Source organism: Cryobacterium cheniae (assembly GCF_004403395.1).
Lineage (GTDB): Bacteria > Actinomycetota > Actinomycetes > Actinomycetales > Microbacteriaceae > Cryobacterium > Cryobacterium cheniae.
In genome coordinates, this window is record NZ_SOGN01000035.1 from 55,391 (window position 1) to 286,076 (window position 230,686).

General features: G+C 68.6%; 197 protein-coding genes, 4 tRNA genes, 1 other RNA gene and 1 pseudogene (2 of these 203 cut by a window edge). 92 read left to right on the plus strand and 111 right to left on the minus strand.

Features of this window, described 5'->3' with window-relative positions; genetic code table 11:
• On the plus strand, nt 1-1,024 hold the 3' portion of the coding sequence (locus E3T23_RS06610) for a tyrosine-type recombinase/integrase (RefSeq protein ID WP_134369595.1). Its footprint begins 173 nt before the window's first position; the window shows 1,024 of its 1,197 coding nt (coding positions 174-1,197); the start codon falls outside the window, past its left edge; it ends in the stop codon at nt 1,022-1,024.
• A 68-nt stretch (nt 1,025-1,092) separates the two neighbouring features.
• Here the strand turns inward: E3T23_RS06610 and E3T23_RS06615 are convergent.
• A tRNA-Lys gene (locus tag E3T23_RS06615) sits at nt 1,093-1,168 on the minus strand.
• Nucleotides 1,169-1,291: 123 nt separating this feature from the next.
• On the opposite strand from E3T23_RS06615, the gene hisN reads away from it, so the two are divergent.
• From hisN to E3T23_RS06635, 4 genes are all read left to right on the plus strand, one after another.
• Nucleotides 1,292-2,146 (plus strand): histidinol-phosphatase, encoded by an 855-nt coding sequence (hisN, locus tag E3T23_RS06620; protein ID WP_134369596.1) that lies wholly within the window; start codon nt 1,292-1,294, stop codon nt 2,144-2,146.
• A gap of 3 nt (nt 2,147-2,149) precedes the next feature.
• Nucleotides 2,150-2,692, plus strand: a complete 543-nt coding sequence (locus tag E3T23_RS06625; RefSeq protein ID WP_134369597.1) for a hypothetical protein — start codon at nt 2,150-2,152, stop codon at nt 2,690-2,692.
• Between the two features lie 39 nt (nt 2,693-2,731).
• Nucleotides 2,732-3,196: an RrF2 family transcriptional regulator gene (locus E3T23_RS06630; RefSeq protein ID WP_134369598.1), complete on the plus strand. Its 465-nt coding sequence runs from the start codon at nt 2,732-2,734 to the stop codon at nt 3,194-3,196.
• A gap of 70 nt (nt 3,197-3,266) precedes the next feature.
• Nucleotides 3,267-4,430 carry a globin domain-containing protein gene (locus E3T23_RS06635; protein ID WP_134369599.1) on the plus strand — a complete coding sequence of 388 codons (1,164 nt, stop codon included), beginning with the start codon at nt 3,267-3,269 and terminating at the stop codon, nt 4,428-4,430.
• Between the two features lie 30 nt (nt 4,431-4,460).
• Here the strand turns inward: E3T23_RS06635 and E3T23_RS06640 are convergent, their stop codons facing one another.
• The 6 genes from E3T23_RS06640 to prfB all read right to left on the minus strand — a co-directional run bounded on the left by E3T23_RS06640 (nt 4,461) and on the right by prfB (nt 10,676).
• On the minus strand, nt 4,461-6,185 hold the full coding sequence (locus E3T23_RS06640; protein WP_134369600.1) for a SulP family inorganic anion transporter: 1,725 nt from the start codon (nt 6,183-6,185) through the stop codon (nt 4,461-4,463).
• 113 nt (nt 6,186-6,298) lie between these two features.
• Nucleotides 6,299-6,673: a transfer-messenger RNA gene (ssrA, locus tag E3T23_RS06645) on the minus strand.
• A gap of 135 nt (nt 6,674-6,808) precedes the next feature.
• Entirely contained in the window at nt 6,809-7,285 is a 477-nt protein-coding gene (gene smpB, locus E3T23_RS06650) for an SsrA-binding protein SmpB (protein WP_134362550.1), read from the minus strand.
• A gap of 92 nt (nt 7,286-7,377) precedes the next feature.
• Nucleotides 7,378-8,292: a permease-like cell division protein FtsX gene (gene ftsX, locus E3T23_RS06655; protein WP_134369601.1), complete on the minus strand. Its 915-nt coding sequence runs from the start codon at nt 8,290-8,292 to the stop codon at nt 7,378-7,380.
• Nucleotides 8,289-9,485 carry a cell division ATP-binding protein FtsE gene (gene ftsE / locus E3T23_RS06660; protein WP_134369602.1) on the minus strand — a complete coding sequence of 399 codons (1,197 nt, stop codon included), beginning with the start codon at nt 9,483-9,485 and terminating at the stop codon, nt 8,289-8,291. The genes ftsX and ftsE overlap by 4 nt, the downstream gene beginning before the upstream one ends.
• Before the next feature lie 81 nt (nt 9,486-9,566).
• Nucleotides 9,567-10,676: a peptide chain release factor 2 gene (gene prfB, locus E3T23_RS06665; RefSeq protein ID WP_134369603.1), complete on the minus strand. Its 1,110-nt coding sequence runs from the start codon at nt 10,674-10,676 to the stop codon at nt 9,567-9,569.
• Between the two features lie 63 nt (nt 10,677-10,739).
• On the opposite strand from prfB, the gene E3T23_RS06670 reads away from it, so the two are divergent.
• Genes E3T23_RS06670 through E3T23_RS06680 form a run of 3 tightly spaced genes read left to right on the plus strand, consistent with a single transcriptional unit; the run spans nt 10,740 to nt 12,776 of the window.
• A complete protein-coding gene (locus tag E3T23_RS06670; protein WP_134369604.1) occupies nt 10,740-12,011 on the plus strand; it encodes an MFS transporter in 1,272 nt (423 codons plus the stop codon).
• Nucleotides 12,012-12,063: 52 nt separating this feature from the next.
• Nucleotides 12,064-12,525: a nitroreductase family deazaflavin-dependent oxidoreductase gene (locus E3T23_RS06675; protein ID WP_134369605.1), complete on the plus strand. Its 462-nt coding sequence runs from the start codon at nt 12,064-12,066 to the stop codon at nt 12,523-12,525.
• Between the two features lie 2 nt (nt 12,526-12,527).
• Nucleotides 12,528-12,776: a hypothetical protein gene (locus E3T23_RS06680; RefSeq protein WP_134369606.1), complete on the plus strand. Its 249-nt coding sequence runs from the start codon at nt 12,528-12,530 to the stop codon at nt 12,774-12,776.
• Between the two features lie 3 nt (nt 12,777-12,779).
• On the opposite strand, the gene E3T23_RS06685 is transcribed toward E3T23_RS06680, so the two are convergent.
• The 8 genes from E3T23_RS06685 to E3T23_RS06720 form a co-directional block, all read right to left on the minus strand.
• Entirely contained in the window at nt 12,780-13,664 is an 885-nt protein-coding gene (locus tag E3T23_RS06685) for an EamA family transporter (protein ID WP_134369607.1), read from the minus strand.
• Nucleotides 13,665-13,707: 43 nt separating this feature from the next.
• Nucleotides 13,708-14,205 carry a pilus assembly protein TadG-related protein gene (locus tag E3T23_RS06690; RefSeq protein WP_134369608.1) on the minus strand — a complete coding sequence of 166 codons (498 nt, stop codon included), beginning with the start codon at nt 14,203-14,205 and terminating at the stop codon, nt 13,708-13,710.
• Nucleotides 14,202-14,717 (minus strand): hypothetical protein, encoded by a 516-nt coding sequence (locus E3T23_RS06695; RefSeq protein WP_241977680.1) that lies wholly within the window; start codon nt 14,715-14,717, stop codon nt 14,202-14,204. The genes E3T23_RS06690 and E3T23_RS06695 overlap by 4 nt, the downstream gene beginning before the upstream one ends.
• Nucleotides 14,692-15,099 (minus strand): TadE family protein, encoded by a 408-nt coding sequence (locus E3T23_RS06700; protein WP_134369861.1) that lies wholly within the window; start codon nt 15,097-15,099, stop codon nt 14,692-14,694. The genes E3T23_RS06695 and E3T23_RS06700 overlap by 26 nt, the downstream gene beginning before the upstream one ends.
• Nucleotides 15,100-15,108: 9 nt before the next feature.
• Nucleotides 15,109-15,297 carry a hypothetical protein gene (locus E3T23_RS06705; protein WP_134369609.1) on the minus strand — a complete coding sequence of 63 codons (189 nt, stop codon included), beginning with the start codon at nt 15,295-15,297 and terminating at the stop codon, nt 15,109-15,111.
• A gap of 124 nt (nt 15,298-15,421) precedes the next feature.
• Nucleotides 15,422-16,369, minus strand: coding sequence for a type II secretion system F family protein (locus E3T23_RS06710; RefSeq protein WP_241977682.1), 948 nt, complete (start codon nt 16,367-16,369; stop codon nt 15,422-15,424).
• Complete coding sequence (locus E3T23_RS06715) at nt 16,357-17,214, minus strand: type II secretion system F family protein (RefSeq protein ID WP_134369610.1); 858 nt, start codon at nt 17,212-17,214, stop codon at nt 16,357-16,359. The genes E3T23_RS06710 and E3T23_RS06715 overlap by 13 nt, the downstream gene beginning before the upstream one ends.
• The gene (locus tag E3T23_RS06720; protein ID WP_134369611.1) at nt 17,211-18,443 is read right to left on the minus strand and encodes a TadA family conjugal transfer-associated ATPase; all 1,233 of its coding nucleotides are present in this window, start codon (nt 18,441-18,443) and stop codon (nt 17,211-17,213) included. Before E3T23_RS06720 ends, E3T23_RS06715 begins: the two co-directional genes overlap by 4 nt.
• Before the next feature lie 379 nt (nt 18,444-18,822).
• On the opposite strand from E3T23_RS06720, the gene E3T23_RS06725 reads away from it, so the two are divergent.
• The 3 genes from E3T23_RS06725 (at nt 18,823) to E3T23_RS06735 (ending at nt 20,470) form a co-directional block, all read left to right on the plus strand.
• A tRNA-Leu gene (locus E3T23_RS06725) sits at nt 18,823-18,904 on the plus strand.
• Nucleotide 18,905: 1 nt separating this feature from the next.
• Nucleotides 18,906-19,580, plus strand: coding sequence for a DedA family protein (locus tag E3T23_RS06730; RefSeq protein ID WP_174843846.1), 675 nt, complete (start codon nt 18,906-18,908; stop codon nt 19,578-19,580).
• A gap of 146 nt (nt 19,581-19,726) precedes the next feature.
• The gene (locus tag E3T23_RS06735; protein ID WP_134369864.1) at nt 19,727-20,470 is read left to right on the plus strand and encodes a DedA family protein; all 744 of its coding nucleotides are present in this window, start codon (nt 19,727-19,729) and stop codon (nt 20,468-20,470) included.
• A 21-nt stretch (nt 20,471-20,491) separates the two neighbouring features.
• On the opposite strand, the gene E3T23_RS06740 is transcribed toward E3T23_RS06735, so the two are convergent.
• From E3T23_RS06740 to murI, 4 genes are all read right to left on the minus strand, one after another.
• Nucleotides 20,492-21,403: a cation diffusion facilitator family transporter gene (locus tag E3T23_RS06740; RefSeq protein ID WP_134369612.1), complete on the minus strand. Its 912-nt coding sequence runs from the start codon at nt 21,401-21,403 to the stop codon at nt 20,492-20,494.
• A gap of 91 nt (nt 21,404-21,494) precedes the next feature.
• Nucleotides 21,495-22,085, minus strand: coding sequence for an RdgB/HAM1 family non-canonical purine NTP pyrophosphatase (gene rdgB / locus E3T23_RS06745; RefSeq protein ID WP_134369613.1), 591 nt, complete (start codon nt 22,083-22,085; stop codon nt 21,495-21,497).
• A 2-nt stretch (nt 22,086-22,087) separates the two neighbouring features.
• A complete protein-coding gene (gene rph / locus E3T23_RS06750) occupies nt 22,088-22,822 on the minus strand; it encodes a ribonuclease PH (RefSeq protein WP_134369614.1) in 735 nt (244 codons plus the stop codon).
• Nucleotides 22,819-23,682, minus strand: a complete 864-nt coding sequence (gene murI / locus E3T23_RS06755; protein WP_134369615.1) for a glutamate racemase — start codon at nt 23,680-23,682, stop codon at nt 22,819-22,821. The genes rph and murI overlap by 4 nt, the downstream gene beginning before the upstream one ends.
• Before the next feature lie 187 nt (nt 23,683-23,869).
• On the opposite strand from murI, the gene E3T23_RS06760 reads away from it, so the two are divergent.
• Entirely contained in the window at nt 23,870-25,102 is a 1,233-nt protein-coding gene (locus tag E3T23_RS06760) for a beta-ketoacyl-[acyl-carrier-protein] synthase family protein (RefSeq protein ID WP_198416191.1), read from the plus strand.
• 51 nt (nt 25,103-25,153) lie between these two features.
• A complete protein-coding gene (locus E3T23_RS06765; RefSeq protein WP_134369617.1) occupies nt 25,154-26,476 on the plus strand; it encodes a nicotinate phosphoribosyltransferase in 1,323 nt (440 codons plus the stop codon).
• A 75-nt stretch (nt 26,477-26,551) separates the two neighbouring features.
• On the opposite strand, the gene E3T23_RS06770 is transcribed toward E3T23_RS06765, so the two are convergent.
• From E3T23_RS06770 to E3T23_RS06780, 3 genes are read right to left on the minus strand one after another with little or no spacing between them, the layout of a single operon-like run.
• On the minus strand, nt 26,552-26,842 hold the full coding sequence (locus E3T23_RS06770; RefSeq protein ID WP_134369618.1) for a DUF3039 domain-containing protein: 291 nt from the start codon (nt 26,840-26,842) through the stop codon (nt 26,552-26,554).
• A 43-nt stretch (nt 26,843-26,885) separates the two neighbouring features.
• Nucleotides 26,886-28,460 (minus strand): PAM68 family protein, encoded by a 1,575-nt coding sequence (locus tag E3T23_RS06775; RefSeq protein ID WP_241977684.1) that lies wholly within the window; start codon nt 28,458-28,460, stop codon nt 26,886-26,888.
• Nucleotides 28,436-29,452 (minus strand): ABC transporter ATP-binding protein, encoded by a 1,017-nt coding sequence (locus tag E3T23_RS06780; RefSeq protein ID WP_134369619.1) that lies wholly within the window; start codon nt 29,450-29,452, stop codon nt 28,436-28,438. Before E3T23_RS06780 ends, E3T23_RS06775 begins: the two co-directional genes overlap by 25 nt.
• Before the next feature lie 265 nt (nt 29,453-29,717).
• Here E3T23_RS06780 and E3T23_RS06785 point away from each other — a divergent pair, with 265 nt between their 5' ends.
• The 4 genes from E3T23_RS06785 (at nt 29,718) to E3T23_RS06800 (ending at nt 32,651) form a co-directional block, all read left to right on the plus strand.
• Nucleotides 29,718-30,044 (plus strand): hypothetical protein, encoded by a 327-nt coding sequence (locus E3T23_RS06785; RefSeq protein ID WP_134369620.1) that lies wholly within the window; start codon nt 29,718-29,720, stop codon nt 30,042-30,044.
• A 321-nt stretch (nt 30,045-30,365) separates the two neighbouring features.
• Nucleotides 30,366-31,058: a phosphocholine cytidylyltransferase family protein gene (locus tag E3T23_RS06790; protein WP_134369621.1), complete on the plus strand. Its 693-nt coding sequence runs from the start codon at nt 30,366-30,368 to the stop codon at nt 31,056-31,058.
• Nucleotides 31,059-31,104: 46 nt separating this feature from the next.
• Nucleotides 31,105-31,905: an ABC transporter permease gene (locus tag E3T23_RS06795; RefSeq protein WP_241977686.1), complete on the plus strand. Its 801-nt coding sequence runs from the start codon at nt 31,105-31,107 to the stop codon at nt 31,903-31,905.
• Entirely contained in the window at nt 31,905-32,651 is a 747-nt protein-coding gene (locus E3T23_RS06800; protein WP_134369622.1) for an ABC transporter ATP-binding protein, read from the plus strand. The genes E3T23_RS06795 and E3T23_RS06800 overlap by 1 nt, the downstream gene beginning before the upstream one ends.
• Here E3T23_RS06800 and E3T23_RS15190 read toward each other — a convergent pair.
• The gene (locus E3T23_RS15190) at nt 32,618-32,941 is read right to left on the minus strand and encodes a helix-turn-helix domain-containing protein (protein ID WP_166806227.1); all 324 of its coding nucleotides are present in this window, start codon (nt 32,939-32,941) and stop codon (nt 32,618-32,620) included. The two genes, E3T23_RS06800 and E3T23_RS15190, sit on opposite strands and share 34 nt — an antisense overlap.
• Nucleotides 32,942-33,029: 88 nt before the next feature.
• Between E3T23_RS15190 and E3T23_RS06810 the strand changes: the two genes are divergently transcribed.
• Nucleotides 33,030-33,968, plus strand: a complete 939-nt coding sequence (locus E3T23_RS06810; protein ID WP_241977688.1) for a hypothetical protein — start codon at nt 33,030-33,032, stop codon at nt 33,966-33,968.
• 11 nt (nt 33,969-33,979) lie between these two features.
• Here the strand turns inward: E3T23_RS06810 and E3T23_RS06815 are convergent, their stop codons facing one another.
• The 7 genes from E3T23_RS06815 to E3T23_RS06845 form a co-directional block, all read right to left on the minus strand.
• Complete coding sequence (locus E3T23_RS06815; protein ID WP_174843845.1) at nt 33,980-35,281, minus strand: hypothetical protein; 1,302 nt, start codon at nt 35,279-35,281, stop codon at nt 33,980-33,982.
• 73 nt (nt 35,282-35,354) lie between these two features.
• Nucleotides 35,355-36,254 carry a glycosyltransferase family 2 protein gene (locus tag E3T23_RS06820; RefSeq protein ID WP_134369624.1) on the minus strand — a complete coding sequence of 300 codons (900 nt, stop codon included), beginning with the start codon at nt 36,252-36,254 and terminating at the stop codon, nt 35,355-35,357.
• On the minus strand, nt 36,241-37,053 hold the full coding sequence (locus E3T23_RS06825; protein WP_134369625.1) for a CDP-alcohol phosphatidyltransferase family protein: 813 nt from the start codon (nt 37,051-37,053) through the stop codon (nt 36,241-36,243). Before E3T23_RS06825 ends, E3T23_RS06820 begins: the two co-directional genes overlap by 14 nt.
• The gene (locus E3T23_RS06830; RefSeq protein ID WP_241977690.1) at nt 37,050-38,111 is read right to left on the minus strand and encodes a glycosyltransferase family 2 protein; all 1,062 of its coding nucleotides are present in this window, start codon (nt 38,109-38,111) and stop codon (nt 37,050-37,052) included. Before E3T23_RS06830 ends, E3T23_RS06825 begins: the two co-directional genes overlap by 4 nt.
• A 135-nt stretch (nt 38,112-38,246) precedes the next feature.
• A complete protein-coding gene (locus E3T23_RS06835) occupies nt 38,247-39,854 on the minus strand; it encodes a S1C family serine protease (RefSeq protein WP_134369626.1) in 1,608 nt (535 codons plus the stop codon).
• 119 nt (nt 39,855-39,973) lie between these two features.
• Nucleotides 39,974-40,669 carry a hypothetical protein gene (locus E3T23_RS06840; protein ID WP_134369627.1) on the minus strand — a complete coding sequence of 232 codons (696 nt, stop codon included), beginning with the start codon at nt 40,667-40,669 and terminating at the stop codon, nt 39,974-39,976.
• Nucleotides 40,670-40,800: 131 nt separating this feature from the next.
• Entirely contained in the window at nt 40,801-41,364 is a 564-nt protein-coding gene (locus tag E3T23_RS06845) for a hypothetical protein (protein WP_134369628.1), read from the minus strand.
• Between the two features lie 87 nt (nt 41,365-41,451).
• Here E3T23_RS06845 and E3T23_RS06850 point away from each other — a divergent pair, with 87 nt between their 5' ends.
• Nucleotides 41,452-42,651, plus strand: a complete 1,200-nt coding sequence (locus E3T23_RS06850) for an aminotransferase class I/II-fold pyridoxal phosphate-dependent enzyme (RefSeq protein WP_134369629.1) — start codon at nt 41,452-41,454, stop codon at nt 42,649-42,651.
• 213 nt (nt 42,652-42,864) lie between these two features.
• Here E3T23_RS06850 and E3T23_RS06855 read toward each other — a convergent pair whose 3' ends face one another.
• Entirely contained in the window at nt 42,865-43,938 is a 1,074-nt protein-coding gene (locus E3T23_RS06855; protein WP_134369630.1) for an alkene reductase, read from the minus strand.
• 164 nt (nt 43,939-44,102) lie between these two features.
• On the opposite strand from E3T23_RS06855, the gene E3T23_RS06860 reads away from it, so the two are divergent.
• Complete coding sequence (locus E3T23_RS06860; protein WP_134369631.1) at nt 44,103-45,104, plus strand: alpha/beta fold hydrolase; 1,002 nt, start codon at nt 44,103-44,105, stop codon at nt 45,102-45,104.
• Here the strand turns inward: E3T23_RS06860 and E3T23_RS15800 are convergent.
• Nucleotides 45,084-45,212 carry a hypothetical protein gene (locus E3T23_RS15800; RefSeq protein ID WP_255570689.1) on the minus strand — a complete coding sequence of 43 codons (129 nt, stop codon included), beginning with the start codon at nt 45,210-45,212 and terminating at the stop codon, nt 45,084-45,086. The genes E3T23_RS06860 and E3T23_RS15800 overlap by 21 nt on opposite strands.
• 121 nt (nt 45,213-45,333) lie before the next feature.
• On the opposite strand from E3T23_RS15800, the gene E3T23_RS06865 reads away from it, so the two are divergent.
• The gene (locus E3T23_RS06865; protein ID WP_233191304.1) at nt 45,334-45,738 is read left to right on the plus strand and encodes a DUF7882 family protein; all 405 of its coding nucleotides are present in this window, start codon (nt 45,334-45,336) and stop codon (nt 45,736-45,738) included.
• A gap of 68 nt (nt 45,739-45,806) precedes the next feature.
• Here E3T23_RS06865 and E3T23_RS06870 read toward each other — a convergent pair whose 3' ends face one another.
• On the minus strand, nt 45,807-46,661 hold the full coding sequence (locus E3T23_RS06870; RefSeq protein ID WP_134369632.1) for a carbon-nitrogen hydrolase family protein: 855 nt from the start codon (nt 46,659-46,661) through the stop codon (nt 45,807-45,809).
• Between the two features lie 111 nt (nt 46,662-46,772).
• On the opposite strand from E3T23_RS06870, the gene E3T23_RS06875 reads away from it, so the two are divergent.
• From E3T23_RS06875 to adhE, 8 genes are all read left to right on the plus strand, one after another.
• On the plus strand, nt 46,773-48,311 hold the full coding sequence (locus E3T23_RS06875; RefSeq protein WP_134369633.1) for a glycosyltransferase family 39 protein: 1,539 nt from the start codon (nt 46,773-46,775) through the stop codon (nt 48,309-48,311).
• 4 nt (nt 48,312-48,315) lie between these two features.
• The gene (locus E3T23_RS06880) at nt 48,316-49,071 is read left to right on the plus strand and encodes a polyprenol monophosphomannose synthase (protein ID WP_134369634.1); all 756 of its coding nucleotides are present in this window, start codon (nt 48,316-48,318) and stop codon (nt 49,069-49,071) included.
• 114 nt (nt 49,072-49,185) lie between these two features.
• Nucleotides 49,186-49,878, plus strand: a complete 693-nt coding sequence (locus E3T23_RS06885) for an NUDIX hydrolase (protein ID WP_134369635.1) — start codon at nt 49,186-49,188, stop codon at nt 49,876-49,878.
• Nucleotides 49,879-49,959: 81 nt separating this feature from the next.
• A complete protein-coding gene (gene nadA / locus E3T23_RS06890; RefSeq protein WP_134369636.1) occupies nt 49,960-51,270 on the plus strand; it encodes a quinolinate synthase NadA in 1,311 nt (436 codons plus the stop codon).
• Between the two features lie 2 nt (nt 51,271-51,272).
• Nucleotides 51,273-52,967, plus strand: a complete 1,695-nt coding sequence (nadB, locus tag E3T23_RS06895; RefSeq protein ID WP_134369637.1) for an L-aspartate oxidase — start codon at nt 51,273-51,275, stop codon at nt 52,965-52,967.
• Nucleotides 52,961-53,821, plus strand: coding sequence for a carboxylating nicotinate-nucleotide diphosphorylase (gene nadC, locus E3T23_RS06900; protein ID WP_134369638.1), 861 nt, complete (start codon nt 52,961-52,963; stop codon nt 53,819-53,821). Before nadB ends, nadC begins: the two co-directional genes overlap by 7 nt.
• Nucleotides 53,822-53,832: 11 nt before the next feature.
• Entirely contained in the window at nt 53,833-54,978 is a 1,146-nt protein-coding gene (locus E3T23_RS06905) for a cysteine desulfurase family protein (RefSeq protein ID WP_134369639.1), read from the plus strand.
• Nucleotides 54,979-55,269: 291 nt separating this feature from the next.
• Nucleotides 55,270-57,990 carry a bifunctional acetaldehyde-CoA/alcohol dehydrogenase gene (gene adhE, locus E3T23_RS06910; protein WP_134369640.1) on the plus strand — a complete coding sequence of 907 codons (2,721 nt, stop codon included), beginning with the start codon at nt 55,270-55,272 and terminating at the stop codon, nt 57,988-57,990.
• A 106-nt stretch (nt 57,991-58,096) separates the two neighbouring features.
• Here adhE and E3T23_RS06915 read toward each other — a convergent pair whose 3' ends face one another.
• The 9 genes from E3T23_RS06915 to E3T23_RS06955 form a co-directional block, all read right to left on the minus strand.
• On the minus strand, nt 58,097-58,828 hold the full coding sequence (locus E3T23_RS06915; protein ID WP_134369641.1) for a maleylpyruvate isomerase family mycothiol-dependent enzyme: 732 nt from the start codon (nt 58,826-58,828) through the stop codon (nt 58,097-58,099).
• A gap of 146 nt (nt 58,829-58,974) precedes the next feature.
• Complete coding sequence (locus E3T23_RS06920) at nt 58,975-60,465, minus strand: HNH endonuclease signature motif containing protein (protein ID WP_134369642.1); 1,491 nt, start codon at nt 60,463-60,465, stop codon at nt 58,975-58,977.
• A gap of 205 nt (nt 60,466-60,670) precedes the next feature.
• A complete protein-coding gene (locus tag E3T23_RS06925; protein WP_134369643.1) occupies nt 60,671-61,510 on the minus strand; it encodes an ATP-binding cassette domain-containing protein in 840 nt (279 codons plus the stop codon).
• Entirely contained in the window at nt 61,507-62,547 is a 1,041-nt protein-coding gene (locus E3T23_RS06930) for an ABC transporter permease (protein ID WP_134369644.1), read from the minus strand. Before E3T23_RS06930 ends, E3T23_RS06925 begins: the two co-directional genes overlap by 4 nt.
• A complete protein-coding gene (locus tag E3T23_RS06935; protein WP_134369645.1) occupies nt 62,544-63,509 on the minus strand; it encodes a sugar ABC transporter substrate-binding protein in 966 nt (321 codons plus the stop codon). Before E3T23_RS06935 ends, E3T23_RS06930 begins: the two co-directional genes overlap by 4 nt.
• Nucleotides 63,510-63,640: 131 nt before the next feature.
• Nucleotides 63,641-63,717: transfer RNA gene (locus E3T23_RS06940), tRNA-Met, on the minus strand.
• A gap of 148 nt (nt 63,718-63,865) precedes the next feature.
• Nucleotides 63,866-63,942: transfer RNA gene (locus tag E3T23_RS06945), tRNA-Met, on the minus strand.
• A gap of 165 nt (nt 63,943-64,107) precedes the next feature.
• On the minus strand, nt 64,108-67,023 hold the full coding sequence (locus E3T23_RS06950) for a UPF0182 family membrane protein (protein ID WP_174843848.1): 2,916 nt from the start codon (nt 67,021-67,023) through the stop codon (nt 64,108-64,110).
• Nucleotides 67,024-67,118: 95 nt separating this feature from the next.
• Nucleotides 67,119-68,222, minus strand: a complete 1,104-nt coding sequence (locus E3T23_RS06955; RefSeq protein ID WP_134369646.1) for a YlbL family protein — start codon at nt 68,220-68,222, stop codon at nt 67,119-67,121.
• A gap of 190 nt (nt 68,223-68,412) precedes the next feature.
• Between E3T23_RS06955 and E3T23_RS06960 the strand changes: the two genes are divergently transcribed.
• Complete coding sequence (locus E3T23_RS06960; protein ID WP_134369869.1) at nt 68,413-69,717, plus strand: zinc-dependent metalloprotease; 1,305 nt, start codon at nt 68,413-68,415, stop codon at nt 69,715-69,717.
• Nucleotides 69,718-69,721: 4 nt separating this feature from the next.
• On the opposite strand, the gene E3T23_RS06965 is transcribed toward E3T23_RS06960, so the two are convergent.
• The 4 genes from E3T23_RS06965 to E3T23_RS06980 are packed head-to-tail and all read right to left on the minus strand — an operon-like array spanning nt 69,722 to nt 74,151.
• The gene (locus tag E3T23_RS06965) at nt 69,722-70,585 is read right to left on the minus strand and encodes an aldehyde dehydrogenase family protein (protein WP_134369647.1); all 864 of its coding nucleotides are present in this window, start codon (nt 70,583-70,585) and stop codon (nt 69,722-69,724) included.
• Entirely contained in the window at nt 70,582-72,144 is a 1,563-nt protein-coding gene (locus E3T23_RS06970; RefSeq protein WP_134369648.1) for an aldehyde dehydrogenase family protein, read from the minus strand. Before E3T23_RS06970 ends, E3T23_RS06965 begins: the two co-directional genes overlap by 4 nt.
• A 10-nt stretch (nt 72,145-72,154) precedes the next feature.
• The gene (deoC, locus tag E3T23_RS06975; protein WP_134369649.1) at nt 72,155-73,174 is read right to left on the minus strand and encodes a deoxyribose-phosphate aldolase; all 1,020 of its coding nucleotides are present in this window, start codon (nt 73,172-73,174) and stop codon (nt 72,155-72,157) included.
• A 26-nt stretch (nt 73,175-73,200) separates the two neighbouring features.
• Nucleotides 73,201-74,151: a sugar-binding transcriptional regulator gene (locus E3T23_RS06980; protein WP_134369650.1), complete on the minus strand. Its 951-nt coding sequence runs from the start codon at nt 74,149-74,151 to the stop codon at nt 73,201-73,203.
• A 126-nt stretch (nt 74,152-74,277) separates the two neighbouring features.
• On the opposite strand from E3T23_RS06980, the gene E3T23_RS06985 reads away from it, so the two are divergent.
• Nucleotides 74,278-75,210 carry an ROK family protein gene (locus E3T23_RS06985; RefSeq protein WP_134369651.1) on the plus strand — a complete coding sequence of 311 codons (933 nt, stop codon included), beginning with the start codon at nt 74,278-74,280 and terminating at the stop codon, nt 75,208-75,210.
• A gap of 44 nt (nt 75,211-75,254) precedes the next feature.
• Here E3T23_RS06985 and E3T23_RS06990 read toward each other — a convergent pair whose 3' ends face one another.
• From E3T23_RS06990 to truB, 4 genes are read right to left on the minus strand one after another with little or no spacing between them, the layout of a single operon-like run.
• A complete protein-coding gene (locus E3T23_RS06990; RefSeq protein WP_134369652.1) occupies nt 75,255-76,184 on the minus strand; it encodes a bifunctional riboflavin kinase/FAD synthetase in 930 nt (309 codons plus the stop codon).
• Entirely contained in the window at nt 76,181-76,624 is a 444-nt protein-coding gene (locus E3T23_RS06995) for a hypothetical protein (protein WP_134369653.1), read from the minus strand. The genes E3T23_RS06990 and E3T23_RS06995 overlap by 4 nt, the downstream gene beginning before the upstream one ends.
• Before the next feature lie 52 nt (nt 76,625-76,676).
• On the minus strand, nt 76,677-77,045 hold the full coding sequence (locus E3T23_RS07000; RefSeq protein WP_134369654.1) for a hypothetical protein: 369 nt from the start codon (nt 77,043-77,045) through the stop codon (nt 76,677-76,679).
• Nucleotides 77,042-78,046, minus strand: a complete 1,005-nt coding sequence (gene truB, locus E3T23_RS07005; protein WP_134369655.1) for a tRNA pseudouridine(55) synthase TruB — start codon at nt 78,044-78,046, stop codon at nt 77,042-77,044. Before truB ends, E3T23_RS07000 begins: the two co-directional genes overlap by 4 nt.
• 69 nt (nt 78,047-78,115) lie before the next feature.
• Here truB and E3T23_RS07010 point away from each other — a divergent pair, with 69 nt between their 5' ends.
• Nucleotides 78,116-79,120 (plus strand): ketopantoate reductase family protein, encoded by a 1,005-nt coding sequence (locus E3T23_RS07010; RefSeq protein ID WP_134369656.1) that lies wholly within the window; start codon nt 78,116-78,118, stop codon nt 79,118-79,120.
• A 103-nt stretch (nt 79,121-79,223) separates the two neighbouring features.
• Here the strand turns inward: E3T23_RS07010 and E3T23_RS07015 are convergent, their stop codons facing one another.
• Nucleotides 79,224-79,880 (minus strand): nucleoside/nucleotide kinase family protein, encoded by a 657-nt coding sequence (locus tag E3T23_RS07015; RefSeq protein ID WP_134369657.1) that lies wholly within the window; start codon nt 79,878-79,880, stop codon nt 79,224-79,226.
• A 22-nt stretch (nt 79,881-79,902) separates the two neighbouring features.
• Here E3T23_RS07015 and E3T23_RS07020 point away from each other — a divergent pair, with 22 nt between their 5' ends.
• The gene (locus E3T23_RS07020) at nt 79,903-80,814 is read left to right on the plus strand and encodes an HhH-GPD family protein (protein WP_420898307.1); all 912 of its coding nucleotides are present in this window, start codon (nt 79,903-79,905) and stop codon (nt 80,812-80,814) included.
• 96 nt (nt 80,815-80,910) lie between these two features.
• Here E3T23_RS07020 and rbfA read toward each other — a convergent pair whose 3' ends face one another.
• The 4 genes from rbfA to nusA all read right to left on the minus strand — a co-directional run bounded on the left by rbfA (nt 80,911) and on the right by nusA (nt 85,756).
• Nucleotides 80,911-81,432, minus strand: a complete 522-nt coding sequence (rbfA, locus tag E3T23_RS07025) for a 30S ribosome-binding factor RbfA (RefSeq protein WP_134369658.1) — start codon at nt 81,430-81,432, stop codon at nt 80,911-80,913.
• A gap of 100 nt (nt 81,433-81,532) precedes the next feature.
• Nucleotides 81,533-84,400 carry a translation initiation factor IF-2 gene (infB, locus tag E3T23_RS07030; protein WP_134369659.1) on the minus strand — a complete coding sequence of 956 codons (2,868 nt, stop codon included), beginning with the start codon at nt 84,398-84,400 and terminating at the stop codon, nt 81,533-81,535.
• 76 nt (nt 84,401-84,476) lie between these two features.
• Nucleotides 84,477-84,734 (minus strand): YlxR family protein, encoded by a 258-nt coding sequence (locus E3T23_RS07035; protein WP_134369660.1) that lies wholly within the window; start codon nt 84,732-84,734, stop codon nt 84,477-84,479.
• An 8-nt stretch (nt 84,735-84,742) separates the two neighbouring features.
• On the minus strand, nt 84,743-85,756 hold the full coding sequence (nusA, locus tag E3T23_RS07040) for a transcription termination factor NusA (protein ID WP_134369661.1): 1,014 nt from the start codon (nt 85,754-85,756) through the stop codon (nt 84,743-84,745).
• 155 nt (nt 85,757-85,911) lie between these two features.
• Here nusA and E3T23_RS07045 point away from each other — a divergent pair, with 155 nt between their 5' ends.
• Complete coding sequence (locus tag E3T23_RS07045; RefSeq protein ID WP_134369662.1) at nt 85,912-86,733, plus strand: DUF1206 domain-containing protein; 822 nt, start codon at nt 85,912-85,914, stop codon at nt 86,731-86,733.
• 100 nt (nt 86,734-86,833) lie between these two features.
• Here the strand turns inward: E3T23_RS07045 and E3T23_RS07050 are convergent, their stop codons facing one another.
• The gene (locus E3T23_RS07050) at nt 86,834-88,585 is read right to left on the minus strand and encodes a proline--tRNA ligase (RefSeq protein ID WP_134369871.1); all 1,752 of its coding nucleotides are present in this window, start codon (nt 88,583-88,585) and stop codon (nt 86,834-86,836) included.
• A gap of 272 nt (nt 88,586-88,857) precedes the next feature.
• Between E3T23_RS07050 and E3T23_RS07055 the strand changes: the two genes are divergently transcribed.
• The 5 genes from E3T23_RS07055 to E3T23_RS07075 all read left to right on the plus strand — a co-directional run bounded on the left by E3T23_RS07055 (nt 88,858) and on the right by E3T23_RS07075 (nt 96,135).
• Nucleotides 88,858-91,428 (plus strand): galactose oxidase early set domain-containing protein, encoded by a 2,571-nt coding sequence (locus E3T23_RS07055; RefSeq protein WP_241977694.1) that lies wholly within the window; start codon nt 88,858-88,860, stop codon nt 91,426-91,428.
• Nucleotide 91,429: 1 nt separating this feature from the next.
• Nucleotides 91,430-92,011, plus strand: a complete 582-nt coding sequence (locus tag E3T23_RS07060) for a hypothetical protein (protein WP_134369663.1) — start codon at nt 91,430-91,432, stop codon at nt 92,009-92,011.
• A gap of 82 nt (nt 92,012-92,093) precedes the next feature.
• On the plus strand, nt 92,094-93,374 hold the full coding sequence (locus tag E3T23_RS07065) for a glycosyltransferase family 2 protein (RefSeq protein WP_241977696.1): 1,281 nt from the start codon (nt 92,094-92,096) through the stop codon (nt 93,372-93,374).
• An 8-nt stretch (nt 93,375-93,382) separates the two neighbouring features.
• Nucleotides 93,383-94,942 carry a glycosyltransferase family 39 protein gene (locus E3T23_RS07070; RefSeq protein WP_166806228.1) on the plus strand — a complete coding sequence of 520 codons (1,560 nt, stop codon included), beginning with the start codon at nt 93,383-93,385 and terminating at the stop codon, nt 94,940-94,942.
• Nucleotides 94,943-94,989: 47 nt separating this feature from the next.
• Nucleotides 94,990-96,135, plus strand: a complete 1,146-nt coding sequence (locus tag E3T23_RS07075; protein WP_134369665.1) for a glycosyltransferase — start codon at nt 94,990-94,992, stop codon at nt 96,133-96,135.
• Between the two features lie 18 nt (nt 96,136-96,153).
• Here the strand turns inward: E3T23_RS07075 and ispG are convergent, their stop codons facing one another.
• Entirely contained in the window at nt 96,154-97,314 is a 1,161-nt protein-coding gene (ispG, locus tag E3T23_RS07080; RefSeq protein WP_174843850.1) for a flavodoxin-dependent (E)-4-hydroxy-3-methylbut-2-enyl-diphosphate synthase, read from the minus strand.
• Nucleotides 97,315-97,434: 120 nt separating this feature from the next.
• Here ispG and E3T23_RS07085 point away from each other — a divergent pair, with 120 nt between their 5' ends.
• Nucleotides 97,435-98,634, plus strand: a complete 1,200-nt coding sequence (locus E3T23_RS07085; RefSeq protein ID WP_134369666.1) for an acetyl-CoA C-acetyltransferase — start codon at nt 97,435-97,437, stop codon at nt 98,632-98,634.
• A gap of 23 nt (nt 98,635-98,657) precedes the next feature.
• On the opposite strand, the gene E3T23_RS07090 is transcribed toward E3T23_RS07085, so the two are convergent.
• The gene (locus E3T23_RS07090) at nt 98,658-100,037 is read right to left on the minus strand and encodes a M50 family metallopeptidase (protein ID WP_166806229.1); all 1,380 of its coding nucleotides are present in this window, start codon (nt 100,035-100,037) and stop codon (nt 98,658-98,660) included.
• A 65-nt stretch (nt 100,038-100,102) separates the two neighbouring features.
• Here E3T23_RS07090 and E3T23_RS07095 point away from each other — a divergent pair, with 65 nt between their 5' ends.
• The 3 genes from E3T23_RS07095 (at nt 100,103) to E3T23_RS07105 (ending at nt 102,972) form a co-directional block, all read left to right on the plus strand.
• A complete protein-coding gene (locus E3T23_RS07095; protein ID WP_134369667.1) occupies nt 100,103-101,548 on the plus strand; it encodes a serine/threonine-protein kinase in 1,446 nt (481 codons plus the stop codon).
• Nucleotides 101,545-101,979, plus strand: a complete 435-nt coding sequence (locus E3T23_RS07100; protein ID WP_134369668.1) for a hypothetical protein — start codon at nt 101,545-101,547, stop codon at nt 101,977-101,979. Before E3T23_RS07095 ends, E3T23_RS07100 begins: the two co-directional genes overlap by 4 nt.
• Before the next feature lie 63 nt (nt 101,980-102,042).
• A complete protein-coding gene (locus tag E3T23_RS07105; protein ID WP_134369669.1) occupies nt 102,043-102,972 on the plus strand; it encodes a Rossmann-fold NAD(P)-binding domain-containing protein in 930 nt (309 codons plus the stop codon).
• Between the two features lie 32 nt (nt 102,973-103,004).
• Here the strand turns inward: E3T23_RS07105 and dxr are convergent, their stop codons facing one another.
• A complete protein-coding gene (dxr, locus tag E3T23_RS07110; RefSeq protein WP_134369670.1) occupies nt 103,005-104,087 on the minus strand; it encodes a 1-deoxy-D-xylulose-5-phosphate reductoisomerase in 1,083 nt (360 codons plus the stop codon).
• Between the two features lie 65 nt (nt 104,088-104,152).
• Between dxr and E3T23_RS07115 the strand changes: the two genes are divergently transcribed.
• Together E3T23_RS07115 and E3T23_RS07120 are read left to right on the plus strand one after the other, a co-directional pair.
• The gene (locus E3T23_RS07115; RefSeq protein ID WP_134369671.1) at nt 104,153-104,947 is read left to right on the plus strand and encodes a lysophospholipid acyltransferase family protein; all 795 of its coding nucleotides are present in this window, start codon (nt 104,153-104,155) and stop codon (nt 104,945-104,947) included.
• A gap of 77 nt (nt 104,948-105,024) precedes the next feature.
• A complete protein-coding gene (locus tag E3T23_RS07120; protein ID WP_134369672.1) occupies nt 105,025-106,362 on the plus strand; it encodes an aminotransferase class III-fold pyridoxal phosphate-dependent enzyme in 1,338 nt (445 codons plus the stop codon).
• 46 nt (nt 106,363-106,408) lie between these two features.
• Here the strand turns inward: E3T23_RS07120 and E3T23_RS07125 are convergent, their stop codons facing one another.
• Nucleotides 106,409-106,885, minus strand: a complete 477-nt coding sequence (locus tag E3T23_RS07125) for an OsmC family protein (protein WP_134369673.1) — start codon at nt 106,883-106,885, stop codon at nt 106,409-106,411.
• A gap of 132 nt (nt 106,886-107,017) precedes the next feature.
• Between E3T23_RS07125 and gabT the strand changes: the two genes are divergently transcribed.
• Nucleotides 107,018-108,400 (plus strand): 4-aminobutyrate--2-oxoglutarate transaminase, encoded by a 1,383-nt coding sequence (gene gabT / locus E3T23_RS07130; RefSeq protein WP_134369674.1) that lies wholly within the window; start codon nt 107,018-107,020, stop codon nt 108,398-108,400.
• 16 nt (nt 108,401-108,416) lie between these two features.
• Nucleotides 108,417-109,439: an asparaginase gene (locus tag E3T23_RS07135; RefSeq protein ID WP_241977697.1), complete on the plus strand. Its 1,023-nt coding sequence runs from the start codon at nt 108,417-108,419 to the stop codon at nt 109,437-109,439.
• Nucleotides 109,440-109,535: 96 nt separating this feature from the next.
• Here the strand turns inward: E3T23_RS07135 and E3T23_RS07140 are convergent, their stop codons facing one another.
• Genes E3T23_RS07140 through E3T23_RS07155 form a run of 4 tightly spaced genes read right to left on the minus strand, consistent with a single transcriptional unit; the run spans nt 109,536 to nt 113,668 of the window.
• A complete protein-coding gene (locus E3T23_RS07140) occupies nt 109,536-110,342 on the minus strand; it encodes an ABC transporter permease (protein WP_174843851.1) in 807 nt (268 codons plus the stop codon).
• Nucleotides 110,339-111,253, minus strand: a complete 915-nt coding sequence (locus tag E3T23_RS07145) for an ABC transporter permease (protein ID WP_134369676.1) — start codon at nt 111,251-111,253, stop codon at nt 110,339-110,341. The genes E3T23_RS07140 and E3T23_RS07145 overlap by 4 nt, the downstream gene beginning before the upstream one ends.
• Before the next feature lies 1 nt (nt 111,254).
• Nucleotides 111,255-112,454 carry an ABC transporter ATP-binding protein gene (locus E3T23_RS07150; protein WP_134369677.1) on the minus strand — a complete coding sequence of 400 codons (1,200 nt, stop codon included), beginning with the start codon at nt 112,452-112,454 and terminating at the stop codon, nt 111,255-111,257.
• A gap of 2 nt (nt 112,455-112,456) precedes the next feature.
• Nucleotides 112,457-113,668 carry an ABC transporter substrate-binding protein gene (locus E3T23_RS07155; protein WP_134369678.1) on the minus strand — a complete coding sequence of 404 codons (1,212 nt, stop codon included), beginning with the start codon at nt 113,666-113,668 and terminating at the stop codon, nt 112,457-112,459.
• Nucleotides 113,669-113,913: 245 nt separating this feature from the next.
• Here E3T23_RS07155 and ald point away from each other — a divergent pair, with 245 nt between their 5' ends.
• On the plus strand, nt 113,914-115,029 hold the full coding sequence (ald, locus tag E3T23_RS07160; RefSeq protein ID WP_134369679.1) for an alanine dehydrogenase: 1,116 nt from the start codon (nt 113,914-113,916) through the stop codon (nt 115,027-115,029).
• Nucleotides 115,030-115,048: 19 nt separating this feature from the next.
• On the opposite strand, the gene E3T23_RS07165 is transcribed toward ald, so the two are convergent.
• From E3T23_RS07165 to E3T23_RS07210, 9 genes are all read right to left on the minus strand, one after another.
• Entirely contained in the window at nt 115,049-118,051 is a 3,003-nt protein-coding gene (locus tag E3T23_RS07165) for an FtsK/SpoIIIE domain-containing protein (RefSeq protein WP_166806230.1), read from the minus strand.
• A 161-nt stretch (nt 118,052-118,212) separates the two neighbouring features.
• Nucleotides 118,213-118,848, minus strand: a complete 636-nt coding sequence (locus tag E3T23_RS07170; RefSeq protein WP_134369681.1) for an FHA domain-containing protein — start codon at nt 118,846-118,848, stop codon at nt 118,213-118,215.
• A complete protein-coding gene (locus tag E3T23_RS07175) occupies nt 118,845-121,259 on the minus strand; it encodes a transglutaminase-like domain-containing protein (protein ID WP_134369682.1) in 2,415 nt (804 codons plus the stop codon). The genes E3T23_RS07170 and E3T23_RS07175 overlap by 4 nt, the downstream gene beginning before the upstream one ends.
• Nucleotides 121,256-122,650, minus strand: coding sequence for a DUF58 domain-containing protein (locus E3T23_RS15875; protein WP_277612452.1), 1,395 nt, complete (start codon nt 122,648-122,650; stop codon nt 121,256-121,258). Before E3T23_RS15875 ends, E3T23_RS07175 begins: the two co-directional genes overlap by 4 nt.
• On the minus strand, nt 122,647-123,618 hold the full coding sequence (locus E3T23_RS07190; protein WP_134369684.1) for an AAA family ATPase: 972 nt from the start codon (nt 123,616-123,618) through the stop codon (nt 122,647-122,649). Before E3T23_RS07190 ends, E3T23_RS15875 begins: the two co-directional genes overlap by 4 nt.
• Nucleotides 123,619-123,640: 22 nt before the next feature.
• On the minus strand, nt 123,641-129,562 hold the full coding sequence (locus E3T23_RS07195; protein WP_134369685.1) for a fibronectin type III domain-containing protein: 5,922 nt from the start codon (nt 129,560-129,562) through the stop codon (nt 123,641-123,643).
• Nucleotides 129,559-131,043 carry a serine/threonine-protein kinase gene (locus E3T23_RS07200; RefSeq protein WP_134369686.1) on the minus strand — a complete coding sequence of 495 codons (1,485 nt, stop codon included), beginning with the start codon at nt 131,041-131,043 and terminating at the stop codon, nt 129,559-129,561. Before E3T23_RS07200 ends, E3T23_RS07195 begins: the two co-directional genes overlap by 4 nt.
• A gap of 118 nt (nt 131,044-131,161) precedes the next feature.
• Nucleotides 131,162-131,914: a PP2C family protein-serine/threonine phosphatase gene (locus tag E3T23_RS07205; protein ID WP_241977699.1), complete on the minus strand. Its 753-nt coding sequence runs from the start codon at nt 131,912-131,914 to the stop codon at nt 131,162-131,164.
• A 79-nt stretch (nt 131,915-131,993) separates the two neighbouring features.
• Nucleotides 131,994-133,058, minus strand: a complete 1,065-nt coding sequence (locus E3T23_RS07210) for an FHA domain-containing protein (protein ID WP_134369688.1) — start codon at nt 133,056-133,058, stop codon at nt 131,994-131,996.
• Between the two features lie 165 nt (nt 133,059-133,223).
• Here E3T23_RS07210 and E3T23_RS07215 point away from each other — a divergent pair, with 165 nt between their 5' ends.
• Nucleotides 133,224-133,706 (plus strand): Lrp/AsnC family transcriptional regulator, encoded by a 483-nt coding sequence (locus tag E3T23_RS07215; protein ID WP_134369689.1) that lies wholly within the window; start codon nt 133,224-133,226, stop codon nt 133,704-133,706.
• Between the two features lie 4 nt (nt 133,707-133,710).
• A complete protein-coding gene (locus tag E3T23_RS07220) occupies nt 133,711-135,240 on the plus strand; it encodes an aspartate aminotransferase family protein (protein ID WP_134369690.1) in 1,530 nt (509 codons plus the stop codon).
• A 29-nt stretch (nt 135,241-135,269) separates the two neighbouring features.
• Here the strand turns inward: E3T23_RS07220 and E3T23_RS07225 are convergent, their stop codons facing one another.
• A complete protein-coding gene (locus E3T23_RS07225) occupies nt 135,270-136,466 on the minus strand; it encodes a DUF4192 domain-containing protein (protein WP_166806231.1) in 1,197 nt (398 codons plus the stop codon).
• Between the two features lie 161 nt (nt 136,467-136,627).
• Here E3T23_RS07225 and E3T23_RS07230 point away from each other — a divergent pair, with 161 nt between their 5' ends.
• Together E3T23_RS07230 and E3T23_RS07235 are read left to right on the plus strand one after the other, a co-directional pair.
• Nucleotides 136,628-137,809 carry a MarP family serine protease gene (locus E3T23_RS07230; protein ID WP_134369692.1) on the plus strand — a complete coding sequence of 394 codons (1,182 nt, stop codon included), beginning with the start codon at nt 136,628-136,630 and terminating at the stop codon, nt 137,807-137,809.
• Between the two features lie 59 nt (nt 137,810-137,868).
• The gene (locus E3T23_RS07235) at nt 137,869-138,582 is read left to right on the plus strand and encodes an RNase H family protein (protein ID WP_134369693.1); all 714 of its coding nucleotides are present in this window, start codon (nt 137,869-137,871) and stop codon (nt 138,580-138,582) included.
• Here the strand turns inward: E3T23_RS07235 and E3T23_RS07240 are convergent.
• On the minus strand, nt 138,548-140,047 hold the full coding sequence (locus tag E3T23_RS07240) for a sugar porter family MFS transporter (RefSeq protein WP_255570692.1): 1,500 nt from the start codon (nt 140,045-140,047) through the stop codon (nt 138,548-138,550). The two genes, E3T23_RS07235 and E3T23_RS07240, sit on opposite strands and share 35 nt — an antisense overlap.
• A gap of 106 nt (nt 140,048-140,153) precedes the next feature.
• On the opposite strand from E3T23_RS07240, the gene E3T23_RS07245 reads away from it, so the two are divergent.
• The gene (locus tag E3T23_RS07245; RefSeq protein WP_134369695.1) at nt 140,154-141,017 is read left to right on the plus strand and encodes a DUF429 domain-containing protein; all 864 of its coding nucleotides are present in this window, start codon (nt 140,154-140,156) and stop codon (nt 141,015-141,017) included.
• On the opposite strand, the gene E3T23_RS07250 is transcribed toward E3T23_RS07245, so the two are convergent.
• Together E3T23_RS07250 and E3T23_RS07255 are read right to left on the minus strand one after the other, a co-directional pair.
• On the minus strand, nt 140,989-141,279 hold the full coding sequence (locus tag E3T23_RS07250; protein WP_134369696.1) for a hypothetical protein: 291 nt from the start codon (nt 141,277-141,279) through the stop codon (nt 140,989-140,991). The genes E3T23_RS07245 and E3T23_RS07250 overlap by 29 nt on opposite strands.
• 59 nt (nt 141,280-141,338) lie before the next feature.
• Nucleotides 141,339-142,286 (minus strand): Pvc16 family protein, encoded by a 948-nt coding sequence (locus tag E3T23_RS07255; protein ID WP_134369697.1) that lies wholly within the window; start codon nt 142,284-142,286, stop codon nt 141,339-141,341.
• Nucleotides 142,287-142,314: 28 nt separating this feature from the next.
• Here E3T23_RS07255 and E3T23_RS15805 point away from each other — a divergent pair, with 28 nt between their 5' ends.
• The gene (locus E3T23_RS15805) at nt 142,315-142,443 is read left to right on the plus strand and encodes a hypothetical protein (protein ID WP_255570694.1); all 129 of its coding nucleotides are present in this window, start codon (nt 142,315-142,317) and stop codon (nt 142,441-142,443) included.
• Here the strand turns inward: E3T23_RS15805 and E3T23_RS07260 are convergent.
• From E3T23_RS07260 to E3T23_RS07280, 5 genes are all read right to left on the minus strand, one after another.
• Nucleotides 142,436-143,269: an amino acid ABC transporter ATP-binding protein gene (locus E3T23_RS07260; protein ID WP_134369698.1), complete on the minus strand. Its 834-nt coding sequence runs from the start codon at nt 143,267-143,269 to the stop codon at nt 142,436-142,438. The two genes, E3T23_RS15805 and E3T23_RS07260, sit on opposite strands and share 8 nt — an antisense overlap.
• A complete protein-coding gene (locus E3T23_RS07265; RefSeq protein WP_134369699.1) occupies nt 143,266-144,243 on the minus strand; it encodes an amino acid ABC transporter permease in 978 nt (325 codons plus the stop codon). The genes E3T23_RS07260 and E3T23_RS07265 overlap by 4 nt, the downstream gene beginning before the upstream one ends.
• A gap of 4 nt (nt 144,244-144,247) precedes the next feature.
• Nucleotides 144,248-145,180, minus strand: a complete 933-nt coding sequence (locus E3T23_RS07270; RefSeq protein ID WP_134369700.1) for an ABC transporter substrate-binding protein — start codon at nt 145,178-145,180, stop codon at nt 144,248-144,250.
• A gap of 69 nt (nt 145,181-145,249) precedes the next feature.
• Nucleotides 145,250-146,359, minus strand: coding sequence for an o-succinylbenzoate synthase (gene menC, locus E3T23_RS07275; RefSeq protein WP_134369701.1), 1,110 nt, complete (start codon nt 146,357-146,359; stop codon nt 145,250-145,252).
• Nucleotides 146,356-147,222, minus strand: coding sequence for a hypothetical protein (locus E3T23_RS07280; protein WP_134369702.1), 867 nt, complete (start codon nt 147,220-147,222; stop codon nt 146,356-146,358). The genes menC and E3T23_RS07280 overlap by 4 nt, the downstream gene beginning before the upstream one ends.
• Nucleotides 147,223-147,324: 102 nt before the next feature.
• Here E3T23_RS07280 and E3T23_RS07285 point away from each other — a divergent pair, with 102 nt between their 5' ends.
• Nucleotides 147,325-148,926: a PucR family transcriptional regulator gene (locus E3T23_RS07285; protein ID WP_134369703.1), complete on the plus strand. Its 1,602-nt coding sequence runs from the start codon at nt 147,325-147,327 to the stop codon at nt 148,924-148,926.
• An 11-nt stretch (nt 148,927-148,937) separates the two neighbouring features.
• Here E3T23_RS07285 and E3T23_RS07290 read toward each other — a convergent pair whose 3' ends face one another.
• From E3T23_RS07290 to E3T23_RS07300, 3 genes are all read right to left on the minus strand, one after another.
• On the minus strand, nt 148,938-150,200 hold the full coding sequence (locus E3T23_RS07290) for a DUF222 domain-containing protein (protein WP_134369704.1): 1,263 nt from the start codon (nt 150,198-150,200) through the stop codon (nt 148,938-148,940).
• Complete coding sequence (locus E3T23_RS07295; protein ID WP_134369705.1) at nt 150,107-150,355, minus strand: hypothetical protein; 249 nt, start codon at nt 150,353-150,355, stop codon at nt 150,107-150,109. The genes E3T23_RS07290 and E3T23_RS07295 overlap by 94 nt, the downstream gene beginning before the upstream one ends.
• A gap of 82 nt (nt 150,356-150,437) precedes the next feature.
• Complete coding sequence (locus E3T23_RS07300) at nt 150,438-151,901, minus strand: cryptochrome/photolyase family protein (protein ID WP_134369706.1); 1,464 nt, start codon at nt 151,899-151,901, stop codon at nt 150,438-150,440.
• Nucleotides 151,902-151,989: 88 nt separating this feature from the next.
• Here E3T23_RS07300 and E3T23_RS07305 point away from each other — a divergent pair, with 88 nt between their 5' ends.
• From E3T23_RS07305 to E3T23_RS07315, 3 genes are all read left to right on the plus strand, one after another.
• Nucleotides 151,990-152,892: an oxygenase MpaB family protein gene (locus E3T23_RS07305; protein WP_134369707.1), complete on the plus strand. Its 903-nt coding sequence runs from the start codon at nt 151,990-151,992 to the stop codon at nt 152,890-152,892.
• Nucleotides 152,893-152,967: 75 nt separating this feature from the next.
• Nucleotides 152,968-153,639: an SGNH/GDSL hydrolase family protein gene (locus E3T23_RS07310; protein WP_166806232.1), complete on the plus strand. Its 672-nt coding sequence runs from the start codon at nt 152,968-152,970 to the stop codon at nt 153,637-153,639.
• Nucleotides 153,640-153,745: 106 nt separating this feature from the next.
• Nucleotides 153,746-153,949, plus strand: coding sequence for a hypothetical protein (locus E3T23_RS07315; RefSeq protein ID WP_134369709.1), 204 nt, complete (start codon nt 153,746-153,748; stop codon nt 153,947-153,949).
• Nucleotides 153,950-154,273: 324 nt separating this feature from the next.
• Here the strand turns inward: E3T23_RS07315 and E3T23_RS07320 are convergent, their stop codons facing one another.
• The 3 genes from E3T23_RS07320 to E3T23_RS07330 form a co-directional block, all read right to left on the minus strand.
• Nucleotides 154,274-154,897 carry a MerR family transcriptional regulator gene (locus E3T23_RS07320; protein ID WP_166806233.1) on the minus strand — a complete coding sequence of 208 codons (624 nt, stop codon included), beginning with the start codon at nt 154,895-154,897 and terminating at the stop codon, nt 154,274-154,276.
• A 23-nt stretch (nt 154,898-154,920) separates the two neighbouring features.
• Nucleotides 154,921-155,865, minus strand: coding sequence for an NAD-dependent epimerase/dehydratase family protein (locus tag E3T23_RS07325; protein WP_134369711.1), 945 nt, complete (start codon nt 155,863-155,865; stop codon nt 154,921-154,923).
• Between the two features lie 168 nt (nt 155,866-156,033).
• A complete protein-coding gene (locus E3T23_RS07330) occupies nt 156,034-157,308 on the minus strand; it encodes a M18 family aminopeptidase (protein WP_134369712.1) in 1,275 nt (424 codons plus the stop codon).
• Nucleotides 157,309-157,394: 86 nt separating this feature from the next.
• On the opposite strand from E3T23_RS07330, the gene E3T23_RS07335 reads away from it, so the two are divergent.
• Complete coding sequence (locus E3T23_RS07335; RefSeq protein WP_134369713.1) at nt 157,395-160,601, plus strand: beta-phosphoglucomutase family hydrolase; 3,207 nt, start codon at nt 157,395-157,397, stop codon at nt 160,599-160,601.
• 5 nt (nt 160,602-160,606) lie between these two features.
• Here E3T23_RS07335 and E3T23_RS07340 read toward each other — a convergent pair whose 3' ends face one another.
• A complete protein-coding gene (locus E3T23_RS07340) occupies nt 160,607-161,329 on the minus strand; it encodes a hypothetical protein (protein ID WP_134369714.1) in 723 nt (240 codons plus the stop codon).
• A 72-nt stretch (nt 161,330-161,401) separates the two neighbouring features.
• On the opposite strand from E3T23_RS07340, the gene E3T23_RS07345 reads away from it, so the two are divergent.
• Nucleotides 161,402-161,881 (plus strand): PPOX class F420-dependent oxidoreductase, encoded by a 480-nt coding sequence (locus tag E3T23_RS07345; RefSeq protein WP_134369715.1) that lies wholly within the window; start codon nt 161,402-161,404, stop codon nt 161,879-161,881.
• Between the two features lie 130 nt (nt 161,882-162,011).
• A complete protein-coding gene (locus tag E3T23_RS07350) occupies nt 162,012-164,192 on the plus strand; it encodes a RecQ family ATP-dependent DNA helicase (protein WP_134369716.1) in 2,181 nt (726 codons plus the stop codon).
• A 16-nt stretch (nt 164,193-164,208) separates the two neighbouring features.
• Here E3T23_RS07350 and E3T23_RS07355 read toward each other — a convergent pair whose 3' ends face one another.
• On the minus strand, nt 164,209-165,222 hold the full coding sequence (locus E3T23_RS07355) for an ADP-ribosylglycohydrolase family protein (protein WP_198416193.1): 1,014 nt from the start codon (nt 165,220-165,222) through the stop codon (nt 164,209-164,211).
• Between the two features lie 247 nt (nt 165,223-165,469).
• Between E3T23_RS07355 and E3T23_RS07360 the strand changes: the two genes are divergently transcribed.
• Genes E3T23_RS07360 through E3T23_RS07370 form a run of 3 tightly spaced genes read left to right on the plus strand, consistent with a single transcriptional unit; the run spans nt 165,470 to nt 167,762 of the window.
• The gene (locus E3T23_RS07360; RefSeq protein ID WP_134369717.1) at nt 165,470-166,288 is read left to right on the plus strand and encodes an amino acid ABC transporter substrate-binding protein; all 819 of its coding nucleotides are present in this window, start codon (nt 165,470-165,472) and stop codon (nt 166,286-166,288) included.
• A gap of 12 nt (nt 166,289-166,300) precedes the next feature.
• Nucleotides 166,301-166,969: an amino acid ABC transporter permease gene (locus E3T23_RS07365; protein ID WP_134369718.1), complete on the plus strand. Its 669-nt coding sequence runs from the start codon at nt 166,301-166,303 to the stop codon at nt 166,967-166,969.
• Entirely contained in the window at nt 166,956-167,762 is an 807-nt protein-coding gene (locus E3T23_RS07370; protein ID WP_134369719.1) for an amino acid ABC transporter ATP-binding protein, read from the plus strand. Before E3T23_RS07365 ends, E3T23_RS07370 begins: the two co-directional genes overlap by 14 nt.
• A 12-nt stretch (nt 167,763-167,774) precedes the next feature.
• On the opposite strand, the gene E3T23_RS07375 is transcribed toward E3T23_RS07370, so the two are convergent.
• Nucleotides 167,775-168,797 (minus strand): TerC/Alx family metal homeostasis membrane protein, encoded by a 1,023-nt coding sequence (locus tag E3T23_RS07375; RefSeq protein ID WP_134369720.1) that lies wholly within the window; start codon nt 168,795-168,797, stop codon nt 167,775-167,777.
• A 153-nt stretch (nt 168,798-168,950) separates the two neighbouring features.
• On the opposite strand from E3T23_RS07375, the gene E3T23_RS15195 reads away from it, so the two are divergent.
• On the plus strand, nt 168,951-169,643 hold the full coding sequence (locus tag E3T23_RS15195) for a Pr6Pr family membrane protein (RefSeq protein ID WP_166806234.1): 693 nt from the start codon (nt 168,951-168,953) through the stop codon (nt 169,641-169,643).
• 165 nt (nt 169,644-169,808) lie between these two features.
• Here E3T23_RS15195 and E3T23_RS15810 read toward each other — a convergent pair.
• Both E3T23_RS15810 and E3T23_RS07385 read right to left on the minus strand, forming a co-directional pair.
• Nucleotides 169,809-170,015: pseudogene (locus E3T23_RS15810) on the minus strand (helix-turn-helix transcriptional regulator); the annotation flags it as partial.
• The gene (locus E3T23_RS07385) at nt 170,015-171,094 is read right to left on the minus strand and encodes a TerC family protein (RefSeq protein WP_134369722.1); all 1,080 of its coding nucleotides are present in this window, start codon (nt 171,092-171,094) and stop codon (nt 170,015-170,017) included. The pseudogene E3T23_RS15810 and the gene E3T23_RS07385, both read right to left, overlap by 1 nt.
• A gap of 232 nt (nt 171,095-171,326) precedes the next feature.
• Here E3T23_RS07385 and E3T23_RS07390 point away from each other — a divergent pair, with 232 nt between their 5' ends.
• Nucleotides 171,327-171,896, plus strand: a complete 570-nt coding sequence (locus E3T23_RS07390; protein ID WP_134369723.1) for a cupin domain-containing protein — start codon at nt 171,327-171,329, stop codon at nt 171,894-171,896.
• A 14-nt stretch (nt 171,897-171,910) separates the two neighbouring features.
• On the opposite strand, the gene E3T23_RS07395 is transcribed toward E3T23_RS07390, so the two are convergent.
• Entirely contained in the window at nt 171,911-172,270 is a 360-nt protein-coding gene (locus tag E3T23_RS07395; RefSeq protein WP_134369724.1) for a DUF2834 domain-containing protein, read from the minus strand.
• Nucleotides 172,271-172,320: 50 nt separating this feature from the next.
• Between E3T23_RS07395 and E3T23_RS07400 the strand changes: the two genes are divergently transcribed.
• Complete coding sequence (locus E3T23_RS07400) at nt 172,321-173,091, plus strand: HNH endonuclease family protein (protein WP_134369725.1); 771 nt, start codon at nt 172,321-172,323, stop codon at nt 173,089-173,091.
• A gap of 33 nt (nt 173,092-173,124) precedes the next feature.
• Here E3T23_RS07400 and E3T23_RS07405 read toward each other — a convergent pair whose 3' ends face one another.
• Complete coding sequence (locus E3T23_RS07405) at nt 173,125-176,205, minus strand: AAA family ATPase (protein ID WP_134369726.1); 3,081 nt, start codon at nt 176,203-176,205, stop codon at nt 173,125-173,127.
• Nucleotides 176,202-177,431: an exonuclease SbcCD subunit D gene (locus tag E3T23_RS07410; protein ID WP_134369727.1), complete on the minus strand. Its 1,230-nt coding sequence runs from the start codon at nt 177,429-177,431 to the stop codon at nt 176,202-176,204. The genes E3T23_RS07405 and E3T23_RS07410 overlap by 4 nt, the downstream gene beginning before the upstream one ends.
• Nucleotides 177,432-177,589: 158 nt before the next feature.
• On the opposite strand from E3T23_RS07410, the gene E3T23_RS07415 reads away from it, so the two are divergent.
• From E3T23_RS07415 to E3T23_RS07435, 5 genes are all read left to right on the plus strand, one after another.
• Complete coding sequence (locus E3T23_RS07415) at nt 177,590-178,378, plus strand: DeoR/GlpR family DNA-binding transcription regulator (RefSeq protein WP_134369728.1); 789 nt, start codon at nt 177,590-177,592, stop codon at nt 178,376-178,378.
• On the plus strand, nt 178,375-179,346 hold the full coding sequence (locus E3T23_RS07420) for a 1-phosphofructokinase family hexose kinase (protein WP_134369729.1): 972 nt from the start codon (nt 178,375-178,377) through the stop codon (nt 179,344-179,346). The genes E3T23_RS07415 and E3T23_RS07420 overlap by 4 nt, the downstream gene beginning before the upstream one ends.
• A complete protein-coding gene (locus E3T23_RS07425; protein WP_134369730.1) occupies nt 179,343-181,352 on the plus strand; it encodes a PTS fructose transporter subunit IIABC in 2,010 nt (669 codons plus the stop codon). The genes E3T23_RS07420 and E3T23_RS07425 overlap by 4 nt, the downstream gene beginning before the upstream one ends.
• A 92-nt stretch (nt 181,353-181,444) precedes the next feature.
• Nucleotides 181,445-183,130: a phosphoenolpyruvate--protein phosphotransferase gene (gene ptsP / locus E3T23_RS07430; RefSeq protein ID WP_134369731.1), complete on the plus strand. Its 1,686-nt coding sequence runs from the start codon at nt 181,445-181,447 to the stop codon at nt 183,128-183,130.
• Nucleotides 183,131-183,203: 73 nt separating this feature from the next.
• Nucleotides 183,204-183,482, plus strand: a complete 279-nt coding sequence (locus tag E3T23_RS07435; protein ID WP_134369732.1) for an HPr family phosphocarrier protein — start codon at nt 183,204-183,206, stop codon at nt 183,480-183,482.
• 66 nt (nt 183,483-183,548) lie between these two features.
• Here E3T23_RS07435 and E3T23_RS07440 read toward each other — a convergent pair whose 3' ends face one another.
• Nucleotides 183,549-187,097 carry a TM0106 family RecB-like putative nuclease gene (locus E3T23_RS07440; protein ID WP_134369733.1) on the minus strand — a complete coding sequence of 1,183 codons (3,549 nt, stop codon included), beginning with the start codon at nt 187,095-187,097 and terminating at the stop codon, nt 183,549-183,551.
• A gap of 269 nt (nt 187,098-187,366) precedes the next feature.
• Here E3T23_RS07440 and E3T23_RS07445 point away from each other — a divergent pair, with 269 nt between their 5' ends.
• Both E3T23_RS07445 and E3T23_RS07450 read left to right on the plus strand, forming a co-directional pair.
• A complete protein-coding gene (locus E3T23_RS07445; RefSeq protein WP_174843852.1) occupies nt 187,367-187,630 on the plus strand; it encodes a hypothetical protein in 264 nt (87 codons plus the stop codon).
• Nucleotides 187,631-187,632: 2 nt separating this feature from the next.
• Nucleotides 187,633-188,628 (plus strand): FHA domain-containing protein, encoded by a 996-nt coding sequence (locus tag E3T23_RS07450; RefSeq protein ID WP_174843853.1) that lies wholly within the window; start codon nt 187,633-187,635, stop codon nt 188,626-188,628.
• Between the two features lie 262 nt (nt 188,629-188,890).
• Here E3T23_RS07450 and E3T23_RS07455 read toward each other — a convergent pair whose 3' ends face one another.
• Together E3T23_RS07455 and E3T23_RS07460 are read right to left on the minus strand one after the other, a co-directional pair.
• Nucleotides 188,891-189,706, minus strand: a complete 816-nt coding sequence (locus E3T23_RS07455; RefSeq protein WP_134369734.1) for a tryptophan-rich sensory protein — start codon at nt 189,704-189,706, stop codon at nt 188,891-188,893.
• An 84-nt stretch (nt 189,707-189,790) separates the two neighbouring features.
• Nucleotides 189,791-191,125 (minus strand): LCP family protein, encoded by a 1,335-nt coding sequence (locus E3T23_RS07460; protein WP_166806235.1) that lies wholly within the window; start codon nt 191,123-191,125, stop codon nt 189,791-189,793.
• A gap of 40 nt (nt 191,126-191,165) precedes the next feature.
• On the opposite strand from E3T23_RS07460, the gene E3T23_RS07465 reads away from it, so the two are divergent.
• Nucleotides 191,166-191,552 carry a VOC family protein gene (locus E3T23_RS07465; RefSeq protein ID WP_134369736.1) on the plus strand — a complete coding sequence of 129 codons (387 nt, stop codon included), beginning with the start codon at nt 191,166-191,168 and terminating at the stop codon, nt 191,550-191,552.
• 9 nt (nt 191,553-191,561) lie between these two features.
• On the opposite strand, the gene E3T23_RS07470 is transcribed toward E3T23_RS07465, so the two are convergent.
• A complete protein-coding gene (locus tag E3T23_RS07470; protein ID WP_134369737.1) occupies nt 191,562-192,260 on the minus strand; it encodes an HAD-IA family hydrolase in 699 nt (232 codons plus the stop codon).
• Nucleotides 192,261-192,351: 91 nt separating this feature from the next.
• Between E3T23_RS07470 and E3T23_RS07475 the strand changes: the two genes are divergently transcribed.
• Both E3T23_RS07475 and E3T23_RS07480 read left to right on the plus strand, forming a co-directional pair.
• Nucleotides 192,352-194,505 carry a S9 family peptidase gene (locus tag E3T23_RS07475; RefSeq protein ID WP_134369738.1) on the plus strand — a complete coding sequence of 718 codons (2,154 nt, stop codon included), beginning with the start codon at nt 192,352-192,354 and terminating at the stop codon, nt 194,503-194,505.
• A 27-nt stretch (nt 194,506-194,532) separates the two neighbouring features.
• Nucleotides 194,533-197,628, plus strand: a complete 3,096-nt coding sequence (locus E3T23_RS07480; protein ID WP_134369739.1) for a DEAD/DEAH box helicase — start codon at nt 194,533-194,535, stop codon at nt 197,626-197,628.
• Between the two features lie 30 nt (nt 197,629-197,658).
• Here E3T23_RS07480 and E3T23_RS07485 read toward each other — a convergent pair whose 3' ends face one another.
• Nucleotides 197,659-198,183, minus strand: a complete 525-nt coding sequence (locus tag E3T23_RS07485; protein WP_134369740.1) for a flavodoxin domain-containing protein — start codon at nt 198,181-198,183, stop codon at nt 197,659-197,661.
• Nucleotides 198,184-198,330: 147 nt separating this feature from the next.
• Between E3T23_RS07485 and E3T23_RS07490 the strand changes: the two genes are divergently transcribed.
• The 5 genes from E3T23_RS07490 to E3T23_RS07510 all read left to right on the plus strand — a co-directional run bounded on the left by E3T23_RS07490 (nt 198,331) and on the right by E3T23_RS07510 (nt 207,325).
• A complete protein-coding gene (locus E3T23_RS07490; protein ID WP_134369741.1) occupies nt 198,331-200,637 on the plus strand; it encodes a putative bifunctional diguanylate cyclase/phosphodiesterase in 2,307 nt (768 codons plus the stop codon).
• Nucleotides 200,598-202,904, plus strand: coding sequence for a putative bifunctional diguanylate cyclase/phosphodiesterase (locus E3T23_RS07495; RefSeq protein ID WP_134369742.1), 2,307 nt, complete (start codon nt 200,598-200,600; stop codon nt 202,902-202,904). Before E3T23_RS07490 ends, E3T23_RS07495 begins: the two co-directional genes overlap by 40 nt.
• Before the next feature lie 110 nt (nt 202,905-203,014).
• Nucleotides 203,015-203,650: an AMIN-like domain-containing (lipo)protein gene (locus tag E3T23_RS15395; protein ID WP_174843854.1), complete on the plus strand. Its 636-nt coding sequence runs from the start codon at nt 203,015-203,017 to the stop codon at nt 203,648-203,650.
• Nucleotides 203,651-203,951: 301 nt separating this feature from the next.
• Nucleotides 203,952-206,771 (plus strand): cation-translocating P-type ATPase, encoded by a 2,820-nt coding sequence (locus E3T23_RS07505; RefSeq protein WP_241977703.1) that lies wholly within the window; start codon nt 203,952-203,954, stop codon nt 206,769-206,771.
• 53 nt (nt 206,772-206,824) lie between these two features.
• Entirely contained in the window at nt 206,825-207,325 is a 501-nt protein-coding gene (locus E3T23_RS07510) for a DUF6328 family protein (protein WP_241977705.1), read from the plus strand.
• Between the two features lie 110 nt (nt 207,326-207,435).
• On the opposite strand, the gene E3T23_RS07515 is transcribed toward E3T23_RS07510, so the two are convergent.
• Together E3T23_RS07515 and E3T23_RS07520 are read right to left on the minus strand one after the other, a co-directional pair.
• Complete coding sequence (locus E3T23_RS07515; RefSeq protein ID WP_134369744.1) at nt 207,436-208,107, minus strand: thermonuclease family protein; 672 nt, start codon at nt 208,105-208,107, stop codon at nt 207,436-207,438.
• A gap of 41 nt (nt 208,108-208,148) precedes the next feature.
• Nucleotides 208,149-209,012, minus strand: coding sequence for a DarT ssDNA thymidine ADP-ribosyltransferase family protein (locus E3T23_RS07520; RefSeq protein WP_166806236.1), 864 nt, complete (start codon nt 209,010-209,012; stop codon nt 208,149-208,151).
• Nucleotides 209,013-209,283: 271 nt separating this feature from the next.
• Here E3T23_RS07520 and E3T23_RS07525 point away from each other — a divergent pair, with 271 nt between their 5' ends.
• Nucleotides 209,284-211,566, plus strand: a complete 2,283-nt coding sequence (locus E3T23_RS07525; RefSeq protein WP_134369746.1) for an FdhF/YdeP family oxidoreductase — start codon at nt 209,284-209,286, stop codon at nt 211,564-211,566.
• A gap of 120 nt (nt 211,567-211,686) precedes the next feature.
• Here E3T23_RS07525 and fmdA read toward each other — a convergent pair whose 3' ends face one another.
• Genes fmdA through E3T23_RS07540 form a run of 3 tightly spaced genes read right to left on the minus strand, consistent with a single transcriptional unit; the run spans nt 211,687 to nt 213,923 of the window.
• Nucleotides 211,687-212,943 (minus strand): formamidase, encoded by a 1,257-nt coding sequence (gene fmdA, locus E3T23_RS07530; protein WP_134369747.1) that lies wholly within the window; start codon nt 212,941-212,943, stop codon nt 211,687-211,689.
• 35 nt (nt 212,944-212,978) lie between these two features.
• Nucleotides 212,979-213,269 (minus strand): FmdB family zinc ribbon protein, encoded by a 291-nt coding sequence (locus E3T23_RS07535; RefSeq protein ID WP_134369748.1) that lies wholly within the window; start codon nt 213,267-213,269, stop codon nt 212,979-212,981.
• An 18-nt stretch (nt 213,270-213,287) separates the two neighbouring features.
• Entirely contained in the window at nt 213,288-213,923 is a 636-nt protein-coding gene (locus tag E3T23_RS07540) for an AmiS/UreI family transporter (RefSeq protein WP_134369749.1), read from the minus strand.
• A 521-nt stretch (nt 213,924-214,444) separates the two neighbouring features.
• Between E3T23_RS07540 and E3T23_RS07545 the strand changes: the two genes are divergently transcribed.
• Entirely contained in the window at nt 214,445-215,539 is a 1,095-nt protein-coding gene (locus E3T23_RS07545) for an S-(hydroxymethyl)mycothiol dehydrogenase (RefSeq protein ID WP_134369750.1), read from the plus strand.
• The gene (locus E3T23_RS07550) at nt 215,539-216,168 is read left to right on the plus strand and encodes an MBL fold metallo-hydrolase (protein WP_134369751.1); all 630 of its coding nucleotides are present in this window, start codon (nt 215,539-215,541) and stop codon (nt 216,166-216,168) included. Before E3T23_RS07545 ends, E3T23_RS07550 begins: the two co-directional genes overlap by 1 nt.
• A 123-nt stretch (nt 216,169-216,291) precedes the next feature.
• On the opposite strand, the gene E3T23_RS07555 is transcribed toward E3T23_RS07550, so the two are convergent.
• Entirely contained in the window at nt 216,292-221,088 is a 4,797-nt protein-coding gene (locus E3T23_RS07555) for an NAD-glutamate dehydrogenase (protein WP_134369752.1), read from the minus strand.
• A gap of 311 nt (nt 221,089-221,399) precedes the next feature.
• Between E3T23_RS07555 and E3T23_RS07560 the strand changes: the two genes are divergently transcribed.
• Together E3T23_RS07560 and E3T23_RS07565 are read left to right on the plus strand one after the other, a co-directional pair.
• On the plus strand, nt 221,400-222,377 hold the full coding sequence (locus E3T23_RS07560; protein ID WP_134369753.1) for an NAD(P)H-quinone oxidoreductase: 978 nt from the start codon (nt 221,400-221,402) through the stop codon (nt 222,375-222,377).
• 72 nt (nt 222,378-222,449) lie between these two features.
• Entirely contained in the window at nt 222,450-222,650 is a 201-nt protein-coding gene (locus E3T23_RS07565; protein ID WP_134369754.1) for a hypothetical protein, read from the plus strand.
• A gap of 15 nt (nt 222,651-222,665) precedes the next feature.
• Here the strand turns inward: E3T23_RS07565 and E3T23_RS07570 are convergent, their stop codons facing one another.
• Nucleotides 222,666-223,412, minus strand: coding sequence for an endonuclease/exonuclease/phosphatase family protein (locus E3T23_RS07570; protein WP_134369755.1), 747 nt, complete (start codon nt 223,410-223,412; stop codon nt 222,666-222,668).
• A gap of 120 nt (nt 223,413-223,532) precedes the next feature.
• Here E3T23_RS07570 and E3T23_RS07575 point away from each other — a divergent pair, with 120 nt between their 5' ends.
• From E3T23_RS07575 to E3T23_RS07585, 3 genes are all read left to right on the plus strand, one after another.
• The gene (locus E3T23_RS07575) at nt 223,533-224,099 is read left to right on the plus strand and encodes an MOSC domain-containing protein (RefSeq protein WP_241977707.1); all 567 of its coding nucleotides are present in this window, start codon (nt 223,533-223,535) and stop codon (nt 224,097-224,099) included.
• Between the two features lie 110 nt (nt 224,100-224,209).
• Nucleotides 224,210-225,010, plus strand: a complete 801-nt coding sequence (gene heR, locus E3T23_RS07580) for a heliorhodopsin HeR (RefSeq protein ID WP_134369756.1) — start codon at nt 224,210-224,212, stop codon at nt 225,008-225,010.
• Between the two features lie 130 nt (nt 225,011-225,140).
• The gene (locus E3T23_RS07585) at nt 225,141-225,596 is read left to right on the plus strand and encodes a GyrI-like domain-containing protein (RefSeq protein WP_134369757.1); all 456 of its coding nucleotides are present in this window, start codon (nt 225,141-225,143) and stop codon (nt 225,594-225,596) included.
• Nucleotides 225,597-225,657: 61 nt separating this feature from the next.
• On the opposite strand, the gene E3T23_RS07590 is transcribed toward E3T23_RS07585, so the two are convergent.
• Nucleotides 225,658-226,539, minus strand: a complete 882-nt coding sequence (locus E3T23_RS07590; protein WP_134369758.1) for an alpha/beta fold hydrolase — start codon at nt 226,537-226,539, stop codon at nt 225,658-225,660.
• Nucleotides 226,540-226,898: 359 nt separating this feature from the next.
• Between E3T23_RS07590 and E3T23_RS07595 the strand changes: the two genes are divergently transcribed.
• Nucleotides 226,899-227,912 (plus strand): diacylglycerol/lipid kinase family protein, encoded by a 1,014-nt coding sequence (locus tag E3T23_RS07595; RefSeq protein ID WP_134369759.1) that lies wholly within the window; start codon nt 226,899-226,901, stop codon nt 227,910-227,912.
• A gap of 302 nt (nt 227,913-228,214) precedes the next feature.
• On the opposite strand, the gene E3T23_RS07600 is transcribed toward E3T23_RS07595, so the two are convergent.
• Together E3T23_RS07600 and E3T23_RS07605 are read right to left on the minus strand one after the other, a co-directional pair.
• Entirely contained in the window at nt 228,215-229,141 is a 927-nt protein-coding gene (locus tag E3T23_RS07600) for an aggregation-promoting factor C-terminal-like domain-containing protein (RefSeq protein WP_174843855.1), read from the minus strand.
• Nucleotides 229,142-229,353: 212 nt separating this feature from the next.
• Nucleotides 229,354-229,908: a CGNR zinc finger domain-containing protein gene (locus E3T23_RS07605; protein ID WP_134369760.1), complete on the minus strand. Its 555-nt coding sequence runs from the start codon at nt 229,906-229,908 to the stop codon at nt 229,354-229,356.
• 81 nt (nt 229,909-229,989) lie between these two features.
• On the opposite strand from E3T23_RS07605, the gene E3T23_RS07610 reads away from it, so the two are divergent.
• Nucleotides 229,990-230,686, plus strand: the 5' portion of a protein-coding gene (locus tag E3T23_RS07610) for an EamA family transporter (RefSeq protein ID WP_166806237.1). The gene runs 287 nt beyond the window's last position; only the first 697 of its 984 coding nucleotides appear in the window; the start codon lies at nt 229,990-229,992; its stop codon lies beyond the right edge, outside the window.

Below are 230,686 nucleotides of genomic sequence, written 5' to 3' on the forward strand. Positions count from 1 at the left end.
GGAGGATTCCCTCCGGGCGGGCACCTACCGGGCACCTGAGCTGGCGAACAAGAATTTTGCCGCTGCTGCTGACGCGTGGTTCTCAGGGAAGAAGAAACCTACAGGCTCATCCCTGAAGCGGTACAGGGATGCACTCGATGTGTGGGTGCTGCCCAAGTGGGGAACCCGCAAACTTTCAACCATCGAGAAGACTGAAATAGACGAGTGGGTTACCGCGCTCGCAGACGGCTCAGCACCCCATGCAGAGGATAGAACTGTCCACGGTGGCGGGCTAAGCCCCAACGGCATCACAGCCGTCTGGGTGCCCTTCAGGGCTGCTGTAGCCAACGCTCTGCACCTCGGTTGGATCACCGGAGACCCATGCGTTGGGGTGGAGCTTCCAAAGACCCCGCACAAGGAGATTGACACACTCACCCACACTGAAGTGAAGGCGCTGGCCGATGCCGCGCATAAGGTCGCTGACAACCGTTCAGATGCCCTCATGGTCGAGCTAATGGCGTATGCAGGCCTACGCCCGGGTGAAGTCGTCGCGCTTCAGGTGAAGCACGTAGCGCTTACGGAGCGCCGAATCCAGATTCGCCGGACACTCACTATCGATGCAGCCGGCAAAGAAATCTTTGGCCCACCGAAACACGGCGAGCGCCGAGACGTTCCAATTGCTCCACATATCTTGGATGCCCTGGTTGCGCTGACTGCCGGTCGTGCAGCGACTGCTCCCCTCGTGACCTCCACCCTCGGTAAGTCGGTGAATGTGCACAACTGGAGATCCCGGGTTTGGACTGCTGCGGTAGCTGGCTCCGGGCTTGACGGTCGGGGGTTGACCCCCAAGAGCCTGCGGCACACTGCGGCCTCCCGAGCAATCGAAGCTGGAGCCGATGTGAAGGTGATCCAGCGAATGCTGGGGCACGCTGACGCTACGTTGACCCTGAACACCTACGGGCACCTCTGGCCTGACCGTCTCGATGAAGTAGCCGGTGCCGTATCCGCTGCACGAGAGAAGGCACTGAGTCAGGAATCATCCTGACTAAATCCTGACTGCGGGCAAAAAGAAACCCCCTCTCATTTGGTAAATACCTAATGAGAGGGGGTTTTTGGTGCACCCCCCCGGACTTGAACCGGGAACCCACTGATTAAGAGTCAGTTGCTCTGCCAATTGAGCTAGAGGTGCTTATTCTGTTACTGTCCGACCCGGGGCGACCCGAACCGACTCTAGATACTAACAGCCCGATCACCCCGGGCGCGAATCGGGGCGCAACCCGGTGAGTCGCGCCAAAATTACTAGTCTTGGACTGTGACCCAGCCTCAGAACTACTCCCTCGATGACGACCTCCAGCTCGCCGCCGAGCTCGCCGATCTGGCCGATGCGATCTCGCGCGACCGATTCACCGCAATGGACCTCGTCGTCACGACCAAACCCGACCGCACCCCGGTGACGGATGCCGACCAGGCCGTGGAGCGCGCCATCCGCACCGCCCTGTCCGAACGGCGCCCGGCAGACGGCATCCTCGGCGAGGAATTCGGCACCGAGGGCACCAGCGTGCGGCAGTGGATCATCGACCCGATCGACGGCACGGCCGGGTTCCTGCGCGGCATCCCGATCTGGGGCACCCTCATCGCCCTCGCCGTCGATGGCGTTCCCGTGGTGGGCATGGTCAGCTCCCCCGCCCTCGGCAAGCGCTGGTGGGCGCGCTCCGGCGGCGGCGCCTGGATGACTGACGAGCGCACCCCCGGAGCCGACCCCGTTCGTTTGCGCGTGTCCGGCGTCGCCCGGCTCGCCGACGCCTCGCTCAGCTACAACAGCATCCAGCAGTGGGACCAGACCGGTCACCTCGACGAACTGGTCGCACTGTCCCGCCAGGTCTGGCGCACCCGCGCCTACGGCGACATGTGGTCCTACATGCTCCTCGCCGAGGGCCTGCTCGACATCGTCGCGGAATACGACCTCCAGCCCTACGACCTGGCGGCCCTGGCCCCGATCGTGCAGGAGGCCGGCGGCCGGTTCACCTCCGCCGACGGGCGGCCCGGCCCCTGGCACGGCAGCGCACTGGCCACCAATGGCCTCCTGCACGAACCGACCCTGCAGGCCCTCGGCGCTGCTAGCACCGACACGGATGCCCCCGCGTCCCCGAGCACGCCGACCCGCTGACCGATGACCCGGCCGCGCACGCGTCCCCGAAACCCGGCCCTGCTGATCGTGGCAGCCTGCGTTCTGACCGGCAGCCTCACCGGCTGCAGCGTGATCGGCGACATGCTGCCGACCCCGGTCCGGAGCGTGGCGCCCGTGCCGGCATCCGCTCTCGGCGAGGTCACGGCGGTCGCCGACCTTTTCGTCGGAGACTGCCTGCGCGAGGTCTCGGAGGGTCTCGACGTGAACGCGCGGACAGTTCCTCGTGTCCCCTGCGGCGAGAGACACGAGTTCGAGGTGTTCGCCCGGTTCCCCGTGCCGGGAGACACCTTCCCCGGCGACAATGAAGTGACCGCGGCCGCAGAATCAGGCTGCGGGTCGCTGTTCGAGGACTTTGTGCTGGTCGAGTACACCGTGTCGTCCCTGGACTTCGCCTACCTCACGCCCACGGAGCGGAGCTGGGTCGAAGCGGACGAGACGGGGAGCCCGGACGGCCGCGAGGTGTCCTGCCTCCTCACCGACCCGGCCGGCGCCGTGACCGGGACTCTGGCCGGCGCAGCCCGCTGACCGCACCAACCCGCTGACTCTCGGCCGTACTCTTGATTCATGCGGATCACAGCCTTCTCGGACGTCTCCCTCCGGGCGCTCATGTTCCTGGCGACGCTCCCCGAGGGCGAGCTGGCGACCTCGCGGGTCATCGCCGAGGCTGTGGCCACCCCCTATAGCCACGTCAGCAAGGCCGTCATGCGGCTCCGCGAGCTGGGACTCGTCGAGTCGCTGCGGGGCCGCACCGGCGGAGTTCGGATCAGCCCGGCCGGGCGCACGGCCACGGTGGGCTGGCTGCTGCGACAGCTCGACACCCGCACCGATGTCGCCGACTGCGAGACACTTCACGGCGACTGCCCACTCAGCGGCGGCTGCGGTCTCCGGCGTGCGCTCCGCCGGGCCCGGGAGGCGTTCTACGCCGAACTCGACGGCATCGTGATCGCGGGACTTCCCCACATCGGCTTCGCCACTCCCAGCCTGTTCGCCTGGGTACACTCGCCGGAACGCCGCCCCGATCAGGGGTAATCGGGCCCGCCCCTTAATCAGTATAGAAAATGCTACTTTTGAGCACGTCCCTCAATTGCTTGGAGTCAGCATGCTATCCACCCAGTCACTGCCCCTCATCGAAGCGACTCTGCCCCTGGTGGGCGAGCGCATGCCCGAGATCGCGAAGAACTTCTACGGCCGGATGCTGACGGCTCACCCCGAACTCTTCGACGGCCTGTTCAGCCGGTCCAACCAGAAGAACGGTTCGCAGCAGCAGGCCCTGGCCGGCAGCATCGCCGTCTTCGCCACCTACCTGGTGCAGAACCCCGATACCACGCCTGAGGCCATGCTGTCCCGCATCGCCCACAAGCACATCTCCCTCGATATCCAGCCGGAGCAGTACGACATCGTCTACAAGTACCTCTTCGAGGCCATCGCCGACGAACTCAGCGACGTCATCACTGCCGAGATCGCCGGCGCCTGGACCGAGGTCTACTGGCTGATGGCCCACGCCCTGATCAAGATGGAGAAGGGCCTCTACGCCGGTCTCGCCAGCGACAAGCCGCTCGCCCCCTGGACCGTCGTGAAGAAGGAATCTGCCGGAACCGACGCCGTCACGTTCACCCTCGAGCCGGCCGACGACACCCCCGTGACACCCGCCCTGCCGGGCCAGTACGTCAGCGTGACGGCCACCATGCCCGACGGCATCCGCCAAGTGCGCCAGTACTCGCTGTCGGCCGGCACGGCCACGACGCGCGTCTTCACCACCAAGCTCGACGCCGACGGCGAGGTCTCCCCCGTGCTGCACCGTGACGTGCAGGTCGGCGACACGCTCATCCTGTCGGTTCCGTGCGGCGACATCACGCTCGATCAGGGCACCGGCCCGCTGATCCTGGCCTCGGCCGGAATCGGCTGCACGCCCAGTGCGTCCATCCTGCGCTCCCTGGTCGACACCGGCTCGAAGCGCGAGGTCCTTGTGCTGCACGCCGAGAGCAACCTCGAGCGTTGGGCGCTGCGCGACCAGATGAGCGAAGACATCGCGCTCCTGGAGGCGGCCGAACTGGAACTCTGGCTGGAGATCCCGAGCGAGGGCCACCACGAGGGCTTCATGTCACTGGAGAACGTGACGATCCCGGAGGATGCCTCGGTCTACCTCTGCGGCCCGCTCCCATTCATGCGCAGCCTGCGCTCCCAGGCGCTGGAGTCCGGCGTGCCGGCCGACCGCATCCACTACGAGATCTTCGGCCCCGACCTCTGGCTCGCCGGCGTCTGACGCCTGACGCCTGACGCCTGACGCTGGACGTCAGGGTTCGCTGTCCCATTCCGTGCCCTCGAGGTCGCCGCGCAGGGTTCCGGTGGCCTCGTCGACGGCCTCGCCGACGGTGCCCGCGAACCGCTCCGGCGGGAACCGTCGGCTCAAGCCGTAGTCGCGCAGGTGGTCCTTCGCCGGCCCTTTCATCTCGGCGAAGATCAGGGTGATGCCGCGGGAGGCGAGGAATGCGTCGAGTTCGAGCAGCTCTTCCACGGCGGTCGTGTCGATGTCCGTGATCGGCTCGGCCGCCAGGATGACGGTGCGCACGTCACTGCCGGCCTCGGTGACGACGCGACGCACGTAGTCGTCGAAGATCCCGCCGTTGGCGAAGAACAGCGGCGCGTCGAAGCGCACGATGACGATGCCGGGCAACCGCTCGCCCTCCGGATGCCGGGACAGGTCGTGGTACCCGCGCAGCCCATGGATGCGGCCGAGCTCGGCCCGGTAGGGTCGCCAGGCATTACTCACGAAGGCTCCGAGCGACAGCACGATCGCCACCCCGATGCCCTCGATCACTCCCACCACCAGAACGCCGAGGAAGGACGCGATCGAGAGCGCGGCATCCACTTTGTTCATCCGCACCAGCGCGATGAGGCCCTTCGCGTCGATCAGCCCGGCGGCGGCTACGATGACGACCGCGGCGATGCTCGCCGAGGGCAGGAATTCGGTCAGGCCGGGCGCGAGCAGCATGAACACCACGATCAGCACCGCCCCGACGACCCCGGTGAGCTGCGTGCGTGAACCTGCGTTCTCGGCGACGGGCGTTCGAGAAGACGACGCCGAGATGGCGAAGCCGCCGAACAGGCCGCCCGCGATGTTCGACAGGCCGATCGCCGCCATCTCCTGGCTTCCGTCGACGTTCTCTCCGCGCCGCGCCGCGAACGTGCGCGACAGCACGGCGGTGTCGGCGAAGGCGATCAGGGCCACGCCGAGGGCCGGGAGGGCCAGCGCCGCGACATCCGCCCAGACCAGACCGCCGAGCGCCGGCGCGGGCAGGCCCTGAGGCATGGCCCCGACGACGGGCAGGGTGTTCTGCAGCCCCAGCACGGCAGTCAGGACCGTGGCCAGCACGACCGCCACGAGCACACCGGGAATCTTCGATTTACCCCAGGACAGACCGACGATGATGAGCAGCGACCCGAGGCCGAAGAGCAGCGCTGAGGGGTTGACCTCGCCGCCGGCGATCGCGGTCACGATGGCAGAGACATCGGCGAACGGCGAACCCGAGTCGATCGAGAACCCCAGGAGCGCCGGTAGCTGGGAGACGATCACCAGCAGTCCGAGGGCATTCAGGTAGCCGACCCGGATGGGCTTGGAGAGCAGGTCGGTCACGAATCCGAGGCGTAGGAGTCCACCCAGGAGGAGGATCAGGCCGACCATGATCGCCAGCAGTCCGGCGAGGGCCACCGCGCGCTCGTCGTCGCCGAGGGCGAGCGGCAGGATCACGGCCGCGATGATCGGAGCCAGGGCCGAGTCGGGGCCGAGCACCAGCACCCGCGACGGTCCGAACACGGCGTAGGCCGCGAGGGGAACGATCGTGGCGTACAGTCCTGTCTCCGGCGGCAGGCCCGCCACCTCGGCGTAGCCGATGCCCACCGGGATCAGCAGGGCCGTCAGCACGAGCCCCGCCCGCAGGTCGGGGAACAGCCACGCGCGCCGGTAGTTCAGCGCGGTGTCGACACCCGGCACCCACCTCTTCACCCAGCCAACCGCCATGCGCTTCCTCCCGGCCCTATCTTCCCCCACAACCTCGGCCACAATGCCGAAAGGCCCGGATCCCCAGGTGGGGGTTCGGGCCTTTCATCTCTTCAGCGTGTAACAGCAACCGGTGGTGGAGATGCGGGGAATTGAACCCCGGTCCACTGCTGTGGTCATATGCCTTCTACGGGTGTATCCAGTGAAATCGTTCTACTCGGCTCCGGAATTTGCCACTGGCATCTAATCCGACAAGCCCAGCCCTCGTTCAAGTCCCCCTACACCCCGCGGCTCAGAGTAGGAGCAATCTCTCTAAATGACGTCAGGATCCGGGTAGAGAGCATTCCCGGCCTGGCGGACTTCTTAGTGCGCTCGCTTAGGCAGCGAGGGCGAAGTCAGTGCGGTTTGATTTGGCACTTATTGTTTTGCAGAGATCGTTTACGAGATAACCCTGCATCCTCGACCCGCTTCTCATAATTGCGCAGGCAATGTCGAAACCGATCATCCCCATGTGCACTCACTGTCGGCATGCCGGCATTCGAGTGGGTTACTGTCACACGCTGTTGAGTTTTCAATCTGCTCGACCCGATCAGGTCGACCGCTTCGTACAGCCCCTCAGTATACAACACAACAGGGGCGGAGGGCTAGTCGCCCAGGTTCTTGCGGGCCGAGATGGCCCGGTCGGACTCGCGTTTGTCCTGACGCTCGCGCAGCGTCTGACGCTTGTCGTATTCCTTCTTGCCCTTGGCGACCGCGATCTCCACCTTGGCATTGCCGTTCTTGAAATACAGCCGCAGCGGAACGAGCGTGTAACCGCCCTCTTTGGTTTTGTGGCTGATTTTGATGATCTCCTGCTTGTGCATCAGGAGTTTGCGTTTGCGCCGCGGCGGGTGGTTGGTCCACGTTCCGGCGACGTATTCCTGAATGTGCACGGCGTCGAGCCAGATCTCGCCGTTCTCGATGAAGGCGTAGCCGTCCACTAGAGAGGCCCGGCCGGCCCGCAGAGACTTCACCTCGGTGCCGCTGAGCACCATTCCGGCCTCGTAGGTCTCCTCGATGAGGTAATCGTGGCGTGCCTTGCGATTGGTCGATACGACCTTCTCGCCAATTTCCCTGGGCACGGCATACTCCTCGACTCGGTGTGGGTTCGACGCGATGCCGACCAGCCCGTCAGTCTAGCGCGCACCGGGGTCAAGGCAGGCAGCGCGAGGGGTCAAACCTTCAGGTAGCGCGTGATGGCGAATTGCGCGGAGAACGCCGCCAGCACCGCACCGACGACCAACAGGACCGGAACCACCACCAGGGCGTCTTGCATGCCGACCAGCGAGAAGTTGGTCAGGCGGTCGCCCAGATAGCCCTGCACGAACCAGTAGACAAGGGCGAGAACGGCGCCCCCCGCCAGCAGCGAACCAAGGAGGGCCGCGAACACTCCCTCCAGAATGAAGGGCGTTTGAATGAACCGGTTGGATGCGCCGACCAGCCTCATGATGCCCAGCTCGCGGCGCCGTGAGAACGCGGAGAGGCGGATGGTGGTGGCGATCAGCAGCGCTGCCGCCACAAGCATCAGCGAGGCGATGCCGATCGCGGTGTAACTGGCCACGTTGAGCACGGAGAAGATCTGGTCCAGGTATTTGCGTTGGTCGGCGACGTTCTCCACGCCGGCGATGCCGGACAGACCTTCCACGAGCACATCCGATTGGGACGGATCGTCGAGGTTGACCCAGAAGGTCTCGTTCAGCTGGTCCGCGGTGACGTAGTCGACGACAGGGTTGTCCGCGAACTGCTTCTTGAAGTTCTCGAAGGCCTGCTCGTGGGTCTCGAAGTAGTACTTGTCGATGAACGGCGACAGGGCGGGCGATTCGAGCTGAGCCTTGACCGTGTCGATCTGCTCGGGCGTGGCCGCGCCGGCCGTGCACGTTTCACCCGACGAGATGGCGGTGCACATGTAGATGCCCACCTGGGCGCGGTCGTACCAGAAATTCTTCATCTGGCCGATCTGCATCTGCATCAGGATCGCGGCGCCGACGAAGGTCAGCGAAATGAAGGTGACGAGCACCACGGAGACGACCATGGACGCGTTGCGGCGCAGGCCGTTGGCGGCTTCGGAGAGCACGAGTCCGAGTCTCATCGGGTGGGTCCTACATTCTGTTCGCCGGTTTGGTCCGGTTTCTCGCCCGGTGCGCGCAGCCCGAGCTTTTCGGCCAGGGTCAGTTGCTCCGGCACGTCGTGCTGAATGATCGGAACAACCGGACGGGTCATGGCCCGGCTGAGGTCGGTCTCGGAAGCGTCGGCGACGGCATCCGTTTCCGCTTCCGCTTCCGGCTCCGGCTCCGGCTGTGTGCTTGTGCCTGTGTCCTCGGACGATCCGTCGTCCAGCGGTTCCGGTACGGCCGGGCCGTCCACGGCTCGGAACGGTGCCGCGGCGGACGCCGGGGCAGGGACGGGCACGGCGGGGAAGGTGAGCGGAGGATGTTCGGCCGGCAGAACCTCGTCAGCGGGGACGGGTTCAGGGGCAGCAGTCGGGGCGAACACGGATGCCGGGACCGGGACCGCCGCTGTCGGCGCCACACTCGACGTGCCGCTGGGCACCCCCCGAGCGGAGCGGCGCCCGGTGCCGGCCGTGGTGGTGGGGATCGCCGCGGTGGCGTAACCACCCTGACGCTCGTCGCGCACGATGCGGCCGCCGACGAGTTCGATCACGCGACGCTGCATCTGGTCGACGATTCCGGCCTCGTGGGTGGCCATGATCACGGTCGTGCCGCCGGCGTTGATGCGCTCGAGCAGGGCCATGATGCCGGCGCTGGTGGTGGGGTCGAGGTTTCCGGTGGGCTCGTCGGCCAGCAGGATCTGCGGCTTGTTGACGATGGCGCGGGCGATGGCCACGCGCTGCTGCTCACCGCCGGAGAGTTCGTGGGGCAGACGCTGGGCCTTCTCGGCCAGTCCGACCATCTCCAGGGTGTCGGGCACGGCTTCCTGAATGAACCCGCGCGATTTGCCGATCACCTGCAGGCTGAAGGCGACGTTGTCGAAGACGCTCTTGTTCGGCAGCAGGCGGAAGTCCTGGAAGACGACGCCCATGTTGCGGCGGAAGTAGGGCACCTTGCGGTTGGAGATCGACCGCAGGTCCTGGCCGAGGACGTGGATGCTTCCGCTGGTGGGGCGGTCTTCCTTCAGCACAAGGCGGAGGCAGGTCGACTTCCCCGAGCCGGATGCGCCGACGAGAAAGACGAACTCCCCGCGCAGCACTTCGACGCTGATGGCGTCCAATGCCGGTCGGTTCGTTCCCGGATACTTCTTGGTGATGGTGTCAAAACGAATCATGGCCCCTTGAGCCTAGGCAGGCATCCTGATAATTCCTACTCCGACATACCCAACCGGCGACAGGACCCGCGGATCCAGTTTCTAATCCTGCGGCGCCTGCTTGCGCCATCGGATGCCCGCGGCGATGAAACCGTCAAGGTCGCCGTCGAACACCTGGCTGGGATTGTTGACTTCGTAGTTGGTGCGCAGGTCCTTGACCATTTGGTAGGGCGCGAGCACGTAGCTGCGCATCTGGTCGCCCCAGCTGGCCGTGATCACGCCGGCCAGTTCCTTCTTGGTGGCGGCTTCCTGCTCGCGCTGCAGCAGCAGCAGCCGGGACTGCAGCACGCGCATGGCGGCCGCCCGGTTCTGGATCTGGCTCTTCTCGTTCTGGCAGCTCACCACCGTTCCCGTGGGCAGGTGGGTGATGCGCACGGCGGAGTCGGTGGTGTTCACGGACTGGCCGCCGGGGCCGCTGGAGCGGAAGACGTCGACCCGGATGTCGTTCTCGGGCACCTCGATCGACTCGGTCTGCTCGATCAACGGCACCACCTCGACCGCGGCGAAGGAGGTCTGGCGCTTGCCGGCGGAGTTGAACGGGCTCATCCGCACGAGACGGTGGGTGCCGGCTTCGACGCTCAGCGTGCCGAAGGCGTAGGGGGCATCCACCTGGATGGTCGCGCTCTTGATGCCGGCCTCTTCGGCGTAGCCCACGTCGAGCACCTGCACGGGGTAGTTGTGCTGCTCGGCCCAGCGCAGGTACATGCGCAGGAGCATCTCGGCGAAGTCGGCCGCGTCGACGCCGCCGGCGCCGGAACGGATGGTGATGACCGCGGGGCGCACATCGAATTCACCGTTGAGCAGGGTGTGCACCTCAAGGTCGCCGAGCACCTTCGTGATGCTCGCGAGTTCCGCGGTGGCCTCGTCGGCCGATTCCTGGTCGCCTTCGGCGTTGGCCAGTTCCACCAGCACCTCGAGGTCGTCCAGGCGGGACTCGATGCTCACGATGCGGGCCAGCTCCGACTGGCGGTGGCTGAGTTCGCTGGTCACCTTCTGCGCTCGCTCGGAGTCGTCCCACAGGTCGGGCGCACCGGCCTGTTCATTCAGGTCGGCGATATCCGTGCGGAGTCGATCGATATCGATCACCGACCGGATGTCGTCAAACGTGGCCCGCAGTGCGGCGATCTGCTCCGAGAATTCCAGCTCAATCATGTCGGACCCCAGCCTACCGGGCCGGAACGGGCTGGGCCCGGTGCGGGATAGCATCGAGGAGTCATGAGTGAAGCCGAGCGCCCCTTCAAGATGCGCTCCGTCGCATTCGCCGCTTTCCTGCCGACCCTCCTGTTCTCCATCGGTGAGGGCGCGATCATCCCGCTGATCCCGATCGTGGCCGACGATCTGGGTGCCACGCTCGCGATCGCCGGCTTCATCGCCGCCATGATCATGGTGGGCGAACTGGCCGGGGACATCCCCAGTGGCTGGGTGGTCTCCCGCATCGGCGAGCGCAACGCCATGATCTGGGCATCCATGCTCGCGATCATCGCCGTGCTGATCTGCATCGCCGCCCCCAACCCGTTGGTGCTGGGTGTCGGCGTCTTCCTGATCGGCCTGGCCACCGCGGTGTTCGCGCTGGCCCGGCACGCGTTCATGACCAGCTACGTGCCCCTGGCCTATCGGGCCCGGGCACTGTCGACCCTCGGCGGAATCTTCCGCGCCGGCTGGTTCATCGGCCCGTTCATCGCCGCCGCCCTGCTCAGCCTCACCGGCAGCACCGAGTCGGTGTTCTGGGTGTTCGTGGTCTGCTGCCTCGGTGCGGCGGCCATGCTGCTCCTGCTGCCCGATCCCGAGAGCACCTTCGGCGGTCCGGAACTCGTGAAGGCTCCCGACGGCTCCATCGTTCCGGCCGGCCGAGAGCTCGCTGCCGAGGAGTCCCAGGGACTGTTCCGCACCATCTGGGGCTACCGGGCGGTGCTGCTGCGCCTGGGTACCGGCGCGGGCCTGGTCGGGGCGATGCGCGCCTCCCGCACGGTGCTGCTCCCGCTCTGGGCGGTCAGCATCGGCATCAGCGTGGCCGACATCGCCCTGATCATCGGCATCGCCGGCGCGGTCGACTTCGCCCTCTTCTACGCCAGCGGCCAGGTCATGGACCGGTTCGGCCGGATGTGGACCGCCCTCCCGTCGATGATCGGCCTGGGTACCGGGCACCTCATCCTCGCGTTCACGCACGACCTTTCGAACAACGTGGAGTGGTTCATCGCCGTGGCCATGATCCTGTCGCTCGCCAATGGCATCGGCAGCGGCCTCCTGATGACCCTCGGCGCCGACCTGGCCCCGAAGAACACCAGTCCGGCCCCCTTCCTGGGCGCGTGGCGTTTCACCGCCGATTTCGGCGGCGCGGTCGCCCCCTTAGCCGTGGCCGGGATGACCGCGGTCGCCACCATCTCGATCGCGAGCGGCGTGATGGGTGTGTTCGGGCTCCTCGGCGCCATGGCTCTGGGTCGCTACATCCCCCGCTACGCGCCCCGCCGCCCGCGCCTGCGCCCCTGACAGCCTCGACCTGAGGGGAATAGGCGTCGGACCCCAGGCGTTCAGTGGTCGTATGCCCCTCATCGGAGAATACGAGCCAGGCACCCAGCAGTGGGTGCGCGACCAGGTCGACCTGTACGAGAGCTCCGGCGGCACGGAGGGAACCACCCTGCGCGGGATGCCCGTCATCGTGCTCACCACCCTCGGTGCCAAGTCGGGCAAGCTGCGCAAGACCCCGCTGATGCGCGTGGAGCACGAGGGTGCGTACGCCGCCATCGCCTCCCTCGGCGGCAGCCCGAAGAACCCGATCTGGTACGGGAATGTGGTGGCCCACCCGCTCGTCGAGCTGCAGGATGGCCCGGTTCGGCAGGACATGCTGTCCCGCGAGGTCACCGGCACCGAGCGCGCCGCGTGGTGGGAGCGGGCCGTGGCCGCGTTCCCCGACTACGCCGACTACGAGAAGAAGACCGACCGGGTCATCCCGGTGTTCGTGCTCGAGCCTGTCCCTGCAGCCGCCGACGCCCCTGCCTCTTAGAGGTGGTGCGAGCGAAGACCCGCGGCCCCCAGCTCGACCGCATCGTGCTGGCCGGTCTGACGGATGCCGACGACCTCCGCGCCGGTGACAGCAGGGAAGCCGAGCGCTTCAGCGGATGCGACCTGTCCGGCCGGGACCTGACCGGCATCGGTTTCCAGGAGTGCGGGCTGCGCGGCGTCACCATCGACGACGCCCAGCACAGCCTGCTCGCGCCCGTTCCCTCCGCACACCTCGGCATCATCGTCACCTAGCCGTCAGGGAATCGCGCCGGCGATGATCTCGAGTTCGGATTTCGGGGTATCGCGCTGGGAGGCGATGGCCGCCCCGGCCGCCACGCACACCACCACGATGGCGATCTGCTGCTGCAGCAGGAACGTCTCCCCCAGCACCAGCGCTCCGAACAGGGCGGCGATCACCGGGCCGAAGCTGGTGATGATCGCGTAGAGGCGCGGGGTGATGCGGCGCAGGATGAAGGTGTCCAGCGTGTAGGGGAACGCCGAGGAGAGCACGCCGATTGCGAGCAGCAGCCCGATCACGCCCCAGTTGAGGCTGTTCCAGTCGACCGTGAGCAGCGCGAACGGCACCAGCAGCGCCAGACTCACGACGCTGGCCACGGAGATGCCCTCGAGTCCGGGGAAGGACACGGCCACCTTGCGGGTCAGCAGGATGTACGCCGCCCACGACGCCGCCGCGGTCAGCGCGTAGATGATGCCGAGCACGTTCAACGCCCCGTTCGACCAGGTCAGCAGGAACACCCCGCCCGCCGCCGCGGTGGCGTAGACGAAGTCGAGCAGACGCCGCGAGGAGGCCAGTGCGAGAGCGAACGGGCCGAAGAATTCGATCGTGGCCGCGATGCCGAGCCCGAGCAGGTCGACGGCCTGGTAGAAGGTGAGATTCATCACCGCGAGCACGACGCCGAGCAGGAGGGCCGGCCACAGTCGCCGCCAGGTGAGCGTCGCGAGCCTGGGCCGGTAGAAGGGCAGCACCGTGGCCGCCATCACAAGCTGCCGGACCGCGACGACGACGGGTGAGCCCACGAGCGGGATGGCCAGTCCGGCCAGCGAAGACCCGAAGTTGATGCTCACCTCGGTCACGACCTGGGCGCCGGCACCGGTCAGGCGGTCGCGTTTGGCCGTCACAGTGCTCCTCCCCCTGCGCCGGGGCAGGCGCGTGACGCTAACGCTAGCGGAACACCGAGCGCGCCACCGCCGTGACCTCCAGCGGCACCCCCTCCGGCAGCAGCACGGCCAGCACCGGCGGGCGCCAATAGGCGCTCAGTGAGACCGTGGCACTCTGCCCGTCAACGGATGCCGCCCCGCTCACGCTCAGCCCCTCCATCCGTCCATTCGGAGTGGCGGCAAGATACTCCTCCGCGGCAGCCCGCACGCCGGCAGACGACAGGGAGGGCCGCAGCCCCACGCCCGCGCCGTCGGGCGTGACGGTCATCGCACCCAGGTCGAACGCTTCGGCCCCGGCGAGCGCCGCGCCGTCCGCGAGGGTCAGCAGGCGTTTCCGCTCCAGGTACAGCGAGGTGGCGGCCACGACGACAAGGATCAGCAGCAGAGCGAGGAAACCGTAGAAGATCGTCAGGATGAGCGTCGAGCCCTCCTCGTCGCCGGGCAAGGCCGGCAGCCGCCTGCGTTCCGGCGTGGCCGGCACGACCGCGGCAGCGCGGCTCATCCCGCCCGCCAGAACCGGGACACCGTCTGCGTGGCCTGCGCTTCGAGAGGCACGCTGGCGGCGCCCTGCAGCGAGAGAAGGTCGGGCACGAGCGGCAAGGCCACCCGAATGCGCACGGTCACCGTGACCGTGCTCTGCCGCGTCAGGCATCCGTTCACACCGGCCTCGCACGCCACGTTCACCTCGGTGCCCGCGGGGTCGATGCCGTAGTCCGTGAGCCCGAACTGCACGGCCCGTTCGGCCCGTTCGGTGGCCGTGGCCTCGTCCGGCGCTTGCACGTAGACGCGGGCGGCCTGGCGCGCGGCTCCCTCGACGGCGAGGGCGCCGCCCTGCAGGGCGGCCATCGCCAGCACCAGGTAGACGAGCGGCACCAGCAGGATCAGCCCCGCCGTGATGAACTCCAGCGACGCAGACCCGCGCTCTCCGGTCTCCGACCACGCGCGCCAACGGCCGGCTCCGCGCCGACCGGCCCGGCTGCCGCTCCGACTAACGCAGGGTCTCGACCGCAGCATGGCCCACCACCTCCAGCCCGCGATCGACGCCGAACAGGGCCAGCAACGGCAGCGGCGCCACGACGCGAATCTGCACGCTCGGGAAGCCGCCGTAGTCTCCATAGCTGGCCTCCACGTCGGTGGCATAGGCCGGGCCGATCGACATCGTGATCAGCTCACGGGTGCGCGCCGCGCCCTCGCCCAGCCCGCTGTCGGCGAGGGCGGCGTACCGCGCACCCTCGGCTGCGGCGTCGAGCACGGTGTTGCGCACCAGCAGGGCCAGCCCGAGTTGCATGACCCCGAGCGTCAACACGGTCAGCAGCGCCCCGACCATCACGAACTCGGCCGTCGCCGAGCCCTCCTCACTACCGGGCGATCGGGCCCGGCTCCCCCGCGTGCGCATCACGGCCGGTCACATTCCGCTGACCCGGTCGATCGCCTGTTGGAACACGCCGCTCAGAGCCGGCCCGGCCAGACCCCAGATGATCATGACCAGCCCGGCCGTCATCAACGTGATCAGAACCCAGCCGGGCACATCGCCTCGTTCGTCACCCCCGACGTCGCTCCACCGGTCGCGTACCCGCCGCTGCAGTGTCTTCATGATTGACTCACTTTCTCTCGTGGGGACCGTGGTTCTCTCGTGGGGCAATGGTTCAGTGGTTCGGCAGTTCAGTGGTTCGGCAGTTCAGTGGTTCGGCAGTTCAGTGGTTCGGCAGTTCAGTGGTTCAGAACCCGCTCTGCAGGATGAACAAACCGGGAAAGATTGCGAACAGGATCGTCATCGGCAGAATCAGGAAGACCAGCGGCACGAGCATGGCCACCTCTTTCTTGCCGGCCACCTCGATCAGCCCCCGCTTGGCTTCGTCGCGGGCGTCCTGCGCCTGGGAGCGCAGCACCTCCGCGAGCGGGGTGCCACGGTCGAGCGCCCCCGTGACCTGGTCGACCAGGCGGGTCACCGCGGGCAGCGCGATCCGGCGCGACAGGGTGTGCAGGGCGACGGCGAGCGGCACCCCGGTGCGAACATCCGCCACCACCCCCGCGAGTTCCTTCGACAACTCGCCCGTGCTCGTTCGCGACACCCGGGCGAGCGCATCCAGGATGCCCTCCCCCGCCGACAGCGACAGCGTCATGAACTCGAGCACGGTCGGGAATTCGCTCTGCATGCGCGCCAGCCGGGCGGTGGCGGCGCGGCCGAGCATCCAGTCACGGGCCAGTGCGCCACCCGCCGCGGCGACCACCGGCAGGCAGACCTGCACGAACGCCGGCAGCGACCGGAAGGTGGGCAGCGCCACGACCACCCCCGCGCCGACAGCGAGCCCGACGAGCGCCCAGACCACCTGCTCCGACCGGAACTCGTCGGTGCTGCGGCGCGACCCCGATTGCCGCAGCCGTCGCTCGATCGTCTCCGTGCCACCGAGAACGGCGGCGAACGCGCGTTTGAGGCCACCGAACACGGGCGCGAACAGGGTGCCGATGACCGGCAACGGATGCACCGTCGTGCGCCCCACGAATTCCCGCGCCTCCTCCGACACGTCCAGGATGTACGGCGCCAGCCTCTGCGCGAGACGCGGGCGGCTCAGCCGGGGAACGAGGCTGGCCAGAGACCAGAGACCCACGCCCAGCGCGGTGCCGCAGAAGAGCCCCCAGGCCTGCACGGCGCTCACCGGAACCACCGGCGTTCCTCCGGCAGCCGCCCCAGCGCCACCATCAGACGATAGGCGACCGCGGAGACCCCGAGGCCGCCGACGATCACGACCACGCCGGCAGGGGTGTTGTAGGCGACGGCCGCCTCGGGCCGGGACGCCAGGAGCAGCAGAACGATCCAGGGCGCGGCCACGCCGAGCCGCGCCGCATTGACGATCCAGGACTGGCGGGCCTCCACCTCGGAGCGGATGGCGGCATCCTGCCGGAGCCACGCCGCGAGACTGCGCAGCACGACCGTGAGGTCGCTGCCGCCGACCTCCCGTGCCATGCGCAGGGTCTCCAGGATGCGGTCGGCCACCGGGTCGGCCAGGGACGCCTTGAGCCCGTCGACGGCGACACCGAAGTTGCCGGTCGCCTGATACTCCCGAGCGAACTCGGCGAAGGCGGGCCGGGTCGACAGCGGACCGGCCCCGGCCAGGCTGCCCACACTGTCGGGCAGCGCCAGGCCCGACCGCACCGCCGACACCAGGTGGTCGACGACGTCGGGCCAGACGGCCCGGTTCGCCCGCCGCCGGGCGCGCGTCCGCCAGGCCACCATCAGCGTCGGCAGCCCCAGCCCGACGAGCGCGGCGACAAGGGACAGGGCCGCAATGCCCAGGATGGCCTGGCTCAGCGCCGACACGGCCAGCCCCAGCACCACGGAGAGGGCGACGAAAGCCGGCAGCGGGAGGCTGCCGAGCCCGGCCTGGGCGAGGCTCGCCCGCAGCCGGCCCGGCGTACGGGACCGGTCCTTGTCGCCGGTTCGTGGCCAGAGGAACGGTGCGGCGAGCAGGAGAAAACCCGCGCCGAGCATCCCCCCGAGTGCGAGCGTCATGCGGCCCCGGCCCGGAGCACGATGGCCGGGTCGAGTCCGGCCGCGTGGAACTTGGCCAGCTTCGTCGGGTAGCCCCCGGTCGGCTCGAGCGCCCCCCGCGTGGCTTGGAAGATCGGGCTGGCCTCAATCATCGCCCCCGACAGTTGTCCACTGGGCGCAAGGATCTCCGTCACCCGGCGACGCCCGTGCCGGTCGATCTCGCAGTGCACGACGATGTCGATGCAGCCGGCCACGGTCGGCAGCACGAACGACGAGTCGATGTTGCGCCCGGCGAGCAGCGGAAGCGTGGACAGCTTGCCGAGCGCATCCCGCGCACTGTTGGCGTGGATAGAACACATACCCGGCAGCCCACTGTTCAGGGCGATCAGCAGATCGAGGCTTTCGGCCTCGCGCACCTCGCCGACGATCAGCCGGTCCGGGCGCATCCGCAGCGACTCCTTGATCAGGCGCCGCAGGGTGATCTCCCCGGTGCCCTCGAGGCTGGGTTGGCGGCACTGCATCGCCACGACGTCGCGTGCGGCCAGGTCGAGCTCGAAGGTCTCCTCCACCGTCACGATGCGCTCGTTCTTGCGCGTGGCCGAGAGCAGAGCGTTGAGCATGGTGGTCTTGCCCGTCTGGGTGGCCCCGGAGACGAGGATGTTCTGCCCGGCCAGCACGCACATGCGCAGAAACTCGGATGACTGCTGCGTGAGCGAGCCGAGCCCGACCAGTTGGTTCAGGTCACGGATGCGCCGGGTGAACTTGCGAATATTGACGGCCCAGTGCTGCCTCGTGATGTCTGGGATGACGACGTGCAGCCGCGAACCGTCGGGCAGCGAGGCATCGACGAACGGGGAGGAGAGGTCGACGCGGCGACCGGATGCCTGCAGCATCCGTTCGACCAGGTCGCGCACCTCCCGCTCGGTGAGCACCATCGTGGTCAGCTCGGGCACCCCGTCGCGGGCCACGAAGACCCGGCTGGGCGCGTTGATCCAGATCTCCTCGATGCCGGGATCGTCGAGGAACGGCTGCAGCGCACCGAATCCGGTCAGCGAGGCCACGACCTCGCGCGCGGCCTGGTTCTCGTCGGCGATCAGCGGCAGGGAATTGCCGAGCGCCCGCTCGGCGTAGCGCTGCACCTCGTCGCGCACATACTTCTCGGCGAGCCCGGTGTGCGACGCCAGGTCAACGCCGTCGCGGCGCACCCGAGACCGAACCTGCTCGGTGATGATGCGCACGGCTTCGCTCATTCCTGCATGATTGCCCATCCACGGCCGGCCACGCCCGACTTATCCACAGCCCCACGCCGGTCCCCGCCCCTGTGCCGCACGCCGAGCCTCTCCGCACGCAGGCACCTTGGGCATAACTCCTGCAAATTCCTCCGTTTTGGCCGAATTCAGGCCTCATACGGGACACGGCGCAGAATTTGCAGGAGTTATGCAAGGAGGGGCAGGTCTTGGAGGCGTGCAGGTCCGGCAGGTTGAGCGGCCCTGGAGAAGACACTCGACGGACGTGCGCTCTCCCGCACGGCCGACGGTTAGGGGAGTCACTACTCCAAGCGGCATCCTCCGCCTGACCGGCACGCTCTCGGACAGGTCACTCCCGCGAAGTACACTGGAAGCGCACTTCGCGGGAGTGGTGAAATTGGCAGACACGCAGGATTTAGGTTCCTGTGCTTTCGAGCGTGGGGGTTCAAGTCCCCTCTCCCGCACATGAGTCACATCTCGGCCCTGGACGGCCAATTGAACGACCTGCTGGCGAACACCGGCGTCGTTGTTTTCTACCTGCTCGTCTGGGCCCTCGTCTTCGCCGGCACCGCCGTTTTCCTCGGAGTCTTCATCCCGTTCATCACCGGCGACTCCCTTCTCTTCGGCTCCGGCCTGGTGGCCGCGTCCACGCCGAGCCTGAGCATCGCCGTCCTGGCCGTCGGCACCGGCATCGCCGCGTTCCTGGGCGACCAGGTCGGTTTTGTGCTCGGGCGCCGCTTCGGGCGCTCTTACCTGGACCGCCACGGCGGCCGGCGCACCCGAACCGCCATCACCAGGACCGAGATTTTTTACCGCAAGTACGGCTGGTGGTCGGTGGTCGTCGCCCGGTTCATGCCGTGGGGCCGGGTCTTCGTCCCGGTGATCGCGGGCGTCGGCCGCATGAACTACTACAAGTTCCTGACCAGCAATCTGGTCGGAGCCCTCGCCTGGGGCGTGGGCCTCACCCTGACCGGGTATTACGCGGCCGCCATCCCTGGCGTGAAGAGCGCCGCCTACGTCATCGCCGGTGTCTTCATCACCGCCTCGATCGTCTTCGGCGTGCGCACCCTGCTCATCGATCGCGCCCAGAACCGGCTGGATGCCCGGAACGCGCTCCTCCACGACCCGACCGCCCCGTAGGCCCGCGGACCGCTGCAACCCACGGACCGTTGCAGCCCACGGCGGACTGTCGGCAAACCGCGTTAGCCTGTATCAGAGCACGGCGATCCCGCCGCCCGGCCGATCTGACCGACGCCCACTGGAGATTCTTAGTGATTCATACCGCACTGCTTCCCACGGCAGTCATCCCCTGGCTCGACCCGGAAGTCCTGATCAACGGCTTCGGGCCCTGGGCCCTGCTGGGCGTCTGCGCGATCGTCTTCGCCGAGACCGGCCTGCTCGTCGGGTTCCTGCTTCCCGGGGACACCCTGCTGGTCATCACCGGCCTGCTGACCTTCGCCGGAGTCATCCAGATCGACATCTGGTGGGTGGCCCTGGCCATCGGCTTCGCGGCGTTCCTCGGCGGTGAAGTCGGCTATATGATCGGGCACAGGTTCGGCCCCCGGGTATTCGAGCGCAAGGAATCGGGCCTGTTCAGCATCAAGAACGTCGAGCGTACGAACGCGTTCTTCGTGCGCTTCGGCGGCGTCGCCGTGATCGTGGCGCGCTTCGTGCCGATCGTGCGCACCTTCGCCCCGGTCGCGGCCGGCGTCGGCCACATGGACTACCGCAAGTATTCGCTCTACAACCTGATCGGGGCTCTCCTCTGGGGTGCCGGCCTCACCTACTTCGGATTCTTCCTCGGTTACATCCCGCCCGTCGCGGATTTCGTGCAGAACTACATCGACATCATCCTGCTGGCCGCGGTCTTCATCACGCTCATCCCCACCGTTTTCCACTACCTCCAGGCCGCGTCCAAGTCCCGCCGGGACGCGCGCGCCGGGCTGACCGTTCAGACCGGAAGCCTCGTCCTGGACGCCGATGCCTTCGAGGGCGCCCCCGAGCAGAAGCGCGACGAGCCCGAACTCTGATCCCCCTCCGCGCCGCCGGAGCTACGGGTGCGGGTTCTCCTCGTGCGCGGCATGTTCGGCCGGCTCGAGCTGGAACGTGGAGTGGGCCACGTCGAAGTGGTCCGCCAGACAGGCGGAGAGCTCATCGAGCAGCGCGCCGGAGCCTCCTCCGCTGAGCACGGCCGGCTCGACCACGACGTGGGCGCTGAAGACGTGCGCGCCGGACGTGATCATCCAGACATGCACATCGTGCACCGTCAGCACGCCCTCCGTCCCGAGCAGGTGCCTCCGGATCTCCGCGATGTCCGTGTCGGCCGGCACCGATTCACTGAGCACGCGCACCACGTCACGCAGCAGCACGAACGCTCGGGGCGCGATCATGCCGGCGATGACCAGCGACGCGATCGCATCCGCCTGCACGAAACCGGTGAGCAGGATGATCGCGGCGGCGACGATGACCGCCACCGAGCCCAGGGTGTCCCCGAGAACCTCGAGGTAGGCGCCGCGCATATTGATCGACGACCCGGCCGCCGGCCGCAGCAGGAGCAGTGCCGCGACATTGGCCAGCAGACCGATCGCCGCCACGACCAGCATCGGGGCCGCCCGTACCTCGCTGCCGCCGGCATCGACAAGCCGGCCGATGGCGCCGATCACGACGGCGATGGCCACCCCCACCAGGATGATCCCGTTCAGCAGGGCGCCGAACACCTCCGCCCGCTGGTAGCCGAAGGTCTGCCGGTCGGTGGCCGGGCGGGCGGCCACCACGGTGGCCGTCAGGGCGATGATCAAGCCGGCAAGGTCGGAGAACATGTGGCCGGCATCCGCCAGCAGGGCCAGGGACCCGGTCAGCCAGGCGCCGACGACCTCCACGACCAGTACCGCGGCGACGATCCCGATCGCCACCGACAAGCGCGCACGGTTCGTGTGCGAGGTGTGCGCGTGATCGTGGCCCATGCCTCCACGGTATGGCCGCGGGCACCCGACCGCCAGTTCGGGCGCCAGTCGGGAATGAGTGCCGTTCTCAACCGGGTGACGGATGCGCCGGTCAGGCTTCCAGCAGCGTCTCCAGCACCGGAATCAGCTTGCCGAAGGCTCTCGCCCGATGACTGTGCTCGTTCTTCACGTTGGGGGTCAGCTCTGCGGCGGAGATCGCGTAGCCGTCGGGCAGGAAGATCGGGTCGTAGCCGAAGCCGCCGGCACCGCTTCGCTCGGTCAGGATCTGCCCGGGCCATTCCCCCGTCACGTGCCACTCCGTGCCGTCGGGCATGGCCAGAGCGGCGACGCAGGTGAAGTGGCCGCCCCGGTGCTCCGCGGCCACATCTCCCAGCTGCCAGAGCAGCAGCTGCAGGTTCTGGTCGGAGTCCCGGGCGGGTCCGGCCCAGCGTGCCGAGAAGATGCCGGGCGAGCCGCCGAGCACGTCCACGCAGATGCCGGAATCGTCGGAGATGGCCGGCAACCCGGTGTGCGCCGCGGCGGCCCGCGCCTTGATCAGGGCGTTCTCGGCGAAGGTGACGCCGTCTTCGACCGGCTCGGGGCCGTCGTAGGCCAGCACCTCGAGGCCGGGGATCGCCGGGGCCAGGATGCGCCGCAATTCCTCCACCTTGTGCTGGTTGTGGGTGGCGAGAACGACCTGCATGGTCAGTTCCCCAGCGCTGTCTTCTGGAACTCGGTCAGGGAGATCGTCCCTGCCAGCGCCAGGTCGAGCAGCGAGTTCAGTTCCGTGCGGTCGAAGGGCGCGGCCTCGGCCGTCCCCTGCACCTCCACGAACAGCCCGCGGCCGGTGACGACCACGTTCATGTCGGTCTCGGCGCGGGAGTCCTCCGTGTAGGCGAGGTCGAGCATGGGCGTGCCACCCACGATGCCGACGGAGATGGCCGCCACGCTGTCGGTCAGGGGCTGAGCCTTCTGGCTGATGAACTTCTTCTCGCGACCCCACTCGAGGGCGTCGGCGAGGGCCACGTAGGCGCCCGTGATCGCCGCGGTGCGGGTGCCACCATCGGCCTGGAGCACGTCGCAGTCCAGCACGATGGTGTTCTCGCCGAGCGCCTTCATGTCAACCACGGCGCGCAGGCTGCGTCCGACCAGGCGGCTGATCTCGTGCGTGCGGCCGCCGATGCGGCCCTTGACCGATTCGCGGTCCATCCGGGAGTCGGTGGAGCGCGGCAGCATGGAGTACTCGGCGGTGACCCAGCCCTTGCCCTTGCCGGCCATCCACCGCGGCACGCCGTTGGTGAACGAGGCCGTGCAGAGCACCTTGGTGCGTCCGAACGAGATGAGGGCGGACCCTTCGGCCTGATCGCTCCAACCGCGCTCGATCGTGACGGGGCGCAGCTGGTCGTTCGTTCGTCCGTCTACGCGCACGGTGTCGGTCACGGGGTCTCCTTCTGGTCGGGATGCGATACGGCGAACTCGGCAAGCTCGCTCAAAGTGAAGGACCCGGTCTCGACCAGGTCGACGCGGCCGATTTCCGGCCCGATCAAACGGTGAGCCAGGGACAGGAACTCTTGGGCACTGTCGCCGGTGGCCTCGTAGCGGTAGCTCGGCGGTGCCTGCTCGGTGCGTTCCAGGCCCTGGCTGACCAGCAGCCGGTACACGTCGTTGGCCGTCTCGGTGTCGCTGGAGACGAGGGTCACGGTGTCCCCCATCACGAAGGAGATGGCGCCGCGCAGGAACGGGTAGTGCGTGCAGCCGAGCACGAGGGTGTCGACCTCCGCGGCCCGCAGCGGGGCGAGGTAGCCCTCGGCGACCGAGAGCAGCTCGTCGCCGGTGGTGATTCCCGCCTCGACGAATTCGACGAACCGGGGGCAGGCCTGGGTGAGCAGCTGGATGTCGGTGGCCGCGGCGAACGCGTCGTCGTAGGCGCGCGATTTGACGGTGCCGAGAGTGCCGATCACGCCGACGCGTTTGTTGCGGGTGGTGCGCACGGCGCTGCGCACGGCGGGCTGGATGACCTCGACCACGGGAACGCTGTAACGTTCGCGGGCATCCCGGAGCATCGCGGCCGACGCGGTGTTGCACGCGATGACCAGCATTTTCACGTCCTGAGCGACCAGGTCGTCGAGAACGTCGAGGGCGAAGCCGCGCACATCCGCGATCTTCTTCGGGCCGTACGGAGAATGGGCAGTGTCTCCGATATAGAGGATCGATTCATTGGGCAGCTGATCCTTGATCGCCCGGGCGACAGTCAGGCCGCCCACTCCGGAATCGAAGATTCCAATCGGTGCATCCGTCACGACGTTCGAGCTTAGTCGCAATCCCTGAACGGGGAGTCTATAAGCACATTCACAGCCTCGCGAGTGCGGCGCGAGCACGTTCCATTCGGGGAATATGGCCGTAACTACACTCGGAATATGGCTCCCGCCAACCGACGGTCGCCGCACCAGAATGACGTCACATCCGTCGTTTGAGGAGATGATCACCGTGAATGACCGAGTCGTAATCACCGGACTGGGCGCCTTGACGCCCCTGGGCAACAATTGGCGCGACACGTGGTCGGGTCTCATCGAAGGACGCAGCGGCGTCGATCGCATCACTCTGTTCGATCCCACCGGACTGCCGACGCAGATCGCCGGAGAGGTGAAGAACTTCGTTCCGGCCGAGCGGATGACCGTGAAGCAGGTCAAGCGCGCATCCCGGTCCTCACAACTCGCCATCGCCGCCGCCCGCGAGGCGGTGGCGGATGCCGGCTTCGGCTCTTCCATGGAAGGCATCGACACGGCGGTCGTCGTCAATAGCGCCGTCAGCGGTTTCGCGGAGATCCAGGAAGCCACCGAGCTCGTCAACTCCGGTGATTCCCGGCGCATCCCACCGCGCTTCGTGCCCTCCGCCCTGCTGAACATGGCCGCCTGTGAGGTCGCGATCGACCTCGGCATCCACGGACCGGTAAACGCGAGCGCCCTGGCCTGCGCCAGCGGGGCCTACGCGCTCCTCGAGGCCCGCACCATGCTCGTCATGGGTGACGCCGACGTCGTCATCGCCGGCGGCGTCGAGGCAGCCATCACGCCGGTCATGTTCGCCGGCCTGAACGCGATGCACGCGGCCTCCAAGAACAACGAGTCGCCGGCCGAGGCCTCCCGCCCGTTCGATGCCGACCGCAACGGACTCGTCTTCGGCGAGGGAGCGGTCGTCTTCGTGATGGAGCTGCTCTCCCACGCCCGCGCCCGCGGCGCCCAGATCTACGCGGAGGTGCTGGGCGGCGCCCTCACCAGCGACGGCCACAGCATCGTCGCGCCCGAACCCACCGGCAAGTTCGCCAGCCTGGCCATGACCCGCGCCCTCATCAAGTCCAAGCTGAATCCGAGCGACGTCGACATGATCTGCGCCCACGGCACCTCCACCCAGGCCAATGACCGGGCCGAGACCTCGGCGATCCGCCAGGCACTCGGGCACAGCGCCGACTCCATCGCCGTCACCGCCCCCAAGTCGATGACCGGCCACATGATCGGAGCCGCGGGCGCCCTCTCCGGCCTGCTCTGCGCCCTGTCGGTTCGCACCGGCATCATCCCGCCCACGATCAACTACACGACGCCCGACCCGGACTGCACACTCGACTACGTGCCGAGGGTTGCCCGGGAGAAGCCGGTGAAGTTCGCTCTGGCGAACGCCTTCGGCTTCGGCGGGCAGAACTGCATCGTCGCCTTCGGGGCGCTGTAGGCCCGCACTGCAGGCAAGAACCCGTACCGGTCGGGCGGATAAGCTTTCCGGGTGACCGAATCTTCAGCATTCCGCACCGACCGGTACGAACTCACCATGGTGGACGCCGCAATCCAAAGCGGCACCGCCGGCCGGGAGTGCCAGTTCGAGGCCTTCGCCCGTCGCCTCCCCTCCGGCCGCCGCTACGGCATCGTGGCCGGTACCGGGCGTCTGCTCGAGCTCATCCGCGCCTTCCGGTTCACGGATGCCGAACTCACCTGGCTGAGAGACAACGAAGTGGTGCGCGAGCCCACCCTCGACTGGCTCGCCGACTACGCGTTCCGCGGCACCATCTGGGGGTACCAGGAAGGCGACGCCTACTTCCCCGGCTCTCCCCTGATCACGGTGGACGGCACCTTCGCCGAGTGCGTCATCCTGGAAACCCTCATCCTCAGTGTGCTCAACTACGACAGCTCCGTCGCGAGCGCGGCCGCACGGATGGTCTCGGTCAGCCTGGGCCGTCCGCTCGCCGAAATGGGTTCGCGCCGCACAGGCGAGTACTCCGGCGTCGCCGCCGCCCGGGCCGCCTACATCGCCGGTTTCGCCTCGACCAGCAACCTGGAGGCCGGCCGCAGCTGGGGCGTGCCGACCATGGGCACGGCCGCCCACTCCTTCACCCTCCTGCACGACAGTGAGGAAGACGCCTTCCGCGCCCAGGTCGCAGCCTTCGGGCCGTCAACCACCCTGCTCGTGGACACCTTCGACGTCGCCCGCGGCATCGAGCTGGCCGTCAAGGTGGCCGGACCGGCGCTCGGATCGATCCGGATCGACTCCGGCGACCTTCCGACCATGGTCGCGGAGGCCCGCAGCCAGTTGGACGCGCTCGGCGCCGTCAACACACTCATCACCGTCACCAGCGACCTCGACGAGTTCTCCATCGCAGCCCTGTCGGCGTCGCCCGTGGACGCCTTCGGTGTGGGCACCTCGGTAGTGACGGGTTCCGGCTCCCCCGCCGCGGGGATGGTCTACAAGCTGGTCGCGCACCGCGACGACGCCGGAGAATGGGTGCCCGTCGCCAAGACCTCGGCCGCGAAGGCCTCGGTCGGCGGCCGCAAGCGGGCCGTCCGCCGACTCGACGCAGCGGGGATCGCGCGCGCCGAGATCATCCTGATCGGTGAGGATTCGGCCGACTCCACCCCGCCCGCCGCGCCCTCCGGCCGGGACCGCGTGCTACTGGTACCTCTGGTCACCGACGGCGTGATCGACGAACGTCACCTCGGTGCGGCCGGCACGACCCGCGCCCGGGCGCACCACGCATCCGTCATGCAGGAACTGCCGATCGAGGCCTTCCGCCTCGGCCGCGGCGACCCCGTCATCCCGACCCTGTACCGGTAGGCGACGAACCGGTAGTCGACGAACCGCCAGGCGACGAACCGCCAGGCGACAAGCCGGCAGCGACCGGTCCGGTCGTCAGGCCTTCATTTTCTCGTAGATGGCCTTGCAGGCCGGGCAGACCGGGAACTTCTCCGGGTCGCGTCCGGGCAGCCATTTCTTGCCGCAGAGGGCGCGCACCGGTTTGCCGGAGATGGCCGATTCGAGGATTTTGTCTTTGGGAACGTAGTGCGAGAAACGCTCGTGGTCGCCCGGCTCGATGTGCTCCTGGTTGAGGAGTTCCTCGAGCTCGCGGTCGAGCGTCGAGGTTCCGCCGCCTGTGCCGGGGTTCCCGGGTTCTGCGATGCTCGCGCGAAAGTGTTCAGTCATAAGTCCAGTGTAAAACAACCCGGAGGCACACGGGCAGGCCTGCCTAGGCCCGGATGGCGGAGGAGATCGTCTCCGGCCCACGCCGTTCGAAGGCGAGCGACCCCGCCCAGACCCCGCCGACGAGGGTGATCAGGCCGATGCCGACGCCCAGTGCGAGCGCCGGGATGTTCCAGACCGGGTCGACGAAGACGCCGAGCAGACCGCAGGCCAGCGCCGGCAGCGACAGCAGGATCGACCCGGCGAAGGTGAACGACTGGATCAGCGCGGCCGCCGTGTCCGACGCCTGAGGCTGGGAGAAGGGACTGTCTCCGGGTTTGGTGGCCGGGTAGGGGAAGCGTGCCGATGAATAACTCGAGAGTCCGAGCCCGGTCAGCAGGATGCTGGTGCTCACCCCCAGGATGGACGGCATCACCGCCCAGTCGCCGTAAACCGACACGCTGATGGCCGACCCCGCCGCGATCATCGGGATCCCCACGAAGAGGGCGGGAACCAGACGGCCCATCCGGTCCTCGAATCCGCGGGTGCCGGAGGCCACGTGCAGCCATACCGCGGTGTGGTCCAGGGCGACGTCGTTGTGCAGGGTCCAGCCCAGGAACACGCTCATCAACGGCACCGGCAGCAGCGCGAGATAGGAGACCGGCAACCCGGCGAAGGACAACGGCAGGATGACGATCAGCGGGATGACGGGGATGACGATCACCGACATCCAGTACCGGGAGTCGCGGCGCCAGTAGGTGAGACTGCGGGCGGCGATCGCTCCCATCGGGGTGTGCGGCATGCTGTCGAACCACCCGAGCCCGCCGTACTGACGGGCCTGAGCCTCGCGGCCCGGCGTGACGAGCATCCGTGACACCAGACCCTGCCAAGCCAGCCACAGCAGGTAGGTCGTGAACGTGGCCATCAGCAGTTTGAGCACCGCCTCGCCCCAGAGCCCCGTGGCGGCATCCCCGGGAACGGCCCAGGCCGCGCCGAGGGGCGTCCAGCCCAGGATGCCCGCCAGCCCGCCGATCAGGTCCAGGCCGTACCGACCCCAGTCGAAGTTGAGCGCCAGAAGCACGACGGGTGCGATCATGACCAGGATCAGCACCCCGATGATCCCGGTGAATTCCCGTGATCGGCGCGTGTCCAGCAGGAAGGCCGCCAGCGACGTGCTCACCCGGGAGGCGAGCATGCAGGTGGCCAGCAGCAGTGCCGCGGAAATCAGGGCGAGGAGCGTCTCGATGACGCCCCGGGACCAGGTCACGACGGTTCCGAGCAGCACGACCCCGAGGACGAACGCGGGCACGCCCACCAGCGAGGACAGCGCAAGGCCGAGCGACAACCGCTGGGTGGGGATGCCCATGGTCGCGAATTTGCGCGGGTCCATGGTGTCGTCGATCCCGAACACGAGCGGGAAGAGCAGGAAGCCCAGCACGACCAGCGACCCGGCCACGACCATGCCGTCGCGAATGGCCACCGCATCGCCCGTGAAGCGCAGCCCCACGAGCACCATGAACAGGCCGACGGCCAGGGCGAGGCCGTAGAGCATACCGATCACGATGCCGACGACCTGCCAGGGGCTGCGCCGGGAGAAATTGGCGAGCAGACGGACTTTCAGTCCGAGAAACTGTGCAACCACTCCATGCCCTCCGCCACCTTGCGTCCGCCGGCCAGCTCGACGAACCGTTCCTCGAGCGTCTGCTCGCCGCGAACCTCGGCGATGGTGCCGGAGGCCAGCACCGCGCCCTGCACGATGATGGCGACATGATCGCAGACGCGCTGGATCAGGTCCATGCCGTGGCTGGACAGCACGACGGTTCCTCCGCTGGCGACGTATTTCTGCAGGATCTCGGTGACGTTGACCGCGGAAACCGGGTCGACCGACTCGAAGGGTTCATCGAGCACGAGCAGCCGTGGCGAGTGGATCATCGCGCAGGCAAGTGCGATCTTCTTCGTCATGCCGGCCGAGTAATCGGCGACGAGGCGGTTGAGGGCGTCTTCGAGGCCGAAGGCGGTCGCCAGGTCGGCCGAGCGCTGCCGCACAGTGACGTCGTCGAGGCCCCGGAGCACCCCGGAATAGTAGAGCAGCTGGGCTCCGGTCAGGCGGTCGAACAGGCGCAGCCGGTCCGGGAGGACGCCGATGATGCGTTTGGCGGCGAAAGGGTTCGCCCAGACATCGATGCCGTTGACCGTGACCGTGCCCGCATCCGGCCGGAGCAGCCCGGTGACCATGGAGAGTGTCGTGGTCTTGCCGGCGCCGTTGGGACCGACGATCCCGAAGAACGACCCGGCACGCACCTCGAGGTCGATGCCCGATACCGCCACGGTCTGGCCGAAGCTTTTCTGCAGACCGCTGATATTCAGCACCACGGGCGACGCCGGATCGTGGACGGTCTGCGCGATCACGGGGGCGCGTTTGCGGGGGGCGCCTTTGAAAGCGGGTCGCTTCATCGCAACGGCCCCGGCGGCGGGCGGCAGGTCGGTTGTCTCGAGCGAGGCCGCGGACGACTCGTCGTCAAACGGGACGAACTCCGGCAGAACCAGCGTGGCAGGTTCCGGCTCAGGCTCAGGCTCTCGGTCCGGCTCGACAGGGACCGGCTCATGTGCCGCTTCCACGGGCTCAGGCTCCATGGGCTCAGGCTCGACAGGCGCAGGCTCGACAGGCGCAGGTTCGACAGGCTCAGGTTCGACAGGCGCAGGGACGGCAGCGGCGGCAGAAGCCAGGGCCGCTGCTCGCGCGGCTGCAGCGCGAGCAGCGCTGGCCTTGGCCGCGCTGGACCGGGCCGCACCGGTCTTCCCGACAGATTCCGACTTCGCCGCCGCCGGGCGCGCGGCCGTGGCGCGAGCGGCCGACGTGTGAGATGAGAGGGCTGTCGGAACCTCGACTGCCGGCAGGGTGGCCGACGGGTCGGCGTGGACGGTCTCCGGCGCCGCGGCACGCTTCTTCGGGGCCGTCCTCGTCGCCGGTTTTTTCGGAATGGCCCTGGCCACGGGTTTTGGAACGGTCCTGGCCGCGGGTTTCTTCGAAACCCCTTCTCCGGGAGTTACTTCTCCCGCCCCCGCCCCCGCCCCCGCCGTCGCCGTCGCGCGGGACGCGTTCGGGCGCACAGCGGACGTTCGGGGGGTAACGATCGTGCGCGCCGGAGCCTTATGGACCGGGGCCGTGCGCACCGAGGACGGGCGCGTGGCGGCCGGCGTCGTGGCCTGTGTTTCAGCGGAATAGGGCACGGAGGACGCTGCCTTCGGCTCGTCGGGCTCGGATGTCGGGGGTGCTGAAGTCACCTCGCTAACCTACCAAGGACCGTCTGACACCGCAGGTTTCGGGGGTCACGGGGGAACACCGTCAGGGGCAGCCCGGCCCCGGCGGCCCGGATCACGAAAGCGACACGGAATAGGGCCGCTCTTCCCCCCAACAGAGGGCTTGGGGTACTCTGGAGTTGGCATAACGGTGTGTCTATACGTGAACTTACAAGTGAACCCTAGGCAAACTCGATCTCAACAGGAGCGTGTCTCGGTCACTCGAATTCTTTTTTAGGAGACAATCGTGACCACCCAGGTAGTCATTTTGGCAGCAGGCATGGGCAGCAGACTCGGTCGTTCGCTCCCGAAGCCGCTGACCGAACTCAACGACGGTCGAACGATCATGCAGCAGCAGTTCGACAACATAGACCACGCCTTCGGCAAGAAGGCCAAGGTCACCATCGTCGTCGGTTACAAGCTCGAGCACATCATCGAAGCGTTCCCGCAGGCATCCTTCGTTTACAACGAAGAGTACGACCAGACAAACACCTCGAAGAGCCTGATGCGCGCCCTCCAGGCGTCCACCACCGGCGGTGTGCTCTGGATGAACGGCGACGTCGTCTTCGACCCGGCCATTCTCGACCGCGCTGCCGCGATGGTGGCTCGCGACCAGTCCTTCGTCACCGTCAACACTTCCAAGGTGTCCGACGAGGAGGTCAAGTACACGACCAGCGCCGAGGGCTACATCAAGGAACTCTCCAAGACCGTCAAGGGGGGCCTGGGCGAGGCCGTGGGGATCAACTACATTTCCAGTGCGTATAAGGCGGTCCTGCTCCACCACCTGACGAAGGTCGCCGACCAGGACTACTTCGAGCGCGGCATCGAACTCGCGATCGAGAAGAACAACCTTCTGGTCGAGCCTCTCGACATCTCCGATTTCTATGCCGTCGAGGTCGATTTCGCCGAGGATCTGGAACGCGCGAACCTGTTCGTCTAACGCTGCCTTTCGCGGGGGCGCGCATCGCGCCCCTACGATAGAGCGCGTGAGTAGTTATGCGGAAGTGCGCCCTGAGCAGCGCACGTCTTTCGCCAGGTACCGTCATTCCCTCTGGTTGCTCACACAGCGGGATCTGCGGGTGCGCTATTCCACCTCGCTGCTCGGTTACTTCTGGTCGATTCTCGACCCTCTGGTGATGGCCGGCATCTACTGGTTCGTCTTCACCCAGGTCTTCCAGCGCACCGTCGGCAACGAGCCGTACATCGTCTTCCTGCTGTCGGCGCTGCTGCCGTGGATGTGGTTCAACGGCACCGTGTCCGACTGCACCCGCGCGTTCCTGCGCGAGGCGAAGCTGATCCGGTCCACGCGAATCCCGCGCACGATCTGGGTTAATCGTCTCGTGTTGTCCAAAGGCATCGAGTTCGTGGCGTCCATCCCCGTCCTGCTGCTGTTCGCGCTGATCGCGGGTGCCGAGCTGAGCGCGGGAGCTGCGCTGTTCCCCCTCGCGATCCTGATCCAAACGATCCTGACCGCGGGGATCGGGCTGATCGTCGCGCCCCTCGTAGTCTTCTTCCGCGACCTCGAGCGTGCCGTGAAACTCATCCTCCGCTTCCTGTTCTACGCTTCCCCGATCATCTACGGCACCGCGGACCTTCCCGCGGACCTGCAGTTCTGGGCCGCGTTCAACCCGCTCAGCGGCCTGTTCAGCCTGTACCGTGCCGCGTTCTTCCCCGAGCAGCTCGACTGGACCATCGTGCTGATCAGCGCGCTGATGTCGGTCCTCTTCCTCGTCGTCGGCCTGGTCGTCTTCACGCGCACCGAACGCGCAGTCCTGAAGGAGATCTAGTGTCGGCTCCGGTGATCACCCTGACGGGTGTCGGCATCCGCTTCCGACGCAATCGACGCGGTCGGCGCTCTTTCAAGGACCTGTTCGCCGCCCGAGGGCGGCGCATCCGCCCCAACGAGTTCTGGGCGCTGCGGAACGTGTCGTTCACTGTGCAGCACGGCGAGGCGATCGGCGTGGTCGGTCGCAACGGGCAGGGCAAGTCGACCCTGTTGAAGCTGGTCACGGGCGTCGTGCTGCCCGACGAGGGCGCCGTGCGCGTGACCGAGGGTGTGGCACCGCTGATCGAGATCACGGGTGGCTTCGTGGACGATCTCACGGTGCGGGAGAACGTCTACCTGACCGCGGGACTCCACGGCATGACCAAGAAGCAGATCGCCGAGCGTTTCGATGAGATCATCGACTTCGCGGAGATCGCCGACTTCGTCGACACCCCCTACAAACACCTGTCCAGCGGCATGAAGGTGCGCATCGCGTTCGCCGTGATTTCGCGGCTCGAGGAGCCCATCCTGCTCGTGGATGAGGTGCTCGCGGTCGGCGACAAGGCGTTCCGGGAGAAGTGCTACCGGCGGATCGAGGAGCTCCTCGCCGGCGGGCGAACGCTGTTCTTCGTGTCCCACAACGAGCGCGACCTTAAACGGTTCTGCACCCGGGGCCTCTACCTCGACAAAGGTGCGCTGGTTCTGGACGCCCCGATCACCGATGTGCTGGCGCTCTACAACTCGCAGTACGGTATCAAGCCGGCCTGACGGGCCGCGGCGATCACGGCATCCTGGTCGGACAGGCCGTCCCGGCTGGGCGGCAGGTGATCGGCATTGAACCCGGTGACCAGGTCGCCGGGTTCCATGCCGAGCACCGTCGCAAGCCGGATCAGGGTGTGAAAGGTGGGGTTGCCGAGTCCGCGGTCGATCCGAGCGTAGTTGGACACGTTGAGGCCGGCCCGGTGGGCCACGGCTTCCTGATTGAGGGACAGCTGACGCCGTCGACGTCGCAGGCGAACACCGAGGATGCGGGACGCTTCAGACTTCGGCTCAGGCATTCTCTTTGTATAGGCGCGGGCCGCGTTTTCCGCCAGTGGTCCAGCCAAGGCACGTAAACTCATCGGAACACTGAGGGAGGGCACTCTGATGGTCAGAAGGACCAAGCCGATTATTTCCGAGACGGGCGGCACGCCGAGGGGCGGCCAGCTGCCCACCGGGATCGTCACGGGCTTCGACCGCGTGATGGCGATCCATCGTCCTGCCGTACTCGCGCATATCCGGTCCGTGCGTCGCCGTTCGCCGCAGGCGTCACCCATGGAGATCATCCAAATCCTCGAGCGGCGCTACCTCGCCGCCGTCACCACCGGGGGTGCGGCGGTCGGCGCGACGGCGGTCATCCCGGGAGTCGGTACCGGAGTCACCCTGGCCATCTCCGGTGTGGAGACGGCAGGCTTCCTCGAGGCCACCGCCCTGTTCACGCAGTCGGTGAGCGAGGTGCACGGCATAGCGGTCGAGGACCCCGAGCGGGCACGCGCTCTCGTGATGACGATGATGCTCGGCCGTGAAGGATCGGATCTGGTGCGCCAGCTGGCCGGCCAGGTCTCCGGCTCCGGCGTCCCGCGCACCGCTTACTGGGGCGAACTCGTCACGACCAGCCTCCCCCGGGCGATCATGGGCCCGCTGACCGACCGGCTGAAGAGCAGCTTCATCCGGCAGTTCGTCGCGAAAGGCGGCGCCAGCTTCATCGGCAAGGCTCTGCCGTTCGGCGTGGGCGCCATCATCGGCGGTGCCGGCAACCACATCCTGGGCACGCGGGTCGTGCACTCATCGAGGCTCGCGTTCGGCCCTCCCCCGGTCGGTTTCCGCGAGGAGCTGGACCCGCAGGTGCGGATCGTCGATCGGGAATCGCCGGCCCGCCGCATCCCCGGGCTCACCCGGTTGTCCCTGACCGCTCTGTCCGGCCGGTTGTCCCCACGGCGACGGATGCAGGCCGCGCCCGGTCCAGAGGAACCGGCGGTCGATCCCGCGGGCGGCCCCGTCCTCGACACCGACCCCGTCCCCGGTGCCGGTCCCGGCGGCGTGTAGAGACCCGCAGGCTAAAGCTTCTCGACGTCCGTGACCTCGTCCGTCGCGGCGTCGATGGTCGGTTCCGCCACTTCCAGGCGCACGGCCTGCGGGTGTGAGGCGTCGACGCGCTCCCATTCGTCCATCAGGTGCACCACTGCGGCGTGGAAACGCTCCGTGGCGACCCCGGCTCCGGTGTCGCCGAAGTAGCGCTCGACCCAGACCTTGAGCCGGTCCTGGGCCTCGCTGTCATCGGTGAGGTCGTCGAGCACGTCGAGGATGTTCCCGGCCCGGTCGACGTGCAGCCATTCGCAGTCGGACAGGTAGCCACTCAAGTCGATCTGAGCGTCGGGGTCGACGGGGCGTGTCACCATCAGGGCCTTCCCCGAGGCCAGGCGGTCGTAGACCATCGCGGAGATGTCGACGATCGCGACATCCGCTGCCGACAGCTGCCAGCCCAACTCGGGGCTGGCGTCATAGATGTGCCGGGCGGAGGGATCCCGCCCATTCGCCGTCGCGATGGCCGCGATGATGGCCTTGTTCGCCGCGCCGTACTCACTGCTCACCACGCCGCTGCGGGGGTGCGGGCGGTAGATCACCCGGTGCCGTCCCGAGCAAAGCAGTGCCGTCACGAGGGCGACGCCGTGGGTCGCGATGGAGCCGTAGGCGGCGGCCGGCCGGTCGCCCTCCCAGGTCGGAGCGTAGAGGATGACCTGGCGCTCGTCCGGGGTGAACGGGGTCGTCCCGGAATAGTAGTCGGCCTGGGGGCGACCGATCTTGATGGCGCGCTTGTCGAAGTCGTAGTCCCAGAGCACCTTGTCGAGGCGGGCGAGCGCGGCATCGCCGGCGACGAGGGCGTAGTCGTAGGCCTTGATCTGGTTCGTGACCATGTACATTTTGTCGCTCTCACCGTGGTTGATGAAAACATGCCAGCGGCGCCCGTAGCGCATCATCTGGAAGTTGCGGCTGTTCTGGTTCACGTAGAACACGATCCGGATGTCCTGCTCGGCCAGCACGCGTTCCAGGTCGACGATCCGGCGCACGTAGGCGACCGGGATCGGCGATTCGTCGATCAACGGCAGTGCACCTGCCCCGCTTCGGCTCAGCACGAGGACGGGCCAGGTCTCGGCGAGTTTCGCGAGCGGCTTGTACCACTGCCGCATCTGGTAGAGATTGACGCCGCTGTCGGCGAAGTAGACCGCGATCTTGAAGTGCTGGCGGGGCAGCGCTTCCCGTGTGGCCAGCCGCCCGTTCAGCAGGCGCTGAGCCTTGCGCGACGCCGTGACGTCTCTGACCAGCTTGAGTCCAAGCCTGACGTCCCGTTGAATACTCACGCTTCCAGAGTACCGACGATGCCGCTCGACCGAGCGCCCCTGACCCCCCGAAGGGGTCGTGACGCCGGAATCGTCAGACGATGGGCGGCCGGCCGGCCAGCGTCATCCGCCACACCGTGTGGGCTTTGAGGGGACGCCGCTCCCCGGGGTCGGTGGTCCATCCCTCGCGGAACCCGGCGAGCCAGGCCCGCAGCGCGCCCGGATTGCGGGCCCAGCGCAGCAGCTGGATCAGGAGCCAGGACCCGGTGTACACGGGCACGAGCAGGGCCGGGAGATTGCGGCGGGCCAGCCACACCCGGTTGCGTGCGTTCAGGCGGTAGTAGTCGGCGTGCCGGGTGGGCGCGATCACCGGATGATTCGCTTCCAGCTCCCCCGCGTACCAGGCGCGCAGGCCGAGGTCCCACACGCGCCAGGCCAGCTCGATGCCCTCATGGGCGTAGAAGAACGGCTCGGCCCAGCCCCCGGTGGCGTCGAACGCGGCACGGGGCAGCAGCACGGCGCCCTCCCAGACCGAGAAGACGTTGCTGGAATGGGTGGCCGCGCCCTTGCGGATGCGCGGGATCCAGCGCCGGGGAGACGCGATCCCGGCCGGGTCGACCACCCGGGGCTGCAGTAAGCCGATAGTCGGATCCGCCCGCAGCACGGCGATGGCCTCACGCAGAAAAAGCGGGTCCGGAATGCTGGCGTCATCGTCGAGGAAGAAGAGGAAGTCGCCGACGACGCGGGAGACCCCGCGGTTGCGCCCCGCCGGAATGCCCAGGTTCTCGGGCAGGCCGAGCGTCTTCACCTCGGCCGGCAACCCCGTCGGCTGCCAGCCGTTGCCCACGCACACGATGTCCAGGCGCACGTCCTGCTGGGCCAGCAGGCTGCGGATGCCGCGGGCCAGGTCGTCGGGACGGGTGCCCTGGGTGAGCAGCACCACCCCCACGGTCGGCAGGGCGAGGCTGACCGGTGACGCGTCAGGACCGGACACGTTTGGAAGCCATGATGGCCACGAAGTGGCCGACCAGTGAGAGGAACGCCAGCGGGACGAGCGCGACCAGCACGAACCGGTCGACCGTCGGCTCGCCGAGGAAGCTGCCGAGGATCGCGGCGACGAAGATCAGCATGGTCAGTTCGACCGAGTGGTAGAGCCGGTGGAACGGGAGGAAGCGCGCCAGACGGCGGGCACGGGCGATGAGGCTCGACGTCGGGGTCTGCTCGTGCTTGCGGTCGGCGAGCTTGGTCATGCCCGCGTTCGCTCGGGCAACGTGCACCATGTCGTTGAGTGCCTTGTTCAGCACGATGATCAGGGCGAGCAGGAGTGCGAGCGTGGTCCACAGGAAGTCGGCCGGGGCCTCGAACGGGTAGAAGGCGCACCGGATGCCGAACGCGATCGGGATGAGTGCTTCGGTCGTGTAGTGCCCGACCTTGTCGAGGAACACGCCGGCCGGCGAAGACTGCCGGCGCCAGCGGGCGACCTCGCCGTCGGAGCAGTCGACCAGCATCTGCAGCTGCCCGAGCAGGAGGGCGAGCAGAGCGCCCCAGATGCCGGGAATGAGCAGCGCGGCCGCCGTGGACCAGCCGACCAGGATCATCAGGCCGGTGACGCCGTTCGCCGAGATGCGGGTCTTCAGCAGCATCCAGGTCAGGTACGGGGAGATGTCGCGCAGGTACAGGGACGCCGTCCAGTGCTCGGCGTTCGCGCGCAGCCGCACTTCCGGCGGCTGCGCCACCCGGCGCAGCTCGTCGATTGAGGAGGGTCGAGTCGCCGCGGGATTCGCTGACGTCATTGGTGCCTTCCGGTATGGGCCGAGATGTTGGTGGTGAGTTTCAGATACCCGAGCAGGAAGCCGATCCCCCAGCAGAAGTGGATGCAGGGCAAGACTACGAGAAACCACAGCCCGGCACGAAACCCGTCCGGCCGGGTGACCAGGGCCGTGGCCATGGCGACGAGGAGCAGGTAGCCGGCGGGAATCAGGAATCCGAGCAGCAGCCACGGCGTCGCCCCGGTGACCAGCTGCACCAGGCCGGCCAGACCGAGCAGGGTTCCGAGCAGGACGCCCAGCACCATGACGGGTGGGGCGAAGTAACGGATGCCGTTGTCCTCGGGATAGCGGCGGGCCAGTTCCCCCCGCCAGAGTCCGGTGGACACCATCTGCCGGGCCAGTCGGGCCAGGCTCGGTCGCGGCCGGTAGACCACCCGGAGCCGGGGCGTGAACCAGACGGTGCCACCCTGGTCGCGCAGGCGGCGGTTGAGTTCCCAGTCCTGGCCGCGCTTGATGCCCTCGTCGAAGAGGCCGACGCGCACGATGCTCTCCATTCGGAAACAGCCCAGGTAGACGGTTTCCGCCGAACCCTCCGGGCCTCCGATGTGCAGGGGCGTGCCGCCGAGACCGATCTTCGTTCCGTAGGCGCGGGCGACGGCCTTCTGGAAAGGGCTCTCGCCTTGGGCATCCATGACACCGCCGACATTGTCGGCACCGGTGCGCTCGAGGGCTTCCACCGCGATTCGGGCGTAGTCGATCGGCAGCACCGAGTGGGCGTCGACGCGGATGACGACCGGGTATTGCGAGGCGCGGATAGCGGTGTTGAGGCCTGCCGGAGTGGAGCCGATCTCATTCGCGACGACGCGGATGCGCGGATCGACCGCGGCCATCTCTTCGACGAGTTCGGTCGTGCCGTCGATACTCGGCCCGAGGGCCAGGGTGACTTCGAAGGGCCCCTCGTAGTCCTGGCGGAGCAGGCTGGTCACCGCGGCGCGCACATGTGTCACGTCGTTCAGCACCGGCATCACGTAGGAAACCCCGAGCAGGGATGTGTCTCCGGAAGAGGAATCCTGGCTGGTCATAGTTCCATTCTTCTGGAGGGAGGTTAGAGCCTACCAGCCGCGTCTTTCCGGCCAGTCTCGGGCCGGAATACGACGACTGCGCCGCCGGTGGATCACCGGCGGCGCAGTCGTCTTTCTGCAAGAAGGATCGAGTGGTCAGCTGGAGAGTTCGCCGACCGTGACGGACACCGTGACCGATTTGCCGTCGCGCACATAGGTGACGTCGGCGGTTTCGCCCGCAGCGAGAGCGCGCACCTGGGCGGTCAGGTCGTTGGCGTCGGTGATGGGCAGTTCGTTCAGGTTGGTGACGATGTCGCCTTCCCGGAGGCCGGCCTTCTCCGCCGCGCCGCCCGGGGACACCTCGCTGATCAGGGCGCCGACGGTGGTGCTCTCCGGGCTGCCGGCCGCGCTGGTGACGCTCGCTCCGAGCAGACCGTGGCTGGCCGTGCCGGTGGCGATCAGTTCGTCGGAAATGCGCTTGGCCAGGTTCGACGGGATGGAGAAGCCGACGCCGATGCTGCCGGCCGCCGCCGACTCGCCGCCCGCGCTGGCGATGGCGACGTTGATGCCGATCAGCTCGCCCTTGGAATTGAGCAGGGCTCCGCCGGAGTTGCCGGGGTTGATCGCGGCATCCGTCTGGATGACCGAGAGCGAGATGCTTCCGGTGGACGGCGCTTGAGGCTGGCCGCCGTTCTGATCGGGCAGGTCGAAGAAGAACGGACTCTGGTCTTCCTCGGGTGCGGAGTTGTCGGGCGTCGACGGTGCGGCCGAGGAGGCGATGGAGATACTGCGGTTCAGGGCGCTCACGATGCCGTCGGTGACACTGCCGGAGAGACCGAGCGGCGCGCCGATCGCGATGGTCGTGTCACCGACGTTGAGCTTGCCGGAATCCGCCCACTTGATCGGCGTCAGGTCGCTCGCCCCCTCGAGCTTGATCACGGCGAGGTCGGAGATCGGGTCGGTGCCGACGATGGTGGCCGCGTACAGCTTTCCGTCGCTGGCAGTGACCTGGATGGTGGCGTCTGCAGCGGCGCCGTCGAGGGTGACGACGTGCGTGTTCGTGAGAATGTAGCCGTCATCGGTCAGGACGACGCCGGAACCGGTTCCGCCGGAACTGCCGTCGGAGGCGGCAATGGTGACGACGCTGGGCGTGGCCTTTGCGGCGACAGCGGTGATCTGGTTGACGCTGTCGGTGTTGTTGACGACGACCGTGCTGGGGCCCTCGGCCTGGCTGGCCGGGATGCCCGCGGTCTGGTTGGTGAGCACGAACGCCGAGACACCGGCGCCGGATGCTCCGCCGACGAGAGCGCCGATGGCCAGCGCCGCGATCAGTGCGACATTGCCCGAGCGGCGGGGAGCCTTGCGGGGGCCGCCGAGCTGGTCGGTGGCGTCACCGTTCTGCTGGGCGTAGGACTGCGGCTGGGGGTTCGGCGCGTAGGGATTCGAGGTGGGGCCTCCTGCGACCGGCCGGCCGAAGGCATCCGTGGCGTAAGCGAGCGTGGGCTGGGCAGCGGTGGGATGGGCAGCGGTGGGCCGGTCGGGTGCCGGCTGGGCGGCGGCGGACTGAACCGGCGCCTGCTGCTCGGAGGCGGTGAGCGTCTCGGGAATGACGTCGGTCGGCTGCTCATCGCCGGGGGTTCTCGGGGAAGGATTCACCGCCGCAGGCTGCGCCGGTGCCGACGCCTCGCCGGCCGCATTCACTTCGAATGGGACTGCGTTGTCGGGATCGGGAGTGGTGCCGGGTACCTGCGGGTTGTCGGTCATGATGTGCTCCTTCCAAGCAAGTCCACCTTGACTCCTGAACCTGAACGAATGATATGTGCAAGCTGGGAGCATTCGATGACGACGCAGTGACTTGTTCGCGACCGGGTCGACCCCCTCATTCAGCAGCCCGGACCTGAGGGATTCACCGTGCACTCCCGGTTGACGAGCACCGTCTGGGCATCTCCCACGATCACCCCGAGCGGGCCGGCCGAAACCGCCAGAGTACCCTCGACCGCACGCCAGGCAAGGCCCGCGAATCGGTACTCGGCCGAGTACACCACCGCGACGACGACAACGTAGCTCCCCGGTACGACGAACGCGTGGCTGGTCGCGGTGTCCGAGAATTCCGGCAAGCCCAGTGCCGCCCAGGTGGCACCGCCCGAGCTCGTACTCGCCTGAGCGCCGTCGCCGTAGGTCCAGCGGTAGCCGACCGGGGTGAAACGCACCTCCGCCGGATAGCCCAGCAGCGTACCCGTGCGGGTGTGCACGGATGCCGACGCGATGAAGTTGGCGGGCAACCCCGCCACGCTCCAGCCCTGCGGTTCCATCGTCTGAGACGGCGCGGCGGGCTGGAAGTTGATCAGGTCGCCGACCCGCACCACCAGGTTCGGATCGCACGGCGATCCCGGGATGCAGTTCACGGTGAAGCCGTCACGCACGAACACCAGCGGATCGACAACGGGAGATGCACCAGGCTGCCCGGTACCGCCGCTGCCGCTGCCGGACCCACCCGCCCCGGATTCCGCTCCGCCACCGGTCCCGTTTCCGGAGCCCTGTCCCCCGCCGCCGGTCTCGTACCCCGCCGAAAGGTCCACCCCTCCGTTGTTGATGTTGCCTGTCACAACTGGGCAGAGACCAGCGACGGCCAGTTGGTATGGGCAATCTTGACCTTCGGCCGCTGCGGACACAACCGAGGTCAGGGAGAGAATTGAGAACATCATCGCTGCTAGCAGAAGTCTGATCCGGCCCATACCCGCGACTCCGTCATCTGAAGATGATCATTGCTTTGGTCAGTTCCGACGAAAGCCACTTCCAACGGCATCCGAAGTGGGCGGTCGGGTTGAGATACCGAAACACCGAAAGAATCGACGATGTCGCTATTTGTCACATCAAGACACACGTAGACCCGAATTTCCCATCTTCTTTTCTCATTTATTTCCGCAGATTGGATGGCCATCGAGTCAAAGGAGGTGGAACCGATTTGCTTCCAGCCCTTCTCATCGAATGATGCCGCAACGGATAGATCTTGCTCGTGAGCCTCTCCGGAGCTCAGGGCGAGAAACTGATCCCGTGATGGGGTCCCGGCTCCCTCTTCTGCATCGCCGGCAGCTAGGTAGGCCGCATAGGCCTCCGTGGCCGCGGCGAGGGCCTGCTCGTCGGAGGCGAAGACGGGGGCATCCGTCGGCGCCGTCGTCTCGGACGCGCGGGGAGCCGGTTCGGGCGCGCATCCCGTCAGCGACAGCGCGCCGAGCAGCAGCAGCGTGCCCAGAACGAGGAGGTCGCGCTTCACGGTCCGCATCCGGCCAACCTAGGGCATCCGGCGGAAGCGCGCTCGAACTTTCCACATGTCGTAGTTTGGAGCCATGCAGGTGACACCATGACGATCTCCGGAGCCTGGCGACGCACGGCCCGCGGGGCCGGTCTGCTCGCAGCGGACGGTACCGTTGCCGCGAGTATTTTCGCCGAGATGAGTGCCCTCGCCGTGCGCACCGGCGCCATCAACCTGGGTCAGGGATTCCCGGACGAGGACGGCCCCGCCGAGGTGCTCGACGCGGCCCGCCAGGCGATCGCCGACGGGGTGAACCAATACCCGCCGGGGCGCGGCCTGCCCGTGCTGCGGGAGGCCATTGCTCGTCACCAGCACCGGTTCTACGGTCTGTCCGTCGATCCGGACACCGAGGTTCTGGTGACGGCCGGCGCCACGGAGGCGCTGGCGGCGACCATTCTCGCGCTGCTCGAACCCGGCGACGAGGTGGTCACGCTCGAGCCGTTCTATGACGCGTACGGCGGCCTGATCGCGCTGGGCGGCGGCATCCACCGCACGGTGCGGCTGCGAGCGCCCGACTTCCAGCCGGACCCGGACGAGCTGCGCGCCGTGATCACCGACCGCACCCGGCTGATCATCGTGAACAATCCGCACAACCCCACCGGTGCCGTGCTGCCCCGTGAGACTCTGGAACTCATCGTGTCCCTCGCGCACCGCCACGACGCTCTCATCGTGACCGACGAAGTCTACGAGCACCTCACCTTCGGCGTCCCCCACGTGCCGGTCGCAATGATTCCGGGTGCGAGCGAGCGCACCATCACGATCTCCTCGGGCGGGAAGACGTTCAACACCACCGGTTGGAAGGTCGGCTGGCTCACCGCCCCGGCCGCCCTGGTCACCGCGATCCTGGCCGTGAAGCAGTTCCTCACCTATGTGAACGGCGCCCCGTTCCAGCCGGCGATCGCACGGGGTCTCGACCTGCCCGACAGCTTCTATAGCGGCATCGCCGCCGACCTCCGGGCCAGGCGCGACGTGCTCGAGAGCGGCCTGACCGCGGCTGGATTCACGGTCAGCCGCCCCCAGGGGTCGTATTTCATCGTGGCGGATGCCGCGCCGCTCGGCTACACGGACGGCGCCGAGTTCTGCCGGGTGCTGCCCGACTTGGCCGGGGTGGTGGCGGTTCCGATCGGAGCGTTCTGCTCCGCCGCGAACCGGCCCGAGTACGCCTCGCTGGTGCGTTTCGCCTACTGCAAGAAGGTGGACGTCCTCGAGCGCGCCGCCGCACAGCTGGCCGGCATCACCGCCCGGTAGCCGCCGCTCCGGCCTCCGCGCAACGAGACGCCGGGCCCTGCTCCGCAACCGCACTTCTTCGGTCACACAATGCATAACTCCTGCAATTTGTCGGCTGCGACATCCACAGCCCCGGAATTCAGGGGGTGGTGCGCGAGCGCGTCACAAATTGCAGGAGTTATGCACCGACCAAACCGGAAAGAGGGCCGGGCTGGTGCTGGGCTGCAGGGGTGCCTAGTGCGCCAGGGCGGGGTAGTCGGTGTAGCCCTCGGCTCCGGCTCCGTAGAAGGTGAGCGGGTCGGGCGCGTTGAGCGGCAGGTCCTTGAGCCAACGCGCCACGAGGTCGGGGTTGGCGATCACGGCACGACCCACGACGACCGCATCCGCCAGGTCGTCGGCGATGATGGCCATCGCTTCGTCCCGGCCGGTGACCTCGCCGAAGCCGCTGTTGACCAGGAGCGGGCCGCCGAAACGGGTACGCAGCTGCTGCACGAGTTCTCCGGCCGGCTCGCGGTGCAGGATGCTCAGATAGGCCAGCCCCAGCGGGGCGAGTGCGTCGGCCAAGGCGCCGTAGGTGGCCAGCACGTCGGCGGCATCCGTTTCGAGGGCGTCCTGGATGTTGTGCTCCGGGGAAATCCGGATGCCGACGCGGCCGGCGCCGATGGCTTCGGCCACCGCGGTGACGACCTCGACGACGAAGCGGGCCCGGTTCTGCGGGGAGCCGCCGTAGCTGTCGTCGCGCTGGTTGGAGGCCGGCGAGAGGAACTCGTGCAGGAGGTAACCGTTCGCGGAGTGGATTTCCACACCGTCGAGTCCGGCGGCGATGGCGTTGCGGGAGGCCTGCACGAAGTCCGCGATCACGCCGGGGAGCTCGTCCGAGGTGAGGGCGTGCGGCACCGGGTAGGTGACTTTTCCCTCGTAGGTGCGGGTCTCGCCGTTGATGGCGATGGCGCTGGGGGCCACGACCTCGCGGCCGCCGTTCGTGCCCTCATGGGTGACCCGGCCGGCATGCATGACCTGGGCGACCAGGCGCCCTCCGGCCGAGTGCACGGCGGCGGCGACGTTCGTCCAACCGGCGATCTGCTCGGGCGTGACCAGTCCGGGCTGGCCGGGGAAGCCCTGGCCGGCGTGGCTGGGGTAGGTTCCCTCGGTCACGATCAGTCCGAGGGATGCCCGCTGCTTGTAGTGCTCGACGACGAGAGGACCGGGCACGCCCTCGATTCCGGACCGCACCCGGGTCAGCGGCGCCATGACGAGCCGGTTGGGCAGTTCCAGGTCACCGAGGGACAACGGGGAGAAAAGATTCACGAATAGCTCTTTCTGTGGGGCGGGGTGTCGTCGGGCGGCGCGGACGCCGTCGTGGACAGGGGGAAACAGGTTCCCCTGAGCGGCAACGGCCCTGCTCTCCCGCATATTCCGTTGACTCGACACGGTCGGGCAATCCACAGGAGCCGCCGCACCGAACAAGCATCATGAGCGCTCTCACCCTGACCCGGCCGACACCGTCGCCGCGGGATGCGCCTGACCGAACCGGATACTGCCCGTTCCCCTTCTTGTCCGACGCCCGAGCCTTCGGCCTCACCACGAGTGCCATGCGCCTCAGCCGAGCCACGGTGTCGGTACGGCACGGCCGCCGCACCGGAAGCGACACTGCGACCATCCTGCTGCACGGCGCCGCCGGATCCTGGACGACCTGGACGCCGCTGCTGGCCGCGGCCGACGCCTCCGGCCGTCCCCTGACCGACCTGATCATCCCCGACCTCCCCGGCTGGGGCGACTCGCCGCTCCCCGCGGAGGGCCCTTCCCGCTCCATCGAGGCGACCGCGGCGGCGGTGGCCGAAATCGCCCGAGCGCTCGGCTACCGCTCCTGGAACGTGATCGGCCACTCCCTCGGCGGCTTCGTTGCCCTCGAACTCGCCGCGAACGAGGCCAGGTCGACCGCGTTCGTCGGACTCGTCTCGGCCACGACCTTCTCGGTGATCGACACCGTGCAGCACCCCGTCGCCCGGTTCGCCGCGCTCCCCTGGTACGGCGCCCTGCTGCCGGTGATGCAGGCACTGGCCCGGGCCGGGCGCGTCGGCGACGGCCTGATCCGCGTGCTCCACCGCTCCGCGCTGCTGCGCACGCTGGCGGCGCCGCTGTTCCGCCGACCGGAGCTGCTGCACGAGAGCGTCACCGACGCCCTCGCGAGCGAGCTGCGCCCGCAGGCGTTCGCCGTGGCATCAACCCTGGCCGGCACTTACGATACCGACCGCTGGTCCCGGATCGAGTGCGCTGTGCGGGCCGGGCAGGGCGATTCCGACATCTTCGTGGCGGCGACGGATGCGGCCAGGCTGGGTGCCGTCATCCGGGACTTCGACCTGGTCACGGTGCCGGGCACCGGGCATTTCGCGCACGTGGAGAGGCCCTATGAGACGCTGCTGTTCGTCGTGCCGAACGGATGCCGGTCCGGTTCAGGCGTGTTCCCGCAGTGATTTCTCCACCGCCGCCAGCCGGACGTCGATCGCGTCGAGCCGATCGAGCACCTGCCGGTTGACCGCGGCCGATTCCTGCGCGCGGCGCGCCGAATCCGGTTCGCCCATGCCCTTGTGCGATTCCCTTGTGAACCGGGTTCAATACGACCAAACTGAGGTTCAGTACTGAGAAGAGGCCACTCCGAGTGACCGGTCTCTGCACAGCCCCGACGATTGAGAGCGGCTCCCTATGGGTTCGTTGACGTATGACAGGGTCACGGTCGAATTCGACGACCGCATATTGGCGCATCTTCAGATCGTGATCGTGCAGAAGCTCCGCCGGGGCGAGAGCTTCCTGCTCTCTTGGCGAAACGCCGCGGAAGCCGGAAACGGTCGCAGTTCCGCCTGGCTGCACCCGGCCATCCCGCTGTACTTCAAATTCTCCGGCGGCCAGCCGCCGAGCATCAACCCACTCTGGCTCGCTCAGCTCACCCGCTCCGCGAACAGTTCCCAGGGTCTGGTGGCCACCGGCGAGGAGCGCGCGATGGGCGAGCCCGAACATCCGGAGCGCACCGACCGCGGTCACCGTCCGGATCAGAAGTTCACGGTGCGCGCGGCACCGGCCTCACAGGACACCATCGCCACCGAACTCTGATTTCGCTCGGCCGGCTCGGCTCGGCTCGGCTCGACTCGACTCGACTCGGCCGACTGGGTTCTGCCGCCTCAGCGGGGTACAACCGCGAAACGGCGCAGTTCCAGTGCGGGGTTGCGGGCCCGCACGGCTGTGAGGCGCTCCGGCGACACCCAGGCGACCGCGACATCCGTTGTCTCACCGATCGTGACCAGCTCCACGCCCATCGGGTCGACCACCATGCTGTTGCCGACACCCACCGGCGGGGCATGGTCGGCCGCCGCCAGGTAGACCGTGTTCTCCAGGGCGCGCGCGGTCAGCAGCGTGCGCCAGTGTTGTTCCTTCAGCGGTCCGCGCACCCATTCGGCCGGCACCAGCACCAGGTCGGCTCCGGCGTCGACGAGGCGGCGCGTCACCTCCGGGAAACGGATGTCGTAGCAGGTCTGCAGGCCCACCCGCAGTCCCCGCACGTTGAACGTCTCGGGTTCCTCCACGGCCCCGGCCCGCACCCAGTCCGATTCGCGGTCCCCGAAGGCGTCGTAGAGGTGCAGCTTGCGGTACGTCGCAACGAGCTCGCCGGCCGGATCGAGCGCGACGAGGGTATTGGAGAACCGGTTCGGGTCGTCCGTGGCCTCCAGCATGCCGGCCACGACGTGCACGCCGAGATCTGCGGCGAGCGCGGCCAGGGCACTCACGAAGGGCCCATCCAGAGGTTCGGCCGCGGCGACGAAGGATGGCCCCAGGACCGATTCGAAGAATGCGGAGTACTCGGGGAAGACGATCAACCGGGCTCCGCGGGAAACGGCCGTCTCGGCCAGAGAGCGCATGACGGCAAGGTTCACGGCAGGATCTGGCCCGGGCGCGAACTGGGCCACGCCCACGCCCAGGGCTGCGGCGGGCCCACCAGCAGTGGGTGAGGGATCGCGCGTGGCGAGGGGATCGTTCATGGCGTCAGCCTAGCCGCCGGTCAGCGCCTCGCCCGGGCGTGCGGAACCGTTCCGGTCGGCCTTCTCCGACAGCGGGTATCAGGGTTCAGCGGAGTGGCCTAACGTATATGCGTGTCTTCCCCGCCGCTGGTCTCCCGCCTGATTCGCCCCGAGGCGCCGACCCTTCCCCTGAACCGAACCGGAGGACTGGCTGCGCTTCTCGGGCTGCTCGGCTTCCTCGTCTCGGTGGCCGGCTCGTGGCGGCCGTCGTATTGGGGCGACGAGGCCGCCAGCATCATGTCGGCCGGGCGTTCCCTGCGGGGGCTCGTCCGACTGCTGGACAACGTCGACGCCGTGCACGGCGCCTACTACCTGCTGCTGCACGTCTGGATCGACCTCTTCGGCTCCTCGGAGCTGGCCACCCGTGGCCTGAGCGCCCTCTTCATCGGTGTCGCGACGACCGGCACCTTCGTGCTGGCCCGAACCCTGATCTCCACCCGGGTCGGCGTGTTCGCCGCCCTCGTGTTCGCACTGCTCCCCCGGGTCACCTATATGGGCGCCGAAGCCCGTTCGGCAGCCGTCGCCACGGCCGTCCTGGTCTGGCTGACAGTTGTGCTGGTGCACGTGCTGCGGAACCGCCACCTGGTGTCCGGCACCCGGTTCGCGCTCTGGGCGGGCTATGCCGCGCTCCTGGCCCTGGGAATCTACCTATTCCTCTACGTTCTGCTCCTGATCCCCGTGCTCGGCCTCGCCGCGCTGCTGCTGACGCCGCGGAAGGGCGACAGGGTGGCGAGCCTGCGAGCCTGGGCCCTGGCCACGGCCACCGCGCTCGCGCTGGCTGCCCCCGTGATGGCGGCAAGCGTGGAGCAGCGTGATCAGATCGCCTTTATCGGGCGGCGCCCGCCGATCGCCGTGCTCACCGCCGCCGTGCATCAGTGGTTCGGCAACGTTCCCCTGGCCGTCCTGGCGTGGGGACTGATCCTGCTGGCCGTCGTGATGGTCTTCGGTGTGCGCGGTCGAATGGCCGCACCGTCGAGCACCCGGGCGGCGCTGGCGGTCATGCTGGCCTGGATGATCCTGCCGAGCGCAGCGCTCCTGATCGGCACGCAACTGGTCACGCCGATGTACTCGCTGCGGTATCTGTCGGTTTGCACGCCGGCTGCCGCGATCGCCATCGCCGTGGGGATCTCCTGCCTCCGGCCGCACTGGCCGCAGGCCGCCGCCCTGGGCCTCATCACGGCACTCATGCTGCCCACCTATCTCGACCAGCGGGGAGAGTTCGGCAAGAACTACGGCAGCGACCTGCGCCAGGCATCCGCGGTCGTGCGGGCCGGAGCGCAGTCGGGGGACGCCGTCGTTTTCGATGAGAGTGTGCGGCCCTCCCGGAAGCCCCGCCTCGCCCTGCGGCTCTACCCGGCCGCGTTCGACGGCCTGCGGGATGTCACCCTCGCCGTGCCGTACGACGCCACCACCGAGCTGTGGGACGTGGTCCTGCCCGTGGACCAGGTGACCGACCGGCTCACCGGCACGGACCGGGTCTGGGTGCTGCAGAACCAGGGCAGCGGTGAGAATAGACGGGGGGACAACCTCCGCACCCTGCAGCAGCTCGGGTTCACCGTGACCGAGTCGACCATGCTTAACCGCACTCAGATCATCGAAATGACAAGGTAGCTCCATGGCTCGGATTCTGATCATCATCCCGACCTACAACGAACAGGCCAACATCGCGTCGATCGTGGCCCGGGTGCGGGCGAGCGTGCCGGCCGCCGACGTTCTGGTCGTGGACGATTCATCCCCCGACGGCACCGGGGTGCTGGCCGACACGTTGGCCAGCACGGATTCCCAGGTGCACGCGCTGCACCGCTCCCGGAAGAGCGGTCTCGGCGCCGCCTATCTCGAGGCCTTCACCTGGGGGCTTTCCCGCGGCTACGACCGACTGGTGCAACTCGACGCCGACGGATCGCACCTGCCGGAGCAGCTGCCGACCCTGCTCGAGGCGGCGGAGAGCGCGGATGTGGTGCTCGGCTCCCGCTGGGTCCCTGGCGGCATGGTGCGGAACTGGCCGTGGCCCAGGCGTCTGCTGTCGCGGGGCGGATCTGTCTACTCGCGCGTGCTGCTGCGGCTGCCCCAACGGGACGTCACCGGCGGTTACCGCGTCTACACGGCGCATGCCCTCGAGCGGATGGACCTCACCAGCGTCGACAGCCTCGGTTACTGCTTCCAGATCGACATGCTGCTGCATGCGGTGCGGGCCGGGCTCAGCGTGGTCGAGAAGCCGATCACCTTCGTCGACCGCACCCTCGGCTCTTCGAAGATGAGTCCCTCGATTGTGGCCGAGGCGATGGCCCGGGTCACGATCTGGGGTCTCACCGGCAGGAACGCCCGCCGCTCTGCCGCGGCGGCACCGGCATCCGTACCGCGCGTTCACTGACCGCCTCCGCACCCGTCGAACAGTGCGTGACTTCTGGTCAGACTGACTATAAGATGGATCCATTCAGTTAGAGTCACACTGACTTTTACTTGGTGGATGGCGGTGGATGCGGCAATGAACACCCGGCTTGAAGCGGCCCTGGCCGTGTCGACGGTCATCTTCGCCTTGCGGTCGGATCCGGGATCCGGGCTCTCGTCCCTGTGGCTGCCGCTCGTGCGCCGCACCCGGGACCCCTACCTCGGCCGGTGGGCGCTGCCGGGCGGCGGTCTGCCGACGGACGAGGGACTGGCCGGCGCGGCCGCGCGTGCGCTGCGCGAGACCACGGGACTCACCCCGAAATACCTCGAGCAGCTCTACACGTTCGGGGACCCGGGCCGCTCCCCCGGCGGCCGGGTCGTCTCGGTCGTCTATTGGGCGCTCGTCGAGTCCGGTGAGGCGGCACTGGCGGTCGAGGACGAGAACGTGCACTGGTTCCCGGCCGACCACCTGCCGCCGCTGGCCTTCGACCACAACCGCATCGTCGAGTACGCTCTCTGGCGCCTGCGCACCAAGGTGGAGTACTCCCGCATCGCGCACGCGTTCCTGGGCGAGACCTTCACGCTCGCCCAGCTGCGTGAAGTTCACGAGGCCGTGCTGCAGAAGGCCCTGGACCCGGCCAATTTCCGCCGCACGGTCGAATCGTCGGGCACCGTGGTCGACACCGGCCGGCGCGTGGCCGGCGTGCCGCACCGGCCGCCCCGCCTCTACCGTTACAACGATTCCGTTCCCGCCGCCGAGCCAGGTGCGCTCGAGCCGGCCATCGGCTGAACATGACTCACCCGCCCAGCGCATCCGTGCTGACCCTGCTTGTCTGACCATCGCATTCTGTGAATTTCGAGGAGTTACCGCATGTCCATCTCATCGGTCGACCAGACCATTCGGCTCATCAGCACGGGAGCGGCCGCCGGCAGCACCTGCAGCCCCGACCTGCTCACCGCTCCGTGGGAATTCGATTCCGGCGCGCCGGGCTACGGCCCGGGGTCGTCGATGGGCGACGTCATCCCCACCGGGTCACCGCGTCAGGGCGAACTGCCAGAGGTCTACCGACGCGCGTCGACGGAGGAACTCGGTGACCGCATCCGTGCCGCCAAGGCCACGCTCGGCGACCGGGTCGTGATTCTCGGGCACTTCTACCAGCGTGAGGAGGTTGTGCAGCACGCGGACTTCGTGGGCGACTCGTTCCAGCTGGCGCAGGCCACGAAGAGCCGGCCGGATGCCGCGGCGATCATTTTCTGCGGCGTGCACTTCATGGCCGAAACCGCTGACCTGCTTTCGACGCCGGAGCAAGCGGTCATCCTGCCCAACCTCGCGGCCGGCTGCTCGATGGCCGATATGGCCGACATCGACTCCGTCACCGACTGCTGGGAACAGCTCGAGGACCTTTACGGCACGGAGCCGGGCGCCGACGGCCGCGTGCCCGTAATCCCGGTCACCTATATGAACTCCTCGGCCGCGCTGAAAGCGTTCTGCGGCGAGCACGGCGGCATCGTCTGCACCTCCTCCAATGCGGTGGCCGTTCTCGAGTGGGCCTTCGCCCGCGGCCGCCGCGTGCTGTTCTTCCCCGACCAGCACCTCGGCCGCAACACCGCCAAAGCGATGGGGGTGCCGCTCGAGCAGATGCCGATGTGGAACCCGCGCAATGCCCTCGGCGGCAACACGGCCGAGGAGCTCGAGGCCGCCCAGGTGGTGCTCTGGCACGGGTTCTGCAGCGTGCACAAGCGCTTCACGGTGGACCAGATCACCGCGGCCCGCGAGTCTCACCCCGGAGTGCGCGTGATCGTGCACCCGGAGTGCCCGATGAGCGTCGTCGACGCCGCCGACTCCTCCGGCTCCACCGACTTCATCAAGAAGGCCATCGAGGCGGCCCCGGCCGGGTCCACGTTCGCCATCGGCACCGAGATCAACCTTGTGCAGCGCCTCGCCGCCGCGCACCCCGAGCACACCATCTTCTGCCTCGACCCGGTGGTCTGCCCCTGCTCCACGATGTACCGCATCCATTCGGGCTACCTGGCCTGGGTGCTCGAGGCACTGGTCGGCACCGCGGATCGCGCGCCCGAAGTACTCAATCGCATCCAGGTGCCGCACGAGGTCGCCGGCAACGCCCGCATCGCTCTTGAACGGATGCTCGCCGCGAAGCCGCCCGCGCCGGTCGAGGCCTGACCATGACCCGCGTGCTCGTCGTCGGCAGCGGATTGGCCGGACTCATCGCCGCGGTGCGGGCGACGGATGCCGGCCACCGCGTGACCCTCGTCACGAAATCGGGCCTGCCCGACAGCAACACCCGCTACGCCCAGGGCGGGATCGCCGCGGCCATGTTCCCGGACGACTCGGTCGAGTCCCACGTTCGGGACACCCTGCGCGCCGGCGCCGGGCTCTGCGACCCGGTCGCCGTGCGCGTGCTCTGCTCCGAGGGACCGGCCCGGGTGCGCGACCTGATCCGGTTCGGCGTGGACTTCGACCGCGACGAGTCCGGGCTGACCCGCGGGCTCGAGGCAGCCCACTCACGGTCCCGGGTGCTGCACGCCGGCGGAGACGCCACGGGCGCCGCCATCGAGGCCGCCCTCGTGTCGACGGTGCGTGGGCGCGCCGCCCGGTCGCCGCATGACGGAGGTGCCCGCCTGCGCATCCAGGAACACACGATGCTGGTCGATTTGACCGTGCAGGACGACCGTGTCACCGGCGCCGTCCTTCTCGGACCCGACGCGGAGCTCCGCACGATCCCCGCCGACACGGTGATCCTGGCCACCGGAGGAGCCGGCGTGCTGTTCCCGCACACCACGAACCCCTCCCTGGCGACGGGCGACGGTGTGGCTGCCGCGTGGCGCGCCGGGGCATCCGTCGCCGACCTCGAGTTCTACCAGTTCCACCCGACCGCGCTCGCGGTTCCCGGCACCCCGCTGGTCTCCGAGGCGGTGCGCGGGGAAGGGGCCGTGCTGCGGAACGTCGCGGGCCACCGCTTCATGCTCGACCTGCACCCCGACGCGGAACTCGCCCCGCGCGACATCGTGGCCAGAGGAATCGCCCGGGAGATGACGAAGCAGGGCGGCCAACCAGTGCGACTGGATGCCACCGGCCTCGGCCGCGAACTGCTCGAGCGGCGTTTCCCGACCATCACAGCGGCGTGCCGCGCGGCCGGCCTGGACTGGGCCGTCGAATCCATTCCGGTCGCCCCGGCGGCGCACTATTGGATGGGCGGGGTGCTCACCGACATCTGGGGACGCAGCAGCCTGCCCGGCCTGTTCGCGGTGGGGGAAGCGGCCCGCACCGGCGCCCACGGCGCCAACCGGCTGGCCTCCAATTCCCTGCTCGAGGCGGCCGTGTTCGCGGACCGGGCCGTGCGCGCCCTGCGCCAACCGGTTCGGGTGCCGGCCGAGGTCGGGGCGGGTTCGACCGACGCGGCCCCGACCGACCGGGGCCGGGCCAACGTGGGCTCGACCAACGAGGGCTCGACCAACGAGGGCTCGGGCGCCGGTGTCGACCGCGACACTCTGCAGCAGCTCATGTGGGAGTGCGCGGGAGTGCTGCGGAGCGGGGAGAAGCTCGCCGCCGCCTCCGTCACCCTGGCCGACTGGGTGACTCGCAGGGCGGACCCGGACAGCGCCACCCCCCTCCATATGCGCATTCGGGCATATGAAGATGCCAACCTGCTCGACCTGGCACGGGTCACAGTGGCCTCCGCACTGGCCCGGGAGGAATCGCGCGGCGCTCACCACCGCTTCGACTTCTCCGCGATACGGCCGGAGCTTGCCCGCAGCGTCGTCTGGAGCCGCGGAACGTCCCTGGTCACCCGCGATGGCATGCGGAGCACGCCGAATCTGAACCATCCCACCGAGGCCGAGGAGGCCATCGCATGCTGACCATGAACGCCATCGACACCGTCGTGCGCGCCGCGCTCGAGGAGGACGCCCCGTGGGGCGACCTGACCTCGCAGGTGCTGATTCCGGCCGACGCGGATGCGACCGCGCAGCTGGTTGCCCGTGAATCCGGCGTCTTCAGCGGCGGTGCCGTGTTCGCGGCGGCCTTCCGGCTGACCGACCCGCGCATCGTCGTGCGGGTGCTCGTGGCCGACGGCACCGTCTTCGCCGCCGGCGACGCCCTGGCCGAGGTGTCCGGGTCTGCCCGCGGAATCCTGCAGGCCGAGCGCATCGGGCTGAACTTCGTGCAGCGGATGAGCGGAATCGCCACACTGACCGCGCTCTACGTGGCCGAGACGGCCGGCACCAGGGCCCGCATCGTCGACACCCGCAAAACCACCCCGGGCCTGCGTGTGCTGGAACGCGCCGCCGTGCGCGACGGCGGCGGCCACAACCACCGGTTCAGCCTCTCCGACGCCGTCATGGCCAAGGACAACCACCTTGCCGTGCTCACCGCGGGCGGCCTGAACCTGACCGAGGCGCTCCGCCAGGTGCGCGACCGCATCTCCCACACCACGCACCTCGAGGTCGAGGTCGACCGGATCGACCAGATCGAGCCCGTCCTCGCCGCCGGCGTCGACACGATCATGCTCGACAACTTCAGCCTGGGCGACCTGCGCGAGGGAGTGCGCCTCACGGAGGGACGGGCGCTCGTGGAGGCCAGCGGCGGCGTCTCGCTGCAGACCGTGCGCGGCATCGCCGAAACCGGTGTCGACATCATCTCGGTCGGGGCCATCACGCACAGCGTGCGCTCCCTCGACCTCGGCCTCGACGTCGTCATTCTCACCGAAGGCTGATCGGTCCCGCCATGATCTATCTCGACAACGCCGCCACCACACCGGTGCGCCGGGAGGTTCTCGAGGTGCTCTGGCAGCAGCTCGCCGGCCGGTTCGGCAACCCGTCGAGCCACCATCGGGTCGGTGAGGCCGCGGCCACCACCCTGACCGAGGCTCGGGCCACGGTCGCGGGCGTGCTCGGCTGCCGGCCGGCCGACGTGGTGTTCACGACCGGCGGCACCGAGGCCGACAACCTCGCGGTCAAGGGCATCGCCCTCGGCGCCCCGCGCGGCCGCCACCTCATCACCACGGCGATCGAGCACGAGGCGGTGCTCGAATCCTGCGACTACCTGCGCCGCCTGCACGGGTTCGCGGTGACGTTCCTCGACACGGATGCCACCGGCCGGGTCGACCCGGCGCAGCTCCGCGCCGTGATCCGCTCGGACACTACCCTCGTCTCGGTGCACTACGCCAACAACGAGGTCGGCACCGTGCAGCCGCTCGCGGAACTGTCCGCCATCGCGCAGGGCGCCCGAGTGCCTCTGCACACCGACGCCGTACAGGCGGCCGGCTGGCTCCCCGTGAACGTGGGCGCCCTCGGCGTCGATGCCCTGAGCCTGTCCGGCCACAAACTCGGTGCGCCTCCCGGCATCGGTGCACTCTTCCTGCGCCGCCGGATCGCGGTGGAACCGGTGTTGCACGGTGGAGGTCAGGAGCGCGGACGCCGCAGCGGCACGGAGAACGTGGCCGGGGCTCTGGCGCTGGCCACCGCGCTGCGCCTCGCCGAGGCCGAACGCTGCGAGGCCGCGCCGCGGATCACGGGGCTGCGGGATGACTTCATCGCCACAGTGCTGGCCGGCACGCCCTCCGCCCGACTCACCGGGCACCCCACCGAGCGTCTGCCGGGCACCGCGTCGTTCGTCTTCCCAGGCACAAGCGGGGAAGCGGTGCTCCTCGAACTGGAACGACGCGGCATCGTCTGCTCCAGCGGGTCGGCTTGCGCGGCAGGCAGCGACGAACCGTCCCACGTGCTGACCGCGATGGGAATCCCGGCCGAGGTCGCCCAGACCTCCGTGCGGTTCACGCTGGCGACAACGAACACGGCCGCGGATGCGATGGAAGCGGCCGCATCCGTTCAGGCCGCCGTGGCCACCGTGCGCGGTCTCGGCCGTGGCTGACCTGTCGCGACACCGCGCGCCCTGGAGCGCGTAGAGCGCGCGTGCGCGTCTCGCGCGCACACGCGCACACGCGCACACGCGCGCGAGCCTTTTTGCGATTTCTAGTTGTCTGACAATTCACAATTGATTGGCCCCACATGGATAAGAGGCCTCCGATCAGGCAATCCACCTCCGACACTAGGTCTCTGGAGGCCATACTGTGCATTCCCCAACGTGCGACCATCTGGCGGGAGTCGTAAGGTTAGATACAAGAGGCGATAAGCCCAAGTTGGGCCGCCAAAAAGGGACACAATGACAATAATCGACCAACCAGTCACCGAGTCACTTGCCACTCAAATTGACTCCCTGGTTAAAGCCGCTCAGGTCGCGCTTCTGGATTACGCGAATTTTACCCAAGAACAAATCGATCACATCGTTAAAAAAGCATCTGTAGCAGCCCTCAGCAAGCACGCCGAGTTGGCAGTTCACGCAGTCGAAGAGACTGGACGCGGTGTCTTCGAAGACAAGGCAGTGAAGAACCTCTTCGCATGTGAGCACGTTACGAACTCCATGCAGAACCTTAAAACAGTCGGCGTCATCAGCCACGACGAAATTAGCGGAATCACCGAAATCGCCGAGCCGGTCGGTGTTATTTGTGGCGTGACCCCCGTCACCAACCCCACCTCGACCGCGATCTTCAAGTCGCTGATCGCGCTGAAGACCCGCAACCCGATCGTTTTCGGTTTCCACCCGGGCGCCCAGCAGTCCTCCGTGGCCGCAGCGCGCGTCGTGCGTGACGCCGCGATCCTCGCCGGCGCACCCGCGAACTGCATCCAGTGGATCGAAACGCCGTCGCTCGAGGCCAGCAGCCTGCTGATGAACCACCCGGGCGTCGCAACCATCCTCGCCACCGGTGGCAACGCCATGGTGCGGGCCGCGTACTCTTGTGGCAAGCCGGCCCTCGGCGTCGGCGCGGGCAACGTTCCCGCCTTCATCGAGAAGAGCGCCAAGCTCAAGCGCGCCATCAACGACGTCGTGCTGTCCAAGTCCTTCGACTACGGCATGATCTGCGCGTCGGAGCAGGCCGTCATCATCGAAGAGCCGCTCTACGAAGCGGCCATGGCCGAGTTCAAGATCCTGCACACCTACCTGGTCACCCCGGCCGAGAAGCTCCTCCTCGAGGACTACATCTTCGGAGTACAGGCCAACTCGACCAACTGTGGTGAGGCCAAGCTCAACGCCGCCGTCGTCGGCAAGTCGCCGGTGTGGATCGCCCAGCAGGCCGGATTCACCATCCCGGCCGACACGTCGATCATCCTCGTCGAGGTCTCCGGAGTGGGACCGCACGAGCCGATGACCCGCGAAAAGCTGGCCCCCGTTCTTGCCGTTCTCCACGCCAAGGACGCCGAAGAGGGCATCTCGCTCTCCGAGCAGATGGTTGAATTCGACGGCCTCGGCCACTCGGGCTCGATCCACAGCGAAAACCCGGCGATCATCGAGCAGTTCGGAATCCGCGTCAAGGCGGTCCGGATCATCACGAACGCGCCGAGCTCACTCGGTGGCATCGGCGACATCTACAACGCCTTCATCCCGTCGCTCACGCTCGGCTGTGGTTCGTACGGACACAACTCCGTCTCGAACAACGTCTCGGCGATCAACCTCATCAACGTCAAGCGCATCGGCAGAAGGAACAACAACTTGCAGTGGTTCAAGGTTCCCGCGAAGACCTACTTCGAGCCGAACGCCATCCGTTACCTGGCGGACATGCGCCACGTCGAGCGCGTCACCATCGTGACCGACGCCACCATGACCAAGCTCGGCTTCGTCGACAAGATCCTCGACATCCTGAACCGTCGCGAGAACCGCGTCTCCCTGCAGATCATCGACAACGTGCTCCCCGAGCCGACCGTCGCCGCCGTCAAGAAGGGCGCAGAGGAAATGCGCGCCTTCAAGCCGGACACGATCATCGCCCTCGGCGGCGGCTCGCCGATGGACGCTGCCAAGGTGATGTGGCTGCTGTACGAACACCCCGAAATCGAATTCTCGGACATGAAGGAAAAGTTCTTCGACGTGCGCAAGCGCGCGTTCAAGTTCCCTGACCTCGGCGAATTGGCCAAGCTCGTCTGTATCCCGACCACGTCGGGTACCGGATCTGAGATGACCCCCTTCGCCGTGATCACGGACGAAGTCAGCGGAGTGAAGTACCCGCTCGCCGACTATGCGCTCCTGCCGACCGTCGCGATCATCGACCCGTCACTCACCGCAGCGATGCCGTCGTTCCTGGTAGCGGACTCGGGCTTCGACGCTCTGACGCACGCGACCGAGGCGTACGTCTCCGTCTACGCGAACGACTTCACCGACGGTCTGTGCCTGCACGCGATCAAGCTCATCTTCGAGAACATCGTCACGAGCGCCAACGGCACGTCGAACAGCACGGATGCCGCCGTCATCAAGTCGCGCGAGAAGATGCACAACGCCTCGTCGATCGCCGGCATGGCGTTCGGTAACGCGTTCCTGGGTATTTGCCACGCGATGGCTCACGTCACCGGCGCGCAGCTCCACCTGATCCACGGTCGGGTGAACGCCACGTACCTGCCGCACGTGATCCGCTACAACGGCCTCATCCCGACGAAGCTGACCAGCTGGCCCAAGTACGAGAGCTACATTGCTCCCGAGCGCTTCCAGCAGATCGCCAAGCACCTCGGCCTCCCGGCCTCGACGCCTGAAGAGGGCATCGAGTCCTACGCCCAGGCCGTCGAGAAGCTGCGCGACCAGGTCGGCATCAAGCCGTCCTTCCAGGCTCAGGGTGTCGACGAACAGGACTTCATCGGTCGCCTCGATGCCCTCGCGATGGGCGCCTACGGCGACCAGTGTGCACCCGCCAACCCGCGGATGCCCATGCTCGCGGACATGAAGACGATCATGGAAGCCGCGTACTACGGCACCTCGTTCAACGAGGTCCGCGACGGTCGCGCGGCCGTCGAAGCATTGGCGCCGACCGAGAAGAAGCCGGCCCGCAAGGCAGGCAAGTAGTCTCCACCGCCTGAATGCATGAAGAACGGCCCCGCACCGAAAGGTGTGGGGCCGTTCTTCATGTGCGGCCCACCCGGTGGGAGGACCGAGTCTGGTCACGGTCAGGTCAGAGCCAGCGCACCGCCACGGGGATCTCCCCCGCATCGGAAACAACGCCCGACCGGGCACGACCGGCCGCCCAGGCAGCCAGGTCGGCGAGCGACCCCGTGATCTCCTCGGCGGCATCCGGATCGCCGTAGCCGTCGTGCGCCGAATCCGTCGCGGTCAGCCGGCGGCCCGTGTCACCCCGGGAAGCCCAGGCGCCGACGATGTCGCCGAGAAGACGCTCGAGAACGACCTCCGGCAGGTCCCTGAAACCGGCACCGTGGTTGAGGTCGACGGTGTGGATCCAGAGTTCGCGGGTGCGCATCCAGATGCTGTCCCGCACGGGGATCGTGGCCCCCTGTCCGTTCCGGACCGGGACGGACCAGCGGTCGTCCGGCAGCGCCTGCCAGCGTCGGTCCAGATCGGCGGCCGAGTCAGCCCAGGATTCACGGAGCGCGTCGGAACTGAGGATGCTACCCGCGGCGATCTCCGCATTCCGCGCCTCCATCGAGGCGTACATCACCGTCTCGGTCCCGGTGTCGGCCCACTGCGCCAGCCGTCCGATCGCGCGGGCGTTGGACGCGACGTGCGCGACTACCTGGCGCCGGGTCCAGCCCGGCAGCAGGGAGTCCCCGTCGAGTTCCTCGTCCGTGAGCCCCTGCAGTTCGCGGGCGAAGAATTCCGTGCCCTGCCGGGCGAGGTCCAGCGTCAACCGGCGGGCAGAAGGCTCAGTCGGATCGGGGGGTGCGCTCATGGGGGCTCCTGTCGTGGGTCAACGCGTGCGGTCCCCACGCTACCCGGCGACCCGCCCGCGCCAAGGTTCCCGCGACGCTGTTCCAACCTGTCGAGACCAGAGACCAGAGACCAGAGACCAGAGACCAGAGACCAGAGACCAGAACCCTACTCGTCGTCGCGGGTCACGTTCTTCCGTTCGACTGCGTCCGTCATCCGGGTGCGGGATTTGGTGACGGTGCGCCATGTGCGGGTCCCGGTTTCGAGCCAGGGTGGTGCCATGATCTGCACCGCCCCGCGCACCATCCGGATCGCCCACCCCGAGGCGGCGAGCATGCGGTGGTGGAACCAGCAGAGGCAGACGCCGTTGTCGGTGTGGGTTCGGCCGCCCTGGGCGTGGGGGATGACGTGGTGGATTTCGGTCATCCCGGCCGGGATCTTGCAGCCTGCGATGATGCAGGTGCCGTCGCGGAGCTGGATCGCCCGCCGCTGTGCGGGGGTGAAGCAGCGTTCGGGTGAGCCGAGGGCGATGATGCGGCCTTCGGCGTTGATCACGACTTTCTGCTGTCCGCCGTTGCTGATCAGATCCTTGACGGTGGTGATCGCGATCGGGGCCTCGACGCCGTCGATCCATCCGACGCCGCGGCCCTGGCCGAAGTCCGCGTTCAAATCTTGCTCCCGCACGCTGACGAGGACCGTGGCCGGGGCGCCGCCGATGGTCGGGGCCTCGCCGGCGCGGGAGGCGACGTCGAGGATCACCGCGAGGACGTCGTGGCGGCGCTGGTCGGGGGTGCGGTCGTCCCGCTCCAGAAGCGCCTGTTCCTGGTCCTGTGCGGCTTCTTCTTCCGTGTGGAAGGCGACCGGCGCAGACTTCGGCGACAGGTATGCGTCGAAGAGGCGGCGGAGCTTGCCCGCGATCTCCGGCATCAACGACCCCGATACCGGCACGATGCCGTCGCGTTCCCGGCCGAGCCGGATCCCGCGGGCGGTCATGGCGTGGTCGTCGGGCCGAGACCCGTCCGGGGCGAGAACGGCCTTCCAGACCGAGGCCTGCAGCCGGATCTCGTCCGCCGACGCCGGCACCGGGGTCTCCGCACTGGTGCCGGTCGCCGCGGCGACGAGTTCGCTCTCGGCGGCCTGCACCGAGTCCAGGTCGGTGCACCGCAGCGTCGGCGTCAACGCGGTGACAATCGCGTCGGCCGTGTCCACGCCGATGGCACCGGTGGCCAGGCCGATCGCCGTGGCGCGGAAGGTGGGCGGCAGAGGCTCGCCGCCCAGGGACAGGCCGGTGCGGAGCTGCCTGCCGAGCCGCATCCGCCGCCCCGCGGTCGGCCCGGACACCAGGGTGACCCGCTCGAGGAGCTCCCCGGCAGTGCGGCAGCCGCGTTTCGCCGAGAGCTGACCCGTGCCGAGCTCCGGACGGGACCGCTCCGCGACCTCCGCCGCGGCCGCCACCCCCAACGCGTCCACCCGCCGGCCGAGGACCTCGACCGCCGCGGTCACCTGCAGCAGGCCGTCATCATCGAACCCGCGCACCGCCGAACACCGCAGCGATTCCCCGAGACCGGCCGCGAGGGCCTGCAGCTCCGCGACCACCCGCGCCGCAGCGGAGGGGCCGGGTGCGGCATCCGCTTCGGGGTGTTCCAGGAGGGTGGTCACAAGATGAGTCTAGCTCAAGTAGTACAAAGTATCTAGTGTCGTCGCATACTAGCATCAATTTTCTCGAAGAAAACCTCAGCGGCGCGGTCACCCAGAGAGACATGCCGAGCGCGCGGTCCTCTGGGCGGCTCGGCGTGATGTCCGCGCGACGGCACTACGGGTGAGTGCGTGCAAAGCCCACCGCGACGAAACGGCCATGCCGTTACTACGGACGCTCCAGTTCGTGCGCCAGCGCCTCGAGTTCGGCCCCGCCGGCCATCAGTGCGGTCATCTCGTCAATCGTGATGGCGCTCTTGGCGAAATCGCCCACGCTCGTGCCGCGCTGCAGCAGCAGGAAGCGGTCGCCGACCGGGTAGGCGTGGTGCGGATTATGGGTGATGAAGACGACGCCGAGCCCCCGGTCCCTTGCCCTGGCGATGTAGGAGAGCACGACCCCGGCCTGCTTGACGCCCAGCGCCGACGTGGGCTCGTCGAGGATGACGACCTTCGCCCCGAAGTGCACAGCACGCGCTATCGCGACGGATTGCCGTTCCCCGCCGGAGAGCGTCCCGATCGGCTGGTCCACGTCTCGGAGGTCGATGCCCATCCGGGCGAGCTCATGTTTGGTCGTGGACCGCATGCCGGCCACGTCGAGGCGCCGCAGCGGGCCGCGGCCCCGGCTCAGTTCGGAACCGAGGAAGAAGTTGCGCCACACCGGCATCAGCGGCACCACGGCCAGGTCCTGGTAGACGGTGGCGATTCCAAGATCGAGAGCCTCCCGCGGATGCTCGAATCGGCGCTCCACCCCGAAGGCGAGCAGCGTGCCCTCCGAATGCCGGTGCGCCCCGGAGAGGATCTTGATGAACGTCGATTTGCCCGCGCCGTTGTCGCCCAGTACGCAGAGCACCTCACCGGGGCCGACGGCTGCCGACACGCCCTGCAATGCCCGCACCGACCCGTAGGACTTGCCGATGTTCCGCACCTCGAGGATCGCCTCCGGGCGACTCTGCTCCGGGTCGCTCTTCTCCGGGCGACTCTGCTCCGGGTCCAGCGAGCTCCGCGTCATGCGCGTACCCCGGACTGGCGGCGAACGAGCAGGTTGACCAGCACGGCGAGTAGCAGCATCCCGCCGAGGAATGCCTTAAGCCAGTTGTTGTCCCACTGGGCGAAGACGATGCCCTGCAGGGTCATCCCGTAGATCAGGGCGCCGAGGGCCGCGCCGATCGCCGATCCGTAGCCGCCGGTGAGCAGGCATCCGCCCACGACCGCACAGATGATGTAGATGAATTCCTGGCCGACCCCCGTCGTGGCCTGCACGGTCGACACGTCGAAGAGTTGCAACATTCCGACGAGCCAGCCGGCACCGGCCGTTGTCATGAACAGTCCCAACTTGACCTTCAGCACGGGAACACCGACCTGCCGTGAGCTCGTGACCTGGCCGCCGACGGCGAAGATCCAGTTGCCGGGCCGGGTGCGCAGCAGAACCCAGGTGGCCAACGCGGTGAGCGCGATCCACCAGACGATGGAGATCTTGACGTCCATGCCCAGGAAGGGGAACGAGGAGCCGAAGAAGACCTTGACCTGGTCGAACCCGGGCACACTTCCCATGCCCTGGATGGCGACGCTGCCCGTGATGAGTTTCGTCAGGGCCAGGTTGCAGCCCTGCAGGATGAAGAAGGTCGCGAGGGTCACGATGAAGCTCGGCAGGCCGGTCTTCATGACGACCCAGGCGTTGCCGGCGCCGATCGAGAGGGCCACCACCAGAGCCAGCACCAGGGCGAGCCAGATGTTCAGGCCCCATTGGGTGGTGACCACCCCGACGATGAGCCCCGTGGTGCCGGTCATCGCGCCGGCCGAGAGGTCGAACTCCCCGCCGATCATGAGCAGCGCGACGGCGACGGCCATGATGCCGAAGAGGGAGGCCGAGTAGAGCCAGGTGGAGATGCCCGCGGGGGTCAGGAACGCCTGCGTGGAAAGAGAGAAGAACAGGAAGATCGCCACGGCCGCGACGAGTGCGCCGACCTCGGGTCTGCGCAGCACGGTGAGCAGCGGATGCGCCCTCGTCGGCCGTTCATCGATCTCCGCGCCCACCGCGACGGTCACCTGGTGCCGTTCTCCGCGAACTTCGCGACCTGGGCCGCGTTCTGCTTCGTCACGAAGCCCGGGCCGGAATAGACCGGGAGACCGCCGCCGACGACGTCGCCGTTACGCTTCTGCAGGGTGAGGAAGGTCACCGGCAGGTAGCCCTGGGAGTAGGGCTGCTGGTCGACGGCGAACAGCATCTTGCCGTCCTGGATGAGCCGGGTCACGTCGGCGGACACGTCGAACGTGGCCAGGGTCGCCGGGCTCTGCGCCTCGTCGATGGCCTGGCTCGCGGCCACGGCCACCCCGGTCTGCAGCGTGAGGACAGCGTCGATGGACGGGTCTGCCAGGAGCTTGCTCTTGATGGTGTTCTGGGCATCCGCGAGATTGGCGACGTCGACCTGAACGTTGCTCACGGTCGCGCCGATCGTGTCGGCGGCACCCTTGCAGCGCTCTTCGAGTCCCGAGTTGCCGGCCTCGTGAATGATGCAGATCACGTTGGACACATCGGCTTCGGCCAGCTGTTCGCCGGCGCCCTGGCCCGCGATGTACTCGCTCTGGCCGACGTGGGTCTGCGCGCCGAACTCGAGGGACTTCTCCAGCCCCGAGTTGATGGTGATCACCGGGATACCGGCGGCAACGGCTTTCTCGACGGCGCTCTTCACGCCGTCAGGGTTGGCCATCGACACGACGAGCCCGTCCGGCTGGGCGGCGACGGCCGCCTCGATCAGCTGGCTCTGCTTGACCGGGTCGCCGTCACCCTGGTACGTGACCGTGGCACCGAGGTCGGTGCCGGCCTGCTCGGCGCCGCTCTTGACGACGTCCCAGAAGGAATCGCCCGCGGTGCCGTGGGTGACCACCGCGATCGTGACCTGCTCCCCCGGCGCCGTTGCGCCGCCGGCACCGGATTCAGTGGCCGTGCACCCCGTCAGAGCCAGCGTTGCGACACCGAGAACGGCCAGCAGGCTGATCTTGAGCTTCATATCTGTTCGATTCCCGACTGTCGTGCGGTGGCCTGACACAGCGGGGGTTCGCCGGTGACCTGGTGCATTTCACAATGTGCTGAACGCTGCAAGCAAAAAAGCCCCCGGAACCGTGTGGTCCCGGGGGCTGTTGGTTGCGGGGGCAGGATTTGAACCTACGACCTCTGGGTTATGAGCCCAGCGAGCTACCGAACTGCTCCACCCCGCGGTGCAAGAACTAACTTACCACAGCCACGTGACCGGTCGGTCCCAGGCCGGCGGCGCTCGAACGGAGCGCCCTGAACGTGAGAATCGGCGGGAACAAACACAACAGGGCCGGTCCAGCATTTCTGCTGAACCGGCCCTGTGCCTTGCATTGGTTGCGGGGGCAGGATTTGAACCTACGACCTCTGGGTTATGAGCCCAGCGAGCTACCGAACTGCTCCACCCCGCGCTACAAGTACAAATTTACCACAGCCTCCGGGGCGGTCTGACCACAGGACGGCCCGCACGGCCCTTTGACGGCGAAACGCGGGTGCTGCGCCGTTTCGCGGGAGGCGTGCCTCCGGCGAAACGGCGCAGCACCCGCGCATCGGATGAAGCGGCGAACTACTCGCGCCTACTGATCGAGCAGCACCAGCAACTTGGCGATCGCATCGTTCAGCTTCTTGTCGGCAACCCCGTAGGCGGCGAAGTCACCGGTCGTCAAGGCCGCCTGCTTCTCGGTCACGGCCAGCTTGGCTTCCGCGAGGAGCGACCTGATCTGGGCATCCGTCGCCGGGTCACCGGTCGAGGTTGTCGGCGTGGTGCCTCCCTCGGCGGGCGCCTCCCCTTCGACCGGGGTCTCGGACGGCGGCACATCCGTGTCTCCGGCGCTGGCGCCGGAGTCGCCTCCGAAGAGCACGTCAAGCGCCTTGTCCAGCGTGTCCTCGAACGCGATCTGGTCTCCGAAGGCGACGAGCACCTTCTGCAGCAGCGGGTAGCTGGTCTCACCCGTGGACTGCACGTAAACCGGCTGCACATAGAGCAGGCCGCCACCCACAGGCACGGTGAGCAGGTTTCCGTTGAGCACCTTCGATTGGCCCTGCTTCAGCAGGTTCAACTGTTGTGAGACGGTCGGGTCCGCGTTGAACTTGGCCTGCACCTGGCCGGGGCCAGGCACGGTCACGTCCTCCGGCAGGTTGAGCAAGCGGAGCTTGCCGTAGCCCTCCGCCCGCTTTCCGTCGGTCGATCCGGCATCCGCGTCTACCGCCAGGTAGCCGGTCAGCACGTTACGGCTGGTCGCGCCGCTCGCATCCGGGATGAAGGTCGAGTAGAGCGAGAAGGCCGGCTTCTCCTGGCCCGGTACCTGCATGGTCAGGTAGTAGGGCGGCTGCAGGGTGGTGTTCGTCGACGGTGACACCGGGTCGTTCGGCGTGGTCCAGGCGTCGTCGACGGAGTAGAAGGAACCCGGGTCGGTGACGTGGTACTTGCCCAGAACCCGGCGCTGCACCTTGAACATGTCCGCCGGGTAGCGCACGTGGCTCATCAAATCGCCGCTCATCTCGGACATCGGCTTGACGGTCGTCGGGAAGATCTTCTGCCACGTCTTGAGCAGCGGATCCTCGTCGTCCCAGGCGTAGAGGGTGACCTTGCCGTCGTAGGCGTCGACCGTGGCCTTGACCGAGTTTCGCATGTAGTTGATGTTGTCGAGCGCGAATGGCTGCGGGGGCGTTTCCGTGTCGGCGATCGCGTCGCTCAGGCCCACGGAGGTGGAGTACGGGTAGTCGGCCGAGGTGGTGTAGCCGTCGACGATCCACTTGACCTTGCCGTCGACGATCGACGGGTAGGCGTCGGAGTCGAGGGTGAGGTACGGAGCCACCTTCTGCACCCGGGTGACCGGGTCGCGGTCGTAGAGGATCTGCGATTTCTCGTTCACGGCGTTGGCCAGGAAGATCTGCTCCGACTGGAACTTGAGCGCGTAGATCAGCTTGTTGAACGCGTTGTCGAGCTTCGGCCCGCCGTCGCCGTCGAAGGTCGTGTAGGTCTGCTGCGCCCCATCCGTGCCCGACGGGTAGTCGAGCTCGACCGGCTTGCTGTCCTTGGGCGCACCCACGATGGAGTACGGCGGCGACGTCTCGCCGAAGTAAATCCGCGGCTCATAGTCGGGCAGCGACCCGGTGGTCGGGATGCCGGACTCGAGGAACACGGGCTGGCCGGCGGCCGAACGCTGGTTGCCGTAGGCCGCCACGACGCCGTAGCCGTGCGTGTAGACCACGGTCGAGTTGACCCAGGTGTTGCCGGCGTTCAAACCGGCCAGATTGAGGTCGCGCACGGTGACCACTGTGTCCTGGGACTTGCCGTCAATCGGGTACCGGTCGACGTCGAGGTTCTGCGGGAACTGGTAGTACTGCTTGAACTGCTCGAGCTGGGAGAACGCGTCGCTGACCAGAGCCGGGTCGAGGATACGGATGTTAGCGGTGGTCTCCGCGTCGGCGCGCAGGGCGCCGGGCTCGGCCGTGGTGGTCGCGTTGTAGGGGATCTCTTCCACGTCGGCCACATCGTAGGCGTCGCGGGTGAGGTCGATATTGCGTTGAATATAGGGTTCCTCGAGCGTCTTGGCGCTCGGGACCACCTGGAAGCGCTGCACGACCCACGGGTAGAGCGAGCCGAGCAGCAGACTGCTCACGATCAGCAGCGCGGTGCCGACGATGGGCAGACGCCAGCGGCCGATCACGGCCGTGAGGATGAACAGGATGGCGACGATTGCTGCGATTCCGGCCAGGATGGCGCGGCCGGGGATCGTGGCGTTCACATCGGTGTAGCCGGCCCCGGTGATCAGGTCGTTGGTGTTGGTCAGCGTGGAGTACTGGTCGAGCCAGATGCTCACGGCCTGCAGCAGCAGGTACAGCGCTGCCGTGACGGCGATCTGCACGCGGGCGGCCTTGGAGACGAGGACCTCGCGCCCGCTGACCCGGATCGAACCGTACAGGTAGCTCGTGGCCGCGGCCACGAGGGCCGAGATGAACACCACGGCCGACGCGAAGCCGAGCACGGAGTGGAAGAAGGGAAGTTCGAACAGGTAGAACGAGATGTCCAACTTGAACTGGGGGTCGATTCGACCGGTTTCCGTGCGGTTGAGCCACATCAGGACGACCTGCCAGCGCGTCGCCGCGGCCACACCGGCGAACAGGCCCAGCAGCGCCGGGATGCCGTACATGGCCAGACGGCGCAGCGGCTCGATGACCTGCTGGTAGCGGTCGAGCTGCGAATTGAGCTTCGCATAGACGGGCCGCAGGCGGTAGGCGATCTGGATGCTCACCCAGACCGGGACCGCCATGGCGACGAATCCGATTAGGAACAGCACGCCGCCGGCCAACCACTGCGTGGTCAGCACGCTGAGGAAGCCCAGCTGGTCGAACCAGAGGATGTCGGCATAGAAACCGGCGAAAACGAAGAAAATGATCACCAGCCCCGCGATGATCGCTGCCGTAATGGCGAGGGGAGCGCGGCTGCGCTGCGGAGCGGGCGCGCTACGGGCTGGCTGTGACGTCACGAATTGGCCTCTTGATCTCGAAATCGGCGGTCATCAATCATTCTAGACAGCCGCTTCGAACGAAAGCCGCACGTTCGCTGGGCAGCGGCTCGGGGTTATCCGAGAGGGCACTGCTCCAGGGAGTCGGTATCCGACCCGGTGCGGATGGCGTCCAGCGCGGCCAGCGCGTCATCGAGGGTCTCGACGGAGAAGACCGTCATCCCGTCCGGCACGTTCCCGGTGACCTCGTCGCAGTTGTCGGCGGGCGCGAGGAACCAGTCGGCGTCGTTCCGATCGGCGCCGATCAGCTTCTGGCGGATGCCGCCGATCGGACCGACCTCGCCGGCCTGGTTGATCGTGCCGGTGCCCGCGACATCTTCGCCGCCCTGAATGAAGCCGGGGGTGAGCGTGTCGATGATGCCGAGGGCGAACATCATGCCCGCACTGGGACCGCCGACCGAGTCAAGCTCGATCGTCACGTCGAAGGGGAATTCGTAGTCGCTCGTCACGTTGATGCCCACCACGACGGCGTCACCGGACGCGACCGGGGTGACCTGCACGGTCTGGGCGCTGCCGTCCCGGATGATTCCGATGGAAGCGGCGGCGTCGATGCCGTTCCGCGTCAACGCGTCGCGCAGGGCCGTGATGTCGGCGACCTCTTCGGCGTTCACCGAGACCACCTCGTCCCCGGCTTCGAGGGCGCCCTCGGCGGGCGAGTCGTCGGGCAGGGAGACGACCGAGAGAATCGTCGGGTAGTCGTAGCCGAGGCTGGTCAGTGCGGCGGCGATCGCATCCTGCTGCGAATTCACCATCTGCGCCTGGGTCTGCTCCTCGCGTTGCTTCGTGCTCACCTCGGGCGGGAATGCAGAATCGATCGGAACCACGGCCTGGTTCGGATCGAGCCAGGCCGTGGCGACGCTCAGCCAGCTCGGCCGGTTGTCGGGGTTGCCCACGAGTGAGACGGTCAGCAGGTCGAGGCTGCCCTCGGTCGGGTAGACGGGTTCGCCGGAGACAGAGATGAGCGGCACCTGCTCGCCGTCCCGTTCGGCCGTGCCGATGGTGTTGTAGACCGGTCCCGGCTTCTCGATCACGTACGGGGACGGCGTCACGGCGAGAATGAGGCCGATGACCATCGCGATCCCGAGCACCACCCAACCCGCCCCGACGGCGCGAGTGGATCGGCCGGGCGGCTGTACCGGGTGATCGGTGAAGAGGGCCACTGGTCTCCTTGGAGGGATTGTGCCGGCTGTTCGCGGCGGGCGGACACCGGTTTACCAGCGTAGGTCATTTTCCAGTCCGCGCTGGGGATCTCCGGCTAGCGTAGAAGGACGCGACTGAGAGGTGCCTGAAGTGGCCGACGACGACTCCCGACCCGACGAGGGTCACAATCCCGAAGATGAGTTTCGGGACATGCTTCGCGACATCCTGAGTGGGAAGTCGTCCATCGACCCGAGCCAGCTGGCCGGTGCTGCCGGCCTTCCGAGCGACCCGGCGAGCATCTCCGCACTGATGAACCAGCTGCAGGGCGCCCTGCGCGGCGGCGGCGACGGATCCATCAATTGGGATGCCGCCCTCAGCCAGGGCCAGGAGCGCGCGGCTCAGGGTCAGCTCGACGTGACCTCGACCGAACGCGCCGCCCTCGACCAGGCGTTCCACATCGCATCCCTCTGGCTGGACGAGGTCATCTCGGTCGCCGAGCTCACCACTCCCCCGCGCCTGATGACACGCAAGGAATGGGTCACCGCGACCATGCCGCTGTGGACCCAGCTCGCCGAGCCCGTCGCGACCAGCATCTCCGACTCCCTGACCCGGGTGCTCACCGATCAGGCCCCGGAGGAGCTCAAGGGAATGATGGCCGGCGCCGGGCAGGTGATGCGCAGCATCGGCGGCACCCTGTTCGCCATGCAGCTCGGCCAGGTCGTCGGCCAGCTGTCCAACGAGGTCGTCTCCGGCGGCGACGTCGGGATCCCCCTGCTCAGCGACCAGCAGGCCGCCCTGCTCCCCCAGAACGTCGCCGCGTTCGGCGAGGGCCTCGACGTTCCCGCCGACCAGGTACAGATCTACCTCGCCGTGCGCGAAATCGCCCACGCGCGGCTGTTCCGCCACTCCCGGTGGCTGCGCCTGCACCTGATCAGCTCGATCACGGACTTCGCCCGCGGTATCCACATCGACTCCGGTCGCCTCGAGCAGCTGGCCGAGGGCTTCGACCCGGCCAATCCGGAGGAACTGCGCGCGGCCATGGTCGACGGCTCGCTGATCCCGCCGAAGACCGAGGCCCAGCTGGCCGCGCTCGGCCGGCTCGAGACGATGCTCGCCCTGATCGAGGGCTGGGTCGACGTCGTCACCCTCGAGGCCACGAGCCGGCTGCCCCGCGCGGACGCGATCGCCGAAACGGTGAAGCGACGCCGGGCATCCGGTGGCCCCGCCGAGTCGGCGTTCGCCACCCTGGTCGGTCTCGAGCTGCGCCCCCGGCGCCTGCGCGAGGCCGCCGCTCTCTGGCAGGCCGTCACGGATGCCGTGGGCAACGAGAAGCGTGACGAGCTGTGGGGCCATCCGGACCTTCTGCCCTCGTCAGCCGACCTCGACGACCCGCAAGCCCTGATGGCCCGTCTGACCAGCGCGGCGGCGGGGGCCGAGCCGGTACTCGACGAGGTGGACCAGGCCCTGGAAGACCTGTTGCGCGACGACGAAACCGACCGGCCGCACGAGGCGTAGCCGCCTAGATCAGGCCCTTGGTGTGCCAGATCGTTTTCGTTTCGGTGAACGCCAGGATGCGGGACAGTGAGGGGCTCGCGGCATCCGGACCGTTTTCGGGCTGGAGCACCCGGGTGAGCGTCTCGGCCGCGTCGATCTCGAGGTGGATCCAGTCGAGGTCGCCGGCGCCGACCAGGTCGAGGGCGTTGACGTCGGCGTGGCTGGCCAGCCACGGCGCCATCTCGGCCGGCGACCCGGTGAGGATGTTGACCACGCCGGCGGGAACGTCGCTGGTCGCGAGCACCTCGCCCAGGCTGATCGCCGAGAGCGGCATGGTCTCGTTCGCGACGACGACCACGGTGTTGCCGGACACCAGCGCCGGGGCGACCGCACTGACGAGGCCGAGGAGGGATCCGCCGGTCTGCGGCGCGATGATGGCGACGACGCCCGTGGGCTCCGGTACCGAGAGGTTGAAGTAGGGGCCCGACACCGGGTTGGCGTTCCCGGCGACCTGCAGGTACTTGTCGGCCCAGCCAGCGTACCAGACCCAGCGGTCGATGGCCTCGTCGACCTGGGCGGATGCTGCCGCGGCGCTCACACCCTCCGACTGCACGATTTCGGCGACAAACTGGGCCCGGCGCCCCTCGAGCAGCTCCGCGATGCGGTACAACACCTGGCCGCGGTTGTACGCCGTGGCGCCGGCCCAACCACCGAGGGCGGAGCGGGCGGCGACGACGGCGTCACGGGCATCCTTGCGGCTGGCCTTGGCTGCATTGGCGAGGAAGTCCCCGTCGTGGGAGCGGATCTCGTAGACCCGGCCCGACTCGCTGCGCGGGAACTTGCCGCCGAGGTAGAGCTTGTAGGTTTTGGGAACGGCGAGGCGGGTCACTTGGCGGCCTTCTTCCTTGAAACGGGGGTCTTCTCAGCGGACGCCGGCGACGCGGTGCCCGAGGCGGCAGGTGCGACGGATGCCGCGGGGGCGGCCGTCACGGTGCGGGCGGCCGCCCGGCCGGCGGCGGGCTTCAGGTACGCGGCGAGGCCGTGCCGCCCGCCTTCGCGCCCGTAGCCGGACTCCTTGTAACCGCCGAACGGGCTGGCCGGGTCGAAGCGATTGAACGTGTTCGCCCAGATCACGCCGGCGCGCAGCTTGTCGGCGACGGCCAGCATCCGGCTGCCCTTCTCGGTCCAGATTCCGGCGGAGAGGCCGTAGGGCGTGTTATTCGCCTTGGCGATGGCCTCGGCCGGGGTGCGGAAGGTGAGCACCGAGAGCACCGGTCCGAAGACCTCGTCGCGGGCGATGCGGTGGCTGCTGGAGACGTTGGTGAAGATGGTCGGCTTGAACCAGAAGCCGGTCTCGGGCAGCACGCAGTCCGGGCTCCAGCGCTCGGCGCCTTCCTGCTCGCCGATGTCGGTGATCTCCCGGATGCGCGCCAGCTGCTCGGCGCTGTTGATCGCGCCGATGTCGGTGTTCTTGTCCATCGGGTCACCGAGGCGGAGGGTGGACAGGCGCTCCTTGAGGCGGTCGATGACGTCGTCGTGGATCGACTCCTGCACGAGCAGGCGGCTACCGGCGCAGCAGACGTGGCCCTGGTTGAAGAAGATTCCGTTGACGATGCCTTCGATGGCCTGGTCGATGGGGGCGTCGTCGAAGACGATGTTCGCGGCTTTGCCGCCGAGTTCGAGGATGACCTTCTTGTCGGTGCCGGCGACCGAGCGGGCGATGGCCCGGCCGGCACCGGTGGAGCCGGTGAACGCGACCAGGTTGACGCCGGGGTGGCCGACGAGGGCCCTCCCGGTGTCGCGGCCGCCCGTGACGATGTTGACGACGCCGGCCGGCAGGTCGGCCTGCTGCAGGATCTCGGCGAACAGCAGCGCGGTCAGCGAGGTGGTCTCGGCCGGTTTGAGCACGACCGTGTTGCCGGCGGCAAGTGCCGGGGCGATCTTCCAGGCCAGCATCAGCAGCGGGAAGTTCCATGGGATCACCTGGGCCGCGACGCCGCGCGCGGACGGCGTGGGGCCGACCCCGGCGTGATCGAGCTTGTCGGCCCAGCCGGCGTAGTAGAAGAACCAGGCGGCGACCAGGGGCACGTCGACGTCGCGGCTCTCCTTGATCGGCTTGCCGTTGTCGAGGGTCTCGGCGACGGCGAGCTCGCGGGCCCGCTCCTGCACGAGGCGGGCGATGCGGAACAGGTACTTGCCGCGATCACTGCCGGAGAGCTTCGACCAGGTCCTGTCGTAGGCGCGACGGGCTGCGGCCACGGCCGCGTCGACATCCGCCGCGTCAGCGTGGGCGATCATCGCGATCTGTTTCTCGGTGGCGGGGTTGATGCTCTGGAACGGTTCCCCGCGACCCGCGACGAACTCGCCGTCGATGAAGAGTCCGTAGTCCGAGCGCAGGTTCAGCACGGCCTGGGACTCCGGGGCCGGAGCGTAGTCAAGAAAGCTCATGGTGTAATCCTCAATCCATCGTCACGTAGTCGGGGCCGGAGTAGTGCCCGGAGGTCATCTTCTGGCGCTGCATCAGCACGTCGTTCAGCAGGCTCGACGCCCCGAATCGGAACAGTCCCGGCGTGAGCCATTCCTCGCCCACGGTTTCGGCGACGGTCACGAGGTACTTGGTGGCGTCTTTGGAGGTGCGGATGCCGCCGGCCGGCTTCACGCCGACCTTCGCCCCGGTGAGGCGGTGCCAGTCGCGTACGACCTCGAGCATGGACAGGGTCACGGGCAGGGTGGCCGCGAGGGGCACCTTGCCGGTGGAGGTCTTGATGAATTCGCCACCGGCCAGGATGGCCAGCCACGACGCGCGGCGCACATTGTCGTAGGTGCCCAGTTCGCCGGTCTCGAGGATGACCTTGAGGTGCGCGAAGCTGCCGTCGGCGCGGCGGCAGTTCTGCTTGACGGCCACGATTTCGTCGTAGACCTGACCGAACCGGCCGGACAGGAACGCCCCGCGGTCGATGACCATGTCGATCTCGTCGGCGCCGGCCGCGACGGCGTCGTTCACATCGGCCAGCTTGATTGCGAGGGAGGCACGGCCGCTCGGGAACGCGGTGGCGACGGCGGCGACGTTCACGCCGGCATCCGTACCCGCGGAGTGCGCCGGGCCGAGGGCTGCGACGGCGTGCGGCACCATGTCACCGTAGACGCAGACCGCGGCCACGCGGGGGCAGCTCAGGTCGCCGGCGTCGGGGGTGAGGGCCTTGCCGACCAGGGACTTGACCTTGCCGGGTGTGTCGGCCCCCTCGAGGGTGGTGAGATCGATCAGGCTGATGATCCTGTCGATCGCCCACTTCTTGGAGCTGGTCTTGATGGACCGGGTGCCGAGGTCGGCGGCGCGCTGTTCCAGGCCGACGGCGTCGATGCCGGGGATGCCGTGCAGGTAGCGCCGCAGATTCGCATCCGTGGCTTCCCCGCCGATCAGCGCCAGGGCGCGTTCCCCGGTGTTCAGCTGGGCCATGGCCGTTTGGCTGGTTGTCATGAATTGTCCTTGCGCTCGGGGTGCGGTCATATGTCGTCACCGAGCACGGCGAGTGCGGTGTCTTCGTCGGTGACGAGCACTGTGCACAGGCCGCTGCCGACGACGGCGCGGGCGATGGAGTGTTTGGAGCCGCCGGCGATCACGGCGATCGCCGTCTTCGCGTGGCGCAGGGCTTCGAGCTGGATGCCGACGGTGCGGCCGTCGAGTTCCGGGTCGACGATGTTGCCGGCGCTGTCGATGTAGCGGCCGACGATGTCGCCGACGGCGCCCTTGCGCACGAGCTCGGCGACCTGTTCCGCGGTGAGGTAGCCACTGTCGACGAGAGCCGAGTTCCGGTCGGCCTGGCCGGCGCTGAACAGGTAGGCGGATGCCGCGGCGCCCAGGGTGAGCACGGCGGCGACGGAGCGGTCGGCCTCGATCGCCCGCTTGGTGTCGAGGCGCTCGAGGATGGCCGGGCTCGGCAGCAGGGTCGCCGCCCCCGAGGCCTTGTGGGCGATGGTGACGGCCGTGGCTGCAGCGGTGCCGGCGCGCCGGTTGAGGCTGACGCCGCCGTTGATCTGCACGACGTTGACACCGTTGGCCCAGCCCTTGGCCAGGTGCAGCGACACCTCGTGCAGGGTGCGGCCCCAGCTGATGCCGAGCGTGCGCGGCACGGGGCGGAGGCCCGTGAGGTAGTCGGCGGCCGCCTGGGCGGTGCGGGATTGGAGCTCTTCGTCACTGGAGACGCCGGCGGAGGAGACGACGATGGCATCCGTCAGCTGCGTGCTCTCCCGCAGCCGGCGCTCGATGGAGAGGCGGCGGGCACGCGGATGCACGATCTCGATGCGGATGAAGCCGCTGGCCTTGGCCTGGGCGAGGAGCCGGCCCACCTTCCAGCGGGTGAGACGGAGAACGGTGCCGATTTCGTCCTGGGTCTTGTTTTCCTCGTAGTACAACTCGGCCGCGCGAATGGACAGCAGTTCGTCGGTGTCCGTCATGGTGCTCCGTTCCGTTCGTGCCCAGCCTAAGTCGCCGGTCTCCTCCGATCAACGCCTGTTGGTGATGTTGCTCGTGTGAGCATTTGCGCATCGACGAGGGGAGTCGACACGCCCTAGGATCGGATCATGCCCCTCAGCTATGCGCTCGCCGTGGACCTCGGCGGCACCAAGGTCGAAGCCGCGCTCGTCGACGATCAGGGGGTCGTGCTCGCCGCCAGCCGGCACCGCGCCCCCACCGGCCCGTTGAAAACGGCCGACGAACTCGCCGCCAGTGTGGAGTCCGTGGTCACCCGGGCGCGCGCGAGTCTGCCGGCCGGAGCCGCCCTCCTCGGCGTCGGCGTCGGCACCGCCGGCCCGATCACCGTGGAAACGGGCACGGTCTCGCCGCTGAACCTGCCGGCCTGGCGGGACTACCCCTTGCGGGACCTCATCGCGGCCCTCGTGCCCGAAGCATTCGTGCGCCTGCGCCTGGACGGCCTCTGCATCACCCTCGCCGAGCACTGGCTCGGGGCGGGGCAGGGTTCCGACAGCCTGATGGGCATGGTCGTGTCCACGGGCGTCGGCGGCGGCCTGATCCTCGGTGGGGTCACCGTCCCCGGGTCCAGTGGCAACGCCGGGCACATCGGGCACATCGAGGTCGGCGGGTTCGACGACCCCTGCGCCTGTGGCGGCACCGGATGCCTCGAGGCCGTCGCGTCCGGACCACGCACCGTGGCTTGGGCGCGCGCCCAGGGCTGGTCGGGCCTCACCGGCGAAGACCTCTCGACCGCGTACGCCGCCGGAGACTCGATCGCGATCAACGCGGTGAAACGCTGCGGCCAGGCCATCGGCCAGGCGATCGCGTCCGCGACGAACCTCGTGGACCTCGACGTGGTGGCGATCGGCGGCGGGTTCTCGCACGTCACGCCGGACCTGTTCGACTTCGTGCGGGCGGCGGTGGCCGAGCGCACGGTGTTCTCCTTCGCGACGCGGGTGCGCGTCGTCGCATCCGCTCTCTCCGGCGACGGCCCTCTGATCGGAGCCGCGGCGCTCATCCACCGCGCCGAACTCGTCGCCTGAGGCGCCGGGGCCAGCCCGTTCGCTTCGCGAGACCGCAGCTCGGGTCAGGCCAGGATGCCGCGGACCTTCTGCACGTCGTCGTGCATCTGCACGATCAACGGTTCGATTCCGGTGAACGCGACCATGCCGCGGATGCGTTCGACGAACGACACCTCCACCACGTGGTCGTACAGGTCGATGTCCTGGTCGAGCACGTAGGCCTCGACCTGTTTCTGCGCCACACCGTCGAAGGTGGGGTTGTTGCCCACCGAGATGGCCGCCGGATAGCGGATGCCGGCATCCGTCAGCCAGCCCGCGTAGACGCCGTCCGCGGGGATGAGCCCCTCGGACGCCGGTGACAGGTTGGCCGTGGGGAAGCCGAGTTCGCGTCCGCGCTTCGCCCCGTGCACGACCTCGCCGCGCACACACGGGTTGTGCCCGAGCAGGGTGGTGGCCGCGCCGACCTCGCCGCGGGTGAGCAGCTCCCGGATCCAGGTCGACGAGACCCGGCGCATCCGGTCCGGTTTGACGTCGTCGATCAGGCGCACGGTGAACCCGAACCGGTCCCCCAGTTCCTGAAGCAGATGCACGTCGCCGGCGCCGCGGGCGCCGAACCGGAAGTCCCGGCCGACCAGCACGGTGCGCGCGTGCAGCCCGCGCACCAGGATGCTCTCGATGAATTCCTCGGGCGGCAGCGCGGCCAGTGCCGCGGTGAACTCGAGCAGGAGGGTGGCGCGGACGCCGGTCTCGGCGAGCAGGGCGAGCTTCTGTTCGGTGCTGATCAGGGTCTGCGGGCATTCATCGGGGGCGAGCAGGGCGAGCGGATGCCGGTCGAAGGTCACCGCCACAGAAGCCAGCCCGTCCCGGTCGGCGAGTGCCTTCAGCTCGGCGATGACCGCGCGGTGCCCCGCGTGGACACCGTCGAACTTGCCGATGCTGACCGCGGAGGCCGGCCAGGCGGCGGGGATGCCGGCGACGCCGCGCAGCACCTTCACGCGCGGGCCTTCCCGCTCCGGGACAGCCACCACATGCCCAGGACCGGCAGCACGAGCGGGATGAAGAGGTAGCCGCGGCCGTAGAGCGACCAGACCGAGTCGTGCGGGAACAGGGCCGGGTCGACGAGGCTGAGGGTGCCGACCACGAGCACGCCGGCCAGCTCGAAGCCGATCGTGATCCAGGCCACACGGCGCCAGCGGCCGCCACTCTTGATCAGGGCCACCGTGGCGACGATGTAGACGACCGCGGCCAGCGCGGACAGCGAGTAGGAGAGCGGTGCCTCGGAGAATTTGGAGACGATCTGCACGAAGGAGCGCCCCGTGGCGGCCAGTGCGAGGAGTCCGTAGACGGCGATCAGCACGCGACCGACGCCGGTCACCGGGGTCGGCCGAGCGGTCTCGGGTCTCGTGGCTGCGGCGTTGCTCTGCTGTCCGGTCATGGCTTCCCAATTATCGCAGCATCCGTGGAGCCGGTTTCACGACCCCGGCACTTCACAGGCCCTGGACCGTCCAGATCTGCCACATGCGGTAGATCATCACGGCCACACCCAGTCCGGCGACGCCCAGGATGACCGTGCTCCAGCGGCTGCGTTCGATCAGCGCCCAGACGGCGGCGCCGACGGGTACGAGGATGGCGCTGATCAGGTAGGTGTAGAACTCGAGCAGGCTGCCGGTCGCGTTGTTGCCCGTGAGCGGGGCGACGATCGCGACGACGAGCTGCACGATCAGCAGCAGCTCCACCAGCGCGGTGGCGCCCATGGTGAGGTCGTTCGGCTTGCGTCCGGCGAGGCCGAGGGCGACGCCGAGCAGGCCGGCGACGGTGGCCACCGCCAACTGGAGCCACATGAACCATTCGATCATTCGGTGGCCTCCGGGGCTGCGGCCGTCGGGGCTGCGACGGCCCCATCAGGCGGGAAGTTGAGCAGGGACTTGGCGTGGTCGCCGCGGTATTCGACCAGGCCGACCAGCCGGCCGTCCGGCGCGACCGCGGCGATCGGCCCGACGGGCACGTCGGTTCCGTCGGTGCCGTCCGCGCGGGATGGTGCTTCCACCGCGATGCGCTTGCCGTGGCCGAGGTCGATGGCCTGCTGCTCGGTGAGGTCGAGGCGTCCGAGGATGCGCGTGGCGGCATCCGTCGGGCCGATCAGGCCGGCAGCGACGTCGAGGGCGGCGAGCGGCTGGGCCGCGTCGACCCGGAACGGGCCGATCCGGGTGCGGCGCAGGCTGGTGAGGTGGCCGCCGACTGAGAGGGCGGCGCCGAGGTCGCGGGCCAGCGCCCGGATATAGGTGCCGGAGGAGCATTCCACCCGCACCTCGAGGTCGAGGAAGCCGTCGGCCGGGGTCGTTGAGAGCAGCTCGAACGCGCTCACGGTGACGGGGCGGGCCGGAAGGTCGACGGCTTCGCCGGCTCGCACCCTGGCGTAGGCGCGCTTACCGTCGATCTTGATGGCGCTGACGGAGCTCGGCTGCTGCGCGATGTCACCGGTGAGCGCGCCGATCCCGGCCGCGACGGCTTCCGGGGTGATGGCGGCCACGGCGTCGACGGATGCCCGCGCCAGCTCTTCGCCCTCGGCGTCGTCGGTCGTCGTCGAAGCGCCCAGCCGAATGGTCGCCCGGTATTCCTTGCCGAGGCCGACGACGTACGTCAGCAGCCGGGTGGAGCTGTTGATGCCGAGGATCAGCAGGCCGGTGGCCATCGGGTCCAGCGTGCCGGCGTGGCCGACCTTGCGGGTGCCGGCCAGGCGGCGGGTGCGGGCGACGGCGTCGTGGCTGGTCCAGCCCTGGGGCTTGTCGACCAGGAGAAGGCCGCTGGCGGTGGCGCCGACCTTGCCCGGGGCTGCTTGTTCATTCACTCTTGCCATGGTATCCGGCGCCGGGTGCGAGCCTGCCCGCCGAGATCCAGCCGGCCGGGCGCGACCTAGGCTGGGGGGATGGAGATTGCGGTGATCGGGGCCGGCGCCCTTGGCGGCACCTTCGCGACCCTGCTCGCCCGGGCGGGTCACACGGTGACCGTGACGGCGCGCGGGCCGGCGCTGGCGGTCATCCAGGCCGAGGGGATTTCGCTGACCGGCGCCTTCGGAGCCGTGCGGCAGCATCCGCTCGCGCTCGAACGGCTGGCCCGCACCCCGCAGCTGACGCTGGTCTGCACCAAGGCCCAGGATGCCGCGGCGGCCATCGGCGAGAACGCCCGGGTTCTCGACGGCTCCCCCGTGATCGTCGTGCAGAACGGGCTCGACGGGGTACGCACCGCCGGCGCGCTGCTCCCCCGATCGGACTGCTTCGGCGCCCTGTCGATCATCGCGGCGAACTACGCCGCTCCCGGCCGGGTGACGGTCACCACCGCCGCGCCCACCTATCTGGGCCGGGGAACCGGAGTCGCGGATGCCGCCACTCTCGCCTGGCGGGACGTGCTCGGAGACGCCGTGCCCACGCTCGCCCTCGACAACTTCGTCGGCGCCCAGTGGACCAAACTGGTCGTCAACATGCTCAACGCCTTGCCCGCGATCACCGGGATGAGCGTTCAGGCCGTCGTCGACCACCCGGGTCTGCGCCGCGTGATGACCGACAGCATGCGTGAGACCGTGCGGGTGGGGATGAAGAACGGGGTGCGGTTCGGTAGCCTGCAGGGGCTCGGCGACCGCCCGCTGCGCGCTTTTTCGCGGCTGCCGACGGTCCTCGGCCAGGTGCTGCCGCTGCGGCTGCGGACCCGGATGGGCGATGTGCCGAACCTGGGGTCGACGCAGCAGAGCCTGAACCGCGGGCAGCTCACCGAGGTCGATTACCTCAACGGCGCGGTGGTGCGCGAAGCCGCCCTGGCGGGCGTGCGGGTGCCCGTGAACGAGTTGCTGACCGCTCTCGTGCACGAGGTCGAGGCGCGCGGGGTGCCGCTGGCCCCGCCTGACGTGCTGGAGCGGTTCGCGGCGCTCCGCCGCTGAGCCTCGGGGCGCACCCTGTGGAAGCGGGCGCACGGTCGAACGTGCGCCCGATTCCACAACCTGCGCCGCGAGCAAATCGGTGGTCGAGCCTGACGAGACCCGGTCAGCAGCTGTCGAGGAAGACCCGCCGCGGGTCTTCCGGGTTGCTCAGGTCGACGACGGCCGTCGCCCGGCTGCGCGGGCGCACCGCGCCCCGATAGAGCCGGTCGGCGACCACGTGCTCGTTGACCGGGTCGGCATCGTCGTCGACGCCGGGTCCGAAGCGCACCGCGTCGCCCTCGGTTTCCACCAGGACGCTGTACGACCACAGGTCGCGCAGTTCCTTGCGGTTCAGGTACTCCCCGTCGAGGATCAGCGTGGCGTCGGGCGGCCCGGTCAGCCAGGTCGGCTGGACCCAGGTGTCCCGGTCGGCGTCGAACGCCCGGGTGACGAAACCGGTGCTCCCGCCCAACCGGAACGGGTCGAGCAGCACGCGTCGCAGCAGCGAAAAGTCGTAGAGGTAGCGCAGCAACCGCTCGGGGGATTCCGCTCCTAACCGCGCCTGTTCGGCGCGCGAATGCCGGAAGTCACACAGGGAAGCCCGGAACACCGGATGCTCAAGCTCGTCGAACACGGCGGCCAGGTCGTCGGCGAAGGCTGCGCGATTCCGGGCATCCGTGCCGTCGACGGCGACGACCGTGCGGCCCAGGCCATAGACGCCGAGGATTTCGGTGGCGAGTTCGCGCAGGAACGCGATCCGGGGAGTGGAGACAAGCTTCATCATTCGAGCCTAGGTTAGAACGGTGAATCCCACCGGAACGCTGCCCGCCGCGGCCGACTCCCCCACCCTCAGCCTCGCCGTCAACGCCTGGTTTCGGAGCCATGCCCGCGACCTGCCCTGGCGCCGCACCGATTTCGGCGCCTGGGGCGTGCTGGTGAGCGAGTTCATGCTGCAGCAGACCCCCGTCACCCGGGTGATCCCCCACCTCGCGGAATGGCTCGACCGCTGGCCGACCCCGGCCGACCTGGCCGCAGTGCCTCCCGGCGAGGCCGTGCGGGCCTGGGCTACGCTCGGCTACCCGCGGCGCGCGCTCTGGCTGCACGCCGCCGCGGTGGAGATCACCGAGCGGCACGACGGGGTGGTGCCCTCCGACGTCGACGCCCTGCTGGCCCTCAGCGGGATCGGCGACTACACGGCCAGGGCGGTGGCCGCATTCGCCTATGGCCTGCGGCACCCGGTGGTCGACACCAACACCCGGCGCGTCATCGCGCGCGCCGTGGCCGGTCAGGCCGAACCGGCCCCGCCCAGCCGCACCCGCGACCTCGACTCCATGAGCGCGCTGCTCCCCCTCGCCGTGACCGACGCCGCCGTGTTCAACGCCGGCATGATGGAGCTGGGCGCCCTTGTCTGCACCGCCAGGAACCCGCGGTGCGACGACTGCCCGATCCAGAGCGCCTGTGCGTGGCGCCGGGCGGACTACCCGCCCTATGCGGGACCGCGGAAGGCCGTTCAGAAGAAGTTCGAGGGCAGCGACCGGCAGGTGCGCGGCCTGATCATGGCCGAGCTGCGCGCCACCCGGCACCCGGTGACGGATGCCGAGATCACCGGGCTGTGGCCCGACTCGCCCCAGCGCGACCGGGCTCTGGCCGGCCTCCTGGCCGACGGCCTCGCCGTCGCCACCGCGCCCGGCGAGTACACCCTGCCCCACGAATAGGCACCACGTACACGAAAGGCCGAGCCGGGCAGCATCCGCTCACGGATGAGGCATTCGGCTCGGCCGTCCGGTCACTGACCGGCCCGTGCTGCGGTGCTACTTCTCCGAATCCGCCTCTGCGGCGACCTCGGCGTGCAACCCGACCGCGGGCTCAGCCTCATCATCGTCGTCGTCTTCCTGGTCGTCTTCGTCCTCGTATTCGCGCGGCTTGACGTAGGGATCCTCGTCGCCGGCATACTTCGCCGTGCGGGCCTGTTCCTCGACCTGCGTGTCGCGCTCGCGCGCCTCACGCAGAAGATCGTCGATCAGGGCCGCGTTCTCCGGGATGGCGTCCGCGATGAATTCGAGCGACGGCGTGAGTCGGGCGGTGATGTTCTTGCCGACCTCGCTGCGCAGCATCCCGGTGGCTGCCTTCAGTGCTGCCGCGCTGTCGGCTCGTTCGTCCGCGGAACCGTAGACCGTGTAGAACACCGAGGCGTGCTGCAGGTCGCCGGTGACCTTGACGTCGGTGATGGTCACAAAACCGAGCCTCGGATCACGGAGCCCACGCTCGATGCGCTTGGCCACGATGACCTTGATGCGGTCGGCCATTTTCCTGGCGCGTGCCGGATCTGCCATTGTCTAACTCCCATTTCTTGAAAAACTGCCGAAGGTGCGGGCGCCGCCGCGTCCCTGTTCAGGAACCCCGGCGACACCCGCACCCAACATCCGTAAGTCGTTAGACCCGCGGCTTTTCCTTCATTTCGATCGTCTCGATCTCGTCACCGATCTGGATGTCGTTGAACTTGCCCAGGCCGATACCACACTCGAAGTCCGTACGGACCTCGGTGACGTCGTCCTTGAACCGGCGCAGCGACTCGATGCCCAGGTTGTCTCCCACGACGACACCGTTGCGGATGACCCGCGCCTTGGCGTTTCTCGTGATGACACCCGACCGAACGATGACGCCGGCGACGTTTCCGAACTTGGACGAGCTGAACACCTCGCGGATCTCGGCGACACCACTCTGCACCTCTTCGAACTCGGGCTTGAGCATTCCCTTGAGGGAGTTCTCGATGTCCTCGAGTGCGTTGTAGATGACCGAGTAGAAGCGCACGTCCACGCCTTCACGGGCTGCGCGTTCGCGTGCCTTCGTGTCGGGGCGCACGTTGAAGCCGATGATGATGGCGTTGTCGACGGTGGCGAGGTTGACGTCGCTCTCCGTGACCGCACCGACACCGCGGTGGATGATGCGCAGCTGAACCGAATCGTCGACCTCGATCTTGAGCAGCGACTCTTCCAGGGCCTCAACAGCACCGGAAACGTCACCCTTGATGATGAGGTTGAGCGACTCGACCTTGCCCTCTTCGAGTGCACGGGTGAAGTCTTCGAGGCTGATGCGCTTGCGGGCCTTGGCCAGCAGTGCGTTGCGCTCGGCGGCTTCGCGCTTCTCCGCGATCTGACGTGCCGTGCGGTCTTCCTGGATGACCAGGAAGGTGTCGCCTGCACGAGGAACGCTGGAGAGGCCCTGGACCTGGACTGCACGGGACGGGGTGGCGGCGAGCACGGGCACGCCGTTCTCGTCTGCCATCGCACGAACGCGGCCGTAGGCCGTGCCCGCCACGATGGAGTCCCCGACGTTCAGTGTTCCCGACTGGATCAGCACGGTCGCCACGGCGCCGCGACCCTTGTCGAGGCGAGCCTCGATGGCCACGCCGCGAGCGTCCTTGTCCGGGTTGGCCCGCATGTCGAGACCGGCGTCCGCGGTGAGGAGCACGGCGTTCAGGACTTCCTGGATGCCGGTGCCCTGCTTCGCCGACACGTCGACGAACATGACGTCTCCACCGTATTCTTCGGCCACGAGACCGAACTCGGTGAGCTGCTGGCGCACCTTCTGCGGGTTGGCGCCGGGCTTGTCGATCTTGTTCACTGCAACCACGATCGGCACGTTGGCGGCCTGGGCGTGGTTGAGCGCTTCAATCGTCTGCGGCATGATGCCGTCGTCCGCCGCGACCACGAGGATGGCGATGTCGGTGACCTGCGCACCACGGGCACGCATGGCGGTGAACGCCTCGTGGCCCGGTGTGTCGATGAAGGTGATGGCACGTTCGATGCCCTCGTGCTCGGTGATGACCTGGTAGGCACCGATGTGCTGCGTGATCCCACCGGCTTCGCCCGCGGCCACCTTGGCGTTGCGGATGGCGTCGAGGAGCGCGGTCTTACCGTGGTCGACGTGACCCATGACGGTGACGACGGGTGGACGGGCGACGAGCTCCTCGTCGGTCTCGTCTTCCAACTCCTGGTCGATGTCGATGTCGAAGCCGAGCAGAAGCTCGCGGTCCTCATCGTCGGGCGAGACCATCTGGATCTTGTAACCGAGCTCGGAACCGAGCACATCGAACGTGGCCTCGTCGAGGGACTCGGTCGCCGTGGCCATCTCACCGAGGTGGAACAGCACGGTGACCAGGTTTCCGGGGCTCGCGTCGATCTTGTCGGCGAAGTCCGTGATGGACGCACCGCGGCGCAGACGCACCACGGTTCCGCCATCGCCGCGGGGTACGCTCACGCCACCCAGCGACGGAGCCTCGCGCAGCTCGAACTCTGCTCTCTTCGTGCGCTTGGACTTGCGAGCCTTGTTCTTGCCGCCACCGCGACCGAACGCACCAGCGGTTCCACCGCCGGGACCGCGACCGCGACCGCCGGCACCGCCACCACCGGCGGGGCGGGGCGGGCCGAAACCGGGGGCTCCGGTCGGAGCGCCACCGGGACGCTGGAAGCCGGGGCGGGCGCCGCCGGCGCCGCCCGGAGCGCCACCGGGACGCTGGAACGCACCGGGACGCTGACCGAAACCGGTCGGGCGGGGAGCCTGGCCGGGTCCGCCCGGACGAGGTGCGCCGGGGCGCGGGGCCGCAGGGCGCGGAATGTTGCTGGGCGAAGACGTGGAAGGCGGGCGCTGGCCCATGCCCTGCGCGCTCGCGAACGGGTTGTTGCCCGGACGCGGGCTCGGGGTCTTGCCCATGCCCTGGTTGCTGGCGAACGGGTTGTTGCCCGGACGAGCCGCGGGCGGCTTCGGAACGGATGCACCGGGCTTGGCAGCGCCTGACGTGGCGCCCTCGGTCTTGGCGACCGGGGCATCCGTCGCCGGGACGGTCTCGGTGACGACGGCGGCAGCAGCCGCCTTCTCGGCTGCAGCAGCCTTCTCGGCTGCCAGAGCCTTCTCGGCGGCCTGAGCCTGACGCTCGGCGACCGTGAGCGGGGCAGTCGGCATCGGCGGGGCATCCGCGGCGGGAACAACCGCTTCGGGCACCTCCGGGACCGGACGTGCGCCCGGCTTGACGGCGAGCTTGGCCGGGGACGGACGTGCGCCGCCCGGCTTCGCGGGGGTGGCCGCGGCGGTCGGCGTGGCGCCGACCGGGGCAGCGGCGGAAGCCGGCGTGCTCGACCCATCGGCCTGGAGGGCGGCGCGCAAACGGCGCGCTACCGGGGGTTCAACGCTACTGGACGGTCCCTTGACGAACTCGCCCATCTCTTTCAATTTAGCAAGGGCTACCTTGCTGTCGACTCCGAGCTCGCTAGCGATCTCGTGTACGCGTGGTTTCGCAGCCACAATTCTCCTGTTCCGGGTCTGCACCCGGAAAGGGGCAGACCGTTAGTAACGGACGGGTCTCATTTCGAGCCGCTCATTAGTTATCCATAAGCCTGTTCAGCCTGTTCTCTAGTTGATTCGCGTCCAATGAACTGGTCACGCGAAGGGCACGCCCGAAAGCATGTCGCCGCAGTGCGTCTTGGAAGCACGCGGTAGTGGGATGCAACCACGCACCTCGCCCAGGCAGAGTGGCGGTTTCATCCACCACGAGTTCCGCTTCTCGGGCTACGACCCTCAAAAGTGAGGAGCGCGGAGCGCGCGAACGGCATCCAATGCACGTTCTAACGGGATCCATCGTACCCCCTATTCCGTGTCCTCCAGAATGCTGTCCGGCTGAATGTCGATTTTTGCGCCCGTGAGCTTCGCCGCGAGGCGCGCATTCTGGCCTTCCTTACCGATCGCCAGCGACAGCTGGTAGTCGGGAACGAGGGCTCGGACGGCCTTGATCGACTCGTCGATCACGTAAGAGCTGGTGACCTTGGCCGGCGACAATGCACTGGCGACGAAGGTGGCCAGGTCGGGCGAGTAGTCGACGATGTCGATCTTCTCGTTGTTGAGCTCCACGGTGACGGCGCGCACGCGCTGGCCGAGCTCGCCGATGCAGGCGCCCTTGGCGTTGACGCCGGGCTCCGTGGCGCGAACGGCCATCTTGGTGCGGTGACCGGCTTCACGGGCCAGTGAGACGATCTCGACGACGCCGCTGGCGATCTCCGGGACCTCCAGGGCGAAGAGGCGACGCACCAGCGACGGGTGCGTGCGCGACACGGTGATCTGCGGCCCCTTGAGGCCCTTGCCGACGGCGGTCACGTAGACGCGGATGCGCTGTCCGTGTACATAGCTTTCGCTCGGCACCTGCTCCTCGGGCGGCAGGATCGCTTCGATCGTGCCCAAATCGACGTGGATCATGCGCGGGTTCGGCCCCTGCTGGATGATCCCGGCGACGATCTCACCCTCGCGGCCCTTGAATTCACCGAGCACGGCGTCATCGGTCAGGTCGCGAAGACGCTGATTGATGACCTGCTTGGCCGCAAAGGCCGCGATGCGGCCGAAATCGGTGGGGTTGTCGACGGCTTCGCCGACGACGTTGCCCTCTTCATCGTGTTCGGGCACAAAAATGTCGACGTGGCCGGTCTTGCGGTCGAGTACGACCCGCGCCACCGGCTCTTCCTCGACGGCCTGCTTCTCGCTGGCTCCACCCTGCTGGGTGTGCTTGACGTAAGCCGTCAGAATTGCTTGCTCAATAATCTGCACGAGTTCCTCGAAGGGAATCTCTTTCTCGCGCTCCAACTGCCGCAACACGCTGAGGTCGATGTCCATGGCCGGCCTCCTCTATTCAGATCTTGCCGCCGCGAAACTGCGCAGCGGGCTCTGTCTAGGGTAGCCGACTCCTCGGGCCCCCGTCACCGAGGCAAAGCCTGACCCGCGCCGAAACCGTCTCCACCTCGAGGACCGCGCAGCGCTACGCTGGGCGCATGACCCCCGATTCCGTCTCCGACAATGCTCAGCAAGCGGCACGTAGCGCCGAGGGCAGCCGCACCTTCCAGTTGCTGGCCCGCACCGGTTACGCGGTGAACGGCCTGCTGCACGTCATGATCGGCGCCATCGCCATCAGCGTGGCCACGGGTGTGGAAGGTGGGTCGGCAGACCAGTCGGGCGCACTCGCCCAACTGGCCGGCACCCCCGGCGGCGTGTTCGTGCTGTGGACGGTGGCGCTCGGCCTGGCCTCGCTCGGCCTCTGGTACCTGGTCCAGGCATTCCTCGAACCCGCCCGGGATCCGAAACGCAAGTGGGCTCACCGCGCAGTCCTGATCGGCAAGGGCGCCGTCTTCCTGTTCATCGCGGGAACGGCGTTCACATTCGCGCGCGGAGCGTCGTCGGACTCGTCGGAGACTTCCAGCGATTCCACCGCGAGGCTGCTCTCCATTCCCGGCGGTGTCGTGCTCCTCTTCGTCGCCGGCCTGGCCGTGGTCGTGATCGGCGGCGTCTTCGTTCACCGCGGCGCCACCCACGGGTTCACCGACAGCATCACGGTTCCCGGCGGGCCGGCCGGCTCGGTGGTCGTCATCCTCGGCACCGTGGGCTACATCGCGGAGGGGGTTGCGCTGGCGACCGTGGGCATCCTCTTCACCATTGCGGCGTTCACGCTCGACCCGGAGAAGGCAACCGGTATGGACGGCGCGCTGAAGTCCCTCGTGGAGCTGCCGTTCGGGGTGGCGATCCTGGTCCTGGTCGGCGCCGGACTGATCGCCTACGGCGTGTACTGCTTCGCCCGGGCACGGCTCGCCCGACTCTGACGCTCGCGGCGCAGGTTACGGACGCGGGCGCACGGAAGAACGTGCGCCCGCTTCCACAGGGTGCGCCGCGGGTGCCGGAGCGGCGCGGCCCATCCGTCGGTCAGGCGAAGCTGGCGGCCAGCTCGGCGACGGCCACCTGGGTGCGTTCCCCGCTGCGACGGTCCCAGAGTTCGACGATCCCGTCGGCGGCGCCGCGGCCCACGATGACGATGACGGGGATGCCGATCAGTTCCGCATCACCGAACTTGACCCCGGGCGACACTTTGCGGCGGTCGTCGTAGAGCACGTCGCGCTGGACGCCCTCGAGCATCGCGACGACGGTTCCGGCGGTCTCGAAGACGACCTCGTCACGGCCGGTGGCGATCACGTGCACGTCGAACGGCGCGACGGTTTCGGGCCAGATCAGGCCCTTCGCGTCGTTGTTCAGTTCGGCGATGGTGGCGAGGATGCGAGTCACGCCGATCCCGTAGGAACCCATCGTGACCGTGACGAGCTTGCCGTTCTCGTCGAGAACCTTGAGACCGAGCGCCTCGGCGTACTTGCGGCCGAGCTGGAAGACATGACCGATCTCCATGCCGCGAGCGAGCTCCACCGGGCCGGAACCGTCGGGGGCCGGGTCGCCGGCACGCACCTCGGCGGCCTCGATGGTGCCGTCCAGCGCGAAGTCGCGGTCGGCGACGAGCCCGAAGACGTGGCGGCCGGGCTCGTTCGCGCCGGTGATCCACTCGGTTCCCGGCACGACACGCGGGTCGCCGAGGAAACGGATGCCGGTGGCCGACTTCTCGCCGAGCACCGCCCCGTTCGCGGACCAGGGTCCGATGTAGCCCTTGACCAGCCCGGGGAACCTGGCGAAGTCGGTTTCGTTCGCGGCCTCCACCTCGGCCGGGGCGACGGCCACCTCGACACGCTTGAGGTCCACCTCACGGTCGCCGGGGAGGCCGATCACGAGGAGCTCACGGGTGCCGTCGGGCTGGATGAGCGCGAGGACGACGTTCTTGAGGGTGTCCGCGCCGGTCCAGGCGCGGCCATCGGGTCGCGGGTGGTCGCTGTTGGCCCGGTCGACGAGGGTCTGGATGGTGGGGGTGTCCGGGGTGTCGAAGACCTCGGCGGCGGGGAAGCCCGCCCAGTCGATCGACGGCGGGACGACCGTGCGGAACGCCTCGATGTTGGCCGCGTATCCGCCGGCCGAGCGAACGAAGGTGTCCTCCCCGACCGGGGTCGGGTGCAGGAACTCTTCACTCCTGGAGCCGCCCATCGCGCCGGCGTCCGCCTGCACGATGACGTATTCGAGGCCGAGCCGGGCGAAGATGCGCTCATAGGCGTCGCGCTGGGCCTGGTAGCTCTGGTCGAGGCCGGCATCCGTGTAGTCGAAGGAGTAAGCATCCTTCATCGTGAATTCGCGACCGCGTAGCAGCCCGCCGCGGGACCGGGCCTCATCGCGGTACTTGTCCTGGATCTGGAAGATCGACAGGGGCAGGTCCTTGTAGGAGCTGTAGAGGTCCTTCACGAGGAGGGTGAAGACCTCTTCATGGGTGGGCGCGAGGAGCATATCGCTGCCCTTGCGGTCCTTGAGCCGGAACAGGCCGTCGCCGTATTCGTCCCAGCGGCCCGTGATCTCGTAGGGCTCGCGCGGCAGCAGTGCCGGGAAGTGCACCTCGAAAGCGCCGGCCGCGGCCATCTCCTCTCGCACGATCGTCTCGATCTTGGCCTTGACGCGCAGGCCGATCGGGAGCCAGGCGAAGATTCCGGGGGCCTGGCGGCGGATGTACCCGGCGCGCACCAGCAGTCGATGGCTGGTGACCTCGGCATCCGAGGGGTCTTCGCGGAGAGTACGGAGGAAGTAGTTGGACATACGAATAGGCACGTGCCCAATCTTAGCGACGGCGTATTTCGGATTGGAACGGAGCGTGGACGGCTGTTGATCGACCAATCGAGCCCAACTCATTTCGCTGCAAACCGAGGGAGTAGGCAAGATCACCGAACCCAGCTACGATCACGACCTAGCAAGGCAAGATGAGGAAAAGTTAGCTTTCATCGAGCAATTCAAGTGACTGGTACCGAGAACCCGAAACTCCAACACTCAAGCCGAGTGACCCATTCGCCAAGGCCTCAGGGAGCATACCCGTGCCATTCAAAGCCACTTCCCTCGCGCGCACAGCGGTCATCCTCGTGCAAGGCATTGTCCTCACGTTCGGAATGATCCCTCTCGCCACCGCCCCCGTCGACATTCGTGCAGCAGTCGGGGCAGTCAATCTCGTGTCGAATCCGTCCTTGGAACAGGGGAAGCCCTGGCCGACGTGCTTCTCTCCGGCGGGCTGGGGCACTGCGGCCGCCTGGTCGCTCGTCGCGGGCCCAACGGGCGGCCGTGCGGTCTCGCTGACCGTGAAAAACTACACGTCGGGGGATCGGAAACTGCTCCAGACAGAAACGAATGCCTGCGCACCGGCAGTCATACCCGGACAGACCTACCGGATCGGCATCTGGCATAAGTCCACAGCGCAAAGCGCGCTGACGGTTTTCCGGCACACCGCCGACGGCTGGTTCTATTGGGGCGACTTCGGCAAGGTGCCCGCGAGCACGTCCTGGGTCGAGGCTTCGGCGACAACGCCCGTCATACCGGCCGGAACCGACCGCATCGTCTTCGGACTCTCACTCTCGTCCAACGGAACTCTGACCACCGATGATTACTCCCTCACGCAAGTGAGCGCGACGCCGCCACCCCCAACGGGCGGGACGCCGCCACCAACAAACGAACTGATAGTCAATGGATCCCTCGCCGCGGGCACCACGACCCCGACCTGCTTCGTCACGGCCGGATGGGGGGACAGGCTGGTTTCCCAGGGACTCGACGCGGATACGCCGACGACAGCGCCGGCCGGTTCCCGTTCCTACCGCATCGCCGTCTCCAACCGGGTTTCCGGCGACGCCAAGCTGTTGCAATCGGAGGCGCCAGGATGCGCCCCGTCGGTGATCGCTGGTGTCGGCTACCAGGTCTCGGTCGATTACAAGTCGACCGCGACAGGGAACGGTCTCACGGTCTTCAAACACACGGCCACCGGCTGGTCGTACTGGACGGAGCTCCAATCGTTGCCCGCGAGTGCGCAGTGGACGACGGCACGCGCAACTCTGCCGTTGATTCCCACCGGAGTGGACCGGGTCTCTTTCGGCCTCTCAATTTCTTCGAACGGCACGCTTCTGACCACGAATTACTCCATGACTTCGCTGGCCGCAGTGCCTCCACCACCGACCACGGACCCGGCGCCCACAAGTCCGGCGACAGTGGGGACCTGGAAAGTCCTCGACGTTGACATGCCCTTGCGCACCGTCCACACGACGCTCCTCCACGATGGCCGACTTCTCCTCATCGCCGGCAGCGGGAATGACGGCGCTCAGTTCGCGGCAGGCACATTCCGTGCAGTCGTGTGGTCGCCCGACACCAACGTCTACACCGAAGTCCCGGTGCCCTATGACATGTTCTGTGCCGGACACGTGACTCTTTCCGACGGCAAGGTACTCGTCGCCGGCGGCACCCAGGCCTTTCCCACGCAGGATCAAGGACCGAACACGTTCAAGGGATCGAACAAAAGCTACTATTTCGATCCGAGCGACAACCAGTTCCATCCTCTGTCCGACATGGCCGGTGCGCACTGGTATCCGACCCTCACGAAGCTCGGTGACGGCGACGTGTGGTCGGCCGGCGGCCTCGACGAGAAGGCCGAGGGCACAGTCCTCACCGAGATGTTCGACTCCTCCCAGATGAAATGGCTCCCCGCGGGCCAGGTTCCCCAGACCTGGAGTTTCTGGGGCACCTACCCGCACATGTATCTCCTCGACGACGGGATGCTGTTTTATTCCGGCGGCCACACCTTCGGAAACGGTCTTCCCGGAACCGGCGCGTCCCTCTACGACTGGCGCACCGCCCAGATCTGGGATGTACCCGGGTTACGTCAGAAGGATCTCCGAGACCAGGCCGGATCCGTGCTGCTCCCACCCGCCCAGGACCAGAAGGTCATGATCGTCGGCGGCGGAAACTCGGACACGAACAATGCCGCGACGAACACGGTCGACATCATCGACCTGTCGCAGGCCTCCCCGGCATATAAAGCGGGACCGGACTTGCCCGGCCCCGGCAAAATGTACGTCAACCTGGTCACCCTCCCGGATCGCACCGTCCTGGCGGCGGACGGTGCTCAGTTCAACCGTTCGAACAACGTCAACACCGCGGCGATCTATGATCCCAAGTCCGGGCTCTGGAAGTCGATCGGAGGCGATCCGATCGGTCGCAACTATCATTCGAGCGCCACTCTGCTGCCCGATGGTCGTGTCGTCGTCCTGGGCTCCAATCCCCTCGACAACAGCTTTGAGCTGAAGATCTCGGTGTACAGCCCGCCCTATCTGTACAAGGGAGAACGACCCTCAGTCGCGGGCATGCCCACCGCCGCCAAATACGGCGCTTCGTTCCCCATCACGGTGACCGGTGACGTGGTGTCCGCCAGTCTGACGGCGCCCATGTCCCCCACGCACCAAACCGATACGAATGCGCGGCTGGTGGACTTGCCCATCGCCGGCACGGGAAACTCGAGGGTTGTTCAAATACCCGCTAATCCCAACCTCCTCCCCCCAGGCCCTTACATGTTGACCGTCCTGGACAGCAACGGCGTGCCGAGCACGGCAGATTGGATATGGGTCTCCTAACATGAACACTTCAAAACGTCATCCATGGCAGAAAATCGTCGTCAGCGTTGCTCTGATGACCGGAGCCTCCTTGGCTGCCGGGGGCGCTGTCGTCGCCCAGCCGTGGGCCGCATCCTCGGTCCAGGCTTCAGCCCAACAGATGGGCGTCAAATCCACCCAGAATCCGGTTGCGCTGGATCTGAAGGACGCAAAAGTGTCCGGGCTGGGTAACAAGAAGGAAACCCCACTGGCGGAGAGCGCTTCGGAGGGGAAGGCCAAGGCCCGTGATCCGAAGACGCTGCCGGGGAAGCGCCCCGCTATCGACCCCGTGAAAGAGTTGAAGAAGCTCTCCATATCCCTCGGCGGCTGTCTCCGTGAATACGGGGCGGCCGGACAATGCCTGCCGGTGATTCCGCCGAGCCAGGCCGCGCATGTGAAGGAAATGGTCGACGACGGCTTGAACCCGAACTCGATGCCTCACACCTGGACCTGCTCCGAGGTGCGCCAGTATTTCCCCGACGGCATCGAGATTCGCCAGAAGAAGACCGACCCGCAGCGTCTCGACCTCGACCGCAACGGCATCGGCTGCTCCCCCGAGGACTGACAGCCGACGCCGGCCCCACGGGCCGACCCCTCGAAGAATTCCCAACCCCCCACCTCGCCCTTTCACCCGAGAAAGGTTTACTGTGCTCATTTCTGCCGCCCACGTCGCCGTCCTGCTCATCACCGCATGCCTGGTGCTGCTCGCCTGCTCGACACTGTTCCTGTCCACCTACGCCTGGTGGAGTCCGGACCATCGGAGCACGACCGGGTACCCCGACATCTTGCCGGCGAACGAGCACAGCTTCTCGCTCATCATGCCCTGTCGAACCGAGCGGGAAGAGGTGATGCGGGCCACCCTCGCGCGGCTTCTGCAGCAGACTCACTCGCGGGTCGAGGTGATCATCTCGGTCGGTGACGACGACCCCGACACGGTGGCGATCGCGCATGCCCTGGCGAAGGAGCACCCGGATTCGGTGCGGGTGAGCGTCGACAGCAATGCGGTCAAGAACAAGCCACGGCAGCTCAATACGGCGCTGAAGCTCTGCCGCAATGACATCGTCGGCATCTTCGATGCCGAATCGATTGCTGCGCCGACCCTGCTCGCCCATATCGACAGTGTCTTCCAGCATCGGAACGCCGACGTCGTGCAGGGTGCCGTGCAGCTGGTCAACTTCAGCGACAGCTGGTACTCGCTGCGCAACTGCCTCGAGTATTTCATCTGGTTTCGCTCACGCCTCCACGCCCACGCGAAGAGCGGCTTCATCCCGCTCGGCGGCAACACGGTGTTCGTCAAGCGCGACCTGCTTGTCTCCGTGGGCGGCTGGGACGGCGATTGTCTCGCCGAGGACTGCGACCTGGGCGTCCGCCTGTCGGTGCTCAAGCGACGCATTGTCGTCGCGTACTCGCCCGACCTGGTCACCAGGGAGGAGACTCCGGACTCCCTGGCCTCTCTCATCCGGCAACGCACCCGCTGGTCGCTCGGCTTCATGCAGGTCTACGCCAAGGGGGATTGGCGCCGGATGCCGACCGGCATTCAGCGGGTGAACGCCTGGTGGACGCTGACCCAGCAGCATTTCATGGCCCTCGCCGGAGTACTGATCCCGATCTCGATCATGCTGGCCCTCTTCGCCAAGTTCCCCCTTCCGATCACCATGGCGACGTTCCTGCCGCTCATTCCGACATTCGCGTTGTTCACGCTCGAGATCTGCATGCTGCACGAATTCGGAAAGGACCACAGTTTCCGGATTCGTGCGCGCGACTATCTGCGCCTCGTGTTGGGCGCCCCGGCCTACCAGGTCCTCCTCGCGATCTCGGCGATCCGCGCACTCGGCAAGTTCTACACCGGAGATTTCCGCTGGGACAAGACAGCCCACAACGGCGCGCACCTGAACCTGGCGGAAGTAAGACTGGCGGACGCACGATGAGTTCGGTGTTGACGCGGGAACCTGACGCGCTCCCCCGCTGGTCCGTCGGACGCCTGGCCCGCCTGGTCCGCCCGGACACGGCAGCCGTTATCGCCATAGTGCTGGTCGCCAGCACCGTGTTCTTCACGAACCTCACGGGGCCCGCCTTCCAGGATGACGAGGGCACGTACACGGCCCAGGCGCTGAGTCTGGATGATGGCGACCTGGCCCCCTATACCTATTGGTACGACCATCCCCCCGTCGGGTGGATCCAGCTGGCCATGCTCATTTGGATCCCCCGGTTGTTCGGGCTGGGCGACGGCATTGATATCGCCGCGATGCGCTACGTCATCGCCCTGTACTTCGTTGCGAACGCGGTTCTGATCTATCTGATCGCTCGGAGGATCACGGTCACAATGACGTTTGCCCTGCTGGGCGTCGCCGCCTTCGTTTTCTCACCGCTGTCGCTGAGCCTCGGGCGCCAGATATTCCTGGATACGATCGCCTTGCCCTGGCTGCTGCTCGCGTTCTATCTCGTCCTGTCCCCGCGGATGGCCTTGTGGAGCCACGCGGCCGCAGGGGCGAGCTTCGCCATCGCGGTGCTGTCGAAACTCACGGCGGCCGTCATGGGACCGGCGCTCCTGGTCGCCCTCATCGACCGGCGCGCCTGGCAGGGGCGGATGTTCTCGGTCATGGGGTTCCTCACCGTCGGCGCCCTGGTCCTCGCGTTCTACCCGCTCATGGCATTGCTCCGCGGCGAGCTGGTCTCAGGTGACGGGCACGTGTCGCTTCAGGACGGCCTGCTCTACCAGTTCACGGCACGCGAAGGCTCCGGATATGTCTGGGAGGCCGGTTCGGCCCGATCGGAGCTGCTGCTCTCCTGGGCAGTCGGAGACGGATTCCTGGTCGTCGGTGGGGCGATAGCGGCGGCACTCTGCCTCGTAAGCCGCCGCACTCGGTGGGTGACGGTCGCGGTGGGCAGCTTCTTCATGCCGGTGATGGTCGGAGAGGGTTACCTGCCCAGCATGTACATCGTCGCGGGAATCCCTTTCCTCTGCATTGCCCTCGCCGCGGCATCCGATTTGATCCGGCGTGCCGTGCTCCGGCTTGGCCGGGACCGACTGCCGAACCAGGCCCTCGCAACGCCCATCGTTCTCGTTGGCGTGACCCTGCTGATGCTGGTCCAGACACCGGTTCTCGGCTGGGTCGCAAGGGACCGCGAGTTGCTCAGTTCGGACCAGAATTCCGACTTCCGCGACACGCTCGAATGGATGCGCGCGAATGTTCCACGCGATGACGTCGTGCTCACTCCCTACTCGATGTGGCATGACCTCGACTCGAGGGGATGGGATGACAGCTGGACGATGATCGCTCTCGAAAAGGCCGATCTCGACCCTGCTTACAAGGTCCAGCACCCGACTGGGTGGGAAGGGATCGAATGGATCATCGAGGGTCCGACCGTTCGATCGAATCTGGAAGTCCTCGGCCTGACCACGGCATCAACCGCGTTGCAGAACTCCGAGATCGTCCGCACCTTCGGCGCCTGGAACATCCGTCGCGTGCAAACCGACGCGAGTGTCGGACCCTGATTCGCGATCGCCCCGCCTTGTCCCTCTCCGCCCGAAAGAAGGTTCACATGCTCCTCACGGTCATCATTCCCACCTTCAATGAAGCCCCGAATGTCCCCGAGCTCGTGCGGCGCCTGGCGGTCGTTCTGGACCCGGACGATGCCGAGATCCTCTTCGTCGACGATTCCACCGACGACACCCCGGCCGCCGTGCTGTCCGCTGCGGAATGGAGCGCCGTCCCGACGCGTCTTCTCCACCGCGATCAGCCGGTCGGCGGGCTCAGCGGCGCCGTCATCGAGGGCTTGCGCGAGAGCACGAGCGAGTGGTGCCTGGTCATGGACGGAGATTTGCAGCATCCGCCGGAGATGATTCCTGCGCTGCTCGCGACGGCCAGGGAGACACAGGCGGATGTTGCCGTCGCATCACGGTACTGCGGCGGTGGGGACAACACCGGGCTCAGCGGCTGGGCACGTCGCTCGGTTTCGAGCATGTCGACCTCCCTGACCCGTGCCATGTTCCCTCGCCGCCTGCGCCACTGCACCGATCCGATGACGGGCTTCTTCGCGGTGCGCCGCGCGGCAGTGGACCTTGAACGGCTCCGCCCCAGGGGATTCAAGATCCTGCTCGAAATCCTCGCGAGGCACCGGCTTACGATCGTTGAGGAACCCTTCATCTTCGCCCAGCGCTTCGCGGGGCAGTCAAAGGCGAACCTGGCCCAGGGCATGCGTTTCCTGTCCCAACTCGCCGCACTCCGCTTCGGTCGGATGTCGCGATTTGCGATCATCGGTGCCTTCGGAGCGCTCGCCAATCTCGCGATCATGGCCGGGCTCACCGTCGCGGGAATGCACTACGCCGTCGCCGCAGCGGTGGCCGCCGCCGCGACCATTGTCGGCAATTTCTTTCTTCAGGAGCAGTTCGTCTTTCGCGACCTCCGCACCGAGAGCCGGTTGTTCTGGGACCGTTTCGGATCCTCGCTCGCGTTCAACGGAACGGAGGCCCTGATCAGGTTGCCACTCCTCGTTATCATGGTGGAGCAGTTGTTCATCCCGAGCCTTGTGGCCCAGGGCACGACGATCGCCGTCGCGTTCTTCGCGAGGTTCGTGTTCCACGCCCAGGTGGTCTACCGGCCCCGGGGTTCCGGCGCCGTCAGCGCGAGGCTCCGTCGCCTCGCCGCGGACCGCGTGTGGCCGACGGCGAACGAGGAACGAACCTAGGCGTTCCCTCGGATCGCGCTAGTTGGAGCCGACCGTGACGACGGGGGCGCCGAGGGAGTCTTCGCTCGGCGGCATCTCGGCGGCCATCCGGTTGGCCTCCTCGATCAGGGTCGCGACGATCTCCGCCTCCGGCACGGTCTTGATGACCTCGCCGCGCACGAAGATCTGGCCCTTGCCGTTGCCCGACGCCACGCCGAGGTCGGCGTCGCGGGCCTCGCCCGGACCGTTCACGACACAGCCCATCACGGCGACCCGGAGCGGCACGGTCATGCCCTCGAGGCCATCGGTGACGTCGTTGGCGAGTTTGTACACGTCGACCTGGGCGCGGCCGCAGCTCGGGCAGGACACGATCTCAAGCTTGCGCTCGCGCAGGTTGAGGGACTGCAGAATCTGCAGGCCCACCTTGATCTCCTCAGCCGGGGGCGCACTCAGCGACACCCGGATGGTGTCGCCGATGCCCTCGCCGAGCAGGATGCCGAACGCCGTGGCGCTCTTGATGGTGCCCTGGAACGACGGTCCGGCCTCGGTGACGCCGAGGTGCAGGGGCCAGTCGCCGCGTTCCGCGAGCAGGCGGTAGGCCTTGACCATGATCACCGGGTCGTTGTGCTTGACGGAGATCTTGAAGTCGTGGAAGTCATGCTCCTCGAACAGGCTTGCTTCCCAGACGGCGCTCTCGACAAGCGCCTCCGGGGTGGCCTTGCCGTACTTCTGCAGCAGGCTCGGCTCAAGCGAACCGGCATTGACGCCGATGCGCAGGGAGACGCCGGCCGCCTTGGCCGCGGCGGCGATCTTGCCGACCTGATCGTCGAACTTGCGGATGTTGCCCGGGTTGACGCGCACGGCGGCGCAGCCGGCGTCGATCGCCGCGAACACGTAGCTCGGCTGGAAGTGGATGTCGGCGATCACCGGGATCTGGCTCTTCGCCGCGATGATCGGCAGCGCCTCCGCGTCGTCCCGGCTGGGCACGGCCACGCGCACGATGTCGCAACCGGATGCCGTGAGCTCGGCGATCTGTTGCAGGGTCGCGTTGATGTTCGTGGTCGGCGTCGTCGTCATCGACTGCACACTCACGCGCGCGTCACCACCGACGAGCACCTTGCCGACCTTGATCTGACGTGTCTTGCGACGCGGAGCGAGTACTTCAGGTACTTTGGGCATTCCCAGGTTGATTGCAGCCACGGCGACAGCTTACGCGTCGAGGCCGAGCGGAATCTGAACGGATGCCGGATGGATCGAGAGTCTCGAACCCCGCCGAAACGCGTCACAACACCCCGATCGGCCCGACAAAGGAGCCAGACCATGAACACCACTGCCGTGAACGACAATGACGTCGTCATCCTCGCGGGCTCGCGCACTCCGCAGGGCCGCGTGAACGGCGGGCTCTCCGGCCTCACCGCCGTGCACCTGGGCACCGCCGCCATCACCGGTGCGCTCGCCCGCGCCGGCGTCGCGCCCGACCAGGTGGAGTTCGTGCTGATGGGCCAGGTTCTGCAGGCCGGCTCCGGCCAGAACCCGGCCCGGCAGAGCGCCATCGGCGCCGGCATCCCCTGGAACGTTCCGGCGATGACCCTCAACAAGGTGTGTCTCTCGGGACTGGCCGCCGTGATCGACGCGGCCCGGCTCATCCGTCTCGGTGAAGTGGATGTCGTCGTGGCGGGTGGGCAGGAATCGATGTCGAACGCACCGCACCTGCTGCCCGGGTCCCGCACGGGTTGGGCCTATGGGAGTGTCGCCATGCTCGACCACGCCGCGCACGACGGGCTGACGGATGCCTTCGACGGCCTCTCCATGGGCCTCTCCACCGAGCATGTCAACGGCCGTCTCGGCCTGCAACGCGTGGACCAGGATGCCATCGCGGCGTCCTCGCACCAGCGCGCGGCCGCCGCCGCCGCGAACGGCGTCTTCGACGACGAGATCACTCCGATCAGCGTTCCGCAGCGGAAGGGTGAACCGCTGCTGGTCGACACCGACGAGGGGGTGCGCGGCGACAGCACCACGGAGACGCTCAGCCGGCTGCGCCCGGCATTCGCCCCGGACGGCACGGTCACGGCCGGCAACTCCTCGCCGCTGAGCGACGGCGCCAGCGCACTCGTTTTGTGCAGCCGCCGCTACGCCGAGGAGCACGGGCTGAGCTGGCTGGCGGTGGTGGAGGCCTCCGGCCAGGTCGCCGGACCGGACAACTCCCTGCACTCCCAGCCGGCGAACGCGATCCACCGGGCGCTGGCACGCCAGGGCTGGACGGTCGACGAGCTCGACCTGGTCGAGATCAACGAGGCCTTCGCCGCGGTGTCCTTGGAGTCGACCCGGGAGCTCGGCCTCTCCCCCGACCGGGTCAACATCCACGGCGGCGCGATCGCCCTCGGGCATCCGATCGGGGCATCGGGCGGCCGCCTCGCCCTGCACGCGGCGCTCGAACTGGCCCGGCGCGGCACCGGCAAGGCCGCCGTCGCCCTCTGCGGCGGTGGCGGCCAGGGTGAGGCGCTGCTGCTCTCCCGCTAGCAGGAGCCGCCGGTCAGCGCAGCTCAGCCGAAGATGTCGATCGGTTTCACGATGTCGGCGTAGATGAGCAGCAGGCTCATCCCGCCCAGCACGACCACGACGGCGAAGGTGAGCGGCATCAGTTTCGCCGTGTCGACGGGGCCAGGGTCGGGGCGTTTGAACAGCTTGGCGATCCGGCGCCGCAGCCCTTCCCAGAGCGCGCCGGCGACGTGTCCGCCGTCGAGCGGCATCAGCGGCACCAGGTTGAACACGAACAGGGCCACGTTGAGCGAGGCCAGGAGCCCCAGCATGCTCGCGACCTTGCTGTTCACCGGGATGGCGTCGATGCTGGCGATCTCGCCGGCGACGCGGCCGACCCCGACCACGCTGATCGGGCCGTTCGGGTCGCGCTCCCCCGGTCCGAAGGCCGCATTGGCGATGTCGATCATGCGCTGCGGCAGGTTCGCGATCATGTGCACGACAGCATTGATGTTCTCGCCCACCGCGGGCAGCACCGCGGTCGCCGGCTGCGGCACGAGCTCGCCCGCCGGGCCGATTCCGACGAAGCCGACCTCCTGGGTCAGCGGCTCGCCGGCGGCATCCTCTTCGATCTGGCCGTCGGCTTCCATCACGTAGCGTTCGGTGAGTTTCGGGGTGATGCTCAGGGTCTGCTGGCTGTCGCCGCGTTCGACGACGACGGCGAGCGGGATGCCGGGCGACTCGCGAATGATCTCGGTGGACTGGTCCCAGCTGTCGATGGGGGTGCCGTTCACGCTGACCAGGCGGTCGCCCGGTTTGAGGCCGGCCGCGGCGCCGGGCGCTTTCTCATCGGTGGGTTCGCAGGTCTGGCGGGTGCTCGTGGCCGGGAGCACGCACTCGGACACGCTGCCGACGGTGGTGCTGGCCTCTGCCGTTCCGAAGCCCATCAGGAGCACGGCGAACAGAACGACCGCGATCAGGAGGTTCATCGTGGGCCCGCCGAGCATGATGATGACCCGCTTGGCGACGGGCAGGCGGTAGAACGCGCGGTGGTCCTCGCCCTCGCCGATGGTGTCGGCGCTGGACTGGCGGGCGTCGTCGACCATCGTCGCCATGGCGCTGGGCTTCTTCTCCGGAGCCCCCTCCTGCACGAGCTGGTTGAAGAAGCCGGTGCTGGATGCCTGCACCTTGCCGCCTTTTTTGGCCGGCGGGAACATGCCGATCATGGCGATATAGCCGCCGAGCGGGATGGCCTTCACGCCGTATTCGGTCTCACCCTTGCGGCGGGACCACAGGGTGGGGCCGAAACCGATCATGTACTGGGTGACCTTGACGCCGAAGAGCTTGGCGGGAAGCAGGTGGCCGATCTCGTGCAGTCCGATGGACAGGGCAAGGCCGACCACGACGATCAGAACGCCCAGAATATACAGCAGCACGGTTTCCACAGTCGTAGATTACCCACTCCACCCTGCGAGGGCGCTGGCTGTTCTCCCGACAAGGTGTGCTTTGCTTGACTTTCGGATCCACGAGGAGGTCCCCTCTGTCCAAGCAATCCACCGTCGGCCCCATCGGCATCAGCCTGGCCGACCGTTTTCGGATCGATGCTCTCCTCGGTACGGGCGGGATGGCATCCGTCTACCGGGCCACCGATCTCTTTCTGGGGCGCACGGTCGCCGTGAAGCTGTTCCGCCTCGACACCGCCGACGATGCCGGGCCGGAACGCCAGAGCGGTGAGGTCACGGTGCTCGCGAGCCTCAACCACTTCGCCCTCGTCACCCTGTTCGACGCCGGCACCGCCGTGATCGACGGCGTCTCGCGCACCTTCATCGTGATGGAACTCGTGGACGGCACGGACCTGCGCAGCAAGATCGCCGGAGGGACCATGAACCCCGACGAGGTGGCAGCCATGGGCGCCGATCTCGCCGAGGCGCTGCACTATGTGCACGCGCGGGGCATCATCCACCGCGACATCAAGCCGGCGAACGTGCTGCTCGCCCCGTCGGGCTTCCCCGGCCGCGGCATGCATGCCAAACTCGCCGACTTCGGCATCGCCCGCCTCTTCGACGCGACCCGCCTCACCGTGACCGGGTCTCTGCTCGGCACGGCCGGCTACCTCAGCCCGGAGCAGGCCCTCGGCAGCACGATCGGCCCGCCCAGCGACGTCTACTCGCTCGGGCTCGTGCTGCTCGAATGCCTCACCGGCGAGCGCGCCTTCACCGGAACGGCGATCGAGTCGGCCATGGCCAGACTGCAGCGCGAGCCACATATCCCGGCCGAACTCGGCCAGGGCTGGGCCGCCGTCCTGCACGGCATGACCGTCCGCGATCCCGCCGATCGGCTCAGCGCGGGCGACGCGGCCGTTCAGCTGCGACGTCTGGTCAGCGGGTCGCGCCCGGACGAGGCCACGGCAGTCATGGGGGCGACCTCGGCGATGGGGGCCACCGAGCGGCTGGCGCCCACCGAAGTTCTGGGTTCAACCGAAGTTCTGGGTTCAACCGAGATTCTGGAACCCACCGCCGTCCTGGATGCCGCCGAGACCCTGGCCCCCACAGAGGTTCTCGGCACGTCCGAAACCCTCGACCCCACCGCTGTCTTCGCCACACCGGAGCCCCTCTCCCCCACGGCCGTCGGGGCCGCCACAAAGGTCATGGCGGCCCCGAACCCGGGCGCGGATGCCCCCACCGAGTTCCTGACCCCGGTCGGCGGTCCGGCGCGCTCACCGGGCAGCGCCGCCGAACGGTCTCCGGGCAGCGCCCGTACAGCCGCGGCGACGCCCGCGCGGCGCCGCCCCCGGTTGCTCGTCGCCCTGGGAGTCCTGGCCGCGCTCGTTCTGCTCGCCGTGGTGGTCTTCGTCCCGCGGGTGGCCGAACCGGCCGCGCCGACCGCCACCTACCCGGCCGTCGACGGGTCTCTCGGCACCAATCTGAAGCAACTCCAGGAAAGCGTGACACCATGATGCCCCGAGCCCGCCTGACCATCGCGGTGGCCGCGGTCGTGCTCGTCGCGTCGGCCCTGACCGGATGTTCGAACACGCCTCCGGACCTGCAGCAGAGCACCGCCACCCAGTTGCAGACCGGTGTGCAGAACGTCACGGCGGCCGCCGCGGCGGGCGACTTCGCCGCCGCCCATGACGCGCTCGAGGCCGTCCAGGCCGACCTGCTGACCGCGGCCGCCGCGGATCAGGTGAGCGCTGCCCGGGCGGCCGAGATCCAGTCGGCCCTCAACCTGGTGTCCGCCGACCTGGTCTCGGCGATCGAGGCGAGTCGGCCCGAACCGACCGTGGAGCCGGCTCCGGCTCCGAGCGAGGCACCGGCATCCGTTGACAAGGGCGACGACAAGGACAACGGTAAGTGCAAGAAGAAGGACGACGACGACTGCGACGACTAGCGGAGTCGACTAGCGGAGTCGACTAGCAGAGTCGACCAGCGTCGACTTCACCCGGGAGGATTCATGCGCCAGCAGCTGGTCGTCGGTGCCGGCCTGATCGGACGCCCGCTCGCCGAGCGCCTGGCGAAGCGAGGCGACCGGGTCCTCGTCGGAACCCGCTCCGGCGCGGCGGTCCCGGGGGCGGAGTCGATCGTGCTGAACGCCGGCGACGCCCCGGCCTTCACGCGGGCGGCAAGGGGCATGTCGACGATCTTCCTGTGCATCAACCCGCGGTACACCGACTGGCCCACCCAGTGGCCGCCGGTCATCGACGCGGCAATCGAGGCGGCATCCGTCACCGGGGCCGGCCTTGTCGTGATGGGCAACCTCTACCCGTACGGGTCGCCGACGGAGCCGATGACCGAGCATTCGCCGGAGACGACCACCGAGACCAAAGGGCTCGTGCGGAAGAACGCCTGGCACCGGGTGCGGGACGCGCACGATCGCGGCGCCGTCAGGGCCGTCGAGGTGCGGGCGAGCGACTATTTCGGGCCGGGCGTCGTCGGCACGGCGCACCTCGACGACCGGTTCTTCACCGCCATCCTGGAGTCGAAGACCGCCCGGGTCGTGGGCCAGCCCGGGCGCGTGCACAGCTGGAGTTATCTGCCCGATATCGTGACAACCCTGGTCGCCGCCGCCGACTATCCGGGCGCGTGGGGCCGGCTCTGGCACGTGCCGAGCACGGCCGTCACCCGCAACGACATCGTCGACCAGCTCAACCGCCGCTACGGCACGCACGGCAAAGCGGCGGGCTACCCGCAGTGGCTGCTCAAATCACTCGGCACGCTGAACCCGATGATGCACGAGATCTGGGCCTCGAGCTACCAGTTCCGAATGCCGTACATCATCGACTCAGCCGAGACCGAGCGCGAGCTCGGCATCGTCAAGACCCCGTGGACGGACGCCCTTGCAACGACCGCGGACAGCTACCGCGGCTCGACGGTCACGACCTGACCGGTCGCTCCACATGGTCGGCCCCCGACGGCTCAGCGAGCGAGAAACTTGTCCGCCGAGGCTCGGGCCCAGTCCTCGGCGCCGGCCAGCGACTCGCGCGTGAGCGGGCCGTCCTGCTCGTGCCGTTCGACGACACGCTGGATGGTGTCGACGATGTCCAGGAACCCGATGGCGCCGGCATGGAACGCCGCCACGGCCTGCTCGTTCGCCGCGTTGAACACCGCCGGGTAGGTGCCGCCCGCGCGCCCCACCTGTTTGGCCAGGTCGACGGCCGGGAAAGCCGTCTCGTCGAGGGGTTCGAAGGTCCAGTTGTGCGGTACGGTCCAGTCGATCGGGGTACCGACCGCCGCGACGCGGTTCGGCCAGTCCAGCCCGATCGAGATCGGCAGACGCATGTCCGGCGGCGACGCCTGGGCGATCGTCGATCCGTCGATGAACTCGACCATGGAGTGCACCACGGACTGCGGGTGCACGACCACATCGATGTGCTCGTACCCGATGTCGAACAGAAGGTGCGCCTCGATCACCTCGAGGCCCTTGTTGACGAGGGTGGCCGAGTTGGTCGTGACGACGAGCCCCATGTCCCAGGTGGGGTGCGCGAGCGCCTCCGCCGGCGTGACGTCCGCGAGCTGCCCGCGTCGACGGCCGCGGAACGGCCCCCCGGATGCCGTCAGCACCAGGCGGCGCACCTCCCCGGCCGTTCCCGACCGAAGCGCCTGCGCGATGGCGGAGTGTTCGGAGTCGACCGGCACGATCTGCCCCGGCGCCGCCAGCGATTTCACGAGGTCGCCACCGACGATGAGCGATTCCTTGTTGGCCAGCGCGAGCGTGCGCCCGGCTCGCAGGGCGGCGAGCGTCGGCCCGAGGCCCACGGACCCGGTGATGCCGTTGAGGACGACGTCGGCCTCCACGTCGCGCACGAGTTCTTCGGCCTCGTCGGCGCCGAGCGCCGTGTGCTCGACCTCGAACTGGGTCGCCTGCTCGTCAAGGAGCGCTCGATTGCTGCCGGCGGAGAGCCCGACCACCTCGAACCAGGTCGGGTTTCTCCGGATGACGTCGAGGGCCTGGGTTCCGATCGAGCCGGTCGACCCGAGAATTACTACTCGTCTGCGCATCCTACAATTTTAGGCGACACCGCCGCCTTTCGTGCCGGAGCGAACCGTGGCGGTAAGGTCAACGGATGACCGGCGCCACAGAAGATTCACACGATGTTCCTCCCGTCGACCTGTCGGCGGAGGAGTCGGAGCCAACGAAACGCCCCGGATTCGTCTACTTCCTCGGTTACGGCATCATGGCGCCGATCGCCCGCCTGGTCTTCCGCCCCACCATCACCGGCCGGGAGAACATCCCGCGCACCGGCCCGGTCATCCTGGCCAGCAACCACCTGTCGTTCATCGACAGCATCGTCATTCCGCTGGTCGCACCCAGGCGCGTGCAGTTCCTGGCCAAGTCCGCCTACTTCACCGGCACCGGGTTCAAGGGTTTCATTTCGCGCACCTTCTTCACCTCGATCGGAGCGGTCGGGGTCGAACGCGGCGCGGGGCAGGCCGCCCAGGAGGCGCTCGACGCGGGTCGCAACATCCTCGAGTCCGACAGCGCGTTCGCGATCTACCCGGAAGGAACCCGTTCCCTCGACGGACGCCTGTACAAGGGCCGCACCGGCGTGGCCTGGCTCGCCCTCACGACGGGCGCCGTCGTGGTTCCGGTCGGGCTGATCGGCACGCAGGAGATCCAGCCGGTGGGCGCGAAATTCCCGCGCATCCGCAAGATCACGGTCGCCTTCGGAGAGCCCCTCGACCTCCGCCGCCATGGCTCCGCGGAGTCCGGCAAGGCGCGGCGCGGCGCGACCGACGAGATCATGGCCGCAATCCACGCTCTGTCGCGTCAGGAATTGGCCGGCACGTACAACGAATCGCCGCCCTCGGGCACGCTTCAGAAGATCGCCGACCGGGTCTTCCCGCGCGAGCGGGTCTAGCCGCCTGCGGGCCGGCCGAGCTGAGCATCCGGCACCCCGGCAACACCGCGGAAACCGGCGCGACCTAAGCTGGGAGTATGTCTGACAAGTATTCGGTACCCCAGGAGCGCAAGCTCGTCACCGCCCTTCCCGGCCCCAAGTCGGTCGAATTGCAGGAACGCCGCCTGCGCGCGGTGTCCCGCGGTGCGGGCACGCTGGCGAACATCTATATGGATCGAGGAGCGGGAGCGATCCTCGTCGACGTGGACGGCAACCAGATCATCGACCTCGGCTGCGGCATCGGCGTGACCACCATCGGCCATGCGAACGACGAGGTGGCCGCGGCCGCCGCCGCGCAGGCCGCCAAGCTCACCCACACCCTGTTCACCGTCACCCCGTACGAGAACTATGTCGCCGTCGCGGAGAAGCTCGCCGAGATCACCCCCGGTGATTTCGAGAAGCGCTCCATCCTGGTGAACACCGGTGCGGAAGCCGTCGAGAACGCGGTGAAGATCGCCCGCAAGTTCACCGGCCGCCGCGCCATCGTGGCGCTCGACCACGCCTTCCACGGTCGCACCAACCTGACCATGGCGATGACGTACCGCCCCTGGCCGGAGCGCGCCGGAATGGGACCCTTCCCCGGCGAGATCTACAGCGTGCCGACCAGCTACCCCTACCGTGACGGCCTGACCGGCGAAGAGGCCGCCGAGAAGACCATCGACTACATCAACACCCACATCGGTGCCACCGAAATCGCGGCCTTCTTCATCGAGCCGATCCAGGGCGACGGCGGAATCGTCATCCCGGCCCCCGGTTTCTTCAAGCGCCTGAGCGAGTTCTGCACCGAGAACGGCATCGTCTTCGTCTCCGACGAGATCCAGGCCGGCATCGCCCGCACCGGTGCCTGGTACGGCATCGAGCACCACGATGTGGTGCCGGACCTCGTCACCACGGCCAAGGGCATCGCCGGCGGGTTCCCGCTCGCCGCCGTCACCGGCCGCGCCGACATCATGGACTCCGTGCAGCCCGGCGGCATCGGCGGCACCTTCGGCGGCAACCCGGTCTCCACCGCGGCCGCCCTCGCTGTCTTCGACCTGATCGAGCGGGACGACCTGCTCGGCGAGGCGCGGCGCGTCGAGAAGGCCCTGCGGGCGCGCATCGGCGACTGGCCGACGCGGTTCTCGGTCGTGGGCGACGTGCGCGGCAAGGGCGCGATGTTCGGGGTGGAGCTCGTTCACCCGGGCACGACCACGCCGTACCCCGAGGCCCTCACCGCGATCATCAAGCACGCGACCAGCAACGGCGTCATCGTTCTGGATGCCGGCAGCTGGGACTCCGTGCTGCGCATCATGCCGTCGGTCGTCATCTCCGAGGCGCTGATCGACGATGCCGCCTCCGTGATCGAGGAGACACTCGCCGCCCTCTCCGGCCTGTAGCCACCCCCGCGGCGCCTCACCCCTCGGCGAGTTTGTGGCGGGACTGTCAGGTGGTGAGGGCCACCGTGATCGGCTCGTGCGCGACCGGGAAGTTCACGGATGCGCCGATGAAGCAGAGCCGGGCGGCCTCGGCGTGCAGAGACTGCGCGAGTTCGACCTGGCCGGGATCGGACACCGTCACGCGCGGTCGCAGGGTCGCCTCGGTGAAGTGGCCGCCGCCATCCGTCGTCTGGGCCATGGACCCGATCGCGTCGTCGGTGTAGGCGACGACCCGAACCCCGTGCTTCACGGCCACGTGCAGGTAGCTCATCAGGTGGCACTCGCTGAGCGCGGCGAGCAGCAGTTCCTCCGGGTTCCACCGGTCGGCGTCACCATGGAAGGTCGGATCGGCCGATGCGCCGATCGATTCCTTGCCGGGGGCCGTGATCAGGTGGTCCCGGCCGTAGTCCCGGTAGCCGCTCGTGCCGGTGCCGCGATTGCCCGTCCAGGCGATGTTCACGGCGTAGTGGTGTGCACCGATCACGGCGCCTCCTTCGATTTGCGCGGTTTTGCGGGCCGGTACGCGGCCGCCACAGGCCGTTACGCGGCCCGGGAACCGATTGTCGCAGCAATTCGCCGCGCCTCCCGTCGCACTGATCGGTAAACTGGTCACATCATGACTGACACGCTGACGCCCTCGACCACCCCGTCCACCTCCGCAGCCCCGGTTTACACGGTGCCGCAGGAACGAAAGATCGTGACCGCGATCCCGGGTCCGCGCTCGACGGAACTCCAGCAGCGCAGGCTCGCCGTCGTCTCCGGCGGCGTCGCATCCGCTCTCCCCGTCTACATCGCGAAGGCGAACGGCGCCATCCTCGTCGACGTCGACGGCAACCAGTTCATCGACCTGGGCGCCGGCATCGGCGTGACCACGATCGGCCACACCGACACCAGCGTGGTCGCCGCCGCGGTCGAGCAGACCCAGGACTTCATCCACACCCTCTTCACCATCACGCCCTACGAGGAATACGTGCGCGTCTGCGAGCTTCTCGCCGAGCACACCCCCGGCGATTTCCCGAAGAAGTCGGTGCTGATCAACTCGGGCGCCGAGGCCGTCGAGAACGGCGTCAAGATCGCCCGCAAGCACACCGGCCGCCGCGCCGTCGCCGTGCTCGACCACGCCTACCACGGCCGCACGGTGCTGACCATGGCCATGAACTACAAGGCCATGCCGTACGCGACCGGCTACGGCCCCCTCGCCAGCGACGTCTACCACGCTCCCAGCTCCTACCCGTATCACGACGGTCTGAGTGGTGCGGATGCCGCGGCGCGCACGATCGCGTACCTCGAGAAGGTCGTCGGACCCACCGACCTGGCCTGCCTGGTCGTCGAGCCCATCCAGGGTGAGGGCGGCTTCATGGTTCCGGCCGAGGGCTACTTCACCGCCCTGCAGACCTGGTGCACCGCGAACGGCGTCGTGATGATCGCCGACGAGATCCAGAGCGGCATGGCCCGCACCGGCAAGTACTACGCCAGCGAGCACTTCGGCTGGACCCCCGACCTCGTGCTCACCGCCAAAGGCATCGCCGGCGGCATGCCGCTGGCCGCGGTCACCGGTCGCGCCGAGATCATGGATTCCTCGCAGCCCGGCGGCCTCGGCGGAACCTTCGGCGGAAACCCGGTCTCCTGCGCCGCGGCCATCGCGGTCTTCGAGTCGATCGAGAACAATGACCTGCTCGCCGAGGGTGTGCGCATCGAGAACACCCTGCGCGCCGGCCTCGGTTCGCTCAAGGAGAAGTACGACATCATCGGCGAGATCCGCGGCCGCGGCGCCATGATCGCGATCGAGCTCGTGCAGCCGGGCACCGGTGACACGGAAAAGGCGCCGAACGCGGCCGCCGTGTCGTCCATCGCCGCCTACGCCGCCCAGCACGGCGTGCTGCTGCTCACCGCCGGCACCTACGGCAACGTGCTGCGCTTCCTGCCGAGCCTGGCCGTGAGCGACGCACTCCTGAACGATGCCCTCTCGGTCATCGACGACGCCATCGCCGCGCTCTAAGCGCGCAGAACCCACAGTGACAACGACATTCGAGCTGCCCGTGCACGCCGGGCAGACGTTCAGCGTGTCCGATGCGGTCGAACTGGCCGTGGTCGAGCGCAGCGGCTTCGTCGAATCGAGGCATGCGGGCAGCGCCGTCGTGCTCACCAGCGAGGGCGCTGTCCTCCGCGCCCTCGGCGACGTGACCACCCCGATCTTCCCGCGCTCGTCGATGAAACCCTTTCAGGCCATCGCAGTGATGGCCAGCGGGGTCACCCTGCGCGGGGAAGACGCGGCCATCGCCACGGCCAGCCACACCGGCACGCAGCGCCACGCCGACCTCGTGCGCGGACTCCTCGCCCGCGCCGGCATCCCCGAGACGGCGCTCGCCTGCCCGGCGGCCTGGCCGGACGACTCCGCCGCCCGCGACGCCCTGGTGCGACTGGGCGCCGGCAAGGCCCCGATCTACATGAACTGTTCGGGCAAGCACGCCGCGATGCTCGTGGCCTGCCAGCAGAACGGCTGGGCGCTTTCCGGATACCTGGAGCCGGAGCATCCGTTGCAGAAGCGCATTCTCGACGTGGTCGAGCGCTTCACTGGGGAACGCCCGTCGGCGACCGGCATCGACGGATGCGGCGCGCCGGTTCACGCGCTCTCCCTCACCGCCCTGGCACGCGGCATCGCCCGCATCGCCACGTCCAAGTCGAACTCGCCGTTCGCGATCTACCGCGAAGCCGGCTTCCTCGCCGAGGCCGTGCGTCAAAACGGCTGGGTCGTCGCCGGACCGGGCATGCCGGACACGGTCGTGATCGATCGCCTCGGCTTGTTCGTGAAGACCGGCGCGGAGGGCATCTGCGTGGCCTCCGCCGCCAACGGCACCACGGTTGCCCTCAAGATGCTCGACGGCAGCCTGCGGGCGACCGCCATCGTGGCCCTGCGCCTGCTGGCGGATGCCGGTGCGATCGCACACGCCGACATCGACGCCATCCTGCCCGAGCTGCACCTCGCGGTGCTGGGCGGCGGGCTCCCCGTCGGGGAGATCCGCGCCAGCTTCGTGTAGCCGACAACACCAGAAAACACGGATCGGCCCGGGAGTCTGTGCCGGGAGTCTGTGGCGGGAGTCTGGGCCGGGATTCTGGGCCGGGATCTGGGCGGGTCAGCCCTGTTTCGCCAGCCGCTTCTCCTTGGCCGCCCGCGACACCTGCGCGGTGACCACGATCACCAGGGCGAAGATGAACACCGCCGACGCGATCACGTTCGCCTCGGCCGGGATCCCCCGCGCGGCCGACACGTAGATGTACTTGGGGAACGTGGTGACGGCGCCGGAGTTGAAGTTGGTGATGATGAAGTCGTCGAAGCTCAGCGCGAAGGAGAGCAAGGCGGCCGCCAGGATACCGGGCAGCAGCAGCGGGAAGGTGATCCGGGCGAACACCTGGGCGGCCGAACCGTAGAGGTCCCGGCCCGCCTCCTCGAGCGCGGGGTCGAGGCCCGCGACGCGCGCCTTGACGGTCACCACGACGAAGCTGATGCAGAACATGGTGTGCGCCAGGATGATCGTGGACATGTCCTTCGGCACGCCCAGGGACAGGAACTGAGCGGCCAGACCGGCGCCGAGGACGACCTCCGGGGTGGCCATCGGCAGGAACAGGAGCAGGCTCGTCTCTGCCCGGAACCGGAACCGGTACCGCACCAGGGCGATCGCGATCATGGTGCCGAGCGTGGTCGCGACCACCGTGGCCACCACGCCGATCAGGATGCTGTTGCCGAACGCCTCGCAGACGGCGCCGTTCTGCACCTGGCACACGTTGAGCCACTTGTCGAAGGTGAACCCGCGCCAGGTGATGTTGGACTTCAGCGAGTCGTTGAACGAGAACACGAACGTGTAGACGATGGGCACCATCAGGAAGATCAGCGCCAGCAGGGAGTAGAGCGGCAGCAGCCACTTGCCCAGGGAGATTTTCACAGCAGCTCCTCCGTGCCCGAACGTTTGACGTAGACGCTCACCATCACCAGGATCACCGACATCAGGATGATCGACAGCGCGGCCGCCGCCGGATAGTTCTGCAGCACCAGGAAGTTGGCCTCGATCACGTTACCGATCATCTGGGTGTCCGGCCCGCCGAGGAAGTCGCGACTGGCGTTGATGTAGTCACCGGCCGCGGGGATGAAAGTCAACAGGGTGCCGGCCACGATGCCGGGCATCGACAGTGGGATCGTGATTTTGCGGAACACGTCGAACGGGCGCGCGTAGAGGTCGCTGCCGGCCTCGAGGTAGCGCAGGTCGAGCCGCTCGAGGGTCGTGTACAGCGGCAGGGTCATGAACGGGATGAAGTTGTAGGTCAGCCCGAAGATGACGGCGAAGGGAGTGCCGGTGAAATGGGCATCCGGTCCCAGCACGGACAGGGCCTTGAGACTGGTGATCACGAACGATTCGTCGGACAGGAGCTGCTTCCAGGCCAGGGTGCGCAGCAGGAAGCTGATGAAGAAGGGGGCGATCACCAGTACCAGCATGAGGCTCTGCAGCAGCGGCCAGGGCCGTGCCTTCACCCCGATGAAGTAGGCCAGCGGGTAGCTGAACACCAGGGCCAGAACGGTGGCGATCAGCGCGTAGCCGAAGGAGCGCATGATGTGCGGCCAGTAGGCCGCGACCACGTCGACGTAGTTCTCCCACCGGAAGGCGTAGGAGTACTGTCCGACGTCGCCGAACTCCGAAGGCGCCTGGAACGAGGTCAGCAGCAGCGACACGAGTGGGGCGAGGAAGAACAGCACCAGGTAGAGGATGCCCGGCAACAGCAGGAGCAGCGCGATCGGGCTCTTCCGGCGCGGTGCCGGTTCGGGCGCGCTGGTGCTGGTGGAGAACGCCGCGAACGCCACCCTAGGCTCCCTCAAGCTCCGTGAGCAGGGAGGAGCGTTTCTGGGTCGCGATGCTCCGGGTCGTGTCGTCGGCCTCGAACCGGGGCTCCGCGGAGGCGTCGTCCTCGAGCCCGAACCCGTGCTCGATGTTCCAGCTCATCCACACCTCGGAACCCTCGTGGGCGACGGGGCCGAACGCCATGTTCTGCGCAAAGACGATCAGGGTGCCGATGCCGGGGACCTCGACCAGGTACTGGGTGCTCACCCCGCTGAACGAAACGTCGATCACTCGGCCCGGGCCCATGGTGTTGCGGGCGACGTCGCCGACGGGCTCGGTCACGTGCAGGGTCAGTTTCTCCGGGCGCACCCCGATGGTCACCTCGCCGGTGTGCCGGTGAGCACGCGCCGCCGGGACCACGATTTTCTGGCCGGCCACGTCCACGGAGATGGCCTCACTCGTGCTGCCGACCACGGGACCGGTGAACAGGTTCGACTGGCCGAGGAAGTTGGCGACGAAAGCCGTGCGCGGCAGCTCGTAGAGCTCTTCGGGGGCACCCATCTGCTCGATCCGGCCCTTATTCATGACCGCGACCGTGTCGGCCATGGTCATGGCCTCCTCCTGGTCGTGCGTGACGTGCAGGAAGGTGAGGCCGACCTCCTCCTGGATGGTCTTGAGCTCGAGCTGCATCTGGCGCCGCAGCTTCAGGTCGAGCGCGCCGAGCGGCTCATCGAGCAGCAGCAGGGCCGGCCGGTTGACGATCGCGCGGGCGAGGGCCACGCGCTGCTGTTGCCCGCCGGAGAGCTGCTGCGGGCGGCGCGACGCAAGGTGGTCCAGTTCCACCAGACGGAGCGCCTCGTGGGCCTTGGCAACCGGGTCGTCGATGCGGCGGCGGCGCAGCCCGAAGGCGACGTTCTCCAGCACGGTCATGTGCGGGAAAAGGGCATAACTCTGGAAGACCGTGTTGACCGGACGCTGGAAGGATTTCTGATGCGTCACATCCGTGCCCCCGATCAGGATGCGCCCGTTCGTCGGTTCCTCGAGGCCCGCCACCAGACGCAGCGTCGTGGTCTTGCCGCAGCCGGACGGGCCGAGCAGCGCGAAAAACGACCCGGCGGGGATCTTCAGGTCGAGGTGCTCGATGGCCGTGAAGCCCGGGAACCTCTTCTGGATGCCCACCAGTTCGAGGTCTGCCCCCGCGCTGGCGAATTCTCCGCTGCTCATTCCTACGAACCCAGCAGGATGCCCTGGAAGGCGGCGTCGTACTTCTGCTCTTCCGCACCGGTCAGGGTGCGAAAGACACGAGCCTTGGCCAGGGTCGTCTCGTCCGGGAAGATCAGCTGGTTGTTCGCGAGCTCGGGGTCGATCGCCATGGCGGCCTCCTTGGCCCCGGCGACGGGTGTGATGTAGTTCACGTAGGCGGCGACCTCGGCGGCGACGGCCGGGTCGTAGTAGAAGTCGATCAGCTTCTCGACGTTCGCCTTGTGCGGGGAGCCGATCGGCACCAGGAAGTTGTCGTTCCAGAGGGTGCCGCCCTTGTCGGGAACCACGAACTCCCATTTGTCGCCGTTCTCGGCGTTCAGCTGCACGATGTCGCCGGACCAGACGATGGCGGCGAGGGTGTCCCCGTTGATCAGGTCTTCCTTATAGGCGTTGCCCTTGATGTTGCGCACCTGGCCGTCGGAGACCTGCTTCTCCAGCATGTCGATCGCGGCGAAGTACTCGTCGTCGCCCCAGTCGCCGGCGATGTCCACGCCCATGTCGGACATGATCAGGCCCATGGTGTCGCGCATCTCGGACAGAACGCCGACCCGGCCCTTGAGGTCCGGGCCCCACAGTTCTTCCACCGACGCGAGGCCGTTCGGCAGCTTCTCCTTGTTCCAGCAGATGCCGGCGAACCCACCCTGCCACGGCACGCTCATCTTGCGGCCGGGATCGAAGCCCACGTCTTTCAGGGACGGGATGAGGTTCTTCAGGTTGGGGATGTTGGCCTGGTCGAGTTCCTGCGTGTAGCCGAACCGGATCCAGCGGCCGACCATCCAGTCGGTTAGGCAGACCGCGTCGGCGCCGATGTCCTGGCCGAGGGCGAGCTGGTCCTTGACCTTGCCGAAGTAGGTGTTGTTGTCGTCGACGGCCTCGGTGTACTCGACCTTGATCCCGGTCTCGGCCGTGAACGCATCCAGGGTGGGGTAGTTGCCGGCGTCGTCGACGTCGATGTAGAGCGCCCAGTTGTCCCAGCGCACGAGCTTGCTGCTGTCGGACTCGTCCGGGGCGGCGGTGGGCTTGGTGGCGCTTCCGGTGGAGCAGGCGGCGAGCGCGAGGGCTGCGGCCCCGCCACCGGCACCGGCGAGCAGAGTTCGGCGGCCCATTGTGGCCGCCCGGGCCTGACGGACTAGCTGCGCGATCATCGGATCTGCGGGCAACGGCCTGGGCTTCATGGTCGGGTCTCCTTGCACTTCTCAGCGGGTGAGCTCTCACAGCTTTCATAGCGAGTTGCTAGATACTCGCACAGCAGCACCGTTCGCGCACCCAAGAGTGACCGAATCGTTAATTTTTGCTCACCTCACGCACGAAATCAGTATTTTGTGGCAACATCCTCATTCGAAATGGGCTGTTCGGCAGCGGTAGGATTTCGCTCAGGACAATGCGGTCCACCGATCAGGGTCTGCAGTAAGGGAGCGCCATGAAGATCGCAGTTCCGGCAGAGATCAAGAACAACGAGTTCCGCGTGGCGATCACCCCGGCCGGCGTGCAGGACCTCGTGGCGAACGGGCACGCGGTGCTGATCGAGACGGGGGCCGGACTCGGCTCCGGGCTGAGCGACGAGAGCTATGCTGCGGCGGGCGCAACGGTCATGCCGGATGCCTCGTCCACCTGGGCCGACGCGGACCTGCTGCTCAAGGTGAAAGAGCCCGTGCCGAGCGAATACGGCCACTTTCGCTCCGATCTGCTGCTGTTCACCTACCTGCACCTGGCCGCGGAACCGGCCTTGACCCGCGCGCTGCTGGAGAGCGGCGTCACCGCTATCGCCTACGAGACCGTGCAACTGCCCTCGCGGGCGCTGCCGCTGCTGGCGCCGATGAGCGAGGTTGCGGGCCGCCTGGCACCGATCGTGGGTGCCAACGCGATGCTGAAGCCCAACGGCGGACCGGGCCTGCTCGTGCCCGGAGTGCCCGGAACGCATCCGGCCCGGGTCACCGTGCTCGGCGGAGGCGTGGCCGGCACGGCCGCCATGCAGGTCGCGCTCGGCCTCGGCGCCCAGGTGACCGTTCTCGACACCAATCTGTTCCGCCTGCGCGAAATCGACGCCCTGTACTACGGGCGGGTGCAGACCATCGCCTCCAACAGCTACGAGATCGACCGCGCGCTCGTCGTGTCCGACCTGGTGATCGGGTCGGTGCTGATCCCCGGGGCCAGGGCCCCCCAACTGGTCAGCAACGAGCTCGTGTCCCGCATGAAGCCGGGCAGCGTACTCGTGGACATCGCCGTGGACCAGGGCGGATGCTTCGCCGACTCCCACGCGACGACGCACGCCGATCCGACCTTCACCGTGCACCGGTCGCTGTTCTACTGCGTGGCGAACATGCCCGGCGCCGTGCCCAACACCGCCACCTACGCGCTGACCAATGCGACGCTGCCCTACGTGCGGCTGATCGCGAACCGGGGCTGGAAGGACGCGCTTCGAGCGGATGCCCCTCTCGCCCTCGGCCTGTCCACGGTCGGCGGCCGGGTCACCAGCGCCCCGGTCGCGAGCGCACACTCGCTACCGCTCCGCGGGTTGGCGGACGCGCTGGCCTGATCCGCGGCTCGACCGGAGGCTACCCGACCGGAGGCTGCGCGACCGGAGGCTGCGCGACCGGAGGCCGCAGCGTGGCCCGGCGAACGGTGCCGTCCGGGCTCAGCAGCCACACTCGGCTTCGGTGGGGCGCCAGCGGCGGCGGAAGGTCCCGGCGCCGGCTGATCGCCCGGAAGTCGGCCAGACTGCAGCCGTCGAACACGAGGTCCGCTCGCGGGCGCAGGGCGGCCAGCAGTGACCACTGCGCCTGCCACGCGTCTACGTCGCCGACGAAGGCGGTGCCCGCCTGCGCCTCGCTCAACCGGAGCGGCGGGTCGGCCCGGGCGGCCTCGGCCAGCACGGTCGCGGGCACGGCGGCGAGGTCGACGACCCGCGCGCCGGCGACCGACTCCAGCACCCGGGCCGTACGGGACGGTGAGCCCGAGACGACGAGCTGGACCCGCCCGGGCCGCTCCAGGAGCCGGGCGACATCCGGGAGTTCCGCCGTGCCCGGATGCCCCGCCGCCGGCAGGGCACCATCCGGCTCCGGCGCGAGGAGCTGGATACGGTGGCCCTGCCAGCTCCCGCCGCCGGGGGGAAGGTGGTCGTCGTACAGGGCAGCCGCTGCCCCGGCCGCGACGTGCTCGGCGACCTCGGGCAGGCGCAGCACCAGCCGTCTCTGGCACAGGGCCGTCAGTGACGGCAGCGACCCGGTGAGCCGCTGCACGGCGACGACGATCCGCAGGCCGTCCTCCGCGCCGTCACGGAGCAGCCCGGCGAGCAGTTCGAGGGCCGCCGGGCGGTGTTCCTGATCCCAGCGGGCGTGCACGGAATCGAAGTCGTCAAGGAGCAGCAGCCGGGCCATCGGGCTCTCGCCGGCGTCGAGGCGTCGACGGGCCTGGACGAGGGCGTCCCACACGGCCTCGACGTCCGCCCCGAGGAGCACGGCAGCGCCGACGGGTGCGAACTCCGCCGCCAGCACAGCCAGCGCCGTGGACTTTCCCGAGCGGGGGCCGCCGATCACCAGCAGGCTGCCGTCGGCGATCGGCTCGTAGCGGGCCTCCCGGTAGCGCTGCAGTTCCGGTTCGTCGACCAGCCCGAGCAGACCGCCGCGCACGGCAGGGTCGTGCGCGACGGCCGACACCGTGCCGCCGGGCGCGCTCTCGTCGACCGCCGTTCCGTTGGCGACCAGGGCCCGGAGGTCCCCGCGGCTCACCGTCGGGGGCAGCAGGTCGAGCCAGGGGCGTCGAGGGCTCGATGATTCGGCATGCGCGGCGGCGAGGGTGCGGATCTCCCGCTCGGACGTCGTGGCCACCTGGCAGAGCACCGGCCCCGAGGCGCCCGCGGCGATCAGGCACCGGCCGGGCTGGTCGGCGCCGAGGGCCGCGGCGCCATCCGTTCCGAGGACCGCCACACTGTCGGCGCGGTTGTTCACCCGCAGCGACACCCGCAACGTGCAGTTGGCGAGCAGGGCGTCGCGCACCACGCCCGTGGGCCGCTGGGTGCAGAGGATCAGGTGCACCCCCAGCGACCGGCCTCGGGCGGCGATGTCGACGAACAGGGCGTGCAGGTCGGGGAAGGCCGTCAGCATGGTCGCGAACTCGTCGACCACGATCACGAGCCGCGGCAGCGCACCGCCGGCATCTTGCCGGCGCAGGTCCACGATGTCGCGCGCTCCGGCCCGGCCGAGCACGCGTTCGCGGTACCGCAGTTCGGCGGCCAGGCTCGCCAGCGCCCGGGCGGCCTGGTGCCCGTCCAGGTCGGTGATCAGTCCCACGCAGTGGGGCAGCGCGCACAACGGGGCGAACGCGGCCCCACCCTTGAAATCGATCAGCAGGAACGTCACCTCGTCGGGGCCGGCCGCCGCCGCCATCGCCGCCACCCAGGTCACCAGGAGTTCGCTTTTACCGCTGCCGGTCGTGCCCCCGACGACGGCATGAGGCCCGGCCAGGGCCAGGTCGAGCGACACCTCCCCCGCTTCTCCCACCCCGATGACGCAACGGAGGCTCGGCGATGAGGACTGGCCCTCCCGCGCCCGGCGCCCGGGCCGGAAGCCGGTGAGCTCGGCGAGGGCAACGGATGCGGGGACCGACCGCGCACTCTGCACCAGTCCGGCCGCCGCGGCCCGGGCACTCAGCACGCGGGCGACCAGGAGCGCCTGTTCGACGGTGATCAGCTCGGGCCGGAAACCGGTTCCCCAGGCGTGCACGCCGGATCTCAGGATCTCGGCCCGGCCGGGACCCTGCACCCGCACGATCGTGTCGCAGCCGAACGGGAGCTCGGCGAGCGTGCGGGCCAGGGCGACGACCAGGCTCGACCCGGAGGGTGCTCCTCCCGGCGAGGGCGCCTCGCAGACCACGACGCGGCGGGCGCAGGCCGGCCCGGGGTCGTGCGGGAGGGAGGCCGCCCACTCCCAGCCGCGCTCGGGCACGGTCAGGCCGACTTGGTCGGGAGCCAGCGAGCACGCCAGCTGCACCAGCAGCCCGCGGGCCAGCGCCTGCCCGAGCGGAAGCGGCCCGATGATCCCGATGCCCCCGCCGGCGTCGGCGTCGATGGGTGCGTCGGTGAGCGTGGCCGCCCAGTCACGCAGGTCGCGGTGCTCGTCGGGTCCGGCGCCGCCGTCGAGGCGCAGACCGCTCGGCACCGCACCGGACCCCAGGCTCACGTCGGCACCCGAGCCGTTCCAGCGCAGATGGGCGTGCGGGGCGGCCGCGATGCTGTTCGCCGACGGCGTGCGCCGCCAGCGCACACGAAGCAGCTCCTCGTGGCGCAGGGTCACCTCGGCCCGCAGGGTGGCCAGGGCCCGTTCCAATTCGGCGGCATTCGTGCGCCGGGTGCGACGGCCCGTACGGCGTGCGTCGAGCAGGCCGGCCACGGCGATGACCGGGCCGAGCACAGCGAAGATCAGCACGAAGGCCGAGCCCGTGATCAGCCAGATCACCCCGGCCGCGGCCAGCGGCGCCACACTCGCGATCAGCGGGAAGCCGGGCGGCGGCGGGTCGGCCGGACGGGACGGCAGGGTCAGCGGGACATCGGCTCGAATCACCGCACCAGCCCACCACCCGGGGGCCCCGGGCAACCGGACGCGGCGGCATCCGTGCACGCCGGCCGGATGACCGGGCTGGGGAGGGACGCGTCGGCGCTGGACCAGGCGGCGCTGGACCGGTCGGCGCGTGACCAGGCGGCGCGTGACCCGGCGGCGCGGGCCTAGTTGAGGATGAAGAACTGGTCCGCGATATCGACGCGGGAACCACGCGGCACGAGGTAGCGCCGGCCGGGCTCGCAGCGCACCGACACCGCATCCGGGCGACGGATGATGGTGCCGTTGCCCGAGAACCGGTCAGTGACCCAGAACTCGCCGTCGTGCTGGCCGAACTCGAGGTGGCTCTTCGACACCGACCGACCGAGATCGTTGATCTGCACCAGGATGTCGAGGTGCTCGGCCGGCTGGGGTAGCGGCCGGCGGCCGATCAGGCCGGTGCCGTAGGCGGAGATCGTCTCCCCCGTGCTGAACTGGAGCACGAACAGGGGCGCGGCCGGGATGACCGCGGCGGGCGAAGCCGGGAGAGCCGCCGGTGCCGGTGCCGGCGCTGGAACCGGAACCGGTTGCGGGACCTCGATCGGAACGGCGATGACAGGGAGTTCGACCGGGACGTCGACCGGAACCGACACAACCGGCACGGAGACCACGGCGCGCCGGCGAAGCGGCTGGATGACCGTGGTGTCGCTGGGCCGGGGGTCCGGTCGCTTCCGGGTTTGCGGGGTGGCGGTGCTGGAGCTGCCGCATTCGCCGCAGAACATGGCGCCGACAGGAAGCCGCGCACCGCAGATCAGGCAATTCATGGGCGGGCTCCTCCCGGTGCAGGGCCGCTCCCTCGCGGGGCTGTTCGGCCAACGGATGCCCCTCCAGCGTACCGACCCAGCGAGCGCAGTGACACGAGCGCCCGAATCCGGTCGGTGCGCGTGCGGCCAGCGCCGAGCGAACGGCGCAGGTCGGTGACCGCGGTCCACACCTCCTCGGCGGCGGCGTTCCCCGGCCGTTCCGGCGAGAACACGGCGCGGTCGACGGCCACCGCCAGCGGCAGAGGCGCCCCTCCCGGCACCAGCGCCGCCAGTTCCGTGCGGGTCGCCCCCGCCGGAACGTCGATGCCGTGATCGAGTGCGGCGTCGGAGAATTCGCGCCAGCCGCCGCGGATCCGGTCGAGCGGCGTGGACCGGGTGCGGCGCAGGTGCCGCCTGCGCGCCTTGGCCAGGGCGATCAGCAGGACGGGCGAGAGGAGCACGCCGAGGCCGAGCAGCGTCCACGCGGCGACGATCGCCGCGTGGAGCAGGAAGGCCAGCAGGGGGTTGGGAGGTGCCGGCGGGTCTTCGCTGGTGCTCTCCGGCGGGGCCGGGTCGCGGAGCTCCGCCGGGTCCGGGAGGGCCGGGGGCACGACCGACTGCGGCCGGGAGACCACTGACGGGTCGTCGGGTGCCTGTGCCGGGATGTCCCGCACGGGTGGGTTCGGATCGACCGTGGCCCAGCCCTCGGTGGAGGCCACCTCGATCCACGCCGAGATGTCGGAACCGACGACGGGAACGGCCTCGGCCCCGGCCGCGGATCCGGAGTCACCCGCCGCCTGCGGAACGAAGCCGATGACGACCCGGGCCGGGAAGCCGAGCCGACGCGCCATCAGCGCCGCGGCCACGGCGTACTGTTCGGCGTCGCCGAGCATGGGCTGGTTGGTGAACAGCTCGCTGATCCGGTCGGTGCCGTGCCCGGACCGGCTCACCGGTTCGTCCGGGAGGGTGCCGTGGCTGATATACCCCTCCGTCTTGAGGCCGTCGAGCATGGCCTGCAACTGCACTCCGGGCGGGTCACCGGCCTGCACGTACCGGGCGAGCGCCTGTTCGAGCTCGTCCGGCAGAACGGCCGGTGAAGGCAGCACGGCGCTGCCGGGGCGAAGGTCGGCCAGGCTCTCCGGTGCGCGCGGGATCACACCCACGCTCTGGTAGCTGTCCCCTCTGACCAGCCCGGTGAGCACCGCGGCCGTTCCGCTGTTGTCGTTGTAATAGAAGGAGTCGGAGCGCATGATCCGGGTGGGACCGGTGAACGTGATGCGTTCGAGCTGGCCCGCGCCGGGCACCCAGACTCCGGTGTAGCCCTCGACCGTCACGGTGAGGGTGGCCTCGTCGCCGTCGACCAGGGACTGGTCGAGACGGTCCGGCAGCCGGGTGAAGGACCCGGAGGCGCTGTCGACCTGGTCACTGCCGACCGAGTAGACGACCCCGTCGTAGCTGTCCAGGGTGGCCAGGCGGAGCCGGCCGCCGCTCGGCAGCCCGGCCACTTCGAGGAGCACCGCATCCGCTCGCCCGGCCTGCAGATAGCCGCGGAATTCGCTCAGCGGGCTCGGGTAGGCCCGGGGATCGAACGGCTGCTGCACCCGGGCGCGCAACACGTCGCGCGGCACGTCGACCGGCAGCACGACCGCGGCCCCGGTGCCGGCGACGATCGCCACCGCCACGATCACGGCGGAGCCGAACAGCCCGCGGGCGTCCGCGAGCCGCCGGTCGGAGGAGGACGCCGTGCTGCGGCGGGATTGTTGCGGGGCGAGCCGCCGGGCGGAACGGCGGCGCAGCCAGCGAAACCAGAGCAGCCAGAACAGGAGCACGACGAACAGGCCGAGACCGGTACCGATCGGCCGGGTCGCGACCGTCGGCCCCAACACGATTCCGCTGACGAAGAGGGCGGCCGGGGCCAGGGTGCCGAGCTCGCCGACCGGGGCGCGAAGAGCCACCGACAGCCCGATCACGGTGCTGAGCAGCACGAGGATGAACGCCGGCACGAGCAGCGCCTGGTAGGAACCGACCGGCAGGACGATGGTGACGAGCTGTTTCCAGCTCAGCGCGGTCGCCGCGAGCAGGTCGAGGAGGCCGCCCGGTGTGGGCAGGATGCCGCGCACCGCCCGACCGGGAACGGCCACCGGCACCCCGGCGACGAGGTAGACCCCCACGGTGGAAAGCGCCACCAGCCAGGTGCGCCAGCGGAACAGCGCCCCCAGGATGGCGACGACGGCGCCCAGCCCGAAGGTGACGCCGACCAGCACGATGAACGCGCGGCTCTGATAGACCGGCCAGAGCGACGCGCCGGCGATCACGGTCGCCAGGAGCAGCCACGTGGTGTTGCCGACGATGAAGCGCCAGTCCAAACGGATGCCGCCGGCCGTGATCCCGTCTCGGCGCGCGCCGCTGCGCCTCACCCCGCGTGCGCTCATGCCGCCTTCGTTCGGGCGAGGCTGGGCTGCAGGTCGTCGAGGTAGCCGATGGTGAGCACGCTCAGCTCGGCCACGCGGCGGAGGCTGGGCACGGTCTCCGGGTTGCAGATCACGGCGACCACGTCGACGCCGACCGGAAAACGGCTGGCGGCCGTGCGCAGCTGGGTCAGGGTGACGGCCGACCCGGAGACGAGGAAGGCCACCGAGATCCCCGCCACGGTGTCCGCGGCGGCCCGAGCCAGCTCGCTGACCGTCGGGGCCCCGAGGGCGCGCTCCACACCACTGAGGTCGTCGAGCAGCCGGGAGCGGGTGAGGGTGCAGAGCGGACGGAGGGCCGGTATCCGTCGCCCGGTGGAATCCGGCGGCACCGCACTGGCGACCACGGAGACCGTGCGCGCGTCGCGGATGGCCCGCACCCCCAGGCTGCCGGCGACGCTGACGGCCATCTCGAATTCGTCCTCGCCGGAATAGTCGGACTCGGCCAGGCTGAGCGCCACCATGAGATGGCTGCGACGGGATTCCTCGAACTGGCGCACCATGTACCGACCGGTCTTCGCGGTGCTCTTCCAGTGGATGGTGCGCCGCTCATCCCCCGCCACGTATTCGCGCAGCGCGTGGAATGAGACGTCGCTGTTGGTCAGGTCGCGGGTGGGATTGCCCTCGAGGTCACGGATGAAGCCGGTGCTCATGCTCGGGATCGAAACCGTGCGCGGGTGCACGAACAGTGAGGCCTGTTCGGCCCAGACGACCTCCCGGCGCAACAGCCCGATCGGGTCGGCGCGGGCCGTCTGCACCGGACCGATGGGGATCACGCCGCGTTTGCGGGTCGGCACGATGAAGACGTCCGAGAATTCTTCGCCGCCGGCGAGGCTCGGCGTGCTGAATTCGGCCAGGCCGGCCCCGACCGGCACCTCGACGCCGACGCCCGGGAGTCTTCGGCGGGTCGGGTTCCGCACGCTCACCTGGCCGGGCACCCGCTCCCCCACGACCACCCGGTCCACGGGCAGGTGCAGGTGGATCTCGAACGCGTTCCGTCCGATCAGGAACCCGGATGCCGCAACCAACAGCACGAGGCCGGCCCAGCCGATCACGACGAGTTCGGTCCAGCCCATGGCATAGCCGAACAGGAACGAGGTCCCCACGAGCGCCAGGACGGCCCAGCCGAGCGGGGTGACGACGGACGAGACTGCGCGCAGGGTGCGGGCGACGCGGGACCCGGACTCCTGCCCGAATAGCACTCCCGCCGCCACGGCCTCGGCCAGCCGGCCGTCACCGGGGACCGGGACGGGGCCAGGAACACGAGCCGGAACCGGAACACGAACCGGGACCGGAACCGGAACCGGCAGCGCGGACGCCGCGCCGGTGACCGTGACCGGCGCCCCCTGCGTCACGCAGCTTGCCTGTCGCTGGGCGGCGGCGTCTCGATCAGCACCCGGGCGATCACACTGGAGGCCGTGACGCCGTCGAATTCGGCTTCGGGGTCGAGCACCAGCCGGTGCGCGAGCACGGCGTCGGCCAGCTCCTTGACGTCGTCCGGCACCACGTAGTGGCGGCCGTTCGCGGCGGCGAGGGTTTTCGCGGTGCGGATCAGTGCGAGCGCCCCGCGCACACTCACGCCCAGGCGCACCTCGGAACTCGTCCGGGTGCCGTCGATCAGGCGCGCCACGTAGTCGTTGATGGTGGCGTCGACGAAGACGGTGCGGGCCAGGGCGGCGAGTTCGACGACGGTGGCCGCGGACACCACCGGCGGCACGGTCGCCTCATGCGCGCGCTGCCCGGCTCCCTCGAGGATGCGGATGGTCGAGGCATGGTCGGGGTAGCCGATCGAGGCCTTCATGATGAACCGGTCCAGCTGCGCCTCGGGCAGTCGGTACGTTCCGGCCTGCTCGATCGGGTTCTGGGTGGCGATCACCATGAACGGGGCCGCGACCGGGTGAGTGACCCCGTCGGCGGTGATCTGTCCCTCCTCCATCACCTCGAGCAGGGCGGCCTGGGTCTTCGGGCTGGCCCGGTTGATTTCGTCGGCCAGGACGATGTTCGCGAAGACCGGCCCGCGGTGGAATTCGAATGCCCCGCTGCGCTGGTCGTAGATGCTCACCCCGGTGATGTCGCCCGGCAGCAGGTCGGGGGTGAACTGCACCCGGTTGCTGGTGCCGCGCACGCTCTGCGCGATGGCGCGAGCGAGCGAGGTCTTTCCGGTGCCGGGCACATCCTCGAGCAGCAGGTGCCCGCCGCTGAGAAGCGCGGTGAACGACATCCGGATCACGTGGTGCTTGCCCAGCAGCACCTGCTCGACCCCGGTCACCAGTCGGTCGAAAACGTCGGCGAACTGGGCCGCCTGCTCCGCGGTCATCGTCATGGGGTGATCACTTTCGTCTGGTTCATCGTGCGTAGGTATAGGTCTGATTATTCACGGTGACCGTCAGAAGCACGGTGCCGGCCGGCGGGGGCGGCGCGTCGGTGCCGAAACTGCAGGTGTTCGGCGAGTCGGCGTCCCGCGGGGCCACGGCGGGGTCGCCGGGCACCGAGCACCGATAGGCGGCGGGGAGGCCGTTGTTCTCCGGCCCGTTGGTCCAGCTGATGACTCCGGTGGCCGGGTCGTAGGCGAGCCCGGTCACGGTGAAACTGACGGATGCTTCCGGTGCGATGAACGTTTCCGACCACGGTCCGCAGGATCCCCACTCGGAACAGGCCTGCACCTGGTACCGCACGGCCTGGCCGAAGGGGAGCCCCAGCAGCTCGCGCGGCCAGCCTGCCCCGCCGAAAACGATCTCAGTGTTCGGGAGGGCGTTACCGCCGTCGTTGACGGCACGCAGTCGGTAGTCACGGATGCCCGCGCTCGGCCTGACCTCGTCGACGCGCAGATCCCAGGCGTCGCCCCGCGCCGCCATGGTGCTCTGCACGTCGGTGACCGGCCCCGGCGCCGGCCGCACCAGCACGCTCGCCACGGCCGTCGGGGCGCAGCCGCCCCGGTTGTAGCCCCAGACGACGAAGTAGTACCGGCCGTTGTCGGCGAGGAGGTTGTCGAACACGGCGCTGGTCGTGTCTCCGCCCAGCGTTCGCTGCTCGGCGACGATGCCGCCCCCGGTCGGCGCCCGCAGCTCCCCCGACGCGGACACCGTGCACGCCTGCGCGCCCGTCGGAACCTGGTCTGCGGTGAGGCGCTGCACGAAATAGCCGCCGATGAGGTCACCCCGGCCGTCGAACGCGTCCCACGTCACGGTCACCGCTCCGGCGCTGTCCGCCGCGTTGGCCGTGATCGCCCCGGCGCGGGCCGGTCCGAACGGCGTCGCACTGCCGGCCGCGCTGTTCCAGCCGGCCAGGGCCGGGTAGGCGTCGTTGCGGGCGCTGACCGTGAAAGGGGTGTTCACACCGTTGGCGAGGCCGGTCACGTCCACGGTGCAGGTGCCGGCCCCGCAGTTCGGTCCGGAGGCGCTGACCTCCTCCTGGGCGGCGCCGTTCCTGGTCACCAGGTAGCCACGAATCGCGGTGCCGCCGCCCACCGCGGCGACGGTGTTCCAGCGCAGGCGCAGCCCGCCGTCGAGCGGTTCCGCGACCAGGCCGGTCGGTGCGGGCGGCACCGAGTCCGACCAGACCGGAGTGGACAGCACGGTCGCCGCAGACAGGCCGATCGCGTTCTGGGCTGCGACCGACACCCGCAGCGCATTGCTCTGGCCGTTGCCGGGCGTCGGGACCGCGCACGTGGTGGCCGAGCAGAGCGAGCTGGACAGCACCGCCCCCGATCCGGCGTCGAGGAGGGAGATCTGATATCCGGTGATCGGCGAGTTGTTGGAGGGTCCGGCGTTGAACGCGACCGAGAGGCTCCGATCGGCGAAGCCGGTGACGCGCAGGCTGGACACCGGGTCGGGTTTGTCCTGCACGGAGATGCGCACCGTGCCCCAGGCGTGACGGGCAGGGTCGTTCGTCGCGTCGGCCACCTGATACTGCAGGGTCAGGTCGGTCGGCGCGGCGTCCGCGGCGACCCGGACCGACAGCCTGCTCCGGTCGGTGCTGGGCGTGATGCTCACCCCGGCCGGAACGGCGCCGCCGTCCAGACCGCGCACCGCGAGCACGCGCAGCGGCACGGACGGGAACGGATTGGCGGCGCCGTCGTTCGCGAGCACGTCGACGACGGTCATTTTGCCGCGGGGGGCGACCGCGGCATCCGTCTCGGGGATGGCAACGGGTCGAGTGGATGCGACGACACGCAGGTCGATCCGGCCGGCCCGCCCCTCCTGGACGCCGTCGCGCACGCCGATCGTGATCGTGCTCCGGGCGCCCTTCGGGGTGGATTCCGTGGCGCGCAGGGTGAGCTTCTGGCCGTCGAGCACGTAGCTGAAACCGGTCGGCTGCGGGTCGAGCACCGTGTACGCCAGCTCGGCCTGGTCGTTCGGATACGGGTAACTGGTGAGCCTGGTCAGGTCGATGACCTTCTCCTGGTCTGGTTCGAAATCGAGGACGGCGCCGCCGAAGCCGGGCGGCTGGTTCTCGCGGGGTGTGACCTCGATGGGCAGCACGATGGTCGCCGTGCGCCCGTCCGGGTCGTTGGGTCCCGAACCGTCCGTCACCTCGAACGAGATGGAAGCGGGTCCGAAGTATTTGTCGGCGCTGGTGAACGCGAGGCCGGTGTCGCTCGGGGCCAGGTCTGCTCCGTCGGAGTGGGTGGCCTGCACGAGGCTGCGGTCGGTGAGGCGCACCTTCTTTCCGGCGACGGCGACGACGTAGTCGTTGATGTCGATGGCGAGCACCGCCTCGCTCTGCACGGTCAGCGGCGGGGCACCGCGGCGCACCTGGGGCAGGGCGTCCTCGGACCCGGGAACCCAGATGAACGCGTAGGACACGATGCTCGCGTCTTCCGGGTGGGCCACCGCGAAGGGGATGATCTGGCTGGTCGAACCCACCGTGACCCGGATGCGCCGGGCAGGCGTCACCTCTGCGACTCCCGAGAAACGGTCGGGGACGCTCAGGGCCAGTTCGGAGACCGGCCCTTCCGCGAAGAAGACGTTGGCCAGCACGTCGACGTCGACGGTTCGGGCCTCGAGCACGTCGGACAGCGCCACATGGGTGTCGCGGGCGTCGGGCCGTGAGCGGGGGGCGTCTTCCCGGACCACGACTGTGAGGAAGGTGGAACTCGTGCCGCCCCGCACGTTCTGGATCTCGTAGATGAAGCCGTAGCGACCCGGTGTCGGGGGCGCGGTCACGGCCACGGTGTCGCCGTCGATGACGGCACTGCCCGAGTCGGCCCCGCCGCTCGCCTCCACGCCGGTGATGCTCAGGGTGCCGCCGTCGGGGTCGGAGTCGTTGCCGAGCACCCGCACGGCGACCGTGCTGCCGGGGCGCACGACGACTTCGTCCGGCGCGGCGACCGGGTTGCGGGCGCCGTCGAGGCGCGGGCTGATCCCCACCCGCACCGTGCCGACGGCCCTGGCCCCGAGTGCGTCGACCACCGAGTAGCTGAACGTGTCCGTGCCGGCCGAGTACTCCCCTGCCCTGTAGTCGAGCGAGTCGACGCCGGTGACCGTGACCGACCCCTTCTCCGGGCTGGTCTCCTGGCCGACCAGCTGCACGGAGTCGCCGTCGGGGTCGATGCCGGACAGTGGGATCGCGATGCTGACCGTGTCTCCGGCGAGCACGCGGGCCGTCACCGTCTTCGGCACGGGGGCGCTGTTCGACGTCGGATCGGCTTCCCGCACCGCGATGGTGACCTCCGCGTTCGCGAACTGGCCGTCCGGGGCGTTCACCCGATAGACGGCGGTGACGTTGCCGGCCGTGTCCGGCGCCAGGAACCGCAGCACCCGGCCGGAGACGAAGAGCAGGCCATTGCCGGCGGGAAGCTCGGTCGCGAGCGCCGGGGCGAGGGTGAGCGTGTCGCCGTCCGGGTGCTCGTCGTTCGCGAGCACGGGGATGTCGATGGCGTCGCCGACCCGCACGGAGATGGAGTCCGGGACGGCGATCGGGGCCTGTTTCTGCGCCGGCGGCGGGATCTCGATCACGGTCACCGTGCCCGCGGCGTCGGCGAGACCGTTGCTGACCCGGTAGCCGAACACGGCCGTGCCGCCCTCAAGGGGTTTGGTCAGGGTCACGCGCAGAATGCGCTGGTCGAGGATCTCGATCCGCAGCCCGCTGTCGACGGGGACATTTTCGGTCCCCGTCACCAGTAGCACTCCGCCGGCCGGGTCGGAGTCCGTGGCGAGCACGTCCACGAGGGTGGCCTGCTGGCCGCGGATGAACGCCGTGTGCGGCACGGTGACGGGGGCGGTGTTGGCGTCGGGCGCGGCCGTGACGTTGACGCGGATGCGTCCGGTGGCGGTGATGTCGCCGTCCGTCACCGCGTACTCGATCTCGTGCACCCCCACCACGCTGCTCTTCAACCGGAAATTGCCGGCGTCGAAGTCCGGCGTGATGCTCACCTCGGGTTTGGCCGGAACGCTACTCAGCCGCAGTGGAGCCGACCCGCCCCGCACATGCTCGAGCGGCGACACGGTCACTTCGCTGCCCGCGGTGGCCAGCACCACGAACGCCTCGGCGACGATCGGCACGGACCCGCTGGGCCGCACCATCACCGAGAGCGTTCCCGCCCCACTCAAACGGCCGTCGGAAACGGTCAGACCCACCGTTTTCGCGCCGGCGCCCACGCCGGCATCCGTGTAGACGACGGATCCGGCCGGCGTGAAGCTGACCTGGTCCGGTGCCGGCGCGGTGGCCGCCGCCAGGTAGAACGGGTCGCCGTCCGGGTCGACCCAGTCGCCGAGCACCGCGGTGGTCACCCGTCCGTTGGCGCGCACCGTGGTGTTCGTCGTGCGCGCCTGCACGGGCGCGGCGTTCTCCTCGGGGGCGCGCACCGTGACCGTGACCGTGGCGGAGGAGGTCCCGCCGCGCCCGTCGTCGATGGTGTAGTCGAAGCTCAGTGTTCCGGATGCCTCCGGCGTGAGGGTCAGCTGCACCTGCTGGGTGTCCGCCACGAGCTCGAGCCGTCCGGCCGAGTCGGGCACGGGGGTGAGCGCGGATATCACCAGCACGTCACCGTTGGGGTCGAAGTCGTTGAGCAGCACGGGCAGGGTGACCGTGCGTCCGGGCCGTCCGCCGAAGGCGTCGTCGACGGCGACGGGAGGCACCTGCGCTTTCTCAAACTCCGGGGCGAGGTCGTCCGCGGCCTGCTCGACCTGCTCCTGATCCGGCTCGGTGTCGATCAGGTCGGCCCAGTTGTCGATCAACTCGTTGCCCCGCTGCACCGCCCAGGCCGCGCCGTTGCGGGCGTCGTTCAGGACGAGCCCGGATCCGTTCCGCCGGAAGGCGAGCCGGGCGTCTCCCGCGATGCCGGACAGCGTGGCGGTGGCGCCGTCAGCGCCGTCAGCGTCCGCCGTGCCGGCCGTGCCGCAGTCACGCCAGACGGTGCCGTCCGACCAGGCGGCATGCGCGCAGGACTCATCCTGCACGGGGGCGGCGGGGTCCCCGCTCCGTCCGGTGACGAGTGGGGTCAGGGGCCCGCCGGCAGCGGGCACCGCGACGAGTCCCTCCCGGTGGGCGACGAAAACGCGGTCGCCCGTCACGCTCGGCTCCGACAGGACCGGCTCATCCCCCACCCGGATGGTCCCGGACAGGTCTTCCTGCCCCTCCGCCTGGAACAAACGCCGGCTGGACGCGTTGAGCAGCGCCCACCGACCGTCGACGCTGGTCAGGTGGTAGTTGTCATCCGTTTCGCCGGCCGCGACCATGACCGTGCTGCTGATGGTGTCCGCGGTGAGCAGGTCGACCCGGGAGAGCTCCCCTGTCGCCGGAGTGAAGGCGTACAGCACCCCCGCCGGATCGAGGCTGACCACGGAGCCGGCGCCGAAGGCCAGCGTCGGCTCCGTCGTGCTGTCGAACCCGGCGAGCTGGCTCGCGGCCACATTCCAGACGTCCCCGTTCGCGGTGATCACCGCCCGGTCGCCGGCCAGGACGACCGAGGCAGCCTCCGGCGGCAGGGCCACGCTGTCGGCCACGTCCGCGGTCGCGGGGTCGAGGATGTCGAGGGCATTGTTGCCGCGGTCCAGCACCAGCACGGTTGCACCCTGTTGCACCACGTCGAGGCTGGTGCTCCCGGCACTGACGACCGTGTTGAGCTCGAAGACGGCCGTGTTGGCCCGCCCGACGACCTGCCGGGCCTCGTTCGTCACCCAGACGGCCGCATCCCCGAGGTCGAGGCGCTGCGCGGTGTACCCACCCGAAACGATGGCCACGGTGGCGATGACGGCCAGCACCACGGTGCCGCTCAGTGCGGTGGCGAACAGCGACCGATGGGCGGCGAGCCAGCGACGGATCACCGGGTGCCGCCGACCTGGGCCGGAACGACGCTGTCGACGCATTTCTCCCCGCTCGGAGCGCCGCTCCGACCGTCCCGGTTGACCGAAACGGTCGCGCAAATCCTCGCCTGTCCCTGAGGATCGACCCGGAATTCCGTTCCCCGCTGGATGCTGCTCTCCCCGTCGCGCAGGGTGACCACGAAGTTGTCGCCGTCCCGGACTCCGGGGTCGGCCCAGCTGAACACGACGGTACCGGAGCGGAGTTCGCCGCCCACATCGCGCACCAGCGGGATCCCGGTGCCGCTCTGGTTCACCAGCACACTCACCGCAGTGGTCGCGAGCAGGGCGATGAGCACCGCCGCGCCGACGAGTCCCCACACGGTGAGCGCGCGCCGACGTTTCCGGGGCCGGGTGGTCACGGTGTCCCCCCGGGTGCCGGCGCTCGGCTGCCCGGCGCCCCAGTGCCCGGTGCCCAGCTGCCCGGTTCCGGCCTGCACCGAGGTCGTCGGGCGCGCCGCACGGCTCGGGGTCGACGCCTTCCGGCGGCGCCTTCCGGCGTAGGCGTCGACGGAGTTGATGCCCGTGATCCGGGTCTGGTCCTCCAGGTCGGCGCGGGCCGCCACGGCCCAGCCGTCCTGCTCCACCTCGAGGGGCGTCTGCGCGAGGCCGAGTTCGGCCTCGACCGACTGGAGCTCGCGAATGAGTTCCAACACGCTCTGCTGCCGCAGCTCCGGCCGCCGAGACATCGTCCGGTTCAGGATGGCGCTCAGCCGGGCCGGAACATCCGCGCGGTCGATCGTCGGGATGCGGGCCTTGTTGATCCGCGCCATCATCTGGGCCGAACCGTTGTCGGGTCCGGCCACTTCGAACGGGGACCTACCGGCCAGGAGCGAGTACAGGGTGGCGCCGAGCGACCATACCTCCGAGGCGACCGACCCGGAGATTTCGCCGAGCAGCACCTCAGGGGCCGACCAGGGGACGGAGAGCCCGACGGCGTCGCTCCGCTCGGCCTCGCCCAGGGTGGCGGCGATCCCGAAGTCGGACAGCACCGGGTGTCCATACGCGGTGACCAGGATGTTGGACGGCTTGAGATCCCGATGGAGCACCCCGGCCCGGTGCGCCGTCTCGACGGCGCTGGCGATCTTCACACCGATTCGGAGGGTTTCCGGCACCGAGAGCGGTTCGGAACGATAGCGCTGGTTGAGGATCGAGGAGCAGTACTCCATGACCAGATACGGCCGGCCGTCCGCGGAGACGCTCGCCTGAAAGACCGTCAGGATCGACGGATGAGAGCTCAGCCGGGCCATCAGGTTGGCCTCGGCCTGGAACAGCTGTCGCACGTGGTCGTTGACGATCTCGGACAGGAGCACCTTGACCGCGACCTGGCGCCTGGGCATGTTCTGCTCGTAGAGGAACACATCGGCGAAGCCGCCGGACCCGAGCATTCGAAGATAGGAGAATCCCGGCAGGTTCGGCGGCGTGGAGGGCAGTCGCCGTGCCATGTCGCCTCCCGGTCTCATCATCAGTGCGGGTCGTGCGGGAACAGGCGCGGATCGACCGGGTGATTCGACGGGCGCTCCCTAATTTTAGGTGCCCGCCCGCCGTGCGGGAGGTGGAAAACTACCCCAGCTCTGGGGGTACGTCGTCGACGGCGAGGACGTCGAGCACGATCACCGTGACGTTGTCGCGGCCGCCGTTGTCGAGCGCGGCGTCCAGGAGAGCCTGAGCCGCGTCTTCCGCCCGCGGGTTGGAGATCAGGAAATGACGGATGCCGTACGCCGTCAGCTCCTTGGTCAGGCCGTCGGAGCAGATCAGGAGCCGCATCCCCGCCTGCAGGGGACGGATGCGATAGTCGGGCACGGGCGGTTCGTGGAAACCGACGGCGCGGGTGACGATGTTGCCGTGCGGGTGCACATCCGCCTCATCCCGCGTGATCCGGCCCGCGTCCACGAGTTCCTGAACCACGGAGTGGTCGGTGGTGACCTGCTCCAGCACGCCGGAGGTGAGCTGATACACCCGGGAGTCGCCGATGTTGAACACGACCCACTGCGGCACCCCGGAGACGACGGCCAGCGCCGCGCCGGTGACGGTCGTTCCGGTGCCCTGGTCGGTCACGCCCTCACCGGAGGCCATGTCGACGACGGACCGGCCGAGCGCCTCATTGATCGCCTCCGCTTCGAGGTGGTCCGTGCCGGCAAGTTCACCCAGCCGGGTGACGACGGCGGCACTGGCGACGTCGCCGGCGGAGTGCCCGCCCATCCCGTCGGCCACTGCGAAGACGGGAATTTCGGAGACGAGGCTGTCTTCGTTGATCTGGCGGCGGTGCCCGGTATCGGTGAGGGCCGCCCAGGCCAGTGTCACGGTCTTTTGCACCGATGGAAGTACGACGGTGGAACCGGTTGAGCCTTGACCAATCTGGGTCACGGTTGTGCCTTCCGAAATTGCCGTGCGATTACTGACCGGGCGACTGGCCGGTTGCGGGGAGGATCTCGATGATATTACCGTCCCCTAAGTGCACCGTTGTACCGGGCAGCACCGTGAGCGATTGTCCGGGGCGGAGCCGTTGTCTACGCCCGCGCGGTGGCACCACCACCGTTCCGTTCGTGGAACCGAGGTCGGTAACGACGACGGAGCCGCCTTCCTGCCGTATTTCCGCATGGGTGCCGGAGACGGCGGAGGTCGGCGAGGCAACCTCGATCAACCGAACCGGCGCGGAGGAACCGATGCGCGGCGGGCGCGGGCGGCGCCCGAGGCGGCACGGAAGATCCAGGGGAAACTCCTCCCCGTTCGGCAGCCGGAAAGAGAACGGGCGCTCGGCGGGCCGGGCCGGGCCGCCCGAATGGACGGGAGCCCACGGCCCGACGTCCGCATGGCCGCCCGGAATCAGGGCGTCCACCTCGACCGGGCGGGCGAGAACGGTATCGGCGTCGGCCGGGCGGTCCGGGTCGCCGGCGCGCACGATCGTGGCGTCATCGGCGGGCACGTCGTCGGTCAGCGCAGGGGCCGGCACCGCAGTTCCGTCCTGCCCGTGATCTGCCAGTGACCAGAACAGGGTCGTCGCGGACACGGAGCCCAGGCCGAACGGTCGGCCGGAGTCGAGAGCGTTCGGCGTGGCCACGGGTCGCCCGGTGGAGCCCACCGTGAACCCGGTCACGGCCCGGAAGTCGGCCAGCAGCCAGGGGCGGACGCCGCCGGCCGAGAACCGGCGCGACCCGCCCACCGAGAAGACGTCGACCGAGACTTCACCGCGAACAATCACGGAGACGGGGATGCCGTCCTCGTCAGTGGGCGTCCGCTGCACGATCACGGCGAAGTGCTCGACGGCCTGCTCGCCGCCCAGGGGCAGCAGGCCGACGAGCTCTTCGGCTTCGACCTGGGGTGCCGTGACGAGCGCTGCCAGGGTCAGAATGATGCCCGACGGGGTGCCGGCAGGGAGGGCCGCGATGAAGCCGCGCCCCACGACGAACGTCCAGACGGCTTCGGTGCCGGGACCGGTTTCGCATCCGACGCGCCCCACGGGAATGGTGCCCTTCCGTTGCGTCGGCGAGACCTCGCCGACGGGTTCATCCTAGCGGCGGGAACCGAGCCTGAACCAGACAATCATCCGTGGATTCCGTTGTGTTTGAGGTCAATTGCTGCGGAATCGCTTGCCTGACGGCACTGCCGCTGGCATACTCGCTGGATGAGCGGAAACGGGCGCAATGCCGCCGGCAAGCCGGCACCACTGGATGAGGTCTCGAAGAAGATCATCGAGCAACTCCAGGCCGACGGACGACGCTCGTATGCCGAAATCGGCAAGGCTGTCGGCCTGAGCGAGGCGGCAGTGCGCCAACGGGTTCAGAAGCTGACGGATGCCGGCGTCATGCAGGTCGTCGCCGTCACCGACCCGATGCAGCTGGGCTTCTACCGCCAGGCCATGATCGGCATCCGTGCGACCGGGGACACCCGGGTGCTCGCGGACCAGCTGGCCGCCATCCCGGCCGTCGACTACGTCGTTCTGACGGCCGGCTCTTTCGACCTGTTGGTCGAAGTCGTCTGCGAGGACGACGACGAGCTGATCGACCTTCTCAATTCTCAGATCCGCGGTCTCGACGGAGTCAGCTCCACCGAGACTTTCGTTTATCTCAAACTCCACAAGCAGTTTTACAACTGGGGAACACGGTAAAAACATGACAATCACAGCAGCCAGCAGCGACGCCGCCGCGCCCGACATCGCAGTCGACGCCGCAGTTGACACCGGGCTCGGGACCGGGCTCGACACCGAGAACACCGTCGACACCACCGCCGGGACGCCGGGTGCGCCCCGTGTGTACACGGATGCCGAGAACGCGACCTTGCAGCGGAAGGCGAAAGACCATCTCTGGATGCACTTCTCGCGGCAGTCCGTGCTCGAAACCGGTCACGGCGTGCCGATCATCACCAAGGGTCACGGCCACCACATCTGGGACTCGAACGGCAAGCAGTACATCGACGGCCTGAGCGGGCTGTTCACCGTCAATGCCGGCCACGGCCGGAAGCGGCTCGCCCAGGTGGCGGCCAAGCAGGCCGAGGAACTCGCGTTCTTCCCGATCTGGTCCTACGCCCACCCGAGCGCCATCGAGCTCGCCGACCGTCTCGCCGCCAACGCCCCCGGCGACCTCAACCGGGTCTTCTACTCGACCGGCGGCGGCGAGGCCGTGGAGACCGCCTTCAAGCTGGCCAAGTACTACTGGAAGCTGCAGGGCCGCCCCACCAAGCACAAGGTCATCTCCCGCAACGTGGCCTACCACGGCACCCCGCAGGGTGCCCTGGCCATCACGGGCATCCCGGCGATGAAGGAAATGTTCGAACCGGTGACCCCCGGCGGGTTCCGCGTGCCGAACACGAACTTCTACCGGGCCGACGAGATGGGCTCCGGCCTCGGTGACGACGTGGAGAAGTTCGGCCTGTGGGCCGCCAACCGGATCGAGGAGATGATCCAGTTCGAGGGCCCCGAGACCGTCGCCGCGGTGTTCCTGGAACCCGTGCAGAACTCCGGCGGCTGCTTCCCGCCGCCCCCCGGCTACTTCAAGCGGGTGCGTGAAATCTGCGACCAGTACGACGTGCTGCTGGTGGCCGACGAGGTCATCACCGCCTTCGGGCGCATCGGCAACATGTTCGCGTCGACGACCTTCGGGATCGAACCGGACATGATCACCTGTGCGAAGGGCATGACCAGCGGTTACTCCCCGATCGGCGCCACCATCATCAGCGACCGCATCTACGAGCCCTTCAAGCACGGCGACACGACCTTCTATCACGGCTACACCTTCGGCGGCCACCCGGTTTCCGCGGCCGTCGCCATGGCCAACCTCGACATCTTCGAGGAGGAGAAGCTGAACGAGAACGTGCGCGAGAACTCGCCGCTGTTCCGGGCCGAGCTGGAGAAGCTGCTGGCGCTGCCGATCGTCGGCGACGTGCGCGGTGAGGGGTACTTCTTCGGAATCGAGCTGGTGAAGGACAAGGTCACCAAGGAAACCTTCAACGATGCCGAGTCCGAGCGATTGCTGCGCGGCTACCTGTCCAAGGCACTGTTCGAGGCCGGCCTCTACTGCCGAGCCGACGACCGCGGCGACCCGGTCGTTCAGCTCGCTCCCCCGCTGACGATCGGCCCGGCCGAATTCAGCGAGATCGGCGACATCCTGTACGGCGTGCTGTCGGAGGCGCCCAAGTACCTGTAGCCCGACCGTCTCAAGCGGCTCCAGCCGGCTCAGGCGTTTGCGGTCTCGTCCGGCGGGACCGCGAACGCCCAGTCGGGCAGGTGCCCCGACCCGAAGACCGTGCTGAGCAGCTCGGCCATGCCGTAGTGTCGGTCGATCGCCAGCGCCTGGTCGACGAAGATCCCGGCGACCGAGCCGCGCCCCATCGCCCACGACAGCCAGGCCAGCATGCACAGCGGCGCCGGCCTGGCCTTCCGTGGTGCCAGAGCGACCAGCACTTTCAAGAGCCGGATGGCCTGCTCGATCCGGTCGGGGTCGGGGCGCTCGCGGCACAGGCCGAGCAGGAGGTCGCTCGTGGCCCGGGAGTGCGGGCCGTGGTGACCTTCGGACTGCTCCTCGCCGATGATGTCGTCCAGGCTGCGGCCCGTGGCTCGCTGCAGGATGGCGTACCGCAGGTTGAGGGCGTGCGTGTTGCGGCCGACCGTCTCACCGAAGGCGAACTGCAGCATCATCTGATCCCGGCAGGCCGGCCCCTGCACCAGGAACAGCAGCGCAGCCGCGTCGTCGACCCCGAGGTTCTGCGCGTCGAAGCCGAGCGCGGCCTCGGCGGCCACCACCGGGTCGAGGATGTCCCCGGCCAGCTCGAGCAGCTCCGGCACCGTGTCTGCCCCGGCACCGAGGCGTTGATAGCGCGCCAGCCGGCGGCCGAGCCGCTCCTTCATCGACGGATCCACCGCGGGCAGGTCCGCGCGGCTCGACAGCGTCGCGAGGTCGCGACGAACCGCGTCGGGGATGGCCCGGTTCACCTCGGAGGCGGCGATCGCGCTGAGCGGATACCCGGCGGCCGGGCAGCCCGGATCGAAGTACGATCCCCACCCGTCCGGTGCCACGCACAGGGCATCCCGCAGCAGGAAACCGGAGAGCCGGGCCCGCGCGCACAGCACCTCCACGAAACGTTCCTGCGGCAGGCCGACTATGCCCGCAATGGTCTCGTCGCTGTAGACCACGGGGACCAGCGCGTCGACGTCCGGGATCTTGCAGATGGTACCCACGAGGGTGGTGGCGATGCGCTTCAGCACCTTCTCCGGCGCCCCCGGCTCGGGAAGGTTGAACCGCATGGCCCCACAGGTGCGGTTGCCGCGGAAGGCGACGAGCACCAGGCTCTTCTCCGGCAGGAACCCGACGAGCTGCGGCACGAGGGCGAGGAAGTCGTGCGCTTCCCTGGTCTTGACGATTGTCCTGTTCATGAGTCCACCCTCGCCGGTGTCGTTTCCACCTCCCGCTCCGGTCAGGGTCGGTGTACGACTCGGCGGATTCACATTCTGGGGAGGACGGGGCACGTACTCTGGAATCAGACGGATGCGGCCGGTGGACGAGCGCACGACACCGACAAGAACGAGGTTCACGGATGGCATTTTCGACTCTTCTGGATGTGGTGCTGCTCATCGTGCTGTTCGGCTATCTCATCTCCGGATACCGCAGCGGCCTCATCGGCAGCTTCAGTGGAATCGCGGGCCTCGCGGTGGGCGCCGTCGCCGCCTACTTCGTGGTCCCGCTCGTGGGAACCTGGGTTCCCGCCGCGGAATGGCGCACGGCCGCGTCCCTCGCGGCCGCCGCCGTTCTCCTGATCGGCGGACTCTCGCTCGGCCGCTCCATCGGCCGAATCCTGACTCCCCAGGGCACCCGCAACAAACTCCGGGTCGTCGATCGGGTGCTCGGTGCGGGCGCGACGGTCGCGGTTTCCGCCCTGGTGGCGTCGATGATCGCCTTCAGCATCGGATCCCTCGGGGTCCCCGTGGTCTCGCCGGCGGTGAGCTCGTCGAACGTGATCCGTTCGATCGACTCCCTGACCCCGGGCCCGGTGAAAAGCTTCCTGGCCCAGCTGCGTTCCATCGTGGTGACCGAGGGCATCCCGCGCGTCGTAGAGGCCTTCAACGGCGAGGCGCCGGTCGTGCCGAGTGTCGGCACCGACAGCGAGGCCCTCCTCGCGGCGAGCGCGTCGGTGATGAAAATCAGCGGCACCGCCTACGCCTGCGGACAGAACCAGTCCGGCAGCGGTTTCGTCATCGCACCGGAGCGGGTGCTCACCAACGCCCACGTCGTCGCCGGGGTCTCGGAGCCGGTCGTCGTCACGCCCGACGGCAGGTCCCGCTCGGGTCAGGTCGTCTACTTCGACGAGGTCGTGGACCTCGCCGTGATCGCGGTGCCGGGGCTCGAGTCTCCCCCGCTGCCCCTCGGCGACAATCTCGCGCCGGGCAGCCTCGCGGTCAGCAGCGGTTATCCCTTCGGCGGGCCGTTCGAAACGGCTCCGGCCGAGGTCGTGTCCGTCGCCCCCTCCCTGGTGGCCGACATTTATGGGCAGGACCCCTCCCCCCGGCAGATCTACACGCTGGCCGCCGACGTGGACCACGGCGAATCCGGTGGCCCGCTGCTCAGCGAGGCCGGGGTCGTCGCCGGCGTCGTCTTCGCGAAGTCGACCACCACCGACAACCTCGGCTATGCCCTCGCGATGGAGGAAGTCGACCCCGTCGCGGACCAGGCGGCCTCGCTCGACGCCTCCGTCTCGTCCGGCGCCTGCATCAGCGGTTAGTCCTCGATGGCAGACTAGACGGGTCCTGAACCAGCGGGACCCCAGGAAAGGCCCACTGAATGACGATCATCGCCGCCGCCGACGGTTCGGCCCTGGGCAATCCCGGACCCGCCGGATGGGCCTGGTACGTCGACGATTCCTGCTGGGCGGCCGGCGGCTGGAAACACGCCACCAACAACCAGGGCGAGTTGAAGGCGGTGCTGGAGCTGTTCCGGTCCACCGCCCACCTGGACGACGACCTGCTCGTACTGTGCGACAGCCAGTATGTGATCAACTCCATCACCAAGTGGATGCGCGGCTGGAAGGCCAAGGGCTGGCGCAAAGCGGATGGCAAGCCCGTGATGAACCTGGACCTGCTCCAGGAGCTCGACGAGGCACTGGCCGGGCGCCGCTACCGGTTCGAATGGGTCAAGGGCCACGCGAACCACCCACTCAACGAGGCCGCGGACAGCCGGGCCCGCGCCGTGTCGGAGGCGTTCCAGCGGAACGCGCCGATCAACGCCGGCCCGGGCTGGGTGCGGTCGGGCGACGGCCCGGCTCCCCGCCGGCCGACGCTGACCGCTCCGGCCACAAAGGCACGGGCCGTCGCCGCGCCGACCGTCGCCGCGCCGCTCCCGGCCGGCCCGGCGCATCCGGAACTGTTCGCGTTCGACGAGCCGGCCGCCTGCCACACCGTGTCTTTGGAACTCTCCGCTGACGAGCATGACCGCCTGACCGGGCGCGCCGCCCGGCTCGGCGTCAGCGTCGAAGAGCTGCTTCGCGGCCTGATCTGACCTCGCCCTGCTTCGACGCGGTCCTGGCCGCGATCTTCGCCGCGTTCCTCGGCGGCAGCAGGGTACTCGCCTCGTCGAGGGACATTCCGTTGGTCTCCGGAATCTTGGTCAGCACGAAGACGAACGACAGTGCCGCGAACAGCGCGTAAACACCGTAGGTCAACGGCAGCGAGACGGCTGCCATCGACGGGAATGTGACGGCGATCAGGAAGTTCGCGATCCACTGGGCCGCTGCTGCGACACCGAGCGCCTTCACCCGGATGGTGTTCGGGAACATCTCGCCGAGCAGCACCCAGACGACGGGGCCCCACGAGGCGCCGAAGAAAACCACGAAGACGTTCGCCGCGACCAGGGCGATCCCACCCCACGCACCGGGCAGGGCGATCTCACCGTCCACGGTGACGGCCTGGCTGAAGGCGATCGCCATGGTGGCCAGCGACAGCGTCATACCGATGGAACCGGTCATCAGGATCGGCCGACGTCCGACCCGGTCGATCAGGGCGATGGCGATGAAGGTGACCGCGATGTTGGTCAGGCCGGTGAGCACCGAGATGGTGAGCGAGCTCGACTCTGCGAAACCGACCGCCTTCCACAGGGTGGTCGAGTAGAAGAAGATCACGTTGATGCCGACGAACTGCTGGAACACCGACAGGAGGATGCCGACCCAGACGATCGGGCGCAGACCGAGGGTTTTGCCGCGCAGTGACCCGACACGCTGGCCCAGCGCGTCCTCCTTGATCGAGGCACGGATGTTGCGGATCTCCCGTTCCACGTCGCCGTTGGGCCACAGCCTCGTGAAGACCGCGCGGGCTTCCGTCTCGCGGTCTTTCAGCACCAGGAAACGTGGGGACTCCGGCAGGATCTTCGCGATCACGAAGTACACGGCCGCGGGGAACGCGCAGGCCAGGAACATCCAGCGCCAGGCGTCGATGCCGAACAGGGAGGGTTCACCGGCGCCTCCGGCGCTGTTGGCGAAGAGAGCGTCGGACAGCAGCGCGGAGAAGATACCGATCGTGATGGCCAGCTGCTGCAGCGATCCAAGGCGCCCCCGCATTGCTCGCGGAGAGATCTCGGCGATGTAGGCCGGCGCGACCACGGACGCGAGCCCGATGCCGAGACCGCCGACAACGCGCCAGAGCACGAGGTCGTAGACGCTGAAGGCGAAGGCGGAACCGACCGAACTGACGAAGAACATGATCGAGCCCAGGAGCATCACCGGGATTCGACCGTACCGATCACCGACCCGGCCACCCAGGTAGGCCCCGGCGGCGGCGCCCAGGAGCGCGCTCGCCACCGCGAAACCGGTGAGGGTCGCCGTGAGCGCGTACTCGTCCTGAATGGCATTGACCGCGCCGTTGATCACGGAGGCGTCGAACCCGAAGAGGAACCCGCCGAAGGCCCCCGCAACCGCCAGCGCGACGACCTTTCCGTTGTTGGATGGTTTTTCGGTCTGGGTCATCGTCAATGCCTCTGTCTGATTGTTGAACAATTCGAAGAGCCTACGCCTGACCGTGGAGTGCGAAAAATCGGTGGATACCGCGTCTGGCATCTCCCTGTGCTATCCATGTCCCATGACGCGGTTTCTCGGGGTTGACCTGGCCTGGGCCGAAGGCAGCGCATCGAAACCGGCCAATGAATCCGGCCTGGCCTGCATCGATGAGAGCGGCCGGGTGATCGACGCCGGCTGGGCGCGTGGCACGGATGCCGTGATGGCCTGGATCGATTCCCTGTGGGAGCCCGGCGCCGTGCTGGCGGTCGACGCACCCCTGGTGGTCGAAAACCCCACCGGGATGCGCCTCTGCGAGCGCGAGACCGGCAGTCGCTACGGTCGCTGGCACGTCTCCGCGAATGCCTCGAACCTCGGCCGCCCGTGGGCCGGCGGGGTGGCGATCCGCCGGCGACTGGAGGCGTCCGGCTGGACCTACACCGACGGCCTGGCACCGATCCCGACGACCACCCCCAGCTTCTTCGAGTGCTACCCCTACACGACGCTCGTGGGCGCGGCGGAGTTCGGCTATCTCGATAAAAGACCCCGCTACAAGCGGATGGGCACCTCGCTTCCGCACGGCGAGCGCCGGGCGGCGCGGGCCGTGGTCTGCGACGACCTGATCCAGCGGATTCGGCGGCTCACCCGGGCCTCGCCACCGCTCGACCTCTGCTCCCACCCCGTCTCGGACGCCCTGGCGACGGAGCCTTCACCGCTGGTCGACCGACCCTACAAGCACCGTGAAGACCTGATCGACGCCCTGATCTGCGCTTGGACGGCATCGCTCTGGTGGCACCGGGGCACGGAGCGCTGCCAGGTTCTCGGCGCTTCGGACGACGTGTCGGAGCAGGGTCACCGACCGACCATCATCGCGCCGGCCCGGCCGGAACAGCGCCGCCGCGACGGGGGGATGCCGCCGGTCACCGCACCGGGTACCAGCGAGCCTTGACCCGCTCCGTCACCTGCCACGACACCGGTTCCACCTGGCGGCGGGCAGCGGCGAGCACCTGGTCGCCCACCCGGAGGGCCATCGCGGCGTCATCCGCCGTGAACCGCACGATCGCGCGCGGTGAACCGGCCACCACGGCGATGTCGGATGCCTCCACGGTCGTCAGCTCGGCGGCGGCAGCCGTCAGGTTCGGCAGCACGGAGCCCGGGGCGATGCCCGAATGGAGTGCCCCGATGATCAGGGTGATACGGAAAGACGGCATCCGATCAGCGTAGGCGGGTCAGACCGAATTGCGGCTGGTGCTCCTCCTGCCGGACGTGCTCAGTCCGAGGTGGCCGACGGGGAATCCGGCTCAGGGAAGCGCACTTCGACCCGGGTCCGGTCCGCCAGCTCGTCTCCGGCCAGATGAGCCAGTTCAACGATCACGACGCTCGGCGACTGACCGAGCAGGTCGAGTATGGAACCGATCTCCACCCCGGCGTAGGGGTCGTCGACATCGAGTACCTCCGGCCGCACCCCGAACAGCGGGTCGGACGCGGTGATCATCAGCACGGCGCCGCGGTGTTCGGCCTGTTCGAAGATGCGGCGGAGGTTGTCTTCGGTGTCGGCCATGGCGACCGCCACGACCTCGGTCAGAGACACCGTCATGAGCGGTTTGCCGAGTTCATTTGCGACGGATGCCGCGGCCGTGGCCTTCGCCGCGGCATCCGCCCCCGTGAACACGGCGAGCGCCCCGGCCCCGGCCAGCTTGACGACGTCGCGGACGGTGCCGACCACTGCCGTGCGCTCGGCCGCGTCCAGGGTGAACGAGGCCATCACGCCGAAGGACAGCCGCAGCGGCGCATTGGACGCCAGCCAGAGAGAGGTCAGCACCTCGTTGGTCAGCGGCGAGGGCGAGAGCCAGACCTGCAGGCTGTCCGCCGAGCCGATGGGGACGTTGAGCACGGGGTGGCGTTCGACGGCGGCCCGCGCCGTGCCGAAGGCGCGGTGGCTGCCGACATCCGAGTCGACGTCGTCGCCGGGGAAGGCGCTCACCAGGTAATGCAGCTCGGCGATCACGCGGCTGGGTCCCCGCTGGGTTTCCTCTCGATAGCTGATCAGGCTGTCGTAGTAGAGGAACAGGTTGATCGAGGGGCCGGAGACCCCGGTGCGCGGGGCGCCGAGCGCGTAGGCGGTGACCTGCAGCCCGATCGGCGGGGAGGAAAGCAGACGCTGGAGCGCGACGGTCGTCGAGGCGATGGCCTGGCCGTAGTTGGTGAGCGACGACATGGGGACTCCGGCTTCTCTGAGCTTCTGGATGCGGCAGTGGGCAGACGGTCCCACGGTACTCCGGCTCACCGGCCAGGTCGAGGAGTTCGGCTGCGCCGCGGCGCTCGCCAGTGGTGTCTCCAACTCTGATGGCGCCGACCGGATGCCCCCTACATGACGCTGTCGAGGAACGCCTTGGTGCGCGCGCTCTGCGGGTTGTCCAGCACCACGGCGGGCGGGCCGGTTTCCACCACGACACCGCCGTCCATGAACACGACCACGTCGGCGGCGCCCCGGGCGAACCCGATCTCGTGGGTCACGACGACCATCGTCATCCCGTCGGCCGCCAGGGTGCGCATCACGTCGAGGACATCGCCGACCAGCTCCGGGTCGAGCGCGCTCGTCGGCTCGTCGAAGAGGAGCAGCTTGGGGTCCATCGCGAGCGCGCGCGCTATCGCGACGCGCTGCTGCTGACCACCGGACAACTGTGCGGGATACGACTGGGCGAGGTTGGCCAGGCCGACCCGGTCGAGAAGTTCCAGACCGCGTTCCTTGGCCTTCTGCTTCGATATCCGGCGCACCCCGATCGGCGCAGCCGTGATGTTCTCCAGGGCGGTCATATGCGGGAACAGGTTGAAGCGCTGGAAGACCATGCCGATCCCGCGCCGCTGACGAGCAACCTCCCGCGGGTTCATCTCGAAGATCCGGTCCCGGCGCTGGGCGTAGCCCACGAGTTCGCCGTTCACCGAAATCCGGCCGCCGTCGATGCGCTCCAGGTGGTTGATGCAGCGGAGGAAGGTCGATTTTCCGGAACCGGACGGTCCGAGCAGGCACATCACCTGGCCGGGGTTCACGGCGAGGGAGATGCCTTTGAGCACCTCGACGCCGCCGTAGCTCTTGCGCACCTTGAGCGCACTCAACAACGGTTCGACAGGAGCGTCGGCAGCTCGTCGCAGGGTGCCGGGCGAGGTGGCGGCGGATGCGGGTGCGGCTGAGGTGGTCATGAGGCGTCCTGACTCTCTGTCCTGCGAACGGTGACCGGGCTGCGCCGGAGCAGGGCGCGCACCCGCTGGAACGGTGTGGGCGGCAGGGTCCTGGCCTTGCCTCGCCCGTAATACCGCTCGAGGTAGTACTGCGGGATCGACAGCACCGAGGTGAGAAACAGGTACCAGCAGCTGACCACGAGCAGAAGCTCGACCTGGCGCAGGTTCTGGGACGAGATCTGGGTGGCGACCGTATACAGTTCCAGCACGGCGATGACCGACAGGAGCGACGTGTTCTTCAGCATCGAGATCGTCTCGTTGCCCATCGGCGGGATGATCACCCGCATCGCCTGCGGAAGCACGACCTTGAACAGGGTGAACACCGGGCTCATGCCCACCGAGTACGCCGCCTCGTACTGGCCCTCGTCGACCGAGAGCATCCCGGAACGCACGATCTCCGCCGAATACGCGGCCTGGTTCAGGGTCAGGGCGAGCAGCCCCGCCGTGAGGGCAGGGATGAGGGTGTTGGTGTCCACGGAGAAGATCGTGAAATCCGTGAACGGGACACCCAGCGAGATCTGCGCGTAGAGCAGGCCGAGGTAGCCCCAGAAGACGATCTGGATCAACAGCGGCGTGCCGCGGAACGCCCAGACATACAGCCAGGCCAGGGTGTTCATCACCGGGTTGTTCGAGAGCCTCATCACGGCCAGGAGCACCCCGAGAACGGTGGACACCAGCATCGCGACGACCGTGAGCACCACGGTCAGCACGACACCGCTCAGGATCCGCGGGTTGAAGATGAACTCGGTGATGGTGGGGTGGTCGATGTTCTCGTTCTGCCACAGGGAGATCCCGAGACTGACGAAACCGATCAGCAGGAAGACGGCGAGGAACCACCGCCACGGATGCCGCAGCGGTACGGCGACGATGTCGTCAGGATCGACCTCGCCGGTTTGTTCGTTCCTGACCGGGGTCGTCAGTGTCGCGTGCGACATCTGCTCAGGACCCGAGGTTGATTCCGGCCGCGTCAACGGCGTAGTCGGTCATGTCGTATTTGGCCAGGATTTCGGCGTACGAACCGTCGGCGATGACCGAATCCAGCGCGAGCAGGAGCGCCTGGCTCAGCTCCGTGTCCTTCTTCAGCACGCCGATGCCGGTGTAGACGGGGTCGTATCCGGCGGGGTTGGCCGGGTCCCGGACGACCTCGAAGAATTCGCCGTCGCCGGCGGTCTGGGCGGCGTAGGAGGCAACGGCCGAGTCCACCACGTCCGCGACGGCCTTGCCCGCCCGCACGGCGGTCTGCACGTCGGTCTCGAGCGGCAGTTCGGAGAGTTTCATCGGGCCGGCTCCGGCATCCGTGCACTGCGCGTCGTAGCCGCGCAGAATCTCCGCCTGCACGGTCGCCTTCTGCACGGCGACCTCCTGGCCGCACAGGTCCAGCACGGTCGCGATCTTGTCGGGGTTGCCGGCCGGAACGAGGATGGAGAAGCCGGCGTGGAGATAGTCGACGAAGTCGATGGTCTCCTGGCGCTCCGGGGTGTCGTTCATGCCGGACATGATCACGTCATGCTTGCCGGATTGCAGGGAGGGAATGATGCTGTCGAACGCCTGGGTCTGCAGTTCCATGGTGACGCCGAGTTTCGCCCCGAGCGCCTGCGCCAGGTCGTAGTCGAAACCGGTCAGGTTCTGGTTCTCGTCGAACATCTCCATGGGCGGGAAGGGGATGTCGGAGGCGACCTTGATGATCCCGGCGTCCTTGTATTTCGCGGGCAGGGCGGCCGCGGCGGCCTTGTCCACGTCGCCGGTGGACGGCGCCTTCTGGTTCGACTGTGTCGATTCGGCGGTGGCGCAGGCGGAGAGCGCCAGCGTCGCCGCGATCCCGATCGATGCCACCATCAGCCACGACGGGCCGGTGCGTTTTTGAGTGTTCATTGATGCTCTCCAGACTGGGGTGTTGCTCGGGCCGGCCGGGACCAGGTGCGTCCAGGGGTGTGCGGGGGGTTAGAAGGTGATGTCGACCGTGGAGGTGGTGAGTTCGGCGAGCACGTCGGGCAGAACCTCGACGCCGATGCCCGGACCCGTGGGCACCCGCAAGTGACCATCCTCCAGCACGAAGGGGGCGGTGAGGTCCTGGGCATAGTAACGATTGGATGCGGAGGTATCGCCCGGCAGCACGAAGTTCGGCAGCCCGGCGAGGGCGACGTTCGCGGCCCGGCCGATGCCGGTTTCCAGCATCCCCCCGCACCAGACCGGAACCCCGTGCGCTGCGGCGACGTCGTGGATGCGGCGAGCCTCGAGGTAGCCGCCGACCCGCGCGGGTTTGACGTTGATGATGCTGCAGGCGCCGAGAGTGATCGCCGCGGCGGCGTCCCGGGCGGACTCGATGGATTCGTCGAGGCAGATCGGGGTCCTGATCAGTTTCGCCAGGGCCGCATGTCCCAGGATGTCGTCTTCGGCCATGGGCTGCTCCATCAGGAGCAGGTCGAAGGGATCGAGCCGGGCGAGGTGACGGGCATCCGCGAGCGTGTAGGCGGTGTTCGCGTCGACCTGCAGCAGGATGTCGTCGCCGAACCGTTCCCGCACGGCGCGGACGGGCTCGAGGTCCCAGCCCGGTTCGATCTTCAGCTTGATCCGCAGGTACCCCTCCTCGAGGTACCCGCCCACGGCCTCGAGGAGCTCATCGATCGAATCCATGATGCCCACCGAGACGCCGGCCGGCACCGTGTCGTGCACAGAACCCAGGTAGCCGCCGAAGGAGACCCCGGTTTCCTTGAGTTGGGCGTCGAGGATGGCCGTTTCGAGCACGGCCTTGGACATCGGATGTCCCTTCACCGGCGCGAGGGCACCGGCGACATGTTCAGCGGTCAGACGGTCACCGAGCGTCTGGAGCCGCGGGATCAGGTGGTCGCGGATGACGAGATCACAGCCGTCGAGGAACTCGGAGCTGTACAGCGGGTCAGGTTCGGCGGCGCACTCGGCCCACCCCTCGGCCTGCGCGGTGCGCACACGCACCAGCGTCGTCTCCCGCTCGGTGGCCGTTCCGAAGGATGTCCGGAACGGGCTCACCAGGGGCAGCGTGACCCTGCGCAGTTCGATGCTCTCGATTCTCATTGCGGTCCTCCTGTTGTGAGCCGGTACCAGCCGTCTCGGGTGACTCCGGTGGCCGAACGACCCCTGGCGAATTCCGCGGTGAAGATCTCCCTCACGCTGGCGCGCCAGGACGCGGCCTGCACCGGATCCCGGCCGCGGAGAGCGACGATGTCCGTCGGGACGCGACACCACAGTGAGTCGCCGTCGAGGACGACGTTCGGATGGCCGTCCGGACCGGTGCCCCGCCCGGAGGCGGGGCCGAAGTCGGGCAGGACGGTCGCCAGCGGGGATCCTTCGCTGCAGGCGACGGACTCGCGGCTCGTCAACGGCCACACGGCTACCAATCGATCGCTCTGGTCCTCGGCGTTGATTTCGTCATCCATCAGACCGTAGAAGTTTTCGAGGTACTCGGCGGCGTGCGCACCGAGCTTCGTCAGGTTGAAACGGGCGTTGCGGCTGACCAGGGGGTCAAAGGTCCAGGTCATGGTCTCGATGCCCCGCGTCAGCGCCCAGGACCGCTGGTGCTGCTTGAGGGCGAAACCGACGCCATTGTCAGCCAGACCGGGCAGCACTCCGGCGATCAGCGAGTACATGGCTGAGTTCCCGGGCGAAACGATCGCCGCGGCGGCACCACAGAGCGTCCCGTTCTCGGAGTACGCGGCCGTGACGTTGCAGCCGGCGTGGCTGATGCTGCGCAGCAGATCCGTTGGGATCGGCGCTCCGTGCGGAGATGTCCCCCACACCCTGATCAGCAGTGCTTCCACGTCACGGAGGCGATCCAGGTCCGACTCGTCGACGACGCGGATCCGGGCCGCCGCCGCAGCCAGGGCCGCCGCGGTTTGCGCCTGGCGGACAAGCGGGCTGGCTTCGAGGCTGAGGGACATGGTCCAAGTGTGGTCAGAACCCGGTGTCCGATCCTCGTCGAACAGCACGAAGCTTCCCTGGAGTCATTGTCGTGCAGCACAATGCCCCGGTACGGTTGCCGGGTGCAGCAAACAAATCCAAATCTCCAGGGCATCGGCGTCACCGACCTGCTGCACATCCTCGACGGCTCCGGCTTGCGGCTCGCCTCGCACCAGACCCGGATCCGCCTGCCCCTGACCAGTCCGACCCTGCACGACCCGCTCAGCACCGAGAACGGCCGGCGCAGCGGCATCCTCCTGGGGATCGGTCTGCATCCGGCAGCACCGGAGTCCGCGGACGTCGTGCGAAACGCGGCTCGACGGGGATTCGGCGCGATCGTCGTCAAGTCGCTCGGACTGAGCGTCGAAACCCTTGCGGCCGTGGCGGATGCCGAGGGGATCGCCCTGCTGGTCGTGGACGACCAGCAGGAGTGGCGCCAGGTGGATTCGCTGATGAATTCGGCCCTGACGACGGCCAATGAGGCTGACAGCTCTCTCTCGGCCACCCCCGTCGGCGACCTCTTCGCGCTGGCCAACGCGATCGCCGCCCTGATCGGCGGTGCGACCGCGATCGAAGACCTGCAGACGCACATCCTCGCCTACTCGACCATGCCGGGACAGGCAATCGACGACGATCGGAGGGACGGCATCCTCGGCCGGCAGGTGCCGGACCTGCCGGAGAACGCCGCGCAGTACGCGTCGGTGTTCCGTGCCACGGGAGCGGTGCGGGTGCCCGGCATTCCTCCGGGCCTGGACCGGCTCGCCGTGGCGGTCCGGGCCGGCGTTCAGCCGCTCGGCTCGATCTGGGTCGTCGACGCGGCGGCGGACTTCGATACCGATGCCCTGCGCGCTCTCGAGCGCGCCGCCGACATCGCCGCCCTGCACCTCCTGCGAGCCCGGAGCACCGATGACCTTGCCCGGCAGCAGCGCGCCGAGTTGGTGCGCCGCCTGCTCGAGGGCGGTGACGATTCCCGGCTCCTGGCGACCCAGTTGGGGCTCGACCCCGCCGGACCGTTCGTGGTGCTGGCCTTCCAGCCCGACCTGGCGGCGACCGGGGACGAGCTTCGGCTGTTGCGGCTGATCGATCTCATCGCGATCCAGTGCGAGGCCCACCAGCACAGCTCCGAATGCGTCGTTATCGGCGGCGAGGTCTATGCCCTGTTCAGCGGAACCGCCGGTTCCGATCTGGCGGGCGTCGAGGCCCTGGCCGGGCGGGTCGTGAGCCGCGCGGCGACGGCATTCGGCATCACCGTTCGCGCCTCCGTGGGGTCCCTGGTCTCGGCGCTGGCCGGCATCGCACGCTCGCGGCACGATGCCGACCTGGTGCTGCTGCTCGTCGGGACGCGGCCGATCGCCGGTTCCGTGGCCAGTGCCAGGGACGCCCGCAGCCAGCTGACCCTCCTGGAACTCGCGGAGATCTTCCGGCACACGCCGCGACTCGTCTCCCAGCAGGCGAAGCGGGTGATCGAGACGGATGCCCGCACCGGCACCGACTACGCCAAGACCCTGCGCACCTATCTGGACTGTTCCCGGGATTCAGCCCTGACGGCCGGCCGGCTGTCGGTGCACCAGAACACCCTCCGCTATCGCCTGCGCCGGGCCCATGACCTGTTCGGGATCGATCTCGATGACGCGGACGACACCCTCACCCTGTGGCTCAGCCTCCGGTTGGCAGAATACGACTGAGTGGGACTGAACTAAAGCGTGAGCCTCTTGCTCGGCAGGGCGACCAGCGTCTGCTCCGGGTCGACCTCAACGGGTGGCCGGAGCCAGTACCCCGTGCCGGTGCGGATGATGGTCCAGTGCCGGTTGTGCAGCAGCAGATGGTGCGGATGGCAGAGCAGTACTCCGTCGGCGAGGTCCGTGTACCCGTTGTCTTTCAGCCATTCGTTGCTGTGGTGGGCTTCGGTCCAGGCCGGTGGTTTCTCGCAGTCGACCCAGCGGCGTCCGCCGTCACGCACGGCCATCGCGGCGCGCTGCTCCACGGTGAAGAGACGTTCATCGCGGCCGACATCAACAATCTGGCCGGTTTCGTCGAACTTGATGCCGCGGGTTCCGGTCTCGCAGAGCAGCCGGTCGGTGGTCTCCTGCGAGATCGGCACCGGGTTGCCCTCGATCTGCCCATGAGCGGCCGGTTCACCCGGCTTGAGCGCCTTCTCGGTGACGATCACGCGCACCGAGGGGCGCCGGCCGCCGAACACCCGTCCCGGGTCGGCCTCGCCGGCGATCTTGAGCAACTGCACCAGCGAGTCGGCGGCGATCTGCTCGGTGCTGCGCGGGTCGTCCTGCATTGTCTTCGCCCAGGCGGCCCGCTCGGTATCGACGAACCGCACCCCGCCACGGCGGGGACCGGTGATGGAGTCGAAGGTGGAGAGCACGAACTCGCCGTCTTCGGGCGCGAACAGCCCGTTGAGGCGCACGTTGCCGTTGCCGAGCCGGTAGACCTTCAGGTAGCGGTCGTCGTGGGCCTGTTTCTCGCGGGCGGCGATGCCGGCCTCGTCGAGGCGGTCGCGCATCCGTTTCGCGCATTTGAAGACCTCGTCGGCGTTCAGAGTCGACGTCTCCGCCAGCAGCGCCTCCAGCGCAGTCCCGAGCTTCTCCGACGTGACCGCGGCGTCGATCTCGCCGAGTCCTGCGCGAATGGACTCGGCCGCGTCGACGGAGAGGGTTCCGGCGGTCACGGCCCGGGCGATGGGCGCCTGCCACGGCACCTTGGCGAGGAACTCGGCGACCTCGGCGGCATCCGCATCGGGCGACCCGAGCGCCTCCTCGACCTGCTTCTCCGCCGCCTCCGCATCGGCCATCATGGTGCCGACCGCGACCAGCTTGTAGGCGTCGCCCTTCGACGATCCCGTCCACTTCTGGATCAGTGCCTCCGGCGACAGGAACCCCTGCGTCGCCGCCAGACCCGAGTGGCGAGCTCCGGCCGGGACCGGCGGGCGACCGTGCCGGCCATCCACGCGGCGCGGGTGTCGAGCAGGCGCCGCGCGGCCGCGATCTGCTTCTGACCGGCCAGCACGACGGCGTCGGGCAGGGCCTCATAGTCGGCGCTGGACGAGCCCAGGCGGGCGACGGCATCCGTCGCCTGCCTGAGGTCGTCCGCGAGGGTGGTCATGCTCCAAGAATAGCTCACGGGGTACGTATAGTCGAGTATTTGTCACCAAATACTCGATATATTTCGTATTTCTATTCGATGTCTACCACTCGGTGCGGGTGCGTTCCTGGTCGACGACCGCCTCCCGGTCGACGAGGCGGCGCAGCCCGGCGAGCGGCTGCGCCATGCGGTGATTGCCGCGGATGAGCGGCTCCACCCGGTCGAGGAAGGCCCAGTACCCGGCGGTGAACGGGCACGCGTCCTCGCCCAGCCGCTTCTTCGGGTTGAACGTGCACGCGCCGCAGAAGTCGCTCATCTTCGAGATGTAGGCACCTCCGGCGGCGTACGGCTTGGTGGCGACGATTCCGCCGTCGGCGTGCTGGGACATGCCGACGACGTTGGCAGGCATCACCCACGGTGTGCCGTCGACGAAGGCGTTCGTAAACCACTCGGTGAGCTCGGCCGGCTGATAGCCGCGCTGCAGCGCCCAGTTGCCGAGCACCATCAGCCGCTGGATATGGTGCGCGTAGCCCGTGCGGCGCACCTCCCCGAGCACATGGCTCAGGCACTTCGCCCGCACCGCACTGCCGTCGAGCTCCCAGAACTCGCGGGGCAGTGCGACATTCGCCTCGAGGTGGTTGCTGCGCCGCACGTAGTCCTCACCCAGATGCCAGTAGAGGTGCCAGACCCAGTCCCGCCAGCCCATGATCTGGCGCACCACGGCCTCCACGCTCTGCAGCGGAGCTCCCCCGGTCTCGTAGGCGGTGACCACGGCATCGATCACCTCGCGCGGATGCAACAGGCCCAGATTGAGGGGAACGCTCAGCTTCGCATGCGCCATCGTCTCGTCCCCGAGCAGGGAGGCGTCCTCGAACGGGCCGAAGTCGCTCAGGCGCGTCTCGACAAAATCGGCGAGCGCCGCGAGCGCTTCCGCCCGGGTGGCCGCGAACCGGCGGGGTCCGTCCTCACCGATCAGGTGGATGCGCCCCTCGGCCTGCCACCGGTCGAGATCGGCGCGCACCTGCTCGTCGATGTCGTCCTCCACCGGACGGAACGGGTCCGGCAGACCCAGGCCCACCGCTCCCTTCGGTGGCGGCTGACGGTTGTCGTGGTCGAAGTTGAACTTGCCACCCTCAGGGTCGGGCCCGCGCATGAGCAGGCCGGTCTCGGTGCGCACCATGCGATAGAACTGGTCCATGATCATCCGGGACGGCGGTCGGTCGGCCGCCCACACGGCGAAGTCCGCCTCACTGGTCACGAAGCCGCGGCTGGGAAGCACCCGCGCGCCGAGCTCCCGCACCAGGGCTCGGGAGCCCCACGAGGTGGGATCGACCACTTCGAGGTCGCGGCCGGCGAGCACGTCCCGGTAGTGCTCGGCATGCAGGTACTCGACCCGATCACCGAGCTCCCGGGCCCGGTGCCGAAGGGCGCTGAGGATGAGGTGCGCCTTGGCGCGATGGTAGGTGTGCCGACCGAGAACGCCGATGGATTCCACCATCAGGAGAGGTCCGCCATCGTCGAAATGGGGGCCGAGCTGGTCGGCGAACAGAAATCGCGGCACGGTCATGGTACGAGTTTAGAATGGTGCCGCGCACCCGCACACGGCACGCCAGGTTCGAGGCCGATGCCCAGCCGCGACGGGTTAGCCTCGGTCCATGGGCAGGTTCGTGGACAGCTGGCGGTCGCATCTTCTGGTGACCTTCTCGGGGAACAGCGAAGGCCGCCCATCGTGGGTCGACAAGATCGAACTCGGCGACGATGTCGGCTTCTTCGGCCCTGGCTCCGCCTCCTGGGCCGTGCACGGCGGGATGGCGACGATGGTCGCCGGCATCCGTGCCCTGCTCATGCAGACCCTGCATCCCGGCGCGATGGCCGGCGTTCACGACTGGTCGCGGTACAGGGAAGACCCACTCGGACGCCTCTCCGGCACCATCCAGTGGCTCGTCACGGTGACCTTCGCCGACACGACCCTGGCCGAGCACGAGTCGTCCCGCGTGGGACGATTCCACGACCGGGTCACCGGGACTTACCGTGACGCCCAGGGCGTCGAACGCCCCTATGCCGCCGGAGACCCCGAACTGCTCGCCTGGGTGCACATCGTCTTCACCGACGCTTTCCTCGCCTCCCACACCATCTGGGGGGATCCCATCCCGGGCGGCGCCGACGGCTACGTGCGCGAGTGGGCCAAGGCCGGAGAACTCGTCGGCGTGCACAATCCGCCACGTTCCGCCGCGGAGTTGCAGGCACAGCTCGATGCGTTCAAGGATGCCGGCATCCTCAAGAGCGACGAACGCGTGGCCGAGGCGGTGCGCTTCATTCGCAATCCCCCGCTGCGGCCCGCCATGATGCCTTTCTACCGGGTCATGTTCGCCGGCGCCGTCGCCTCCATCCCCCGCGAGTATCGCGAGTTGCTCGGCCTGCGGCGTTCCCTGCTCCCGGCGGTCTGGGCGACCGGAGCCGTTCTCGGCCTGGTGCGCCTGCTGCTGGGCCGTTCGTCCACGTCAGAGGACGCCGCCCGCGCCCGCATCGCGCGGCTCGCCGAGGCGAATCCGGCCTAGGCTTGGCGGATGCCTCCGCACCAGGACCTCCGGCGTCGGTCCGGAACTCCGCCTCGCCGTGTTCCGGTCCGGGTCGTGGCGATCAGTTTGGCGGCGCTCCTGCTGGCTGCCGTCGGTCTCGGTGCGGCGCTCGCGTCGCACCCGCCTGCCGCCGCCGACACGGTGCGGGTGACCCGGCCGGATGATCGTCCGCTGCGGGTGCTGTTCGTCGGGGATTCGATCAGCTACGGCCTGAACGCGGAGCGGCAGGACCTCGGCTTTCGCCCGCTCATGGTCGATGCACTCTCGGCAGGCGGGCCGGTTCAGGAATTCCACAAGAATCGGGCCGGGGCCACCACGCGCTCGGTGTCCCGGCTGCTCAACGTCCCGAAGAATCTCGATCTGGCCGTGGTCGAATTGGGCACCAACGACGTGGTCGACCAGACCGCACCCGACGATTTCGCCGGCAGCTACCGTTCACTCCTCCTGCGAGTGCACACCGAATCTCCCAGGGTGCCGCTGCTCTGCGTGGGCACCTGGGGCAGTGCGGGCGGCTCGGACGGCTCCGACACCTACAACGCGGTCATCGAGGAGGAATGCGCGCGGCAGGGTGGAGCATTTGTCAGTCTGTACGGGCTGTACCCGATCGCCGCCAACCGGGGGCCGGCCGGCCGGGATGTGTTCGGCGGAACCAGCGACCGCTTCCACCCCAACGACACCGGCTACCGGGCGATCGCGGACCTGCTGCTCGGCCGGATCGTCCGCTGACCTGCGGTCGGCTTTCCGCGCCTGTGGTCGCGCGCAACGCGTCGCATATCGGAGCGTCAAAGTACACCCCCTTGTCGATCTCCTCGATTTGAGGAAATCTCCAAGCATGAGACAAAACGACTGGGTGCTGACCGTCCACTGCCGGGAATGCGGGATCGGCGGCACGGCCCACGTCGGACACGACCGGCGCATCGTGTGGCCGGTGATTGTGCACGAGGGTGGCTGTGACCTCGCCGATGACAAGGACCTCGTGGAGTCTCGCTCCGGGGATCCCGTGCATGGCGCCCGACAGTCGGCTTACGCGCTCTGACGGGATCACTCCCGGTCGCCGCGGTTCGTTCCCTGGACCTCCGCCCGGGACACCCGCTGCGACCGTTGAAGTGGCTCGTCACCCTGACCCACGCCGCCCCGACGATGATCACCATCTCGACGGCCAGGGCTCCTGTCGCAGCGGTGCCGACCACCAGGCCAGGTGCCGCCGGGCCGACGAAGAAGACAGGGACGACAGGGACGACAGGGACGACAGACGGGACACGGTCACTCCTCTGGTCTCAAGATTTCACTGCGTGGGACCGTGAACTTTTCCTGCGTGGTTTCGGCGGTGGGGCACGAATTGCTGCTCAGGGCTCAGAGCTCAGAGCTCGGACGCAGGCGGCGCGGCGTACCGGAGCGAGGACAGATGTTCCTGGGCAGCTCGGCGCAGACCCGAGAACAGCGTGTCGCCGAGCACCGTGCCCACGACGACGATCTCGGCCTTGGCTGCCCGTTCGATGCGGGCATCGAGTTCATCGATGTCGGCCTCGGCTGCCAGGAGGGCTGCCGCCGCGTAGCGCCGGAACCAACCCGCGGCGTCGACCTGGCCGATCCCCGTGAAGGTGTCGAACACCCGGGCGGCCGCGAGGCGACCCGGATTGTCGTCCGAGACGTGCCAGCCCTGCATCAGCGCGTCCACGTGGGACAGGGCATCCGTCGTCACGGTCGTCGGATCGACCGCCTCGGACACGGAATGCTGGGCGATCTCGAAGGTCTCCGGCAGCGGGAGCTCGGAGTCGATGGCTTCGAGCACCCGCCGGGCGGCTGCGACGGTGAGGCCGCCGACCTCGGTCAGGCCCAAAATGAGACGGATGCGACCGAGGTGCGCGTCTCCGTACAGTGCCTGGTTGGGGCCCGTGCGAACGCCCGACGGCAGCAGATTCTCCCGTTGATAGAACTTGATCGTCGCAACCGTTACACCGCTGCGAGAGCTGAGTTCGGCCATCCTCATGGCGGCTCCCGCCATGATCAGGCGTCCGCCCGCTCGGCCGGCGTCCGATAGCTTTCGATCACGGCTGCCAACGATTCCTCCCACGGAGTGGCATGCACGCCGAGCAGGCGCTCGGTCTCTATGGAGTCGATCAGGAACGGCCGGTCGAACTGGTAGGCCGAGTGATTGGCCGCCCGGATGAACGGCACGAAGACGCCCAGCAGTCGCAGGAACGCCGGGCTCAGCGCCCTGACCCCGCCTTCTTCGCCGGTGAGTCGATTCACCCGCTCGGCGATCTCGGCGCGGGAGAGCGGCTCCGCAGCCGGCACGTGCCAGACCTGGCCCCACGGTCCGCGGTAGTCCGCGGCCGCGATCAGGGTGTCGACGATGTCGGCAAGGAAGCACCAACTGTGCGGTTCGCTCGCGCTGCCGAAGATCCGGGCGGACTTGCCTGCGAGAACCGGCCCGAAGAAGGCCGATCCGAGTTGGCTACTCCGGCCGGCGCCCGGTCCGAAGTAGTCACTCGCCCGCACCTCGACCACCTCGATTTCGCCACGGGCGTGCGCGGCGGCCGCGAGCGCCCACCCCTCGGCGCGCACCTGGCCCTTCGGCTCGGTCGGGTGCAGGGGCGTCGTTTCGGACATCGGCATGGCGCTGGCCTCGCCGTAACCGTACAGATTGCCCATCAGGACCAGCCGGGCCGAAGACCGGCGGGCCGCTTCGATCGCGGCACGGTGCATCGGGGGCCACAGTTCGGGCCAACGGTGATACTGGCGAGGACTGGTCGCGAGGAAGATCGTGGCGGCGCCCGCTGCTGCTGCTGCCAGGGCATCCGGATCGGACGCGTCGACCCTGAGCGACGTCGTGCCGGGCACGATCGTGCCGGAACGGGTCGCGAGCAGCACGGTGTCGCCACGCGCGACGAGGGCGCGGGCAAGGGCTTCGCCGATGAAACCGGCGCCGACGACGAGGTGGACGGTCATGAGATTCTCCTCTGCGGACGACGCCAGCGCCGTCTTAGCGATAGTGATTATTTCCGATAGTGATTGTTACCGATAGTTAGAATATCCGATAAAAATACTATCCACAATGGGAGGCTGAAGCCGTCTCTCCGCCTCAGGTGATGTCCCGCCGACGGTGCCCGCCGGTTGTCACCGCTCCGGGGCGAAGAACGCGCCGATCGCAGCGCTCAGGGCCACCGGGTCGCTCACGTGGCAGAGTTCCCGGGCGGAGTGCATCGAGAGCAGCGGGATGCCCACGTCGACCGTGCGGATGCCGAGCCGCGTGGCGGTCAAGGGACCGATCGTGGAGCCGCAGGGCACCGTGTTGTTCGAGACGAATTCCTGATACTCCACGCCGGCCTGCGCGCAGGTGCGGGCCCAGAGGGCCGCACCCGCGGCATCCGTCGCATAGCGCTGCGTGGCGTTGATTTTCAGTAGCGGCCCGCCCCCGGCGACGACCGTGTTCGCCGGGTCGTGCTTCTCCGGATAGTTCGGGTGCACCGAGTGGCCGGCGTCGGCCGAGAGGCACCACGAGCCGGCGTAGGCGCGCAGGCGATCACTGACGGATGCCTCCAGCCCCGCCCCGATCCGGGTCAAGATGTCGTCGAGCAGCGGTCCGCTCGCGCCCGATCGGGTCTCGGATCCGAGTTCCTCGTGGTCGAAGGCCGCGAGCACCAGGATCTGCCCGGTGGAGGCGGGGGCGGCGATCAGGGCGACGAGGCCGGCGTGCACCGAGGACAGGTTGTCCATGCGGCCGGCGGCGAAGAGTTCGTTGCGGAGACCGAACCGGGCCGGCGGCGCCGTGTCGGCCGTGATGATGTCGTAACCGGCGACATCCGCGCCCGCCAACCCGGCCAGGGCGGCCAGGTGCCCGACCAGGTCTGCCTGGCTCGCCTCCCCGACCCCGAAGACCGGGGTCAGGTGCCGCTGCCGATCGAGGGTGAGTGCGGTGTTGGCGTCCCGGTCGAGGTGGATGGCCAGCTGCGGGATGCGGCAGAACGGCCCGGTGCGCACGAGGTGTTCGGTCCCGTCGACGGTGGTCAGTCGGCCGGCGAACTCGAGTTCGCGGTCGAGCCAGGAATTGAGCAGTGGGCCGCCGTAGACCTCGACCCCGGCCTGCAGCCAGCCGTGGGCGCCGATGGTCGGCTTGGGCTTCAGTTTGAAACCGGGCGAATCGGTGTGGGCCCCGAGAATACGGAACGGGGTCGTCGGGTCTGCGCCGTCCGGCTGCACCCACGCGATGACGGCGCCGTCGCGCACGGTGTAGCGGCGGCCGGCCTCGCCAGGCCACTCGTCTGTTTCGCTCACGCGGCCGAAACCGGCGGCATCCAGGCGGCGGGCGACCTCCGCCGCCGCGTGGTACGACGACGGCGAGGCCGTGATGAAATCGGCGAAGTCATCGATGTAGTCGGGGGTAGAGGTCATGGGTCATATCCAACCACTCTGCGTACTATGTGCACATTCACGCAGGCAATCACGGCCGGGCATGCACGGCCAGGAGGAGCGTCCCCATGAACCAGCAGGCCGGCCCCGCCTCGGAACAGCCGCCGCAGCCGCCGCACCCCGCCCGGGTCGCGTTCGACGCCGTGATCTTCGACCTCGACGGCGTCGTCACCGACACGACCGCCGTGCACGCCCGGTCGTGGAAGGCCCTGTTCGACGAGGCGCTGCCGGGGCTGACGAAGTCACCGGTGCCGCCTTTCGACATTGAGGTCGACTACCGACGGTACGTCGACGGGCGGCCGCGGGAGGACGGCATCCGTGCGTTCCTGGCGTCGCGCGGGATTGAGCCCAAGCGGGGACGGGCGACCATCGACGCGCTCGCCGCCCGCAAGCAGGAACTCTTCACCCGCGAACTCGACATTGTTGGAGTGCAGGCGTTCCCCGGCACGATGGCGCTGCTGCACCGGCTGCGGGAGCAGGGGCTGCCGGTGGCCCTGGTGACCTCGAGCCACAACAGTGCCGCCGTTCTGGCGGCGGCGAACGTGGTGGGCATGTTCGACGTCACGGTCGACGGCGCCGACGCCCAAAGGCTGGGCCTGGCCGGCAAACCCGACCCGGCGACGTTCCTCGAGGCGGCACGGCGCCTGCACGTGACACCGGCCCGCACCGCGATCGTCGAAGACGCCGAGGCCGGGGTGCAGGCCGGGGCACGCGGCGGATTCGCGCTGGTCATCGGCATGGACGGCACCGACGACGGCCGGTTGCTCGCGGCCGGCGCCGACATTGTGCTCGCCGACCTCAGCGACCTGGACCTGGCCGCGCTGGACCCGGACGTGACCGGGAAGAACCGCGGCTGGGCCGGCGGGGAATCCGGCAGCGACCCCTGGCTCCTTCGCTACATCGGCTACGACCCCGCGACGGAGGGCCTGCGAGAGGCCCTCTGCACGCTCGGCAACGGCTATTGGGGAACCCGCGGCGCCGCCGCCGAGTCCTGCGACGACGGTGTGCACTACCCGGGAACCTACCTTGCCGGCGTCTACAACCGGGTGCAGACCGACCTCGGCGAGCGCATCGTCGAGGATGAGCACCTCGTCAACGCCCCCAACTGGCTGCCGCTCGGGTTCAGGGTGGCCGACGGTGACTGGTTCGACCCCGGCCATTCGCAACTGGTCACCTACCTGCAGGAGCTGGACCTGCGGCGGGGCGTGCTGACCCGCGTCATCCGTTGTCGTGACGAGGCAGGGCGCACCACCCGGGTGACGTCCCGGCGGTTCGTGTCGCAGGCCGCTCCGCATGTGGCCGTGCTCGACACCACGTTCGAGGCGGAGGACTGGTCGGGCCCGCTGACCGTGCGCTCTGCCCTCGAGGGCCGGGTCTTCAACCGCAACGTGGCCGCCGACCGGCTGCTCAGCAACGCTCACCTGCTCCCGCACACCACCGCGCAAATCGACGCCGAGACCGTGCTCCTCGAGATGGAGACCACCCAGTCCGGCATCCACATCGCCCTGGCGGCGCGGACCCGGGTGCTCCGGGATGAGCAGCCCGTCGATCCGGTTCGGCACCTGCTCACCGACGACGCCGGCTGGGTGGCGCACGAATTCACCCTCGATCTGGAGCCGGGGCATCCGGTCAGGGTGGAGAAGACCGTCGTCGTCAGCACGTCCCGTGACCGGGCCATCGCCTCGCCGGCCCGAGCGGTGGCCACCTGGATGCGACGCCTGCCGGATCCCGCGGAGGTGCTGGCGGCGCACGAACAGGCCTGGCAGATCCTCTGGGACGAATTCGCCGTGGGGATGGGCGCGGGAGACCACCAGGCGCTCGCGCTCAACCTGAACACCTTCCACGTGCTGCAGACGGTGGCGGCCGTCGACGCGGACCTCGACGCGAGCGTGCCGGCCCGGGGCCTGCACGGCGAGGGGTACCGGGGACATGTGTTCTGGGATGAGTTGTTCGTCTACCCGATCCTCACCCTGCGCCGACCCGACCTGAGCCGCGCCCTGCTCGGCTACCGGTACCGACGGTTGGGCGAGGCGCGGGCGGCCGCGCGCCTCGTGGGGTGTGAGGGCGCGATGTTCCCGTGGCAGAGCGCCATCGACGGCCGCGAGGCCACCCCGACCGCCCTCTTCAACCCGCTGACCCGGCAGTGGATGCCCGACAATTCGAAGAACCAGCGGCATGTGGGCCTCGCCGTGGCCTACAGCGTCTGGGAGTATTACCAGTCCACCGGCAACATCGAATTCATGATTCACCAGGGTGCCGAGATGCTGCTCGAGGTTGCCCGCTTCTTCGCCGGCCTGGCCCGCTACGACGAGGTGGACGACCGTTACGACATCGACGGGGTGATGGGGCCGGACGAGTTCCACGACGGCTACCCGGGAGCGCCGGGCGCGGGCATCCGCAACAACGCGTACACGAACGTGATGACCGCGTGGGTGCTGCGCCGCGCGGTCGAGACCGTGTCCCTGCTGGAGGATCGGTATTGCCGGCCGCTCTGGAACCGGCTGCGACTGCGGCCGGACGAGGTCGCCGGGTGGGCGCGGATCAGCCGGCGGCTGCGGGTTCCCTTCCACGCCGACGGAGTGATCAGCCAGTTCGAGGGCTACGAGAACCTCACCGAATTCGACTGGGACGCCTACCGCGCCCGCTACACCTCGATCGCCCGCCTCGACCTGATCCTCAACGCCGAGGGTGACAGCACCAACAACTACCGGCTCTCCAAGCAGGCCGATGTGCTCATGCTGCTCTACCTGCTCTCCGCCGAGGAGCTGCGCGAATTGCTCGAGACCATGGGCTACGAGCTGTCGCCGGAGGCCATCGTGCGCACGGTGGACTTCTACGCGTCGCGGTCCACGCATGGTTCGACGCTCAGCAACGTCGTGCACTCCTGGCTGGAGGCCCGGCGCGACCGGGAACAGTCATGGGCCTTCCTGACCCGGGCCCTCGACAGTGACCTGGGCGACACCCTCGGCGGCTCCACCCACGAGGGCATCCACCTCGGGGCCATGGCCGGCTCGGTGGACATGGTCGTGCGCTGCTACACCGGGCTGGAGATCCGGGAAGACATGCTCTGGCTGCATCCGGTGCTGCCGAAGGAAATCTCGGAGGTCACCTTCAGCATCAACTACCGGGAACAGCCGATCCGGCTGGAACTGACGCCCGGGAACCTGCGCCTGCAGCTGCGGGAGGGCGGAGCCACCCCGATCCGGGTGCGGATCGAGGGCAGCGAGGCCGTCCTGGCGCCCGGCCAGACCCGCGACTTCCCGCTCGGTCGGTAGGACGTTCAGACCTCGGACTGCAGGGCCGCCCGGGCGAACGCGGCCCCGCCGGGAGTGATGATCCAGCGCGTGTGACTGCTCGCGCCGACATCGAACACGCCCATTCGGCGCAGCAGCCGCCATTTCGGCAGCACCAGGTCGAACGCCGCATCGTCGGTGAGCGGAGCCCCGTCCGCCCGCACCCAGCCGACGGTCTCCAGGCTGAGGGCCAGCAGTTGTTTGAACAGTTCACCCTCGTCGAATCCCCGCCGCGCGATCAGAACGAGCAGCAGTTTCGTGGCGTCGGTCTCCGCCTGGTCGCGGCTCTGGTGCACGGTCCTGGCCAGATGCCACCAGAGCTCGCGCGGCGCATCGACGAGCGCCCGGCCGCGACTGGTCTGCAGTAGCATCCCCTTGCTCACCCGCAGCAGGCCCACCGCGCAGAGATGTGCGCGCAGCTCCAACAGCGGCAAGAGGTGGCTCTCCCTGCCGGCCCTGACGGGCCAGCCCCAGTCGATAGCGCCAGCGGCGTCCACGACCACGGCGGGCGGGAGATAGCCGGCCCGGGTCAGACGGATGCCGTGCGCGCCGACGCGGCGGAGCATCCACTGCACGGGCGCCACCATGCGCTCCATCGGCCGCACCGGCAGCAGGATCGAGTCGGTCACCCGCGCCTCCGCCAGCACGAGGCGGAACCCGGCGACGGAGTCGGGGTGCATGCGCGTTTCGAGTTCCTGGACGACCTTCACCGTTGGAGCATAGCGAGCCGGACCCGGTGGGACCGATCGTGTCGGGTATCCGCTCTGTCGTAGCCTTGGATCATGGCTAGAGACATTGCAACCACCACCGTCGTCGACCTCGCCGGGATGCTCGCCTTCGTGCGCCCGAGGCACCGGATGCTTCTGGCCACCACCCGCGCCGACGGCCGCCCGCAGATCTCCCCCGTGGCCGGCGGAGTCGACCCCGACGGCCGCATCGTGATCTCGTCCTACCCGGCCCGGGCGAAGACCCGCAACGCCGAGCGCAATGCGCACGCCTCCGTGCTGGTGCTCTCGGACGACTGGGACGGCGGCTGGATCCAGGTCGACGGCGACGCCGAGGTGTTGCACATGCCGGAGGCCGGCGACGGGCTGGTCGAGTACTTCCGCTGCATCGCCGGCGAACACTCCGACTGGGCCGAGTACCGGGCGGCGATGGCGCTGCAGGACAAGTCCCTGATCCGGATCACCCCCACCCGGTGGAGTCCGATCGGCACCGGCGGGTTCCCGGCCGACGTGGCCGCCCGGCTCGACGCGCTCTAGCCGCGCCGGCAGGCCTCACGGCGCACACTGTGGAAGCCGGCCCATGTTCTACCGTGAGCCCGCTTCCATAACCTGCGCCGCGAGGCCTGGCGTCCGGCGCACGCTCACCTGCACCTGCGAAGCTGGTCCGATGACCGACACCCGCGCCGCCGCCCTCGAGATCCTGCGAAACCTGGTCGGGCGTGACGATGCCGACTTCCACGAGGGGCAGTTCGAGGCGATCGAGACCCTGGTCGACCAGCGACGCCGGGCCCTGGTCGTGCAGCGCACCGGTTGGGGCAAGTCGGCCGTGTATTTCGTCGCCACCCTGCTGCTCCGCCGCCAGGGCGCCGGCCCCACCATCCTGGTGTCTCCGTTGCTCGCCCTGATGCGGGACCAGGTGGCCGCCGCGGCGCGGGCCGGGGTGCGGGCCGTGTCGATCAATTCCGCCAACCCGCACGAGTGGGCCGAGGTGCAGCAACAGCTGCAGGACGACGAGGTCGACGTGCTGCTGGTGTCGCCGGAACGGCTCAACAACCCGAAGTTCCGCGACGAGCAGCTCCCCGCGCTCCTCGCCCGGGTGGGGCTGCTCGTCGTCGACGAGGCCCACTGCATCTCCGACTGGGGCCACGACTTCCGGCCCGACTACCGTCGCCTGCGCGACCTGATCGCCCAGATGCCCGCCGGCGTACCGGTGCTGGCGACCACGGCCACGGCGAACAGCCGGGTGGTGACGGATGTCGCGGCGCAGCTGGTCTCGACCGGGTCAAGCACCGGGGGGCCGAGCAGTGACGAGGCAGGCACCGACGTGGTCACCATTCGCGGGCCGCTCGCCCGGGCGTCCCTGCGCCTGGGTGTACTGCGGCTGCCGGACTCGCGAACCCGGCTGGCCTGGCTGCTCAGCCACATCGACGAGCTGCCCGGCAGCGGCATCATCTACACCCTCACCGTCTCCGCGGCGGAAGACACCGCCCGGCTGCTGCGGGAGGCCGGCCACCCGGTGCGGGCCTACACCGGGCAGACCGACACCGCCGAGCGGGAGGAATCCGAGGGCATGCTCAAGCGCAATGAGGTCAAGGCCCTCGTCGCCACCAGCGCCCTGGGCATGGGGTTCGACAAGCCCGACCTCGGGTTCGTGCTGCATCTGGGTGCCCCCTCCTCCCCCGTGGCCTACTACCAGCAGGTCGGCCGCGCCGGCCGTGCCACCGAGAACGCCGACGTGCTGCTGCTGCCCGGCGTCGAAGACGAAGACATCTGGCAGTACTTCGCCACCTCCTCGATGCCCAGCCAGCACAAGGCGGAGGCCGTGATCGGGGCGCTCACGGAGCATGGCGGTGCGCCGCTGTCCACGCCGGCGCTCGAGGCCCGCGTCGATCTCAAGCGCAGCCCGCTCGAGCTGCTGCTCAAGGTGCTCGACGTCGACGGTGCCGTGCGCCGTGTCACCGGCGGCTGGGTGTCCACCGGAGCGCCCTGGTTCTACGACCGGGAACGTTACGAACGCATCATTGCCGCCCGGGTGAGCGAGCAGCAGGCGATGCTCGATTACGAGAGCACCACCGGCTGCCGGATGGAATTTCTGCAGCGCGCGCTCGACGACGACACCGTGGTGGCCTGCGGCCGCTGCGACAACTGCACCACGGCCTGGTTCCCCGGCGATGTGCGGCCCGAGATGGCCTCGGCCGCCGCCGCGTCGCTCGACCGGGTCGGCGTGGCCCTCGAGCCGCGCGCCCAGTGGCCCACCGGGGTGGCGAGCCTGGGCGTGAACGTGCGCGGCAATATCCCGGCCGGTGAACGGATGCTGCCCGGCCGGGCCCTGGCCCGCCTCACCGACCTGGGCTGGGGCGGTCCGCTGCGCGACCTGTTCGCCACCCGGACTTCAGACGCGCAGGGCTCAGACGCGCAGGGCACGGATGCCCCGGCGAGCCCGGCCCTGATTCAGGCGTGCATCCGGGTGCTGGCGGAGTGGGGCTGGGACGAACGGCCGGCCGCGGTGGTGAGCGTGCCCTCGCGGCGGCATCCGTTGCTGGTGGGATCGGTCGCTCGGGCGTTCGCCGACGCGGGCCGACTGCCCTGGCTCGGCTCGCTCGACCTTGTGAACGGCGGCCCCACCGGCACGGCGGGCGGCAACAGCGCCTACCGGCTTGCCAACGTCTGGGACCGATTCGCGGTGGGCCCGGAGCTGGCCGCGGCCCTCGACGAGGTGCGGGGCCGGCCGATCTTACTCGTCGACGACCTCGCCGACAGCCGCTGGACCCTCACGGTCGCGGGCCGCCTGTTGCGTCGCCAGGGCGTCGAGTCCGTGCTTCCGTTCGCGCTGGCGCTCAAGTCCTGACGCTGGCGGCCCGACGTCAGCGCAGCGCCCGCAACTTGACCGTGCGCCGCCGGCCGACCTCGTCGGCCACGACCCCCCCGGCTTCTCCGCCGTGGGCCGCCTGCATGGACAGGCGCACCAGATCCACGCCGCGCAGCCCCGGCCAGCCCTGCACCAGGTGGCGCCAGGGTGTGGGCACGGCTTCCAGCCCCCAGCGAGCGGCCGTCAGCGCGCCCACGGCACCCGCCACGGCGTCGGTGTCACCTCCGCCGCGCACCGCGGCTTCGACGGCGCGACGCACCTGGCCGGCATCCGTTCCCCGGGTGTGCGTGATCGCGGACCAGGCGGACTGCAGGGTCTGCACGACCCAGCCATTGCCAGGGAAGTCCGCCGGCCGCTTGCGCTCGGCCTCGTCGAACCGGGCCGACCAGTCCGCGCGGCGCTCGCTCGGCAGGGCCGACAGGCCCACCCGGATGTCGAGTTCGCCTTCGAGGACGGCGTGCCGCAGGGCCAGGCCGAATAGCACGCAGGCGTCGCCCGCGTCCGTTTCGCAGTGGGTCAGCTCGCTGACCCTGCGCGCCGCCTGGGCCAGGGCGACCGGATCGGCGAGGAATGCCAGCGCCACCGGCGCGGTGCGCAGGAGCGATCCGTTGCCGGCGCTGCGTCCGTTGCGGTCGTGCTGCTCCCTCGCGGCGCGCCGCACGGACTCCGCGTTCGGTTCGGCGCCGGACAGCACGGCACCCAGTTGGACCCCGGCGTACGGTGCCGATTTCGCCCAGCCCACCCAGTGGGCCACGACGACGTCGAGGACCGCGTCGTCTCTGAGGTCCCGCCCCTCAGTCGCGGCCATCGCGAGCGGAACGGCCATGGCCGTGAAATCGGTCCACTCGCCGGGCGACCAGTGGAACCCGCCGCCACCGCCGCGCATGCTGACTGTGGTGGATTCCGGCAGCGGCCCGGCGAACTCGTAGCCGGCCCCGAGCGCGTCCCCGCAGGCCATGCCCAGCAGTACCCCGGCCGATCGGTCGTGTTGGTCGGCAGTCATTTTCATGCGGGCTCCTTCGGGTGGGGCCGGTACGAGTGCAAATACCTGCGAACAGATGAGAGAGCCTCAGATGCGCAGGACGATCTCAGCCTATTGCGGCCCAAAATCCCTGACAAGGCTATTGACCGGGGCCGGACCGGTGTGTGACGCCCCGCGTCACGGGAATACTGACCGGTGCGTACTCCTTGTTAGTCTTCGGACGTCGCTTCCCGGCGATGAATACGCAACTGCAACCTCGGTTAGGCCAGAAACAATGAAGCTCAAGTTCCTGTCGGCGGCACTTCTCACAGCGCTCACCATCTCGCTGGCCGGCTGCTCCGCCGGCGCCGACACCGACACCGACGATACAGCCACCACCGGCGCCGACACCTCCCTGTCGTCCGTCACCGACGCCGGCGTCCTCACGGTGGGAACCGAGGGCACGTACCGCCCGTTCACCTTCCACGAGGGTGGCTCCGGCGCGCTGACCGGCTACGACATCGAGGTCATAGAGGCCGTCGCCGCCGAACTGGGCGTCACGGCCAAGTTCGAAGAAACCCAGTGGGACGGCATCTTCGCGGGCCTGGAGGCCGGTCGCTTCGACGTCATCGCCAACCAGGTCACGGCCACCCCGGAACGCGTCGAGAAGTACGACCTCTCCTCCCCCTACACCGTCTCGACCGGCGTCATCGTGGTGAAGAGCGACAACACGTCGATCACCTCCTTCGAGACCCTGGCCGGCAAGACCACGGCCCAGTCGCTCACCAGCAACTGGAACACCCTCGCCACCGAGAGCGGCGCGAACGTGCAGGCCGTCGAGGGCTGGGCCCAGTCGGTCGCCCTGGTCGAACAGGGCCGCGTCGACGCGACCGTGAACGACAACCTGACTTTCCTCGACTACCAGAAGCAGACCGGTGCCGCCGGCCTCAAAATCGCCGCGAACACCGACGAGAAATCCGAGAGCTCGTTCGCGTTCGTCAAGGGCAGCACGGAGCTGACGGATGCCGTCGACGCCGCCCTGGAGAAGCTCGCCGCAGCCGGCACCCTGACGTCGATCTCGGAGAAGTACTTCGGGTCCGACGTTTCCCGGTAACCCGATCCAGCCATGAACCAATCTGCCTGGGACCTTTTCTGGACCTCGCTGGGCCCCATCGTGCACGGGGCGATCGCCGGCACCATCCCGCTGGCGCTCGCCTCATTCGCGATCGGCCTCACGCTCGCGCTCGGGCTGGCGCTGATGCGCCTGTCCCGGCGCCGGTGGGTGTCCAGCATCGCCCGGGTCTACATCTCGATCGTGCGCGGCACCCCGCTGCTGGTGCAGCTGTTCGTGATCTTCTACGGCCTGCCGTCGTTGGGCATCCTGATCGACCCGTGGCCGAGCGCCGTGGTCGCGTTCTCGCTCAACGTCGGCGGATACGCCGCCGAGGTGATCCGGGCCGCCATCCTCTCCGTGCCCAAGGGGCAGTGGGAGGCGGCGTACATGATCGGCATGTCCCACCGCCGGGCCCTGACCCGCATCATCCTGCCTCAGGCCGCCCGCGTATCCGTGCCACCCCTGTCGAACACGTTCATCAGCCTGGTCAAGGACACCTCCCTCGCCTCGCTGATCCTGGTCACGGAGCTGTTCCGAGAGGCACAGCAGGTGGCCGCGTTCAGCCAGGAATTCATGCTGCTCTACCTCGAGGCCGCCCTGGTCTACTGGGTGATCTGCCTGGGCCTGTCCTCGGTGCAGAGCGTTCTCGAGAAGCGATTGGACCGCTATGTCGCCCACTGACCCGACCGATCCCACAGCGCCGGATGCCGCGGCTGCCCCTGATGCCCTGCTCCGGGTGCGCGGCCTGCGCAAGAGCTTCGGCCCGAACCAGGTGCTGCAGTCCATCGACCTGACGGTGGGCCGAGGCCAGGTGCTCGCCCTGATCGGCCCCTCCGGTTCCGGAAAAACCACCATCCTGCGCTGCCTGAACGGCCTCGAACTGGCCGACGGGGGAACGATCGACGTTGCCGACGAGGTCTCACTCGACTTCGGCACTCCCCCGACGAAGAAGCAGCTCGCGGCCCTGCGCGACCGTTCGGCCATGGTCTTCCAGCACTACAACCTGTTCCCGCACAAGACCGTGCTGGAGAACGTGCTCGAGGGGCCCCTGATCGTGCAGCGACGACCGAAAGCCGAGGTCGAGGCTGAGGCGCTCGCGCTGCTGGACCGCGTGGGCCTCAGCGCCAAGAAGGACAGCTACCCGTTCGAACTGTCCGGCGGCCAGCAACAGCGCGTGGGCATCGTGCGCGCCCTCGCCCTGCGGCCGCAGCTGCTGCTCTTCGACGAGCCCACATCCTCGCTCGACCCGGAACTCGTCGGCGACGTTCTGCGCCTGATCAAGGAACTGGCAGTGGAGGGGTGGAGCATGGTCATCGTGACCCACGAACTCGAATTCGCCCGGGAGGTGGCCACCGAGGTGGCCTTCGTCGACGGCGGCCGGATCGTCGAGCACGGTGACCCGAAGCAGGTGCTCCACCATCCGCAGGAGGAACGCACCCGCCAGTTCCTGCACCGGCTGCTGTTCCCCTTCTAGGTTTCCGAGCCTCTAGGTTTCCGGGCCGGGCCGATCCGCTGGTTCAGGCTCGGGACGATCCGCTGCCCGGAGAGAGCCGGCGTGAGCTCGCGCCGTGGGATCGCGGCGCGTCTTGATCAGGCTTGCGACCGTGGTCACGGTCAGGACCACTCCGATGACGATGAGGCTGAGGTTCGTGCTGATCTCGGGCACGCGGTCGTCCAGGCCGTGTCCCCAGTGCAGGACGAGTTTCACACCGATGAAGGCCAGGATCAGGGACAGGCCGGTCGACAGGTAGACCAGCCGGTCGAGGAGCCCCTTGACGAGGAAGAAGAGCGCCCGGAGCCCGAGAAGTGCGAAGGCGTTGGCGGTGAAGACGATGTACGCCTCGTCGGTGATTCCGAAGATCGCCGGGATCGAGTCGAGTGCGAACAGCAGATCGGTGCTGCCGATCGCGATCAGAACGATGAACAGCGGTGTCACGGCGCGACGGCCGGCGTGGCGGGTGAACATGCGGCCGCCGACATAGTCGTCGGTCACGGTCAGGCCCCGACGGGCCACCCGGACCAGCACGTTGTCCTGCACGTCGGGGTCGACGTTGCGGTGCCGGTACAGCTGCACGGCCGTGAAGATCAGCACCAGACCGAAGATCAGGAACATGAAGGAGAACAGCGAGAGCAGGGCCGCGCCCAGCGCGATGAAGATCGCCCGCAGAATGAGTGCCAGCACGATCCCGAAAATGAGAACCTTCTGCTGGTATTTTTCCGGCACGGCGAAAGTCGACATGATGATCACGAAGACGAAGAGGTTGTCGATGGACAGACTCTTCTCGACGATGTAGCCGGCGAAGTATTCCGCGCCGAAGCCCCAGCCCACCTGGGCTGCGAAAACGAGGCCGAACAGGATGGCGACCGCGATGTACAGAATCGAAGAGACTGCGGCCTCCCGAAATTTGACCACGTGCGGCCGAGCCATGGCCAGGCCCAGGTCCAGCGCGAGCAGACCCAGAATGAGTGCGATAGTGAGCGTCCAGCGGAGCGCAGTTACTTCCAGCAACTGTGACCTTCCTGTCATATCCTCGGTGAGGAATTTTGGGCTGACCCCAGGATGAGGAACCAGTTTTGTGATTGAGTGACATGAGTTCATCGGTCACAAGGGGGGGCGGCCAGCCCTGCTGATTCCCCAGCGCGGCGGCACTATTCTTTTCCAGTGACTTTAACAGCGATTTCTACGGTGGCCTCCGACTCATCATCGCCCTCCGCCCTCCGGCGCCTCTCCGGTCTGCTTCGGATCGGGATGGGCCTTCTGCTGTTCGCGAGCATCGCCACTCAGGTTACCGACCAGGTCTGGAACGACGCCTTCGTGGCCACCGAGTACTTCGGATATTTCACGATCCAGTCGAGCCTGATGAACCTGGTCGTTCTGCTCGTGGGGGGTTCCCTCGCGGTGCGCAGTCGCGTCGATCCCCAGCTGCTCACCGCGGTGCGAATGTCGGTGCTCACCTATGCCGTCGTCACCGGGGTCGTCTACAACGCGCTGCTGCGCAACGTCGTCTCCGACGGCTTCATCGGTGTCGGCTGGCCCAACGAGGTCCTCCACGTGTGGGCGCCGATCTTCATCGCCCTGGACTGGATTCTCTCGCCGGGGCGACCGGCCGTGGCGTGGAAACGTCTCGGCTACGCCCTGATCTACCCGGTGCTCTGGGTGGTCTACGCCCTGGTGCGCGGAACGACGACCGGCTTCTACACCTACCCGTTCCTCGATCCGGGCCAGCCCGGCGGCTACGTCGCCGTGGCCCTGTACGTGCTCGGTATCGCGGCCTTCATCACCGGGCTCGCCGCGGCCGCGATCGCCGCGAGCCGCGTCCGCCCCCGGGCCCTCGAGACCGGCACGGCGACCTGATCCACGCCCGCGGTCGTCCGGTCGGGGCCCCGCGGGCGCCAGCGTGGCGAACACGGTGATCATCTCGTCCACGCTGTGCGAGGCGTTCGACGGATGCCGGAGCGGCCGGTTCCGCTCGATGCTGTAGTGGTTGCGCCGCCCCACCCGTTCGCGCCGGATGTACCCGCCCTCGACCAGGTCCGCCATGATGCTCAGCGCCGCCCGGGACGACACCCCCACGGTGTCGGCGAGCTCCTCCACCCGCGCATCGGGGTTCTCCGCGATGGCGAGGAGCAGGTGCGCGTGGTGGGTGAGGAACGTCCACGGCTTGCCGGGGGCATCCGTCACCGGGGCGGGCGACTCGGTCAGTGGTTCGGTCTGCGATTCGGTCATCAGCGGTGCTCGTTCTCCTTCTTCAGTTCGGCCTGCTGCTCGGGCTTCTGCTCGGGCTTCTGCTCGGGCGTGCGGGCCGATCGACGCCAGACCGGCTCCAGCTCGGCGATCTCCTCGGGGGTGGCCTCGCGGAAGGAGCCGGCCGAATCGGCCTCGATCTCGCGGCGTCCCTGGCCGCGCGTGGCCCGGAGGCTGAGCACGACCGACACCGTGATGATGAAGGCGATCACACCCAGCGACACGGTCGTCGGGATGTAGAAGACGTCGAGCAGCAGCATCTTAACGCCGACCCAGACCAGCACCAGGGCCAGGCCGATCTTCAGGTAGACGAACCGGTGCATGAGGTCGGCGAGCAGGAAGTACATCGCCCGCAGGCCGAGGATCGCGAAGGCGTTGGCGGTGAAGACGATGAACGGTTCGCTGGTGACGGCGAAGATGGCGGGGATGGAGTCCACGGCGAAGACGACATCCGTCACCTCGACGAGCACGAGAACGGCCAGCAGCGGCGTGGCGAGCAGGATGCCGTTCCTCCGCACGAGGAAGCGCTGGCCGTGGAACGCGTTCGTCATCGGGATGAAGCGGCGGAAAAGGCGCAGCACCGGCGACTTCTCGGGGTGCGCGTGTTCGTTGCGGGTGCGGATCATGCGGTAGCCGGTGTAGATCAGGAACGCGGCGAAGACGTAGAGGATCCAGGAGAAGTTCTCGATCAGCACGGCGCCCGCGGCGATGAAAATACCGCGCAGCACGAGCGCGCCGAGCACGCCGAGGAACAGCACCCGGTGCTGGTATTGGCGCGGCACCGCGAAGGCGGCGAAGATGATCGCCCAGACGAAGACGTTGTCGACCGCGAGGGATTTCTCAATCAGGTAGCCGGCGTAGTACTGCTGCCCGTACTCGGCCCCGGCCGTGGTCCAGATCACGAGCCCGAAGCCGATGCCGATGAGCACCCAGACCGCCGACCAGATCGCGGCTTCGCGCACTCCGATCACATGGGCCTTGCGGTGGGCGAACAGGTCGACGGCCAGCATGAGCGCGATCACGCCGAACACCGCCAGCCAGGCATAGAGGGGAACGTTCACGGGATATACCTTCCAGTCAGCACTGCGACTGGAGGTCTGGTCCAACCCGGATCGGGTCCCTGTGGCCGGGTTTCGATGACGAAACCGGATTGACGACCACACGCTGGGGATTACTCCCCTCCGGAAACAAGTGAAGCATACTTCACCCTTTGAGGCAAGCGCGGCGGTTGAGTGCGGCCGCCGGCGGGACTAACGTCTGCAGAACGAACGTCTGTCTACCGAGGAGGATCCCATGAAAGGTTTTGTCGACAACATCGAAGACGCGGCTATCCGCAATTCGAACTTCCGGCAGGTGTTGTACACCGCCCAGGGAATGCAGCTGGTCGTGATGGCGCTGGAGCCGGGTGAGGACATCGGCGAAGAGGTGCACCCGGATCGAGATCAGTACTTCCGGGTGGAGAAGGGCAAGGGCGATGTCTGGATCGACGGCACGCGGACGAAGATCAGGAAGAACTCGGCCATGATCGTGCCGGCCGGCGCGCGGCACAATGTGCTCAACACGGGCGGCAAGGTGCTGCGGCTCGCCACGATCTACGCGCCGCCGGAGCACAAGGATGCCGTCGTGCACCTGACCAAGGCGGATGCCCAGGCCTCGGAGGAGCACTTCGACGGCGTCCTCACGGAACCGAAGGCGAAGCAGCGTTCGCGGCAGACGAAACCGGCCGGCAAGAAGCCTGCAAAGGCGAAGACGGCAGCAAACCCGACGGCCAAGACGGCCAAGACGGCCAAGACGGCCAAGAAAGCAGCAAAACCCGCGGCGAAGCGGCCCTCGACGAGGGCGCGGTCCGCCGACACCGCCTAGCTCGTGGGCGCCGCCTAGCTCGTGGGCGCCGCCTGCGCGGCTCTCACCCGCTGAGCCTGCAGGGTGCGTTCCCGCATTGCGAGGAACAGCGGGAAGGTGAAGGCGAACGCCGTCAGGCCCGAGAGCACCACGTAGAGCCACGCCCGCTTCATCCCGAGCCGCCTGCCCTCGACGATGATCAGGATGCTGCCGGCCACCGCCACCACCAGCAGATCCACGGTCAGAGAGGACACCGCCGGACCGCTGTTCACCCAGTCGCCGACGAAGTCGCGCACCTGCACGATCGCGAGCAGGTTGAAGGTCCAGGTGCCCACGAGGCCGGCGAGGCCGAGCGCCAGGTAGACGAGGGCGAGCGCGGTCCAGTTTTTGGTCATGCGTCATTATCCCCGCCCGGTAGGGTCGAAAGCCGACCTCTGGGAGCACCATGCCACACTCACCCCGCCGGCCGGCGGCATCCCGCAGTCGGCGTTCCCGGCGCCCTCCCGTCACCGCACTGATGGTGATCCTGGCGCTTCTGGCTCTGGTCTGGGCGGCCGTGGGCGGCCTGCCCGGCCTCACGCCGGGAGAGGCATCCGTTCCCGGGCCGGGCGGCTCCGCGGCCACGGCGACCGGCGACGCGGCCGACCTGCTGGCCACCCTGCCGGTCAAGGGCAAGGCCCCGAAAACCGGCTATGACCGCACCGGGGAGTTCGGCTCCGCCTGGCGCGACGTCGACGACAACGGCTGCGACACCCGCAACGACATCCTGGCCCGCGACCTGACCGGGATCGTGACCGACGAATCCTGCCGGGTGCTGAGCGGCGAACTGCTGGCACCCTACACGGGCGAATCAGTGTCATTCGAGCGCGGTGAAACCACCTCGATGCTCGTACAGATCGACCACCTGGTCGCGCTGTCGAACGCCTGGCAGACCGGTGCCGCGCAGTTGGACCGGGACGCGCGGATCGCCCTGGCCAACGACCCGCTGAACCTGCTGGCGTCTGACGGTGCCTCCAACTCGCAGAAGGGCGACGGGGACGCCGCCACCTGGCTGCCCGCGGAGAAAACGTTCCGCTGCGAATATGTGGCCCGACAGATCTCAGTGAAGGCCGGCTACGGCCTGTGGGTCGCCCCGGCCGAGCATGACGCGATGGCGCGCGTGCTCGCGACCTGCCCTGGCCAGCCGGCCTACGCGACCGCGGCCGGCATCGATTAGGCTCCCGCCGGCCGGCACCGGAAACGGCACGGCCTAGACCGACACGGGGACCTCGCCGATCTCGCTGAAGCCCTGGTCGGTGACGGTGATGACCAGCTTGGCCGGGATCTGCTCCTTCATGGAGTCGACGTGGCTGATCAGGCCGATGGTGCGGCCTCCGGCGCGGAGTCCGTCCAGTGTGCTCATCGCCGTCTCCAGGGTCGCGCTGTCGAGGGACCCGAAACCCTCGTCGACGAACAGGGTGTCGAGGGCGATGCCCCCGGCCTGGTTCGACACGATCTCCGCCAGCCCGAGGGCGAGGGCCAGCGACGCCAGGAACGTCTCGCCGCCGGAGAGCGACTGTGTGGGGCGGGCCCGCCCGGTATGCGCGTCCCGGATCATCAGCCCCAGCCCGGACTGGCCACCCCGGAACTGCACCGAGTCGTCGTGCTCCAGCGTGTAGCGGCCGCCGGTCATGGTGCGCAGCCGGTTGTTGGCCGCCGCGATGATCTGCTCCAACTGCGCGGCGAGAACGTAGGTCTCGAGCCGCATCCGTTTCGTGTTGGGTTCGTCGCCGTGGACGGCAGCGGCCAGCTCCCGCACCTGGGTCTGCGTGGCCAGAAGCTCCTCGCCTGCGTCGAAATGCACCCGGGCATCTGTGACCAGGCCGGTCATCACGACCACCCGCTCCCCCAGCGAGCCGCGGGCGGCCAGCGCCGCGTCGCGCGCCGCCGCGGCGATGACCAGAGTGTCCCGGGCCAGACCGACGTCGATCAGGCCCGCGGGCAAGCCCGTGAGCGCCGGTTCGGCGAGCACGGAGCGCGCCGCCGCACGTGAATCGTCGTGCCCGCGGATCAGCTCTTCCAACTGCAGCACGTCGGCGTCGTCCTGGTGGGCCGCGGTCGCGGCGTGTTCGTCGGCGAAGCCTTCGCGGGCCAACTGCGCCTGCACGGATGCGTCCGCGGCGTTGCGCAGGCTCCGGCGCTCACGGCTGTGGTCGAGGGCCTCATCGAGGGCCCGCGCGGACGCGAGCTCGGCCTGCAGCCGATCGACCCGGAAGCCCACCGACGCGAAGTCCCCGCGCTGGGCGGCCACCCGGTCGTCGATGGCCTGCCGGGCACTGCGGCGCTCGGCGAGCCCGGCGGCCGCCTCGTCGCGGACGGAGCACAGGTCTGCCAAGGCGCGGCCGGCCTCGTCGAGTTCGACTCGCACCCTGCTCTTGTCGAGGCCGAGGGCGGTCGCCCGCACGCCCGCGCTCACGGCCTCGGCCAGGGCCGCATCGGACGCGGTCGTTTCGCCGGCGATTTCGGCGATGCTGCGTTCCCCGGCCCGGGCTCGGGCCTCGGCGAGGTCGGTGGCCACGGTGCCCGTGGCGGCATGCGTCTGTTCGAGCCGGGCCTGCCCCTGTTTCAGCCGTTTCCGGGCAGACGCGATGTCCGCTTCGGTGACCGGTTCGTCATCGCCGGTGGCGGGAGCCGGGTGCACGGTCGAGCCGCACACCTCGCAGGGTTCCCCCGGCACAAGGCTCGAGGCCAGCTCAACGGCGTGACCGGCCAGCCGCCGATCCACGAGGGCCTGGTAATGCACCGCCGCCGCGGCATTCTCGCCCGCGGCGACCGCATCGGAGAGGTGCGCCTCCGCGAGAACGGCGTCGAGGAGCCGCACCTGGTCGGCGGCGGCCTGGGCCACGAGCAGCCGCTCCGTCCGGGCGCGCGCCTCGGGCTCCCGGGCTGCCGCCAGCAGCGCCGCAGCGAGGTCTGCTTCGACCTCCTCCAGCCGTTCCGGCAGCTCCTGCAGGAGCGCCTGGGTCTGCTGGACGGACGCCGCGTGCCGGGCGAGCTCGTCCTGCAGCGTCACGATGCCGACCGCGATGCCGGGCAGCAGCCGTTCGGCGTCCCGCACGTCGTTCAGCGACCCGAGCTGGCCGAGGAGGTCGTCGGTGACGGCGGTGAGGCGGTCGGCCGTTTCCACCAGATTCGGGTCGTCCTGATACTCACGCCAGGCGTCTCGCGCGCGCAGCTCACCGGCCAGGGCCTGGTCGAGCGCGTCCTCCGCCTCGCGACGCGTGCGGAGCGCCGGCCAGACCCGGGACGCCCGATTCGCGGCCAGCACGGCCTCCCGGTCGAGGGCGACCGCCTCCTGTCGGGCGTCGAGGACGGCCAGGGCCGAGCGGGCTTCGTTGCGGCGGTCCTGCCGACCGCGAAGGTCGTCCTGGGCCTGCACCTTCACGGTGGCCAGGTTCAGCACGGACGTGGCCCGTTCGGCACCCTCCGCGGCCTCCGCGAAGAGCTCTTCCAACTCCGCCAGGGCGGCGGCGAACCAGGCCCGGTCGCGAGTGCCGTGCCCGTCGGCTGCCTCGTTTCCGGGCAGGTTTTCGCGCTGCAACTGCCGGGACGCGGTGGCCGCCAGGCCCGCCAGACGCTGGCGCACGGAATCGAGTTCATCGTCGAGCACCTTGCGCCGCTGAATCAGCCCGAGCTCGAGCTGCTCGAACCGGGCGCTGCCGAAGAGCGTGCGCAGCACCCCGCGCCGGTCGTCGGTCTTGGCCAGCAGAAACCGCTGGAACCGGTTTTGCGCCAGCAGGATGACCTGCAGGAATTGGTCCTGCTTGAGTGGCAGGATGCGGCTGAGTTCGTGGCCGACGTCGACCGGGCGGGTGGCCACGCTGCGCCAGCCTTCGGCGCCTGGTGCTGATCGGGCCCCGTGAACGTCTGCCAGATCACGCCCGCCTGGCAAATCACGCCCACATTGCAGATCACGCCCGTCTGGCAGATCACGGATGTCGAGACGCGCGTCGGGCGGGGACATGGTCGTACCGAGGCCGCGCTTCTTGTTCTTCTCGTATCTGGGTGTGCGGTAAATGCGGTAGTCGTTCTCGTCGAGCGCGAATTCCAGCTCCACGAAGGTGGGATCGTCCGGTTCGCAGTGGTCGCTGCGCAGCGGGGACTCCGTTCCCTCATAGCGCGGCACACTGCCGTAGAGGGCGAAGCAGACGGCATCGAGGATGCTGGACTTGCCGGCCCCGGTCTTGCCGGTGATCAGGAAGATTCCGTCGGCGTCGAAACGCTCGAAGTCGATCACCTGTTCGTTCTTGTAGGGGCCGAAACCGGCGATCCGCAGGCGTTTGATCTTCATCGGCTGATCTCCCTCAGGTCGCCCTCGGTGAGGAGTTCCGCCACCAGGTCGCGTTCGAAATCGGTCTGGCCGACCCCGTTGCGCACAAACTCGAGGAACCCGGCGACAATTTCGCGGTCGGTCTGACGGTTGATGCGTTCACCGTAGCTGGCGGCACCCGGGTCGACGATGATGTCGGGGCGATGCTCGAGGGTGACACAGTGCGGGAAGCGTCTCTGCAGGCGACGGATGCCGTCGAGGGGCCGCACCTGATCGGTCAGGATCGCCGACACCCAGTCGGGTTCGAACTCCGCGAAGGCGTCATCGGTCAGGAGCTGCTCGATCTCGCCGGTGAGCACGCTGAGCCGGCGCGGAACCGGAAGGTCGATCCATTCGATCAAGGCCGCGCCACCGGCCTGGAGCTCGACCAGCCAGCAGCCCCGCGGCTTGCCGGCCTCCGAGAAGGAGTAGTGCAGGGGGGCGCCCGAGTAGCGCACGCGCTCGGAGAGCCGGGCCCGGCCGTGAATGTGGCCGAGGGCGACGTAGTCCGGGTCGGAGAAGACGGAAACGGGAACCAGATCGAGGCCACCCGCGGTGATGTCCCGCACGGCATCGGTCGCCGCGGATGCGGGCACGCCCGCCGCGAAGCAGTGGCTGAGCACCACGGACCGTCCGCCGCGCGCGGCGAGATCGTCGCGGATGCGCTGCATCACGAGGGTGAGCACCTGCTCGTGGGTTTTCAGCGGTTCGTCTGAAGGTCCTTGGAAAGCACTGGGCCCTTGAAAAGCACTGGGCCCTTGGAAAGCACTGGGCCCTTGGAAAGCACTGAGGTGCCGGACCAGCGCCGGCTCGAGGTAGGGGATGCCGTAGAAGTGCACGGGCCCGTTCTCGTCGAGCACGGTGACCGGTTCGAGGAATCGCTCCGGCCGGGTCAGGACGTGGACGCCAGCGAGCGCGGCCCACTCCGATTGGAAGCCGAGGCGGGTGGCCGAGTCGTGGTTGCCGCTGGTCATCACCACCGTGGCCCCCGCCTGGCGGATCTCCCGCAGCACCGCCGTGAGCAGCGTGTAGCTCTCCGCCGACGGCATGGCCGAATCGAAGATGTCGCCGGCCACCGCCACCACGTCGATTTGATGCCGGCGCACCACCTCCACCAGCGCATCAAGAACCTGCCGTAGATGCTCCAGGGTCGAATGCGTGTGAAAGGTTCGCCCGATGTGCCAGTCAGAAGTGTGCAGGATCTTCATGCTGCTCACGGTATCGCCCACCTCCGACCTCCGGATCGCACCGGCCACCGATTTCTTTGTTTGCTTTTGTTTTTCTTGACAAACAAAAACAAACACAGGTAGCCTTTTTGTATTCACCAAATCGGTGGTTGTGACCACTCAGCCCGGAGGAGATCGCCGTGTTCGCCGAGGAACGCCAGTCTTTGATCGTCGATCTGGTCAGCAGTTCGAGCCGGGTCACCGTCAGCGATCTCGCCTCCCGCTTCGATGTCACCCCTGAAACGGTGCGCCGCGATCTCGACAGTCTGGAAGGCGCCCGCCGGCTACGCCGGGTACACGGCGGTGCCGTCGCCTTCGACCGGCAGAGCACGTCTGAGCTCAGCCTCGAGGAGCGCCAGACCCAGAACCACGACGAGAAGAAGCGCATCGCGGCCGCCGCCCTCACCATGATTCCCAAAAGCCAGACCGGTTCCATCCTTCTCGATGCCGGCACCACGACCGAGTTGCTCGCCGACCTCCTGGTCGACTGGGCCCCGGCAGCCCCCGATGCCGAACTCCTCGTCATCACCAACGCGGTCCCGATCGCCACGAAGCTCGCCGGCAACGAGGCGGTCCAGGTCTACATCCTGGGCGGCCGGGTGCGCGGCCTCACCCGCGCCGTCGTGGGTCCCAGCACCATCGGCCAGATCGATTCGCTTCGACCGGACATCGCCTTCGTCGGCGCCAACGGCGTGCACGCCGAATTCGGTTTCAGCACTCCGGATGCCGTTGAATCCGCCGTGAAGACAGCCATCGTCCGTTCGGCCCGTCGCGTTGTCGCGCTCGCCGACTCGACCAAGCTCGATAAGGAAACCCTGATCCGCTTCGCAGCGCTGGGCGACGTTGACGTGCTGATCACGGACGCCCTCCCATCAGATGAACTTGCCACGGCCCTGGCCGCGGCCGACGTTGAGGTTGTGATCGCGTGATCATCACGCTGACCCCGAATCCGAGCCTGGATCGCACCATCGAGCTGAGTGGCCCGCTGGCCCGCGGCGAAGTGCAGCGCGCCGGCTCGTCCCGCGAAGAGCCGGGCGGCAAGGGCGTGAATATCGTGCGCGCCCTCGAAGCCTCAGGCGTCCCGAGCCTCGCAATCCTCCCCGGCGACGACCGGGACCCCGTCCTGGTGGCCCTGCGGGCCGCGGGGGTCCCCCACCGCGGAATGCCGATCGGTGCCACGATCCGCAGCAACATCGCGCTGACCGAAATCGACGGCACCACCACCAAGATCAACGTTCCCGGACCGGTGCTGAGCGCCGCCCAGCAGCACGACCTGATCGAGCTCGTGATGGAGAAGGCGGAGGGAGCCGCCTGGCTCGTGCTGGCCGGATCTCTCCCCCCGGGCGTGCCCGTCGACTTCTACGCCGCCATCACCCGGGAACTGCGCAGCCGGTTCGGCCGGAACGCCCCCCTGGTGGCCGTCGATTCCTCCGGCGCCCCCCTCGCCGCCGCCGTCGCGGCCGGGCCGGACCTGATCAAGCCCAACGCGGAAGAGCTGGCCGAGCTGACCGGCATCCCCGACCCGGACAGCCTCGAGGGCGATCCGGTGCTCGTGGCCCGCGCCGCCGAGCGCCTCGTCGCCACGGGCGTCCGCGCCGTGCTGGCCACCCTCGGTTCCAAGGGTGCCGTTCTGGTGACCGCCGACGGTGCCTGGCTCGCCCAGACGCCGCCCATCGTCGCCCGCAGCACCGTCGGAGCCGGCGACTCGTCCCTGGCCGGCTACCTGCTCAGCAGCATCGCCGGCGATTCCGCCCCCGATTCGCTGCGTCAGGCCGCAGCCCATGGGGCCGCAGCCGCTTCTCTGCCCGGATCAACCGTTCCGGCACTGAGCCAAACCCGACCGGACGACGTCACCCTGACGTTGCTCCACACCCATCCAAAGGAGGATGTCCAGTGAGTGCACTGATCACCCCGGAGCTTGTCGCTCTGGATAAAAATCTCGGAGTCGCACCCTCGAGCGTAATCCGGCATCTTGCCGAGCTCGTCGTCGGCGCCGGTCGCGCCACCGAGATCGAGAGTCTCTACACGGATGCTCTCGCCCGCGAGGCGAAGACGGCCACCGGAATCCCCGGCGGCCTGGCCATCCCGCATTGCCGTTCGGCAGCGGTCACCGAACCGACGCTGGCGTTGGCCCGGCTGACCTCCCCGGTCGACTTCGGCGCCGCCGACGGTCCCGCTGACCTTGTCTTCCTGATCGCCGCTCCCGAGGGCGCGGACCAGGACCACCTCAAGATCCTGGCCAAGCTGGCCCGCGCGCTGATGAAGGCGCCGTTCACCGCCGCGCTGCGCGCCGCGAAGACCCAGGCCGAAATCGTCGAACTCGTCACCAACGTCGTCTCCCCCGTCCCCGTGGCCGTGGGCGGCGTCAGCGACGCGAACGTCGGCAGCACGCCTGCCGCGGCATCCGCCGGAACCAAGCGCATCGTCGCCGTGACCGCCTGCCCTACCGGGATCGCGCACACCTACATGGCTGCCGAATCCCTCGTCGCCGCGGCGAAGGCCGCCGGCGTCGAACTGCAGGTCGAGACCCAGGGGTCTGCCGGCCTCACCATGCTCGACCCGGCCGTCATCGCCGCCGCCGACGCGGTCATCTTCGCCGTCGACGTCGACGTACGCGGTCGCGAACGCTTCGCCGGCAAGCCCGTCATCCAGGTGCCCGTCAAGCGCGGCATCGACGAACCGGCCAAGCTCATCCACGATGCGCTGGCCGCTGCCCAGAACCCCAACGCCCGCCGCGTCGGCGGCACCGTCGGTGCGGCCGAAGCCGAAGAGACCAGCGAGCACTTCGGGCAGAAGGTCAAGCGCGCCCTGCTCACCGGTGTCAGCTACATGATTCCGTTCGTCGCCGGTGGAGGTCTGCTGATCGCCCTCGGGTTCCTCCTCGGAGGCTACGAGATCACCGAGGTGGCCGACACGGTCACCCTGGATAACAGCCTGTTCAACCTGCCGGAGGGTGGCCTGCTCACCTACCTGGGAGCCGTCTTCTTCAAGATCGGCGCCCTGTCGATGGGCTTCCTGGTTCCCGCTCTGGCCGGTTACATCGCCTACGCGATCGCCGACCGCCCCGGAATCGCCCCCGGTTTCGTCGCGGGCGCCGTCGCCGGGTTCATGGGTGCCGGCTTCCTCGGCGGCATCGCCGGCGGCCTGCTGGCCGGTCTCGCCGCCGCCAGCTTCGCGAAGCTCGACGTTCCGCGCTGGCTTCGCAGCCTGATGCCCGTCGTCATCATCCCGCTGGTCGCGTCAATCGTCGCTTCGGGCCTGATGTTCCTGGTCCTCGGCGGCCCCATCGCGCTGCTGACCACCGCGCTGAACGAGTGGCTGTCCGGCATGACCGGTGCCTCCGCCATCCTGCTCGGCCTGATCCTGGGTCTCATGATGGGCTTCGACCTCGGCGGACCGGTCAACAAGGTTGCCTACGCATTCGCCGTCGCCGGCCTCGGCACCGCAACCGTTGCCAACCAGGCGCCGTGGGAGATCATGGCCGCCGTCATGGCCGCCGGGATGGTTCCGCCGCTCGCCATGGCCCTGGCCACGGTGCTCGACCGCCGCCTGTTCACCATCGCCGAGCGGGAGAACGGCAAGGCAGCCTGGCTGCTGGGTGCGTCGTTCATCTCCGAAGGCGCCATCCCGTTCGCTGCCGCGGACGTGTTCCGCGTGATCCCGGCCTGCATGGTCGGCGCCGGTGTGACGGGCGCCCTCTCGATGGCATGGAGTGTCACGTCCAAGGCCCCGCACGGCGGAATGTTCGTCTTCTTCGCCATCGACAGCTTTGCCCTCTTCGCTCTGGCGATCGCGATCGGTACCGTCGTCGCGGCCCTCCTGGTGATCGCGCTGAAGCGTTACGCTCGAAAGACACCGTTGGTCGTCGCGGACGCAGCAGTGCCCGCCCTGATCAACGCTTGACAGCACGTCGGCCGCCCCGATCAATTCGAGGGCGGCCGACGCGTAGCATCGATGGTGCAGTATTTTTGCTGCGCAAGAATAGAGGATGTCCCGTGCAGAATTTCACTGGTGTAGGCGTAAGCCCCGGCCGGATCATAGGATCCGTTCGCCAGATGCCCAAACCGATCAGCGAACCCCCGGCAGGTGAACGCCTGGATTCGGCGACATCTCCCGATGCCGCAACGGCTGACCTGCGAGCAGCCTCGAAGGTCGTGCAGGCCGAGCTCAAACGCCGCGCCGAAGCCGCCTCGGGCGCCAGCAAGTCGGTTCTCGAGGCCACCGCATTGATGGCCGCCGACCCGATGCTGATAAAGGCCGCAGTTAAATTAATCGTCACCGGAACATCCGCCGAACGCGCGATCTGGGAGTCCGGCGCCTCCGTCGCCGAGATGTTGCACAATCTCGGCGGCTACATGGCCGAGCGGGCCACGGATGTCCTCGACGTGCGGGCCCGGATCGTCGCCGAACTGCGCGGCGTGACCGCCCCCGGCATCCCCCAATCTGCTGAGCCCTTCGTGCTCGTGGCCGAGGATCTCGCCCCGGCCGACACGGCCACCCTCGACCCGGACAAGGTCCTCGCCCTGGTCACCAGCGGGGGTGGACCGCAGTCTCACACCGCGATCATCGCCCGTGCCCTCGGCCTGCCGGCCGTCGTCGCCGCTGTCGGCGTCGAGGCCCTCACCGATGGCGCCGAGGTCTACGTGGACGGCGCCGCCGGCACCCTTATGGTGGACCCGGGCGACGAACAGCGCACCGCCGTCACGGCGTGGGAGCACGTCGCTGCCAGCCTGTCCGTGTTCGACGGCACCGGCACCACGGCCGACGGCCACCTCGTTCCCCTGCTGGCCAATGTGGGTGGGGCCGCTGACGCGGTCAAGGCCGCGGCCGCCGGCGCGGAGGGCGTCGGACTGCTCCGCACCGAGTTCTGCTTCCTCGAGCGCGACACCGAGCCCACCATCGACGAGCAGGTCGTCGCCTACCGCGGCGTGTTCGACGCGTTCCCCGGCAAGAAGGTCGTCGTGCGCACGCTCGACGCCGGCGCCGACAAGCCCCTGCCGTTCCTGACCGACAGCACGGAGCCCAACCCCTCGCTCGGCGTGCGCGGTTACCGCACCGACCTGACCAGCCCCGGGGTGCTCAAGCGCCAGCTGACGGCCATCGCCACGGCCGCGCAGGCCTCCTCCGCCGTGGTCTGGGTGATGGCGCCGATGATCGCCACGGTCGACGAGGCCGCCGACTTCGCCGCCATGTGCCGCGTCGCCGGGCTGAAGACCCCCGGCGTCATGGTCGAGGTTCCCTCCGCCGCGCTCCGCTCGGCGAGCATCCTGACCGAAGCCGAATTCGTCAGCCTCGGCACGAACGACCTCACCCAGTACACGATGGCCGCCGACCGGCAGCTCGGCACGCTTGCCGCGCTGAACTCGCCGTGGCAGCCGGCCGTGCTGCAGCTGATCCAGCTCACCGTCGCCGGGGCGACATCCGAGGGCCACAACAAGCCCGTCGGTGTCTGCGGTGAAGCCGCAGCCGACCCGGTTCTCGCCGTCGTGCTCGTCGGGCTGGGTGTCAACACCCTGTCCATGACGGCCCGGTCGATGTCCGCCGTGGGTGCCGTTCTGAAGTCCGTGACGCTCGAACGGGCCCAGGAACTGGCCCAGCTCGCCGTTTCGGCCCGGAATTCGGACGAAGCACGTACGCGCGTGCGCGCCGAATTGCCCATACTGGAAGAGTTGGGACTCTAGCCGCCTCGGATTCCGTCGCATCGCACCATCACCGGCGAGCCACCCCGTCGCCGGGCACCAATTAGGAGGAACCATGTCCGAACGTAAAGCAACCATCGCGAGCCGTGTCGGCCTGCACGCGCGCCCCGCATCGATCTTCGCTGCGGCCGTCGGCGAGCTGTCCATCGAGGTCACCATCGCCCTCGAGACCGACCCGGCGGAAGACGCGATGGATGCCTCGAGCATTCTGTCGCTGATGAGCCTGGGTGCATCCAACGGCGACATCGTCGTGCTGCGCGCCGAGGGCGACGGAGCCGACGAGGCTCTCGCTTCCCTCGTCACGCTCCTGGAAACGGACCTCGACGCCGAGTAGCACCCGCCACGGGAGGCACCCTCAGTCCGCGTGAATCACGCCGGAGTGGGGGTGCCTTTTCGTGGGTCAGACCCGTGTCGTGCCTTCCGCCGGAGCGGGCGTGACCAGGGTGATGAAGGCGCTGAGCTGGGCCAGGGTCTCCACGCGGGGCGGCAGCGTCTCGGTCAGGGCCGGCGAGTAGACCAGCCAGGCCGCCCACTGGGCGCGGGAGATGGCCACGTTGAGCCGGTTCGCCAGGAGCAGGAATTCGAGGCCGCGCGGCACGTCTTCCGCCGCGGAAGCGGCCAGCGAGATCACGGCGACCGCCGCCTCCCGACCCTGGAATTTGTCGACCGTGCCGACCGGCACGTCGCCCAGGCCGGCCTGCGCGAGGCGGCCGCGCAGCAGCTCGACCTGCGCGTTGTACGGTGCCACCACGATCACGTCGCCCTGGGCGAGCGGCGCGCTCCGGCCACCGGATGTCCAGGGGCGGCCGAGCAGACCGGTCACCAACGAGACCACGGCTTCGGCCTCTTCCACCGACGAGGTGGAGTTGAACCGGTGCGGCACGGGCACCGGGTGCAGGCCCGGCTCCACACCATCGAGGTGACGGTCGGAGGGGTGCGAGCGCAGCCGGCCCTCGTAGGACAGCGCCGACACCGGGGCGCACACGCTCGGATGCATGCGCCAGCTGGTCTTCAGGAAGTAACCGAATTCCGGCGGGAGGACCTGGTGGCCGTCACTGAGCCAGCCGAGCGCCGACCCGTCGACCGGTTCCGGGTGCGTGCCCTGACTGACCTGGGGCAGCTGTTGCGGGTCGCCCAGCAACAGCAGTCGCTCGGCCGAGACGGCCGCGGCGATGGTGCTGGCCAGGGAGAACTGACCGGCCTCGTCGATCACGAGCAGGTCGAGGGAGCCGCGCGGCACCCGGTCCGCGTTGCTGAAGTCCCAGGCCGTGCCGCCGAGCACCCAGCCGCCGGACTGGCCGGTGAACCGGTCGAAGGTCTTGGTATCGAGCCGGGTCCACGGCACCGGCTTCTTCTCGTCGCCCTTCTTCGCCTTCTTACCGACCTGCGCGGTCTCCAGCCCGGCCTCCACGCCCGCGGTCAGTACGGCCCGGAGCATGTTCTCGACCGCGGCGTGGGACTGCGCGACGACGCCGATGCGCCAGCCGTGCCGCACGACGAGGTCGGCGATCACCCTCGAGCCGACGAAGGTCTTGCCGGTGCCGGGCGGACCCTGCACCGCCAGGTAGGACCGGTCGAGCACCAGCAGCGTGTCCCGGATGGCGGTGCGCACGTCGCCGTCACCAGTATCGTCGCCGGGCTGCGGCAGGGGCTGGGCCGGCCCGCTCTCGCCGAGCAGCCGGGGTGGGCGGCGGCGCAGCAGGTCGAAGGCCGCGTCCGGCAGCGGTTCCGGCCACCGGGAGAGTACGGCGCGGCCCCACTCCGAGATCGCGCCGATCTGAGTGCCGGCCGGCGGCGGGGTGCCGGGGGTCAGGGCCATCGGCAGTTCCCGGTGCGGGGGCGCATCGCGTTCGAGCACCTCCTCGACCAGGTAGACCGACTCGTCGATCACGTCGACGATGGTCGCCTTGTTGTGCGCGGTTCGCGCTCCGGGCGCGTCGCTGCGTCTGATCGACGGGTAGGGCGGGTCGTAGAGCAGGAACGGCTGCTGCCCGGCCTTGATCGAACTGCCCGGCGCGAGTGCCCCGGACAGGCGCAGCACCCGGCGGTCGAGCGCCTGACGGCCCTCCCGGTGCCAACCCAGGTGAACCGTGGCGCGCTCGACGATGAGCACGTCCCTGGTGTCGGCCCAATCGTCCACGGGCGTGCCCAGGCGGCTGTAGTGGTCCCACCAGAACGATTTCTGCTCTCGCCGGTGGTAGTCGATCGCCGCCGAGGCGAGGGCGAGGGCGGTCTGGTCGGCGGTGCGCTCGGCCGGTGGAACGTCCGCGAGCAGCGCGGAGAGTTCGAGGTAGACCGGGTCCGGCTCCCGCACCGGCGGGGCCACGCCCGCCAGGGTCGCCGGCGACGCGACCGGGTCGGCCGCCCCCTCCGCCGCGCGCGCCAGCAACCAGTCGCGCAGGCGCCGGGTGGAGCGGCAGTCGTACGCGTTGTAGCGGGCGATGTCATCCAGGATCTGCCGGGCGGCATCCGTCTGCCCCGCGGCCAGCAGCGTGCGCGAGCGCACGTACTCGGTGATCGAGTCGGCCGCATTGTCCACGCCCTCCCGCTCCGTAAGACCCATGTAGAGCGGTTCGAGCTTCTTGAGCGAGTAGCTGCGACTGCCGATTCGGAGGCCCTGCCGCACGATCGGGTAGAGGTCCACGAGCACGTTCTGGCGCAACAGGTCGTCGACCGCCTCCTCGCCGACACCGTGCCGGGCGGCGAGGCCGAGCAGGTGGGTGCGCTCGTAGGGGGCGTAGTGGTAGATGTGGAGCCCCGGATGCCGCGAGCGGCGCTCCCGCACAAACTCCAAAAAGTCGATCAGGGCCCGGCGTTCCTCGGTGTGGTCGTGCGCCCAGAAGGCGCGGAAGGTGTCGTCTTGCTCGGACAGCCCGAACAGGTAGTCGAGACCCCACGCGCTGTTGCCGCCGGGATGCTCCTGGTAGAGCGGATCCCCCTCGAAGTCGAAGAAGATGTCCCCCGCGTCGGGCGCGGGCAGTGCCGCGAGGGCGGCCGGGTTGATGATCTCCCAGTTCAGCGGCCGGCCGGGGCCCCGCGGGGCGATCTGCAGCCGGGCCTGCCCGCGCAGGGTCGCCAGCGTGGCGTCCGACAGGCCCGGGACGGGCTCGTGCCGCGCGGCGAGGTCGTCGATGGAGCAGACGCCCACGGTGCGCAGCCGGGCGCGCTGGCTGAGCCGCAGGTTCGCGACCAGGAGCACGTCTCCGTGCCGCTGCACCTGTTCCTCGCACAGGTCGCACCGGCCGCAGGCGGCGTAGCGGGGGTCACCCCACGGGGTGGCATCGGGGTCGGCCAGGCGCTCGTCGACCAGCCGCTCGAGTCGGGCCCGCCGGGCGCGGTAGACCGGAAGGATGTCCTGCAACCGGTGCGAGCTCGTGCGGCCGTCACCCAGCAGGAGGTGCACGTTCAGACCGGTGCGGATGCCCATCAGCTGCAACTGGTCGCTGTACGCGGCCAGCTGCAGCAGCGCCGTGATCTTCGCCGAGCGCGCCAGCTTCGTGTCATAGACCTCATAGGTCGCGGCCTCATAGGTCGCGGCCTCACAGGTCGCGGTCTGCTCTGCCTGATGGCTCTGGCCGCCGCTCTCGGTGCGGATGATGAAGTCCGCGTAGCCCAGGAATCGCCCGTCGAAGAAGGCAGCCTGGAACACCACCTCGGCGCCCGCGCGCAGGGCCGCCTCGGTCTGATCGACGGCGGTACGGATGTCGGCGAGGTCGCCCCGTTCGATCTCGACGACGGTGCGGCTCGCCCGCAGCTGTTCCAGCATCCGCAGCTCGTGCGCGTCGCCCAGCTCGGCGGTGCGCCGGAGCATGGCGTCGTCGGGTGCCGGGGCGGCGTCGATGCGTCCCAGTTTCGCATCGAGCCGGCGCAACAGGGCCCACTCGCAGGCGGCTGCGGCGCTGAGGTCGCTCGCGGAGTAGACAACGGTGGCAGGGTCGAGCAGGAACACGTGGATCTCCTCTTTGCGAAACACACGACCGCACGGAAGCGCTGGTCACGGTGGTTTCGAGGCTATCCGAGACCACCGACAGAAACCCGGGGAAGCGAACTCTTCCCCCGGCCGCTGAGCTCAACTATGGTTGGCCTACACGCGGCAGTCGAGGCTCCTGAGGCTGCCCGCGCATTGGTTCGATGTTGATCCGATTCTGGCCGATCATCCGGCCCGATGTGCGTCGACCGAGTGCCGATTCCCTGCAACCGAGCGAGAAGGAACACACCGTGACTGACAGCCAGAACCCCGCACCCACTGCCAACGCCGCCGGCCCCGACGCCCACAACATCAAGGACTGGACCGACCTCGGTAAGGAGATGTGGTCCTACCTGACCGGCAAGAGCGCCGTCATCAACTACAGCTTCATCGACATGACCGTGGAGGTGCCGCGCGACATCGGCCCCGACGCCCCCCGTGCCACCTGGAAGCTGAACGGCACCCTGCGGGTCACCACGAGCGAGGGTTCCGGCACCGAACCGCTCACCAAGTAGTCATGAGCCCCACCACCCGCCTGGACATCGACCTGGAGTTCTCCCTCGCGGAGCCAGGCGCGCCGGGCGACACCACCGAGGCGCCCGCCGCCGAGCAGATGAGCGGGACCATCAAGGCCAGCGGCCTCGATGTCGAGATCTTCTCCAGCAAGCCCGAGATGTTCGTGCGCACCGGCACGGTGAAGCTGAAGGAGCTCCGCGGCCTGGCCGGCGACCTCGCCCAACGCGGCCTGACCGTCTCCGTGTCCGGGCCCGACGGCCTCATCCTCCGGCTCGGCGCCGTCAAGTCACCCGTCCTCCAGCGTCTGCTGACCGGTTCCACGCACATTTCGCTCGGCAGCAGGGCCGCCCTGGCTCCCTTGTTGCGGCGGCGCAGCTCGGCGACGCAGGAGAGCCTGTCCCTGCCGTTGCCGCCGCCCACCCTGTTGCCTCTGGTGCCGACCTTCGACCGGCGCATCCGTCGCCGGGTGACGACAACGCACTACACCCCGGGAGCGGGCCGTCCCCGGCTGATCTTCGTGATCGGCTCGGAGAATTGGAACGGCCAGATGCCGCGCGAGTTCGATCTGTTGCCGACCCTGACCACCGTCGGTTCGGCCCCCGATGCCGACCTGCGGCTGGGCGGGCTGCAACCGTTCCATGCCGAAATCCGCCACGACGACAACGACGAATACGTGCTGTATCCCCTCGGCGACGTCTCCGGCGGAGCCAATCGGAATTACCGGCAGGGGGGCGACGGTCAGATCCTGCGCACCGGCGCCCGGATCGAAATGGGTCCGTGGCGCATGGCCTTCTTCCGGGAGGAGTACGCCGACCACGGCCGCCCCTACGGCGGGCGCGTGGGCGGCGAGCTCTCCGTGCAGAAGCCCCAGCCGACCCGCCGTGCGGCCCGGGCTGAACGTGAGGCCAGGGAGCGCGCCGGGACCGCCGACGGTGCCGCGACCGGCGGCGCGAGCCCTCAGCCGGACGCCCGCCCGGTGGACGACAGCGAGATCTAAAGGCCGAGATCTAGCGGCCGGGTCCTGGGGGCCGCCACTCGCGGCGCACCCTGTGGAGGCCGGCGCACGTTCTAACGTGCGCCGGCCTCACCAACGTGCGCCGCAGCGGACCGACGGCCACCATGCCGCCGCTGGTCGAGCCTCAGATCGCGAACGCGATGCCGTGGTGGAGACGATCACGCCGAGAATCAGGATGCGCCGCCGCCCGAACCGGTCGGCGAGCGTTCCGAACACCAGCAGCAGGGCCGCGACGACCAGTGGCTCATGCGGCGATCGGTCGGGACGTGGCGGACCTGGCGGACCTGGACGTGCGCACGCGGACTGCGACGGTGACGATCAGAATGGCGGCCACGGCGATGATGGCCGCGATCGCCGCCGGAGTGGAGAGCAGGTTGCCGGTCAGCCGGGCCACGGCCAGCCAGGCCAGCCCCCAGCACAGGGACGCGGCGGGGGCGAGGCGGCCGTGGCCGTACACCCCGAGGAGCACGCCGACCAGCCCGGCGACGGCGATCACCAGGACCGCCCACAGGTCCGCGCTGAGGCCGAAGCCCCCGAAGCCGGAGGCGACCAGCACGGCGGTGACGTTGGCGGCCGTGGCGATGGCGACCCAGCCGAGGTAGAGGCCGACGGTTCCGTCGGCCACGATCGTCTCGACGAGGTTCCTGGGCCGGGAGAGCAGCGTGAGCCGGAACGCCCGGATCAGCACGACCAGCAGCAGCACGATCACGGGCACGCTGAGCACGAGGAGGTCGAATTGGATGCTCAGGATCCAGGCCGCGTTCAGCACGAGCGACGCGGCGATCGGGTAGCCGAGGGCGCGCTGGCGGTCATCCGTTTTCTGCGCCGGCAGGAACTGCCAGACGGCGTAGGCGATCAGCCCGAGGTAGATGATGCTCCAGATGCCGAAGGCCGGCCCGTCGGGGGCGATCGGGGTCGCGTCGGCCGCGAGCGCACCGCCCGACGCGCTCTGGATCGGGGTTCCGCCGGCGGCGCCCGACCCGATGAATGATCCGACGATAGCCAGGATGGCGCTCACCAGCACCACCGTTTGACGTAGTAGATCGCTGCTCTTTTTCATCTAAGCATCCTAGCGATCAGCTCGCTGATCGGTCGACGGTATCACTGCCGCCGAACTCCGGCAGCCGGTACCGCGGTGCGCGGTTCAGCCGCCGTACGCCACCGAGCAGGTCTGCTGGCCGGCCGTCTGGCCGCGCAGCCCCTCGATCACCTCGGGGCCGGGATCCGGCGTGCTCGGGGGATCCGGCGTGCTCGGGGGATCGGGCGTGCTCGGGCGAACGGGCGTCGGTGTCGCCGTGGCGGGTAGCGTCGCCTCGGCGACCGGGGCTCCCTCGAGGGAAGTGCCGGGCGTCGGCTCGACGCTGTCTCCGAGTGACTCGGGCGCGAGCGCGAAGGCCTCGCCGGCCCTGATCTTCGTCAGGAGTCGCCCGGCCAGCACCGGATCCGGCACGAGCTTGGCGGGGTTGGCCGGGTTGGGCAGCGTCGGGTAGTGCACGAAGAGCAGCCGGTCGAGGTCGATCTCCTTGAACACGAGGGCCATGCTCACCATCGTCGGAATATCGGCGAGCGATTCGGACAGCCGGAGGTTCGTGGCCGCGGTCGTCGCCAGGCCCGAGAGTTTCGGCAGGTCGGTGAGCGTGGCGTCGCTGGTGAGCACCCGCGCCAGGGAAGACAGATAGGCCTGCTGGGAGGAGATGCGGGCCAAGTCGCTGCCGTCGCCGACACCGTGGCGGCTGCGCAGGTAGGACAGCGCGCTCTGGCCGGACACCAGGCTGACCCCGGCGGGAAGGTCGAGTCCGGTATAGGGGTCGTCGACGGCCTCGGTGAGACAGATCGGCACGCCGCCGACCGCGTCGGCCATCGCGACGGTCCCCTCGAAGGAGATCACCCCGGCGTACGGGATCGACAGTCCGGTGAGTCGCTCGACCGTGCCGACCACGCAGCCGAGACCACCTCGACCGAATGACGCGTTGATCGACAGGGCGGAGACGGCGGCGGACACGGTGCCGCTGTCGGCATCCGTGCAGGCCGGCTGCGGGATGACGAGGTCACGCGGCAGGCTGATCACCACGGCGCTCTCCTGGTCTTCGGACACGTGCAGCAGGATGTTCACGTCGTTGAGGGTGGAGTCGCGCCAGCCGTAGGCCGCACTCTGGTTGCCGGCGTTGTCGACGCCGACCATCAGGATGGTGAAGCCGCCGTCGAACTCCGGCACTCCGGCCGGCGCCGCCCGCACCTGCTCCCCGTCCGTGCGGCCGTTGGAGATGTCGACGGCGTTGCCGGTCACCCGCTGCGACACCTGATTGACGAACACGGTGGCCAGCACCGTCGCGCTGACCAGCAGAACCGCCAGTGAGATCAGCGTGAACCTCGCGACCGGCAGCCCCACGCTGCGCCAGCGCGAGCGCCGTCGGTGCTGGGCCGTTCCGGATGTATGCCGGGCGGACACCTGCGCGCCCGGTTGCCGATCCGGTTTCATCCTGACCTCTCCCGCCCGCTGAGTATGCGAAACTGCCGAGATGCGCATCAACGGAGTGCACCACATCGCCATTATTGCCAGCGACTACGAAGTGTCCAAGGCCTTCTACCTCGACGTTCTCGGCTGCACGCTCGAAGCGGAATACTTCCGTGCCGAGCGCCGGTCGTGGATGGGCAAACTCGCCCTGAACGGCCACTACCTGATCGAACTGTTCACTTTTCCCGACACCCCACCCCGGAAGAGCGGCCCGGAGGCGCTCGGGTTGCGCCACCTCGCGTTCGAGGTCGACGATGTGCCCGCCGCGCGCGAGGAGCTGATCGGCAGGCACGTCGAGGTCGAGGAACTGCGGGTGGACCCGAACACGCAGAAGGCGATGTTCTTCTTCCGCGACCCGGACGGGCTGCCGCTGGAGATCTACCAGCGCTGAGCCCGGGGCTTACGGCTCCGTGACCAGGTGGAAGACCACTCCGTCGTCCCGCACGGACACGCGCAGGCGGTCCAGGCCGGAGACGACCAGGTCGGCCTCCAGGTCGGCGGCCAGATGGGTGCCGACGACGCCGATCGTGGCGCAGCCGGCGGCGCGGGCGGCGGCGAGGCCGGCCGGGGCATCCTCCACCACGACGCAGCGGGCCGGGTCGACGCCGAGGCGTTCGGCCGCGAGCAGGAACGGCTCGGGAAAGGGCTTGCCGCGGCTGGTGTCGTCGATGGTCACGACCGTGTTCGGAGCGGTGAAGTCGGCCGCGCCCAGCCGCACCAGGCACAGCTCACGGCCGCATGAGGTGACGATGGCCCGGCGGGCCTCGGGGATGCCGGCCATGAGTTCCGCCGCGCCGGCCAGGATCCTGACGCCATCCGTGTCGGCCAGTTCGAGTTCGGTGAGCCGGGTGACGGATGTCTCGACCAGCTCCTCGGCCACCAGGGTCGCGATCATCTGACGGGCGGGTATCCCGTGCTCGGGCCCGGTGAACGACGGGCCGAGGCCGACCTCGGCGCCCCAGCGCAGCCAGGACCGGGTGACGGCCTGGGTGGAGTCGACCAGGGTGCCGTCCATGTCGAAGAGCACCGCCTGGAAGACCTTCCCCTGCAGGGCCTCGTCCAGGGTGGTGTCGAGCGGGGCGGTTCCGGGCTGCGTCATGAAGGTTCCATTCGTGTCGGGGCTGGTACCCCTCCAGTCTGCGCCCCGGACGCACCGTGACCTACCCGCCCGCGGAACTACGCTGGGACTCATGACCACTCCTCCCCGCGCGGCGCAGAAGCCACAGCAGCGCAGTTTCCACAACGACGTGTTCACCGATAACTACGAGTGGCTGCGCGACAAGGACAGTCCCGAGGTGATCGCGCACCTGGAAGCCGAGAACACGTTCACGGATGCCCGCACCGCGCACCTCTCCCTGCTCCAGGAGCAGGTCTTCGAGGAGATCAAGGGCCGCACCCTGGAGACCGACCTCAGCGTTCCGGTGCGGCAGGGCCAGTGGTGGTATTACACCCGCACGGTCGAGGGGCAGTCCTATGGCATCCACTGCCGGGCGCCGATCGCCGCGCAGGACGACTGGACCCCACCCGTGCTGCCGGAGCAGGCTCCGGGGCAGGCCGCCGGCGGGACCGCGGGTCTTTCGGGCGAGCAGATCGTGCTCGACGACAACGCCGAGGCCGCCGGCCACGAGTTCTACTCGCTCGGCAGCACCGACGTGAGCGTCGACGAGAGCCGGCTGCTCTACGCCGTCGACACCGAGGGCGACGAGCGCTACACCCTGCGCGTGCGCACCATCGCGACCGGCGAAAACCTTAGCGACGAGATCCCGAACACCGGCGAGGGAGCCCTGTTCGATCCGAGCGGGCGGTACATCTTCTACACGACCGTTGACGACGCCTGGCGGCCCGACACCGTGTGGCGCCACGAGGTGGGAACCGCGGCCTCCGCCGACGTGTCGGTCTTCCACGAGCCCGACGAGCGTTTCTGGGTGGGCGTCGGCCTCACCCGCAGCCGCAGGTTCCTGTTGATCGAGGCCGGTTCGAGCGTGACCACCGAGACCCGGCTGCTCGATGCCACCGACCCGACCGGCGAATTCGCCGTTGTCTGGCCGCGGCAGGACGGCGTGGAGTACGACGTGGAACACGCCGTACTCGGCGGCGAGGACCGTCTGCTGATCGTGCACAACGACCACGCGGTCAACTTCGAGCTGGTCAGCGTCTCCGTCGCCGACCCGCGGGGTGCGAGGCGGATGCTGCTCCCCCACGACGAGGCCGTGCGTCTGGAAGGCGTCGACGCGTTCCGCGACTTCGTGGTGGCCGAATACCGGCGGGACGGGCTCACCCGCGTGGCCGTGAGTGCCGTGACCGACGGCGGGGAACTCGATTTCGTCGAGCTCGCCTTCGAGGAACCCCTGTACTCCGTGGGCACGTCGGCCAACCCCGAGTGGGAACAGCCGACCATCCGTCTCGGCTACACCAGCTTCATCACTCCGTCGACGGTCTACGACCACGTGGTCACCACCGGCGAGCGCTGGCTGCGGAAGCAGCAGCCCGTGCTCGGCCGCTACGACCCGAGCCTGTTCGTGCAGCGCCGCGAATGGGCGACCGCCGCCGACGGCACGCGCATCCCGATCTCCCTCGTCTACCGCAGTGACCTGGTCGCTCCGGGCGATCCCGCCCCGACCCTGCTCTACGGTTACGGCTCCTACGAGATCAGCATCGACCCGTCGTTCAGCATCGCCCGGCTCAGCCTGCTCGACCGGGGCATGATCTTCGCGGTCGCCCACGTGCGCGGCGGCGGCGAACTGGGTCGGCTCTGGTACGAGAACGGCAAGAAGCTGCACAAGCGCAACAGCTTCACGGACTTCATCGACTGCGCCCAGCACCTGATCGATGCGGGCTACACCGTTCCCGACCGGCTCGTCGCCGAGGGCCGCAGCGCCGGTGGACTGCTGATGGGCGCCGTGGCGAACCTGGCGCCGGAGCTGTTCTCGGGCATCCTGGCCGGGGTTCCGTTCGTGGACGCGCTCACGTCGATCCTGGACCCGTCGCTGCCGCTGACCGTGATCGAGTGGGACGAATGGGGCGACCCGCTGCACGACCCCGAGGTGTACTCCTACATGCGCGGCTACTCCCCCGTGGAAAACGTGCGCGACACGCACTACCCGCGGATGCTCGCCGTGACCAGCCTCAACGACACCCGGGTGCTCTACGTCGAGCCGGCCAAATGGGTGGCCCGGCTGCGCGAGGTGGGAGCGGATGTTCTGCTGAAGACCGAGATGTCGGCCGGCCATGGCGGGGTCTCCGGCCGGTACAGCCGCTGGCGTGAGACGGCGTTCGACTTCGCCTGGATCATCGATGCCGCGCGAGCGCATCCGTCGGGGGAAGCGGCGGTCAGCGCGGCATAGGGGCACCGCCTCGTGAGAAGCACAGCCATGTCTGACGCCGGGTCTCCCCCGGCTCGGGCCAACTGGAAGCAGATCGCCGCACCCGCTACCGGAGCGGCGGATCCGGGCGCCGAACCGTTCGTGCCGATGGGCCTCCAGTTCGAGTTGCGCGAGCAGACTCCGCGCACGGGCGAACGCTGGCGGGGCGCGACGGCCCGGCCCGTCACCGCTGTGCGGCCGGACAGCGGCGATATCCGTCTCGGGGTGCGCCCGGTCGTCCGCAGCGCCCGCGGCAACTGGGTGCACGCGCCGGGATCCTGGAACCAGCTGGCCTTCCACCGCAACCGGCTCAACCTCAACCCCGAGCACCACCGCTGGCTGAGCCAGCTCCTCGCCCTGCACCGGGCCGTGCGCGGCGTCTACACCAGCCAGGAAACGGACTGGCTCTACCTCGACGACTTCACCAGCCCCCTGTTGTGGACCCTTTTCGAGGAGGCGGCGGCGCTCGGCCTGCACCTCGCGGGCAGCAGGAAGGATGGCACCGTCCGCGTGGGCCGCGCAGCCCACGTGAGCCTCGACGCCAGCAGAGGCACCAGCACGGACGCCGGAACGGACGCCGGAACGGACGCCGGCATGAACGCCGGCATGGACGACGCCGGCCTGCGCCTGACCACCCGGCTCCTGTTCGACGACGTGCCGCATCCCGCCGATCACGCCGGGGCCATCGGCGACCACGGCGTCTACGGCTATCAGCTCGGCCCGCGCCCGGAGTTTACGCTCGCCCCGACCACGGCACCGCTCAGCCCGGAGCAGCGCCGGCTGCTCGGCCGGCCGGCTTCCGCCCTCGTGCCCGGAGACGAGGTGGCCGAGTTCCTGACGGACTTCTACCCGACCCTGCGGCGCGCCCTGCCGGTGACCAGCACGGATGGCTCCGTGCACTTCCCCCGGGCCGACCCGCCCCTGCTCGTGCTCACCGCGCAGTTCCGGCCGAAGCAGTCGCTGGAGCTCGCCTGGCACTGGGAGTACCGCGAGGGCGCCCTGGTCGCCCGGCTGCCCCTGCTGCCGTCTCCCGGCCCCGACCACGGATCGGGAACCCGCGACGAGTCCGCCGAGCGGGTCGTCCACGAGCGCGCCACCCGGCTGCTCGAGGAAGCCGGCCGTGCCGATACGGCCCCGGCAGCGGCATCCGTCACCCTGCGCGGCGTCGACACGGCCGAGTTCACCGAGCACCTGCTCCCGCGGCTGGAGACGCTGCCCGGCGTGCGCGTGGACATCCGCGGCACCCGGCCCGATTACCGCGAGCTGACCGAGACGCCCGAGCTCACCATCACCACGGTCGAAACGGACCAGCGGGACTGGTTCGACCTGGGCGTGATCGTCACGATCAACGGTCGGAGCGTGCCGTTCGGCCCACTGTTCAAGGCTCTGGCGAAGGGGCAGTCCAAGCTTCTGCTGGTCGACAACAGCTACCTGTCGCTGCGGCAGCCGGCGTTCGAGCGCCTGCACGAGCTGATCACCGAAGCCCGGGCCCTGCAGGAATGGGACACCGGCCTGCGGATCAGCCGCTACCAGGCCTCTCTCTGGTCCGACTTCGAGGACCTCGCCGACGACACCGAGCAGGCCGTCGCATGGCGGACGGCCGTGTCCGGGCTGATCGGCTTGTCCGGCAGCTCCGGCAGCTCCGACGAACCGGGTGCCCGGCCGACCCCGCTGCCCGCCGGACTGCGCGCCACCCTGCGCCCCTACCAGGCTCAGGGCTTCACCTGGCTGGCCTTCCTCTGGCGGCACCAGCTGGGCGGCATCCTCGCCGACGACATGGGCCTCGGCAAGACCCTGCAGACGCTCGCACTGCTGGCGCACGCGGCCGCGCAGCCGACCGACCCGGCCCGCCGGCGGCCGTTCCTGGTCGTGGCCCCGACATCCGTCGTCGCCACCTGGCGCTCCGAGGCCGCCCGCTTCACGCCCGGCCTCGACGTGCGGGTGGTCACGGCCACCGACGCGGCCGGCGGCATCCCGCTGACGGATGCCGCGGCCGGCGCCGACGTCGTCGTCACCTCCTACACGCTGTTCCGTCTCGACTTCGAGGCATACCAGGCTCACGGCTGGGCCGGCCTGATCCTCGACGAGGCGCAGTTCGTGAAGAACCGGGCCACCCGGGTTCACCTGTGCGCCCGCGACCTGCGGACGCCGTTCAAGCTCGCGATCACGGGCACGCCGATGGAGAACAGTCTGCTCGAGCTGCACGCCCTGTTCGCGATCGTGGCACCGGGCCTGTTCCCCTCACTGCGGCGCTTCACGGAGGAGTACGTGCGCACGGCCGCGCGCGGGGACACACCCGAGGTGCTCCCCCGGCTGCGCCGGCGCATCCGCCCACTGCTGCTGCGCCGCACCAAGGAGATCGTCGCCCCCGAGCTGCCGCCCAAGCAGGAGCAGGTGATCGAGATCGAGCTGAACCCCCGGCACCGCGCGCTCTACGACACATTCCTGCAACGCGAACGACAGAAGCTGTTCGGGCTGATCGACGACCTCGACAAGAACCGGTTCATCGTATTCCGCTCGCTGACCCTGTTGCGGCTGCTCAGCCTGGACGCGTCCCTGGTCGACGAGAAGTACGCCGGGGTGCCGTCCAGCAAACTCGACGCCCTCTTCGAACAGCTGGACGACGTCGTCGCCGAAGGCCACCGCGCGCTCGTCTTCAGCCAGTTCACGTCGTTTCTGAAGAAGGCGGCCGCTCGACTCGACGCCCGGGGCATCCCCTACTGCTACCTCGACGGATCCACCCTGCGCCGCTCCGCGGTGATCGACCGGTTCAAGACGGGTGCCGAACCGGTGTTCCTGATCAGTCTGAAGGCCGGCGGATTCGGCCTCACCCTGACCGAGGCGGACTACGTCTTCCTGCTCGACCCGTGGTGGAACCCGGCCACCGAAACGCAGGCCATCGACCGCACCCATCGCATCGGCCAGACGAAGAACGTGATGGTCTACCGGATGGTCGCCACCGGCACCATCGAGGAGAAGGTGATGGCCCTGCAGAAGCAGAAGGCCGAACTGTTCGACCGGGTGCTCGGCGACGCGGCAGCGGAGGCGCCCGGGTTCGGCGGGGAACTCACGGCCGACGACATCCGCGGCCTGCTGGAGCGGTAGGCCTGCCGGAGGGTCAGGCCTGCCGGAGGGTCAGGCGGACAGCTCCCGGGCGATCTCCGCCGCCCACTCGTCGATTGCGGCCCAGTTGCGGAAGTCGCCCTCGGGCAGCAGTTCGCGCCCGCTCGGGATGCGCCGCACGAGTTTGTCCCTGCGGCTGAGCACGTTCGGGTCGAGGGCGCCGAAGAACACCTGCATTCCGCGCGGCTGGAGCATCTGGCCGAACTCCTCGAACTGTTTCGGTTCGCTCTCCTTCCGCAGGTCCCGACCCTGGGTGTCCTTCCCCGCGGTGCCCAGCGGACCGCTGCTGAACAGCCACACCGGATGCGCCTTGATCAGGTCCTGGTGGCGCCGCACGAATGCGGTCGCATCCTTGCGCCACGACCCCATGTAGGCGGAACTGCCGAACACGAAGGAGTCGTACTCGTCCACCTGGTCGACGGATTTGACCGGCCGGGCCACGGCATCCTGCCCGGCCTCGCGCAGTTTGCGGGCGATGCGCTCGGCGATGCCCTCAGTGGCACCGTACTTGCTCGAAAACCCCACCAGTGTCGTCATGATTGCCTCCAGCTCGTCGGTCGTGCAGTTCAATCGTAGGGCGGTGCGGGGCGTCCTCCGGGCAGTATCACTCCCTTTTTCCGGGTCGATTGATGAACCCGCTCGCGACATTGCTAATGTAAGATTTTTTGACGTGGGGGGGATCTCATGCAGCCAACTGCACGTGCACACTACGGTCGCCTCTTCAGCGGCTATTTCGCCAGGTCAGCCTCCGGGCTCGCCTGGCTGATGGCGGTGTTCCTGGGCCTTTACGTGATCGGGTTGCTCGTACCGGATGCGGGTTTCAACCCGTTCGTCGACGGCTGGCTGGCGTCGCTCCTGAAGTTGTCACTGGTCGCCGTGTGCTGGGCCGCCGTGGTACGGAAGCGGGCGCGGAGCCGAGCCCGTGTCGGTGCCGGCGGTCTGGCGCGATTCCGGCATCCCGAACTCCTGCTCACTGCCGCAGCTGTCTCGATCATCTCGTTCGTCGATTCCTACTCCCTGGGGATTCTGATCTGGGGCGGAGCCGAGAAGGCGTCCCCGGTGAGCGAGGTCGGTTACCTCGCGTTCTTCGTCCTCATGCTCGCGGTGCTGGTCATCGTGGTGCGCCGCCAGATGCGGGGCATGGTCTGGTCGGTCGTGCTCGACAGCAGCATCGGTGCGCTCGGCGCGGCCGCGGTGCTGGCTGTGCTGCTCGGCCCGATGGCGAACGCGCGGGGCGCGGCCGGGGCGAACGCGGCGATCACCGCCGCCGTCGCCTACCCTCTGTTCGACCTTCTGCTGGTTGCCGTCGTCGTGGCGCTCACCACCTCGCAGGGCCCGGTGGCCCGCCGCCGGTGGATCCTTCTCGTCTTCGGCCTGCTGGTGTTCACCTCCAGCGGACTCGTCTTCACGATACTCAAGACCAACTATGTCCTCGGCACTCCCCTGGACGCCGGCTGGGCCGTCGGTCTGTCTCTGATCGCGGTGTGGGCGGATGCCTCGTCGCGCCCCGATCTGGAGCACACCAATTCCACCAACGGCGTGGCGGCCCTGGCGCTGCCGGCAGTGTCGACTGCGGCCGGCCTGGGGGTACTCCTCCTCGCCAGTCAGACTCCGGTTCCCGCCGTTGCGGTCGGGCTGGCAGCAGCGACCATGGCCCTCGCGGCCGTCCCGCTGGTCTCCCGCCAGGTGGCCCTGCGGCGCCAGTCCAGGACCGACGAGCTGACCGGTCTGCCCAACCGGCGTGCGCTGTACTCCGAGGTCTCGGGGCGCTTGGCCGAAGACCGGAGCCGGAACCGCGCACTGCTCCTGCTGGATCTGGACCGGTTCAAGGAGGTCAACGACAGCCTCGGGCACGATGCCGGTGACCGGTTGCTCATGCAGGTCGGCCGTCGCCTGCAGGGTGGCCTGCCGTCCGGCGACCTGCTCGCACGACTGGGCGGCGACGAATTCGCCATCCTGCTCGAACACACCGACCAGGCGCAGGCCGAGGCCGTGGCCCTGGCCCTGCGCGACGCCCTGGCCCAGCCGTTCACCCTGGAAGGCATCTCCCTGCAGACCAGCGCGAGCATCGGCATCGCGCTCTACCCCGACCAGGGCGACGACCTGACCGCGCTGCTGCGGAAGGCCGACATGGCGATGTACAAGGCGAAGTCGGTTCGCAGCGGCCACCACGTCTATCGCAGCGCGGACAACCGCCACGGTGACGCCAGGCTGCGCACCGTGCAGGAGCTGCGCCTCGCCCTGACCGAGGATCAGCTGGTTCTGCACTACCAGCCGAAGATCTGCCTGAGGACCGGTTTCGTCGCCGGCGTCGAGGCCCTCGTGCGCTGGAACCACCCCGAGCGGGGCCTACTGTTCCCCGACCAGTTCCTGACCCTGGTCGAAGAGACCGGTCTCATGCACGCGCTGACCCAGGAGGTTCTGCGCAAGGCGCTGGACCAGTCGGTGCTCTGGTCGGACCAGGGCCGCACCCTGACGATCGCGGTGAACCTGTCCGGCAGCTCCCTGGTCGACGCCGATCTGCCCGAACGGGTGGGCGCCATGCTGTCGGCCCGCGGGCTTCTGCCCACCGCGCTGATGCTGGAGATCACCGAGGACTTCCTGATGGCCGACCGGGACCGAGCCCGGGACATCCTGACCCGGCTGCGCGCCAGCGGGATCAAGATCTCCGTCGACGACTTCGGCACCGGCTACAGTTCGCTCGCCTATCTCCGCGATCTGCCCATCGACGAGCTCAAGCTCGACCAGTCCTTCGTCTTCCCGATGGCCGACGATGTTCGGGCTGCCGCGCTGGTGGCGTCCACGATCGACCTCGCGCACGGCCTCGGCCTGAAAATGGTCGCCGAGGGTGTGGAGAACGGCGTCGCCTACGACGAACTGGTGCGCTACGGATGCGATTACGCCCAGGGGTACTTCATGTCGCGCCCCCTCTCCGCCGCGGCACTCGATGAGTGGCTGACCGCCCGGCAGAGCGCGGCGACCCTGCCGTGACCGGCGACATCCGTGGACGGTTCCGCATCGGGGCGCTGACGCTCATGCTGCTGCTGGTCGTCGCCTATGCCGTCGGTCTCACCCTGAAGGGCGACGGCTTCAGCCCTCTGGTCGACGGTTGGCTGGCCATGCTGGCGCTGTGGGCACCCGTTCTCGTGGGCTGCGCGGCCGCGTACCGGGTGGGGCGCACGCAGATCGAGGTGGGTCTCGCCGCCGCCGCGCTGACCGCGAACGCCCTGGCGGACACCTACTCCCTCGTCACCGTGGATGCCGACGGCAGGACACCGTTCCCCTCGCCGGCCGACATCGGCTACCTGCTGTTCTATCTGCTCCTGCTCTGCGCCCTGGCCGTGCTCGTGAACCGGCAGCTGCGCGGAACGGCCCGGTCCGTCCTCCTCGACACCGCCGTGGGCTCGCTGGGGGCCGCCGCCGTCCTGGCCGTCATCCTCAGCCCGGTCTTCGATACCGCCGCCGCGAACCCGCTCAGCATCGTCGCCGTCATCGCGGCCGCCTATCCGGTGCTCGACCTGCTGGTGGTGGCGGCGATCGCCGGGATCGTGGCGTCGCACGGACCGGACGCCGGCAAGCGCTGGATGCTGCTCGTCGCCGGCCTGCTGATCTTCGCCGCCGCCGACACCGTCTTCGCCCTGCAGGGCGACACCTACATCGTCGGCACCCCGCTGGACGCGAGCTGGACCATCGGAGTCGTGCTGATCGCGCTCTGGGTGGACGGCACCGCCCTCCCCCGCCCGGTGCGGGATCACCGGTCGGCGGCCACGACCATGTCCGCTCTGGCCGTGCCGATGGTGTCGACCATCGCCGGGCTCGGGGTGCTGATCCTCGCCAGCCAGGTGACGGTCTCGGCCTTCGCCGTGGCACTGGCCGGTGCCACCATGGCGCTGGCGGTGGTGCCGCTGGTCGGCCGGCAGCGGGTTCTGAACCTGCTGGCCCGAACAGACGACCTGACCGGGCTGCGCAACCGCCGCGCGTTCAACGCGGATGTGCCGACCCGGCTGGCCGCGGTCGAGGGTAGGGAGAGCGCCCTTCTCCTGCTGGACCTGGACCGGTTCAAGGAGGTCAACGACAGCCTCGGCCACGACGTGGGTGACCGGCTGCTGATTCAGGTCGGCATCCGTTTGACCCGTCAACTGCGTGCCGGAGACCTGCTGGCCCGGCTCGGCGGGGACGAGTTCGCCATCCTGCTCACGGGCTCCGGACGGGAGGACGCCCTGACGGTGGCCGTCAAACTGCGTGCCGCACTCGCCGAGCCGTTCCAGCTCGAGGGCATCACCCTGCAGACCAGCGCCAGTGTCGGAATCTCCCTGTATCCCGACCAGGGCAGCGATCTGACCGCGCTGCTCCGCAAGGCCGATATGGCCATGTACAAGGCGAAAACGGGCCGCAGCGGCCATCACGTGTACGACAGCGTCGACGACAGCCACGGCGAGATCCGGCTGCGCACCCTGGCCGAACTGCGTCTCGCCCTCACCGATGAGCAGCTGGTCGTGCACTATCAGCCGAAGGTCGACCTCGCCACCGGGGCGGTACAGGACGTCGAAGCCCTCGTCCGCTGGAACCACCCCGAGCGCGGCCTGCTGCTGCCCGATCAGTTCGTCCCGATCATCGAGGAAGCCGGGCTGATGCACGCGCTGACGCAGGTAGTGCTGCGGCAGGCGCTGGACCAGGCGGTGCTCTGGCACGCGCAGGGGCGTCCGCTGACCATCGCCGTGAATCTGTCGGCCAGTTCCCTGGTCGACACGGAGCTGCCGGATCGGATCGGCGCCATGATCAGCGCCCGCGGTCTGCCCGCATCGCTCCTGGCCCTGGAGATCACCGAGGAGTTCCTCCTCAACGACCGGGACCGGGCCCGCGGCATCCTGACCCGGTTGCGGGAGCAGGGCATCCGCATCTCCGTCGACGACTTCGGCACGGGCTACAGTTCGCTCTCCTACCTGCGCGATCTGCCCATCGACGAGCTCAAACTCGACCAGTCATTCGTCTTCCCGATGGCCGGCGATGAACGCGCCGCAACCCTGGTGTCGTCGGCCATCGCGCTGGCCCACAGCCTGGGGCTGCGCATGGTGGCCGAGGGCGTCGACAGCGGCGCCGCCTACGACCAACTGCTCGGCTACGGCTGCGACTTCGCGCAGGGTTTCCACCTGTCCCGGCCGGTTCCCGCCGCCGAGCTGGACGCCTGGCTCGCCGACCGGCGGGTGGCGGATGCCGAGTCAACGCTCCTGCTTGCCGCGGAGCCGGCCGAGGTGTAGACCGCCCTGAAAACGCACCCCGTTCGGCGGGGAGCGGATTGGGGATCCTGATGATGCGCCGACGGGCAACACTGCCACGGGCAACACCCCGGCGGGCGACACGGCGACGGATGCTGCTGGTACCCCTGCTCCTGATTCCGACGCTGGCTCTGGCAGCCTGCAGCCCCTGGGCGCTTTTTCCCACCGAGACCGCATCGCCGTCCGCCACCGTAACGGCCACGGCGACCCCTGCTCCGACGCCGACGCCGACTCCCACCAGCACGGACATCTCCCCCGGCACTCCCCCGCCGGAGCCGCCGGTTCCCTACCTGTACACGATCGGGGTGGGGGCGCATCCGTCGGACACGCCGCCCTACGACCAGATGAGCTTCCGATTCAAGGGCGGGTTCCCCGGCTACACCTTGGAGTTCGTACCCGAACTCGACGGGGACGCCAGCGGGCTGCCGATCCCCATGCCCGGCACCAACCGCATCCTGAGGGTCGTCTTCACCGTGGCGCAGGCGCACACCGAACAGGGTGAGTCGAGTGTCGTCTCGGCGCCGCCCGCTTTCATCGGCTCCGACGCGATCACCCGCTATGCCCCGGCCGGAGACTTCGAGGGCTACGTCACCTACGGGATCGGGGTCGGGCGCCCGATGGATACCGTGCCGCAAACCCCGGTGCGCGTCTACGAGGTCGAGAAGATCGAGCAGGGCGAGCACCTCTACGTCGTGGCGATCCAGATCGACTCCACGCAATGGCGCTGAGCCGGCAGTCCTCGCGCGCTTTCGGGGCCTTCGCGCGCTTTGAGCCGAGGCCTGCAGCCCAGCTCACGGCTCAGGCTATGGAAGCCGGCGCACGGTAGAACGTGCGCCCCCGTCCACAGGGTGCGCCGCGGGCGCGGCCACCGGGTCGGGCACCTCGCGAGGGTGGAGCGCCAACCGCCCGTGCCGGGAGGCGGGACCGGTGCGTGGGCAGACGGGGATCCCCGGCCCGGTTCTACACTGGGAGGAGCCGCGGGCCAGACCGACCCGGCATTCCCGGAAACGAGGAACCCACCCGATGGACGTGTCTGCTCAATCGGACGAACTGGACCCGATCGACCGCCTCGAGGTCGATCCCTCCATCACCGAGGCCACCGAGATCGCCCGCCGGCTCGAGACCGATGCCACTCGCGGCCTCACCGGCGCCGAAGCCGCGCGCCGCCTCGCCGCCGACGGCCCGAACGAACTGCGCGGCGTGCGCCCGGTACCGTTCTGGCGCCGGATCCTGACCCAGTTCAACGACCCGCTGATCTACCTGCTGCTGGTCGCCACCGCGGTGTCGCTCGGCGCCTGGCTGATCGAGGGGGCGTCCGGCCTGCCCGTCGACGCCATCGTGATCGCCGCGATCGTGGTGCTCAACGCTGTGCTCGGCCTGGTGCAGGAGGCGCGCGCCGACAACGCCGTGGCCGCCCTGTCGACCATGACCGCGGCATCCTCGACCGTCCTGCGCGACGGGCTGCTCACCACCGTGCCGAGCACCGAGCTGGTGCGCGGCGACCTGCTGGTGCTGGGCGAGGGCGACAGTGTGGGGGCGGATGCCCGCCTCACCGAGGCGAGCTCGCTGCGGATCGCCGAGGCCTCCCTGACCGGCGAGAGCGAGGCCGTCACCAAGAACCCGCGGGCCCTGGCCTCCGCGGCCGCCCTCGGCGATCGCCTGAACATGGTCTTCAAGGGAACCGCCGTCAGCCAGGGCGTCGGTCGCGGCATCGTCACCGGGACCGGCATGGACACCGAGGTGGGCGCCATCGCCACGATGCTCGACCGCACCGAGGCGAACCCCACCCCCCTGCAGACCGAGATCGGCCACATCGGCAAGCTGCTCAGCATCGTCGTGATCGCGATCGCCCTGGTCGTGATGCTCACCATCGTGCTCGTGCAGGGCGTGTCCACCCCCGCCGACTTCGTCACCGTGTTCCTGCTCGGGGTGTCCCTTGCGGTCGCGGCCGTTCCCGAGGGGCTGCCGGCGATCCTGTCGGTGATCCTGTCCATCGGGGTGCAGCGGATGGCGCGGCAGAACGCCGTGGTCAAGAACCTGAAGTCCGTGGAGACCCTGGGCTCCGCATCCGTCATCTGCTGCGACAAAACCGGAACGCTGACCCGCAACGAGATGACGATCCAGCAGCTGCTGACCGCCTCCGGCCGGGTGGATGTGACCGGGGTGGGTTATCGTCCCGAGGGCGAACTGATGCAGGGCGGTGCACCGCTCACCGACCCGGCGCTCCGGTTCGAGGCCCAGCTGGTGCTGGGCGTCGGCTCCCTCGCCGGCAACGCCCAGCTGACCGAGCAGGACGGTGAGTGGGAGATCCAGGGTGACCCCACCGAGGCCGCGTTCCTGGTGGCCGCGGCCAAGCTCGAGGGCACGACCGGGCACATGGCCCGGTTCGATCGTCTCGAAGAGATGCCGTTCACCTCGGAACGCAAGATGATGTCCACCCTGCACCAGGAGACCAGCGACGACAGCCTGCGCATCTTCAGCAAGGGCGCGCCCGACGTGCTCCTCGGGCGTTGCACCTTTCTGCAGGTCGGCGAGAGCGTCGTGCCGCTGACCGATCAGCAGCGGCAACGGATGCTGGCCGACATCGAGGCGCTCTCGGCCCAGGCCTTCCGCACCCTGGGTGTCGCCTACCGCCGCGCCGACGAGAACACGGCGCCGCTGGACGAGGCCGACGAGCAGGGCCTGATCTACGCCGGCGTCGTCGGCATCATCGACCCGCCCCGCGCCGAGGTGCCGCCGGCCATCCGGGAAGCCCACCGGGCGGGCGTGCGGGTGATCATGATCACCGGCGACCACCCCGCCACGGCCGCCCGGATCGCGAGCGACCTGGGGATCGTCGAACCGGGCGCGAGCGCGCTGGCGGGGGCGGACCTCGACCACCTCGACGAGGCGGGGCTGCGGGAGGCGGTGCGCGGGACATCCGTGTTCGCCCGTGTCTCCCCGCGCCACAAGCTGCGCATCGTCGACGCCCTGCAGGCCAATGGCGACATCGTGGCGATGACCGGCGACGGCGTCAACGACGCGCCGGCCCTGAAGTCCGCCGACATCGGCGTGGCGATGGGGATCACCGGCACCGAGGTGACCAAAGAGGCCGCGAAGATGATCCTGGTCGACGACAACTTCGCCACCATCGTCGCCGCGGTGCGGGCCGGCCGGGTCATCCTCGACAACATCAAGAAGTTCCTGCGCTACCTGCTCTCCTCGAACATGGGCGAGGTGCTCACCGTGTTCCTCGGCGTGCTCCTCGCCGGGGTGCTGGGACTGACCGGCGCCAGCAACGAGACCGTCGTGCTGCCCCTGCTGGTCACCCAGATCCTCTGGATCAACCTGATCACCGACTCCGGCCCGGCCCTGGCGATGGGCGTCGACCCGGAGATCGACGACGTGATGGCCCGCCCGCCGCGCGGGATCCAGGAGCGCATGATCGACCTGCGGATGTGGTTGGGCATCATGACGACCGGCCTGGTGATGGCGGTCGTCACCCTCACCACCATCGACCTGTTCCTGCCCGGCGGGCTGCTGCCGGAACTGGATCCCGGCACCGACGACCTCACCCTGGCCCGCACCGCGGGGTTCACCACCCTGGTCTTCGCCCAGCTGTTCAACACCCTCAACGCGCGCTCCGAACTGACCACCGCGTTCCACCGCCTGTTCGTCAACCCGTGGTTGTGGGGGGCGATCCTGCTCGCGGTCCTGCTGCAGGTGGCTGTGGTCGAACTTCCGCTCCTGCAAACCGCGTTCGGGACGACCTCGATGGACCCCTTGCACTGGGCCGTCTGCGCGGGCATGGCATCCGTCGTGCTGTGGGTCGAGGAAGTCCGCAAGTGGATGCTGCGGGCGCGCGCCTGACCCCGTTGCCGGCACCGCGCATCCGTTCTCGAAAAGTGCATTAGCATCGGCACATGAGCGTGTCAGGACCGCCGGACCCCGCTGCCGAAAAGCCGGCCGCCACACTCCGCGGCACCGAAACGGATGTCCAGCGCCTCGACCGCAACTGGCTGTCCCTGTTGCAGGAGCTCCGGGTCACTCAGACGGGCACCCAGATCGTGGGTGGCTTCCTACTCGCCCTCGCCTTCCAGCCGCGGTTCACCGATCTCGACCGGTACCAGCTCACCGTGTATCTGATTCTCGTCGCCACGGCCGCCACCACCACCGTGCTGGCGCTCGGGCCGGTCAGCCTGCACCGGCTGCTCTTCGGGAAGCACGCGATGAAGCAGATCGTGCGGGTCGCCGATATTCTCGTGCGGGCCACGCTGGTCGGTGTCGCCGTGATCCTGTCCGGCACCACACTGCTGGTCTTCGATGTGGTGCTCGACCGAACGGCCGGTCAGCTGGCCGGGGCCGCGGTGCTGCTCGTCATCGTGGCGGTGTGGCTGATCCTGCCGCGCCTGGCGAAGCGCTGACCGGCACACACTGACTGGCACGCACTGACTGGCACACACTGACGCGCGCGCACTCACGCGCACACACTGACGCCGAACAGTGACGCCAGGCGCGCGTCGGCTGTGCTGCGTCAGCAGGTGCCCCACTGCCCCGCGCCGGCCGTGTTCGCGGCGTCCTCGGCCGCACGCAGCAGCGGGTAATGGGCGTCGTTCGGTGCGATGTTGAGCGACTCGGCAGCTCCGCCGGCGACGAGCTCGTAGTTGACGAATCGCCCATCCTCGGTCCAGAGGTAGAACAGGCTGCGACCATACTGGTCGGTCGGATCCTGATCGGCGGCAACCCAGGTCCGGCTGCCCTCGGGAAGCAGAGTCCGCAGTTGCTCCGTGGCCTGGTCGCCGAAGCATTCGGCACGGTCCCCCACCTCCGGTGTATCGATTCCGAGGAGTCGCACCTTGACGTCATCCGTCGTCGCCACCAGGGCGTTCGGCTGGTCCGCGCGCAGAAAGAGCGTGTCGCCATCGTGCACATACTCCACCGTCATCGGGACTGCTCCACTCGGCGGCGCCGGGATGTCGGCTGGCCCTGTCTCGGCTGGCCCTGTCTCGGCTGGCCCGGTCTCGGCAGTGCCGTCCTCGGCGGTCGCCACCGGGTCGGTGCTTTCGCTCGCCCCGCCGAGCGGCGAACTCAGGAGGCTCTCGAACACGGGTGTGAGCAGCCCCGACTGCTGGGCCCAGGCGATGCCGAGCACGCCGAGAACGAGAACGCCGGCCAGCAGGCCCGAACGGCCCTGTCTTATCCCCATCCTCCGAGACTAGGGCAGAGTCGGCACCGCCGCCGGTCGGGCTACAGCGTGACGGTTTCCTCGACGGCGTGGAACCACGGCGGATACACGACGACCTTGGGCTTGTACGCCCCGGCGGCGAGGATGGCGCGCACGGCGTCGCGCACCTTGTCGTTGGCGACACCCACGAGGGTGACCAGTTCGAACGGGAACGACTCGGTGACAAGCAGTTCCGCCTCCCGGATCTTCTGGGACTCCTGGTCGGCGCGCAGCGAACGGAGCATCCGGTCGGCGGTTTCGGGAGCGGCGCCGAACCGGGTCAGGGCCCCGGCGGCATCCCCGTTGGTCACCGCGACGGCCGCTGCGGAGGCGTCCTCGGCGGCGGCCTGGGCGTCGTGGAGCTTCTTGACCGTGCTGACCAGAATGACGAAGTCATACGTCTCGGCACTGTGCGCCTCCGGCGACAGGCGCGGGTCGTTGGACGCCGTGAGGAGGCTGTCCCACAGGCGCGCATTGGGCGAGAGGAAGAACGGAACGAAGCTGGCGACGCTGGCGCTGTCGTCTCCGGCGACGAGCGCGGCACGCCGGGCCGCACGTTGGGGTGCCGACGACAGGTCAACGACCGGTCGGTCGGTCCAGGCGTCGCTCGCGTCGGCGAGCAGGCGTCCGCTGTTCAGGATGCCGGCCAGGTTACGAATGTGGGTGACGTGGTAGATCCGCTGCTCACCGACGTTGTCATGGGCGGTTTTCGTGCTCCTGACGGGCTTCACCGTGCTCGCTGCCCTGGCGGTGGCCGGTTTCGCGGCCGCGGTCTTCTCGCCCAGAGTGGGGTTGGGTCCGCCGAGGGTCACGGTGCGCGGTGACGGCGAGCTGCGCAGTGACGGTGCGCGCCCTGCGGACTTGCTCCGGCTGGTGCGGGTGGTCACGCCCGGCACGATTTCGGGAGCGGCTTTCGGGAAACAGCTGGCGCAGAGGCCGCCCTCAAGTCCATGGATACATTCGTCGCTCAAGCTGGAAAAACCTTTCGTGTGTGTGACCCCCACACTCTTCAAGTCCGATGCTCGAAGACCACATATCAACGGTACGGTCATTTCTGACCTCGTGGTGACCGTTGACGGGATTCGTTGGTCCCATTTCGGCCTGAACCCGAACCGACGGTGCCTTGCCGCTGCCGGTGAAGGATGCTACTACCGACGTATGAGCAGCGTTGACGACATCAACGAGGACACGATCGAGGTCGGCAAGCCCAGGGAGTGGGCGGCGGGAGTGCCCGGCGTCACCCATGCGATGGGGCCGGCCTTCCGGCAGATGGGTGTGCCCCGCAGCCTGAAGGCACTGACCGCGATGAACCAGCGGGACGGCTTCGACTGCATGAGTTGTGCCTGGCCAGATCCCGAGCATCGCAAGACGTTCGAGCTCTGCGAGAACGGCGCCAAGGCGGTGGTTTGGGAGGCGACCCCGATCACGGTTCCCACGGAATTCTGGGCCGAGAACCCGATCAGCGAGCTGCTCACGAAGTCGGAGTACTGGCTCGGTATGCAGGGCCGCCTCGTGCAGCCGGTGCACAAGCCTGCCGGATCCGCGCACTACCGGCCGATCACCTGGGACGACGCGTTCAAGCTGATCGGCGACACCCTCCGCGGGCTGGACTCGCCCGACCAGGCGGCGTTCTACACGAGCGGCCGCGCCTCCAACGAGGCTGCCTTCCTCTACCAGCTGTTCGTGCGGGCCTTCGGCACGAACAACCTGCCCGACTGCTCGAACATGTGCCACGAGTCGACCAGCCACGCGATGGCGGAGACCGTCGGGATCGGCAAGAGCACCATCACCTACGCCGACTTCGCCCGGGCGGACCTGATCATCATCATGGGTCAGAACCCCGGCAGCAACCATCCCCGGATGCTCACGGCGCTGGAAGAGGCGAAGGCGGCCGGCGCCGCCATCGTCGCCGTCAACCCGCTCCCGGAAGCCGGGCTGATGCGCTACAAGAACCCGCAGAAGGTGCGGGGCGTCGTCGGTGCCGGCACCGTGATCGCCGACCAGTACCTGCAGATCCGGCTCGGCGGCGACATGGCGCTCATGCAGGCCGTCTCCCGGCGGGTTCTCGACGCCGAGGCCGCCCGGCCCGGAACCATCCTCGACCACGATTTCCTGCGGAAGAACTGTGTCGGGCTCGAGGAGCTGCGCACCCACCTCGCCCGGCTTGACGACGACGCCGTTTTGGCGGCCACGGGGCTGCGCGCCGCCGAGATCGACGAGCTGGCCGCCCGCTACCTGCGGGCAGAGAAGGTCATCATCACCTGGGCGATGGGGATCACCCAGCACAAGAAAGCCGTGCCGACCATCCGGGAGATCATCAACCTGCTCCTGCTGCGCGGCAACATCGGCAAGCCCGGCGCGGGCGCGTGCCCGATCCGCGGGCACAGCAATGTACAGGGCGACCGCACGATGGGCATCTGGGAGAAAATGCCACCGGCGTTCCTGGATGCCCTCGAACGGGAATTCGGGTTCGACCCGCCCCGCGCTCCCGGCCTGGACAGCGTGGGCTCCATTCGCGCCATGCAGGACGGCCGGGTCAAGGTCTGGATCGCCCTGGGCGGCAACCTGGTCGGCGCCATCTCCGACACCGCCGTCGCCGAGGCCGCGATCCAGAAGACGGCGCTGAGCATGCAGATCTCGACCAAACTGAACCGGTCCCACGCCGTGGTCGGTGAGCAGGCGCTCATCCTGCCCACCCTGGGCCGCACCGAGATCGACTGGCAGGCCACCGGCCCGCAGTTCGTGTCGGTGGAGGACACGGTGTCCGCCGTGCACTCCTCCACCGGCCTGCTCGAACCGGTGTCGGAGCAGCTGCTCTCCGAGGTGGCGATCGTGTCGCGCCTCGCCCGGGCCACGCTCGACGGCACCCCCTCGATCGGCTGGGCCGATTTCGAGAACGACTACGACATCATCCGTGACCACATCGCGCATGTCATTCCGGGCTTCGCCGACTACAACCAGCGGATCCGCCAGCAGGAGGGTTTCTACCTCCCCCATCCGCCGCGGGACCTGCGCACCTTCCCGACCCCGAGCGGCAAGGCCCTGCTCACGGTCAACGAACTGGAGCCGCTCGAACGCCCGCCGGGGCGCCTGCTCCTGCAGACGCTGCGCTCGCACGACCAGTTCAACACCACGATCTACAGCCCCAACGACCGCTACCGAGGGATCAAGAACGGCCGCAAAGTCATCTTCGTCAACCCGGAGGACATCGTGGAGCTGGGCCTGATCAGCGGCATGCTCGTCGATGTGCACAGCGAATTCAGCGACCACGTCGACCGCGTGCTGCGACGGTTCCGGCTCGTCGCCTACCCGAGCGCACGCGGCTGCGCCGCCGCCTACTTCCCCGAAGCCAACGTGCTGGTGCCCCTGGACTCCACGGCGGAGCACAGCAACACCCCCGCCTCGAAGTCGGTGCTGGTGCGGCTGGAACCCTCGCGCTGACCGGAACACGCCCACCAGGACGTGCCCACCAGGACGTGCACAGGGCGCCCGATCCGCTGGACCGGGCGCCGTGTGCTCGAGGCTGGGCGGGGTGCCGTGCGCTGTGCCGCTAACTCAGCCTCACTTGTTGTTCGACCTGGGGGCTCCGATGCCCGGGTCGATCTGGTGCGGCCCGGCGGCGGAGGGGCGAACGTCGAAGTCGAAGATGGCCGTGGGGATGTAGACGGTGGAGCAGGAGTTCGGGATGTCCACCACCCCTGACAGCCGACCTTCGATCGGTGCGGCTCCGAGGATGATGTAGGCCTGCTCCGGGCTGTAACCGAACTTCACCAGGTAGTCGATCGCGTGCAGGCAGGCCCGCTGGTAGGACAGGTGCGAGTCCAGGTAGCGCTGCTCCCCGTCGAGGGTCACCGAGGTGCCCGAGAACGCCAGCCACTCGCTGTACCGAGGGTCCACGTTGCCGGGCATGAAGATCGCGTTCTCACTCACACCGTAGGTGTCCATGCCGCCCTTGAGGAGGTCCACCCGCAGGTCGATGAACCCGCCCATCTCGATGGCGCCGCAGAAGGTGATCTCGCCGTCACCCTGGGAGAAGTGCAGGTCCCCGAGGGACAGGTTCGCTCCGTCGACGAACACCGGGTAGAAGATGCGGGTGCCCTTGGACATGTTCTTGATGTCCTGGTTGCCGCCGTTCTCGCGGGGCGGTGCGGTGCGGGCGGCCTCGCCGGCCACCCGGTCGAACTCGGACGCGGCGAGGCTGCCGAGCACCGCGAACTGGGGTTCGGGCGGCAGCGCCAGCGGCGGAACCCGGTTCGGGTTCGTCTTGATCAGGTCACCCTCGCGCTTGTTCCACTTCGCGAGCAGCGCCGCCGACGGGGCCGTGCCCATCAGACCGGGGTGGATCAGACCGGTGAAGGACACGCCGGGCACGTGGCGGGAGGTCGCGATCTGGCCGGTGAAGTCCCAGATGGCCTTGTAGGCATCCGGGAACTGGTCGACCAGGAAGCCGCCGCCGTTGTTCTTGGCGAAGATCCCGGTGTAGCCCCAGCCCTGGCCGGCGAGTGGGCCGGAATCCTCCTGCGGAATGGGACCGACGTCGAGGATGTCGACGATCAGCAGGTCGCCCGGCCGGGCACCCGTGACGGCGAAGGGACCACTGAGTTTGTGCACCGTCATCAGTGGGGCGTTCAGGATGTCGTCGGCCGAGTCGTCATTGACGATCGCACCATCGAACCACTCCCGGCAGTCGACCCGGAACGATTCGCCCGGCTTCACCGTGGCCACCGGGGGGATCTCGGGGTGCCATCGGTTGTGGCCGACGAGCTCCTGGTCCTCGAACTTCTTGCTGGAATCGAGGGGGAATATTTTCTTGGGCATGTCGTCTCCTGTACCTGGTCGGGCCGGACCGATTGCTAGGGCCGCGGCAGTTTCTGATGGAGCGGGTTGGACGTGTAGTGCTGGGTCTTGCCCGTGCGCACCCCGGGCTTCGTCGAATCGACGACGGTCGGTTCGTGCGCGCTGCGGGTGGCCGCGTCGATCAGCTGGAACGCCGACGAACCCGTCCGCGAGACATGAGGGGCGGTGACGCGCCGCCGGGCGTCACCCTGACAGGTCGGGCAGGCCGTGACATCCGGGGCCGTGCCCATCGGAAGGATCAGCTCGAAGTCCGGGCAGTCTGCGCAACGGAACTCGTAGATGGGCATGGAGTCTGTTTTCCCTTCTCAGGCGGGCCTGGTCGACGCCGCGGGTTCGGTCGTCGTCTGCGAGGAAACGGCGGCGTGCCCGAGCACCCACGCCACGCCCAGGGAGATCGCGCCGGCGAGCGCCACGATCAGCGCGTAGCCGGCGGTGGTCTCGTATCCGCCCAGCAGCAGCAGGAACGCGGGGATCGTTCCGGTCATGTGGCTGATGAAGATGGTGAACCAGCCGGTGGTGCGGGTCAGGGACTCCTTGCCGAGGCCCAGCACGAGGAAGAAGAGGAACCAGAGCACGGCCCAGATGAGCCAGATGACGCCGAAGACGGGGTCGTCCACCAGGGTGAACTGAATAACGCCGATGACCGTGGCGCAGAAGACCACGAACAGCGAGAACCAGCCGAGGCCTTCCCCGCTGATGCCCGTGAACTGCAGAATCGCCACATAGAGGTAGGTGAAACCGAACAGGTAGAGGCCCGCCGCCCCGAAGATGGTGGACTGGTCACCGTCGGCTCCCAGGATGATCAGCGTCGGAAAGATGACCTGCATCCCGCCGACGAAGAAGTTGAGGATTCCGGCCGACTTGCCCGGAATCGCCCCCACCAGCATCAGGCCGTTGATGAAGAGCACGGCCCCCACGTACAGCAAACCCACTGCGCCCATCAGAGAACTCCCGTGCTCGGGAGCAGCCGCGAAGACGTTTCACAACCGCTCGGTTGGCGGAGAACGCGCTTGAACACTGGGCACGCTAGACCGGGCCCCCGGGGGTGTCAACGGCAGTCGGCGCGGAATCGTCCGGTCCGAGGGCCGTGAAAGTTCACGCTTGGAGTTGCCAATGTCCCTAGACATCTGTGGCGGGTCTGCCTAAACTTCAGATAGCGACTGCCCTTCTCTGGGCTGGGGAAATCGTCTTCAGAATCGATACTGAACTTCACATGAACTTCGACGACCGACTGCTGCCGAGACCCACCTGCGCTTCCTGCTACGTCCCGATGGCGCCGGTCCCGGGCGGCTGGTGGTGCGATCGCTGCCAGGAATTCGCCTGACCGATCGCGCGTCTTCGCCTCCCCGGGGATGGCGCAAAATCTCCGTCGAAGTGGTCACCCAGGGCGGGGGGCGGGGCGGTTGGGTAGTGTGGACGGGTTCCATCACCGCCTGCCCGGGCACCAACCCAGAGGAGTCCCATGTCGATCACCGTTAAAGGCGTCATCGCTCGATCGAAGGGCGCGCCGGTGGAGCTCGTCGACATCGTCATCCCCGAACCCGGTGCGGGCGAGGTCATCGTCGACATCGAGACCTGCGGCGTCTGCCACACCGACGTGCACTACCGCGACGGCGGCATCAACGACGAGTTCCCGTTCCTGCTCGGCCACGAGGCCGCCGGCCGGGTCAGCGTCGTCGGCGCGGGCGTCACGCACGTCGCCGTCGGCGACTTCGTCGTGCTGAACTGGCGCGCCGTCTGCGGTGACTGCCGCGCCTGCAAGCGTGCCGAGCCCTGGTACTGCTTCAATACCTTCAACGCCGCCCAGAAGATGACTCTGACCGACGGCACCGAGCTCAGCCCGGCCCTCGGCATCGGCGCCTTCGCCGAGAAGACCCTCGTGCATGAGAAGCAGTGCACCAGGGTCGACCCCGCCGCCGACCCCGCGGTCGTCGGACTCCTCGGCTGCGGCATCATGGCCGGCATCGGCGCCGCGATGAACACGGGCAACGTGACCCGGGGCGACTCGGTCGCCGTGATCGGATGCGGCGGCGTCGGCAACGCGGCGATCGTCGGGGCCCGGCTCGCCGGGGCATCCGTCATCGTCGCGATCGACCGCGACCAGAAGAAGCTCGCCACCGCCCGGACCCTCGGCGCCACGCACACCATCGACTCGGCCGGACTCGATGAGGACGGCGTGGTTTCGGCCGTGCAGGGGCTGACCGGCGGCTTCGGCGCGGATGTCGTGATCGACGCCGTCGGGCGTCCCGAGACGTGGCGGCAGGCGTTCTACGCCCGCGATCTGGCCGGCACCGTCGTCCTGGTGGGCGTGCCGACCCCCGAGATGATGCTGGAGATCCCGCTGCTCGACGTGTTCGGCCGGGGCGGCGCCCTGAAATCGTCCTGGTACGGCGATTGCCTGCCCGAGCGCGACTTCCCGATGCTGACCGACCTCTACCTGCAGGGCCGCCTGCCGCTGGACGAATTCGTCAGCGAGCGCATCGGCATCGGCCACATCGAGGAGGCCTTCGCGAAGATGGCCCGCGGCGACGTGCTGCGCTCCGTGGTCGTGCTCTAGTGGCGGCCCGCATCGAACACCTCGTCACCTCGGGCAGTTTCAGCCTCGACGGCGGCACCTGGGACGTGGACAACAACGTCTGGATCGTCGGCGACGACGATGAGTGCGTCGTGATCGACGCCGCCCACGATGCCGACGCCATCCTCGCGGCGGTCGGCGACCGCAGGCTGGTCGGCATCCTCTGCACGCACGCGCACGACGACCACATCGGCGCCGTCGCCGGGGTGCAGGCCAAGCGCACCGCGCCGACCTACCTGCACCCGGACGACATGGTGCTGTGGGATCGGGTCTACCCGGATGCCCCGCCGAGCCGCCCGCTCGAGAACGGCCAGCACATCCAGGTGGCCGGCATCGATCTCGAGGTGCTGCACACCCCGGGGCACTCCCCCGGCGCCGTCTGCTTCTACGCACCCGCGCTCGGCACCGTTTTCAGCGGCGACACCCTGTTCCACGGCGGCCCCGGCGCGACCGGCCGGTCGTTCAGCGACTTCCCGACGATCATCGCGTCGATCACGGACACCCTGCTGACGCTCCCGGCGAGCACCGTCGTGCTCACCGGCCACGGCGAGTCGACGACAATCGGCGCCGAGGCCGAGCACGTCGACGAGTGGATCGCCCGCGGCCACTAGGACTCACCTCGTCCGAACGAATTCGACGGAGATTCTGCTCTAAGCAGCCCGTTTGGGCTCAAGAACGGGTGTTTGACCCAAAATCTCCGTCGAATTGGTTCAGCGCCGGGGGCACGCGGCGGGTCAGCGGCGCACGATCGAACGCAGCAGCCGCACGACCACGGACAGGGATGCCATGTCGTCCTGGCCGAGGGCGTTGACCTCCTCGAACACGCTCCGGGCCCGTCCCAGTTGTTCCGCGTTGAGGGCCTCCCAGGCGAGCAGCCGGGCGTCGGCGTCGGCGGCATCCGTCTCAGTCAGCACGGCCCGCGTCATGTCGGCGACGGTTGCGTAGAGGTCGTCGCGGAGGGCGGCCCGGGCCAGGGCCTGCCAGCGGTCCTTCCGCGGCAGCACGGTGATGCGCTCCAGCAGGTTGTCCACCCGGAACCGGTCGTAGACCGTGTAGTAGACGCCGGCGACGTCGGCCAGCGGTTCGTCCACCTGGGCCGCGATCTGCGCCACGTCCAGCAGGGCGAACGCCTCGAAGAGTTCCGCCCACCGGCGACCGAGGTTCTCCGGCACGCCCCACTCCTGCGCCGTGCCCAGCAGGGACTGCACGCGCTTGAGGTCACCGCCCTTGAGGTAGTCCTCCAGGTGGGCGCGCATCAGGTCCATCTGCGGCTTGTACTGGGCGACCACCTCGCCCACCGGGCGCGACGCTCCCTGGTTGACCTGCCAGCGCACCGACCGGTCGAGCAGGCGACGGATGTCCAGGTGGATCGCCGTCCAGTGCTCGGTCGGGAACGACGACGGCAGGGCGTTGACCTCGGCGACGAGCACGTCGATTTCGAAGATCTCCCGCAGCGCCACGAACGCCTTGGCGACCGTGGCCTGGTTCGCCGAGGTCTCCTCCATCGCCCGGAACGCGAAGGTCACGCCACCGAGGTTGATCATGTCGTTCGCGACGACGGTGGCGATGATCTCGCGGCGCAGCGGATGCGTGTCCAGCTCGGCGTCGAAACGCTCGGCCAGCTGCACCGGGAAGTACCGGCGCAGGGTGCGACCGAACCAGGGGTCGTCGGGCAGGTCGCTGTCCCGCAGCGTCGTCGCCAGCTCGATCTTGGCGTACGCGGCCAGCACGGACAGCTCGGGGGAGGTCAGACCCTGGCCCGTTTCGAGGCGTTCCCGCAGCGTCGCCGTCGTGGGCAGCGCCTCCAGCTCGCGTTTGAGGTCGCCGGAGGCCTCCTGCCAGTCCATCAGCCGCTCGTAGCTGGGGCTCCAGGTGGTCACCTTCGCGCGGTCGTTGAGCAGCAGGATGTTCTGGTCGACGTTGTCCTCGAGAACCAGCCGGGCCACCTCGTCGGACATGGAGGCGAGGAACTCCGCCCGCTCCGACTCGGCCAGTTTGCCGGCGGCCACCATCCGGTCGACGAAGATCTTGATGTTGACCTCGTGGTCGGAGCAGTCCACCCCGGCGGAGTTGTCGATCGCGTCGGTGTTCAGGATGACGCCCGTGAGGGCCGCCTCGATCCGCCCGAGCTGGGTCATCCCGAGGTTGCCGCCCTCACCGACGACCTTGACGCGCAGGTCCCTGCCGTCCACCCGGATGGCGTCGTTCGCCTTGTCGCCGACCTGGGCGGCCGTCTCGGTGCTGGCCTTCACATAGGTGCCGATGCCGCCGTTGTAGAGCAGGTCGGCCGGGGCGGTCAGGATGGCGCGGAGCAGTTCCGGCGGGCTCAGGCTCACCGTGCCCTCCGGTAGTCCGAGCGCGGCGCGCACCTCGGCGGAGATCGGCACCGCCTTGGACTGGCGCGGGAAGACCCCGCCGCCGGCGCTGATCAGGCCGGAGTCGTAGTCCGCCCAGGACGACCGCGGCAGGGCGAAGAGGCGCCGGCGTTCCTGGAAGGAGCGCGCGGCATCCGGATTCGGGTCCAGGAAAATGTGCCGGTGGTCGAAGGCCGCCAGCAGACGGATGTGGTCCGACAGCAGCATGCCGTTGCCGAACACGTCGCCGGACATGTCGCCCACGCCGACGACCGTGAAGTCCTCGGACTGCGTGTCGACGCCCAGCTCGCTGAAGTGGCGCTTGACCGACTCCCACGCGCCGCGGGCCGTGATGCCCATGGCCTTGTGGTCGTAGCCGATGGAGCCGCCGGACGCGAACGCGTCGCCCATCCAGAAACCGTATTCGGCGGCGAGCCCGTTGGCGATGTCGGAGAAGGTGGCCGTTCCCTTGTCGGCGGCGACGACGAGGTAGGAATCGTCGTCGTCGTGGCGCACGACCCGGGCGGGCGGCACGAGCTGCTCCCCGTCCGCCGTCGTCACCAGGTTGTCGGTGAGGTCGAGCAGCCCCCGGATGAAGGTCTTGTAGCTCTCGATTCCCTCCGCCATCCAGGCCGCACGGTCGAGGGCCGGATCCGGCAGCTGCTTGGCGAAGAACCCGCCCTTGGCACCGGTCGGCACGATCACGGCGTTCTTCACCGTCTGTGCCTTGACCAGGCCGAGCACCTCGGTGCGGAAGTCCTCCCGGCGGTCCGACCAGCGCAGCCCGCCGCGGGCCACCTTGCCGAACCGGAGGTGCACGCCCTCCACCTGCGGGGAGTACACCCAGATCTCGTATTTCGGCCGCGGGAACGGCAGCAGCTCGATCGAGGTCGGGTCGAGCTTGATGCTCAGGTAGGGCTTGTCCTGGAAGAAGTTCGTGCGCAGCGTCGACTCGATCAGGTTGATCAGGGTGCGCAGCACCCGGTCGGCGTCGAGCGTCGTGACCTGTTCCATCGCCGCCGTGAGTTCGTCCTTGACCTGCAGGCTGCGACGGATGCGCTCCGGCTCGGCCAGATCCGGATCGAACCGGGCCTCGAAGAGCGCCACCAGACCGCGGGTGACGGCGGGGTTGGCGAGCAGGGTGTCGGCGATGAAGCCGTAGGAGTTGGTGTTGCCGGCCTGGCGCAGGTATTTGGCGTAGCTGCGCAGGATGACGACCCGGTGCCAGGGCATACCCTCCGGCAGGACGAGGCGGTCGAGCCCGTCCGATTGGATGGCCCCGCTGACGGCGGCACCGAATGAGTCGGCCAGGAGCTCACCGGTACTGATCGGGTCCACGCCCTCCGGGTAGTTCAGGCCCAGGTCGTAGAGGTAGAAGGCACGGCCGTCGGCGGTCTCGATTTCGAAGGGCACCTCGTCGAGCACCTCGATGCCGAGGTTCTGCAGGAACGGCAAGATCTGGCTCAGACTCTTCGGCTCCATCATGTAGAGCTTGATCCGGGCATCCTCTTCAGCGATCTCCCCGGCGCTCGCGGGGAGGTAGACGTGCAGGCCGGGCCGGGCCGGGCCCAGGCCGGAACGGAGGGCCTCCTCGGCGGCGGCGGCGGCTGCCTCGAACCGGCCGATGTCCTGCAGGGCGTCTTCGATCTCGTAGTCGACCCGGTAGCTGGCGGGGAACGCCTCCGCCCAGACGTCGGACAGGTGCTCGGCTTCCTCCAGCGGGCGGCTTTCCCGGAGCTGCTCGCTGAGGCCCTCCGACCAGGAGCGCACCGCCATCACCAGGCGGCGTTCCAGCGCGGCGGCGTCGACGGAGATGGCCGGGGCGTCCTTCTGCAGACGGATGCGGAAGAACAGCCGGGCGAGGGCGGATTCCGTCATGCGGGCCTCGAAGTCGACGGACTCCGCGTTGAAGGTGACCCGCAGCTCCTCCTCGATGCGCAGGCGCACGGCGGTCGTGTAGCGGTCACGCGGCAGGTAGACCATGGCGGTCATGAAGCGGCCGTAGACATCCGGTCGTAGGAAGAGCCGGGTGCGGCGCCGTTCCTGCAGGCGCTGAATGGCGAGCGCGGTGGCCAGCAGGGTGGAAACGTCGATCTGGAACAGCTCGTCGCGCGGGTAGGTCTCCATGATTCCCATCAGGTCCTTGCCGCTGTGCGATCCGGCCGGGAAACCGGCCTGGGTCATCACGGCGTCGACCTTGTCGCGCAGAATCGGAACGTCACGCACGGAACTCGTGTAGGCCGTGGCGGCGAACAGGCCGATGAAGCGGCGCTCCCCAGTGACCTTGCCGTCGGCGTCGAAAGTCTTGATGCCGATGTAGTCGAAGTAGGCCGGACGGTGAACGCTGGACCGGGAATTCGCCTTGGTGATCACCAGGGCGGCGCGTTCGCGCGCCTTCTGGCGGCCGGCATCCGTCAGGTGCTGCACCTGGTGGCCGTCCTCCTCGGAACGCAGCAGCCCCAGGCCGCTGCCCTCCCGGATAGCGAGCACGTCTTCGCCCTCGACGGTCTTCAGGTCGTACTCGCGGTAGCCGAGGAAGGTGAAGTTGTCCCCGCCCAGCCAACCCAGCAGCTCCTGTGCCTGGCTGATGTCCTCGATGCCCTCGGCGTGGGCCACGTCGTCGAGCGCTTCGGCGATCTCCTGGGCCTTGCGGGTCATCGCCGGCCAGTCCTCCACGGCGGCCCGCACATCGCCGAGAACCTTGAGCAGGCCGTCGCGGATCCGGGTCTGGGCCTCGTCGGAGGCGCGGTCGATCTCGACGGCGATCCAGGATTCGCGCTGGGAGGCGTCGTCTTTCGCGGCGGTGCCCGACACCCGGGCCGCGCTCTGGAGCTCGTGGGTGTCGCGGTTGCGGGCCACGACCAGCAGGGGGTGCACCACCAGGTGGATGGCGGCGTGCTGGCGCACGATCTCCGCGGTGACCGAGTCCACCAGGAACGGCATGTCGTCCATGACGATGTAGACGACGCTGCCGTCGGATTCGTTCTCGATCTCGACGCGGGCGGTCCCCGGCATCCGGTCGTGGGCGATCTGCCAGTGGCGCACGGCCCGCGCGCGGAGAAGCTCCATAGTGTAGTGCTGGCGGTCTTCGCCGGCGAGATGCTCGTAGTAGTCGAGGATGAAAGCGTCGAGCGTGTCTTGCGGGGGCAGACCCGCACCGGTGGACTCAGACGTCATTGAAAAGTAGCCTCCATCGAATTTCCGGTTCCGCGTCGTTGCGGGCACCGTCGAGCCGGGGGCTTTCCGACGCGAACGTGGAGCCCCCTGTCCATCGTAGTTTCGTTCCCGTGTTCCGCCCTGCGCCCGGCGGCGGGTCCCCGAACCGGCGGCCGAGGTCCCGCCTTGATCGCCCACGACCCGGCTGCAGGATGCGCGGCTGGGCTGCGCGCGTGCTGCGCCGCTGCGCTGGTGGCGTGCCCCGCGCGGAGCGGCGCAGCATGCGCGCGACACCCGAGACGGGAACACTCGACGCTCGTAGGATGGCGGGCATGCGCGCGATTTTGGTAGACGCCCCCGGCGGCCCCGACAGACTCACTCTCACCACGGTGGCCGACCCGTCGGTCGGGGCCAGGGACATCCGGATTCGGGTGGCCGCTGCGGGCGTGAACCGGGCGGATGTCGCGCAGCGCCAGGGCAACTACCCGTCGCCGGCCGGCGCGCCCGAATGGCCGGGACTCGAAGTCTCCGGCGTGGTGGTCGAGACCGGCGCCCGGGCCTCGCAGTTCGCGGTCGGCGACCGGGTGTGCGCCCTGCTCGCGGGCGGCGGCTACGCCACCGAGGCCGTGGTGCACGAGGATCTGGCGCTGCCGGTGCCCGACTCCGTCGACCTCGTCGAGGCTGCCGGGCTGCCGGAGGCGCTCGCCACGGTCTGGTCGAACGTATTCCTCTCCGCTGGCCTGGCCGCCGGCGAGACGCTGCTCGTGCACGGCGGCGCCAGCGGCATCGGCACCACCGCCGTTCAGCTGGGCGTGCTGGCCGGCGCCCGGGTCGCCGTGACGGCCGGCTCGGCGGACAAGCTCGCGGTGTGCCGCAGCCTGGGCGCGGAAATCCTGATCAACTACCGTGAGCAGGACTTCCCGGCCGAACTCACGGCCGCCACCGACGGGCACGGCGCCGACGTGATCCTCGACATCATCGGCGGCTCCTACGCGGCCCGCAATGTGGCGGCCCTCGCGGTCGACGGCCGCATCATGGTGATCGCCAACCAGAGCGGCGAGAACGCCGACTTCAACCCGTTCCACCTGATGCAGAAGCGCGGCCGGTACTGGGGCACCACGCTCCGGGCCCGCCCGTTCGAACAGAAAGCCGCGATCATGCGGGCGCTCCGAACGGATGTCTGGCCCTGGCTGGAATCCGGCCGCTTCCGTCCGGTGATCGACAGCCGTTTCCGGTTCGACCAGGCCGCGGACGCCCACCGCCGGCTGGAGGCATCCGTTCACGTGGGCAAGATTCTGCTGGTGCCCTGAGGCCGGCTGAGCGCCCCGCGTGTCCTGCTAGCGTGAAAGCCGTTGCCTCCCCACCCGATTGGAAACGCCCGCATGAAGAACTGGTCCTTCACCACCTGCGCCGTCGCCGGGTTCAGTTTCAGTGCCTTCGGCGTGGCCCTGATCATTCTCAATGCGGTGACGGCCAACGCGTTCCTCACCGCCCTGCTCTGGACGGCGGGCGTGGCCCTCCTCATCGGCGGATCCCTGTCGGTGCGCGCCCACCTGCTCTGGAGCCGCGGCGACACCCGGTAGACGCGGCCCGTCAGCCTAGATTGTGAAGTCACCGCCGGAGGCGCGTTCGGTCTCGGCGAGGCTGGATCGGACATCCGTGGCGTTCACCGGCTCATCGCTGTAGGTCGAGGTGACCAGGATCGGCAGGTGGTCGGAGGTGCCGATCGGCAGCGTCTCGACGCTGTCGATGGTCAGTCCGATGGAGGTGGCCAGGTCGAAGTGCCCGCGGAAGAACTTGTAGCGCGTGTAGGTGCGGGTGTCGCTGAGGGTGAGGTCGTAACCGGACTGGGTGACCTGGTCGCCGAGGTGGCCCTTGAAGATCGGGTAGTTGTAATCGCCCACCATCAGGGTCGGCAGGCCCGGACCGAGCTGGTGCAGCTCTTCGTGCGCCGTGCGGATCTGGTTGCGCCGCAGGGAGTTGCGGGCGGTGAGCGGCGCGGCATGGAACGACGCGACGACGAGCTCGCGGTCCGCGACGAGGTCGGTCAGCCGGGTTCCGATCAGGCGCTCATGTGCGGGGGTCAGCAGCCGGTCGTGCAGGGACTTCTTGAGAGCGAAGGTCTTGGTGTGCTCGTTGGTGAACCGGTCCTTGCGATAGTAGATCGCCAGGCCGAGGCGGTTCCGCACGGTGGAGTCGGCGAGGTGCAGCAGACCGATCTCCGCGGGGAGCTCCAGAGTGTCGCATTCCTGCAGGCACAGGACATCCGGATCGTAGTTCTCGGCCAGGGCGATGAGCTCTCCACTGGCACGATTCTTGCGGAGGTTATAGCTGATGACTTTCACGACTGACCTTTTTCAGACTCGACCCGACTCGATGAACACTCACCCAGCCTACGTTTTCGACGCCCAAATGCTACATCGGCAGGGTGAATTCTCGGCGGCGCGCATGGAAGACTCGGGGGCATGATGCAGGATGCGACGGGCACAGCGACGGCCGCCGTGGAGTCGGTCAGCCGCGACTCGCGGCACGCGTTCAGCAAGCCGACGGTGCCGGAGATCCGTCTGATCAAGGGATTCGGGGTGGAGGGCGACGCCCATGCCGGAGCCACGACGCAGCACCGCTACCTGGTCGTGAAGGATCCGACCCGGCCGAACCTCACCCAGGTGCACTTCATGCCCGCCGAACTCTTCGACGAGCTGCGCGGGGCCGGCTTCGAGGTCTCCCCCGGCGAGCTGGGCGAGAACATCACCACCCGCGGGCTGGACCTGTTCGGCCTTCCTCTGGGCGCCCGGCTGCGGCTCGGCGCCGACGCCGTCGTGAAGATCACCGGGATGCGCAACCCCTGCTCGCTGATCAACGGGTTTCAGAAGGGGCTGATGAAGACCCTGATCGGCACGGCTGAGGACGGTCAGGTGATCCGCAAGGCGGGGATCATGGGCATCGTCGTCACCGGGGGAACGGTCGCTCCCGGCGACCCGATCCGGGTTCAGCTGCCGGTCGGGGAACAGCGACCGCTCGGCGTGGTCTGAGCGCTCGGTCGGCGCCCCGCTCGGCCGCCGTCTGAGCGCCGTGGCGCCTCCGAGACGGCAATCGGTGACCCTGCTATTCTCGGCCTCACCCGCCTGTGAAGGAGTTCCCGATGGCACGCAAAAACTACACCACAGATCAGAAGATCTCCCGCCTCCGGGTCTACAACATCGTGGCCGGCTCGCTGCACCTCGTGCAGGCCCTCGGATTCGCGTATGTGCTCACTCTGCTGAGCACGCAGGTGACCTTCCCCGTCACCGCCGATTACCTGTCGGGTCCTCCCGGCGTGCCGCTGCCGCCCGAGCGGGTGACCCTGTTCGACGTCAACGTGGGTATCGGCGTCGTCTCCTTCCTGGCGCTCTCGGCCGTCTTCCATTTCCTGATCTCATCGCCGAAGTTCTTCCCCCGCTACGCGGCCGGCCTCAGAGCCGACCGCAACTACTTCCGCTGGGTGGAGTACTCCCTGAGTTCCTCGATCATGATCTGGCTGATCGCGCAGATCACCGGCATCACGGATATCGCGGCCCTCTTCTCGATCTTCGCCGCCAATGCCGCCATGATCATGTTCGGGGCACTGCAGGAGAAGTACGAGACCCCCGGCAACGGCAAGTTCCTGCCCTTCATCTTCGGGTCGATGGTGGGCGTGGTGCCGTGGATCGTCATCCTCATCTACTTCATCGGCCCCGGCTCGACCAGCGAGGCCGAACCGCCGGCCTTCGTCTACGGCATCATCATTTCCCTCTTCCTGTTCTTCAACACCTTCGCCGTCAACCAGGTGCTGCAGTACCGCCAGATCGGCGGCTGGCGCGACTACCTCCGCGGCGAGCGCGCCTACATCACGCTGAGCCTGGTCGCCAAGACCGCGCTGGCCTGGCAGGTGTTTTCCGGGGCGATCATTCCGGCCCTCACCTAGGAGCACGGGGAGGTCACCTCGGGCGGCCGCCCGACCGGGGACCCACGGTGGGGACTACATTGGGCGCCGTCGCCCTCGGCCGAGGCCGGCACCCGTTGTCACGATCGCAACTTCAGTCGAGGAGCACCCGATGAAAGCCGAACGAATCGAACTCGAACCGCGCACCCTGATGGGCGTGCGTGAGACACCCCGGATGGACGAGCTGACCGAATTCATGGGACGGGCCTTCGGCACCGCCGCCACCGAGATCGGCAAGCAGGGTGCCCACCCGGCCGGCCCGCCGATCTCGATGTACCACGGCGCTCCCACCGACATCGTCGACGTCACCGCGGGTTTCCCGGTGGCACAGCCGGTCACACCGACGCCCGGCGTGGTGATCGAGACGCTGCCGGGCGGCCCGGCGATCGAGGCCATCCACACCGGGCCGTACGACACGCTCACCGAGACCTATGCCGAGCTCACCGTCTGGGTCGCGGAGCAGAAGCTCGACCTCGCACCCGAAATGTGGGAGGAGTATGTGGTCGGCCCCGACACCGAACCGGACCCGGCCAAATGGCAGACCCGGATCGTTTTCCCGCTGAGCTGAGCGGGGCTCGGGACACTGACCGCGCCGCCGGCTCCCACGACGACGGCTCCCACGACGACGGCTACAGCGGCGAGGGGCGCCTGCTCGCGGCGCGGCCGCTGGCGCCGCGCCCGTCGAGGAACTCGAGCACGTCCGGCATGAGGCGCGGGTCGGTCAACACCGACATGTGGCCCTTGCCGGGGTAGAGGATCAGGCGGCCGTTGGGGATGCCCGCCGCCGTCTCACGGAACAGCTCGGGGGTGTAGAAAGCGTCCTGGTCGCCGCCGATCACCAGGGTGGGCGCTTCGATCTCGCCGAGTCGATCGCGCAGGTCCAGGGCGTCTTCGGCGCGAATGGTGGTGATCAGGTCGGGGCTGGCCTTGCCGTACATCAGGGGTCCCATCAGCCAGCCCATGCCGGCTGCCAGCCGACTGCGGGGCTTGTCGCCGATGGCGCTGAAAATCACCCGGCCGGCCTGCCGCGGACGCCCGGCGAGCACCTCCTCGGCGACGCGCCGCATGACCTTCTTGCCGTTCGGCCCGAGGGAGCACGCCGCGCAGACCAGGATCAGCCGCTGCACCACATCGGGGTGGTCGGCGGCCAGCTGCAGGGCAATGCTCCCGCCGGTCGAGGTGCCGATCACGTCGACGGGCCCCGGGAACTCCAGGCGCAGGGCGTCGGCGTAGTCCCGGGCGATGTCGGCCATGCCGGCGTTCGGGTCGAGGCCCGGGCGCGGGGTCAGCCTGAGCACACGGTGCGTGCCCGCCACCGGCATCAGCAGCTGGGCGGCCATCATGCGATCGACGCCGACCGTCGGTTCGTAGTTCTGGGTGAGGCCCGGGATGGCCACCAGCGGCAAGCCCGTGCCGAACCTCAAGTAGGGCATCCCGCCGAGGAGGGTGCCGGTTCGCCGTGCCAGGGAACGCTCGTCGGTGGCGTTCTTCGTCTTCATCGTGGGGGGCATCGAAGGGACCCTTTCGTCTCATGGATTGTTCCGGATGCCGTCAGCCGGCTCCGCGGCAACCGGTGGTGACAGTACCCGCGCCCCGAAGCCCCCGGAAGCGTCCAGCCGGTTTCGGACCGCTGGTGCGGGTCGGCCGGTGGTTTCGGCATCCGTTCGGGGTTCATGACGGCCGTCCCAACCTGAGGCGCACGAGCAGAACGTGATGTTCGAACCAATCGCTGCCGGCATAAAGAGAGGTTCCGCACCTGTGAAGGCCCTGTCCGGCTGCCGTGTCGCGTGACGAACAGGCCGCAGGATGCGTCCTAGTTGGTGAGACCCCCCCGTGCCGGAAGGCACCCGCTCCCAATCGAACGGACCCCATGACGAGCACCGCTGTGAACCACGATGACCTGACCGATGACACGACCGCCCCCAAGCTCGCCGCGGTCGTCTACAACCCCGTGAAGGTCGACATCGACGACCTCCGGGGCGCCGTCGAGGCCGAGCAGACGGCCGCCGGCTGGCCGGAGACCCTCTGGTTCGAGACGTCGGCAGAGGACCCGGGGCAGGGGCAGGCCCGCCAGGCGCTGGAAGCCGGGGCATCCGTGATCATCGTGGCCGGCGGCGACGGCACCGTGCGCGCCGTGGCGGAGGTGGTGCACGGCACGGATTGCGCCGTGGCGCTGCTGCCGTCGGGCACCGGCAACCTGCTCGCCCGCAATCTGCAGCTGCCCCTCGATGACGCCGCGCTGTCCCTGCACACCGCGTTCGCCGGCCAGGACCGGGCGATCGACGTGTGCCTGATCGACATCGAGCGGGCGGACCGGACGATCGACCGGCACACCTACCTGGTGATGGCCGGACTCGGCCTCGATGCCAAAATGCTCGCGAACACCGACGACGCGCTCAAGGCGAAAGCCGGTTGGCTGGCCTACGTGAAGGCGCTGGTGGCCGTCGGCAAGGACGACAGCGAACTGCGATTCCGGTACCGGCTCAACAAGCAGCCCGAGCAGTCGCTGCGGGCGCACACCATTATGGTCGGCAACTGCGGGTCGCTGCCGGCCAGCATCGAGCTGATTCCGGACGCGGCCCTCGACGACGGCCTCTTCGACGTGGTCGTGCTGAAGCCGGAGGGCTTCGGCGGCTGGCTGCAGATTATGACGAAGGTGATCTGGGAGAACGGCGTGCTCAGCCGCACGAAGTTCGGGCGCAAGCTGCGCACCGGGGAGGTCGACGCGCTCAACTACGCCACCGGCACGGAACTCGTGCTGCGGCTGCACGGCCCGGAGGAGATCGAACTCGACGGTGACGGGTTCGGCACCGCCGTGGCGCTCAAGACCTGGGTGGAGGCCGGCAGTCTCACCGTGCGCGTGCCGAGCGACGCCGCCGCGTAGGCCGCGCGCGGCATCCGTCACCGGTCTCCTCCGCTCACCCCGCCTCTTCTCCCGGCTCTCCTTCCGAGGCGCGGGAGGTGCGCCGTCACGCGCGTGGCAGGCCACCCGCGCAGCGGCGCAGTACCCGCGCTCCGCTGGAGCGGCGGCGCAGGTGCGGCCGAAACTTCCTCGCCCCCTCACGCCAGCGCCGAGCCGTGAGTTTCGCCCCTTTTCTGTCGAAGAACGGGGTCGAAACTCACGGCTCGGCGCGGTTGTGCGGACGTGCGAGGATCAGAGGATCAGGCGATCAGGGGATCAGGGGATCAGTACCAGTTGTTGGCCTGCGAGTGTGCCCAGGCGGCGCACGGGGTGCCGTAGGAGGAGGCCTTGATGTAGCCGAGGCCCCAGGCGATCTGAGTGGTCGCGTTGGTGGCCCAGTCGCTGCCGGCCGTCGCCATTTTGTTGCCGGGCAACGCCTGCGGGATGCCGGTGGCACCGCCGTTGGAGTTGACGGCGTCGAACTTCCACTCCGATTCCTTCTGCCACAGCTGGTTCAGGCAGGAGAACTGGTCGGCGCCCCAGCCGTACTGGGACGCGGCCATGGCCTGAGCCGTGGCGCGTGCGCCCGCGGGGGTGTTGCCGCCGGCCAGGGACTGGGCTCGGGCGGCTTCGGCTGCGGCGGCCTGAGCGGCGGCTTCGGCGGCGGCGGCCTGGGCGGAGGCGGCGGCCTCGGCGGCGGCCACGGCGGCCACCCGGTCGGCTTCGATCGATGCCGCGGTGACGGCGGCCGTCTCGGCCTTGGTCTGGGCGGTCAGATCGGTGATCTGGTCGAGAGGCAGGATCTCGTAGCCGGCGAGGGAGCTGGCGACCGCGGCGAGGCTGGAGGCATCCACCTTGTCCTTGGTGGCGGCGAGGACCTGGTTGGCCTCATTCAGGGTGATGGAGGCCGAGTTGTCGGCGTGCGCTTCGGCGACCACGTCGAAGGCGCCGAGCTGCTCGCGGTGCAGGCCGGTGCTGTCGGCGAGCTCGGACGTGGCCGAGACGCGGGACTGGGTGGCCGCTGCGGACTGACCGGCGAAGCCGGCGCCGACGGCGAGGCCGGTGATGGCGAGCACGCTGCCGGCGATGATCGCGATGCGGTGCGGGCGTTTGATCGTGGTGGTGCTGGTGCTGTTGCTGCTGGGAGTGCTGTTGCTGCGCTTGTTCTGGGCGTCGAATCGAGTGCGGAGTTCTTCGGGTGTTTCAGGCATTGAGGAGGCTGGACTTCCGTGTGACGCAAGCCCGCGCGCGTGAGCGCACCGGCTCACTGAGCATCGGATCTGCGCTCTCGGAGTGCGGCGCAGATGAAACGACAATCATGCCTCAGGTTTCTGAACAAACGCTCAGTTAACCTGCGAAAGTCATGGCAGTAGGGGCTTGACACCGGATTCGCCAGGCTCTATGGGGTCGGCGGGGTCCTGGCTCAGCCCTGCGCGCCCTTCCGCTTGCGGAAGGCGATCATGTTCATGCGGCTGCCGCACCGGGCGCTGCAGAATCGTTTGGACCCGTTGCGGGATAGATCCAGGATGAGGCCGGCGCAGTCGTCCGCCCCACAGATCCGCAGCCGCTGCATCTCATCCATCCGGATGACGTCCGTCAGGGCCAGCGCGGCCTCCACGCGCATCCGTTCACCGAGCGGAGCGTCGGGCGTCGTCGCGTGCATGTGCCAGTCGGACCCGTCGTGCCGGGCGAGATACGGCAGGGCGTGCGCGTCGGCCAGCATCTTGTTGACCTGGATCACGGCAGCGTCCCGTTCGAGGCTCCAGACGAGCCGCACCTGATCGCGGGCGCGCAGCACATCCCGCCGCTCGTACTCGTCCCCGTCGATGCGTCCGGAAAAGGGATACCCCGCAAGGAAATCCGCCAGTTGCTCGAGCGTCGCGATCTCGTCGGTGCCGCTCCGGGAGGCCGCCGGGTCGGTATTGCCGAGCTCAACGGCAAAATCCAGCGCCTCCTCGGTGTCATGGGCAAACTGCATGTTGACTCCTAACGGACCCTGCCGTAGCGTTATGGTCGTCATCAATTGTAGACCGTAACACTGGACGCCGGAGGAGCAGTCATGGTGAAGATCTCCTCCACGTCGGCCGGCCTGGCGGTGGCGGTCCTCGGGTCGCTCTCGTTCGGCACCTCCGGCGCGTTCATCAAGCCGCTCCTCGAGGCGGGCTGGTCCCCGACCGCTGCCGTCACCGCCCGGGTGGTCATCGGCGGGCTCGTTCTGCTGCCGGTCGCCCTCGTCTCGCTGCGCGGCCGCTGGCACGCGCTGTGGCGGGCGCGCTGGCGGGTGATCGTGATGGCCATCGTCGGCGTCGTCATCACGCAGGTTTTCTACTTCGCCGCGATCCAGACCATTCCCGTCGCCACGGCACTGCTGATCGAACTTCTCGCGCCGCTGCTCCTGGTCGGCGTCGCGTGGGCGACGACCCGGCGCATCCCGCGCGCGCTGGTTCTGATCGGCTCGGTTTTCGCCGTCGGTGGGCTGCTGCTCGTGATCGGCCCGGGTGCCATTCGCGCCGTTGACCCGGTCGGCCTGATGTTCGCGTTCTGCGCCATGATCGGCTGCGCGACCTACTTCGTCGTGGCGGCCCGTCCCAGCGACGGGCTTTCGCCGGTCGCGTTCGCGGCCTCGGGTCTCGTGCTGGGCGGCCTGATCCTGGGTCTGCTCGGTGTCACCGGCCTTCTGCCGCTCACCGCGACGTTCGGCGACCTGCCGCTCGCGGGCATCGAGTTGCCGTGGTGGGTGCCGTTGGTCATCGTCG

What these genes read in the sequence shown, in the direction of transcription:
- E3T23_RS06625 (WP_134369597.1), top strand. Translation starts at nt 2,150, where the DNA reads ATGACCCGGCCGCGCACGCGTCCCCGAAACCCGGCCCTGCTGATCGTG.
- E3T23_RS06630 (WP_134369598.1), top strand. Translation starts at nt 2,732, where the DNA reads ATGCGGATCACAGCCTTCTCGGACGTCTCCCTCCGGGCGCTCATGTTC.
- E3T23_RS06635 (WP_134369599.1), top strand. Translation starts at nt 3,267, where the DNA reads ATGCTATCCACCCAGTCACTGCCCCTCATCGAAGCGACTCTGCCCCTG.
- E3T23_RS06640 (WP_134369600.1), bottom strand. Translation starts at nt 6,185, where the DNA reads ATGGCGGTTGGCTGGGTGAAGAGGTGGGTGCCGGGTGTCGACACCGCG.
- ftsX (WP_134369601.1), bottom strand. Translation starts at nt 8,292, where the DNA reads ATGAGACTCGGACTCGTGCTCTCCGAAGCCGCCAACGGCCTGCGCCGC.
- ftsE (WP_134369602.1), bottom strand. Translation starts at nt 9,485, where the DNA reads ATGATTCGTTTTGACACCATCACCAAGAAGTATCCGGGAACGAACCGA.
- prfB (WP_134369603.1), bottom strand. Translation starts at nt 10,676, where the DNA reads ATGATTGAGCTGGAATTCTCGGAGCAGATCGCCGCACTGCGGGCCACG.
- E3T23_RS06670 (WP_134369604.1), top strand. Translation starts at nt 10,740, where the DNA reads ATGAGTGAAGCCGAGCGCCCCTTCAAGATGCGCTCCGTCGCATTCGCC.
- E3T23_RS06675 (WP_134369605.1), top strand. Translation starts at nt 12,064, where the DNA reads ATGCCCCTCATCGGAGAATACGAGCCAGGCACCCAGCAGTGGGTGCGC.
- E3T23_RS06690 (WP_134369608.1), bottom strand. Translation starts at nt 14,205, where the DNA reads ATGAGCCGCGCTGCCGCGGTCGTGCCGGCCACGCCGGAACGCAGGCGG.
- E3T23_RS06695 (WP_241977680.1), bottom strand. Translation starts at nt 14,717, where the DNA reads ATGCTGCGGTCGAGACCCTGCGTTAGTCGGAGCGGCAGCCGGGCCGGT.
- E3T23_RS06700 (WP_134369861.1), bottom strand. Translation starts at nt 15,099, where the DNA reads ATGCGCACGCGGGGGAGCCGGGCCCGATCGCCCGGTAGTGAGGAGGGC.
- E3T23_RS06705 (WP_134369609.1), bottom strand. Translation starts at nt 15,297, where the DNA reads ATGAAGACACTGCAGCGGCGGGTACGCGACCGGTGGAGCGACGTCGGG.
- E3T23_RS06715 (WP_134369610.1), bottom strand. Translation starts at nt 17,214, where the DNA reads ATGACGCTCGCACTCGGGGGGATGCTCGGCGCGGGTTTTCTCCTGCTC.
- E3T23_RS06720 (WP_134369611.1), bottom strand. Translation starts at nt 18,443, where the DNA reads ATGAGCGAAGCCGTGCGCATCATCACCGAGCAGGTTCGGTCTCGGGTG.
- E3T23_RS06730 (WP_174843846.1), top strand. Translation starts at nt 18,906, where the DNA reads ATGAGTCACATCTCGGCCCTGGACGGCCAATTGAACGACCTGCTGGCG.
- E3T23_RS06740 (WP_134369612.1), bottom strand. Translation starts at nt 21,403, where the DNA reads ATGGGCCACGATCACGCGCACACCTCGCACACGAACCGTGCGCGCTTG.
- rdgB (WP_134369613.1), bottom strand. Translation starts at nt 22,085, where the DNA reads ATGCAGGTCGTTCTCGCCACCCACAACCAGCACAAGGTGGAGGAATTG.
- E3T23_RS06770 (WP_134369618.1), bottom strand. Translation starts at nt 26,842, where the DNA reads ATGACTGAACACTTTCGCGCGAGCATCGCAGAACCCGGGAACCCCGGC.
- E3T23_RS06780 (WP_134369619.1), bottom strand. Translation starts at nt 29,452, where the DNA reads ATGGAGCCTGAGCCCGTGGAAGCGGCACATGAGCCGGTCCCTGTCGAG.
- E3T23_RS15190 (WP_166806227.1), bottom strand. Translation starts at nt 32,941, where the DNA reads ATGCCTGAGCCGAAGTCTGAAGCGTCCCGCATCCTCGGTGTTCGCCTG.
- E3T23_RS06810 (WP_241977688.1), top strand. Translation starts at nt 33,030, where the DNA reads ATGGTCAGAAGGACCAAGCCGATTATTTCCGAGACGGGCGGCACGCCG.
- E3T23_RS06825 (WP_134369625.1), bottom strand. Translation starts at nt 37,053, where the DNA reads ATGACGTCAGCGAATCCCGCGGCGACTCGACCCTCCTCAATCGACGAG.
- E3T23_RS06830 (WP_241977690.1), bottom strand. Translation starts at nt 38,111, where the DNA reads ATGACCAGCCAGGATTCCTCTTCCGGAGACACATCCCTGCTCGGGGTT.
- E3T23_RS06835 (WP_134369626.1), bottom strand. Translation starts at nt 39,854, where the DNA reads ATGACCGACAACCCGCAGGTACCCGGCACCACTCCCGATCCCGACAAC.
- E3T23_RS06850 (WP_134369629.1), top strand. Translation starts at nt 41,452, where the DNA reads ATGACGATCTCCGGAGCCTGGCGACGCACGGCCCGCGGGGCCGGTCTG.
- E3T23_RS06860 (WP_134369631.1), top strand. Translation starts at nt 44,103, where the DNA reads ATGAGCGCTCTCACCCTGACCCGGCCGACACCGTCGCCGCGGGATGCG.
- E3T23_RS15800 (WP_255570689.1), bottom strand. Translation starts at nt 45,212, where the DNA reads ATGGGCGAACCGGATTCGGCGCGCCGCGCGCAGGAATCGGCCGCGGTC.
- E3T23_RS06865 (WP_233191304.1), top strand. Translation starts at nt 45,334, where the DNA reads ATGGGTTCGTTGACGTATGACAGGGTCACGGTCGAATTCGACGACCGC.
- E3T23_RS06870 (WP_134369632.1), bottom strand. Translation starts at nt 46,661, where the DNA reads ATGAACGATCCCCTCGCCACGCGCGATCCCTCACCCACTGCTGGTGGG.
- E3T23_RS06880 (WP_134369634.1), top strand. Translation starts at nt 48,316, where the DNA reads ATGGCTCGGATTCTGATCATCATCCCGACCTACAACGAACAGGCCAAC.
- E3T23_RS06885 (WP_134369635.1), top strand. Translation starts at nt 49,186, where the DNA reads ATGAACACCCGGCTTGAAGCGGCCCTGGCCGTGTCGACGGTCATCTTC.
- nadA (WP_134369636.1), top strand. Translation starts at nt 49,960, where the DNA reads ATGTCCATCTCATCGGTCGACCAGACCATTCGGCTCATCAGCACGGGA.
- nadB (WP_134369637.1), top strand. Translation starts at nt 51,273, where the DNA reads ATGACCCGCGTGCTCGTCGTCGGCAGCGGATTGGCCGGACTCATCGCC.
- nadC (WP_134369638.1), top strand. Translation starts at nt 52,961, where the DNA reads ATGCTGACCATGAACGCCATCGACACCGTCGTGCGCGCCGCGCTCGAG.
- E3T23_RS06905 (WP_134369639.1), top strand. Translation starts at nt 53,833, where the DNA reads ATGATCTATCTCGACAACGCCGCCACCACACCGGTGCGCCGGGAGGTT.
- adhE (WP_134369640.1), top strand. Translation starts at nt 55,270, where the DNA reads ATGACAATAATCGACCAACCAGTCACCGAGTCACTTGCCACTCAAATT.
- E3T23_RS06915 (WP_134369641.1), bottom strand. Translation starts at nt 58,828, where the DNA reads ATGAGCGCACCCCCCGATCCGACTGAGCCTTCTGCCCGCCGGTTGACG.
- E3T23_RS06925 (WP_134369643.1), bottom strand. Translation starts at nt 61,510, where the DNA reads ATGACGCGGAGCTCGCTGGACCCGGAGCAGAGTCGCCCGGAGAAGAGC.
- E3T23_RS06935 (WP_134369645.1), bottom strand. Translation starts at nt 63,509, where the DNA reads ATGAAGCTCAAGATCAGCCTGCTGGCCGTTCTCGGTGTCGCAACGCTG.
- E3T23_RS06960 (WP_134369869.1), top strand. Translation starts at nt 68,413, where the DNA reads ATGCTTCGCGACATCCTGAGTGGGAAGTCGTCCATCGACCCGAGCCAG.
- E3T23_RS06970 (WP_134369648.1), bottom strand. Translation starts at nt 72,144, where the DNA reads ATGAGCTTTCTTGACTACGCTCCGGCCCCGGAGTCCCAGGCCGTGCTG.
- deoC (WP_134369649.1), bottom strand. Translation starts at nt 73,174, where the DNA reads ATGACAACCAGCCAAACGGCCATGGCCCAGCTGAACACCGGGGAACGC.
- E3T23_RS06980 (WP_134369650.1), bottom strand. Translation starts at nt 74,151, where the DNA reads ATGACGGACACCGACGAACTGCTGTCCATTCGCGCGGCCGAGTTGTAC.
- E3T23_RS06985 (WP_134369651.1), top strand. Translation starts at nt 74,278, where the DNA reads ATGCCCCTCAGCTATGCGCTCGCCGTGGACCTCGGCGGCACCAAGGTC.
- E3T23_RS06995 (WP_134369653.1), bottom strand. Translation starts at nt 76,624, where the DNA reads ATGACCGGACAGCAGAGCAACGCCGCAGCCACGAGACCCGAGACCGCT.
- E3T23_RS07000 (WP_134369654.1), bottom strand. Translation starts at nt 77,045, where the DNA reads ATGATCGAATGGTTCATGTGGCTCCAGTTGGCGGTGGCCACCGTCGCC.
- truB (WP_134369655.1), bottom strand. Translation starts at nt 78,046, where the DNA reads ATGGCAAGAGTGAATGAACAAGCAGCCCCGGGCAAGGTCGGCGCCACC.
- E3T23_RS07010 (WP_134369656.1), top strand. Translation starts at nt 78,116, where the DNA reads ATGGAGATTGCGGTGATCGGGGCCGGCGCCCTTGGCGGCACCTTCGCG.
- E3T23_RS07015 (WP_134369657.1), bottom strand. Translation starts at nt 79,880, where the DNA reads ATGAAGCTTGTCTCCACTCCCCGGATCGCGTTCCTGCGCGAACTCGCC.
- rbfA (WP_134369658.1), bottom strand. Translation starts at nt 81,432, where the DNA reads ATGGCAGATCCGGCACGCGCCAGGAAAATGGCCGACCGCATCAAGGTC.
- E3T23_RS07035 (WP_134369660.1), bottom strand. Translation starts at nt 84,734, where the DNA reads ATGGATCCCGTTAGAACGTGCATTGGATGCCGTTCGCGCGCTCCGCGC.
- nusA (WP_134369661.1), bottom strand. Translation starts at nt 85,756, where the DNA reads ATGGACATCGACCTCAGCGTGTTGCGGCAGTTGGAGCGCGAGAAAGAG.
- E3T23_RS07045 (WP_134369662.1), top strand. Translation starts at nt 85,912, where the DNA reads ATGACCCCCGATTCCGTCTCCGACAATGCTCAGCAAGCGGCACGTAGC.
- E3T23_RS07050 (WP_134369871.1), bottom strand. Translation starts at nt 88,585, where the DNA reads ATGTCCAACTACTTCCTCCGTACTCTCCGCGAAGACCCCTCGGATGCC.
- E3T23_RS07060 (WP_134369663.1), top strand. Translation starts at nt 91,430, where the DNA reads ATGAACACTTCAAAACGTCATCCATGGCAGAAAATCGTCGTCAGCGTT.
- E3T23_RS07075 (WP_134369665.1), top strand. Translation starts at nt 94,990, where the DNA reads ATGCTCCTCACGGTCATCATTCCCACCTTCAATGAAGCCCCGAATGTC.
- E3T23_RS07085 (WP_134369666.1), top strand. Translation starts at nt 97,435, where the DNA reads ATGAACACCACTGCCGTGAACGACAATGACGTCGTCATCCTCGCGGGC.
- E3T23_RS07100 (WP_134369668.1), top strand. Translation starts at nt 101,545, where the DNA reads ATGATGCCCCGAGCCCGCCTGACCATCGCGGTGGCCGCGGTCGTGCTC.
- E3T23_RS07105 (WP_134369669.1), top strand. Translation starts at nt 102,043, where the DNA reads ATGCGCCAGCAGCTGGTCGTCGGTGCCGGCCTGATCGGACGCCCGCTC.
- dxr (WP_134369670.1), bottom strand. Translation starts at nt 104,087, where the DNA reads ATGCGCAGACGAGTAGTAATTCTCGGGTCGACCGGCTCGATCGGAACC.
- E3T23_RS07115 (WP_134369671.1), top strand. Translation starts at nt 104,153, where the DNA reads ATGACCGGCGCCACAGAAGATTCACACGATGTTCCTCCCGTCGACCTG.
- E3T23_RS07120 (WP_134369672.1), top strand. Translation starts at nt 105,025, where the DNA reads ATGTCTGACAAGTATTCGGTACCCCAGGAGCGCAAGCTCGTCACCGCC.
- gabT (WP_134369674.1), top strand. Translation starts at nt 107,018, where the DNA reads ATGACTGACACGCTGACGCCCTCGACCACCCCGTCCACCTCCGCAGCC.
- E3T23_RS07150 (WP_134369677.1), bottom strand. Translation starts at nt 112,454, where the DNA reads ATGAGCAGCGGAGAATTCGCCAGCGCGGGGGCAGACCTCGAACTGGTG.
- E3T23_RS07155 (WP_134369678.1), bottom strand. Translation starts at nt 113,668, where the DNA reads ATGAAGCCCAGGCCGTTGCCCGCAGATCCGATGATCGCGCAGCTAGTC.
- ald (WP_134369679.1), top strand. Translation starts at nt 113,914, where the DNA reads ATGAAGATCGCAGTTCCGGCAGAGATCAAGAACAACGAGTTCCGCGTG.
- E3T23_RS07170 (WP_134369681.1), bottom strand. Translation starts at nt 118,848, where the DNA reads ATGAATTGCCTGATCTGCGGTGCGCGGCTTCCTGTCGGCGCCATGTTC.
- E3T23_RS07175 (WP_134369682.1), bottom strand. Translation starts at nt 121,259, where the DNA reads ATGAGCGCACGCGGGGTGAGGCGCAGCGGCGCGCGCCGAGACGGGATC.
- E3T23_RS07190 (WP_134369684.1), bottom strand. Translation starts at nt 123,618, where the DNA reads ATGACGATGACCGCGGAGCAGGCGGCCCAGTTCGCCGACGTTTTCGAC.
- E3T23_RS07200 (WP_134369686.1), bottom strand. Translation starts at nt 131,043, where the DNA reads ATGGCACGGCGACTGCCCTCCACGCCGCCGAACCTGCCGGGATTCTCC.
- E3T23_RS07215 (WP_134369689.1), top strand. Translation starts at nt 133,224, where the DNA reads ATGAGCGGAAACGGGCGCAATGCCGCCGGCAAGCCGGCACCACTGGAT.
- E3T23_RS07220 (WP_134369690.1), top strand. Translation starts at nt 133,711, where the DNA reads ATGACAATCACAGCAGCCAGCAGCGACGCCGCCGCGCCCGACATCGCA.
- E3T23_RS07225 (WP_166806231.1), bottom strand. Translation starts at nt 136,466, where the DNA reads ATGAACAGGACAATCGTCAAGACCAGGGAAGCGCACGACTTCCTCGCC.
- E3T23_RS07230 (WP_134369692.1), top strand. Translation starts at nt 136,628, where the DNA reads ATGGCATTTTCGACTCTTCTGGATGTGGTGCTGCTCATCGTGCTGTTC.
- E3T23_RS07235 (WP_134369693.1), top strand. Translation starts at nt 137,869, where the DNA reads ATGACGATCATCGCCGCCGCCGACGGTTCGGCCCTGGGCAATCCCGGA.
- E3T23_RS07245 (WP_134369695.1), top strand. Translation starts at nt 140,154, where the DNA reads ATGACGCGGTTTCTCGGGGTTGACCTGGCCTGGGCCGAAGGCAGCGCA.
- E3T23_RS07250 (WP_134369696.1), bottom strand. Translation starts at nt 141,279, where the DNA reads ATGCCGTCTTTCCGTATCACCCTGATCATCGGGGCACTCCATTCGGGC.
- E3T23_RS07255 (WP_134369697.1), bottom strand. Translation starts at nt 142,286, where the DNA reads ATGTCGTCGCTCACCAACTACGGCCAGGCCATCGCCTCGACGACCGTC.
- E3T23_RS15805 (WP_255570694.1), top strand. Translation starts at nt 142,315, where the DNA reads ATGCGGCAGTGGGCAGACGGTCCCACGGTACTCCGGCTCACCGGCCAG.
- E3T23_RS07260 (WP_134369698.1), bottom strand. Translation starts at nt 143,269, where the DNA reads ATGACCACCTCAGCCGCACCCGCATCCGCCGCCACCTCGCCCGGCACC.
- E3T23_RS07265 (WP_134369699.1), bottom strand. Translation starts at nt 144,243, where the DNA reads ATGTCGCACGCGACACTGACGACCCCGGTCAGGAACGAACAAACCGGC.
- E3T23_RS07270 (WP_134369700.1), bottom strand. Translation starts at nt 145,180, where the DNA reads ATGAACACTCAAAAACGCACCGGCCCGTCGTGGCTGATGGTGGCATCG.
- menC (WP_134369701.1), bottom strand. Translation starts at nt 146,359, where the DNA reads ATGAGAATCGAGAGCATCGAACTGCGCAGGGTCACGCTGCCCCTGGTG.
- E3T23_RS07280 (WP_134369702.1), bottom strand. Translation starts at nt 147,222, where the DNA reads ATGTCCCTCAGCCTCGAAGCCAGCCCGCTTGTCCGCCAGGCGCAAACC.
- E3T23_RS07295 (WP_134369705.1), bottom strand. Translation starts at nt 150,355, where the DNA reads ATGACCACCCTCGCGGACGACCTCAGGCAGGCGACGGATGCCGTCGCC.
- E3T23_RS07300 (WP_134369706.1), bottom strand. Translation starts at nt 151,901, where the DNA reads ATGACCGTGCCGCGATTTCTGTTCGCCGACCAGCTCGGCCCCCATTTC.
- E3T23_RS07305 (WP_134369707.1), top strand. Translation starts at nt 151,990, where the DNA reads ATGGGCAGGTTCGTGGACAGCTGGCGGTCGCATCTTCTGGTGACCTTC.
- E3T23_RS07315 (WP_134369709.1), top strand. Translation starts at nt 153,746, where the DNA reads ATGAGACAAAACGACTGGGTGCTGACCGTCCACTGCCGGGAATGCGGG.
- E3T23_RS07320 (WP_166806233.1), bottom strand. Translation starts at nt 154,897, where the DNA reads ATGGCCGAACTCAGCTCTCGCAGCGGTGTAACGGTTGCGACGATCAAG.
- E3T23_RS07325 (WP_134369711.1), bottom strand. Translation starts at nt 155,865, where the DNA reads ATGACCGTCCACCTCGTCGTCGGCGCCGGTTTCATCGGCGAAGCCCTT.
- E3T23_RS07330 (WP_134369712.1), bottom strand. Translation starts at nt 157,308, where the DNA reads ATGACCTCTACCCCCGACTACATCGATGACTTCGCCGATTTCATCACG.
- E3T23_RS07335 (WP_134369713.1), top strand. Translation starts at nt 157,395, where the DNA reads ATGAACCAGCAGGCCGGCCCCGCCTCGGAACAGCCGCCGCAGCCGCCG.
- E3T23_RS07345 (WP_134369715.1), top strand. Translation starts at nt 161,402, where the DNA reads ATGGCTAGAGACATTGCAACCACCACCGTCGTCGACCTCGCCGGGATG.
- E3T23_RS07350 (WP_134369716.1), top strand. Translation starts at nt 162,012, where the DNA reads ATGACCGACACCCGCGCCGCCGCCCTCGAGATCCTGCGAAACCTGGTC.
- E3T23_RS07355 (WP_198416193.1), bottom strand. Translation starts at nt 165,222, where the DNA reads ATGAAAATGACTGCCGACCAACACGACCGATCGGCCGGGGTACTGCTG.
- E3T23_RS07360 (WP_134369717.1), top strand. Translation starts at nt 165,470, where the DNA reads ATGAAGCTCAAGTTCCTGTCGGCGGCACTTCTCACAGCGCTCACCATC.
- E3T23_RS07365 (WP_134369718.1), top strand. Translation starts at nt 166,301, where the DNA reads ATGAACCAATCTGCCTGGGACCTTTTCTGGACCTCGCTGGGCCCCATC.
- E3T23_RS07370 (WP_134369719.1), top strand. Translation starts at nt 166,956, where the DNA reads ATGTCGCCCACTGACCCGACCGATCCCACAGCGCCGGATGCCGCGGCT.
- E3T23_RS07390 (WP_134369723.1), top strand. Translation starts at nt 171,327, where the DNA reads ATGAAAGGTTTTGTCGACAACATCGAAGACGCGGCTATCCGCAATTCG.
- E3T23_RS07395 (WP_134369724.1), bottom strand. Translation starts at nt 172,270, where the DNA reads ATGACCAAAAACTGGACCGCGCTCGCCCTCGTCTACCTGGCGCTCGGC.
- E3T23_RS07400 (WP_134369725.1), top strand. Translation starts at nt 172,321, where the DNA reads ATGCCACACTCACCCCGCCGGCCGGCGGCATCCCGCAGTCGGCGTTCC.
- E3T23_RS07405 (WP_134369726.1), bottom strand. Translation starts at nt 176,205, where the DNA reads ATGAAGATCAAACGCCTGCGGATCGCCGGTTTCGGCCCCTACAAGAAC.
- E3T23_RS07410 (WP_134369727.1), bottom strand. Translation starts at nt 177,431, where the DNA reads ATGAAGATCCTGCACACTTCTGACTGGCACATCGGGCGAACCTTTCAC.
- E3T23_RS07435 (WP_134369732.1), top strand. Translation starts at nt 183,204, where the DNA reads ATGTCCGAACGTAAAGCAACCATCGCGAGCCGTGTCGGCCTGCACGCG.
- E3T23_RS07450 (WP_174843853.1), top strand. Translation starts at nt 187,633, where the DNA reads ATGAGCCCCACCACCCGCCTGGACATCGACCTGGAGTTCTCCCTCGCG.
- E3T23_RS07455 (WP_134369734.1), bottom strand. Translation starts at nt 189,706, where the DNA reads ATGAAAAAGAGCAGCGATCTACTACGTCAAACGGTGGTGCTGGTGAGC.
- E3T23_RS07460 (WP_166806235.1), bottom strand. Translation starts at nt 191,125, where the DNA reads ATGAAACCGGATCGGCAACCGGGCGCGCAGGTGTCCGCCCGGCATACA.
- E3T23_RS07465 (WP_134369736.1), top strand. Translation starts at nt 191,166, where the DNA reads ATGCGCATCAACGGAGTGCACCACATCGCCATTATTGCCAGCGACTAC.
- E3T23_RS07470 (WP_134369737.1), bottom strand. Translation starts at nt 192,260, where the DNA reads ATGACGCAGCCCGGAACCGCCCCGCTCGACACCACCCTGGACGAGGCC.
- E3T23_RS07475 (WP_134369738.1), top strand. Translation starts at nt 192,352, where the DNA reads ATGACCACTCCTCCCCGCGCGGCGCAGAAGCCACAGCAGCGCAGTTTC.
- E3T23_RS07480 (WP_134369739.1), top strand. Translation starts at nt 194,533, where the DNA reads ATGTCTGACGCCGGGTCTCCCCCGGCTCGGGCCAACTGGAAGCAGATC.
- E3T23_RS07485 (WP_134369740.1), bottom strand. Translation starts at nt 198,183, where the DNA reads ATGACGACACTGGTGGGGTTTTCGAGCAAGTACGGTGCCACTGAGGGC.
- E3T23_RS07490 (WP_134369741.1), top strand. Translation starts at nt 198,331, where the DNA reads ATGCAGCCAACTGCACGTGCACACTACGGTCGCCTCTTCAGCGGCTAT.
- E3T23_RS15395 (WP_174843854.1), top strand. Translation starts at nt 203,015, where the DNA reads ATGCTGCTGGTACCCCTGCTCCTGATTCCGACGCTGGCTCTGGCAGCC.
- E3T23_RS07510 (WP_241977705.1), top strand. Translation starts at nt 206,825, where the DNA reads ATGAGCGTGTCAGGACCGCCGGACCCCGCTGCCGAAAAGCCGGCCGCC.
- E3T23_RS07515 (WP_134369744.1), bottom strand. Translation starts at nt 208,107, where the DNA reads ATGGGGATAAGACAGGGCCGTTCGGGCCTGCTGGCCGGCGTTCTCGTT.
- E3T23_RS07525 (WP_134369746.1), top strand. Translation starts at nt 209,284, where the DNA reads ATGAGCAGCGTTGACGACATCAACGAGGACACGATCGAGGTCGGCAAG.
- fmdA (WP_134369747.1), bottom strand. Translation starts at nt 212,943, where the DNA reads ATGCCCAAGAAAATATTCCCCCTCGATTCCAGCAAGAAGTTCGAGGAC.
- E3T23_RS07535 (WP_134369748.1), bottom strand. Translation starts at nt 213,269, where the DNA reads ATGCCCATCTACGAGTTCCGTTGCGCAGACTGCCCGGACTTCGAGCTG.
- E3T23_RS07540 (WP_134369749.1), bottom strand. Translation starts at nt 213,923, where the DNA reads ATGGGCGCAGTGGGTTTGCTGTACGTGGGGGCCGTGCTCTTCATCAAC.
- E3T23_RS07545 (WP_134369750.1), top strand. Translation starts at nt 214,445, where the DNA reads ATGTCGATCACCGTTAAAGGCGTCATCGCTCGATCGAAGGGCGCGCCG.
- E3T23_RS07555 (WP_134369752.1), bottom strand. Translation starts at nt 221,088, where the DNA reads ATGACGTCTGAGTCCACCGGTGCGGGTCTGCCCCCGCAAGACACGCTC.
- E3T23_RS07560 (WP_134369753.1), top strand. Translation starts at nt 221,400, where the DNA reads ATGCGCGCGATTTTGGTAGACGCCCCCGGCGGCCCCGACAGACTCACT.
- E3T23_RS07565 (WP_134369754.1), top strand. Translation starts at nt 222,450, where the DNA reads ATGAAGAACTGGTCCTTCACCACCTGCGCCGTCGCCGGGTTCAGTTTC.
- E3T23_RS07575 (WP_241977707.1), top strand. Translation starts at nt 223,533, where the DNA reads ATGATGCAGGATGCGACGGGCACAGCGACGGCCGCCGTGGAGTCGGTC.
- heR (WP_134369756.1), top strand. Translation starts at nt 224,210, where the DNA reads ATGGCACGCAAAAACTACACCACAGATCAGAAGATCTCCCGCCTCCGG.
- E3T23_RS07585 (WP_134369757.1), top strand. Translation starts at nt 225,141, where the DNA reads ATGAAAGCCGAACGAATCGAACTCGAACCGCGCACCCTGATGGGCGTG.
- E3T23_RS07590 (WP_134369758.1), bottom strand. Translation starts at nt 226,539, where the DNA reads ATGCCCCCCACGATGAAGACGAAGAACGCCACCGACGAGCGTTCCCTG.
- E3T23_RS07595 (WP_134369759.1), top strand. Translation starts at nt 226,899, where the DNA reads ATGACGAGCACCGCTGTGAACCACGATGACCTGACCGATGACACGACC.
- E3T23_RS07600 (WP_174843855.1), bottom strand. Translation starts at nt 229,141, where the DNA reads ATGCCTGAAACACCCGAAGAACTCCGCACTCGATTCGACGCCCAGAAC.
- E3T23_RS07605 (WP_134369760.1), bottom strand. Translation starts at nt 229,908, where the DNA reads ATGCAGTTTGCCCATGACACCGAGGAGGCGCTGGATTTTGCCGTTGAG.